This window comes from Anaerosacchariphilus hominis (assembly GCF_014290175.1).
Taxonomy (GTDB): domain Bacteria; phylum Bacillota; class Clostridia; order Lachnospirales; family Lachnospiraceae; genus Laedolimicola; species Laedolimicola hominis.
Window position 1 is genome coordinate 1 of the sequence record NZ_JACOOR010000006.1, and the last position, 230,686, is coordinate 230,686.

Genomic DNA, 230,686 nt, shown 5'->3' on the forward strand with positions numbered 1-230,686 from the left:
AATTTCAATCCGGTCTGTGGATAATTTGCAGGCGATCTGGTAAGGCCCATATCCCTCCAGCGTGAGGGAGAATATACGGCGTACCACTTCGGCAGCTTCCTCATCTACCAGCCAATGCTTCCGTTTTTCGTCCCATAAGTAGCCGTAAATCACGGTGCCTGTCAGGTGCTTACCGCTCATGCCTTTTGACTTAAACACAGAGCGGATTTTCCGGCTGGTGTCGCGGGCGTAAAACTCATTCATGATATTGCGGAAGGGCGTAAAATCATCGTCGCCTTTCAGACTGTCCACGCCATCGTTGATGGCAATTAACCGGACGCCGCGCTGCCGCAAAACCTCCATGACCTGACCGACCTTTAGATAGTCGCGCCCTAACCGGCTCATGTCCTTGATGACGATTGCCTCTACACGCCCTGCCTCCACTTCCTCCATCATCGCCAAAAATCCGGGGCGGTCAAAACGGGTGCCTGAGATACCATCATCGGTAAAGTGCGTAGGGTTTGGCAGCCCATTCCGGCGAGCAAAATCCTCTAACATCTGCTTTTGGTTGGATATGGAGTTGCTCTCACCCTGTAACTCGTCGTCCCGGCTCAAACGCTCGTACAGTGGGGTGATTTTTTCGTTTCTCATGGCTGTACCTCCTGAAATGAAAATGCTCTAAGTGACTGCTTCACTAACCATGACAAAAACCATGATTAAGAAGTCACTTAGAGCATATATCACCCGCCGCCAATTTGTATTTTTTATATTGCTTTACCGCGAAATGGTCGGGGCTGCGTTCTTCCAAATCGGCAAAGAGCAGATCAACGGGGCTTTGGTATTCCTCGTCGTCCTCGCGTGCTTCGCTTGCATTGATAAGTTCAAGCAGCGTTGTAAAGTTCATTTCCTCGGCGGGGGCTTCATACCAAATGTAGCCGATCAACGCGCAATATAGTAACCTCTCGGCTTTCACCCAAAAATCTTCCGCGCTCTTTTCTCCCTCGCCTTTGGTATTGACGATAAGGGTATTGACAACCTTTAACACGTCCTTTTCGCTGCGGATATAGACAAAGGGGTTATAGTGCATACTTTTCCGAAAGTTTATCGTGTTCAGTACCTTAATGCGGTAGCCTGCCCGTTGCAGCAGCTTTCCGCACTCGATTAGGACGGTGCCTTTCGGGTCGGTCAAGACGTAGGAAGAATGAAGCTGCATTAAATTAGGCTTTACGAAAAACCTTGTCTTGCCGCTGCCGCTGCCGCCGATCACCACGACGTTTTTATTTCTCGCGTATTTCGGCTGCTTCGGGCGGCTGTTCATGGTAAGGCGTTCGGTCTGCGTCAAAATGATGTTGTTCTGAAAATCCGGGTCGATATAGGGCTTTATATCTTCGGCGTTGCCCCATGAAGCGTTTTGTCAAGTGCTTTTTTGAGTTATTGACGCAAAATCTTGTGAAAGTGCGAAAGTGCAAAGTGCAAAGGGTCTGCGTTTTGCACTTTCAGCTTGCGGGTTCGGGCGGCTGCTTCTTCTTGATGAAGTTATACCATTGACCGCCGACACGCCTTGCGCCCAAAATGCTGCCCATGTTGCGCTTGGCGTTCTGTACCGTCCTCTCGGATATTCCGGCTTCGGCTGCGGCCTTTACAATGTCCTCGCTGGCAAGCTCTTTCCCGTCTGCAAGCAGGTCAAGTATCAGCTTCTCGGCTTGTTCGGTCTTGGTGGCGGTGTTCCCGCCCGCGCCGGATAGCAGCTCGTCGGCGGTTATGTCGTATTCGCCTATCCATGAAAAGCCTGTTTCCGGGTCAAGGCAAAAGGCAACGGGCTTGCCCTCCGGCGCAAGGGAAGATTTGTCATGGACGATAACACGCACATTCGGCTCCCGCTTCACGCGCCCGATCAGCAGGACGCTCCTTGCTGCGGCGCGGAAGTCGATAGAACCTAAGCCCCGGTATGCGCTCTGCCCTCCGGCAGCTTTGTTCAAGTGTCCGATAAGGATAACGGCGCACCCGGTACGCTCGGCAGCATCGGCAAGGCGGCGGAACATGGGGCGCACTTCGTTTGCCCTGTTCATATCGGTCTTTTCGCCCATATACGCCTGTATGGGGTCAAGGATAATCAACCGCGCCCCGTTCTGCGTGATTGCCTTTTCTATGCGCTCGTCGGAGAGGGTAAGCTCCCGCTTGGCTTCATCAATCACAAGCACGCGGTCAAGGTCGGCTTCGGCTTCTATCAAGCGGGGCTTGACGGTATCGCCCAGCCCGTCCTCGGCGGTCTGGTAAATCACTTGGAATGGCGGCAGGGGCTTCATTCCCGGCAGCGTTCCCCCGGTGGTGCAGGCAGCGGCAAGGCGTAGGGCAAAGGTGGTCTTGCCCTCGCCGGGGTTGCCTTGCACAATGGTTACTTTCCCGAAAGGGATATACGGCTCCCATAGCCATTCAACGGTCTGCGTGTCAACCTCGCTCATGCGGATAATCTCGACGGTTTCTTCCTGCGGCGGCTCTTTCAGGCCGTAAACTGCTTCCTGGATATACTTCCCGTCTGTGATTTCTGCCCGGTGCTGCAATACCTCGTTCCAGTCCTTAAACAGCGGCACAAGGCGGTGGACGGTCAAGCCCTCCGGCACAAGCTCCGCAAGGCGGCTGCAAGCGTCATTTCCGGCTTGGTCGCTGTCAAGGCAGAGGTAAACGGTTTTGATGTTCGGACGGTCAGAGAGGAAACGCAATAGGGCTTTTTCTCCCACGCCGCCCAATGACAAATAGCTCTGCTTCTGCCATGCCTTTTTGAACAGGCAGAGGAAAGAGAGCAGGTCAACGGGGGCTTCAAAGACAAAAAGCCTGTCGCCCTCGCCCCGGTAGCAGAAATTAAAGGCTTTGTCGCTGCCTTTCACATCAAGCCGGAAGTTTCCCGCCGTTCCCTTGCTGTGGGCGTAGCGCGGTATTCCGTCCTCGTCCCGCCCCACAAATACGGCGTTGTGGTGGGCTGCGTCCTCGTAAACATCGCCGCGGGCAAAGAAAAAGCCCGTCACATCTTCATCAATGCGGCGAGCTGCTGTGAGGTAGTTCCTCGCTGTTCGGTTGTCGCTGTTTGGGGGTGGTAGCCGGAAGTCGGAAAGGGACGCGGGGCAAGGTCTGTCCGGCGGCGGTGCGGCTCCCTTTTCTCCTGTGAGAAGTTCCACGGCTTCGGTGAAACTCTTGCCGAAAAACTCCATGATAAAATCAACGGGGCCGCCGCCCTTGCTCTGGCTGTGCCTGTACCATTTGTTTCCCCGGACGGTCAGGCTGTCGTGCCGTTTCCAGCGGTATTCATTCCCGGCGCGGGTAAGCTGCTCGCCCTGTGATTGCAGGAAAGAAACAAGGTCGGCTTGGTTCGCCCGGTCTATCTGTTCTTGGGTGTAATACAAAAATCTCAACTCCTTTCATCGTTCTAAGTCGTGCCGCTTGGTGCGGGTCTGCTCCGGCTGGTCGGCTTTCAGTGCAATATCAACGCACTTGCGGATATTGTGCAGTTCGGCAACCTCGGCGCGGGTTTCTTTCAGCTTGGTATATTCCGCTGTTCTCTGCCCGCTGAGAGTGGCGTACTCTTTTTCCCATTCAGAGATAGGCAAGGTCTTTGTCCCTTTCGGCAGATTTGCATGGAGATAGCGGCTCGCTGCGTTCCATAGGGTAAGCTCGGCGCGGTGGGCTTCCTCGTACTTGTCGCGCTTGCTCGTCCAGCCATTTTTCAGCTTTTTCAGCTCGTCGTGAATGGGCTTGTACTCGGTGTAGTTCTTCCCGTATTCAATCAGCTTTTGCAATTCTTTCATACGCTTCTCGGCGGTTTTCATGCCCTCCCGGATAGCGTCGGCTTGGTCGCTGACAGAGGAAAGGGCAGCGTCCAGCTCCGCAAGGGTGGAAATGCCATGCTCGGAAAGATAGTTGACCGCCTTTGCAACGGTTTTCAGTTCATCGGCGGCGTGCTGCCTTTGCCAACTCTGCGAATACTTCCGGCTCTTTTCTCTCTGAACGCTTAAATACTTCATCAGCAGATTTGCAAGGCCGGGGGATTGCGGGGGCTGCTCCGGGGCGGCTTCCCGCGCCTTGAACAGTTCGCCAATCCATTCTTTGAGCTTTCCAATCTGCGCCCGGATTTCCCGGATAAGGCGGTTTGCCTTTTGGATATTCCGGTTCAGCTCGCCTTTCTCGGTGGCTATGCCTTTCTTCTCCATTTGACAGGCCGCTACGCCCATGTGGACGGTGGGCAGCTCGTCAATGCCGCGCTCGGCGTTGCTGCGGTGGTCGATACGCTCCGGACTTCCGGCGCGTTCAAGGTAGGCGTTTGAAATATCCGCCCATGCCTTGCGCCACAAAAGCGCGTTGCCTTTGTCGTTCCAGCCTGTGAGGTCAACTTTGTGTGTCTTGTATCTGCCGCTTGGTAAGCGTATGCGCTCGCCGTTTTCGTCAAGGTCATATTCCTTTTTGGATTTCGCCGCCCAAGCGCCGCGCTCGTCAAGGGGGCGCATGGTAAGCATGATATGACAATGGGGGTTGCCGCTGTCGGTGTCGTGAATGGCAAAATCAACGCACATTCCTCTGGTAACAAATTGAGAGGAACAGTATTCCCGGACAAGCCGGATCTGTTCCTCTCTGGATAATTCTATGGGGAGTGCTGCGTCAATCTCTCTGGCAAGCTGGGCGTTCCCGGCTTTCTCGTAAAGCTCCACACTGTTCCATAGGGTAGCGCGGTCAGAGAAAGAGGGCGGGGCATGGGGCGGCAATAGGATTTCCGTATGGACAACGCCGCGCTTGCGGGTGTAGTCATGGGTCATTCCGTCCCATTCGTTTGTGATTTTCTCGCCGCTTCGGTAGGCGGCTGCGGCAACGGCTGACTTGCCTTTTCCTCGGCTCACAATGCCGATGTTACAATGGTAAATGGCTATGGGTATCACCTCCCGGATAGGATAATAAAACCCGCAAAAATAGTACAGACGCGCAAGCGGGTGTACTGTTTTTGTGGGTGTGCAGGGATAGCCGCGTAAGCGGCGCAAGGGGTGCAGCCCCTTGTTGCGGCAAAGCCGCCATATCGGAGCGCGGGGAAAGTTCCCTGTGCGGAGATAAAGCTCTCGGCAGAGCGCACACGCCCGCAAGGGTGTATAAGTGCGCCCTTTGTTCCAAAGGGATTATTCCGCGTTCCCGTCCCCGACCCGTTTTTTCAAAAACTCCTGTGCTGGCTCGCTCGTCAAGGCAAGCCGTAAAAAGGCTTTCGCTTCCTCGTCCGGCATGGCAATCAGCTCCGGCACAACGCTTTCCATGAAGCCGCCGCGCTTGCAAAGCCTGTGGTTTCTCGCCTTGCGTTCCTCGACGGACAACTTCTGCCGCAACATTTTTTCCCGATTCTCAAATTGCCGGATTTTCTTTTTCCCGTCCTCAATCTCGGCAGTCAATTCCTCGCGGGTTTTCTCTCTCGGTTTCGTCATGGCTGGTCGCTCCTTTCTGCTCATGGGCAAAAGAAAAGAGCAGCCGTTTTCTGTGCGAAAATAGCTGCTCTCGGTTGATGTATTCGGTTGTCTGAGCTGGCGGCAAACTTCCCGATAAATGGGAATTAGTCGGGCTACTTCGGCAATTCGCTTTCTTCAACTGGAACTGCTTCAAGGTCAATATTAGACCAATATGAGCCAATATCTGAACTTGTAAAGTATTCAAAATTACCTGTGGAAGATTTCAGCTTTCCGTTCTTGACCCCATTACCGACATAAATCAGTTCGTAGTTTGTCCCATCTGAAAGGTTAAATCGAAAACTGGTCACATCTGCTCCTGAGTATTCCTCGACTTGTTTGTCTTCCAATGATAAGTCCTCAAACATATTATACAAGTCTGTTATGTCCGTTTCTGCAACGACTACTTTCTTTTCCGCTGATACAGGTACTCCCGCATAGTGGTACATTTCAATATTTTCAACATCTCCAACTTCAAAAGGAAAGTCGATATTGACCGTTTCTCTGTTGCAGCCGACCAGCCCCATCATTAAAATCAGCAAGGCTATCAAACCTATCATTTTTTTCATATCATCGCACTCCTTTGTCAATACCGATTTGTCACGCTATTGTGTAAGGAAATTATATCATAAGATTGTGAACAAATCTACATCATTTCAGCCTGTCGGCGGCATTGTTCTCTCTGGCAAACTGCCGCGCCGCTTCCCGGCGTTCTTCACTGTATGGGGCGGTCAGACGGAAAGAGAAGCGGCCTTTCTCAATGTCAAACTCCATGCAGCCCGTTTCCGGGTCTGCGTTGGTCTGCTGGCAGATCGCCGGATAACGGCGGCTGTATGCAAGCAGACGCTTTTTCAAGGCGGTGTTGTGGGTGCGGATATGGATAAGGGGGTCTTTCTCGTCAAACCAAATATCGGTGGTCTTTTCCTGCTTGGTAAGTCCTGTTCTCATGCAAGCTCCTTTCTGCGCCCCTGTTACGCAATAGGGGCATTTTTCGGGTGTTTTCTCCGGCTCTTGACTTGGAGAAAACAGCGTTTTTGACGATAAAAACCGCCCGGAAGGGGAATGGTTCGTCGGGGCGGCTGTTATCGCAAGATTTCTGTTTTTTCCGGCTCTTGACCGTCAGACGCGGATAAACGCGAACTGTCGGCAAGTATCGTCTTGAGCAACTTGTCGCGGAATGTTTCTGTGCTGCTGTGATTGAAAAACAACTCCGCAACAATGGTCTGCCCGTTCCTCTGCGTCGTGATGATACTGTCGGGGTTCCGGGGCGCGGTGGGCGTCCCGTTCTGTTCTGCCATAGGCGGCTCCTTTCTCCGGGCGCAAAAAAGGGGATTCCCCGTAGTTGGAAAATCCCCTCTCGGCTGTCGGTATTCTGTTTACAGTGCGGGCTGTGCGGCGGCGGCCTGCGCCTTTCTCCTTGCCCGGTATTCCCGCGCCTTGATACGCTCGTACTCCCGCTGCTTTTCAAGGTTTCGCGCCCGGTACTCCCTTGAATACTGCCGGTGGTAGGCGCGGCTCTTTTCCTTTTTGGCTTCTTCGATTTCCTCCCGCATTTGCCGGATTTCCTGCTCTGTCGGCTCTGCAAGCTGCGTTACTTCGTTCTCAAACCTGCCGATATAGTTGAAATATATGCTGATATGCTGGATTGCGTATTTTGCCCTTTTCTGGTCGCGCTCATGCACTTCAATCCTGCTGATAAACTCGTTGAGAATGGCGGGGGTAAGGTCGGTAAAGGCGGCATGGCGTTCCGTCAGCTTCAAAAACTTCTGCGCCCGTCCTCCCGCGTTCTCAAAAGCGGATAGCTGCTCTTGCAGCCCCGCAAGCTCCGTTTTCAGTGTGTAGTATTCTTCCGAATATTTCTGCGACATTTGCTCGTAGCGGTCTTGCGGGATAGTGCCGAGGGCGTTGTCCTCATAGAGTTTATTCAGCACCTTGTCAATCTGTGCAAGGCGCGTCGTGATCTGCGGGATACGTTTCTGCTGTTTCTTGGTCTGGTCGGTCTGCTGCATGGCAAGGCTCTTTTTCACTAAGGCTTCAAACTCCGCCCGGTTGCTGATAGAGTAGTCCTCGATTTTCTTCAGCACTTCCGCGACGGTCTGCATGAGCAAGTCAGCGTCGATGATGTGCGGGGAATGGCACTTGGGGTTTTTGGCTTTCCCCTTGTGGTACTCGCTGCAATAGGCAACGTGCCGCTTGCTGCCGTACCTGTAATCTATGCGGATGTGCATTTTTGCGCCGCAATCCTTACAGAAAAGCAAGCCCGACAAAGGGTGAATTTCCCCGTCCCCGTTGGGGCGTTTGACGGGCGCGTTTTCCAAAATCCGCTGTGCGGTTTCAAAGTCGGCGCGGTCAATAATCGGCTCATGCACATTTTCGGTTATCTGCCATTGGCTCCGGTCTACATAGTGGTTCCGCTTATCGCGGAAATGCTTTGTTGTCTTAAAGTTGACTACATCGCCGCAATACTCCTGCCGCGTGAGGATATGGGTCAAGGTGGCTTTGTTCCACTTGTAGCGGTTATCCTCATTGAGCGCCTTGTTTTTACACGTTCCCCGTCCCCGGTCTTTCATGTAGAAAGTGGGGGTAGGGATTTGCTCCTGCGTCAGATATACGGCGATTTGGTTGCGGTTCTTCCCGCCGATAAACAGACGGAAAATAAGGCGCACAACCTCGGCGGCTTCCTCGTCGATTATCCAAAAATCCTTGTTGTCCGGGTCTTTCATATAGCCGTAGGGGGCTTCGGTGGCAATCGGCTTTCCGCTCATGCCTTTGGTCTTAATGCCCGTTTTCACTTTCTTGCTGATGTCCTTTGCGTACCACTCCGACATGATGTTGATAAAGGGGGCAAACTCCAATGTGTCGGGGTTTTCGCTGTCTATGCCGTTGTTGACTGCGATAAAGCGCACGTTGTTCCTGCGGAAAATCTCCATAGCGTTGCCGACTTGGAGATAGTCGCGCCCCCAGCGGGTCATGTCTTTCATAATACACACGCCGATTTTACCGTTTTCTACGTCCTCTATCATGCGTGAGTAAGCGGAGCGGTCGAAAAATCTGCCGCTTTCATCGTCGTCGATGTAGTGCCGGATATTCGTCAATTTTAGCTGTCTGGCGTAGCTTTCCAAAAACTTCTTCTGGTTCTGTATGGAGTTGCTTTCGCCGCCGTCCCTGTCCTCGTCGCCTACGGAAAGGCGGGAGTAAAGGGCTGTGATTTTGTTGTAATCATTCATGTGCATATCCTCCTGTGCGTCCATGTAGAGTTCTCTTACACTTAAGATTATGCACTCCAACGTGCGCTGCCGTATTCTGCGCCCTTGCGGTATTTGCGGGCATTTTTCCCTTTGAAATAGACAATCAGACGGATAACCACCGCGCCCACAATGCCAATAAGCAAATCCAACGGGTGAACGCTCGGCAAGGCATTTGAAAACGCTTCGGAAAATCCCTGTGTGATATTGAGTATCTTTTCGGAAATATCCGCGCCGGGGGCAAGCCGCACCGCCTGTCCCACCTTATCAAAGAGATAGACAAAGAACACATACGGGATATTCGGGATTATCAGCTTTTTGTAGTTTATCTGCTTCATATCTCGCGCCCCCTGTCTATTTTCTTTACCTTGTCGCGGGCGGCGTTAAGCTGCTTCGCCTTGTCCTTTGCTGCGGCAAGGGCTTTGCGGATAGAGGGCTTTTTATCCCTGTTCAGCTTCTTTGCGGAAAACTCTTGAAACGCTGCGGTCATAACGTCCGCGTCCCTGCCTTTGAAAAACACAAGGTAACGGGTCTGTTCGCCCTTAACCTTTTTCAGCGAAAAATCTATGTTGTATTTCTTCGCGGTACTCTCAAAGGCTTTGATATTGCTGTCGGTGATCTCGATGTTGGAAACCCCCGCATTTTGCTTCATAAGCTGCCGCATGGTCTGTTTCCCATGCGGTGCTTTGCTTTTCTGCTCCAAAAACTTCTTGATTGCTTTCTGTAACGCCTGTTCGGTAAGCCTTGCCGCGCCTTTTCCCACGTTGACGGATAGGGCAATCGTTTTTTGGGTTACTTCCTCCTGCAAGGTATCAACTCCTTTCCCGGTAAACTGCGGCTATGCTCATTTGCTGCCGTAAAAGTCGTGATTGACAAGGGCGGTATAGTAGCTGTCAATGGTACTCGGCGCGTTGAACAGCACCGCTTTTAGATACTGCTTGATGTTGCGGATTTTGGTTGTGTTCTCCCTCATGCAGTCCAAAACAAACTCAACGTGGCTGCTGTTCAGCTTCATAAACTTTGATTTGACAAGTTCGGCGGGGTAGTCGTCCCCGGCGATACGGATTGTCTTTCGGGCTGTGCAGACGGTTTCCAGCATGATTTCTACAATCTCGTCCAAACGGTCTTTATCCATTTTGGGGTCTTGAATGAGAATGTCATAGTCGATGTTTTCTTTGATGATTTCCCGATAAATCTCTATTGCACTGTTTGTTTTCGCTTCCGTTCTTTTCCTTTCCGGCGGCGCAGCCGCTTCGTCCTGCTCATAAGGCAAGGGATTTAGGGAATGGAAAGGAATGGAATGGGTACTTGATAGATCAGTAATTGATTGTTCTTTACTTGATATATCTTTATTTAATTGCGTTGGATTTTCCAACGTAGGTTTTTCCTGCGTAGGTTTTTCCAACGTTGGATTATCCAATGTTGGATTTTCCAATGTAGGTAAATCCAATATAGGCGGCTGTCCGCCGCTGGTAGCTGCTTCCGGCTCTCGCGGCTGCGGCTGCTCGTATATGACGTAATCTGCGCCCCGCAAGCGTCCCTTTTCGTCGCGCTCCCGGCTGCGCACGATATATCCGGCTTTTTCGAGTTCCTTTACCGCTTCGCGGATTGCGTCGATCTTCTCCCGGTTGATATGGGATAAGCCCGCAAGGGTATAATCCCAATCTTCGGGCAGCGAAAGCATTTGCGACAACAAGCCCTTTGCCTTTAAGGACAATTCCTTGTTTCGCAAGTGGTGGTTGCTCATAACGGTATATCCCGTATTTCGCTCCACTCTGAAAACTGCCATATTTCCTCACTTCCTCTCTTGGTATGCGTGGACAATTAGAAAGCCGTTTTCGGCTGTTTTGGTATTGCAATATGCCCTTTGCCGTTTTCGCGTCTGCAAAGCCGCATGGCACAAGGGCTTTTGCCCGTCTATTTGTCCATGCTGGCGTGCGTTTTCCGCGTCCTTTTGCCGGGGCAATAGGGACACTCTTTGAAAACGCAAAACTCATATTTCCATTGTGGGCGGTAGAAACGGCAAGTACCGCAATCTTCATCATCTCCGGCACAACCGGATTGATAGCGGTCAAATCCCGGCTTCTGCTGCATGATCAGTTCAAACGCCCGCTGCTTGCCCTTTGTGAAATACATTCCGGCTGCGCCTCCTTTCCTGCGGGCATAAAAAAACGGCGTTACTTTCTCCCCAAAAGGGGTTAAGGTAACGCCGCTTGTGTGCGTATTCAGTTTTTAACACATTCCCTGTCTATCCGCTGTCCGCAAAACCATTGATTTTATTAGCTTTTTGCCGCTATCGCTATCACACCTCATTATTTTCCCGGCCAGTCCCTCCCTGTCCCCTGCCGTAGACAGGTTCTGACAGGGAGAACCGAAGGTGAGGATATCCACCGGCGCCAATTCCGCACCGTTCAGCTTTGTGATATCCCCCAGTTGCTTCATTCCCGGGAAATGTCGTCTGGTGATGGACACCGGGGCTTTCTCAATCTCACTGGCCCAAGCCGGTGTAATACCACAGTTCACCGCCGCCAGCGGAAAGACCCCGATCCCATCAAACAGGCTGCCGAGCTTTAACGGCATCCACGGCCTCCGGAGGTATTCGCTCTGTTGTAGTTATTCTTCCGTTCCTGCTCCCTTCCCTGTCCCGGCTTCGTCTTTGTCTGGTTTCGGTACTCCGCCAGGATATCACCGTAGAGCTGCTCCCGGAACTCCTTGGTCACCGGATAGCAGATATCCTGATACTGGGGCTGATTCTTTTCATCAACCCGGCGGGTCTTGTAATTTGGCATACTGATAAAAGGTTCCCCGGTCGCGCGATTTTCCAGAATCGCGATATTGCCCACCTTAAAAGCGCCATCAAAGGTCACGCTTGCGTAAGCCCTGACTGCACTCTCCGGATTCGTTGTTCTTACCTCATTTACCTGTACTGTATAATTCATATGATCCTCCTTGTCTGTACGTTTCCTACTTCACACACCTTCTCTCTTCAGAAATCATTTACAAATAAAAAAGCAGCCAGCTTATAGCCAACCGCTTCATCCAGCCTTTCCCCGGCTTGTCACGTATATACCTCATTTTTCCTCCTTTACCCCACAGAACCTGACACCTGCAGCCCCTTACGGGACTTTATAATACAAAAAGCGCCTCCGAAGAAGCGCTTTCTCTACTTATCTCTATGGTTCCACAGCACTGATAAGAATCAGCACCATTCTGGCAAGTGTTAAGAACAATACAAAAAATATCTTTGCCGCCGTTACCGCGATTACCCATACAAAAATCGCAATCCACAGAGATACCTTTCCGATTCCACAAAAACCTTTTCCGATTGTCTCAAGTACCGATTTCATTTAAATCTCTCCCATCCATCTGCATGCCAGATTGCCTACTACAGAGTTTTCCCCCTCTGTGTCATTTTCCAGTTCCATTTCGTCCGTCTGACCCGTCAATGCCTTTATCTGACCGGTCATCGGATTCTGTGCGCCTGCCGCATACTGTCCCAGCAGTTTCAGAAGTTCATTCCTCATCTCTTCCAGCAGTTCCCCACGCAACTCCTTTTTTATCTGCTCCAGTTCCTCTGCCGTGATGTATCGCTGCTGTTCGGCCTGCTCCTGCTGGGTCAACATATCTTTTCCGCTATGTTCAATGTAGAACTGCAGCGCGTCTACCAGAAACTGATTCTGGGATTTATAAATATATTTGTCCAGACTGGTCAGTATCTGGTAGATCTCGGCCTGCTTCGGCTCTTCCATATTGAGTCTGAGCGTCATTTTCCGAATCGTTGATAAACTCATGTCTGCTCCTTATCTGCGCATCTGCCGGAGCGCCGTATAGGTGAGATATTCATATCCCCTTGCATTGGCCTTGATATCCAGATTGTAAGTCACATTTCCCTGCTGTATCGGGCCATAATTTTTCATTACGACAGCCCCACCTCCTACGAAAATCAATGGTGTAGTCTGAAGATTATAGCCGTGTTCCCGAATCGAATGATAAATCTGCCCCATGAAAGTCCGAACCTCATTTTCAATGATTCTGGTATAATCTCCATTCAACCCGCTACGCTCCATCCGCATCACTGCCTGAATATCGCTTTCATCTACCTCTCCATTCAACTGCCGGACACACTGTTCATTGATGGATCGCATACAGGTAATCAACCCTCTCTGTAACGTAGAGCATCTGGGCTCGTCCGGCTCTTCATCGACTACCGGCATCATATCAATCGTCCAGCTTCCAATGTCTACCACCAGCACCTTTCGCTTATAGGTGCTAAGCTTATCTGCAACCGCCGCATAACACTGGGGAAACACAAAAGCATTCAAAACCTCTATCCGATATTCTTCTTTTTCAAACTGATATTTTACATTCCTTCTGGCTGTCAGATATCGAATGAAATCTGCACGCTCCTGTCCAAATCGTGTCAGCGGGAGCCCTACAGCCAGATATACCTTTGCCTCTCGTTTTCCTCGGCTTTTCAATTCTTTGGCGATGGCCGCCAGCGTCAGAAGAAAAAAGTTATCATTCTTCGTTTTTACATCCTGGACTTCAAGCCGGGTGCCGCCTATCTTATAGAATTTTCCACCGAATTCCAGCAGATTTTTCGTAAAGGCCGGTTCCGTCGCTATCTCTTCCACACCGGTCACAAACACATGAGAAATCGTCTTCATATACGACCAGCCATGATCAATCCCGATAACCTCGATTCCTTTGTACATCCTTCCTTATCCCTCCATTTCATATTTTCCATGTAAGTACACGCTTGTTCCTCTTCGCCCCGTGTACGTGGGAGTTACTGGCAACCCTGCCGCATGACATCCTCTGATGTTCACAAGACCGGTATTCTATATACCGCTCGTCCCCTCTGCTGCTTATTTCGAGGGCCAGGAAACCACTTCAAGCTCCCTTCGTGAGTTATTATCCTTCCGCCGTAATCAATCCAATCTGTACCTGCTCCATCTTCACCTCTCGGTCCATCAACTCTCCTCGCAGGCCCCGCTGATATTCTGCCGAATATACACCGGAATTTTCCATGCTGTAACTGCTATTCAGTTGTCTGTGAACAGGTTTTTGCTGTTCCTGATATAATCATAAATGATGTTTGGGGATTTGTCCTCGGCCTAAAAAGGCGAGTTTGAAGAAATTTTAAACTAAATAGTAATGCCCTCAGGTATATACATCCTTGAGGGCATCTAAATATCTATATACTATTTTAATATTTCCGTTACCACTTTTCTGTAAATATAGGTAACATAATCAAATAAATTTATATTTACACTAGCTACTGGGAATAAAATTTTATTACCATCTTTTGGACTCAGTAATGGCACACAATGACCACAATAAAATTCATTTGTGCTAGGATATCCTTCGTGTAAGAAAGCCGAGCGCTTTGCATAACAATCGTCTTTTATTTCTTTTGCTATCTCCTCTGGAAGATATCTATAGCACAAATCACCCACCTTTTTTCTGATTGAATATATTAAATTTCCACACTCTTTACAATGCTCTACTTTCCTCTCCTCTATATTTGCCAAAGGCTCTAACGAAGAAACCATAAATGCGTTTATTAAATCTACATATCCGGGCATACTCCAATGTTCATCACCTTGTAATAATACATTTATCATTTTTTTACTGCAAAATATTTCCTGAGAAGAATTTAGTAATAATCTAATTTTTCTTTCGTATGCATCTTTATTCAATACTATTTTAAATATGTCAAAGAATTCCTTTCTTAACGACATAACTTTATTTTTCTCATCGATAAATTCTTCATCTATATTAACCCAGTCTTCATTTGGTTCTTCCCATTCATTATCCTTTACTTCTAGTTTTTCATCACTATACATTATTCTTTTGCATTTGAAAATTAAATTTGTATATGCACACAGTAAGTGCATCAAATAATTAACTTTCTGCATTTTAACATATTCTAAATCAAATAACCCAAATGCATATACAGGGAAGTTGATATATGTCCAATTATCCTCTTCTCCTATATCCGAATTCACTGATTTCACTTGTATTCCATTTTTACACATACTACAAAAAGATACATCCTCTGTATTAAATACAGCCGTTATTCGATATTCCTTCATATCTGTGTGATTTCTTTTTGCACATGCCAGCGCTTCTTCTATTTGTTTTTTACTTTCCTCTGAATCTGTTTTTATATAAACTTTGCTAATCCTCCCTTTTTGAACATATTCGATCCACATTTCCCCAAATGTAGCCATGCCAACATAAATTACTCTTTCTTTCCTATGTGGCTGAAAATTCCATGCTACTTTTATATATTTTGATATTTCATCATAAAATTTTCTCAAAAACAAATTACTCTCTTCACAATCCTTCAAACATACTTCAAATTTTATATCCGCTTTTTCCCATTCCCTCATTAGACTTCTCCTTACTCTTCAAAACATTTCAAATACTTACTCTTTCACTACTACATATCAAGTATACTACAATCTTATATTATGAGCCACGCCTCTCTACATTTTTATAACTAATCTACCTTTTACACTTTTCTCCGTTCCGAGGTTTTTTAAGGCAATTGTCGTCAAATTGTCGTCAAACGGCCAAAAATGGGCAAAAAAAAGGATCTTCCTTCTTCGGAAAACCCAGTAAATACGAGGGAGTGGGGGCTTCCTCCCGGAAGTCCCCGAGTGTTATGAATGAAATACTGATATGTGTTCTTGCTACATTTAATACTATAGCAGGGAATTGTGACGAAGATATGTCCAGCCTCTAAAAAATATATAAAGTCAATTAAGAAATTCTTATGAAAGAATGATGAAAACAAAAAGGCCACTCTCCGGCCAGATATTCCGGCGCAGAGCGTGGTCTTGCTGTTCTTTACAGTACTTTGGACAGGAAATCCTGAAGTCTCGGATCCTGCGGATGCTCGAAGAAATCCTTCGGGTTATTCTCCTCTTTGATGTAACCGCCGTCCATGAATACCACACGGGTAGCTACCTCGCGGGCAAAGCCCATCTCGTGGGTCACGACCACCATGGTCATACCATCGTCTGCCAGCTTCTTCATCAGTTCCAAAACCTCGCCTACCATCTCCGGATCCAGGGCAGACGTGGGCTCGTCAAAGAGCATCACTTCCGGATCCATGGCCAGGGAGCGCACGATGGCGATTCGCTGCTTCTGACCACCGGAAAGCTGGGAAGGATAGGAATCTGCTTTTTCTTCCAGATTTACCAGCTTCAGAAGGCGCAGAGCCTCTGCCTCTGCTTCCGCCTTGGTCTTCAGCTTCAACTGTACCGGAGCCAGCATAATATTTTCCTTTACCGTCAGATTAGCAAACAGATTGAAATGCTGGAACACCATACCCATACGGCGGCGGATCTTATTCACATCCACGCCCGGGGCTGTGATATCCTGTCCGTCGAAGGTGATGGTTCCGCCGGTGGGCTGCTCCAGAAGATTCAGGCAGCGTAAAAATGTGGATTTACCGGAACCGGAGGGCCCTACGATAACCACCTTCTCGCCCGGTGTAATATGCATATTAATATTCTTAATGACATGATTGTCGCCAAATGATTTGGCCAGATCCTTAACGTAAATCACTCTGTCTCATTCTCCTTTCCAGTTTACCCATCAGCCAGGACAAACCCAGTACCATCACCAGATACATGGCTGCGATGGCAAAGAACGGCACAAAGGCCTGATAAGTCTTAGACTGAATAATCAGAGCGCCTTTGGTCAGGTCACGAAGTCCGATAACCGTCACGACGGATGTCTCCTTTAACAGGGTAATCAGCTCATTTCCCAGGGCAGGCAGTACGTTTTTAAAAGCCTGGGGAATAATGACACAGCGCATCGTCGTCGCATAGGTCAGACCAACAGAACGTCCTGCCTCCATCTGACCCTTGTCGATGGACATGATACCGGAACGGATGATCTCGGCCACATAGGCTCCAGAGTTGATACCAAAAGCCAGAATTGCGCAGCGAATCATATTGCCATCGGTAGCACGGGCGCTGGCCCAGACTACGAACCACATAATCAGAAGCTGTACCATCATGGGTGTTCCACGGATTACAGTCAGATAAATCTGACAAATCAGGTTCGCAAGCCGCAGGAATATATTTTTCTTGCGCTCAGGCTGCTGATCATGGGCAGAGCGGATAATCGCTATAATAACACCAAGAATCACTCCCAGAATCAGGGCAAATACCGTTACGATCAACGTGGTCTGGATGCCCTTGATAAAATACTGATAGTTGTCATCCAGGATAAATGTCTGGTAGAGACCTTTCTTTAAGCCTTCTAACATATTTCTACTCTCCTCTGTCTGTATTTCTTTTGTATGAACAGTTTCTCTTATTCTATAACGTAGAAATATAAAAAGCAATTTATTTTCCGGAAATTGCCTCTTATATTTCTACGCTATCTTTCTGCTTCGCAAAAATACGGAGGTGTCCGGTTACCTGAACACCTCCGTCGTGCTCTCAGACGTTTGTACGTCTGCTTTTCTTCTGCCTACTCAGCTTTGATATACTTGTCAAGGATTCCCTGGATAGTTCCGTCATCCTTCAGCTCCTGCAGTGCCTTGTTCAGAGCTGCGGTCAGTGCCGGGTTGTCCTTGGAAACTGCTGCCGCATAGTTCTCTACTACATACTCGGTATCCAGAATCTTCAGTCCATCATTTGCCTCTACAAATTCTTCTGCCGGCTGCTGGTCGATAACTACACAGTCTACCTTATCCTGAAGCAGAGCCTGTACAGCGGTTGCGCCGTTAGTGTAAGCAATTACGTGATCCTCGCCATAATCATCAGAGCAGTACAGATGTCCGGTAGTTCCCTCCTGAACACCGATGATCTTGTCGTTTGCCAGGTCATCTACGCTGGCGATATCAGAACCATCCTTTACGATGATAACCTGTACACCTGTAGCATAGGAATCTGTAAAGTCTACATTCTGCTTTCTTTCCTCCGTAACAGTCATACCTGCCAGGGAGATATCAACCTTGCCGGCCTGGATAGCGGTAATCAGAGAAGCGAAATCCATATCCAGAATCTCAAGCTTCAGTCCCAGCTTATCTGCCAGTGCCTGTGCAATCTCTGCGTCGATACCTACAACCTGGTCTCCCTCTTTGTACTCGTACGGCGGGAATGCCGCATTGGTTCCCATGGTCAGAACGCCATCTGCTACGGTAGTAAACTCTCCGTCTGCTGCATCGGCATCTGCTGCTGCATCGGTACTTTCCGTGGTTTCTGCCGCTGTCGTATCAGCTGTGTCATCTGCTTTTTTGGATCCGCAGGCTGCCAGTGATACACACATAGCGCCTACTAATAATGCTGCAATAAACTTCTTCATAACTTATTTCCTCCTGTTTCAAACTTGTTTCTGTTAAAACCTGTCTCTTATTATAGCGCCATTTTCGAAAAATGCAAGACCTAAATTGCATAATTTTTAATGCTTTATGCAGTTTTTAGTGTTTTTATGTATAAATATGCATTTTACCATGCATATTTCATTGTTTCCTGCATATTTCATTCTCCTTTTCCGTTTTCCCGCTTCTCTCCTGACCGCCCGGCGGGAAAATTTCTATACTTTTTTCCCCAGATTCTTTCTATTTTCTCTCCGAGAGCGAAACTCTTTCTTAATTTTTTCTCCTGTCATTGACATAAAGGGTCAGTATGTTATACTGAAATCCGAATCTTTCCTCATATAACATAAGAGGATAGGGAATAAGGAGTATTTACTATGAATGTGATTGAATGGTTGAAGGTTCTTCTGCTGGGTATCGTGGAGGGCATCACGGAATGGCTTCCCATCAGCAGTACCGGACATATGATTCTGGTCGATGAATTTATCCATCTGAACGTCAGCGACGCTTTTATGGAAATGTTTCTGGTAGTCATTCAGCTGGGGGCGATTCTGGCCGTGGTAGTTCTGTACTTTGGCAAACTTTGGCCCTTTACCACTCCCTCTAAGGGATGGATCAAAAAGGATACCTGGTCCCTCTGGTTCAAAGTGCTGGTGGCCGTGCTTCCGGCCGCTCTGATCGGTCTTCCTTTTGATGACAAAATCGATGAGCTTTTTTATAATTACCGGACTGTAGCCTTTACACTGATCCTCTATGGTGTACTGTTTATTATCATTGAACGATATAATAAGGGACGCCGTCCCCGGGTGAACTCCTTTCAAAAGCTCACCTATCCCATGGCTCTCTTTATTGGCGTATTTCAGGTGCTGGCCCTGATTCCCGGCACTTCCCGTTCCGGCGCTACGATCCTGGGCGCTATGCTTTTAGGAACGTCCCGGTATATCGCGGCCGAGTTCAGTTTCTTTCTGGCGGTTCCGGTCATGTTCGGTGCCAGCCTCTTAAAGCTGGTGAAGTTCGGTTTTCATTTTACCGGAACGGAAGCGGCCATTCTCATCGTGGGTATGGTTTCTGCTTTCCTGGTATCCGTGCTGGCTATCAAGTTCCTGATGGGCTATATCAAAAAAAATGACTTCACTGCCTTCGGATATTATCGCATCATCCTGGGTGTGCTGGTCATCGGTTATTTCCTGTTTTTCAATTAAAACTGCAGCTGCTGGATAATGAATGCAATGCAGCGTGCAAAAGGGGTCACGGCTTTACCGCCGTGGCCCCTTACTGACTCTTTCTAATTCTCTACTATTTACTTTCCAACAGCTTGTCCACGCTTACCAGCTTCACGCAAAGCACAAACAGGTCTGCAGCTGCAGCCAGCTCATCCTTTGTGGGGAAGGAGGGTGCGATACGGATATTGCTGTCCTTCGGATCCCTGTGATACGGGTAGGTAGCACCTGCGCCTGTCATGACAACACCTGCCTCCTTACACTTGGCTACGATGGCTTTTGCACAGCCTTCCATAGCATCAAAGGAAATGAAATAACCGCCCTTGGGACGAATCCAGCTTCCAATCTCCAGGCCGCCCAGCTCTCTGTCCAGAGTGTCCAGGACTGCTTCAAACTTCGGGCGGAGGATTTCTGCATGCTTCCGCATATGCTCATGGATGCCATTGATATCCTTGAAAAACCGTACATGACGGAGCTGATTTACCTTGTCATGTCCGATGGTCTGAATGGTCAGCTGCTTCTTGATATCCTGCAGGTTATTCGGGGATGTGGCGATACAAGCCACGCCGGATCCCGGGAAAGTAATCTTTGATGTGGAACAGAACTTGTATACCAAATCCGGATTACCCGCTTTCTCGCACTCGCCCAGAATCTCAATCAGGAAATCCTGATCGTCATCATACAGGTGATGCACGCAGTAAGCATTATCCCAGAAAATTCGGAAGTCCTCTGCTGCCGGCTTCAATCTGGCAAAACGACGCACCGTCTCGTCAGAGTAGGTAATTCCCTGGGGATTGGAGTACTTCGGTACGCACCAGATACCCTTAATGGCCGGATCCTTACTTACCAGTTCCTCTACCATATCCATATCCGGACCCGTGGGTGTCATGGGCACATTGATCATCTCGATGCCGAAAGACTCGGTGATGGCAAAATGGCGGTCATAGCCCGGCACCGGACACAGGAACTTTACCTTATCCAGCTTGCACCATGGGGTGTGCCCCATAACACCGTGGAGCATGGCTCTGGCCACGGTATCGTACATGACGTTCAGGCTGGAGTTTCCGTAAATAATAATCTTATCCGGAGATACCTCTGACATCTCACCCAGAAGCTCTTTTGCCTCTCTTACGCCGTCCAGGACGCCGTAATTCCGGCAGTCTACGCCCTCTGAATCTTTCAGATTCGCTTCGCTGTTCAGCACATCCATCATTCCCATGGACAGATCCAGCTGATCGGCGCTGGGCTTTCCGCGGGACATATCCAGATGCAGATTCTTTGCCTGCGCTTCTCTGTATCTGGCTTCCAGTTCAGTCTTCAGCTGCAGGAGTTCCTCTTTGCTCAGTTCACGGTATGGTTTCATAATCTTCCTCCTCTTTGCCTGACGTCGGTAAACAGACGTATTTCTTCTGTAGCAGATTATCCCTTTTTATCCGGTTTGTCAAGATCCTTTTCTTTTCCAAACACCTCATCCACCAGCCGGTTATACTCCTGCCAGGTAGGATGATCCTTTAATTCTTCCAGGGCTTTCGCAATGGAACGATACATCCAGGCATGCATATTCTTGTCCTTTTCATTGAACCGCTCCCAGATCTTATCCCCGATGATACACTGATCCCTGTGAATGGCCCGCAGGTTCGCCAGCTTGTCCGCCAGGGCCAGCATCTTTGCTTCCCGGCTGGCCTTCGTCTCCAGAAAGGTGATGGTCTCCTGCTTTCTGGTCTTCCAGGTCAGAGCCGCCGGAAGGTTTCTGCGCTTGTCCTCGCTCTCGTTCATCACCAGCTCTGTGATCCGGGTGCCGAATCTGGCATACAGATCGTCCTCCGTGGTATCCGTATCCTCCAGCACGTCATGCAGCACCGCTGCGGCGATGATCTCCTGGTCATCCGTCATGGCTGATACGATAGCCGCCGCCTCGATGGGATGCACGATATAGGGTACGTTGGTTCCCTTCCGTTTCGCACCGGAATGGGCCTTGGTAGCAAAAATAATCGCTTTATCCAATAAGGTCAGTGTCTTCTTCATCTGTCTCCCCCTGCATTTCCTAGTGATTCTGCGTATAGACACGTAGCACCGAAGAAATCTCTTTTACGATGGACATTTCACCCATGATAAGCAGTGCGTCCCGGAAATGACGCTCCACCACTTTATCCGTAATCACCACCAGCTCGGCCACTCCGCCGCTAACGCTCTTCTGAATCACCTGGGCGATGCTTACGTGATGGTTTCCGAATACAGATGCAATGCTGGCCAGAACGCCCGGCTGATCCTCCACCTGCATCCGTATGAAGTAGCGGTTCTCCATCTCTTCCGCCGGTTTCAGCCGCAGCTCCTTGTAGCAGGTACAGTTGATGCGTCCGGTACTTCCTGCCCTCAGATCCCGGGCGATCTCAAAGACGTCTCCCATGACCGCGCTGGCCGTGGGCAGCTTTCCTGCTCCACGTCCCTGAAACATGGCGTCATCCACAGCGTCTCCATGGACGAATACCGCGTTAAAGGAATCGTTGACACCTGCAAGCGGATGCTCTCTGGGAATCAGCATGGGGTAAACACCCACTTCAATGCCGGTCTCCGTATTTCTTGCCACACCCAGGAGCTTAATCACCATGCCAAGCTCGGCGGCATAGGCGATATCGCCCGCTGTGATCTTCGTAATGCCCTCTGTATGCACATCCTGGAAGGTGACGCGGGAATTAAAGGCGATAGATGCCATGATCGCCACCTTCCGGGCTGCGTCGTAGCCTTCGATATCCGCCGTGGGATCCGCTTCCGCGTAGCCCAGCTCTGTGGCCAGAGCCAGTGCCTCGGAAAACTCCATGTGATCCGCCGTCATCTTTGTCAGAATATAGTTGGTGGTTCCATTGACGATACCCATGACCTCGGTCAGGTGATTGGCCGCCAGGCACTGCTTCAGGGGACGGATAATGGGGATACCTCCCGCCACAGCCGCCTCAAACATCAGATCGCAGCCATGCTCCGCCGCCGCGTCCAACACTTCCTTTCCATGCTCTGCCAGCAGATCCTTATTGGCCGTGACCACATGCTTGCCTGCCTGAAGAGCCTCGGTGATATAGGTTCTGGCCGGTTCGATGCCGCCCATGACCTCGATCACGATCTGAATCTCCGGATCTTCCAGAATCTCCTTCCAGTTATCCGTAAAAAGGCTGCTGTCCATGCCTTCCCGCTGCTTCTTTGTGTCCCGAACCAGAATCTTTTTTAACCGCACCACTGCTCCCAGCTTCTTCGGCATCTCTTCCTTCTGCCACTCTAAAATCTGATATACACCGCTTCCCACGGTTCCCGCGCCCAGAAGCGCGGCCTTGATTACCGGAATCTCACTCATTTTTTCATTCTCCTGCCTGTTAAAAGTCCATGGCTTCCCGAGGAAGCCCGTTTCTGTATACAGTGTACTATGATTTCCGGGCAGTGTCAAAATAAGTTTTCACCGGAATTCATTCATGAAACTCATTCATATAAGGACGGAACCGGAAGGGCAGCAGCGTCTGCTGGCACCTGGGATTCCGCCGTTCTTCGATGGCAATGGTCTCGCAGAAGATCTTCCACAGAATCCGAAACTCTTCCTCCCTCTCCGAGCGCCTCTCTAAAAATTCCGAATTCAAATCTTCGTCGTCGGTCAGAATCCACCGGCTCTCTTTCCTGTGCACTGCCAAAAGTCCCCGTTTCCGGTCGTGGATGATCCAGTTCTCCTGCCGGAGCCGATCCGCGAAATGGGGCGCAATCAGAGGCAGAACCGCGCAGGGAGGTTCCATCCCGGCATAGAGTACGCCCCCCGGCAGCTCCTCGAACCGCAGAAAGCCCAGCATCCGGTGTGCCTCATGCCAGGCCTTCTGCCGAAGCTTCATCACCAGAAGGACCGACGGGTTCTGCAGATAGTTCACAGCCTTCGTCCCGTCTTCCATGGAGAATCCCAGCACAATCAGACGATAGATGGCGTCAGCCTTGTCCGGATGGGAACAGGCACAGGCGTAGCAGATGGCCTCCCTGGTTTCCTCTCCCATCCTCCTGAGCACCGTCCGCAATACCTTCTCCGCTTTCCCGGGATCTGTCTTTACCTGCCGGTACTGGCAGAACAGCTCATAAGTCTCATAAGAATCCTCCGTTTCCGCCTGAAGCTTCACCCGGCTATGTCCCAGACGGCTGTCCCAGGCGTCGTACACTCCCGTCAGGATTCCGTCCAGACTGTCCTCGCACACAAATACTGTCATCTCATCCGACTTCCTTTCTCCTGCCTTCTGCGTTTCCCGGCTGTATCAGAGTCTGATCGTCAAACAGCGACAGCTGCCGGTAGGTCACTCCGTCGCTGATACCGTAGGGTCGTCTCTCCCCTGCGTCCAGAATATTCCGCGTAATAAAATCCTCCTCGATCCGGATGGGATACAGGGTCTTTCCTCCACAGGTGATAAAATACAGGGCCCTTTTCAGCACCACTCCCATCCGCTTCAGATCCGGAAAATCCACGGTTCCCAGCCGTCGGGCTTTTACAATCCGCTGGGCGGACTTGACTCCGATCCCCGGCACCCGCAAAAGAGTCTGATAGGGAGCCCGGTTCACCTCCACCGGAAACTGCTCCAGATGACGGAGGGCCCAGTCGCATTTAGGATCCAGCAGTACATTGAAATTCGGCCTGTCCTCAGACAGAAGCTCTCCCGCCTCAAAGCCATAATACCGCAGCAGCCAGTCCGCCTGATAAAGCCTGTGCTCCCGCAGAAGGGGCGGCCCGCCCGGCAGGGTCGGAAGCAGACTGTCCTCATTCACCCGCACAAAGGCTGAATAGAATACCCGCTTCAGATCAAACTTCCGGTACAGGGACTCCGCCACCGACATGATCTGAAAATCATTCTCCGGAGTGGCGCCGATGATCATCTGGGTGGACTGGCCCGCCGGAACAAACAAATGCTGTCGGCTCTTTCCCACGGAAATATCCCTCCGGCCACTGCCCGGGACAGCGGGCCACTGTCCATAGCTTCTGCCGCCTCCGCTTCCCGTCCCGGGCAGCAGTCCTTCCCCGTACTCCAGCCTGCTATTCTGGATCTGACGCATGGGTTTTAAGATCTTCTCCCGGGTCTTGGCCGGGGCCAGGGTCCGAAGTCCCTCAGCCGTGGGAAGCTCCAGGTTCACACTCATCCGATCCGCCAAAAATCCCGTCCGTTCAATCAGCAGAGGATCCGCCCCCGGAATAGCCTTCACATGAATGTATCCGCCAAAATGGTACTGATTTCGGAGCTTATACAAGGTCTCATATAAAAGCTCCATGGTATAATCCGGGCTTTTCAGGATCCCCGAGCTTAAGAACAGCCCCTCGATATAATTTCTCCGATAAAACTCCATGGTCAGCTCACAGACCTCCTCCGGCGTGAAGGCCGCCCTGGGCACATCATTGGATACCCGGTTCAGGCAGTACCGGCAATTAAAAATACACTCATTGGTGAATAGGATCTTCAGCAGGGAAATGCATCTTCCGTCCGCCGCAAAACTGTGGCAGATCCCAGCCTCGATGCAATTCCCGATCCCGTCCCCGGAATTCCCTCTGCTCACCCCGCTGGACGTGCAGGCCACATCATACTTGGCCGCATCCGCCAGAATCCTAAGCTTCTCCATCACCGGCATCCCCGCCCGCACCCGAATCTCCGTCATTTCACCTTACATCCCTTCCTATAGTAACAAATATATGTTCGGAACATATGTTTGTTTTACTATATCACATATATACCAGGGATGCAAGTGTAAGTTTTTACCGCAGCAATTCCACCGCGATCCCGCAGAACGCTTTCACCCCATTGGTCAGCGCCTCCTCCCGAAAATCAAACCTCTCACTATGAATTCTCGCGCTGCAGGCACTCAGATTCATAAAATAACAGGACTCTCCCCCCTGCCTCTGCACCCGCTCACACAGATAAGAGTAATCCTCGCTGCCTCCCGCGCCCCCTTTTTCCGGCCGCTCCACCGGCAGGCACAGTTTCTCCGCGCACACCTTCACAAGCCGTTCCGACAGAGCCGCATCATTCAAACTATTCTTCGCCGCCCCCATAAGCCTGATCTTACAGCTACAGCCGTGCATCTGGGCCGCTGCCCGGATCACGCGCTCGGCGTACGCGTCCATGAACGCATTGGCCTCCTCTGACATACCCCGGACCTCCAACTCCATATGAGCATGGTCGCAGATCACATTCCGCCCGCTTCCGGCTGTCACCCGCCCCACGTTGACCCGGGTATCTCCCTTACTGTTCCGGGGAATGGCATGGAGATTCAGCACCGCCGTAGCCATGGCCAGCATGGCGTTTCTGCCATCCTCCGGCGCTGCGGCCGCATGGGCGCCCTTTCCATGAAACTCCACATCATACTTCACCGTGGCCATGCTTTCCCCGTTTCCCACGCCGATGGCCGCCGTCTTTTGCTCCGGGTCACCGCCCATGTGGGATCCCAGCACATAGTCCACACCGTCCAGATGTCCCTGATCCACGATGGACTTTGCGCCCCGCACCCCTTCCTCCGCAGGCTGGAAAATGAATTTCACCGTGCCGTGAAGCTGTTCCCGCATCCCGCAGAGAATTTTCGCCGTACCCAGTCCCACAGCAGTATGGCCATCATGGCCACAGGCATGCATGACACCCGGCACCCGGGACGCAAAGCCTTCCCGGGTCGGGTAATGGCTCTTCTCCTCGCATTCCAGGATGGGCAGAGCGTCGATGTCAAACCGAAAAGCCACTACAGGTCCCTCCCCGCAACGCAGGATTCCGATGACGCCCGTAAACCCGCCTCTGGTATCCGGAAGATAGGCCTGATCTGCCCCCTCCCGGAAAGCCGCTTCCTGATAATGTCGCTCCAGTTCCTCCTCGGAAGGCAGGCCCATCCGGCTTTCCTCCCGGCATACTTGCCGACCCGTCAGCACCTGGTCGCAGCCGCATTCTTTCAGATAAGAGGCAATGATCGATGAAGTCCGCATTTCCATCCATCCCAGTTCCGGATACCGGTGAAGATCCCGCCGGATCCGGATAAGCTCCGGCTCCAACAATTCCGCTTCCTCTATGATTCTTCCATATATTTTTTCATTCACATTCCCTGTGGCCCCAGAATCCATGAAATTCTCCTCCTAAAATAGAATCTTGCTTTATCTCGCGCCGAGTGCGCATCTTTGCAAGCTCTGCTTGCTTTTATGGAATAGGGTATTCTATCGGAATTTCCTATTCCATAAAAAAACCGGCAGAAGCCCCGCCTCCGCCAGTTCCTTTTGATTTTCTTATTCAAAATCCACATTCAGATACGGATTCCGTATCTTATCAAACTCTCCCGCGTCCGCAGCCTCCGCGAATTCGGTCTTCATGGGGATCCGGCCGATGATGTTCAGCTTCTCCTCCCCTGCGATTTCATCCAGATGGCTCTTTCCGAAGGGATACAGCTTCTTGCCGCAGTCCGGGCACTCCAGCCAGGAGTAGTTCTCCACCACGCCCTTTACCGGAATCTTCATCTGGTCGGCCATACTCAGGGCCTTCTTTACAATGAGCTGCACCAGATCCTGGGGAGAGGTGACTACCACGATCTCATCGACCGGAAGAGACTGGAATACGGTCAACGGCACGTCGCCGGTTCCGGGAGGCATGTCCACCAGAAGATAATCCAGATCCCCCCAGATTACGTCGGTCCAGAACTGCTTTACAATATTCGCGATAATGGGACCTCTCCAGATGACCGGAGTCTCCTCGGTGGGCAGTAACAGATTCATGGACATGAGCTTGATTCCGTTTTTTGTAAGTCTCGGCTCGATGCCCATATCGCTGCCCTCTGCCGGGCCGTGTACCCCGTACATTCTCGGAATGGACGGACCTGTAATATCCGCGTCCAGGATACCCACCTGATATCCCTTTGCCGCCAGCTCATTGGCCAGAGACGCGGTCACCATGGACTTTCCTACGCCGCCTTTTCCGCTGACTACGCCGATGACCCGGCGCACACAGCTGTATTCGTTGCTTTCTACCTGCAGGCTCTGAGGCTGCTGTCCCTGCGCCTTGCTGGGACATCCCTCGCAACTGGATTTGTCACAGCTGCTTCCGCATGAATTTTCAGACATAATTTTACCTTCTTTCCCTTTTACTCATAGTATTTATTCTAGCACAGAAACTCCGGAAATGCCAGTCTCCATGCCGTTTTACATTTTCATAGTAAACCAGATATTCTTAAAATTTCTTTCGCCAGGTCACCGGAGCCAGCAGCATCATGATAGGCAGAATCTCCAGACGTCCGACGAGCATGTCGAAGCTTAAAATGATCTTGGAAAAGCAGGAAAAGGCTGAGAAATTTTCCACCGGTCCCACCTTTGCCAGACCCGGCCCCACGTTGTTCAGGGTGGTCAGCACCGCTGTAAAGTTCGTGGTGAAATCAAAGTTGTCCACGGAAATCAGCAGCACAGACACGCAGAGGATCGCAAAATAACAGATAGTATACACATAGACCCCGTGGGTCTCCTCGCTGGTCAGGCGCTTTCCGTCCAGCTTCACCACATTCATCGACTTGGGGTGCAGGATCTGCCTGGTCTCCTTGGTGATGGTACGGGCCAAAATCATGATACGGGATACCTTCATACCGCCGCCGGTACTGCCCGCACAGGCTCCCACCACCATCAGCATCAGCAGAATGGTCTTAGAAAACTCCGGCCACAGCTCATAATTGGCCGTCACAAAGCCGGTGGTCGTGATGACAGAAACCACCTGAAAAGCTGCGTATCGGAACGCGTGCAGGACACCGCCGTACAGATTCATAACATTGATGGTGATCAGCACAATGGCCGCCGCCACGATCCCCAGATAATTCCGCAGCTCCTCATTTTTAAAGAAGCCCTTCACGTTCTTCATAAGCAGCAGAAAATATAGGTTAAAATTAATACCGAACAGCAGCATAAACACCGTGATCACGCCGTCGATGTAAGCGCTGTTAAAAGCCGCCACACTGGCGTTCCGGTTGGAAAAGCCTCCGGTTCCGGCTGTGCTGAAGGTGTGAATCACAGCTTCGTACAGATTCATGCCCCCTGCCAGCAGGAAAATGATCTCTGCCACAGACAGGCCCAGATACATGGTATACAGAATCCGCGCGGTGGTACGCGCCTTGGGAACCAGCTTATCGCAGGTGGGACCCGGAATCTCCGCGCGCATCAGAAACATGGAGTTCCTGTTGCTCAGAGGAATCACCGCCATAACGAAAACCAGCACGCCCATACCACCCACCCAGTGAGTCAGACAGCGCCAGAAATTCATACATTTCGGCATTCCCTCAATATCTGACAAGACCGTGGAACCCGTAGTCGTAAAGCCGGATACCACCTCAAAAAACGCATCCTCGAACCGGGGAATACAACCTGAGAAAAGAAACGGCAGCGCGCCGAATAGGGACCAGAGGATCCAGGCCATGGCCACGATGAGGAAGCCCTCTTTCGCGTAAATGACCGTATTCTCCGGCTTTCGCGATATCACAAATGAAACCAGTATCAGAATCGCCGCCGTCAGCAGGAAGCAGCCACCCTCCCTTTCTCTGTATAATAACGATACAAAGGCGGGAAACAGCATCAGAAAGCTTTCGATCAGAAGCATTTTTCCCACGATGTATCTTATCATTCCGTAATTCATAGCTCTCTCCCACTAGCGCATGATGTCCTGCAGATCCTCAAGCCCCTGCTCCATGGAAATGACAATGACATTATCACCCACCTCCAGGGTATCATTTCCGCTTGGTATGATGATACGACGGTTCCGCACAATGCAGGCCACCAGATGATTCACCTTCAGCTTCAAATTCTTCAGCGGGACGCCAGTATACTTGGTCTTCTCCCGGATCCGGAACTCCAGAGCTTCGATCTTGCCGCCGATGAGCTTGTAAACTGTCTCCACGTTGGCGCTTCCCATGGAATTCCGCATGGCGCGTACATAACTGGTGATCGCGTTGGCCGTTACATTCTTGGCGGAAACCACACTTTCCATGCCCAGCTGATCCACCATGCTCTGCAGGCCCTCGTCATTAACCTTCGTGACTACCTTCGGCACATGGCGTGTCTTGGCATACATGGACATGATGATATTTTCCTCATCCATACCTGTCAGGGTTACAAAAGCGTCCGCCTTGGAAATTCCTTCTTCCTCCAGAAGCTCGTGATCGGTGGCATTGCCATGGATAATGGTGGCTCCCGGAAGCAGATCGCACAGCTCCATGCAGCGCTTCTCGTCCAGCTCTATAATCTTAACCTGCATACCCAGCTCCAGAAGCTGGCTGCCCAGATAATAAGCCACCCGGCCGCCGCCGCAGATCATGACGTTTTTGGCTTTGTCCCGCATACCGTTGGTGAGCTTTAAGAACTTCTCGATCTCCTGATGAGAGGCCGCGATATTGATCTTGTCTCCCGGCTGGGGCACGAAATTGCCGTCGGGAATGTAGACCTCGCCGCCGCGCTGAACCGCGCAGACCAGCATCTTAATCTGATGCTTCTTATATAATTCGCTTAAGGACAGTCCTTCGATGGAACTGTGGGACGGATAGGTCACCTCCACCAGCTCCACCCGGCCCTTTACGAAAGTCTCGATCTTCGCCGCTGACGGGAAGATCAGCACCCGGGAAATCTCGCCTGCCAGAGCCCGCTCCGGATTTACCGCCATACTGAGCTTCAGATCCTCCTTCAGCAAATCGATCTGTCTATGGTAAATCGGATTCCGTACACGGGCGATGGTCTGCTTGGCTCCCAGCTTTCTGGCCAGCAGACAGCAGAACAGGTTCATCTCGTCTGTGGACGCGCAGGCGATAACCAGATCTGCACCGGGCACGTCCGCCTGGCGCTGAATATCCGCGCTGGCTCCGTCGCCCACCACACAGGACACATCCATCTCATTGACCGTGTCTCTGAGCTTTCGCTCACTCTTATCAATCAGTGTCACATTGTATTTTTCACCGGACAGCTGCATGGCGAGCTTATGCCCTACTTTGCCGTCCCCGATGATTACAATATCCATTTCTTTCTCTCCCTCTTATCGAAACCGGTCTGTCTCGAAGTGCTCCATGGTCTTCAGACAGTTCAGAATCTCCCGGTATTTGTCCTTTACAGAGCCCGTGCCCAGAGTAATATCCAGTGATACGGCGATGCTTTCCAGAAGTTGATCGTCCGCGTAAGCCTCCCAGGCCTGAAACAACTCCAGCTTATCCCGGTAGCTGTCCGCATCCAGAAACCGGAGCAGCAGCGGATTCATCTCCCGGGGCTCCTCGATCTTCTCAAACCGCCAGGTCTGCTCTGCATCGGGATACTTTTCCCGATCCACTTCGCTTGCGAACTCCTCATAGGGCCGTACCCAGAAGTCCTCGTCTCCGTATAATGCCTGGTATACAACCACCTTTTCTTCTGTATTCGCGTCCCGCGCGATGGCTGTCACCTGATACTGGCCACCCTTAAAATGACGATAATACTCGCCTGCTTTGATTTCTCTCACGGCAATCCCTCTTTTCTGTCTCCACATGGATTTTCTGCATAAATATATCCATTCTATGAGCATATTCTAACTTTACTAAAGTGTCAAGTCCTTCCTGAGAAGAATCAACCAAAAGGGCTGCGTCCGACAAAAATACCCGGAGATTAGATCTCTCCGGGCAAAACTGACACGTCATTTTTTATGGTAGAAAGCACGTACAGGGTCTTGGTCCAGGCCACGCCTGGCATCTCCTTGATATCCTGATGAATGTTCTCCAGACTCTGGGAGGTATCCGTCACGATCTTCAGCAGATAATCCACATCTCCCGCGATATAATAGCACTCGGCCACATTGGCATGCTGCCGGGAGGCCGCCGCGAAATCTTTTCCGTACTTGGGATGCTCCAGCCGCACGGAAACAAATACGGTCAGATCATTGCCCAGCTGCTTTTCGTCCAACACCACTGTATACTGCTGAATCACGCCCTTTGCCTCCATTTTCCGAATCCGCTCGATCACCGCCGACACGGACAGATTGATGGTCTGGCTGATGGTAGACGCCGTCTGCCGGGAATTCTCCTTCAGGCATTTCAGGATGCTTAAATCAATGTTGTCCATAGTTCCTTCCTCCTCGCCAAATTGCTGTATCCGGTATTCCTTCTTCTGAAATTTCTGCTTTCAACTTTTGCTCTTTTATAAACAGGAGCTTCCAGCGGAATTTCCTATAACAGAAAAGGCAGCTTAAACGAAAAAGGCAGCCTGCTTGCGCAAACTGCCTTTGTTTACTGATGGACTTATCTTACCAGAAAAAATATTTCTTGTAAAGTCCTAATTTACACTAAATTTTATTTTCTTTTCGATTCTGCCGCCTAGAAGTATACCATTTCTTCCTCGGGAGGCTCCGCGGACTTCAGAGCCTTGGTGTAAAGCACCGGGCCTTCCTCGCCTGAGTACTCGTCCCGCTTTTCCACATAGACCTTGGCGGTCACGGTGAGCCACTGGCCGTTCTTCAGCTTATCCACATTATGACTTCTGCAAAGGAAGCCCAGAAATACGGTATCGTCGGCGCAGCAGGTCATGGCCTTTCTGCCCGGTACAAAGTAGCCCGGGGTCATACGGCGGGGCTTCATGACACGGCCCTTGAAGCGGATGGTCTTGCCATCGTAGTGCTCCGGGTGATCCATGGCATCCACATACCAGATACCGTAGTCGATATCGCTGATATCAATGATATCCGCATTCAAGTCGAAGGGAAGCTCGTCCTCAAACTCGAAAAGTTCGCCGCCCTCCTGCTCGAATTCCACCTGGGCCCGGGGATTCACGGCACGGATATTGCGCTTGTAGGATGCCGCCTTGGTGCCCTCCACGCAGCGGTCGAAGATGACCAGATCGGAATCCTGTACCATATCCATGAACAGGGACTTCATGTTCTGCATATACAGATCAAAGGTAGTGGCATCCACCAGTGTAATGCCCTGGGCCGGGAACCAGCCCTTGGGGAAACGCATTTCCCGGAACAGCTGCATGCCCCACATACCATTCCACTCGATCATGACCTGGCTGGGCTTATATTTCTTCTGGCAGTCCTCCAGAAATTCTGTTGTAAACTCTGCCTTGCCCTCGATGGTCACCAGTGTGGTATCGTAGGACTCCAGCACATGCAGGTCGTATTCCTCCTCGCCCTCTTCGCAGGCGATAAGCAGGGTCTTGCCACCGTCGGAAAAATAGGGATCAGACAGGGTCTCCTGTATAAATGTGGTCTTTCCGCTTTCCAGAAAACCGTTTACCATATAAATCGGGATCTTATTTGCCATAATTCCTTCCTCTTTATACTCCGAAGAGTTCCTTCAGTCCATCCTCGTCAAGCAGGGAGCCGATGACACAGAGACGTCCGGTATAATCCGGATTACCCTCGCGGATCTCATACTCCTCCGGTACGAAGTCGAACTCCATCCAGCTCCCGTCGGTATTCTGGATGATACCCTTAGCGCGTAAAATCAGGCCATACAGACCGGACTTGCTTAAGGTTTCCAGAATCTTCTCCAGTTCCTCGCGGCTGAAGCGCTTCGGGGTCTCTACGCCCCAGCTGGTGAACACCTCATCTGCATGATGGTGGCCTTCGTGATCGTGATGATGGTGATGGTCATGATCGTGGCAGCCGCAGGTGCAACCTTCGCCGTGATCATGGTCGTGATCGTGGTCATGATGATGGTCGTGGTCGTGATGATGCTCATGTTCGTGATCATGGTCGTCATCATCGTCATGATGCAGATCACCCATATCCAGCTCCGCATGCTTCATGGCGTCCAGAATCTGCTTGCCGTTCAGCTGATCCCAGGGAGTGGTGATCATGGTCGCCTTTTCATTGTGCTCGCGCAGCATCTTTACCGCCTCTGCAAGCTTCTCCCCGGTCATGCTCTGGGTACGGCTCAGTACGATGGTGCCCGCATGTTCTACCTGGTTGTTGAAGAACTCTCCGAAATTCTTCATGTACATCTTACACTTCTTGCCGTCTACGACTACCAGGGAGCTGTCGATGTGGACATCCATATGGCCTGCCACATTCTGGACTGCTTTCATGACGTCGGACAGCTTGCCTACGCCTGACGGCTCAATCAGGATCCGATCCGGCGCGTAGGTATCGATAACTTCCTTCAGAGCAGTTCCGAAGTCTCCCACCAGGGAGCAGCAGATACAGCCGGAGTTCATCTCGTTCACCTGTACGCCTGCTTCCTTCAGGAAGCCGCCGTCGATGCCGATCTCTCCGAACTCGTTCTCAATGAGTACGATCTTCTCACCCTTGAATACCTCTTCCAGAAGCTTTTTAATCAGTGTTGTTTTTCCGGCTCCCAGGAAACCGGAAATAATGGTAATCTCTGTCATTTTATTTACCTCCAGATAAATGTAAAATAACAAAGAGCGCAGGATGCAGCCAGGCTGCACATTGCGCTCTGTTTCTTCGGTCTTATGCCAGCTTGCTCTTAGCAACTTCTGCCAGAGTAGCGAATCCAGCCGGATCATTTACTGCCATGTCAGCCAGTACCTTACGGTTCAGCTCAACCTCAGCCTGCTTCAGTCCGTACATGAACTTGCTGTAGGAAAGTCCGTTCAGACGTGCTGCAGCATTGATACGTGCGATCCAAAGCTGACGGAACTGACGCTTTCTCTCTTTTCTTCCTGCGTAGGAGCTGGTCAGTGCTCTCATCACGGACTGCTTTGCTACACGATACTGCTTACTTCTTGCTCCTCTATAGCCCTTTGCGAGCTTTAATACTCTGTTATGTCTTTTCTTAGCGCCTAAACCGCCTTTAATTCTTGCCATTTCTTCTTTCCTCCTTGAAACTTCTCATCTCCGCTGAATCTGTGCCTTTAGCTTACAGATAGGGCAGAATCTTCTTCATGCTCTTTACGTTGGTTGCATCCGTAATGGTAGCTTTTCTGAGATTTCTCTTTCTCTTCTGAGATTTCTTGGTTAAGATATGGCTCTTGTAAGCTTTCATTCTCTTGAGTTTGCCTGTACCTGTTACTTTGAAACGCTTTGCAGCTGCTCTGCTTGTCTTAATTTTTGGCATTTTATATACTCCTCCTATCCTAGTATCCTTTTCCAAATTTCTATCAAATCATTGCCGCCTGCGCGGTTGATTTCAAAATTTACTGACGCTTCTCTGCCAGAAACATCATCATCTGACGGCCTTCCATCTTCGGAGCCTTTTCCACCACAGCCACGTCTGCCATCTTCTCCGCAAATACGTCGAGGATCTGCTTGGTCTTCTGTACATGGGCCATCTCTCTTCCACGGAAACGTAAGGTCACCTTTACCTTGTCACCCTTCTGGATGAATTTCTTGGCAGCTCCCACCTTGGTATTCAGGTCGTTCTCCTCGATATTGGGTGACAAACGAACTTCCTTGATCTCGATGGTTCTCTGCTTTTTCTTGGCTTCCTTCTCTTTTCTCGCCTGCTCGTACTTGTACTTGCCGTAATCAATGATCTTGCATACGGGCGGCTTCGCCGTCGGTGCAATCTTTACCAGGTCCAGTTCTGCTTCCCGGGCAATCTTCATCGCATCTCTTGCAGACATGATTCCAAGCTGCTCTCCGTTTGAGCCAATCAGTCGAATCTCCTTATCCCGGATCTGTTCGTTAATCATTAAATCGCTAATGGTAGTGCCCTCCTTCTAAGAAAGAAAAAACTAAAAAAAGTGGATAGTCAGACTATCCACTTGAAATATCTTCTTACACGACGTATACTGATGTCGGTATCTTCGATACATATAAACCCGAGTCGCCTTCTGCGCTGAGGTGAGAGTGGATACTCTGCTTTCTGTCACCAGGATAGATTAACACAATCAATGTCCTGTGTCAACTGTTTTTTTCACTGTTTTTCACTATTTTCTCTTTCTTCTATAAAATACCACTGTTCCTGCCACTGCCGCCAAAACCGCCACCATACAGCCCGCCCGGATCTTTTGATTCATGGCCAGCTGCACCAGGAGACTCGGCGTCACCAGAAAGCGCACTTTCTCCGATACGGTCCGGTTCCCGGCCCCGTCCACAGCCTCCACCCGGAGCTCCTGCCAGTGATTCCGGCTCTCCGCCCGGAATGTGGTCCGTCCCCCGGAACGGTTCAGTTCCTCTGAAGTGAGCTTCCGCTTTTCCCCATTCCACAGGATCCATGCTTCCCGCACTTTCAGATTATCCCGGATCTCCAGCCGGATATCATGGGCGACGGTCCGGTAGGTCCCACCGTCCTCCACACCGGACAGCAGAATCTCCGGCCCGGTCCGGTCCACCGCGAATTCTATCTGTTTTTCCCGGCCCGGATTGTCCGAAAGGTTCCCGGCCCGATCCCCTGAGCACAGGGTCACTGCGTAAATTCCTTCCTCTGTAAAATTTTCTTTCCCGATCCGATAGCGGTATTCTTTCCAGTTTTCCTCTCCCCCAGACTCATCCACCTCATAGTCCCGTCCCTCCTCCAGAAGCGCCGGATGGCCGTTCCGGCTACAGACCACCTTTCGGAAGTCCAGACAGTCCACATTAATCTCCCGGATCACCAGCTCCGGCTCCTGATTGGTATAAAAGCTTCCTCCCTTTCCCGCCAGCTCTTCCGTCTCTTCCTCCAGAACGTATACGGAACCGAAACGATTGACGGAAAACCGGAGGCTGCTTTCGGAGGTATTCCCCGCCAGATCCCGGACGGTGACCCGGAGGCTGTACAGATCATCCGCTTCTTTTATATAAGGAAAGTCCGACAGCTCCAGCTGAAATCCGTCCGCTCCCTCCTGCCGCTCTCCGTCCGGTTCCACGCTTCCCCTTTCATAACCGGTCAGGAGCACCTGGGTACCCTCCGGGTCATAATTACTATCCTCGCAGAGAATCACGGGCCTTACCTCGCCCTGATTGGCCGTCCCGTCCTCCACTCCGGTAATCTGAAGCTCCGGCGGCGTCTGATCGATGACAAAGGGTGCGGATTCATAGGCATCCATTTCATTCCCCGCCAGATCCTTTCCGCTCACCGACAGCGTATAGCTCCCATCTGCCGGGAAACGCACGGTGGCCGTATGCAGATCACCGCTGTTCTTCCAGCCTGATAGTTCAAAGTGTCCAGTTCCGTCCCCTTTCTCCTCTCCCGACTGCTCTTCCACCCGGATCTCCATGGCCTCTTCCGCAAAATTCCGTTCCCGAATCCGGATCTGCGCTATTCGCTCTCCCGGATAATAAAAGTCGTTTCCGGCCTCTGCCCCACTCCAGAGAATCTCCGCCTCCGGCGCAGTTCGATCGATGGTAAACCGGTCCACCCGATCGTAATCCGCCCGATTCCCGGCCAGATCCTGACAGGCCACCGTGAAGGCATACTCTCCGTCCGCTGAAAAGTTCACCCGGCAGCTGTACTCCCGGTTCTTTCCCTCTCCCCGTACGCTCCAGCCACTGATCTCCGGCCCTTCCCCTTCTGTCCTTTCCAGCTCTGTCCGAAGCTCCACGTCCCCCGGATCCAGATTCTGTTCCCGGATGTTGACCACTGCAGTCCTGCTCTCCCGGTAATACTCCCCCGGCTCCGGTTCCGGTCCCTCATACTCCACGGTTATCACCGGCTTTGTCGCATCCACATGGTACGCGGCTTCCGCGCTGCCCCCATGTCCCGCATTGTCCTCATACACCGCCCCTGCCTTCACCGTCTGCCCGTCGTATTCTTCTGCGTCAAGCACCAGCTCCCCGGTATACTCCCAGGTGATTTCCTTCAGTTCTACCTCTGCCGCCTGCTCCGCTTCCAGCAGATAGTCCCTGCTCCGCTCCAGCTCTCCCGCCTGCCAGTTCCAGCTTCTGATCCCGGAATACAAATCCCGGATCTCCAGACAAAGCCGCACATCCTGATTGTACCAGGCTGTCCCATCCACCACTCTGGAAGGCCGGGTCTCTGTAAGAATCCGGATGCTTCCTGCCTCCCGGTGCCGTTCCGCACTTTCTGCCGTAAAGCCTCTCTGCAGCCAGGTCCGGTTCCCCAATCTGTCCTCCGCCTCCAGCATTACACTTCCGCGTCCGGGTCCCTCCGGCCAGGGCAGCTCCAGAAAGAGCTCCCGTTCCCAGATCTGCTCTTCATCCTTGTGCTCATCTGTTTCATCTGCTTCTTCATTCGGTTCCAGAATCCGTTCTTCCCCGTTCTCTCCTGTCACCCGAACTCTCAGCTCGGTAAGACCTGAGACTTCATCCAGGGCCCGACACCTCAGCAGAAGCTTTCCATCGGAAAACCAGACTCCATCCGGGGCATAGCTGCCGAACCCCGCCGTACCCGTCTCACCGGAAAGTCCGGTCAGTTCAAGCTTCGGTCCCTCCCGATCCAGCATGATCTGAAACCGTTCCTCCTCCGGCCTGCTGTCCGGCTCCGCCCACACTGCCGGATTTCCGGCCAGATCCGTAAGTCCCACCGGGATATCAAAGCAGCCGTCCTCCCGGATGGGAAGCTCCCACTGCCAGAGCCCCTCCGGCTGCTCCCCGCCGTCCAGTTCCCGGATCCGTTTCCGGCATTTGCTTTCTTCCGTCACATCTGCGCCCCGCTCCCCGGTGACCCGGAGCCCTTCCAGCTCCTCCTTCAGCTCCTGCACCCGCCAGTGGGCGTCCTCCACCTGAATCCGAAGGACAGTCGCTGTGCGAAAGCAACTTTTTCCGTCCAGAACCTTTTCCGGCTCCTCCGACAGCTCTGCCCATAGCCGGGGCGGGGTCTTGTCCAGAACCAGCCAGGGACTGCTCCACACCTGCACGTCCGTCTCTCCCTGCTCCATCTCCACGGTCAGGCGGAATGTGCCTTCCCGGGTCAGCCGCCAGCTTCCCTCCCGGCCCTCTTCGGTGTCCCGCCAGCTCACAGCTCCTGTCAGCTCCTGTCTTTCTCCGGTATACCGCTCTGTACAGTAGACCTTCAGCTCCCTTTCCGGTTCTTCCGGGCTCTCTTCGCCCTTTCGTAGCACCAGAATCTGAAGCTCCACGTCCTCGCGGTAATACTGCGTTTCACCCAGCACCCGACCAGGTTCCCCACAGTGAATCTCCACCCTGGGTTCTTCTCCGGCTTCCTCTGCGGATACCTCCGCCGCCCCCAGCATACTGCCTGCCAGCACAAGCGTCCATAAAATTCTCCTGCCTCTACCTCTTTTCCCGGGCTTTTCGTCCTTTTTGCATTCTATCCGTAAAAGCTCGGTCTCTTCCCACTTCCGTATGGCCTTTCTTTCCCGGTATCCGGTCAGGGAGCCTATCACCCGTCCCATACGAAAATACATATACAGAAAAATCGCCAGTATCAACCAGAGGAGCCCTGCTGCCAGACAGAGCACTCCCAGTCTGTGGTAACGCTGCAGGGTCTCAATCGTTCGTTCCACCGCAGGCTCCGCCACCGGTCTTCCGGTAAGTCCTGCTGCCGGAAACACCTTCCCACACATTATTTTTTCTATCACACTCACAGCTGTTCCCCCCTTCTCTCCGCCTCCGCCAGCAGTTCTTCCGCCAGCCTTGTCATATCACGCAGCTCTGTAAGCTCCGATTCCACGCCCTGCTTTCTCGTCTCCTCCAACATCTCAAAATCCGTATCCAGGTGTGTTCTGACTCTTTCAGCCTCCAAACGCAGAGCTCCGGCCGGAATTCCCGCCTTCTGAAGCTCCGGATAATGGGCCAGCAGCTGATACAGCTCCTCCCGGTATACCACGATAGCCGTCCGCTCATTATCCTCCGCCACCAGATTTCCCTGGGATACCCGGAGCAGATCCGCCCAGTAGTCCTTCCAGCCCACCTGCATATCTCCCGCCGGATCCACCTGTCCGATCTGCTCATAATAATCCGCAATGGCTCCCAGCTTCCCGGCCCGCTCCTTCTGAACCGGACTCAGCCCCTTTTCCGCCTCTGCCGCAGCCTTCAGATAGACGCCTGCGTACCGCTTCTCCGTCTCCCGCGGACACTTATAAAAGTAAGCCAGTCCCATTTCGTAGGCAAAGCGGGCATAGCCCTCCTGATTCTTCTGAAATACCGTCTCCCGGGTCTGACCCTCCTCTGAGGCAGACAGCAAAAGAGCCCTCAGTTCCTGTCCTTCCTCCGGACTCAGCAGCTGATCCGATAAAAAGCACTTTTTCAAAAGTCCCATCCAGGCCTCCTCCCGTCCCGGCGCCAGACGGATAGCTTTGCCGTAAGCCGTTCTCTCTTCCTCCGGCTCTATAACCCGAGCCGCCTGTTCCAGCCAGAACTCATAGCTGTTCCCCCGTACTTTCCGCTCCAGCCCATGAAAGAACAGGCTGCCCAGACCGCAGCTAAGGGTCAGGGCTGCCGTAAGGACAAAAGCAGCCAGCTTCCGCTTCTCCCGCCTCCTCCATGACAGATCCTGCTCCCGGTAATGCTCCAGCCCGTAACGCAGCTCTCCACAGGACTGATACCGTTTCTCCTTCTCCGGCTCCATACACTTTTTCAGCACTGCCTCCAGCCCCGGAGAAAGCTCCGGCCTCAGATCCCGGATACCCTTTCCCGGCCCGGGTACCGTACCTGTAAGAAGCTCCGACAGCATAACGCCCAGGCTGTAGATATCCGTCCTGGGGTCGCTGACGCCCGTTTCCTCATACTGTTCCGGAGCCGCATAGCCCCGGGTTCCCAGGGCCACCGTGTCTTTGCTTTGTCTGCGAAACTCCCGGGCTGCGCCCAGATCGATGAGCATTATGGTCCCGTCCGGCTTCAGCATCACATTGGAGGGCTTCATATCCCGGTAGATCACCGGCGGCTCCTGGACATGCAGATAGGAAAGTACACTGCACAGCTGAATGCCCCACCGGATCACTGTCTCTTCCGCCTGGGGTCCGCCCTCCCGGAGCAGCACCTCCAGAGTCCGCCCCTCGATATAATCCATGACGATCAAAAACTTCTCTCGATATTCGATGATATCCACGATACTGGGCAGGGCCGGATGCTTCATCCGTTTCATCAGTTCGATCTCCCGCCGCTCCGCGACGATACTTCCCGGGTCGCCCTTTTCCGTCTCCTTGATGGCCCAGGACTTATTCACTCTCTCATGCAGGGCCAGATAGACCGTGCTGGTCCCGCCCCTTCCGATCTCGCTTAAGATCTTATACTTTCCGCCTACCATTGTGCCGGGCAGCAGCATATACGCTTTCCTCCTTCATCCGATATTCAGTTTTCTTTTGTAAAATGGAAATGGAACGGGAAATCCGTTCTGGAATATATTAGAAATAATTTCTTTTATCTTACCTGAAAATCCGACAGAACGCAAGGAAAAACCGCACATTCTGCCGGATAATATTTCGACATTTTTCGACAATCTGAGTAAATCATACCGCCTGCCTAGTTTCTCCGCAGGGCCTCGATGGGACTCAAACGCGCCGCCTTCTTCGCCGGATAGATTCCAAAGAAGATACCCACGGCGGAGGAAAATACAGTGGCCAGCACGATGGTTACCAGACTCACCGCAGGCCGGAAGCCCAGCATGGGAAGGGCGCAGATCCCGTAGGCTCCCAGAAGGCCCAACGCAATACCGACGAGGCCGCCCATGCAGGTGATAATCGCAGATTCGGCCAGGAACTGCAGCATGATAGATCCGGTCCTTGCTCCCAGAGCCTTCCGGATACCAATTTCCCGGGTCCGCTCCGTAACCGATACCAGCATGATATTCATAACGCCAATCCCGCCTACCAGCAAGGCGATGGCCGCCACCAGGGCAATGAAGGCGGTAATCATATCCAGCACTCCGGTAATCTGGGCTATCTGGCTGTCCGCGTCCTGGAGCATGAAGGCATCTTCCCCCTGGGTCTGGTGCCGGCTTGCCAGCAGATTCAGAGCCTCCTGACCTACTTCCCGGGAATACCGGCTTCCCTCTGAAATGATATTCAGTCCATAGAAAGAATCCAGTTCATAACCAAAGGCATAATTGGCTGTGTATGGCATATAAAAATTCACATAACTTTCCTGTCCCATCATCGCCCCCATCATGCCGTCCTCGTCCTCGGATTTCATAACGCCACAGATGGTGATTTCCTGGGTCACATTATAGATAGTCGCCTCCACGGTCATACCAAGCACGTCGTCGGTTCCGAACATTTTGATGGCGTCGCTCTGGCTGACCACTGCCACCAGGTTCATAGCCTCCACATCGGAATCTGTAAAATAGTGACCTGCCACCATTTCCGGATTATGGGTATATTCCAGATCCGCCGTGCCCGTGGTCGCGTACACATCAAAGGTACCTTTCGGCGTCAGAATACTTCCAAACATACTGTCCGAAGGCGTTACGCCCTTAACATGGGGAATTTTTTCTTTGATGGCCGCCATATCGTCCGCTGTAATCTGCTCTTCGTCTGAGCCTCCGTCCGTATTGGAATAGACGTAAATCTGGCCTCCGGCAATGGCGTTTAGGGCGTCGCTCATCTCTGCCTTGGCACCTCCGCCAATGGACATAATCATAATAACAGATGAGATCCCGATGATGATGCCCAGCATGGTCAGAAAGGAACGGCCCTTGTTGGCCCGAATATTGTCGATGGCCATTTTGATATATTCATAAAGCTGTGCCATGGCCTACTCCTCCACTGCGGTCACACGGATACCCTCGGCGATATCGGTGGTCAGGCCGCCGGAAATGACCTTATCGCCTGCTGCCAGACCGGATTTTACTTCCACGGAATCGTCGGAACTCAGGCCCTTTTCGATGATTTTCTTCTCTACGATGCCATCCGCATTTACCACATAACAGAAATCGCCGTCCTGGCCGGAGTTCACGCACTCAGCCGGAACCACCAGCACGTCTTTCACGGAACGTCCCTGCACGTTCACCTTCGCTTCCAGTCCCAAATAAATGTTCTCATCCGGGTGGTCAATCTTCACCTGGGCGGAGACCACCGGAGTGCCCTTATCGTTCTTCTCGGCGATTCGGCTGAGCTTCTGTACCGTGCCCTCATAAGTGTGGCCTGCCAGGGTAACTGTGGCCTTCTGGCCCTCTTCCATTTTCTCCAGATCGTACTTGGTGATGCTCATTTCCACCACCACATCCTCGCTGCTGGCCACAGTAAAAAGCTCGCCGCCCTTGGCTGCCGGGCCTCCGGGCACGGCTGTCACTTTTGTCACCACGCCTGCGAAATCTGCCTTGATACCGTCCTTGCCCTGTTGGATGTCCTCCTTGGACATATTGGCCTCCAGGGTACTTAGGTTATTCTGGGCTGCCAGTTGGCTTCTGGCCGCGTCGGAAAGCTTTGCCGCGTCACTGGAGTCCTTGATTCCCTCTTCCTTGGACTTGCTGGTCTCCAGCTTGGTTTTATTTTCCTGGGCATCCTTCAGACGTTTCTGATAGTTATCCAGCTTTTTCACGATTTCATTATAATGGTTCTGCTCGTCCTGGATACTCTTCTCGATGTCCGGCAGGGCCGCTTTTGCCTGCTGAGCCGCCGGTGTGGCCTCAGTTACGGTGTTCTGGGCTACGGTTACCGCATCCTGCAGCTTCTTGTAGTCTTCGCTACTCTGGTCCAGAGTGGAATTCTCCAGAGCGAATTTCGCATTCTTCAGCTCCTGATTCGCGGAATCCAGCGCCGTCACCGCCGCCTTAGCCGCATCCCGCCGGCTCTTCAGATCCGCCAGCTTATTTGAGGAATCGCCCTGATAGCCGGTGTACTCGTTGACCCGCTTATTCAGGTGATCCACATTGTTGTCCTCATCGTCCAACTGCTTATTGATAGTATCCAGTGCCGCGGAGGAGCGGTTATACTCCGCCGTATTCTTATTGTCCTTCCGGATGGAATCCTGATAGCCGTAGGCCGCCGCGCTTCCGGTCAGCTCCGCCTGCCTGTAGAGATTATCCAGCTCTGTTCCGTCGTAGGTCAGCAGGGTTTCCCCGGCCTCTACGATGTCGCCCACCTGCAGGTTAAACTCAGCTACCGTCGCCGATACCGGCGAGAAATAGGTCTTTGTCTCCTGGGATTCCACGGTACCGCTGCCGTCCACGGACTGGGTGACACTGCCAAGCTCCACCTCCCGGACGCTGACGATGGGGTAGCTTGGGCCCCCAAAGGCTCTCGGCAGAATCGTCACTGCCAATACCACGACTACCACACCTCCGATGATGATGCGCTTCCGGCGCTTTTTCTTCTGCTCCGGGGTCAGTGGGGTTTTCTCTTTCTTCGCTTTCTTTTCCTTCAGGGCGCGCTTTTTGAACAGGCCCTTCTTTGCTTTCTGATCTTCCTGTTCTGCGGTCAGCTCGTCGTCTTCCCATTCTTCCATCAGGCTCTTTTTCTCTTCCATTTTCCGCTCCTCATTCTTTCTCTTTAAAATGTGACATCTTCATTGATGTAATCGTCTACGATGTGCCCGTCCATAATACGGATGACCCGCCTGGCTTGGGCTGCGATGCCGTTGTCATGGGTAATCAGGATGACCGTCCGTCCGCCCTTGTACAGTTCCTTCAGAATCTCCAGAATCTCTTTGCTGGAACCGGAATCCAGATTTCCCGTGGGCTCGTCGGCCAATATCACCGGCGGCTTCGCCGCAATAGCCCGGGCGATGGCCACGCGCTGCTGCTGGCCTCCGGACATCTCGTTGGGCTTGTGGTCCATACGGTGGGCCAGGCCGACAATTTTCAGGGATTCCTCTGAGAGACGTTCCCGCTCCTTCTTCGGCACGCCCCGGTATATCAGGGGCAGCTCCACATTTTCCCGGGCGGTCAGGTTGCTGATCAGATTGAAGCCCTGGAAAATGAAGCCGATTTCTTTGTTGCGGATATCCGACTGCTCGTCGTCGGTCAGGGTGGACACGTCCTGCCCGTTCAGGTAATAGGTCCCCGAGGTGGGCGTATCCAGACAGCCCAGCAGGTTCATCAATGTGGATTTACCCGAACCGGACTGACCGATGATGGCTACGAATTCTCCTGTTTCTATGGAAAGACTCACATGATCCAGCGCCCGTACTTCGTTTTCGCCGGGGTTGTAGATCTTGCAGATGTCTTTTACCTCCACCAGTGCGCTCATGTTGTTCTCCTTCTCTTTTTTTGCCCGCCGGGGACTCCCCGGGAGCTGCTGCAAATGTTACACAGTTTTGCCGTTTTGTTCCATATCTGTATTAACCTTGTAATACAATACCATATATTTTTAGAACTTCAAGTACATTCATAAATTCTTAAAAAAACCTTAACCGCAACCATCACTTATTCCCTTTCCGGCGTCCCGTTTCTGTGAATTTTTCTAATCTATTGACTTCTTTTTCTATTTTCCCGTTCATATATTAATGGGAATTCTTTTCAGGCAGGTTTCTTATGATTTTAAATAAAAAAATCCTTCTGGCGGGACTGCCGGAGCAGACACGGAATTACTGCGCGGCTTTTTCGCTTCTGGGGGCCCGGGTGGAGACGCTTTGCCGTTCACAACAGGAGCTGGCCCTTTTGCTGGCAGCGGAGCAGCTGCCCTCTCCCGAGGGCTTTGACGGTCTCGTTCTGCCCGGCGGCGGGGATATCAGTCCCGCTTTTTATCATGCGGAAAATAAGGGTTCCCGGAATATCGACGCCCTTCTGGACTCCGTACAGTTCTCCCTGCTCCAGGCCTTTGTGTCCGCCGGAAAGCCGGTGCTGGGTATCTGTAAGGGGATTCAGCTTATCAATGTGGCCTTTGGCGGAACGCTGATTCAGGATCTTTCGGCGGAATCTCTGGCCATCCATGCCTGGGCGGAGACGGACAAAATTCACATATCAAAAGCTGCGCCCGGAACCTTTCCGGCGCAGCTTTACGGAAGTGCTCCGCGGGTCAACAGCGCCCATCACCAGGCCGTCGGGACTGTCGGCGATGGACTGCGGATAGCCCAGTACGGGCCGGATTTCGTCGTGGAGGCCCTGTATCATGAACGGCTGCCCATCATCGGGGTTCAGTGGCATCCGGAACGGATGTGCTTTTCCTATGCGCGGGAAGATATGGCGGACGGCAGCCACCTATTATCTTATTTTCTTTCTCTTTAAACCTTGACAATTTCGTTTTCCGAGTTTATAATTTAACTTAAATTATGACTTATCATAATTAATATTTTATCTTTTTTACAGTTAGAAGGGAGAAAGGACTATGAAAAACATTACTGTTGTTGGGTGTGGCGTAATGGGAAGCTCCATTATCAATGCTCTGATGAACGGCGGCATCGACGTAACCATCGTAGATATCAACAAGGCTGCCGCTGAAAAATTTGTACAGCGCGGCGCAAAGTATTTTCCGAGCCTGGACGAGGCTGACGATACCGACTGTATTCTGATCAATCTGCCGAATCACAAAATTGCTTCTGCAGTTCTCTGTAGCGCAGACGCGAACCGTCTGAAGGGCAAAATGCTCATCAATACCACAACCTCCAGTCCGGATGAAGTAAAAGATATGGACCGCCTTGCAAAAGAGCGCGGCATGCTTCATCTGGACGCTAAAATTGAGAACTATCCGGGCGATATCGGATCCGACAAGGCTTATCTGGTTTACTCCGGAAGCAAGGAAGTCTTTGACACCGCCAAGAATGCTCTGGACGCCATCGGCGTGGCCGTATATCTGGGCGACGATATCATCGGCGCAAGCGTGGTAGATATCGCTGTTCTGGACGTTCACTTCGGTGCCATTGCTACCCTTGCAGAGTCCGTAGCGTTCTGTATCAAGTACAACTACTCCGTAAAAACCTTCATTGAGCAGGTAACCCATATTCTTCCCATCATGCTGGCCGGAAATTACCGTGCTTTCGCGGAGGAATGCGATAACTACACCGGAAAATTCGAGGACGCTTCCGAGTGTACCCTGCGTATCGAGACCACTGCCATGAAGACGCTTCTGGATTCCATGCACGCAGTCGGCGTCAAGACTCCCTGCGGCGATTCCGTTCTCGACCTCTTCAACCAGGGTCTGGAAAGCGGAAACAGCAACAAGAACGTGGTTGCGGTTGTAAATGAATTAATTTAATTTGGTAATACCTGATTTCCACTTTGGAAACACCATATAAAATCTCCTTACTGAAAAGAGACTGCCACTCTATTCTTATTGTGATAGATCGGCAGTCTCTTTTCAGTCTCTTTTTTCGCGTTCTGTCATGCTACGCACAGGCTTTTCCTATTCCGCCTGCCCCTGTCCGGAAAGCCATTTCATAATATGCTCATAATTTTCCGGCTTGTGGGGATAAACGCAATTGGAGCAGTCCTTGATGGTCTTGCCATTCCAGCTTAAATGCTCCGGTTTTCCCGGACATTTGGGAGCCAGATAAAAGGGACAATAGCAAAACAGACAATTAATTTCCTCAATTCCTTTATGACAGGGATAAAACTCGCAGCTGTCATTCTTAAAAAAACGGTATGAATTTTTCACAGGCTATCCTCCTCCCGCAATCGCTCAAATCACCCGGCAGGGCTTACCAACAGCTACTGAATTGTCCGGGATGTCCTGCTTTTCCCGTTTTTCCCAGCATCTTTTGTAAAAGCTCCTTCCGTCTCTTTTCATCGGAAGAATGAAGCTGGTCATACTCAGGATTCGCGTCGTGCATTTTATCTTGCAGCATTTTTTCTTTTTCAGTCATAGTCTTTCCTCCATCTGAATTTTATTCTTTTATCGCATTGCTTTTATGGAATCATTTTCCGGCAGCTTTTCCCGAAGTCGGTCACCTCATAGGTAAGCTTCAGCTCGCCATCCGGTTCCAGTTCGAAGAACACGGCCTTCATAATCCCCACTCCGCAGTAGGTCCGGATGATTTTCTCCACATTTTTCACCTGGGCTGTCTTTTCGCCCGGGTATTCCGCCTGGAGATCTTTTGACAGTTCCTCAGCGGTAAAAAGCTCGTTTAACTCCATGGCGCGTTTCAGCACGCCTGTTTTGATCGGCAGCTTCATCGTTTCTCAGATCCTTTCTATACATCCCGCAGATTAAATAATTCCGACGGCTTCGCCAGAACCACAAGGATTCCCACCACAATGACGCAGGCGCCAATGATACCCAGCGTAGTCACGGAAAAGGTCATGATTCCCATTTTCGCCATCACAAGGCCAATGGGAATGCTCCACAGCGGCGTGGAAAAGAGAATCGCTGATCCTCTGGTAGCTCCGCAGTAGCTGTAGGCCGCATAAATTCCATTGTACTGAATGGTCATGAAAATCGTAGACAGAAGCAGGAACAGCAAAATCACCGGCTCAGAAAAAATAATCCCGAAAATCTGAGAAATCCAGCCCAGATGCCTGGTGGCCGCACACACCACAGCTGCACAGAAAAGCTCCATCAGGGAACAGCCCAGCATTCGGTACAGCGGACACACGATCAGCGGATCCGACACATCGATGGCATGGGTGCTGATGATCGCCTCAATGGCATACCCTATGGGCGCTACACAGGTAATCAGAAGCCCCAGATAAAAATGGCTGACTCCCTCCGGCGGAGCAATGCTTGCCACAATGACACCCACCACCGTCAGCAAAATTCCGCAGAACACCCGGATTCCGGTCTTTTCCTTCAGAAAAATAGTACCCAGGATCGCCGTAATCACCGGCGTCAGACCGATGATGCAGTTGCCGTAGGTGGATCCGCACAGACCGATTCCCACGATGGAGCAGGCCGTCGCCAGCGGGCCACTGAGCACAGCGGCTCCCAATACGCTCCGGGAGGATTTCACCTGCCATACACGGGCGTATTCCGCCAGTGGAACGCCCCGCAGCGTATTAAACGCAATCATCAGCAGACCACCCAGAAATTCACAGAAAAACAGAATCACCAGGGTCAGCACATAAGTGAACAGAAGCAGTTCCGGAAAATGCATACTGATTTTTTCTGTGACAATTACGTTAAAGTTCTGAAAAATTACTAAAGACAGAGCAGAGATCCAGGCCAGGACTAATCCGAATATCGCCAGTTTCACCTTTCTGTCTTCATACATTATTTTCGCTTTCTCATTTAAAAAGATTGTATCCATATGCAACTTCACTTTCTTATATCAAATTGCCCCCTGTGATCCGGTTTTTGATATCGGTTTGTTTCATGGCAATAAAAGTATTTATTATACGTAAAGGACTGAATGAATCACAGGGGGTAATCTGAAATACTATATTAAATTAAAAGAATAAAGCCTCTCGAATGACCTCGCCTACCGTCGGATGCGGGAATACCAGCTTCTGCAAATCCCCGATGGGCTTTCCGATCATCATCTCCGCTCCGTAAATCATCTCGGAGGTATAGCTTCCAATCAGGTGAACGCCCACCACGGTATTAGTCTCGGTATTGACAATCATCTTGCAGATACCGTCTCCGCGCTCCACCTCTGCCATATATCTTCCGGCATAGTTCATGGAAACCTTAATACTTCTGACCTGCAGGCCTTTGGACTTTGCGGTTTCTTCTGTCTCGCCTACGCTGGCCACCTCAGGATTGGTATAAATAACCGAAGGAATCACAGAATAATCCATCCGATCCTCTTTTCCAAGGATGTGGTTGACCGCCACTTCCGCTTCCCGGTAAGCCGTATGGGCCAGCATAATCTTGCCGTTGATATCGCCTACTGCATAAACGCCCGGTACATTGGTTCTCAGATACTCGTCCGTCACCACAGCGCTGCGGTTCATCTCAAGTCCCAGATTCTCAAGACCCATATTTTCTGTATAAGCCCTGCGGCCAATGGCGCAAAGCACTGCGTCCGCTTCTGCCAGCTTCTCCTCGCCGTTTTCCTCATAGAGCACGCCCTGATCGGTCACGCCGGTTACCTTACAGCCCAGCTTAAACTGAACGCCCTTGCGCTTATAATTCCGCATCAGCACCGAAGAAATCTCTTTCTCGGTCGGTCCTGCGATCTTATCCAGCATCTCGATAATCGTAACTTCCACGCCGACCATAGCATAATAGGACGCCATTTCCAGGCCGATGACTCCGCCGCCGATGACCGCCAGCTTCTCCGGAAGCTCCTCCCTGGAAAGCGCTTCTTTGTTGGTCATGACAAAGCCCTTTTCCAGTCCTTCCTTCAATCCCGGGATACCCGGAATCACCGGAACGGAGCCGCTGGCAAGAATCAGATACTCGCCTGCGTAGCGCTCTTCGCCTGCTCTGACTGTGAAGCCGTCTGCTGTCTTTCCTTCCACATATCCGGTCTCCTGTACCACCTGAACCTTATAGGCCTTTAACATGGCACCCACGCCGGAAACCAGCGCCTGTACGACCTTATTCTTGTGGGCGATGACCTGTTTCTGATCGAGCTGCACCTGTTCCGCTGTCACGCCAAAGGCCGCGCTGTCTTTTGCGTGCTCATAGAGCTTCGCGGAATTCAGGAGTGCCTTTGATGGAATACAGCCCTCGTTCAGGCAGGTTCCGCCCAATGCGCGTTTTTCAATTAATACTACGGATTTGCCGCCCTGGGCGGCACGTTCTGCCGCCAGGTAGCCTGCCGGGCCTCCGCCCAGCACAATTACATCTACTTTTATCATATCATTCACCGTTTTCTACAGCTTTTATTTCAGGAGCATTTCGTCGATACCCATGTATCCGCAAATCATCTTCAGAAGTTCCGTATAATCGCCTTCCTTGATGACTACGTGATGATGCAGTCCTGCCTTGATCATCTGGTCGATAACCTGGCTTGCCTTCACGCCGTCTGCTCTCAGCTTCAGCACCAGCTTCTCTCCGCCGTCTACCCACTCCTGATGGCTGACCGGAAGGGTCTCGCCGGTGGCAATCATCAGCTGATACGTTCCTGCGCTGCCCTGCATATCGCAGAAGGTCACCTTCTTCATGGCTTTCAGTGGAACGCCGATGAAGGAGCCCATATCGCCGGAGGGATTGGATACCACGCGGTCGATGCTCTCTGCCAGGGACGCTGCGGAGCTTCCCTCATGACAGATGGTCATATAATCCTCAATATCATTGAAGGCTCCGATCTCACCCAGGGCGCAGGCACCACCGTCTGCAGCCAGGTTTAACATGTACTGTACCACTGCATGGGCGATATCGCCCTCGGTATCTACGATGATTCCCTCGTCTGCCAGCCAGGACGCTGTCTGGTTCATCAGTCCGCCGTAGTTCGGATAGCACTCTGCCGCAATGGCATTGAGGCCCATATCCTCGATAATGGCCTTGGTAGCCATATATACCTTTGCCATCCAGATCATGCACTCTTCGCTGCACTTCACCTGACCGGTGCGGCTCTTCAGTGCTTCCAGTGTCTTCTTCGCGTCCTCATCAGAAATCTTCTCTGCTGCATCTGTAATCTCTTCCATCTCAAAATGTACGATGGTCGGTCCAAGCTTGGTGGAGAACTCCCACTCCTCGATGCTCATATCCTGCGGTCCTGCCACTCTCCAGGTCTGACGCGGTCCCACCAGAGCCAGACGCATATTCTTTACCTTCTCGATAATCTGACCTGCTCTTGCCACATTCTTTATCTTTGTAATCAGATCTGCATCGTCTGCCAGACCGTATACATATTCAAAATGAATACCCGGATTCTTTAACGCGGAACCAAAGTTCTGGATACAGCCAATGGAGAAGGTCTCCGGATAGGGCACTGCCCAGAATACGGTGGGAACCTTAAGCTCATGCATGAACAGATACTTCAGGGAATCCATAACCCAGGTAACGTCCATAATAGCTACGGACTGGATACCTGCCGCCTTAAACTGGTCGCATACATTCAATGCGTCCGCGGAGCTCAGTACGCAACGGTTTGCTGTCACAACCTCGATGCCTGCCTCTGTCATGGCCTTTGCCGCGCTTGTCATCAGTTCCTCATATCTCTGTCCGCCGCTCTCCACCGGACTACAAAGTCCTACCAGACCCATTTTCGCTTTATCCATTTTTTTAATACCTCCATTCAGCATTTTTAATATGATATCCTTAATCAACCGGACCACCGCACCAGGAAATCAGCGCCGGTTCCGTTCCGATGTTCGTCAACTCATGAGGCTCGCCCTCTTCGATCAGAAGCAGATCGCCCTGGTGAAGCTCATAGCAGTCTCCGGTTTTTGTATTTCTCACGATGACATGTCCTTTGCTCGCAAAGAATGTCTCATGGGAAATGGGGTGTCCCGGATCAACGCCCCCCGTCTGTCCCGGAAGGAGTTCCGATGTGCCAAACCAGATTTTATCGGTTCTGCAATACTCCCGGACAACCTCCGGTCCATCCAGGCTGACCTTTGCGTCGCTCTTTCTGATAATCTGCATGGTACTCCTCCTTATTTCTGATTCTTCTTCGCCATCTCGGCAGCTACCTCATCCTTTTCCCGAATCATGGCCGTTACCAGGAATACATTGGTAATCAGGGTCAGGACGGCACAGAACGCAAGTCCAATCCAGTAGGAGTCTGTCATATCCTTTACGACGCTGACGATCTGCTGGAATACGAACATACCTGCCAGGAAGGATACGCCCTGAATTACGCCGTTTGCTGCCGCAAGCTTTTCTTCACATACGGTATCAGACAGTGTCGCGAATGCCATCGGATATGCCACATAGGCACAGAAGCCTGTCAGAATCATTCCGAATACTACCAGTGCAATGGTTCCGCTCTGATTTCCAAGAATCATCAGAATATAGCCCGCTACCATACCGATACCGCCAATCAGAGTCGGCAGACGTCTCTTGCCCAGCTTATCGGAAATTGCGCCGAATACCAGACTGGATACGATTCCCGCAACGGTAAACAGAGATGAATAAAAGCCTGCGGTGGTGCTCGCCATTCCCAGATCGGTCAGCATACTCGGTCCCCAGTAATTGGCGATTCCAAGGCCTCCCAGAACGCCGGTAACAGTCACACAGGTGGCGATGGTATTACGGTTCCATACATTCTGATACTTTCCGGATTCATCCCGTACCACAGCCTCTTCGCCGCTCTGCGCGCTCTTCGGATCCTTCAGGATACCAAGAAGTCCCACAAAAATAATCGCAACTACCGCAATCGTAGCAAGATTTCCGTTTTTAATTCCAAGGCCGTTTATCAGAAGAGAGAACACATATAATGCGAAAAAGGTACCTACTCCGTCGGATGCGGTCATAGCGCCCGCTGCAACACCTGTTTTTGTGGTCCCCTGGAACCACTGTACCGCCAGGGTATACGCTGCGTTATAGATAAACGCGTTTCCGAGACCGCTGACTACTCTGGAGATCAGAAGCATCGGATAAGAGGTCGCCAGCAAATAGAACATCGCATGGCCTACCATCATAATGCCGATTCCCAGGATGGTAAAGAACTTACAGCCCTTTTTATTGGCTACCGCGCCGGCCAGAAACAGGCCCAGGCCGCATGCGAACGCGTAAACCGTATTCAGATATCCGATCTCTGTATAGGATACGGAATAAGTGATCATGATGTAATCCGTCAGTGTTCCGTGACAATACTGGAAAAACGGTGCGATAGAACCTCCAATCACACATAACAGCAGCATCATCCATTGCTTTTTACTCGGATTTACAAGCTTTTCATTCATTTTTGTACACCCCTTTCTCTTACTTCCCTTTTCCTTTTGTTAATATTTCTTCCATACAGTATACCATATCCTTTTTCGGTGTTCCGTTTCCCTCTGTCACCTCTCCGATAAACAGAATGTGATCAGTCACTTTCACGGTATCCAGCAGCTTGCAGCTAAGATATGCGGCTGCGTCTTTTAAAAACGGATTTCCCTTTTCATCATGCTCCACGAGCTCTCCCGCTGTTTTATCTGCCTCTCTGCCGGATATGGTGCCGCACCGGTATGCCTCCCCATACTGTTCCTCTGACAAGACGCTTACGGTAAAACTCCCTGTTTTTTCTATCATTTCCGCTGTCAGATGCTTTTCTGAGACGGCCACTGCGATACAGGCCGGTCTGGAAGATACCTGTGACAGCCAGGCGGCTGTCATCAGGTTTTCTTTTTCCCTGGTTTTGGTTCCTATTACATAGGTTCCGTGGGTAATGTGAGACATTGCATCCCGAATACTCATATGCTGTCTCCTCTCCTTATAAGAGAGAAACTACCTTCTCCAGATTCTCACGGAAGGTTCCCTCTTTCACAAATTTCTTGTCAAACAGTGCGCTTCCCATGGTAAAGGTCCAGGGATTCATCTTGCGTACCACTTCGATTCTCGCCGGGGAATCGATGCTTCCTGCCATAATCACCGGCAGCTTGCACTCCTTTACCACTTCTGCGGAAAACACCTCCGGATCGCCGTCCGCATAGCGGTAGCCCAGCAGATCGATGCCGTAAGCGCCCTTCTCGCGATACTCCTCCGCCTGTCCTACGCAGAACTCCACGGTTCCCTCCAGAACACTGGGGCTGCCGGATACATGTCCTACAAACGGGCAGTACTTCAGGTCATGCTGCTTGATATAATCCATGACGCTGTCATAGAAAATGGTTCCCGCCAGATAGTCAAAGCCGCACTCTACGGCCAGCTGCGCGCCCCGCAGGCACTCGCTCTCGCTGTAGGTTACAACCTCCAGGAAGGTGGTCTTGCCTGCCGCCTTCATCATCTGGCAGAGCTCCTTCATCTCCTTGGGCGGAAGTCCCACATCCTTGAATCCCCAGTTCTGTACCGGCAGATCCGCGCACTCCTTAAAAACCTCTTTTGCATTCTTGACTGTCACATCATGATGTGTCAGCATTACGATTAATTTTTCTTTCATGTTCTTTCTCCCTATAATTAAATTGTCTGGTCAAAGCAGTCTGTCAGATCGTGGAACAGCCTGCAGTACATATCGTAGCCCTTCTTGTAAACCTCCCGGTTATCCCTATCCGGCTCGAACTCTGCCTTGATGTCAATCATGCTGTCCACAGCCCCGTCGATGCTGTCAAAGATGCCGACTGCCTTACCTGCCAGAATCGCCGCTCCCAGACATGCCGCCTCCTTGGATTTAGTTGTCAGAAGCTTCTTTCCCGTAATATCAGATTTAATCTGACTCCACACTGCGCTCTTGGAGCCGCCGCCCAGAGACCGTACCTCTTTGACCTGAATCCCCATGGCTGCCAGTGTGTCGATATTTCTCTGTAATATGTAGCCTACCGCCTCAAAAATAGCTCTTACGAAATGAGCCTTTGTGTGCTTCATGGTAAAACCGAACCACACGCCCTTGGCTCTGGCATTCACATCCGGCGCCAGAGAGCCGGAGAGATGCGGAAGCATCAGAAGCCCCTCCGCTCCGGCAGGAACGCTGGCTGCCTCCCGCCCCATCAGATCGTAGGCGTCCATATCCGATACGGATTCCACCGCCATCTCATTCTTACAGAACTTATCCCGGAACCACCGAAGCGCCATACCGCCCGTGGTAAAGGTATGCATCATATACATATCCGGAATCGCGAAATAGTGCAGCGGCATTTTACCGTTGGGATCAAAGGTCGGCTTGGATACCGGTACACAGATAGCCAGGGCAGAACCGATATTTTCTGAGAACATTCCCTCGTGTACATTGCCGACTCCAATAGCTCCGGCTGCCTGATCCAGGGCTCCGGTGCAGACCGTAACGTCTGCTCCCAGGCCCAGCTCCCGGCTGATTTCCGGAAGCATGGTACCGACTACCTCGCCGGATTCATAGACCGGCGCCAGCTGCTCCTCCCGGATGCCTAAAAATTCCAGCATCTCCGGCCAGTAGGCCTTCTTTGTGATATCCCAGTATACGGAAGAGCATACCAGAGAACCTTCTGTGGCGAATTTACCGGTCATGCGATAAATAAAATAATCCTCTATCAGCAGAAACTTATCGGTCTTCGCGAAAATCTCCGGCTCGTTTTTCCGGAGCCACAGAATCTTGGCTCCCGGCCAGCAGGGCTCGAAGCTTACCTGGCCTGTCACCCGGTAACAGGTCTCGTTGCCAAAGTGCTCGTCCATCTCTCTGGCTTCCTCCGCCGCCCGGTTATCCATCCAGACGATGGCGTTCCGCAGAGATTTTCCTTCTTTATCCATGCAGAACATGGTCTCTCCCTGGGCGGAGATGGCCAGCGCGATACTGTCCTCTGCCCGGATGGGATACTGCTTTTTCAGTTCCGTCAGACCGTCGCAGAATGCCTTCCAGTATACCTCCGGCTCCTCCTCCACGAAATTTACCTTCGGCGTCAGCAGGCTGTACTCCTGTGTAGATACGGCAAGTAAAGTTCCCCTGCTGTCAAATAACGCAATTTTCAGAGCGGTGGTACCCAAATCAAGTCCAATTAATAATTTCATTTCCGCTTTTTCTCCCTTAATTTGCTATGCGCCGCCCTTACAGTTCGATGGTTTCCATCAGTTCCTTTACGCGGCTGAAAAACTTGGCTGCGTAAGCGCCGTCAATCATACGGTGATCCGCCACCAGATTCAGATTCATCATGGGACGGATGACTACCTCTCCATTTTCCACCACCGGCGTATCCTGCATCTTATTGACGCCCAGAATCGCCGCCTCCGGCAGATTGATAATCGGAGAAAAGCTTTCGATTCCCATCATACCCAGATTGGAAATGGTAAAGGTGCCGCCAGAAATGTCATCCATGGTAATCCGGTTTTTCCGGGTTCTCGCCACCACGTCGTTGGTCTCCAGGGCTATGGTGTAGATATCCTTATTGGCCACATCCTTTACATTGGGAACAATCAGTCCCTCGTCCAGAGCCACCGCAAGTCCCACATTGACCTGCTCGTGGATGGTAATCTCATTGTCCTGAAAGCTGGAATTGAAATACTCATATTCTGTGATGGCCTGTGCGCATACCTTCATGAGAATATGGTTCATGGTCACCTTCCGGCTTTTCTCCGTGTTATCCTGATTTAATTTTTTAAGAAGCTCCAGGGTATGGGTCATATCTACGCTCAGTGTAAACGCCACCCGCGGGGAGGTATTCCAGCTCTCGCTCATACGCTCCGCAATGATTTTCCGCATTCCCTTCGCCTTGATTGTTCTTGCTTCCATAAGCGTTTCCTCTCTCCTGCTTACTGTGTAATCTTGTCAAACAGGTCTTCTACGGTTGTTACCGGAGTGATTCCCAGGTTCCGGATCTCCTCTGTTACATCAGAAGGCACATCATCGTCCTCGTTTAAGAAGCTCTGCAGCACTCCGCCGAAGAAGAAACGGTAATTTTTTCCTCTCTCAGCCGCCAGCTTCACAATCAGCTTCGCGTAGGGCAGTGCCTGACCATTATGCAGGCTGACACAGATATCTGTAATATCATTCTCGTCTGCCAGGTCCAGAACATCGATGGCCTCCAGCTGATTGCCGCCGTCTACCACATCTACGCCAAATTCCTTCATGGTTCCTACGATAACTGCTGCTCCCGCAAAATGGACATCCGCAGACGCTACCACGATTCTGCGATCCTTCAGAAGAGCCGGATATTTAGTATCCTTCAGCAGGTTGATCTGATTAGCCAGCTCATTCTGGGTGGCGTTCCACAGCGCCGCCGGCATCAGCGGTACTACGGTCTCGCTTCCATCCTCCACTACGGACGGATGGAACAGGCGTTCCAGTACAAAGGGATCAATTGCTTTCAGTACTGTCATCAGTTCAATGGGGTTGGTGATATCTACGCCTGCTTCCTTTAAACCGTCCAGCATATAGTGGAACATCCTGTCAGACAGATCGATGGTCTCGTCACGCAGCTTCTCCAGGGGCTCCCAGTTCATCATAGGCTCCCAGTAGTAAGTAACCTCCTGCGCTCTCTGGCATGCTCCTGTCATGTCCAGCATCTCTGGTACGGTGGGAATCGCTACCTTCTCAGTGATCGGAACAGAGAGGAACGCGCAGCCTGTCTTGAAATGCTTCTCCACCAGAATCAGGAACAGAACCTCCGGGATCTGGAAGCCATAGTTGGCCTGAATATGGTGATCCCAGTGGCTGATGGTATCCGGATATATGAAGCCGATACCCGGCTGATCATCCTTGCTGAATACCTCGCTGGCTGCCAGCCATAATGCTGCCTTATGCATAATATTCTGGGTAAAATTTCCAAAACTGTAAGAGTATCTTGCGCCACAGAGATCCGTTGTAATATAGCGATCCATCCGCGCCCAAGCCAGAGAAGTTGCTAAATCATTGAAATACGCGCCATAAGAATCATCTGACTGACCGTTTGCAATTACCTTGTCATCATATTTTGCAGCCACAATACCCAATGCCTTGACATTTTCTGTCATATTCCACACTTCATCCGGGCATCCGGGAGCTACCTGTACATAGGTACTGATAAGTCCAGTCCACTGGGAACCTGCCTGAACAGAATTAATGGTGGTCTCCACTGCGTTAGGCCATCCCAGATGGTTATCTCCGAAGACCGGCGCTACGGAAGAAGCCATTGTAATTGCTTCCCAATCCTCCGGTTCATTCAGCATAAATCCAAGGGAAATCGGAAGTCCTTCTCGCTTATCCTTAGGAACACCTGTGATATTCTGCGGAAGCTGATGCGCCATGCTGATATTCAGACCGGTCTCCTCATTGAACTTCTCCGCTTCCTTCATGGCCGCTACCTGCTCTTCGACACTTGAAAGACCGGTATTGATCTTCCAACACATTTTTCCCTCTTTTTTCAGCTTCATACGATAATCCACAGGCTTCATACCGTATTTTTTTTCAAATGGAATGGTTTTGATCTTCAGATTTTTTCCTATCTCATAGCCTTCCTGCCATACTTTTTTCCAATCAGGCACGTTTTCCGGAATTAAACTTGCAATATAATCCTTATTCGCTTTATTCAACAATTTCGCCATAATTTCTCCCTTTTACAAATCCACCCTTTCCTTACAGATATGCGGAAATGTCCTCATTCTCATCTTCTGAAACAATCAGAACCGGTGTCTGGCAGGCCACAGTATCGCCCTCTTCCACCAGAAACTTTCTTACATAGCCGTCCATATCAGATTCTGCCTGATTGGTAATCTTGTCAGTTTCTACCTCATATAAAGCGTCTCCTTCGGAAACCTTGTCTCCCACCTTTACCAGGAACTGGCCGATGGTTCCTTCTTTCATTGTTGCTCCCATTCTCGGCAGCTTAAATACCTTTACCATATTCTTTTCCTCCTTAATTCATCTGTGTTTGTCCGGGACCGGCACCATCTGTGCCGGTCCCGAACTTGTATGAATGATAACAAAGTATGCCTTATTCCATAATTTTCTTTACTGCGGTAATAATGTCATTCTTCTGCGGGAAGTAGTAATCCTCCAGCGTTACGGTATACGGACAGGGTGTATTCAGTGAACCCACGCGGATAATACCCTTATCCAGAGTTTCAAACATATCTTCCGCCACATTGGCTGCCAACTCGCCGGACCATGCGCCGCGCTTCACCTCTTCGGTTACAATCACAAGCTTTCTGGTCTTGGAGATGGACTTGTATACCAGCTCTTTATCGAAGGGATACAGGGTTCTCGGGTCGATGACCTCTACGCTGATCCCCTCTTTCTCCAGCTCTTTCGCAGCCTCCAGTGCTTTCAGCACACACAGACCGGTCGCTACCAGAGTCACATCGCTTCCCGGATGCTTGATATCCGCGCTTCCCAGCGGAATCGGGGAATAAACATCCTTGTCTACCACCTCGCCCTTGGTCTGGTACAGCATCTGATGCTCGAATACCATAACCGGGTCGTCGTCCTCAATGGCGGTCAGCAGCAGTCCGTATACGTCCTGGGGCGTAGAGGGATATACCACCTTCAGGCCCGGAATATGTACCAGCATCGCCTCCAGAGACTGGGAATGCTGCGCCGCGCACTGCATGCCGCCGCCGCTGGTCAGACGAAGGGTCATCGGTACATTCATGCTTCCACCATACATATAACGGAATTTTGCGGTCTGGTTCATAATCTGATCCATACAGCATCCCATGAAATCGTTGTACATCAGCTCTGCCACCGGACGCATACCGGTCAGGGCCGCACCTGCGGAAAGTCCTACGATCATCTGTTCCGCCACCGGCGTATCGCGTACACGTTCTTTGCCAAACTGTCTGTACAGGCCTCTGGTTGCTCCCATAGAACCGTCTACAAAACCTACATCCTCTCCAATACAGAAAACGGTGGGATCCTTCTCCATCTCATAGCGAATCGCATCGGATACCGCTTCTGAAAAATACATATTCCGCATTATCTCGCCTCCTCTACAATATCTGTATACACATCGGTAAGTGCCGCTTCCTTAGCCGGATAAGAGCTCTCTGCCGCAAATCTGACAGACTCTTTCACCATCTCTTTTACCTTATCCTGAATTGCCTTCAGATCCTCGTCTGTGGCAACGCCGTTTTCTTTCAGATAGGTCTCAAATCTGGGAATCGGATCGTGATCCGGCTGCTTCCAGAGCTTCACCTCTTCCGGATTCCGGTAGTTCTCCGGCTCGCCCTCAAAGTGGCCTCTCCAACGGTATGTCTTGCACTCGATATAGGTGGGACCATAGCCGTTTCTCGCACGGTCTACGGCTCTCTTAGCTGCTTCACATACAGCCATGATGTCATTTCCGTCCACTACCTCACTGGGCATGGAGTACGCAGCTGCACGATCTGCCGTATTCTCAATCTTCATGCCGTTGGTAATACGGCAGGATACTGCATACAGGTTATTCTCATTTACAAAAACAACCGGCAGGTTCCAGAGGCTTGCGATATTCATGGCCTCATGGAAGGATCCCTCTGCTGTCGCGCCGTCTCCGTGGAAGCAGACGCACACCTTATCGGTTTTCAGCATCATAGAGGAGAACGCTGCTCCGGTAGCCAGGGTAAAGCCGCCGCCTACGATTCCGTTTGCTCCCAGGATACCAAGGTCGGTATCCGCGATGTGCATGGAGCCTCCCTTTCCTTTACAGTAACCGGTCTCTTTGCCCCAGAGCTCTGCCATCATTTTGTTCATATCCGCGCCTTTGGCAATGATATGTCCATGTCCTCTGTGGGTACTGGTGATATAATCGCCGTCTACCAGATTAGCGCATACGCCTGTGGCAATGGCTTCCTCGCCGATGTAGAGGTGTACAAAGCCCAGTACATCGCCCTCTGCAAAGCTCTTCGCCGTCTGAAATTCAAACTGGCGAATCTTCTGCATGGTTTCATACATTCCCAGAAGTTTCTCATGTGATAAGTTCATTTTCATCCTCCTTAAACTTTTATTTAAAAAAGCCGCTTAGCTCTTTTTATACATTTGCAAAAATCTTTCCGCCTACCTGAACCTTGATTCTGGTCTCCAGATATTTTCCGTAATCGCTGTCATCGCCGATTTCAATGGTTCCATCCTCTGCCACCGGCAGATCCCGGTAGATAATCTGCTCCTCATCCAGATACATGTTTCTGCACTCATATTTGATATAGGATGCCTCCAGATTCTGTTTCTTTACAAGCTGTACCGCGTATGCCTCTGTGACCTCCACAGCTTTTGCCAGCGCGTCTTCAAACTCGTCAAATTCAAAGCGTTCGTTGACTGCGTGAACCAGATAACCGCCGCCCTCTTCGCCGGGACGAATCATGGCTTCCACCTCTACGCTGACGCCGGATGTGGCCGCTCCCACGGCGTTGGCCACTTCATAATGCTTCGGCACCAGCAGCTCGAAATCATATTTTTTCTGGGCGATCCGGTACCAGGATTCCGCCGGTGCTCCGATGGCACAGATGGGAAATTTGATTTTCCGGTAGCGCTTCAGATTTTCATAAATCTTCGCCGCAATCTCATTTCTGGCCATTTCCACGTATTCATCCGGGGTAATACTCGCTTCCGCCGCCTGTTCTATGATAGCGTCCTCTGCTTTTTTTCGATCCCATTGTACAAATTCCCCTGTATAATGAAGGATGTCGGTAGGCGTTACGTTATGGGCATCCCCTCGACTGGATGGTACCACACGCTCCGGCCCTACCTTCATCTCATCATTTTCCACTTTGATGGCGCTGTCTCCGCCAAGTCCATAGGTATAAAGCTTTGCTGATTTTATCTTGATTTTCCAGTTTCCAACCAGGGCTCCATCCGGTGAAAGCTCTACCCGTTTTTCTTTTACCACACCGATATCTGTGGTGGTTCCTCCCATATCTGCCACAATCGCGTTCCCGATTCCGGTCAGGTTGATGGCTCCGATGATGCTGGCCGCCGGTCCTGACAGCACAGTGTCAATGGGGGTATTCTTGATACTCTCAATCTTGGTAATCGTTCCATCGCCCTTTACCACAAACACGGGCGCCTGAATCTGCATCTCACCTAAAATCTTCTGAATGGCTTTTACAAATTCATCAATAATCGGAAGCAGTCCCGCGTTTACCACTGCGGTATTGGTCCGCTCCAGATATCCCAGCTCCGATACCAGCTCATGTCCGCATACCACCGGCAAATCGCACATGGACTGAATGACTGCCTTCACACGCTGCTCCAGAATCGGATTTCTTACGCTGGCCTGTCCGGATACCGCAAAGGAATCTACTCTGGATGCCAGTGTTTCCACGGCCCGCCTTACTTCCTCTTTATCCACATCGTGAATGATGCGTCCTTTGATATTTACTTTTCCCTCTACGATCACCACATTTTCAGTGGCCAGCTTTCCTGCAGGTGTTCCCCCGATCACCACCAGGCCGATTCTTCCCATCTTTCCTTCCACTGTCGCATTGGTCGCCAGCGTGGTAGAAAGAACTACTTTTTCGATTTTCTGAATCTCTTCTTTTGTCAGAAGCAGTTTCTCCAGACTGTTCCGGATTCCGATTTCCAGTTTTTCGTGCGTGGTAATTGCCTTGGCTTTTCGCTTAATGCATTCCGGTCCCTGTATCTCTGTGTCCAGCATTACCGCATCTGTGTAAGTTCCTCCTGTGTCAATCCCCACTACGTATGCCATTTTTTCCCTCCAGCATAATTCCTTCTCTTTCACTTTTACTACCGGCATCTTTTACGTTATCTTTTACGTTATGTCTTGCCGTAAGTTATGTTGTAATAGTAATATAGATCAGTTTTGTATTTCTGTCAATACATTTTTTATTTGTTTTTTCTAAAATAATCCTGATTTTCATTGACATTCTTGGTTTTTTTTGATAAGTTTTTCACATGAGGGATTTGTTTTGATAAGTCTTATCGTAACAAATACTATCGGAGGTAACTTACCAACATGGATAAACCTATTCGTAACACCATGCTGCTGAAGCAGCAAAACAAAGAACTGATCATTTCCGCCTTCCGGGAAATCGGACAGGGCACCCGCAATGATATTGCGCAGCTGACAGGCTTAAGCATCTCCACCTGCGGAAACATCATGCGGGAGCTGGTAGCGTCCGGCGAGCTGATTGCAGGTGATATGGCTCCCTCCCAGGGCGGACGGCCTTCCAAGATCTATATTTATAATGCAGATACCCGTCTTGCGCTGGCCATCTCCCTTGTAGCCAACGGCGCATTCAATCAGATTGAAATTGCTGTCGTCAATCTCTCCGGAAATATTCTGGTAAGAGAATCCTATATGCAGCCCCTTTCGCAGCTGTCTTTTGAGTTTCTGGATTCCCTGATACAAAAGCAATTTGAAAATACGCCCCAGATCCAGGCCATCGGAATCGGGATTCCCGGTATGGTGGTGCACGGTGAAGTGCTTTACTGTGATGTTCCTAATCTGGAGCAGCTGAATCTGCGCGATTTGCTGCAGGACAAATACCATGTAAAGGTTCTGATTGACAATGAGATGCATTTTAAAACCTTTGGCTATTATCAGACTCACAATACGGCGAATCTGAAAAACTGCGCGCTTCTGAACGCTCCCGAGAATTATACCTATGGAGCCGGATTTATCGTGAATGGACATCTGCTCCGCGGAAACGCCAATTTTTCCGGTGAGATCAACTATCTGCCCTATGTATCCTCCCGGGAGGAGCTGATTGCCCAATGTTCCCGGGATGATACCTTTGTGGATCTGATTTCCAAGGTTATCATCTCCATTATCACGATTGTGGATCCCAAATATCTGATTCTGTGCGGTTTTCGTTTTACCAGTGCGCTTGTGGATCAGATTCGGGAACGGCTTGCGTCCGTGCTGCCTGCGAAGCTTCTGCCGGAGCTGGTGCTCCAGCCGGATATTTCGGATGAATATCTGACCGGTATTATTACGGTTATCTGCAACCTGATTACGGAAAAGGAACCCTACGCAGTAGAATAAACAGTACAAAAAGCCCGTGAAGCTCAGATTTTTCTGAACCTCACGGGCTTTTTTTCGCCTGTTTTCCGGATTTTTGTGATTGCATTGTCGGTTTTACATGATTTTACTTTAATATTCTGCGATAATACCGCAGGAAGTTGCCGCCCACGACGCCTTTCACCGCCTCTGTATCCATGCCCCGCTGCAATAACAATGCGGTCAGCTTCACCATCTCGCCGTGATGGGCCAGCACGTCATAATTCTCTGTCTCAAACCGGATACGCGGGGTAGCATCTTCCAGTCCTTTGCAGAGATCAAAGCCGTAGCCCACATGGGCCGGGCCTGCGATACGGATCAGATGCTCGGCGTGTTCGCAGAGGCGGAGCAGGGCTGCGTCGGCCTCCTGTTCCGCCGGAGTCGTGGTCTCCGGCATAATGCCCGTGAGATACCCGCAGGCATTCAGCCCGATGACGCCGCCGCGCCCCGCGATTTCACGAATCTGGGCATCTATCAGGTTCCGGTAATTCTCGTTCACAGCCCAGGCGTCCGAGTGGCTGGCCATAAAGGGCTGCTCCGTCAGATCGCAGACATCCCGAAAGCCATCGTTGCTTAAGTGGCTCACATCCAGCCACATACCGAGCCGTTCCATTTTTCGGACTGCTTCTTTGCCAAGCTCCGTCAGGCCGCCCGGGATCTCCCGGAACTGACCGGCCGTGCAGCAGCCCGTGGCAAAGGCGTTACGGCGGCTCCAGGTAAGGCCTGCGCCCCGCACGCCCAGGTTGTAGAAGGTGCGGAGCAGGGACAAATCATTCCCCAGGGGATCGAGGCCCTCCATGGACAGCAGAATCGAGATACGGCCCGCCGCCAGGTTCTCGTCCAGTTCCGCGCGGCTGGCGGTCACGCAGATGCGGTCATTCACCGGCTCCACATCCTCCTTCAGGGCCGTAATCTGCCCCAGGGCCTTTCGGAGGCCCAGCTCCGGTAAATCACGGTTATTGATAAAGATGGACGAGACCACGATGTTCAGTCCTGCCTTTTCAAAATACGGCAGATACCGCCGTTCCACCACGCCCTGCTCCCCGGTCAGGCAGCGTTCGCAGACCTCCGCCGCCAGATCGAAGTGGGCGTCCACCACCGGGGATTCCTGATGGATCCTTCTTGCCTGTTTCAGATACTTTTCCTGTATGCGCATACTGTCTCCGCTCTCTTTCTTACTTATTCTTACGCTTCTTTCCTGTTATCCGTCACCCCAAAACTCACCACCGCCGTAAACAGATCTGCGTCGTTCTCCACCCGGAAGCTGCCGCCGCAGGCCTCGGTGAAGCTTTTGGCGATGGACAGGCCCAGGCCGCTGCCGCCGTCTGTCCGGCTCTTGTCGCCCCGGACGAAGCGCTCAGTGAAATCGATGCCGTCGCCCAGTTCGGTGGCCGACGTATTTTTCATCACCGCCGTTGCCTTACCATCCTTTTCCGTCAGGGTCAGGTACACGCGGGAGCCGGTCAGGGAATACTTCAGCGCGTTCTGCAACAGGTTCTGGAATACACGGTACATGCGCTGGCCGTCCGCTGTAATCTCCACTGGTTTTTCCGGGATGGATACCCGCATGGACAGGCCGCTCTGCTCGATGGGTTCCGCCATATCCGCCAGGGTCTGTCGCAAAAGCTTGGCGAAATCCAGCTTCTCCGGCTTCACCTTCAGCTCGCCGGAAGCCGCCTTACTCACCTCGAACACGTCCTGCACCATGGCGCTTAAGCGCTCGGATTTTTCACCCAGGACACGGATGTAGTCCTTCACATCCTCGGGCAGATTTTCCTCCTGCTTCAGGATGTCCACGTAGCTGACGATGGAAGTCAGGGGCGTCTTGATGTCGTGGGACACATTGGCCACCAGTTCCACCTTCATGCGCTCGCTCTTCGTGCGCTCCCGGATGGCCGCCTCCATGCCCTCCTGGATGCCGTTCAGGTCCTCCGCCGCCGCTTTCAGATCACTGTCCTCCGGCAAGGACAGCGCATTTCCTATATCGCCGTTCCGAATGACCCGGATCTGTTCCGTCAGAGCGCCCAGATCCTCGGCCAGTCTGCGTACCTTCCCCGCATAGAAGAAGCCCACAAAGGGAATCAGGGAGCGTCGCTGCCATTTCACCAGCTTTTTCTGTACGGGCTGCTTCAGATCCCGGGTCCGGATGCTGCGCCGCAGACGGCCGATGATGCTCTTCTGCTGTCCCTTATTCCGGCGCAGATCGGTGACGCCCAGATACAGCGGCCAGAAGCTCAGCAGCCAGAAGCTGAAAAAGCCGTCCAGATGGAACGCCAGATAATCCCGCGCCTGCGGTAGATAGTCCTGAACTCCATAATAAACGAACCGATCCAGACTGAAACCGCTCCAGCTTAAAAAATCAGTTACGAAGGTCAAAATCAGACAGATTGGGATGATCAGGAAGAACAGCAGCTTGACTTCCAACCAGATTTTTCCAGTCCATCCGGTGATTTTTTCCCGGCCTGCCCTGCGCGGTTTCCGCAGCGCCCACGCCAGAAGTAACAAAAGGAGAGCCGCCGCCAGACCGGCTTTGCTGCGTACCAGCTGCTGCCGTTCTGCCGTCAGACTCTCCTTCAGACGGTAGAGGACGCCGCCGTATCGGTTGGTTCCATTTGTGCCGCTGACCACATAGAGCCTGGGCTCCTTCGCAGCTGCCAGATAGACCGCGATGGCTTTCGCCTCGTCCCCGGCTGTGAAATTCTGATAGCCCGGCACGGCCCAGCGGCTCTTCTCCCGGTAAATACCGTCGCCGTAGACGTCTACGGTCTGACCGTCCTTTTCCATGGCTACCTTGCCGTCGCCGTCCTTATTGTAGGTCAGCTGAAAATTATACTCCTCCGCCGGAATCCAGGCCGCGAAATCCATACCAATGCTGGCATTTTCCGCGTCCAGTCCGTCGATGTTCGTATAGGTCAGTTTTCCGTCTTTGAACACCGCGTAACGCAGGTTCTGGTCGGCTTTCAGCTCTTCCAGATAGGCATTAAAATCCGCCGTGCTGTATTCACCTGCTTCTGTGGCTGCCTCTTCATAACTCATGGAGCCTGAGTAACCAGACGTCCACCATTCGGATATGACCGTACCGCTATCCTCTGTAACCGTATCTGTCGCATAAGAATCATACGCATAGTCGGAATCACTGTAGCTGTACTGATAGCGCACCCAGTCCTTCCCCTTGAGCCCGATACCGATCAGATCCTCCAGCCGGTTCGATATCCTGGTCGCAAATTCCTGTGTCTTCTGATAATCGGACTGCCGCAGATCTGTGTTCGAAATCAGGGTCAGCATGGAAATGAAGTTGTAAATCAGCAACGTCATTCCCAGAAAGAAGGCAAGCATTCCTATCCAGATTTTAGATTTTTTCCATCTTGTATCCAATTCCCCACACCACCTTTAAATATTCCGGTTCTTTCGGATTAAGCTCGATCTTTTCACGAATGCGGCGGATATGTACCATAACCGTATTCTCCGGCGCGTAGGCTTCCTCCTCCCAGACCCGGCGGTAGATCTCCTCCGCCGGAAAGACGCGACCACGGTTCTTCATCAGAAGCTCCACAATCTTTGTCTCGGTGGCGGTCAGCCGCACCGGCTCTCCGTCTGCGTACAGAGTCCGCTCGGACTGGCGATAGCAAAGACGGCCGTTTCGGATCTCATCCCCGGATACGCCCGCATGGATATCACCCAGCATCGTATAGCGCCGAAGCTGGCTTTTCACCCGGGCTGCCAGCTCCTGGGGATGAAAGGGCTTCGCCACATAGTCGTCGGCTCCCATGGACAACCCTAAGATTTTGTCGGTCTCCTCGCTTTTGGCGCTGAGGACAATGATCGGGATATTTTTCCGCTCCCGAATCTTCATGACGGCGGACAGTCCGTCCAGGCGCGGCATCATCACATCCATAAGGATGAGCTGCACCGGCTTCTCCACCGCCAGTTCCAGGGCCTCTAGGCCGTCGTAGGCCTTCAGCACCTGATAGCCCTCTTTTTCCAGTAGCAGGCTTATGGCCCGCACAATCTCTCTGTCGTCGTCTACCACCAGTACGCATTCGTTCATATTTGCTCTCTCCTTTTCCGGTGGTTTCAGAATACCCTTTCTTTCTTACGGGACACCGGAGGATTTTCTTACAGCTTTCTTACAATCTCAAATCTTTTTCATTGACCGGGTTATAGAAAATCTGTACCTGCTCGATATGGGGCGCGCCCACCACGGAAATCAATTCGCCACGCTTCAGACCCGCCAGGACTTTGTCCTTGGCCTCCATTAGATTCTGAAAATCACTCTCGTCCGTATTCTCCCAGTAGCAGTGAAGCTCCAGGGCCGGGGTGCGGGTCTGCCGCCAGGTGTCGGCGTCGTTGTCGTAATATTCGTCTTCCTGGACGGTCTCTTCGATCCGCGGCTCCACCATAGCCTGATTGTAGGTAATGCGGAACAGTACGGTATTTTCCGGAATGCTCTCGTCGGCTTCCACCTCGGGAGCTGTATCCCAGTAGCCGTCAATATTCCAGACGCCCTGCTCCGGATCGATTTCTCTGCTGATATCTCTGGTGACCATATTTGTCTCGCCGACCACCTCCGTACCGCCGTAAGCCAGGCTTGAAAATTCTCCGAAGGCCACGCCCGCGCCGCTGCCGGTCAGCAGAACGCCGCTGCAAAAGATACCGATGGTTATTTTATGAAATCTGGTCATGTTCATCCTCCTCTGCTTCCATGTCCCCGTCTGTGAAATCGTCCTCGTCGGGTTCTTTCTCTTCGAACTCTTCCTCTTCGAGTTCTTCCTCTTCCGGCTCTTCGTCCGTGTCATCTGCATTTTCCAGGATGACGGTTTTTTCTGCAGTCTTTTTCCGGCGAATCAGGCCCCAGGCCGCGCAGGTCAGCGCGCCCCCGCAGAGGATACCGCCAAGAGCTATCAGGGTCATGCCCATGAGCGGGTAGCCCTGGAAGCAGAGAATCAGGATTGCTCCGAAGCAGAAAATGGAGGCAATGGTTCCAAGTGCCAGACCAGCTGCCGCGCAGAACCACAAGACGTTCCAGCAGAGGCGCAGGCCCCAGCGGAGCAGATCCCAGCAAATACGGGACAGCTTTCCTGCCACGCGGGCCAGGCTGGCAATCAGATGGCCGCACCCTTTCAGGATATCATGGCAGAAGCCCAGGAACATTTCAATGATGCCCTGCCGGGACTGTGCGGTCTGCCCGCCAATCGTCGCCTGACAGTATCCGGCTCCGTCTTTCTCTGAATGCGAACTGTTCCCGTCTGCCTGCTGTCCGACGGTTTCCTGTCCGTTCGGCGCTTCTGCTCCCTCCGCCTGCTTCTTATAAAACGGCTTTCCGATCCAGGCGCAGACCTCTCTGAGCCACTGTCCCAGCTTCTTTCCCGCACGTTTCAGGAATCCGCCCGCCTGCCGGATACCCTGCTCCGCGGACTGGGCTGCGCTCTCAAAATCCATTTTAACCCGTCGGCTGCTGTCACCGTACTCCGGATTCACATGGTACGCCTCCAGAATCTCCGCCGCCAGCTCCTTCACCGGACCGAAATCGCCGATGGCCTCCTCCTCGGACATGCCGTTCTGTATCTTCATATCGATATGCTGAGCATATTCATCCAGAATATCCTGCTGTTCCTGCTGCTCCAAGACCTTCAGATGTCCCGCAAGCTCTGTCAGAAATGCTTCTTTACTCATATTGTTCTCCCTCCTTCAGGTACTTACCGACCTGCTGCTGAAATTCTATCCATTCCTTCGCCAGGGAATCCCGGTAGAGAATCCCCGCCGCCGTCAGATGGTAATACTTCCGGGGCGGCCCTTCTGTGGACTCCCGAAGGTATGTCTCAAAATAATGTTCATTGGTCAGCCGCTTCAGCAGCGGATAAATGGTTCCCTCATTCACATCAATGACCCGGGAAACCTCCTCCACCAGCTCGTAGCCGTATCGGTCCTTCCGGCGCACCGCCTCCAGCACAATCAGCTCCAGCACGCCCTTCTTAAACTGTGGGTTCATCTTATCCCTCCCAACCTTTTGTCTGATATTAGGTTACACCTACTACTATGTAATGTCAAGTACTAAATTTTTATAAGTACTGATTAGATTCCGAATTCTATCGGAATTTCCTATTCCATAAAAAAAGACTGAAAGCTTTCCGCTTCCAGTCTCAGTAGCAGGGGATGAGAGAATCGAACTCCCACTAAGGGTTTTGGAGACCCCTGTCATGCCATTTGACCAATCCCCTGTATCAAACGTGCTTATTATTTATATCATATAAGCACGTTTTTTGTCAAGTGTTATTTTCAAATTCTTAGAAAATGGTTTTTAGGAAATTGCGCAGAATGCGTAATTTCTGTGCATCGCGAAACGTGTTACTGTGAACAGCGTGAACTGTAACTTTAGGAGATCGCCCGCACTGCGTCGGCCACGGTCCGGACGCCGCACAGACGGATACCGTCTACCCTGCCCACCTGCTGTCTGCAGACCTCCGGCAGAATCACCGTGGTGAAGCCCAATTTTCTGGCCTCCTGTACCCGCTGGGAGGCCTGGCTCACTGCCCGGACCTCACCGCTTAAGCCCACCTCTCCAAAGGCCAGCACCTTCTCGTCAATGGCCTGATCCCGGTAGCTGGACACGATGGCCAGCACCACGCCCAGATCGATGGCCGGTTCATTGATGCGGATGCCTCCTGCGATGTTCACATACACGTCGCTGCCGGAGAGATGTAGGTTCAGCCGCTTCTCCAGCACTGCCAGCAGAAGACTCACCCGGTTATAGTCCATGCCGGCCGCCGTTCGCCGGGGCATGGTCAGCTGACTGCGGGATACCAGGGCCTGGATCTCCAGCAGAATGGGCCGGGTCCCCTCCACGGAGCAGGCCACGATGGATCCGGAGGCTGCCTCCGGCCGCCCGTTCAGCATAAACTCCGAAGGATTCTCCACTTCTGTCAGACCCGTCTCCCGCATTTCGAAGACGCCGATCTCATTGGTGGATCCAAAACGGTTCTTCACCGCCCGCAGGATCCGGTAGGAGGCGTGGCGGTCTCCCTCAAAATACAGCACCGTATCCACCATATGCTCCAGCACCCGGGGACCTGCCACCGTTCCCTCCTTGGTCACATGGCCCACAATAAAGATGGTGATACCCAGGCCCTTGGCCAGCTGCATCAGGATCGAAGTGGACTCCCGCACCTGGGAAACGCTGCCCGGAGCCGAGCTGACGTTTTCATTGTACATGGTCTGGATGGAATCGATGATGACTACCTCCGGGCGGCTGCCCTCGATGGTCTCCCGGATGAGCTCCAGATTCGTCTCACAGAACAGCAGAAGCCTGTCCGAAAATTCTCCGATCCGTGCCGCCCGCAGCTTGATCTGCTTTAAGGACTCCTCGCCGGAGATATAGAGGACGCTGCGGCCGTCCGCCGCCAGCTTCTGGCACACCTGCAAAAGCAGGGTGGACTTACCGATACCCGGATCGCCGCCCACCAGCACCAGGGAGCCCGGCACGATACCGCCTCCCAGCACCCGGTTCAGCTCCTCCATCCGGGTATCCAGCCGCTCCTCATCCTTGGTTTCAATAGAAGAAAGGCAGACCGGACCTCCGGCTGCCCTCCTCTCAGAGACTCTACCAGTACTCTTTTTTTCACTTTTTACAACGGTTTCTTCCACAAAGGTATTCCACTCCCGGCAGCCCGGACACTGGCCCATCCACTTGGGGGACTCGTACCCGCAGCTCTGGCAGAAAAATACCGTAGACTTTCCTTTTGCCATAGACTTGTCTTATTATGCCTTCACTACTTTTACAGAAACGGTCTCCTTGCCGCCCAGCTCCACGCTGAGAACCAGCTTGCCGCCCAGACCTGTCTTGATGGCGCCTGCGCTGACTCCGTCCACCAGGGTCAGATACTCCGTGTCGTCCTCCATACCCAGGGTGATCTGCGCGTCCTCGGGACCTTCTACCCGAAACTCCACACTGTCTGCATTTACCTTAAAATGTTCTACCGCTGTTCCGGGAACTGATTCATAGACAAACAGATCATTTCGCTCCAGCTTCGTAATCTCACGGAAGGTCTTTACCTTATAGATATCTCCCTGATACTCCTCCTGGCGCTTGCTCTTTGCTGCCAGCTCATAGTCTCCAAAGCTGATGCTTCCATCTTCCTCTGCGCGAATCAATTCTTTTACTGCTGCCATTTCTTTTGTCCTCCCAACTGGAATCTGATATGTTTGATTATATACGATCCCTGTCCTCATTTCCAGCAATTTATGAAAAGTTTAGCAATCAAATATGATTTTTCCTTTTCTCATGGTGACCGTCACCTGACTGCCCCTTCCCACTCTTCCGGACAGGATCTCGTCTGCCAGGGCATCCTCGATCTTCGTCTGGATGGCGCGCTTTAAGGGCCGCGCTCCGTACTTCACGTCGTAGGCCGTCTCCACGATATGGAGCTTTACGCTGTCCCGCACCTTCAGTTCGATGCCCAGCTGCTGATGACACCGGTTCGTCAGCTCCTTCAGCAGAATATTCACGATGGACTTCATCTGCTCCTTATTCAGGGCATGGAACACAATGATCTCATCGATCCGGTTCAGGAACTCCGGCTTGAACATCCGGCGTACCTCCTCCATGACGCTGTTCTTCATGGCCTCGTAATTATGCTTCTCGTCGTCCACGGAGGCGAAGCCCAGCCGCTTGGGGGAGACGATGGCACCCGCGCCCGCGTTGGATGTCATGATAATCACCGTATTCTTGAAATCCACGGTTCTTCCCTGGGAATCTGTGATTCTTCCGTCGTCCAGCACCTGCAGAAGGATATTGAACACATCCGGATGGGCCTTCTCGATCTCGTCGAACAGGATCACTGTATAGGGATTCCGTCGTACCTTCTCGGACAGCTGGCCGCCGTCGTCGTGGCCCACATATCCGGGAGGCGCTCCGATGAGCTTGGATACGCTGTGCTTTTCCATGTATTCAGACATATCCACCCGGATCATGGCCTCCTCCCGGCCGAAAAGGACCTCTGCCAGGGCCTTGGACAGCTCCGTCTTTCCCACGCCGGTGGGGCCCAGGAACAGGAAGGATCCGATGGGTCTCCGGGGATCCTGTAATCCCACCCTGCCGCGGCGCACAGCCTTTGCCACGGCCGTCACAGCCTCGTCCTGGGCAATCACCCGCTTATGCAGGATGCTTTCCAGCTTTTTCAGTCTCTGGTTCTCCGTCTCCGTCAGCCTGCTCACCGGAATCCGGGTCAGATCCGATACGGTCTTCGCGATCTCATTTTCTCCCACTATCAGGGTTTTCCGTTCTCTGCGATCCTGCTTTTTCTTCACTTTTTCCAGCTTTTCACCCAGCTCCAGACGCTCCCTGCGAAGCTCTGCTGCCCGGGTGAAGTTCTGAGCCTTCACTGCTTCTTCCATCTCTCGGAGCAGCTCTGTGCTTTTCTCTTCCATCCGGAAGTGCTCCTCCGAGCCCTTTCTGCTGCCCATGCGTACACGGGCCGCCGCCTCGTCCATCAGGTCGATAGCCTTATCCGGCAGGAACCGGTCGCTGATATACCGTCTGGACAGCTTCGCCGCCGCTTCCAGGGCCTCGTCTGTGATCTTTACCTGATGGTGACGCTCATAGCCCGGACGGATACCCTTCAGGATCCGGATAGTTTCCTCCTCAGAGGGCTCCTCCACCAGAATGGGCTGGAATCTGCGCTCCAGGGCCGCATCCTTCTCGATATGCTTCCGGTATTCCTCCACCGTGGTGGCTCCGATGACCTGCAGTTCTCCTCTGGACAGGGCCGGCTTCAGGATATTGGAGGCGTCCATGGCTCCCTCGGCTCCGCCCGCTCCGATAAGGGTATGGAGCTCGTCGATAAACAGCAGCACATCCCCAGCCAGGCGTACCTCGTCCATCAAATTCTTGATACGCTCCTCAAATTCGCCCCGGTACTTGGTACCCGCCACCATGGCGGACAGATCCAGGGACAGCAGCCGTCTGCCCTTCAGGGAATCGGGCACGTCGCCCTCCGCGATCCGCTGGGCCAGGCCCTCCACGATGGCGGTCTTTCCCACGCCGGGCTCTCCCATGAGACAGGGATTGTTCTTGGTTCGACGGCTCAGTGTCTGCATCACGCGCCGGATCTCCTCCTCCCGGCCCACGCAGGGCTCCAGCTTATGCTCCGCCGCCATGGCGGTCAGATCCCGGCTGTACTGATCCAGGGTCTGGGTACCCCGGTTCTGGCTTCTTCCATTCCGGGCCGCTTCCTCCCGGTACTCCCGTCCGGTTCTTCCCATGGAATCCAGAAGGGCCGTGTAAAGCTCTTTTACATTGACCTCCATGGTGTTCAGAAGACGGCTGGCCGCGCACTCCACATTCTTCAGCATGGCAATGAGGATATGCTCTGTGCCTGTCTTCTCCTCATGGAACCGGGCTGCCTCCCTCCGGGCCTCCTCCAGGATAAACTCCGCCCTGGGGGTATAGCCGGGACGTTCCTTCAGCGCAGTGGCTCCTTCGGTGGAAATCAGACTTTTCACCAGCTCCCACAGTTTTTTCTCCTCCACCTTCCGCTCCTTCAGAAGCTGGGACGCCGCGCAGTCCTGTTCCTTTACCAGGGCCATGAGAATATGTTCTGTTCCGATATAGTTCTGACCCAGCTGCGCGGAGATTTTCGCCGCCTGCTTCAGCACATTCCGGGCCTTTTCCGTATAGGTCTCAAACATAAAATTCCTCCAGTCATAATAGCGTCAGTGGACAGATGGCAACATTGGTCATCTGTCCACTGTGATCGTTCTTTGGTATATTACAGTTCCAGATCCTCCAGATCCAGAATCTCGATATCGATGTCGTCTCCGGTCTCCACCGGCTCTTTCCTGGGTTCAGGCTCCACAGGAACTTCGTCTTCCAGCTTCGCCGCTTCCGCAGTCTCCAGGGCGCTCATGTCGATCTCCGGCAGACTGTCCGTGAGACTTAAGTCCGGCTTTTCTTTCTCGGCCCGTCGCTTTCCACCCTTCTTCAGATCGTCATAGAAGTCGTCAAAATCGTCTTCCTCGTCCCCGTCGTAATCGTCGTAATCGTCGTCCTCATACTCGTATCCGGCGTTCCTGCTCTTCAGGGCGAAAACAATGGTCAGAATCAGAAGAATGGCGCTCAGAACTGCCAGTCCGATAATGATATAAAGCCGTGTCTTCAGGCTGCTGGCGCTGGTCTCCTTCAGCTCCGTCAGTTCATTGGTCAGGGACTCAGTCAGTCCTGCGGACTCTCCGGCTCCCGCAAACTGTCCCAGATCCCGCTGGAAGGTATTCTCCTGGGGATCGTACCAGTACCAGCCGGTACTGCCGTCAGCCTTCTGGGCCCATACCAGATACAGTTCGGAATCTGCCTGGTAAGCGGTATAGCTGGTGTCACCCACCTGAATACTGGTCTCGGTCAGTTCCGCGTCGGAATAACTTTCCTCCGGCTCCTGAATCGTGTAAGCCGCTGCCGGAGTCTCCTCCTGGGGCTCCTCCGCAGCCGGTTCCTCCGGATCCGCCGTCTCGGACACGCTCAGCAGGTCGGAACGAATCCATCCCGTCTTCTGGGCTCCGTCCAGGGTAAAACTGATCTGGTACCAGGTCTTTCCGCCGCTCTCTTTTTCATCGGTAATATCCACATTGGTCTCCACAGGCAGGGAGCAAACCTTCTGCGCATTCGCGTCTGCGTCCGCGCGCACCCGCGCTCCGTCTGTGGTAATCGTTCCTATCCGGGCTGCAGATACCTGCACGCCAAACGTCGATATCATCAGTCCTGCAGCAAGTACTGCTGCCAGACACCGCAGTTTCTTCATTTCTTCATCCTCCATTATCCTGACATCACGCCTTTTGACGTCCGTCTCCCCTATCACTTACAACATTGTTTTTATTATAATCGGAACCGGGAGCCTTGTCAAATAACAGATTGTGGATAGGGTCGTCAGGCTATCGCGCCGTCCAGAGCCGGTACACCTGCTCCGCCGTATCCGCCAGATTCCGTCTGGCCGTCTCCGGCTCCATGGCCTCCTCCAGGGTACAGATGCCCCTGAGAATGGGGAAAAAGGCGTCAATGCCCTTTTCATGGCAGGCGATGGCGTCCCGGGTCACGCTTCCCGCGAAGGCTACCACCGGCTTTCCGTACTTTTTTGCCAGGGCCGCCACGCCCACCGGCGCTTTTCCCATGGCGGTCTGTCCGTCCAGCCGTCCCTCGCCGGTGACGACCAGATCTGCGGTCCGCAGGGTCTCCTCCAGACGGGTCTCCTCCAGTACGATGCCGATGCCCGACTGTAAATCTCCTTTTAAGAAGCTTCGGAAAGCAAAGCCCAGTCCTCCGGCTGCTCCCGTTCCCGGATACTCCGGATCCGCATCGCCTAAGGTCTGTGCCGCCAGAGCCGCGTACCGGCCCAGCCAGGCGTCCATGTTCTTAATCATATCCGGATCCGCGCCCTTCTGTGGACCATAGACCGCGCTGCAGCCCTGATCCCCGCAGAGAGGATTGGTCACATCGCAGGCGATTCGGAACTCACAGCCGGACAGCTGTTCCAGCGCCCCTTCGGTGCGGATCTCCCGGAGTTCTTCCAGTCCGGCCGCTCCCCTCCGCACCGGCTTTCCCTCCGCGTCCAGGAAACCGAAGCCCAGAGCCTCCAGCATGCCGATACCGCCGTCGTTGGTGGCGCTGCCCCCGATGCCGATGAGGAACCGGCGGCAGCCCTGAGCCAGAGCGTCCCGGATCAGCTCCCCCACGCCGTAGGTGGTGGTAAAGAGAGGGTTCCGCTTTTCCGGAGGCACTAAGGTAATCCCCGCTGCCGCGGACATTTCCAGTACCGCCAGCTTCTCCCCGTCTGCTGTTTCTGTGTCCACAATTCCATAGGAAGCGGTGACCGGCTCTCCCAGCGGACCGGTCACAGTCAGGCTACGAAGGCTTCCGTTCATGCCGCTGACCAGGGCCTCCACCGTTCCTTCCCCGCCGTCAGCCAGAGGGCGGACAACCGGCTCTGCCGTTTTATCCGCCCTCCTGATACCTTCCGCTATTGCCTGGCCCGCCTCCATGGAAGTGAGACTTCCTTTGAAGGAATCGATTGCAATAACTGTCTTCATTTGTACTCCTTTATATCCTCATCCAGTCCTCTTTTAGGCCTCGTCAATGGCTTTTCCGATGTCGCTTCTGCAGTAGGCTTTCTCAAAGTCCACCAACTTCACTGCCTCGTAGGCATTGGCCCGGGCGGTCTTCAGATCCGCGCCCAGAGCGGTCACGCCCAGCACTCTTCCGCCGTTTGTGACGATCTGGCCGTCCACCTTCTTCGTACCCGCATGGAACACATAGTAACCGTCCCTGTCCTTGAAATTCTCCAGTCCGTGAATGGGGAAGCCCTTCTCATAGGAAACGGGGTAACCGCCGGAAGCCAGCACCACGCAAACCGCCGCATTATCCGCGAACTCCAGATCGATCTGATCCAGGGTTCCGTCAATGCAGGCCTCAAAGACATCCACGATGTCGGTCTTCATTCTGGGCAGAACCACCTGGGTCTCCGGATCGCCAAATCTTGCATTGTACTCCAGTACCCGGGGTCCCTTCGGGGTCAGCATCAGGCCGAAGAAGATGACGCCCTTGAACTCTCTGCCCTCTGCAGCCATGGCGTCCACAGTGGCCTGGTAAATGTGCTCTTTGCAGAACTGATCCACTTCTGCCGTATAAAAGGGGCTGGGGGAAAAGGTTCCCATGCCGCCGGTATTCAGTCCCTGATCGCCGTCCAGGGCACGCTTGTGATCCTGGGCGGAGGTCATACATTTGATGGTCTTGCCATCCACGAAGCTTAAGACCGATACTTCCCGGCCGGTCATGAACTCCTCGATGACCATTTTATTGCCTGCGGTGCCAAACTGCTTGTCCAGCATGATGGTCCGCACGCCCTCTTTCGCCTCTTCCAGGTTATTACAGATCAGAACTCCCTTTCCGAGAGCCAGTCCGTCGGCCTTCAGCACGATGGGGAAGTCCGCGGTCTCCAGATAGGCAAGGGCCTTCTCCGGGTCGTCGAAGTTTTCATAAGCTGCGGTGGGGATGCCGTATTTTTTCATCAAGTCCTTGGAAAATGCCTTGGAGCCCTCCAGGATGGCCGCATTGGCCCGGGGTCCGAAGATACGCAGTTCTTCTTTTTCAAAGACGTCCACGATACCGCCCACCAGCGGGTCGTCCATACCGACCACCGTCAGGTCGACGGCGTTCTCTTTGGCGAAGGCCGCCAGCTTCTCAAACTCCATGGCTCCGATGGGTACGCACTCGGCGTACTCCTCGATGCCGGCATTGCCCGGCGCGCAGTATATTTTTTCGGCTTTGGGGCTCTGGGCGATTTTCCAGCAAAGCGCATGCTCACGTCCGCCTGAACCAACAACTAAAATTTTCATATTTACCTCACTCTCTAGCCCGCAGTGCGCTCGATTCCGCTACGCTTCATCTCGCTCACGGGCTTCGCCCTATGGATTGTCGCAAAAAGCTATTGCTTCCTGCAAGCAGGGCAACACCTTTTCGTGTCAATCCGCACTGCTCACTGCCTGCGTGCAAATCATATCAATGGCCTTCGGAAGCAGAATCCACTCGGCTTCCTCCATGACACGCCGCTGTAAGCTCTCCGGTGTATCTCCTTCTTTTACCTCCACAGCCTTCTGTAAGAGAATGGGGCCTGTGTCGGTTCCTTCGTCTACGATGTGCACGGTGGCGCCTGTCACTTTCACGCCGCGCTTCAGGGCCTCTTCATGTACCTTCAGTCCATAGAAGCCGGTACCGCAGAAGGACGGAATCAGGGAAGGATGGATATTGATGATACGTCCCTCGTATTCCCGGATGATTTCCTTCGGAATCACCACCAGGCAGCCAGCCAGAACTACCAGCTCCGCGCCGCAGTCCTTCAGGGCTTTCAGAAGCGCTGCGTTAAAGGCCTCTGTGCCGCCGCAGGCCTTTCTGGTAATGCAGACAGCCGGAATACCATGTTTCTTTGCCCGCTCCAGGGCGTAGGCCTTCGGATTATTACTGATGACGGATACCACTTCCGCGTTCCGGATCTTTCCTTCGTCAATGGCGTCCAGGATAGCCTGCAGGTTCGTGCCGCCGCCGGACACCAGTACCGCTACCTTTAACATAAGGTCACTCCCTTTTCTCCTGCCTGAATCTCGCCCAGGATGTACGGGGTCTCGCCAGCCTCGCGGACTGCTGCCACGCACTTGTCCACGTCTGCCGGATCCACAGCCATGATCATGCCGATACCCATGTTGAAGGTATTGTACATCATCTGCTCCTCGATGCGGCCGTCCTCGCGCAGCATGTGGAAGATCGCCGGTACCTCATAGCTGTCTTTTCTGATCATCGCGCGCACGCCCTCGGGCAGCATACGCGGAACATTCTCATAGAAGCCGCCGCCTGTGATATGGCTGCAGCCCTTGATGGTCACGCCTGCTTCCTTTACGGTACGCAGGGCCTTCACATAGATCTTGGTCGGCTCGATGAGGGCTTCTCCCAGGGTTCTGCCCAGGCTCTCAAAGTAGGTATTCAGATACTCTTCCTTCATGGTAAAGACCTTTCTCACCAGTGAGAAGCCGTTGCTGTGTACGCCGGAGGAAGCCATACCCACCAGCACGTCGCCCGGCTTGATATTCGCGCCGGTGATCAGGTTTTTCTGATCCACCACGCCTACCGCAAAGCCGGCCAGATCGTACTCGTCCACCGGATAGAAGCCCGGCATCTCTGCGGTCTCGCCGCCGATGAGCGCCGCGTTTGACTGACGGCAGCCCTCTGCTACGCCGCTTACGATGGCAGCGATCTTCTCCGGAACATTCTTGCCGCAGGCAATATAGTCCAGGAAGAACAGGGGCTCACCGCCTGCACAGGCGATATCGTTTACACACATGGCCACGCAGTCGATACCTACAGTGTCATGCTTGTCCAGCAGAAATGCCAGCTTCAGCTTGGTTCCCACGCCGTCCGTACCGGACACCAGGGTCGGCTGCTCCATCTTTTTAAATGCTTCCATGGAAAATGCGCCGGAGAATCCTCCGATTCCCGTCAGTACCTCGGGACGCATGGTTTTCTTAATATGCTCCTTCATGAGCTCCACAGACTTGTAACCTGCTTCAATATCTACGCCTGCGTTCTTGTAATCCATAACTTTTATCCTCCTAGTATGAGCACTTGGCGAGGTGTTTTCGAGCCTAGTGCGAATCTACACCTGGACACTTTATGAATGCAAGCGGTACGCGCCGCATGAATTTAGTGGCCATGGTGTTTCCTACAGTATGAGCACTTGGCGAGGTGTCTTCGAGCCTAGTGCGAATCTACACCTGGACACTTTATGAATGCAAGCGGTACGCGCCGCATGAATTTAGTGGCCATGGTGTTTCCTACAGTATGAGCACTTGGCGAGGTGTTTTCGAGCCTAGTGCGAATCTACACCTGGACACTTTATGAATGCAAGCGGTACGCGCCGCATGAATTTAGTGACCATGGTGTTTCCTACAGTTTTTAGTAATTTTTGTATCCTACTTCTTTCAGCCGCGCGTCCTTCTTCTCCACCTGATTTTTCAGATCCTCCGCGTACGCCTTCAGTCTCGCCAGCAGCTCCGGATCGGAAGTGGCCAGTATCTTCGCCGCCAGCAGCCCCGCATTCACGCCGCCGTTAATGGCCACGGTCGCCACCGGGATGCCGGAGGGCATCTGTACGATGGAGTACAGGGAATCTCTTCCGCCCAGGGATGTGGTGTGCATGGGGATACCGATAACCGGCATCGGGAAAATCGCCGCACACATACCCGGAAGATGGGCCGCCATGCCCGCGCCTGCGATGATAACCTTGAAGCCCTTCTCCTCCGCCGTCTTCGCATACTCAAAAAATACGTCCGGCTCCCGATGAGCTGAAATAATTGTCATCTCAAACTCCACGCCAAGCTGTTCCAGCACATCCGCCGCTTTCTTCATGATGGGCATATCTGAATCGCTGCCCATTACAATACCGACTTTCGCCATAATGCAACCTCCTTGTGATTCCCTATAAATATTGATTAGTTTTACTTATAAATAACTTATCTTTATCTTGTTATTCTTATAAATCACAGTTTACCGTCTGGATCGGGCTCTGTCAACACCCAAAACGTAGTTTTTCTCTTCTTTAACCTCTCTTCACGCCTCGTCAAAGGGCCTGTTCAGCTCCTCTGTGCCCGGAAGCACGAATCTTCCGCCCTCGATCAGCGAGATTTCCGTTCCGTCCGGCAGCTCCACCCGGATATAGTCCAGCTCGTCATAGGGAATGGTAATATCCGTATGGCAGTTGAAATAAGCCTTGGATACGTCCGTTTTCCGGAGAATGGAGCACTCGTTATCCCGGGCAATGATCTCTTTTCCGTCAGGATTGTACACCGGATTATCCTCAGACCAGGAATAGCAGGTGTCCCCCACCGCAAAATGGGGACCCATCTTCTCCGCGATCAGAATGGGCAGCTTCGCCCCGATGTCGTACCGCTTCGCCACCATATAGGCCGTGGTATTGGTGCCGATGGCAAACTCGCCCATGGGAAGGGTCTCATGGCCGAAGAGCACATTGTTCCGGATATAGCTCCGGTTCTCTTCCTCCTCCGGGAAGTTTTTGCAGGTGTAATCCTTAATCCTGCCATCCTCGAAGGTCAGCTCCAGATCCAGGTACTTCAGTTCGTTCAGGTAGACCTGGCTCACATGGAGGATACCCCGGGTGCCCGTTAGCTTCGGGGATGTGAATACCTCGCCCACCGGGATATTCACATCCGCCACACAGTTCTCAAAGATGCTCTCCTTTTCCGGATGCTCCGGCTGCCACAACTGCACCCGGAGATCAGTCCGGTTGGCCCCCGCTCCCTTGATGCGGACGGAAGCGCCCTGATCCAGAGCCTGAATCAAAGTCTGCTGAATCCGCTGGTACAGATGGTAGTCCAGATTATTGATCTTCACCACTTCCCGGAAAATCTCCTCAAACTGCTCCCCGATCTCGGGAATGGGCCAGGCGATAATCGTAAAGCTTCTCTGGTCTCCCGGAATATACCGGTTCACCAGCTGGCCTGCCTGGCTGTTGTAGCTCACATTCAGCTCCTGCTGCTTTTCGCTGAACTTCAGGGCCTCCTTACACTTCTTCGGCAGGAAGGGATGCTCCCCAAAGATCTCCATGACCGCCGGACCCGCGTGAACGGCCGCCAGCTCCCGGTACTGCTCATAAGCGCTGTGGAGAACGGAAAGTCTCCGCTCCATCAGCTTTTTATCCAGATACAGAGCCATATCCTCCCTGTGATCGTACACATACTGCTTATCCGGCGCCGTGCTGCAGTAGCCCGGATTGCCCTGGGCCCTCCGGTTCAGGCTGTGCCGGGCCTCCCGGTAAATGATGCTCTTCAGGCCCATCTTCCCAAACTGGGCGATGGCTGCCCGTACCACCCGCTCAAAGCCCAGAGAATAGCGGATATTCACCGTCTTCTTTTTGCTCAGATCGATGCCCGCCGCCATGAAGCCCATGCGGTAGCCCTCTGTAAAGGTGGAAGCCATGGCTTCGATCTGTTTCTCCGAAAGCTTTGCCAGAAACCGGCTGACCTCCAGCTCATTTTCGCCGACGTACTCGCCGAACCGATACAGATATCTGGGATCCTTCAGATCTGATTCACAGATAATATCCGCCGCGAAGGAGAGCTCCGGATCCAGCTGCTCCTGGATCCGATCGGGGATGAATACGTCGCAGTAATCGCTGATATGCCAGTAAACCATCTGCTGCAGATTCTTCACCTCCGGCGTTTCTCCCTCAAAGGCATTATAGAGTTCCACAAAAAGCTCCGCCGTAATGGTCAGATCCTCGTATCGCTGCTCCGCCGCCCAGACGATCATCCCCCGGATCTCCGTGTATACAGAGCTTAGGAGCTGGCCGTAGCCCTCTCCAAGAAGCCGTACCGCCTCCGCCGGATTCGCGTAGCTCCTCTCATAGGAGCCTCCTGTCAAATCTCCAAACAGCTGCCGGTTCTGCGCCTGAAGCTCCTCTAGGGTCATCCGCTCCGGCTGTCCTTTCTTTACCCCTTCGGCGTAGGCCGCCACCTCCAGAATGAAGTCCGCCGTTTTCTGAAAATAGGCGTAAAAAGGAGCCGATACAGTCTGTTCCAGCTTCATTGCCTGTATCCGCTCCATCACCAGAGCATACCGCTCCTTGATTTCTTCCGCTCCCGCTCTTATATTTTCCTGTAATTCCATCTTGCTGCCTCCTTCATGGTTCTTTCCTACATGCCGAGCATGCACACAAGGGCCCACAGGATGAACAGGATGCCATTGGCCACCGCGCCAATCTGTGAAAACAGATAATACACATCCTCTTCCTGAAAACCCCGGACCGCCAGCACAAAGCCCACGGCACTGCAGACCATGGCCAGTACGCCCAGAAGTCCCACCAGACTTCCGGCCTGTCCTGCCATCCGGTAGGCCAGGAGCAGCGACACTCCGGTAAATACCAGCGCCGCTCCGGCAAATCCTGCAGAGCAGATGCCCTGCTTCGTATGCTTTTTATCTGTAAACTTATAGCTTCTTCTTGCCATGCCTTTTCCTCCAGTGATGTCTGACTCCCACAAACACCAGATATCCGATACAGCCGCCGATGGTATTCAGCAGAAGATCGTCCACATCAAAGCAGCCCACCCGCAGAATCAGCTGCATGGTCTCCGCCAGAAGGCTGGCCAGGAAACAGGCAATCCCTGTCCGCAGGCCCTTCCGCATGGAATCATAAAGCGCCGGCACGGCAAAACCCAGGGGAATGAACATTGCCACATTTCCCACCAGATTAATAAATACCGCCGGGCCGCCCAGAATATCCCGGTGATGCCAAAACCGTCGTATCTCCTGAAACAGCACCAGATTGTATCTGTAATCCGGACTGATATCCGTTCTTCCGTAGCTTTCCGAGAAAAACATAAAATAGATCAGACACGCCAGATAGCATATCAGCAGTATCCGTCCGCCCCACCTCAGTCTGTTTCTGGAATCTTTTTTCATGTTGCTCCGTTTCTGTTTTATAATTCTGTCTTAAAAAATCAGGTCTGATTTGTTCTTCAGCAGCCGGGCTCCGTTTACGATGCAGAGAATCCCTGCCGCCAATCCTGTCACTGCCACTACGATTCCCACTGCCAGCGTACCGGCTCCGGTCTGCTTCATGGTCTTATATGCTTTTTCACTCATTCCGGTCCCTCCTGTCTTACTTTGCGCCATACTGTTCATAATATGCGTCGATGGCTGCTTTCAGAGTATCGTCGATGAGAATCTTTCCCTGGCAGGGACGGTTGTAGAGGTGCTCCACCACGTCCGCCATGGTAACAATGGCGTTGGTCTCAAAGCCATAGAGATCCTTTACTTCCTCCAGAGCGCATTTCACGCCGCCCTTGCCGACCTCCATACGGTCCAGGGATACCATCAGGCCCACGATCTCCACGTCGGCGGCGCCCTTTACCTTCGGTACGGTCTCCTCCATGGATTTGCCGGAGGTGGTCACGTCCTCGATCATAACGACCCGGTCGCCATCCTTTAACTTGCTTCCCAGAAAGCTTCCCTTGTCCGCGCCGTGATCCTTCTCTTCCTTCCGGTCGGAGCAGTAGCGGATCTCTTTGCCGTACAGATCACTGTAGGCAATGGCGGTAACCACGCTTAAGGGAATACCCTTATAGGCCGGTCCGAAGAGCACGTCGAAATCGTCGCCATACCTGTCATGGATGGCTTTCGCGTAATACTGGCCCAGTCTTTTTAACTGGGAGCCGGTCACATACGCGCCCGCGTTCATGAAAAACGGGGACTTTCTGCCGCTTTTTAAGGTAAACTCACCGAATTTCAGCACGTCGGACTCCACCATAAAATCAATAAACTCACTCTTGTATTGTTCCATTTTATCTGAAACCTCCTGTATGAATCTGAATCTCTATTTTATCCTTCTTTGAAACGCTGTCTACCGCACTGCTCCGATAAGCTCTTTGATATCCTCCACCTGATACTTCTTCATATAGGCCAGGATGCCATCGGCTGTCTCTTTGGCAGCATAGGGGTTCGCAAAGTTCGCGGTGCCTACGGATACGGCGGTGGCTCCGGCCAGAATGAACTCCATGGCGTCGTCGCCGTTGGTGATGCCGCCCATACCGATGATGGGGAGCTTCACCGCGTTTGCCACCTGATACACCATACGCACGGCCACAGGCTTCACGGCCGGGCCGGACATGCCGCCGGTCTTATTGGCGATGGCGAAAGTGCGGCGATTAATATCAATCTTCATGCCGGTGATGGTGTTGATCAGGGACAACACATCCGCGCCCCCCGCCTCAGCGGCCCGGGCCATCTCGGTGATGTCCGTCACATTGGGGCTCAGCTTCATGATGACCGGCTTTTTCGCGTACTTCTTTACCTCTTTTGTGATGGCTTCCAGGGCCTCCGGCTTCTGGCCGAAAGCAATGCCGCCTTCTTTTACATTCGGACAGGACACGTTGATCTCCAGCATATCCACATCCGCGTCGGACAGACGCTCCACCGCGTCGCAGTAGTCCTCGGTGGTCTTGCCGCATACATTGACAATGATTTTTGTGTCGTATTTTTTAAGCTTCGGCAAATCCCGCTGCAAAAACACGTCCAGGCCCGGGTTCTGGAGGCCGATGGCGTTCAGCATGCCGCTTCGGGTCTCCGCGATACGCGGGGTAGGATTCCCTGGCCAGGGAACATTCGCCACACCCTTGGTCACCACTGCACCCAGATCGCCCAGATCGTAAAATTCTCCGTATTCTCCGGCAGACCCAAAGGTTCCGGAAGCTGTCATGACCGGATTTTTAAGCTCCACTCCGGCCAGATTTACACTTGTCTTATATTCCATGACGATACCCTCCGGTTATAATTCGATTTCGTCCGCCGCAAAGACCGGACCGTCCTTGCAGATACGTTTATTTCTGACATTGGTGTGGGCGTCCACGTCCTTGGACTTGCAGACACAGGCCAGACAGGCTCCGATGCCACAGGCCATGCGCTCCTCCAGAGACAGGTAGCAATCCATGCCCTGCTCTTCGGCATAAGCCTTCAATGCCCGAAGCATGGGACCCGGCCCGCAGGCGAAAATGGCATCCGCAGTCAGTCCGTTCTCTTTGATGGCATCCAACACGTTGCCTTTGGTCCCGGCACTGCCGTCCTCTGTTGCCACCACCAGCTGCGCATGGCAGGACAATTCCTCCTTCAGGAACAGGTCGCCGCCCCGGTAGCCGGATACTACGATCTTCTCCCCGGGGAGCTGCTTTGACAGCTCCACCATGGGCGGTACGCCGATGCCGCCGCCTATGAGGAATACTTTTTTATATCCTTTATCCAGTGGGAAACCATTTCCCAGGGGGCCTACCAGGCGAAGGGTCTCGCCTGCGCCGTAGCCGGAAAACTCCTGGGTGCCCGCTCCTGCTGCCCGGTATACCAGACGCAGGCCTTTGTTCTCTCTATCAATCTCGCAGATACTGATGGGACGGGGCAGAAGTCTCGACTCGTCATGGCAATAAACGGACACGAACTGGCCCGGCCGCGCCTCTTCCGCGATATGCTCTGTCTGAAGCCACAGGCTGTAGATACCCGGGGCAATCTCGCGCTGTTCTTTGATAAGCGCTGTCTCCTGATATTTCATCTCATTCTCCTATCTGGCATTCAGTGCGCCACTGATGTCGGCCACCATGTCCTCGACGGCCGCGCGGGATGCGTCGCCAAAATTCTCAGCGCCGAATTTTGCGTACTTCTCCTGCTTGTAAGCGGCAATGATGCCTCTGGAGGAGTTCACGATGGCTCCCAGACCGTCCTCATTGAAAAAGTTCACCAGATCCTTGCCCTTTCCACCCTGGGCGCCATAGCCCGGCACCAGGATGTAGGTCTTCGGCATCAGCTTCCGAAGGACTGCGCCCATCTCCGGATAGGTGGCTCCTACCACGGCTCCGATGTAGCTGTATCCGGCATCTCCCATATGCTCCTCGCCCCACTGGGCCACCTTCTCGCCCACCAGCTCATAAAGCGGACGGCCGTTTACCAGCTGATCCTGGAACTCGCCGCTGGAAGGATTGGAGGTCTTCACCAGAATAAACAGTCCCTTATTCTCCTCCTTGCATACCTCCATGAAAGGCTTCACGCCGTCGCTGCCCAGATAGGGGTTCACAGTGGCGAAATCCTCGTCAAAGGGAACGTAGCACTTGCTGCCCACCTGTACCTTGCCCAGATGACCCACCGCATAGGCCGCTGAAGTAGAACCGATGTCGCCGCGCTTGATGTCGCCGATGACCACCAGATCCCTGGACTTACAGTAATCCACGGTCTTCTTATATGCCTTCAGTCCCTCGATGCCGAACTGCTCGTACATAGCGATCTGAGGCTTCACTGCAGGAATCAGGTCGTAGGTCTTATCCACGATTTCCTTATTGAACTGCCAGATGGCCTCTGCCGCACCCTCCAGGGTCTCTCCGTATTCTGCGAATGCCTTTTTCTGGATATGCTCGGGAATATAGCCCAGCATGGGATCCAATCCCACCACAATGGGGGCTCCTGTCTTCTGAATCTTTGCAATCAGCTTATTAATCATCGTACGTTCTCCTTCGTCTGTTTAAGAGTGACCTCCGCTTCTTGGGAAGTCCGTTTGGAAAAATTATATAGTATTTTTTTATAGAATGCAACCGTAAGGACCCGCCGGGCTTAATAATTTCGCGGCATCCATGCTTTGATATAAATGCCGTCCTCCCGGTATTCCTCCTCCAGTACCTGTCCCACTTTCCGTATCCGCTGGATATCGCCCGCCTGGGCGTAAGGAAAGACCTTCTCCACCTGGACGCGGCTATTGCGAAGCTGCTCCTCCAGAAGCTCTCCAAGCTCCTCCAGCCCTTCTCCGGTGCGGGCGGAGATCCCCAGCGTTTTCACGGCCTTCGTATCCTTAGGAAGCTCCGCGCCCTCCATCCGGTCCCGCTTGTTAAAGAGGGTAAGCACCGGCTTCCCGCCGATCTCCAGCCGCTCCAGCGTCTCGTAGACCGCCTCCATCTGGGCTTCCATCTGGGGATTGGAGCTATCCACCACATGCAGGATAAAGTCCGCGTACCGGGCCTCCTCCAGAGTACTCTTAAAGGCCTCCACCAGATGGTGGGGCAGCTTCCGGATAAAGCCTACCGTATCCGTCAGCAGAATCTCCTGCTCGTTTGCCAGGGCCATCCGCCGGGTGGTGGGATCCAGTGTGGCGAAAAGCTTATCCTCCGCCAGGATTCCGGCGCCGGTCAGGGCGTTTAATAAGGTGGATTTACCCGCATTGGTGTAGCCCACGATGGCTGCCACCGGTACGCTCTGATTCAGACGTTTTTTCCGGGCCGTATCCCGGTGAACCTGCATTTCCTTCAGTTCCCGGTTCAGACGGGCGATCCGGCTCTTGATCAGTCTCCGATCCGTCTCCAGCTTTTTCTCTCCGGGGCCTCTGGTTCCGATGCCGCCGCCCAGTCTGGACATGGCGATACCCTTTCCGGTCAGTCTGGCCAGGCGGTAGCGCAACTGGGCCAGTTCCACCTGAAGCTTACCCTCGCTGGTGGTGGCATGCTGGGCGAAGATATCCAGAATCACCAGCGTCCGGTCCATGACCTTCAGATCCAGCTCCTGCTCCAGCCCCCGAAGCTGGGCCGGGGTCAGCTCGTCGTCGCAGATGACACCGTCGGCCTGCAGCTTTGCTGCCAGCTCCCGGACCTCGTCGATCTTGCCGCTGCCGATATAGGTGCCCGGGTGCATGGATTCCCGGTTCTGAATCACCCGGCCCACAGCCTCCGCCCCCGCGGTGTCGGCCAGCTCTGCCAGCTCCTCCAGGGATTCCTCCACATTTTCATTTTCCCGTGTGCAGACGCCGATAAGGATGACACGCTCCCGGGCCTGCTCTGTATTTTCAAATAATTCTGCCATTTCAGTCCTCCCATCCGTTCCAGTAAGCCCGGTTCATGGTAAAACGGAGTACCAGTCCCCGAGGCAGCTTCCGGTAGTTCTGACCCAGCTTGTAGCCCAGGTACTTCCACCCGCTCTGCCATATCAGTCCCGGAATCAGCCAGGGTTTCCGAATTTCCAGACAGTGGGCCGCCGTCTTTTTCACCAGGCGGATACCCTCCCCCTCGGAACGGATCCCTGCGAAGATCTCCGGATGGTCCACCTGTGAGACCGCCAGATCAAAGTTTCGGTGGAACTGCTGCAGCCCACTGTAGTTATGGGAATGGTAAACCCTTGCCTCCGCTACGTAGGCGATGGCATAGCCGCTTTTAATCAGGCCTCCCGCATAGATCATATCTTCGTTGAAAATGGTCCGTTTCACAAAGCCTCCCTGCTTCACATAGGTGACCCGCTCATACATGGCGCACACATCGGAGCAGAAAAAGGTCTTGATCCCCAGAGTCTCCAGATCTGCCTCTGTCTTCACCCGGCTCTCCTCCGGGTAATTAAAGCTTCTGGTATATCGCTCTGTCTCCCGGCAGTCCGCCTTGGGAAGCTGCCTTGCGTAAGCCGCCTTAACCGTCGGATCCCGGAAAGCCGCCGCCAGATGCTCCACCAGGTACGCGTCCGCCGGAAGGGCGTCCTGGGTCAGGAACAGCAGATAGTCCCCGTCAGAGAGCCCCGCTCCCCAATCCCTGGTTCCGCCGTGATCAAAGTCTGCCTGTTCCAGGTTGACGACCTCCGCCCCGGGAAAAGGAGCCGCCAGGGCTTCCACATCCACCTCCGTACGGGTATTCATCAGCAGAATCCGATTCACCGGTAGAGTCTGGTGCGAAAGCCGCTCCAACAGCTCACAGAATTCTTTTCCAGGCCGGTATACCGGAATAATCACATCTATTTTCATCGTCTCTTTCCCCTATCTGAAAAATGGACGAGGCAGTATTGCTACCCCGTCCATACACTTCTGTCTTTTTACGCAGTCATTGCGTCTTTCTCTTTACTGGCTGCTTCCACCGGAAGATACCTGGGAAGTCACACCGGTGTCACTTACGATCTTCTCGCTGATCTTGATGACCGTGGGTGACGGATAATAATCCTCTTCCCCGAACAGGAACTTATGCAGCTCCTTTACATTGGCCTCCAGATCTGCCGGAATCACCATATCCTGCTTGTTGATTTTCTTGTTCTCCAGATAGGTGGGGAAGCCGCCGCTTTCGCCCAGCTCGTAGGACATCATGCCGGCTGCCATTCCGATCATGGTGGTCTTCGGAATATTGGTGGATACCAGCGGGAATACCTCGTCTACGATCTTATTAATGGTACCCAGTCCCGCGCCCTTGGCCTTCTCTACGATCTTGCTGATGACCGTTCTCTGGCGCTCGGTACGCTTGAAGTCGCTTCCGGCCGTATAACGGATCCGGCAATAGGCCGTAGCCTGCAGGCCGTCCAGGGTCTGAAGACCCGGTCCCTCCAAGAAGGGACTGTAATGATCCAGATAATCCTCGGAAATCTCCGTGGTCTCGTACATGTAGGCGTTTACATACTCCCACTCATCGTCCTGCACATCGATGTCGATGCCGCCCAGAGCGTCGATGGTCTTGATCAGGGCCACGAAGTCCACGCTCACATAGTACTGGATATTCAGATCCAGGTTTGTGTTCAGCATTTCCATGGCCTGCTTGGGTCCTCCGCTCTTATAGGCCGCGTTACATTTGCCATAAGTGTCATCCGCCCGGTTCAGATAACTGTCACGGTATACGGACATGAGCTTGACCTCTTTGGTCTCGTTATTGATACTGGCGATGATCATGGTGTCGCTTCGGTTGCCTGCGCCCAGATCTCCGATGGTACGGGTGTCGATGCCGAACAGGGCGACATTCGTATAGCCCTTCAGAAGCTTGGCCGTATCCTCGTCTATATCCTCATTCATATCCACGTCGCCCACGTCCTCGCTCTGGAGCTTATCCATCTTTCCCAGAGCCCAAACGCCTGCGCCCAGAATCACAATCAGGAAAAACTCTGCGATGAGCATGCCGATAAGCCGTTTTTTCCGACGCGCCCGCTTTTTCTTCCGGGAGTTTTTATGTCCGCCGTGATGCTCGTAATTCCTCTGCTCCCGGTAATCTGCCTGGGAACGATGGGTAGAGCTGTGAGACCGTCTCCGGTGATCCGGCGTCCTGCCTCCTGTATTTCTGCTTCTTGAATTGGTTGTCATAATCTGCCCTTTCTGTTTTCCGCATTTAATAGGCATTCTTATTGATGAAGCCCTTGAAAATTGTCAGAAATAAGATTTTTATATCAAACCCCAGCGTCCAGTTCTCGATATAATATAAATCATATTCAATCCGCTTCCGGATGGAGGTATTGCCACGATAGCCGTTGATCTGGGCCCATCCTGTCATACCCGGACGCACCTGGTGTTTAATCATATAACGCGGAATCTCTTCCCGGAACTTCTCCACAAAGAAGGGCCGCTCCGGTCTGGGACCCACCAGACTCATGTCGCCTTTCAGAATATTGAAGAGCTGGGGCAGCTCGTCAATGCTTGTTTTTCGGATGATCTTACCCACTTTGGTAACGCGGGGATCATTGGGTACGGTCCATGCGCCCCGCTCCTTCTTGGGAGACTGGACATCCATGGAACGGAATTTGTACATTTTAAATGTATGGTTATGCAGTCCCACCCGCTCCTGGGCGTAGATCAGTGGCCCCGGTGAAGTCAGCTTGATGGCGACGGCCGTAATCAGCATAATCGGCGAAAACAGAATCATCGCGCAGACGCTGCCCACCAGATCCATGCTCCGCTTCATAAAGGCATTGAAGGTATTCGTCAGAGGCACATGGCGGATATTGACCACCGGAAGGCCCATCAGATCCTCTGTGTAGGGACGGGTGGGGATGATGTTATTGTAATCCGGAATGAACTTCGTATGCACGCCTGATTTTTCACAGACCGCCACGATATGCTCCAGTTTGGAATATTCGCTTAAACCCAGGGTAATGGCGATCTCATCGGGTTTGACTGTCTCCAGTGTCTCCTCGATCTCCTCTGTACGTCCGAATACCTGCACGCCCCGGTACTTCATGCCCTGCTCCACATTGTCGTCCAGAATACCCATGATCTCATAACCCCATTCCGGATTGGCCTTGATGCGGTCGATATACTCCTCCGCCGCCCGGCTGTATCCCACCAGAATCATGTGCTTCTGATTAAAGCCTTTTTTCCGCAGCTGGTGAAGCACCAGACGGATGGAATTGCGGGCCATGGCCTCCAGTATGATATTGATCCCATAGAAATAGAACAGCATGGGACGGGAAAAGTTTGTCGTGAACTCCGTATTCCAGCGCAGCAAAAACATGGCCATCATAAAGAGGCCCAGACCCAGAGTATTGGCCTGTACGATCTTCTCCAGCTCCACCCGCTTTCTTCGCACGCTCTTGGTGGTATACATGCCAAAGGCCGCGTAGAGTAGCAGATATCCCGGTACCAATGCAATCAGTATCAGCATATAATCCTTGAATACAAAGCCGGATATATGATGCAATATTTTAAACTGAATCACCCATGCCAGCAGATAGGCCGTCGCGATCACGAAGGCATCTACCAGCACATGCAGCCGGTTAAAATGCTGCTGATTGTCTTTAATCACTCTCTCACCCAAATCTCTTTCCGATATTTTTCCATAATTCCAGCTGAATCTTCATGCAGGCAGGAAGCTGGTTCCAGGTAAAGGGCACCTTTTTCTCTTTTTCACAGGTGTGAAGTCCCTCCCGGATTCCCCGGGCGTAGATGCTGCCTAGTCCCTTTTTCAGGAAAAATACATATTTTGCCGCGAATCCAACTGCCAGAAAAGGCAGGTTCAGGATCAGCTGAAGCAGCGGCATATTTTTATAAATCAGCCATATATTATTGCGGGAGCTTAAACGAACCTTGAACTCGTTATACCTGGAACCACTGGTTCCGCTCCCCGCATGATACACTTTTGCTTTCGGTTCATAACGGTTGGTCCAGCCGGCCCTTCTGGCCCGCCAACCCAGGTCGATATCCTCCAGGTACGCGAAATGAGCCTCGTCAAAATATCCTATCTTGTCCAATACTTCCTTCCGGTAGATGGCAGCTCCGGCACAGGCCGCGAAGACCTCATCCGGCTCTTCATAAAGCTCTGAGGAACGATCCTTTCCTCTGGCAAAAGCCCATCCCAGGGCACAGTACAGATTTCCCGCGTCGTCCAGCTTTGACGGTTCGTGAAGCTGAATCAGCTTCGCCTGGGCCGAAAAGGCCTCCGGATGCTGTTCCAGGCAGTCTGCCAGCGCATCGGCAAAGCCCGGCTGCACCTCTGTATCGTTGTTCAGCAGAATCACATAGGGCCGGGATGCTGCCCGGATTCCCTCGTTCACCGCCCGCGGAAAGCCGTAATTTTCTCCAAGGGGAAGTACTTTCACTCCCGGAAACTGTTCTTTCGGAAACTGCTTTTCCGTGAACTCCCGGCTTCCGTCGGTGGAACCATTATCCACCACCAGAATCTCCGCCTCCGGAGCGTCTGCCAGCACCGCCCGCAGACAGGCTTCCATAAAAGCCATCCCATTATAATTCGGTATTACGATGGATACCTTACTGTCTGCTCTCATACATCACCGCCCAGGGTTCATAGTAAATGGCGTAGCCGTCCTTCTGAAGCTGTGTCCACAGCTTTTCCGCTGTCTGATCCGGATACTGTTTCAAAAGCTCTGTCCGAATCAGATAGCAGTCTGTGGGATACTCCAGCTCCTGCTGCAGCACAGCCCTGTGAAAATATCCGGTATAGCCCTTCTTCAGACCCTTCATGCCCTCCGAAAAGGGATCCCGGACCCCTTTCATCCGGATATCCGAACGCAGTTCTCCATCCTCCCCGTAGACCCGGGCGCAGGCCAGGCCTGTCTCCGGTCTGTCACAGCAGGCTTTCAGCACTTTCCAGAAATCCTGATTTACCTTTGCATTTTGAACACGCGTAAAAAGCACATAATCATTATCCCCCGAAATTGTTACGGAATTATTACATGCCTTATCATAATATACAACCTTTACGCCGGTTTGTCCATCGAATTTTTTTAAAGATTTTATGAAGATTTCCGGATCTCCGGGATAATTAACCCGATAAAAACCGAAATTTTCCGTATCCAGCAGGGTTCCTGTTCTTCCCGTCCGCTCCAGATGGGCCGCTACCGCCCGCTTTCCGGCCTCGTAGGCATAGAGCTTGCTCTCCGGGTTCGACGCAGTGGAAGCCTGGTGGCAGCGCCAGGAATAAAGCACCTTCGGCAGGTGAAGGACTTCCTTCGCCTCTTCCGTACACCGGAAGATAAAGTCGTGATCCTGGGCTCCGTCGAACTCTGCCCGGAAGCCGCCCACCTTCCGGGCAATCTCCGTTTTTACCACAAAGAAATGACAGATATAATTATTACTTCGCAGGTACTCCTGATTGTAATCGGGCTTGAAATGGGGCTGGAAATGATGGCTCAGATCCATGTTCGCCTTATCCTCGTCCGTGTACAGGGCCTCGGCCCCTCCCTGAAGGGCCGTTACGATCTCAAAAAGGGCCCCCGGTAATAACAGATCGTCATGATCCAACAGGCCCACATAATCACCTGACGCCAGTGCCAGCGCCTCATTTGTATTCTCTGAGATTCCCAGATTCCGTTCCAGTCTCCGGTATTTCACCCGGCTGTCCCCGGCCGCGTACTCCTCCATGACCTTCTGCACGTTGTCCGTGGGACTTCCATCCGCCACACAGAGCTCCAGGTTCCCGTAGCTCTGCTTCAGTACGGACTCTGCCATCTCCCGCAGGAAGATCTCAGGCGTCTCATAAGCCGGAACCAGAATACTGATACAGGGAGCATAAGGAAAGGTCACGCCTTTCTGCTTCTCTGTCTCAATCATATCCGGCAGTTGTTTTCGAAGCCAGCCGTCGTATCCCGCTTCTGCCTCATTTCTGTTCTTCCGTTCCATGACCTTACGGTAAAGCCCGACGGCCCCGTGCCTGCGGATATACCGCAGGCCGCGGCCGCCCAGCTGTATCAGACTACCCATAGGCCTAGAAGGTCACTTCGCCATCATGGGCAATGAGGGATGCCGACTGTACCTGCTCCACAGCGGATACCTCTTTCACAAAGGCGCTTTCCTCTTTTACCTTGACCTCTACCACCATATCCATGCCATTGCCCATCAGGTTTCTGGACTTCACCTTAAAGAAACGGCTGTACTTCTTTACGATATCCAGAATCTGCGCTTCCTTATCGGAATCGGACAGGCTGACCACCAGCATCATGGGCGCCCGGGAAGCCGGAATATTCTCCAGTACCAGAATCAGTACGGTTACCACCAGGCAGGTCAGCAGAGCCACCTCATAAAGTCCCGCGCCGCAGATAATACCGACACTGATGGACCAGAACAGGAACACCAGATCCATCGGATCCTTGATGGCCGTACGGAAACGCACAATAGACAGGGCGCCGACCATACCAAGGGAAATCACCAGGTTGGACTGCATGGCCAGAATAATCGCTGCCGTGATCACGGACAAAGCTGCCAGAGATACGTTAAATCCCTTGGAATAAAATGATTTTCTCGTCACCAGACGGTAAATCAGGAATACATAGCAGGCCAGCGCACAGGTTACCAGAAAGGTAGCCATGATGCGGCCCGCGGAAATGTCCATGCTGGTGAACCCTTCCAAAAACGACTTTTTAAATACATCCTTAAATCCCATTTTTCATTTTCCTCCATCTGTAAATTGATTTGTAAATTGAACGGTAACGTTCATGGTCTTTTCTTAAATGAAGATTTATTTATGCGAGTATTCCCTTCAGGGAATATCTTCTACAGAGATAATACTTGGAAAAAGCCGTCTGATGAAGCTTTTCCAGCTGCAGGTTCCGGTAGATATAGTCCGGAAGGTACTCGTCGTACTTCACCTCCAGAATATGCCGTCCCGCCTCCATGACCGGTCTTCCCGGCACCTCCGGCTCAAAAAACATGGTACAGTAATCCGAGGACCGGATATTCATATCCAGGGTGATACGGGTATTACCCAGGGGATCCACAAAGGGTACGCGCTCGTACTCCACGATGACCTTCGGCTTCAGAAGCCGGGTACGCATCTGCAGGTTCAGCTTCTGCAGAATCGGCGGATAGCTGTTATCCACCGGCAGGGGCCGCCCCTTCATCAGCTGTTCACACTGCTCCCTGGTCAGCTTACAGGACAGCTTCTGGGTCATACCGTGCTCCTTCCGCTTCAGCTCCAGGCTGATGCGGCCGGGGTCCCCATTATAGATACGGATACGGAACTTCTCTCTGGGATCTGTTCCGATCTCATTTTCATTGTAATAACTGTTATAGTAATCATCAAAATACAGGCTGCGGATCCGGTACTTTCCGTCCGGCCCCACATGACGATCCAGGGGAACCAGATTCCGAATCCGGTTTTCCAGAAGCGCCATCTGCGTGGCTGTCACCACATACTTTAATTCATGACGATAATCCATGCTTCACCTTTCCTTACTCATATCCCAGTCCGAGATATTCTTCCAGATGTCCTTCAAAATAATAATCGAGAATGCCCATTCTGTAAAGAGCCATTCTCTGAAACAGCCCGTAATCCTGACCGGTATTGCTCTCCGGCCAGCGCTCCTCATTCCGGGCCAGGGCTCCGCTGTCCCGGACCTGATGAATCAGACTGTCGATCTCCTCCGTCAGCTGCGCATCCGAAAAGACGCCTTCCCGCAGCGCTTTCCATCGTTCTGACACATAACTCACCGCGCCATCCACGTCAAGCTCCACCAAACGGTCGCCCAGGCTCCAGTTGATCCGTTCTGAATAGAGATTCGGCAGAAGCTTTATGGTCCAGACATTTCCGTCCGTGCCCTCGCTCAGGGCGTCTCCCCAGGTAATATCCATATCCCAGGGGGCAAAGTAAAGCTTTTGTAAAGTTCCGGTGCTTTTTGCCACATAATACATGTTTTTGCCCCGATTGTCAATTCCCAACACCGCCTGGAGATACATCCAGATATCCAGGGCTCCCTCCGTATCCACCAGCTCCGACGCCTGTTCCCGGAAGGTTTCGTCGTCTGCCAGATCCCGAAGCTCCAGATAGCGAAGCAGCGGCTCCCAGGTGGACCGGTCCACCCTGTCGAATCTTCCCTTGAGCTTATAGCCGTTCAGGGTTTCACCGTATTCCGGCTGGTTCAGAAGCTCCTCGGTGGGCACATTCTGGGGCGTCACCGACTTGTAGGAGTGCTCTCCCTCCTTCAGATCCAGCTGCTTGGAATCCACCGGCTCTGCCAGCAGATACAGTCCCCAGTATTCGTGATTGAAAAATACCTCCGTGTAGACCATCCGGGTTCCGAAGTTCGCCTTGGGGAATTCCGTTTTTGAAGCTCCAAAGGAAGTCCACAGATCCGAACAGAGCTTATCCCGGATCTTGGAGGAATCGGTGTACATGGCGTTTAAGATCCACTCATCGTCCTTCCTGAGACCGAAGAGCGACTTCTTATCTGCCACGATATTTCCCTCTTTATCCTGCTTTTTCAGGGTCAGCTTATATCCCTTTTTGGGATAGGTCCGGCTGGTATTGCCCCGGATATTGGCCTCCAGAATGCTAGATGAGGTCCAGTTTAGCTTGGTGCCGTTATCCCAGAAGTACACGCTTCCGCCGAATACTTCGGTCTCCGCCGTCTCCCCGGTCTCGATGGAGATCACCGGAAGGCCCGTACACACCAGGCTGCAGATCTGGTATTCCTCTCCCCGGATCGCGTAAAACCGGAAAGCCCTGCCCTCAGCGATGGCCTCCTGCTTGGAAACCGCCGCGAAGTCTTCTTCAAATAAAAGCTTCACCTCCGGCGAAAGACTGGTCAGGGCTCCGCTCTCCCATTCCCTGTCGTCCGGGTTCAGGGGCAGATAAAAGGTAGAGGTCTCCCGATCATAGGGAAGCTGTTCCCCGGAAAAGGCCAGCTCCGTAAAAAAAGGAGTCTCCGCCTCCCTGTAATCCGCTTTTAGGGCCGCCACTTCCTGACCGTCCCCCACGGAAAACGAAACCGTTCTCCCAAACAGAGGCCGGACCAGCAGAAAGGCCGCCGTCTGCGCCAGCAATATAAAACTCAGTAAAAGAGCTGTCTGCTTTTTCACTCTTCATAATCCTCCAAATCCAGATAGGTAAGCGGATCCTTCATCTGTTCGTCCAGAAAAGCCATCCGCGCGCAGGCCAGTTCCTTCAGCCCCTCCACGTCCTCGCTGTGGCCGCTGTCCACCCAGAGGGCTTCGTCCCGGAAAAAGGCCCCGGAATCCAGTACCTGATGGGCGTAAGCGTCGATATGCTCCCGGATCCATGTATCCGAACAGACGCTCTGCCGCAGCTCCTTCCAGCGGGCAGAGACCTTTTCACGGGCGTGATCCACATCCAGCTGTACCAGCCGGTCCCCCAGCTTCCAGGCGATCCGCATGGTCAGGATCTCTTCCGAGAACCGGGTCCGGTTTCCCGCGTCAAAATCGTGGACATTTCCCCAGGTATAGTCCATATCCCAGGGCAGAAACCGGATCTGATACCGGTCGTTCACCCAGACTGCCGGGTAGAACACATTCCGCTGGATATTGTCCATGCCGATCACTGCCTGCAGATACAGCCACACATCCAGGGCGTTATCCACATCAATGAGCTCCGGCATCTTTTCCGCAAAGACCGCGTCCTCCGCATCCAGATATGCAAGATAGGTATTGAGAACCTCCCGATGGGCCTCATCCTCGGTGCTGTGGTTTCCCTTCAGTTCAAAGACACCCGGGTCTTTCTGCTTATACAGATACTCCTCCGGATCCCGTCCGTTTTCCCTGGTCAGTCCCAGCTGCTTGTAGTCCACCGGCTCCATGAGCCCGTAGATACCGCGGTATTCCCCATTCTGAAAAATCTCAATATACTCCATATGATATCCGTAAAAGCCATTGGATTCAATACCCAAAGCCCCGGATTCGTTCCATATATCCTGGGACAGCTTATCCCGCATCTTGGAATCCTCGCTGTACATGGCGTAGAGCAGCCACTCGTCGTCCTTACGCATCCCCAGAAAGGACTGCTTGTTCTTCCGTAAGGCTCCGCTTCCGGTCTGGTTCTTCTTATATAAGGTCATCTTATAGGACTTTTTGGGATTCAGACGGCTGGAACCGCCCCGGATATGGGCGCTCATGACGCTCTCCGTGACCCAGTCCTCTTTGGTATTCGCCGCATAGAACCGCATGGTTCCATAGATCTCGTCGTAGCGGATCTCTTCCCCGCTGTCCGTGGTGAGACTCACAATGGGAAGCCCGGAAAACACCACAAAATACTGCTGCCAGCTGCCATCCCGCACGGCCAGAAGCCGGTAAGTTTTTCCGCTTCTCACAGCCTCCTGCTTCTCATCCGCCAGAGGATTATCCAGAAGCCAGACCTCAGTCTTCCCGTCGGCAGATTCAAAGATGCCTGTCTCCCAGTCCGTCTCGTCCATGTTCACCGGCAGGTAAAAGGTTCCGCTTTCCGCATCCTCCGGGATCTCTTCCCCCGCAAAGGTCAGGCCCTCCAGCAGCTCCTCTGACGCAGGTACCAGATTCTTTATGACCTTTCCGGCTTTTTTCGCCGTCAGTACCTGGCTTCCCATATCCGGCGTTTTTACCGGGAACCACAGGCACCAGACTGCGCCTGCAAGAAGCAGCAGCACACCTGTGAGAAGCGCTATTCTTTTTCCCCGCATTCCTGCTCCTTCCAGAGATCAATGCTTCTCGATAAAAATCTTTCTGGTGATAAAGTTATATACCATGACAACTGCGGTAGCAAAGATCTTGACTACCATGTACGCATAGCGGGCGTAAGCTGCCAGAGCGCTGTTCCGGCCCATCAGGCCCTCCAGCCAGCTGGTTCCGGCCCACATCATCAGCTGATTGATACCCAGACCGATGAGGCTTAAGATGACAAATACCGCGAACTGGGCAGTCTTATTCGCTTCCTTATCCGCATCGAAAACCACCGTGATGCTCAAGATGTAGTTCACCACTGTGGAAATGGTATAGGAGCAGGCACTGGAAACAAAGGAAGGGATTCCCGCCAGCTCTGTCAGGGCCACCATGATAAAATAATCGATAAAGAAACACAGGAAGCCTACAGCTCCGAATTTGATAATCTGTCCAAATAATTTTTTCATTCTCTAATTTTCTCCGTTTTCTCTCATTTCCTGCAGCTTCTTGGGACTCCAGTAATCCGTATAGAAGCCGTAGATACCTCTTTTCATGTATTTTCGGAGCTCCGCGGGCTCGTCCACCACATGGACGAAAAGGTTCATCTTATAGTCCTCCGCCAGGCCGGTAAAGTATCCGGTCCGTTTCCATTTGACCGGCACCGTAAAGGCTCCGAAGTTCATCTCCTTGGAATACTTGGCCGCCGCTTCCTCCGCCTCGTCGGTCTTCGGCAACTGATAAAAGGTAAACAGCCAGTGCTTCATGGGATAAATCGCATTGATTTTATCATAATCCTCCGCATTATACAACTGCACAATCAGTCGTTCCAGCAGTTTTTCCTGTCCCATCTCCCGGGCCAGGGCCACAAAATGTTCTATGACCTCGGGAAGATCCGTATTTTCATCCTGCTTCACATCGGTGATAAAGTAGAGTTCCGGATGCTCCGCCCAGATCTCCAGAAGCCCTCTGGCAGTCAGGGTGGTCAGAGTCCCGAAGTACTTTTCCTTCTCAAAGGTGGCCAGATCCGGAATCCGGCCGTCGTAGGACACATCGAACGTATCCTTCTTCCAGTTATGGCGGCAGACCACCTCTTTATCGGAGGTCATGGCCAGATCCACCTCGATTACTTTAAAGCCCTCGGAAATGGATTCCTCCAGCGCGTCCCGGGTATTCGTGTACTTATAGTCTCCCGCATTGCCCAGGGCGTGGGCGATAAGGCAGCTTTCCTCGTACCACTGGAGCTCATGGTAGGCCAGGCTGTCGTGATCGGTCTTCCGGCACACATTGACCCAGAATTCTCCCACAAGGACCTTCTGGCCCTCCGGCGTGTAGGGGCTCACCCAGTAAACGCTGATGAGGGATGTACCTCCCTTATAGGCCCGGATTTCCCCGTCCTCAGACACAGAGGCCACAGAAGGACGGCTGCTGGTATAGGTCAGGTTCTCCACCAGGGCATCCGCCGGTTCCGGCAGGGCCCGGAAGGAAACCCGGTCTCCCCGGTGAATCAGGTAATAATATTCATTGGAGGGTAGCTCCTCCGGCAGGGCCACCTGCATACTCATGGCCTTCTGGATCACAGTCACCGGAAGCTCCCGGGATACGGAAGGGTTCCCCACGGAGATAACTTTTACCACTGCGTTTCCCTGCTTTCCTGCGGTGAGGACGCCCTCCTCCGACACAGTCACAATCTCCGGATCTGATGATTCGTACCGAAGCTCCCGGGAGGCCAGTTCATTATCCGCCTCCACCCTGGCCGCGATGGCACCCTTTACCTCTTCCCCGTACCGTGTCAAACGGTAGCCCTCTTCGGGTATATTAAAAATCCGAATGTCCCGGATGGCTGTCACATACAGTCTGTGATGAATCAGAACTGCGGCTATGGCCGCCGCCAGCAGGACTCCCGCTGTCAGGATGATTCTTATCTTTATGGTTTTCTTTGTCGTAGACTTTATCATAAATAGTCTGCTCCTTGCTGTCTCTTCCCATACGCTCCCCCTGATTGACAAGACTTTCCCCACACGCTATACTAAACTCTGTAAAGAATTAAGAAAACAGGAAGATATTTATATGGATAAACTCTCTTTTGTAATTCCCTGCTACGGCTCGGAAACTACGATTGATATCGTCGTAAATGAAATCATCACGACCCTCCGGCAGCGCCCGGAGTACGATTACGAAATTGTGCTGGTCAATGACTGTTCACCGGATCAGGTCTGGACGCGGATCCGCGCCCTGGCTCTCGCGGATCCCCACATTACCGGCATCAACCTGGCCAAGAACTTCGGCCAGCATGCCGCTCTCATGGCCGGCTACCGCCACTGTACCGGAGATCTCATCATTTCTCTGGATGACGACGGCCAGACACCCGCCTGCGAGCTCTTTACCCTGGTGGATAAGATGAAGGAGGGCTGGGACGTGGTCTACGCCTCTTACGCCCATAAGATGCACAGCGGCTTCCGCAACTTCGGTACCTTTATGAACGAACGCATGACCGAAAGCCTCATCGGAAAGCCAAAGGGCCTTCGTGTCACCAGCTATTTTATCATGCGCCGCTTTATCGCCGATGAGATTCTCCGGTATGAGAATGCCTACCCCTACATCGAGGGCCTGATTTTCCGGGCCACCCGCCATATCGCCAATGTGCCCGTGACCCATCATGAGCGCATGGTGGGAGAATCCGGCTATACTTTCGGAAAGCTTCTGGGCCTCTGGTTCAACGGCTTCACCGCCTTTTCCGTCAAGCCTCTCCGCGTGGCCACCTTCTGTGGTACGGCATCCGCCTGCATCGGCTTCTGCTACGGCCTATACGTGGTTATCCGGAAGCTGGTGGATACCTCCATCGAGATGGGCTGGAGCTCCATCATCGCCTCCATCTTTTTCCTGGGCGGCCTGATCCTGATTATGCTGGGTATGATCGGCGAATACATCGGCCGCATCTATATCAGTATCAATAACGCGCCCCAGTACACCATCCGGGAAGTGATTTCCGCCTCCACAGACAGCACGGAAACCGCGCGCCGCGAAACACCTTAACTGTAAAATACAAAAATTCCCAGAAGAATTAGTACATTTCCAAGTAATTTCTTTTTGGTTATCTTCTCGCCGAAGACCAGGCGGCTTAAGATCATTACCAGGACGAAACCCAGAGATTCGATGACGGCTCCGTTCTTGTACTCCAGACCCACATAGCCGCCCACGGTCAGAAGCGTGGACAGAACCATCATTCCATATCCCACGATCACGTAAGGATTCAGATATTCCCGTATTACCGAGCTGTAGGTCTTCTGGGCGCTCTTTTTCAGCAGAATCTGGGAAAGGGACGCCACCACCACCGACGCCACCAGAAGAAGCATATATTTATTCACCATCGCTGTTCACAATCATTGTTCCTGCGAAAACAATGAGTACTCCTATGATATTTTTGACCGTCAGGGCCTCGTGAAAGAAAATCACAGTCCATACCAGCGACCACAGAATCGCCATGGAACGGTTGGCATAGGCCACCGACAGGTCGCAGCGTTTGATGATCTGCTGCCACGCGATGGCATAGATTCCCAAAATCAGAATCTCCACACCGTAGTAGATAAAAAAGGGCAGGCTTAAGGCCGCCTGTCCCGAGGCCAGCTTGGCCGCCACGCTGGATAAGGTGTAAAGCATCACCACCAGCTGCAGGGCCAGGATCAGTTTGGGTGAAATCTTTTTCATAACGTTACATACTCCTTTGCCTCATCAAGGCTCTCAAAGGCCAGAATAAAGTAGCCGAACCGGGTGGAACTGTCCGTGACGGTCCCCTCCCTTACTTTCTCTATCTCGCTGATAAAATGAATCTTCTCCGGAATCTCCCCTTTTAGCTTTTCCAGAAGCTCCAGATCCTTTTTCGTAAAAATAAAATGGATATACGCGGTCTTCGGCTCCCGCACCTTCTCAAAAGAGGGCTCCTTTCCCAGGGCTACGTCCAGCACCATCCGCACAAAATCATAGCCCGTAGACAGCTCCACCAGATCCGATCCGATGCAGTCGCCGCCCATCCGGGCGCCGATTTCGATGATCCTGACCTCACTTCCCTCCAGCTTGAATTCCGTGTGGGAAGCGCCGTTTTCCACCTTCAGGGCATCAAGGCCCGCAAAAACGGCCTTTTGGATGGCCGCAAGCTGCTCCTCTGTCAGGGGCGCGGGCTCCAGGTGTCCGGTTTCGATGAAATGGGGCTCTCCCGTGGTATATTTTTTCGTTACCGCCAGGAAATGATGGGATCCCTGACAGGAGATACATTCACAGCTGTACTCGGGGCCCGTCAGATATTCCTCCACGATGGCTTTCTTTTCAAAGGAGTTATCCACAGAGAACCGGATGGCGGAGGCGAGTTGTCCCCATGTTTCCACCTTAGTTATCCCCCTGCTGCCGGAACGGTCCGTGGGCTTCACAATCACCGGAAGGGAAAGTCCTTTTACCTCCTCCGGATCTGTGTCCGCGTCCGCCTCAAAAAAGCCCGGCACCGGCACGCCTGCCGCCCGGAATGCCTTTCGCATGGCGTATTTATTGGTGGATATCTCCGTGCATTCCATGCTGTTGCAGGGCAGCCCCAGGGCTCCCGCCACATAGTTCACGGTCAGCATGGCCAGATCGGACCCGATGGAAGCCACCGCGTCCGGCCGGATCTCTCTGCATTTTTCCAGAATGGCATCCCGCTCCACGATACTGATGGGATAAAAGTAATCCGCAGTACGCTCTCCCACGGAACCGTCCTGCCAGGCAAAGACATGGGTCTCATAGCCCAGGGACTTTGCCTTTAAAATCAGGGGATTCTGAAAGCTGTTGGCCCCGATAATCACGATTTTTTTCATTTTCCGTAGAACTCCCTTACTTTTCCGCCGATATAAAGTACTTGCTCCTCCTTCAGTCCGTAGTACAGTGGCAGACGAAGAAGACGCTCGCTCTCCTTTGTGGTGTAACGGTCCCCGCCGTGGAACCGGCCAAACTTCCGGCCGGCCGGAGCTGTATGGAGAGGAATGTAATGGAAGACCGACTGAATCTCCGCTTCCTTCAGAAAGGCAATCAATCTCGTCCGCTCCTCAAGATCCGCCGCTTTCACGTAAAACATGTGGGCATTGTGCACGCAGCCTTCGGGCACCACGGGAAGCTCCAGAATACCTTCCTCCGCCAGGGGGCTTAAGAGCTCCCGGTACAGGTTCCAGCTCCGCATCCGGTCTGCGGTAATCTGATCCGCCACCTCCAGCTGGGCCCACAGATATGCTGCGTTCATATCGCTGGGCAGATAGGAACTGCCGTAATTCACCCAGGTATATTTATCGATCTGTCCCCGGAAGAACTTGGAGCGGTTGGTTCCCTTTTCCCGCAGAATTTCCGCATCCTCGATCTTCTCCGGATCCCGGATCAGCAGGGCGCCGCCCTCTCCCATGGAAAAGTTCTTGGTCTCATGGAAGCTGAAACAGCCATAATCGCCGATGGTTCCAAGGGCGCGTCCCTTATACCAGGCGCAGACGCCCTGAGCCGCGTCCTCCACCACCGCCAGATGATGACGTCCGGCGATGTCCATGATCGTATCCATCTCACAGGCCACGCCCGCGTAATGAACCGGAACGATGGCTTTGGTCTTTTCCGTGATGGCCTCCTCGATAAGCGTTTCGTCAATGTTCATGGTATCCGGCCGGATATCCACAAAAACCGGCACCGCGCCCCGTAGCACAAAGGCGTCCGCTGTGGATACAAAGGTATAGGCCGGCATGATGACCTCGTCTCCCGGACGGATATCCAGAAGCAAAGCCGCCATCTCGGTGGCATGGGTGCAGGAGGTGGTCAGAAGGGCCTTGGCCGTCCCGGTCTGCTCTTCGATCCACTTGCTGCATTTCTTCGTAAACATGCCGTCGCCGCAGATATGCTCCGCGGAAATGGCCTCTCTGATATAATCAAATTCCTTTCCCGTAAAGGGCGCTACGTTAAATCCAATCATTCCGATTCCTCCTCTAGCATTGTCCCGGCAGCCAGAATATCAGCCCCAGGTAATAATAGATTCCCGATATTATATGGCACAGAAGCAGCAGATTCCCCGCTGTCCTTATCCATCTCCGGTTCCACTCCGTCTGATAAAACCGCACTGCCGTCTGCACAAACAGGGCAAACATGGCCAGCTGCAGCCCCCATTCAAAATTACCGGAGGCAGGCTCGTTCAGCTCGATGAGCAGAATAAATTCCAGCAGGGCGGTCAGATAAAAGAGAACCGTAAACAAAAGCTCCCGATCCTTCCAGACCCGTTTTATCCCCAGGACGCAGACCACAAACAGCGGAAAGGCCACCGCCTGCACCATGGAACACAGGGGATGGGCCGTATCCAGCTCCATGACCGCGAAGGGCTCGATTCCGATGCTCCGCTCGCTTCCGCCGCCAAACACAGACAGGTACTGATACAGAAAGTAACAGCCTGAGGGCACAAAGACTGCCGCCATTTTCAGGCTGAACAGAAAGCTCCTGCCCCGGGTGCGGATGAGTTCCATGAACAGGAAGAGCACCACCGCAGGAAGGAAGCCCTGTACAAAGGAGGGCTTCACGAAGCAGCTGAGAAGCAGTACCGCTGAAAGTCCCGCCATTTCTCTCACATCCGGCTTTTCCCGCTTCCGGTACAGATCCAGAAAGAGCAGAAAGCCCAGCAGCGCCAGGGGCTTCACTGCCATGTTGGTGGGATTGTGCCAGATGGTGGGGCTGCTCTGTCCCAGATACACCTGGGGATTCAGCCAGGGCACATACACCGCCGTCAGTACCATAAGCCCGCATCCAAGACCGCAGATTCTTCCATAGGAAAGCTTCTGCTCCAGCTGTGCCGAGAGATATCGGTACAGCACCGCCGCCGTCAGTCCCAGACACAGGGCCGTCACCAGGGCCGCCGACCACTCTCTTCCGATGGGAAGAGAGGCATTTACAGCCCGCACCGCCAGATGCCACAGGGGATAGGCATAAAATTTATCATATTCCGGATCCGGCAGCTCTCCCACCGCCCAGGTGGAATGGGTGGCAAAATCGCTGTACAGCAGGATTTCATCGCCCTTCCGCATTTCCGCCTTGACCATGAAAAGGGTCAGCAGGAACAGAATTCCCACACAGATCCACATGCCGGTGTTTTTCCGGTTCTGTCTTTCTTTCATTGGCTTCTCCTAAGTTATCCGTCGTTTCCGGTCTCTTCCACCGAAAAATCATAGACCTCAAAGTTCATATTGCCGTAGGACAGGGTATCCACCAGGGTTCTTCCCAGGTACCGCTCCCCGTACCGGCTTTCAAAATAGCGATCCATATACCGCAGATTCACATTTTCCAGAGAAATCACATAGACATTATCCTTCTCTACGATATCCGATTTGGGATCCGTGATGGCAAGTTTGGCGCATTTCTCGTTCTCCAGCGGGGAGAAGGTATGCCAGCCGCCCACGGAAAGCAGATTGCTGAAGGCGAAATTCCGCTTCACCGTAAAGTTATCTGTGTAAGTCTCGATGGAAAAGGTGGTCATAAAATATACATTTTCCGGGTGCTCCGCCATGTAACGGTTCACATCCAGGAATTCCAGATTATAGTCCCGGCGGCCCGTATTATAGCTCTGCACCGACTGCCAGGTGCTCCGGGCCGTCAGGGCCAGAAGGCCCAGCACCCCCAGGGTCAGTGCCGCCCGGCAGAGGCCGTCCCATTGGGTTTTACTCTCCTCCGCGTCTCCAAGGATACGCAGACTCACCGCCGCCATCAGCAGGAAAGCCAGCAGATACAGCACGAAGCCCACCCGCTCCAGAAGCCGGTCCCGGTAGCCCAGGTAGAACCAGTAAGCCCCCCAGAGTATCAGAAAGGACACGCACAGCCCCAGCTCCTTCCGGTTTCTTCTTCCGACGCAGAGCCCCAGAGTCAGGGCTATCATGCAGAAGCAGAGGATATTGGCCGGATGATAGGTTTCTTTGGTAAAATGATCATAAATCTCCGGAAAAGCCGTAGCCAGCCGTTCCTTCAGGGGATGTGAGGCGATATAGACCTCCTTTTCATGCTCTGCCAGAGCCGCCATCTTCTCACTGTAGAGATCTTCCGCCAGATACAGGGAGTACCGCTGCAGATTTTCCGCTTCCTCCGGCGTGATCTGAAGTTCGTCGTAGATAGCCGGATCCGTCTCGTAGTTCTGGAGACCATAGTAGTCCATGATGGCTTCCCGGTCCGTATTATACTTCCGAAACTCTCTCCACTCCGGCGAACGGTAGGCAAAGGTCTCCACTGCCAGAATCAGAATCACCCCCGCCGCCAGAGAAAGGGGCACAAAAAGATGCCGCAGACGGAAGGGAAGCCTTACTTTTCCACATTTCCAGCTCTCTTTGGAGGCATATTTCCACAAAAAACACAGGGCAGCCGCCGGAACTGTGAGTAAAAACACATCGTCCCGGATAAGCAGGGACACCAGAATCAGAAAAACAGCCAGTCCCTCCTCCATCCGCGTCTGTCCATGATCCGCCTTTTCCGCCGTATAGAACAGAAAGATTCCCGTTCCCCCGCAGATTCCGGCCGCCGTAGTCCACTGGAACGCCGATACGTGCTGGGTTCCCAGGGCTGTCATCAGAAGCAGTCCCGCCACGGTGTATATAATTTTCCACAAAATTCCTTTTTCAGAAACCAGCCCCCGGTACAGACAAAGGGCAAAGGACAGCAGAATCAGCCCGATCAGAATCAGGCCGTACCAGTCCAGGCCGGGCGCCATCCGGTAAAGTCCGCTGATGAAAAGTCCCAACAAATACTTTATATGAAGCAGATGGGCGTTGGGCGTCCCTGTAATGACTCCTGCCGCCACGTTCCGCATGGCCACATCGTCGTTGATATCATAGATAAAGGGCACGGTCTGATAGATCAGCAGGAACCACAGCCCCGTCAGCACAAAGGCCAGAACCAGAGCCGCCGCTGCCTGTATGCCTCTTCGATTGTTATTCTTTTCTCTGCTGCCATTCATTCCGTTCTCTCCTGTGTCTATGGATCCTCTATCTGCCGGTCCTCTATCTACTTTTCTGCCACCTGATACAAGTAATACAACCTTCCGCCTGTCTCTCTGGTTTCCGCCAGTATCAGTTCCCGATCCGGGTACTTCCCTGTGAAATAAGACTCCAGGAAACCGGGATCCGCCACATCGCGCACCACCAGATAGGCATGCGGGTTCTCCAGAAGCGTCTGCTCCACGGACTGGATATCAAGGGCCTCAAACCGCTCCGTATCCAGCGGAGAGGTGGTGTACCAGTCTCCCAGGGTCAGGCAGCGGTTCAGGCGGAAGTCTCCCTTCGCCGTCACAACCGCGCCGCCCACGGGCTCCGCCATATAGGTTTCGATAAAATACAGACTTTCTGTGTCTGCCTTACATTCATTCTTAAACTGCTGGAAGCTGGCGTCCATGGAAAGCTTCTCCCGGTTGCTCTGGATAGAATCCTTCCACTGCCAGAGCCCGGCTGCCATGAGAACCAGGCCCAGCGCTGCGCCGCTCCGGGCAAATACCTTCTTTTTCCGGCTCTCATCCGCCAGACCCTGCCACAGCTCCACGCAGAAGCCTGCTCCGCCGCCCAGGGTTACCAGGTGCATGGAGATGGCCACCCGCTCGGGCAATCGTCCCAGGAAGCCCAGCGCCAGCCAGAGGAAGCCCTCTGCCGCCACGAAAAGCAGAATGGGAAGCAGACGCTCCTTTCGATGCCGCGCCGCCAGAAAAAGGGCCGCCGCCAGGACCAGAACTGCCGGGATACTGACGGTTCCGTAGGACAAATCCCTCATCTGCCCCGCCGTCAGAATCACGCCATTCTTCAGCCGGGCTTTCATCCCCGTCTGCCGGCTGCTCTGAAGCTTCGCCTCGGCGCTTAAGCTTTCCATCCGCTCCGTGTCCATGCCGTCCACCAGATACAGGGCGTAGTGGCGCAGATTCCGCACCTCTGCATCACTTAAGCCCTCTTCTTCAAAGAAAACGGGATCCGCCTCATAGGAAGGCACCCCGTAATAATCATACACATCCGAGCGGGCTGTCTGGAACTGCTGAAACTCAGCCCACTGCGTGCCACTGTAGGCTAGCTTCTCCGTCACAAACAGACCGCCCACGCAGGCAAAAACCAGCACAGGCAGGAGCATCTGGGGCCACGCAAACTGAAGATGTCCTCCCTGTCTCTTCACCGTCTTCCACAGAAAGCCGATCCCAAAGCCCGGAAGCGCCATAAAGAATACATCGTAACGGATGCCGTAGGTCAGCACCAGTAAAAGCCAGATCAGGATCTGTTCTGTGACTGACAGTGCTTTTTCTGTTCCCGCCGACAGGTACAGATATAAGGCCGCCGTAGCCAGGGCCGCCGCGCTGATGGTCCATTCAAACTGAGCCGCATGAAAGACCAGGGCCGTCAGGAACAGTCCCAGGGCGCAGACACTGTAGCAGAGCTTTGCCTTTTTGCTCCAGTCCGCCGCCAGCCCCCGGTACAGTACCGCTGCCAACGCCAGAAACAGGGCTCCCGCCAGAAAGAAGCCATACCAGTCTACCTGACTGTTTAAGAGATAGCACCGGCTGATGAGCCAGCCCAGCCCATACTGCATGAAGATCAGATGTCCGTCCGGCGTCCCCGTAAAGGCTCCGGAGGCGATATCCCGCATAATCACATCATCCGCAATGGCATAGACAAAGCCCATGGTCCGGTACACCAGAAATCCACAGATAAACGCAAGAAGAACAGACGCCGCCAATGCTGCGCCTGTTCTCTTTTCCATACCTCTCATGCTCCACGCTCCCCGTCTTTCAGAAGCTCCTGATACCGCTCATGGGCCGCAATCAGCTGCATCTCGAAATCCTGCTTGTTCTTCTGCTCCATGCTTTGCAGTACCAGTCCCGCAAAAAGAGACTGCAAGGCTGCAATCAGTACAAAACCGCAGACAATCAGGGTCGGGAAACGGGGCACCAGTCCGGTCTGCCAGTATTCGGTCAGAATCGGAATCAGGAATGCCACCCCCAGCACTGCCAGGATGGCTGACAGCAGGGAGAAAAAGCCCAGGGGCTTGTAATTTTTATAAAGATTCATGATACGGGTCAGCACCTTGAAGCCGTCGGAAAAGGTATTCAGCTTAGATACACTTCCTTCAGGACGATCCCGGTATTCGATGATCACGTGATCCACCTGCATGTGCTTGTCCGCCGCATGGATACTCATCTCGGTCTCGATCTCAAAACCGTGGGACAGCACCGGGAAGGTCTTCACAAACTGATAACTGAAGGCCCGGTATCCGGTCATGATATCCTGGATATTCGTATCAAAAAAGCGGTTGATGCAGTTTTTCACAAAGGAATTTCCGAAATTATGAAAGGGACGCTTATTTTCCGTGTAATAGGTGGAAGAAAGCCGGTCGCCCACCACCATGTCGGACTGCTGCTCTACCACCTTTTTCACCATTTCCGGAGCCGCCTCCGCCGGATAGGTATCGTCGCCGTCCACCATCAGATACACTTCCGCGTCGATCTCCCGGAACATCCGCCGGATCACGTTACCCTTGCCCTGCTGATACTCATGACGTACCACTGCGCCGGCCTCCTGGGCCAGCTCCGCCGTTCCGTCTGTGGAATTATTGTCGTAGACATAGACCACTGCCTCCGGCAGAACCCGTCTGAAGTCCTCCACCACTTTTTTTACGGTTTTACTCTCATTATAGCAGGGAACCAGTACTGCTATCTTGTCCATAGCGACATCCTCCGTCTTATTTATCCATTTCTTCGCAGGCTGTAGACCTGTCTTTCTGCTCCATTCCGCTTTCCGGCTGTGTCTCCGGCCGTTTCTGTCTGTATACGCACCAGCCCAGGTACAACATCAGAGGCGCGCAGGCGATGAATGGATAATGATACCGCATCTTCACCACCGGTCCCAGCAGATTCGTCAGGAAATAGCCCGTAAAGGGGGCCATCACAATCAGCCTCTTCCACTGCCGTCCGTACAGCAGCAGCAGCATGATAAACAGCCACAGCCAGGTATAGACGCCCAGATTAAACGTCGCGGCAATTACCGGAACTTTCTGGAAAGAAGCTTCATTTCCGATTTTTCTATAAAATTCTGAAAGGGCCGGAAGCCTGGACTCCATGGTCACGTCCACGTCCTCCCGGAACTCCTTGCAGTCATATTCAAAGTAATCCTTTCCCCGGTCGGTCTCCTCGATGGAGTTACCCGGATACCAGTATCCGAAGGTTCCCGCCAGGAAAGAGTCGATGTACATTTTCTTGTGGGACATTCCCACACTGATCCAGGTCTTCAGGAACGGCATGGGATTCTCCGCGAATTCGCTTCCGTGGAAGTAAGCCTTCACCGGATCGGCGAACCGGGACATATAGCTATTCAGGCCCTCCTCGTCTATCATGGAAAGAATGCCCTCTTTCTGCTCCCCGGTCAGACCGCTCTGGTCCAGGTTATAAACCCGGGCAGCAGACTGCATCAGTACGCTGCACATCTCCCTGGCGTCGCCAGGCGTAATCCCCAGGGCGCTGTAGACCGGTCCGGTGTAAATGCCGTAGAGGCCCAGACAAATCACGCAGAGCAGTAACATCTTCTTCCAGTATCTGCGGAACGCCCACAGCAGGAAAGGAATACAGAATAAAAAGGTATGAAATCCGTTATTTCGGAAGGCAAATAAGAAAAAGACATTGACGCAGAAGAAAAGCTGTCTGCGCCGGGAGGCGAAAAAGACCTCCGGATATTCTGCCATCCGTAAAAGCTGTACCACAAACACCGCAAAGATCGCGGTAAAAATCGAATCCTTGGTGGCGCACAGGGCCATCAGGCTGTTTACGGGATGGAACCCCAGGAATAAAAGCGCGCCAATCCACAGCCATTTCGGCGCTTTTTTCTGCCGCAGGTACAGGCAGACGTCCGCATATAGCGCGGACATGAGCACCATCTGAAGCAGGGAGTATAAAAGCGCTCCGGTCTGGTTGGAACCGGTCATGGCCCGTCCAAGCTCCCTCGTCAGCCACAGCATGGCTGTATGAAGAACCGGATGGTGAGCCGTCCATACGTCATCGGCCACCGCCGCCAGCTGCCAGCCGCAGTCATAGGAGAAAATTCCCGGCCAGGAGGCCAGAAGTACCGGAACCCAGGACAGGAACAGAGCCGCAAAGCAGAACCAGTAGAACTTTCGTACCGGGAAGCTGTAGGCGATGAAATAGGCCGTCGGGCCGTCTGCCTGGCTGATATGCGCGCCGGTCAGCTTTGTGGTGCTCTGCGCTGCCTTCCGCTCAGCCTTCCCCTGCTTTTCGCTACCCTTTTTCATGTTCTCCGGCAATCCCGCCAGCGTCCTTAACCCTGCGCTCACGCAGATGGTAAAAAACGGACTTAAGGCTGCAAAAGCCGGAAGCACCTGGGGATTCCAGATGGTATCCGTATAATTCAGGGAAAACCCCCAGCTCGTTAACGCAGCGAACAGAACACCGCCCACCGCGCCATAGGCCAGAAGCCTTCCGTTTACCGGCTTTTTCAGAAACTGCGCGCCCACATAGGAAAACGCGCCGAACATCAGCACAGCCGTCACACTGTTGGACAGCATGGTACTCTCCCCGCGGATCTGATACAGAAAATTGATCCCGCACAGGGCCAGAAAGGCCGCAAGCACCGCTATGCTGTTCCGTGTGATCTGCTGTTTTCTCAACGTAATCTCCCGATCCTTCTATTTAATCGTATAATCCGAATAATCCAGTGAAAAGTTCGGGTTGAAATAGGGATCGCCCGCATCCAGATCCGCCTTCCACTTATTGCGGAACAGGTCTACCTCCTGCTGGAAGCGTTTCTGCTTCTCGCCCTCTTCCATACCACGGGTCTTGGACTCGTAATGGTACAGCTCCGCAAAGGGCGTAAATACATTCAGATATCCCGCGTGACGAAGTTTCAGGCAGAAATCCACATCATTGAAGGCTACCCGGAATTCTTCATCCAGGCCTCCCACCTCGTCGTACTGGGCGCGGCTGACCAGAAGGCAGGCACCGGTCACTGCCGTCACATCCTGGGCGTAGCACAGACGTCCCATATAACCCAGATGCATCTTGTCATCCTTATAATGGGTGTGTCCTGCCGCCCGGTGAGCGCCAAGACCGATGACAATGCCTGCGTGCTGAATGGTATTGTCCGCATAGTAAAGCTTACCGCCGACTGCAGCCACATCCGGCCGCTGGGCGTACATCAGAAGCTCCTCCATCCAGTCTCTGGTGATGATCTTCATATCATTGTTCAGGAGCAGCACATACTTGCCGTTGGTAAAGCTTACGCCGAAATTGTTGATTTTGGCATAATTAAATTCGCCCTCGTACCTGACAATCCGAATCTTTGGATTGTGCTCCAGGGCCTTGTAGTAATCAAAAATTTCTTTTGTCTCGCTGTTATTCTCCACAATGACAATCTCGTAATTCTCATAGGTGGACTTATTTACGATGGACTCCACGCAGCGGGACAGATCCTCCATATGATCCTTATTGGGGATCACGATGGAGATTAACGGCCGCTCCAGAAGCGGATAACGAATCCGGAAAATAGTCGGGAACGCACGGGTACTCTCCACCTTTGCGTCCATGCCATATACGTCCATGATGTGATCATGGACCGCACGCTTGGCTGCATCCACCGCGTAGGTTTTCGCATTGATATCCTGGGCCACGCTGGCCTTATGGGAACGCCAGTAATACAGGGCCTTCGGTACATGATATACCAGCTTTGCCTTGGTAGTCAGACGGAGAATCATGTCGTGATCCTGGCTTCCGTCATACTGGCTCCGGAATACGCCGGTCTCGTCCAGCAGATGTCTGGAAAATGCAGAAAAATGACAGATGTAGTTATTACCGCGCAGGTTGTCGATGGCGAAATCCGGCTTGAAATGCAGCACGATCATGTGGTCGATGCTGTCGCCCTCAAAGGTGATCTCATCGCAGTAGATGTAATCTGCATTTTTCTCATTGATGACCCTGGCGTACTCATAAAGTACAGCCGGATGCAGAATATCGTCGTGATCCAGCAGGGCGATATAATCGCCGGTGGCCATCTTCAGGCACTCGTTGGTATTGCCGGAGATACCCTCGTTATGCTCCAGCACCTGATATTTGATACGCGGGTCCTTCTCTGCGTATTTCTTGCAGATCTCCCCCACATAAGCATGCTCGCTGTCGCTGCCGTCCGCCAGACACAGCTCCCAGTTCCGGTAAGTCTGGGCCTGCACGCAGTCCAGAAGCTCTGTCAGGAACTTCTCCGGCGTATTGTAAAGAGGCGTCAGAATACTGAACTTAATCATCCGGGGAAATACAGTCTCACGCTGGGCTTTCGCTTCCTCCGGACTCGGAAAACTGGCGGTGCCATGGCGTTTCATATTCTTACGCTCCTGAAGCTTACTGCGGACTTTCCGCATAATGCCCGGGATAGAGCCATAGCGTGTCAGACGATCTCTGGTTTTCTCATAGAAATGAAGACCCTTCCGGAGGGGAATCGCCAGCTTCCAGGCAAAGCTGCCCTTGATACGGTCCAGCTTGAAATTCAGCTCCTCGATCTCCTTCTCAGACTCCTCGATTTTACTCACCAGAACCTCTGTTTTCTCCCGTTCTGCCTCGTAGAGTTTTTTGTAATCCATTTGTTCCTGATCCATATTTCGATCCATATTTTGCTCCATAACTTTCCTCGTTGTCTACTCCTTCGCGTCCGGATCCTCGTAGGCGTCGCAGACTTCCTCTGCCTCGCCGATCATCCGCACATGTCCCCGGTCGATCCAGATGGCCTTGTTGCAAATTTCCTTCACCTGCTCGATGCTGTGGGACACGAAAAGTACAGTGGTATTGCGATCCATCATTTCCCGGATACGCTTTTTACATTTATTCTGGAACTGATAATCGCCCACGGACAAGATCTCGTCGATGATCAGAATGTCCGCGTCTACAATGGTCGCGATGGAAAATCCAAGACGGGCCAGCATACCGGACGAAAAATTCTTAATAGGCACGTCCACGAAGCGCTCCAGGCCTGCAAAGGAAATAATATCGTCGAACCGCTCCTCCAGCATCTCCTGGGAATAGCCGATCAACGCCCCGTTCAGGAAGATATTTTCCCGGGCAGTCAGATCGTGGTCGAAGCCCGCTCCCAGCTCAATCATCGGCGCAATGGTTCCCGTGGTTTCCACCATTCCCTTGGTAGGCTTTAAAACGCCCGCTATGATCTTCAGCATGGTACTTTTACCGGAACCGTTCATACCGATCAGACCCACGGAATCGCCTTTACGAATCTCGAAGCTCACATCATTCAGCGCCCAGAACTCCTCATAAAAGAGCTGATGCTTCAGCATCTTAATCACGTATTCCTTGATGCTGTCCACCTTTTCTCTGGAGAGGTTGAAGCACATGGATACGTCTTTGACTTCTATGGCATTTTCTAACTTCATACTGCTCTCCTATATCTTCAGAATAAACTTATCCTGGGACTTCTTAAATACCAGGGAACCAACGACCAACGCAATCACACACCATACGATACTCTGCACATGGAGAATCCAGGGCGCTGTCACACCGTCCAGCACCACCGCGCGGAAAATCTTGATAAAAGCGGTCAGCGGATTGGCATTGATGATAAAAACTGCCCACTTGGGCGCGCCGTCCAGGATAGACATGGGGTAAATGACCGGCGTCAGATACATCCAGGCCGTGGTTACCACGCTGTAAAGGTGCATCAGATCGCGAAAGCTTACTGCCGCCGCAGATAAAAACAGGCTCACGCCTGTGGAAAACAAAAGTACATATAAAAGCGGAAATACCGCCAGAAGCACCGTAGGGGTTACCCGGGAACGGGTCACCACCATCACGATGACCAGCGCGATCATGGAGGACAGCAGGTTGACACCGCTGGACATGACCTTGGTAATCGGAAACAGATACTTGGGCACGTACACCTTTTTAATCAGCTCGCCGCTGTGGACGATGGAGCCCATGGCGATACTGGTCGATTCATTAAAGAAGTTAAAGATGACCTGGCCGCACAGCAGATATACCGGGAAATTCTCCACATCTCCGTAACGGGAGAAGAAATAGGAAAATACAATAGACAGCACTGTCATCATCAGGAGAGGATTCAGCACCGTCCATAGAAGTCCCAGCACAGAGCGCCGATATTTGGTTTTGATGTCCCTCTTGACCAGCTGATCAATGAGGGCTCTGTATTTAACAAAGACACTAAGCAAGCTCACGGCGGTATCCTTTCTGAATCACACGGTTGATCACGGCAATCAGCACAAAGGCTCCCAGAAATACCATGCCGAAGCGGAAAAAGCTGAAGCACAGCACCTGATCATTGGGCCGCGGTGTGGAGTAGTAAGCGTTATTAAAGATAAACAGTTCGCTGCAAAGAGCCAGATACACGGATGCCAGGAAGGTCAGAAGATTCCCCTTGCCGAAAATCACCTTCATGGGACCCCGGGCGTCGTGCTGCAGTTTCCAGATGCCGGAGGAATAGATATCCTCTGCTTCCACCTTCAGCCGTTTATTCTCTTTTTCCAGGGCATGATTCTCCTTCATGGCAATATCAAGCTTTCCCAAAAGCTGCGCCTTCTCCTTTTCCGAGACACTGTGCTTCTTGATCTCCTGCCAGTATTCCTTTTTATCATTGCCCAGCTCCAGTACCTGGAAGGTCACCTTCGCGGACTTCAGCTTCAGGCACAGGGCCTCATCCACGAAAAACTTCGGATCGTTATGGAGATACACGAAGATGGGATCAAAATCTACATCACTGTTGGTCTTGATCCGCTCCGGCTCAATCTGCTTTGTCTCATCATCCTCATAGGTCAGGGCAATGCCCTCCAGCTTCACCATGCTGCCGTCCTCCAGCAGCGGATCAAACCGAAAGCCGCAGGTGTGCTCAAAGCCTGTCAGATCGAAGTCCAGAGTCACCGTCTCACCGAGGGCGCAGATATAGGGCACCGTCAGAGAATCCTCCGGACGGAAATCCTTTCCTGTATCAATAAATACCTCTGCTGTCAGCTGTACGCTCTCACTCATCTTACTTTTTCAACTCCTTAATTCCGCCCCATTTCTGATCTTTCTCAGAAATCGTCAGCTCCATTCCCTCCGGGATCGGCCATTCCACGCCGATATCCGGGTCGCTCCACAGAAGGCCGCCTTCATCGTTCGGATGATAAAAATCGGTACACTTGTACGCAAACTCCGCGTAATCAGACAGCACCAAAAAGCCGTGGGCGAAATTCTTCGGGATGAAGAACTGCTTCTTATTCTCTGCGGAAAGCAGTACACCGTACCACTGTCCGTAGGTGGCGGATCCTTCGCGCAGGTCTACGGCCACATCGAATACTTCGCCGCTTACCACGCGCACGATCTTGTCCTGGGGATGGTTGATCTGGAAATGCAGGCCACGAAGGACTCCCTTCTTGGACGCGGACTGGTTGTCCTGCACAAAGGGCATATCAATGCCTGCTTCCCTGTAATCGTTATAGTTATATGTCTCCATGAAATAACCGCGCTCGTCGCCGAATACGGTCGGAGTAATCACTTTCAGGCCTTCAATCGGACAGGTCTCAACTGTAATCTTTCCCATTTTCATTGTCTCCCTTGTAAGCTATTTGAAAAATTTATAATCCGTTGGCCACATCGATCAGGTACTGACCGTATGCAGTCTTCAGAAGGGGCTGCGCCAGCTTCACCAGCTGCTCCTTGTCGATAAAACCGCGGCGGTACGCGATCTCCTCGATGCAGGAGATATACATGCCCTGACGCTTCTGGAATGCCGCCACGAAATCCGCTGCATCCAGCAGTGCGTCATGGTTACCGGTATCCAGCCATGCGAAGCCCCGTCCCAGGGTTTCCACCCGCAGAGTTCCACGGCGCAGATATTCGTTATTGATGCTGGTGATCTCGATCTCTCCGCGTGCGGAGGGTTTTACATTCTTGGCGATCTCTACCACATCATTGTCGTAGAAATACAGACCCGGAACCGCGTAGTTGGACTTGGGGTTCTCCGGCTTCTCTTCGATGGAAAGGGCCTTGCCCTCCTGGTCGAACTCTACCACGCCATACTCCCGGGGATCCTTTACATAGTAACCGAAGATGGTGGCACCGGTCTCGCGCTCCGCCGCGCTCTTCAGCACCTTGGAGAAGCTCTGTCCGTAAAAGATATTGTCTCCCAGAACCAGGGCTACCCGATCGTCACCGATGAATTTCTCACCGATAATGAATGCGTCAGCCAGTCCTCTGGGGCTCTCCTGTACGGCGTAGCTCATCTTCATGCCCAGCTGGGAACCGTCGCCCAGAAGCTCCTCAAAGATAGGCAGATCCCGGGGGGTGGAGATAATCAACACCTCGCGGATGCCTGCCAGCATCAGGGTGGACAGCGGATAATAGATCATCGGCTTGTCATATACCGGCATAATCTGCTTGGAAATCGCCTTTGTCAGCGGATAAAGTCTTGTCCCGGAACCTCCGGCCAGAATAATTCCCTTCATTTGTACTCTCCTATCTGTTCAGTTTCTTATTTATTCTTATACATTTCTTCGTAATATTTCTGATAGTCGCCGCTGGTCACGTTCTTCATCCAGTCTTCATGCTCAAAGAACCACTGGATGGTCAGACGGATGCCGTCCTTGAACATGGTCTCCGGATACCAGCCGATCTCTTCCTTGATTTTGTCCGGGGCGATGGCGTAACGGCGGTCATGGCCCTTACGGTCTGTCACGTAGGTGATCAGATCCTTGCTTACCAGCTTCTTTCTCGGATCCTCATCCGGCAGCATCTCCTGCAGAGTCTCCAGAATGATGTTGATGATCTCGATATTCTGCTTCTCGTTATGTCCGCCAATATTATAGCGCTCGCCCAGACGTCCGTTCTCCTGTACCATGTCGATGGCTTTGGCATGATCGTCCACATACAGCCAGTCACGGACATTCTTGCCGTCGCCGTATACCGGAAGCTTCTTGCCCTGCAGCGCATTGTTGATGATCAGCGGAATCAGCTTCTCCGGGAACTGGAAGGGACCGTAGTTATTACTGCAGTTGGTGATATTCATGGGGAAGCGGTAGGTATCCCAGTATGCCTTTACCAGCATATCAGAGGAAGCCTTGCTTGCGGAGTAGGGGCTGTGCGGATCGATAGGAGTGGTCTCATAGAAATAAGTATCTCCCTCTTCCAGAGATCCGTATACCTCGTCTGTGGATACATGCAGGAATTTCTTGTCTGCCTTGAAGGTGCCATCCGGAAGCTCCCATGCTTTCTTTGCCGCGTTCAGCATCACCAGGGTACCCAGTACGTTGGTCTCCACGAAGATCTCCGGGTTCACGATACTGCGGTCCACATGGCTCTCTGCCGCGAAATGAACCACGCGGTCGATGTCATTTTCCGCAAAGATCTTTTCGATGGCCTCACGGTCACGGATATCCGCCTTTACAAAGGTGTAGTTGTCCCGCTCCTCGATGTCCTTTAAGTTCTCCAGGTTGCCTGCGTAGGTCAGAGCGTCCACATTGATGATGCGGATGGCATCGCCGTACTTGCGGAACATGTAGTGGATGTAGTTGGAACCGATGAAGCCGGCTCCTCCGGTTACAAGATAAGTTCTCATGTTAAAAAATCCTCCGATTCTATTTTCTATTCTACATAATTTTTTTCATAGTTGATTGTAGTATAGCATTAAATGGCACAGAGGGCAAGGATTTTACGAGCAATCCTCTCCCTTGACCTGTTCTCACTTTTGCGCTATGATGTTCTCGTTACAGATTTTACCACAGTTCTTATTACAACAGACAAAGGAATTTTATTATGCAAAATACATGGAAAACCAGATATTCTACCCTATCATCCAGGGTCTGTCTTGCGCTGGAGCTTTTATTCATTGCCAGCCTGATTCCTCTTGTTATCATGGGATTTTATAATCATCCCGTAGGAGATGATTTTACCTACGGCATGAAGGCCCATCTCGCCTGGCAGAGTACCCATTCTCTTCTGGCTGTTCTACAGGCTGCCATCGAGACCTCCAAAAGCTTCTGGACTGACTACCAGGGGCCCTTTACCTCCGCCTTTTTTATGGCGCTGCAGCCTGCAGTGATCAGTGAGCGTCTGTATCCCCTTACCACTTTTATCATGCTCGGCTCCCTGATTTTTTCTACCTTTATTTTCTTTCGGGTGCTCCTTCGCGGTTATCTCGGTTTTTCTTCCATTCATTGCCGCATCGTCACCCTGGTTTACCTGCTGGTGTCTATTCAGGTACTCCCAACGCCTTCCGAAGCCTTTTACTGGTACTGTGGAGCCATCCACTATATTTTCATGCACTCCTGTATGCTGCTTTTATTCGCCTGTTGTCTGCAGTTTCTTCTGGAACAGTCTGGGAAACGGTTCTTATTTCTGTTTCTCGCCTGCGCGCTCGGCTTCATCACAGGTGGAGCCAACTTTGTCACAGGACTCTTTACTCTGGTCCTCTTTGGCGTTCTGACTGTGTTCTGCCTGTATTACAGGAAAAAATCAGCCGGCTTTCTGCTGATTCCTTTTCTTTTTTATCTGGGCAGCTTTATTCTGTGCGTTACCGCCCCCGGAAACGCTGTCCGGGAATCCGACGTGGCCTATACCCCAAATGCTTTATCCGCCATCTACGATTCCTTCCAGTACTGTCTGAAATATATGGGTGAATGGAATAATATCTATCTGGTCATTGCGCTTCTTTTTCTGCTGCCCGTCCTGTGGAGCGCAGTTTCCAGGACCCGGATTCCTTTTCCGCTTCCCGGGCTCATTCCTCTGGCCTCCTTCTGTATTCTGTCCAGTATGTACGCGCCCTGTGCCTATGCTCTCGGCACTTCCGTTATCTACGGACGTACCCTGAATATTATTATGCTTACTTATTATATGCTGCTGATTCTGAATCTCACTTACCTGCTCGGCTAGCTCCGTTCCAAGCTTCAGGAACAGGGCAGTTCTCTGTACGATTCCCTGTGTAGCTTCCTGAGTGGCCTGAAGACACGCTACCATCGGATCTTTCTGTCCGGTATCGCCATAAGCGCCATTTTATGCGTCTTTTTCGCCTATCACCAGAACCTGACCACCAAGTCTGCCGTTCACGATCTGAAAAAGGGTTATGCCCAGTCCTACCATCAGGAGGTTCTTCATCGCATCGCCCTTCTCACCACACCCGATGCAGACGAGATCTGGGTGCCCAATTATTCCGTACGTCCTTACCTTCTCGATCTGGAGGATCTGAATACCGATCCCCAGCACTGGCGGAACCAGGCTACTGCGGACTGGTATGGCAAGAAGAGCGTACACCTTTCCATCGTATATTAACCTCTGTACCTAACATCGTTTTTTTGGCAGCCTATTCCGCCGCCTCAGAACCACCACGCCGCTCAGGGACAGCAGGCTGACCAGCTCAGACGCCCGCCAGTACCAGGGCTCCCGGAATCTCATTTCCACGGTGCCCACGTATCCGGCAGGCAGGACGATGGCCGTCATGCCCGTTTCTGTACGCATCATGGGAAACTGCTCTCCTGTGGCCGTATCCCGGGCTTCATAGCCCCGGTAAAGCAGGAGGGGAACCTCCAGCATACTTTCTTTGTCCAGGGTATTTTCGCAGGTGACCGTTATATCCAGACAGCCCTTTTCCCAGCTTCCGATCTGAATGCCCTCCCCCAGGGGTTCCTGGGGATGAAAGGCGTTTTCCGCAAACTCCACGTCCGAGGGCAGATACTCGCCGCCGGACACATAGTAGACGGCGTCCCGCTCCTCATAGCAGCTCTCTATCTCCCGTTCCTGCAAAAAGGTGGCCGCCGTATACCCGGTGCCCGCCAGGGTTCCGGCCACCAGCAGGGTCATGGAGAGCAGGGCCGCTTTTCTGCCCCACTGCCGTTTCACGAAAAGCACCGCGGCGCAGCTGCCGAACACCAGTAGCACGGTGGCGAAACCGGTCAGCCGCCAGGGGAACTGAATGGTAGTCAGCACGGAAAGGGCCGTCTCCTTCAGCTTCACCCAGGGAATCAGATCTGTAGTCATCAAAAGGGCCGCCATCGCCAAAATCAGGCAGCTTCCTGCCAGACAACGGAGACTGCGTTCCTCCTTTTTCCATTTTCCCATCACAAGCACCACGGCCATCAGCACCAGACCCAGAATCAATCCCAGGCCAATGCGGGCCGGAAGGGAATTGGGCGCGGCGTCCCACCGCACAAAGGGCGTAAAAAGCTGTCCCAGGGGAATGGTGCAGTTCAGCAGACTGTCCTCCTGGAGAACTGTATTGGCCGCCACATGCTCCCGCAGCATGTAGTCCCCAAAGGGCACCAGGAACCACAGATTTATAAGTACCGTACCCACAGCCGCCTTGCAAAGGGCCAGAAACCGCTCCTTCTGAAAGATCCTGCGGATAAAAATCACGCAGACCAGCACTGAGAAAAGTCCCGCGAATTCGCAGGAAATCACATGGGTCTCTATGAGACCGGTAAAACCTGCCAGCAGGGGCAGCCACGGTTTCTTTCCTTCCTTTTCCCCGGACAGGATACACCAGAAGCCATAGACCACCAATGGCAGGAATATCATGGCACAGTATTCGCCCACCGCGTTTCGCACATACACATTGGCGAACCGGTACAGGGACAGGGTGTAAAGGGCGCTTCCCGCCGCCGCGATCCGGCGGTCCTTCAGCATTCCTTTCAGGCAGCCGTAGGCCACCAGCAGGGTGAGTCCGCCTACCGCTGCCGTAAAGAGCTTGTATACCGCCTGCACACTGAAGCCCAGAGGCCGCAGAAGGGACGGCAGATATAAAAGAATGTCTCCGTAAAAGATGGAGACCGGATATCCGTAATCATGGAGCCAGAAGGGCTGAATCCGCACCGGAAACTGTCCGCCAAGCAGGGCTCTCCACAGTCCCTCGATCCGCAGGAAATGAAAGCCGCTGTCATGGCCCAGAATCAGATCACGCCGCAGCAATGGAATGCAGGACAGCAGCCACACCGCTCCCAGACCTGCTATCACAAAAAAGCCCTCCCGGTCCTCCCGCCAGAGCTTTCCCATCCGCCCCCGGAGCCAGACTGCCAGAAAGAGCAAACTGCTTCCGAATAGGGCCAGAACCAGATCGTGAACTTTTCCTACCGTCAGCTCCCGGATCTCCACGCCGGACAGGGACAGGCTTCCGCTTCCTTCATAGTCCGCGTACACCTGAAGGTCCTCCACCTTTCCCGACACCCAGACCTGAAAGCTTTCCTCCCGGTCTCCCCGTTCCAGCAGAATTCCGTCGCAGCCCACCCGTTCCGGATACTGTCCGGATTCCGCCGAAAGGAAATGCAGGGTGCTGTCCGCGTCATACTCCACGGTAACCCGGTAGATTCCCCGGTGAAGCTTCTGAGGCTCCCCAAGCGTCAGTCTCTCCCTGTCCTGTTCCGTCCGGCTTACTTCCAGGGTCTCCTGCCATACTTCGTTTTTTCGTCCAAAGGGCAGCAGTGCGCTGCCTGTCAGCAAAACGCTGATGACCGCGCACAGGATCCATTTCTTTTTCATGCTTTCTCATTCCTCTTCTTTTCTGTTCCCTGCAGGCCCACCGACCGCAGCACATCGATCCCCAGCAGAATAAACACCGGCACGAAGTTTACCAGATAGCGGGACCGGGTCTCCCAGAACAATAAAAACGCAAAGATTCCAAACACAGAAAGCTGCAGCAGCACTTCCCGTCTGCAGGCTCCTTTTTTCAGGAAGTTCTTCAAAAAGGACGCCAGAATTCCCAGCATCAGTAATAGCTGATACGCATTGCAGTAACGATAGGTGGAAGCGTAACGGGCTCCGTCATAGAGCACGTAGGCATGAAGCCAGCTTTCTTTCAAGGGCTCCCGTTTCAGCTTCTCCGGCGCAAAATACACGCCGTCTCCCCAGGTGAAAATCTCCTTTTCCTTCAGATGGGTCCACATACCGCTGACGCCGTACTCCTTCAGCTTTTCTTCCACATAGGCCCGATCCACCGCCTGCTTCTCCGCCTTTCCTTCCACGGAAGCCGTCATAAAATACACATCTGCATTATAACCGCCGCTACCGGTGAGGCCCAGGGCCAGCCAGTGCTCCAGAGGGAATTCATTTTTCTCCGCGTCGGAGGCGTCCATGATGGGAAGCATCCGCGGCACCGTAGTAATCAGTCCGGTCACCAGCAAAAAAGGAACCAGAAGCAGCACGCTCTGCTGCCATTTCCGTGTGAGCTTTTCCCTTTCCAGCCATACAAACAAAAGCATGGCCACCAGAAGCACGCCCAGGCTGCCCTTCATCTTGAAGCCGACCGCCGCCAGCACGCCTGCTGCCGCCGCCATCCAGGGCTTCACGTCCCCGTCCGTTTTTCTGCGCCGTTTTACAAAGAGCAGCAGGGTGCCGCTCACAAAGGGCAGCGCAAAGGTATCCGTATAAAAAATAGGCGTGTGCATATAAAAGGGAAGAAACAGCCCCGCCGCCAGCAGGGAAAAGCAGGCCTCCGCCCTTCCGTACAGCTCCTCCGCCAGGGCGTACATGCACAGCAGTCCCAGATCAATCATGAAAATATTCACCAGAACGCCCAGGGTAATATAAGAACACAGGCCTCCGAGCGCCTTGAAAATGGCCCCCAGGAACAGGCAGACCGCCAGGTTATTGGGGTAGGTGGTAAAATACCAGTTACTGTCCCCGGAAAAGAAACCGTCCTCGGCGATTTCCACCGCACCCATATAGACGGAACCGAAATCCCAGCCCGGATAAACCCGCAGCTCCTTTCCCGCATAGCAGAGTCCCGTGCTAATCAGCACAAAAAACACCACGGAAATTCCCGGCAAAAGCCCCGGCCTGTCCTCCAGTCTCTTCAGTATCCGAAAGCAGAGGAACGCGCAGACCAGCAGGGCCACAGCCAGCAGACAGATTTTTTTCGTCTCCTGAAAGGCCGGCACGATCCAGCCCAGCAGAATCGCCCAGCTTAGGGCCGCCCCTGCGGAAAACAGCAGTATTAAGATTCGTTCTGTCTTTCCTGTTCTCATTGGTTTTCTGTCCTTTTCGCCAGATAAATGTGATATTTTCCCCAGTCGTCCACAGGCCCCAGCTCCGAAGCCCCTACGGTCTCCCGGATGTATCCTGTGATCTCCTCATTCAACTGGGAGTCGCCCACCCATACCAGGATCTCGTCCTCGTCCGCAAAGGCTTCCATGCCGGCCTGAATATCGTCGGTGATGGCCGCGTAGGAGATACAGTAAAAGCTTTTATATTCCTTCAGAAGCTGCACCGCTCCATAATATTCCCACCAGTCATACTGCCGGTCAATGTAGACGCAGTATTTGTCCGCGTAGGTCTCCGCCAGCTCCCGGTGCTCCCGGAAATCCGGATACACATAGGAAGGAATATTCCGGCTGAGATTCCACAGGGAGGGAAGAAGAAAGGCCGCCGCGCAGATCCCCACCGCCGCCTCCGGCCGGATCAGCCTGGAAAGAAGCCAGCACAGGCTTCCTGCCGCAATCAGCACCGTAAAGGAAAATACAGGCATCAGATACCGATCGGTCATGTAGGGCGCCACCTTGGTCACCAACAGAAAGTATCCGCAGGTCATGAACAGTACCGGGAACAGCTTTTCCACCTCTTTCCGGGGAAACTGCTTCTTTTTCCACGCATAAACCATAAGAAGCACCGCTGCCGCTGCCAGGAACAGGGGAAGAAAACCGCCGAAGAGCTCGTCGTTAATAATTCCGTACATGATCTTCAGGTTTCCCTTGAAGCCCGCCAGATTCACCAGGTTCTCCCGGGTCTCCTCGCCCCGGTAGTCGTTGAACACATGCTTCCACATGGCCGGGAAGATAGCCAGAGCCGCCACGGCGCTGAGCTCCAGGGTCACATGATAACAGCTTACCTCTTTCCAGTGTTTTTTCACCCACAGCTTCACAAAGTACCAGGCCGCCAGCAGAGCCGCCGCCAGTACAAAGTAGTAATGGGTCAGGGCTCCCGCTGTCAGGCTCAGTCCCAGAAGTACATAGGTCTTTGGGTTCATACGCTCCTGCTCCACAAAATGCAGGTACACATATACATGCACCAGAAGCCAGAAGCTGAACATGGCATACATGCGGATAAAGGCCGCCGTATTGCAGGCCCCGTAGGTCAGGCCGTAAAGAGCCGCCACCGCCAGGGCGATTCCCCGGCTTTTGAAGATTTCGTAAGCATTCAGATACAGGAAGATAGTACAGCCCAGCAGAAAGAAGCAGTTCAGCGCTACCCCCAGAGCCACCGACACCTGTCCCGGCACAAAGGAGGACAGGGTATGTAACAGTACATAGTAAAAGGGCGGATGCACGTCCGCCTCCTGATTCCGGTAGGGAATGGCGTAATCAAAGGCATGTCCCTCGGTCACCGCCGCCTGGGACAGATACCAGTCTTTATCCAGCCACTGGTTCAGAGGCATATCAAAGGCCTGAATCTCCGCGTTATTGGAGGACGTATAGCTGAACAGCTCGTCGCACATCAGGTACTCCTTCTGCTTTCCGTAATGCCACCAGAGGCACAGCTGTACGAGACAGATCACGCACAGAACGCCTGCGGTAATCAGTTTCTTCTTTTTTCCTGCTTCCTTCATAAATGTACTCCTCTGTCTTTATTCCGCGATCCACTTCGCGTAAACTTCCGTATCCTCTGTAATGGGCGCTTCCGCCTCGAAGGGACGGGTACAGGCTTCATCGTAATACCAGCCTGCAAAGACCTTTCCGTCAAAGCTCTCCTCATAGGAGGGGGGCTTCTCCACGGTTTTTCCCCGCTCTACCTGGAAGTAAAAGTTCCGGGAACCGTACTCCGTATAAAAGGTCACGGTGCAGTAATCCAGCCGGTCGATCCAGACCGTATCCAGAAAAGCCAGCCGCTTTTCCAGGAAGTTTTTCAGATACTCCCCATGCTCCTCCAAAGTGTCCCGGTAGATCCGCTGCATACTGGCCGGTTCTCCCAGCCATCTCTGTCTGTTCATTTCCCATGCGTCCCGAATCTGATCCAGATATCCGTCGATCCCCGTCAGAACCATCTCTTCTACCGCAGCCTTTACACAGGACTCATACTCTTCCACCAGTTTTTCCCGGAATATTTCCTGTCGATAAAGTGCTGAAAACCACCGGTTCCGAAATACCTCATCTCCTTTTTCCGGAACGTAAATCCGAATATCCTGATCCACAATCATGCCTTCCGGTTTCCGGATAGACCAGTCTCCGTTCCCCAATGCAAAATCATAATCCCAGACCGGACCGGCATAAATAAGACCTGTTCCGTTTAAATCGCTGTCTTTGTAAATAAAATTGCTGCTGATACCTGCGTCAAAATTTTTCGCGATCTCTTCTATCAGATATTTTTTTGTCCAGGATTCCAAATCCAGATAATCTGCGATTCCTTTTCCGGTATCAGGGTTGATTCCGTTTTCTCCGTAAATTGCATTTTCACATTCCTGCAAAAGCTCAGAAATATAGTCTATCTCCGCTCTGGAAGCATGCTTTGGGCCTTTTAAGTCCACTGCCTGTCCCTGCTCTGTAATAAAGCCGCTGAGTGCGCTTTCGTATCGTCCGTCTATATCCAATTCCATCAGATATCCTCCTGTGATATCGTCCGGATCCCGGACCAGTTCCACGCCCTTCTTCTTTTCTTCCGAGAAAACTTCTTCCATTCCCGTCTTCCGGTTTACCTTTTTATTTTCTTCTTCCAGATCTGCCACATGGACCCGGCTGTCTCCCACCTCGATCTTCTCTGCCAGCTGATACAGCCCTTCATAATATCCGTTTATATACAGATCCACAAATTCTGAATCCGGCGAATAGGAAAGTCCTATTTTTTCTGCCAAATCATACACGATTTTATTCCGTACACCGGAATCATCGTTATAATTTGCAAGCAGTACCCAGGTACTCCCTGCTCCCATATGAAGCAAATCTGTTTTCTTATCCAATTTCAGAGCGTAAGGCTTTTTCTCCCACTCCCAGGTCGCATTTCCTCTTCCCTTTATGTAGCTCAATTTCCCAGCGGCATCTTCTTTTCCTTCTGCGGTCACAATTCTCAGCTTTCCCGGTTCCTTCAGGCTCTGGTCTTCTTTTATTTTTGTTAAATCTTCGTTGTCCGTATCAATATACAGAGCTGCTACCCTGGCGGATTTCTGAACGCTCAGCGAACCGGAGGCCGTCACCCGGTTCTCCGAATCCCGCAGGCAGAAGCTGTATTCTTCCCCGGGACGAAGCTCCTCTCCGGTAAGCCTGATATCCTGCGAAAGTTCCTCTCCGTCCAGTTCCAGACAGTCTCCCTTGTTCAGGCAGAGCCTGTATCCCTGCTCCTCCCCGTAGGAAGGCAGAAATACATAGTACTCCTCCGTGTAAGGATTCTGCCAGCATTCTATTTCCTCTTCTGCGCCGTTTTCCGCCGTCACGCCTACTGCAAACAGGGCATGCTCCTCCGTCCGGATCTCATGTCCTTCCAGCCAGCAGACTGCCCCGGCCAGAAGCACGCTGAAAAACAACGCCTTTCCCCATCGTCTGATCATGCTTGTTCTCTCTTGTTCTTAAAACATACCAGGTAAACCACCAGAAACAGAAGGCCCATCTGGGGGCTCTGCAGGGCGTAGTCCATGTCCAGCAGCACCAGAAGCGCCAGCCACATGCCCGCCGCCAGAAAGCTTTTCGCTTTTCTCACCGAATATACCGCGATACCCAGAAACAGCACCGTAAAACAGATACCCACCGGAACAGAAAACCGAAGCACAGCGTTCAGAAAAATATTGTGGGCATTGGTCACCATCAGATCCAGAGGCTCCGCCACAAAGACTGATTCGCCAAAGCGCAGGCCCCAGCCCTCCGGATGCTTCTTTATCACATCCAGAGCGGAGCGCCAGATATAAACCCGGTTGCCCAGGGTCCAGATATTCCGCTCCTTTAAGATCTCCCAGCCCACGGCGCCACACACAGCCGCCAGCGCCGCAGCCACCGCCAGATACCATTTTTTCAGCTTAAAATCCTTCCATTCTACGCCGTCCAGAGCCGCACCGATGAAGATCAGCAGCACTCCCGCAATGCCCGTCCAGGAATGGGTCAGATACAGACAGAACAGCAGAACCGCCTGACCGGCAAAAAAGGTCCAGAGATTCCGGAACTTTTTCCGATACGCGGTCAGCAGGGCGACAAAAGCCACCAGCATCAGAGCATACTCGCTTTTGTGGCTGTAAATCCAGTAATGGCGGGATTCGTAAAAATCCGCCGGAAGCTCAAAGAATACAAACTGATTATTGCAGATCAGAAGCTTGGTGTAGCCCATGAAATAATATACAATGCTGGCCACATTGGACAGCACGATACAGCCCATCAGGAAACGGATATTGTCGTCGCCCTCTTCATCCCTCTCATCCATAGAAGGCCGGACGCAGGCCAGCACCAGAAAGGTCACAAAAGCCACCGTATTGTTAATCTGCTCCCAGTACCAGTGCAGATATTTGTGGTTAAAATACAGAGAAAACAGGTTATAGGCCGCCAGAACGCCCAGATAGAGCCAGAAGCCCGGCTTTTTCCAGGGGCGCTCCCCGCCTTCTCTCCAGAATCTTACCAGACACAGCACCAGATACAGGGTCAGGCACACGTAGGCCCAGGACCATTTCGCGTAATAGGCACTCTGGTACACGTCCGTATAGGGGCTGTAAAAAGCCGGAAATAAAAGTGAAAATATAAAAAAGCCTTTTAAAAGCCAGGATTCCGGCTTTCTCTTCCTAATTCGTTCCATCGCTGCATCCTTTCTATCCCTTTTATCTTTTCTATCCTTCTTCTCCGGACCTCTTATCAGTTCCCGCCGGAGCCACGCAGACCAGGTAAAGTACAAACAGGAACATTCCCATCTCATAATTCAGCAGACAGTAGTCCATATTCAGCAAAATCAACAGGCCAATCACCAGACCGGTTCCCAGAAAGCTTCTGCTCTTCCACAGGGCGTAGCCCAGAATGGCAAGCATCAGCAGGATAAAGCAGACGCCCACCGGAATGGAAAAACGAAGCAGGGCGTTCAGAAATACATTGTGGGCGTTATTTACCTCCCAGTCTGGCGTGGCATAAAAGAGCCGCTCCCCGAACTGCAGGCCCCAGCCCGCCGGATTCGCCAGGATCTCCTTCCAGGCTCCGGCCCAGATATCTCTCCGGCCGCCCAGGGACAGCACATCTCGCTCCGCCAGGAATACCTTTCCTGCCGCAGCCACCGCCGCCAGAAGCCCAGCGCCCGCCGCCGGATACCATTTCCGGAAATGAAAGCTTTTCCAATCCACGCTGTCCAGGACGCCTCCTGCCAGCACCAGGGCCGCCGCCCCGAAGCCTGTCCAGGAATGGGATAAAAACATGGCCGTCAGGAATACCAGAAGGCTCCCTGCCCACAGAATCCGGGTTTTGAAAAGCTTCCGGTACTTCACCGCCGCCGCCAGAAACAGGGTCAGCATCAGGGCATAGTCGCTCTTGTGGCTATAAAGCCAGTAATGGCGGGCCTCATAGTAGTCCTCAGGCAGCTTTCCGAAGTACAGGTGGTTGTTGCATACCAGAAAACTGGTATAGCCCGCAAAATAATATGCAATACTCAGCACATTGGACAGCACCGCGCAGCCCAGGAAGAATCGAATCAGCTCCTCCCGCTTTCCGTCAAAGCCGTCTTTTTGCAGACAGAGACAGAGGAAAAACAGCACCGCAATGGTGTTATTTACCTGCTCCCCATACCAGTGCTGATAGCGCACATTGAAAAAGAGGGCAAACACATTATACAGAAGCAGGATGCCCGCCAGAGCCAGCGGGAAACGCTCTCCCTTTTTCCATTTCCCCTTCCGGGCGCTGAACAGCAGGTATAACAGCACCGCCCCGTAGGCCGCCGTAAATACCGCGTAATATTCCATTTTATAATCTTCGGAAAAGGTGCTCCAGAATGCCGGAAAAAACAGGCTGAACACCATAAATAATTTCAAACTAATCGTCCTCATCCGCACAGTACTCCCATTTTTCGATCATCTTATTATATACCATGCACTTATCATTTGACAAGCAATCCCAAATCTTTTATGATACCTATAGAGTTTCATTCCTATTATAAATGAGGTAACCATCATGTCAAATATCAGCCAGAAGCAGCGGCTTATTCAAAATTATACCATTCTGGGACTGGAGTGCCTGTGTATCGTGCTTTCCTTTACCCTGGCCGTCCTGACCCGGGGACTGGAGGCCAGCTACCTTTCCTTCTCCAAAACCTATATTACCATGCTGGCGTGTATCCTGTTCTTTCATCTGCTTTCCTACTACCTGTTCGACTGGAATACGAATATCTTCCGCCGTGGGTACTACGTGGAGCTCGTGGCCGTGCTGAAATACAATATCGTCCTGATTCTGTTTCTCAGCTTTTTCCTCTTTGTAACGAAAATGTCTGAGGACTTTTCCCGACTGGTTTTTGTCTATTTCTTCGGCTACAATATTCTGCTGACCTATCTGGGACACCTGGTGCTGAAAAAGTACTTCACCTCTTTCTACCGCACCAGTTCCAGCAGCAATAAGGTCTTCGTCATTACCACTTCGCCCTATGCGGAGTCCCTGCTGAAGAAGTTCTCCTCCTCCACAGAATGGAGCTTCGAGGTCACAGGCATCGCCCTTTTAGACCGGGCGGAGGATGGCGGAGCTGTCCTTGGGATTCCGGTCATCGCCCACGGCGCTGATCTCTTTGAACAGTTCAAGACCCGGGTGGTGGACGAGGTGTTCATCCACCTGCCCGATTACTCTAAGGAGAGCATTGAGGAGCTGATCATCAAGTTTGAGAGCATGGGCATCACGGTCCATGTGAATATCGATTACTTCAATAATGTCATGGCTCACAAGACTACAGAGATCTTCGCCGGCTTTACGGTTCTGTCCTACGAGGCCAGCGTTTTCGACTACCGCCGCCTGTTCATTAAGCGGATCATCGACATCATCGGAGCTCTGGTGGGCCTGGCCATCACCGCCGTCCTGACGCCCTTCATCGCCCTGGCCATCAAGCTGGATTCCAGAGGTCCTGTCTTCTTTGCCCAGAAGCGGGTGGGAAAGAACGGACGGTACTTTAAGCTCTACAAGTTCCGCTCCATGTATGTGGACGCGGAGGCCCGGAAAAAAGAGCTTATGGCCCAGAATGAGATGGACGGGCCCATGTTCAAGGTGGAACATGACCCGCGGATCACCCGGGTGGGAGCCTTCCTGCGGAAAACCAGTCTGGACGAGCTGCCCCAGTTCTACAATATTCTCATCGGCAATATGAGTCTGGTGGGAACCCGCCCCCCCACGGTGGACGAGTTCAACCAGTACGACCTCTACTACCGCCGCCGTCTCAGCATCAAGCCCGGCCTCACCGGCCTGTGGCAGGTCAGCGGACGTAGCGACATCACCGACTTCAAAGAGGTCGTAAAACTGGATCTGGAATATATCGATAACTGGTCCCTGTCCTCTGACATCCGGATACTTCTGATGACGGTCTGGGTGGTTGTGATGAAAAAGGGCGCGCGTTAAAGGAGGAACCTATGCAAGGTCTGGAACTGCTTCATCTGCTTCTGGAAAATATCGTGGATGCCGCGATTCTTCTCTTTGAGTTTATCGGCGTGGGCATCATCATCTTCTCAGGCCTCCGGGGGTTCTGGCATTATCTGCACCGCTCTCCGGAGACGAAGCTGACCCTGGCCCGGGGCCTGGCCATGGGCCTGGAGTTTAAGCTGGGAAGCGAGATTCTGCGAACCGTGGTGGTCCGGGACTGGAAAGAGATCGGAACCGTGGCGGGCATTATCGCCCTGCGGGCGGCGCTGACGTTTTTGATTCACTGGGAGATCAAGGAAGAGGAGAAGGAGGCGTAACGCCCCTTCTCCTCTTCTTTCCATGTCCTGTTCATTTTTTTGTATTCATGATATCTTTGATACTCTGCTTCATATCCGCATTAATTCCCACTGCCCGCACGTCCAGGCTCTCCGGCACCACGGCTTCGTTCAGATTCAGCCGGACGAGCGACGCCTGGCTGTGCTCCCGCAGCAGCTTTTCGAAAGGATAGCGAATAATCGTCGGGGTATTAAAGCCGACCCCCAGCTCCAGGAGACAGATCTTTTTGCCTGATTCCAGCGCCTCGCTCATAAAATCACCGAAGCGGCGCTCGGCCTCGCACCAGGCGGCGTCCCGGACAAAGTATTGATCACAGCGGAGGTTCATGGCCATGGGGCCGCCGCAGACCGGACATTTGGGAACCATATAGGACGGAATGCGGCAGTCCCGGCGGGCCTGATCCATCTGGCGGAACATGATGCTGGCCTCATAGATCCGGTCATGACACCCCTTAGCGCACTGGATATGGAAATAATCACCCTGGGTGCAGAAAATCTGCTCCTTGGGAAGACCTGCTTTTTCAAACTATCCGTCCGCGTTGGTTGAAAGACAGAACAGTTTTTTACCCGCAAGACCCGAAAGCAACGTGCGATGCAGGGGCGTCACATCAAGATCCAGGCCTCCTTAGACAGCCTGCTTTGACCAATAACCCCAGAAGGCTTCCTCGTCCGGATAGGGATAGAAGCCCGCGCTGTACATGTCCTGCATATAAGGATTCTGTTCCCCGTATTTCTCCCGGAATTCCCGGAAATGCTCCACGAACCAGGAGCCGTTGTAGACGACTCCTGCTGCCACGCTCATACCTGCGCCTGCGCCCAGGAGCACATACTCTGCCTCGGCCAGCAGCTCTTTCACTTTCTGAATCTGCGCCTCGTAGGGCATATTCTGAAAAACATAGTCCCGGGCAGGGACTCCGGAGAGAAAGGATTCAAAGGTTATTTTTTTATTTGGAAATTTTATACAGTTCATATTCTATTCCTTCCGCCGGATTCACCCCAGCAGTTCCTGATAAATCTCTTTATCCAGATCCTTGAACACATTAAAAATGACTTGCATACTGCTTCCGGTTTCCTGCTTATACCGCTTCACAGTCTCCACCGCAATCTCCGCCGCTCTCCTGTTCGGGAACAGAAAGACACCCGTGGAAATACAGCAAAAAGCGATACTGGAAAGTCCCTGCTTCTCCGCTACCGCCAGGCAGGAACGGTAACAGGACGCCAGAAGCTCTTCGTGGCGCTCTGTCAATGTCCCCCGCACAATCGGCCCTACCGTGTGAATCACATAATCGCAGGGCAGGTTGAAGCCGGGCGTGATTTTCGCCTGACCGGTAGGCTCCTCATAGCCCTGTGCATCCATCATGTTCTGGCAGTAATTGCGCAGTTCCATTCCGGCATAAGTATGAATGCAATTGTCAATACAGGCATGGCAGGGCTGATAGCAGCCGGTCATTCCGCTATTGGCTGCATTGACGATAGCGCCCACCTGCAGGCGGGTGATATCGCCCTGCCAGAGATAGAGGCCATCCTGACATTCCTCTAACATATCCAGAGTCACAACGCCCTTTTTTTCCTTTTCTTCCTGCAGATAGGCGTCTTGTATCTGCCTAAATTCCTCGCTGATGGGCGCGGCCCGGCGGACATTCATCAGGGAACGAAGCAGCCGCTTCTGACTGGAGATCTCCGCTGGGATTTCCATATCTGCATATTCCTTTTTTTCCTTTAAAAGCTCCCAAAGGAGATAGTGTCTTCGTTCCGTCTGATTCATCCTGTTTACCGCCTTTCCACCGCATTTACCGGGCAGTTCTCCAGACAACTGCCGCAGTGCAGGCAATGCTCCTGCCGGATACGATAGGGCGCGCCCTCCGCGTCCACAGTGGCAAAGGCCAACACGCCCACCAGTTCCATTTTTTTCAGGCAAGTCTGTAAATCCATCAGCATGGTAATTCCTCCCCCGTTATATCATTTTTCTTCTTCCAGCACTGGGGATCGGCTCCGTAGAAGTCTCCGCAGGTGCCGTTCGCCACAGCCGGGCAGCCTCTACACCAGGCTTTCAGCTCACATTTACCGCATTTTTGAAAACGGTCGTAATCCCGGTACCGCTCCATCTGGCAGATCCACACGTCTGCCAGCCGATCCTCCCAGATGTTGGCCACCCGGCTGTACGTCTATGATAAGGAGTGGATACAATGCTGACGAAAGAAGAATTACCCGAATGTCCGGTGGCAACCACCGTCGCTTTGATTGGAAGTAAATGGAAATTACTGATTATTCGAAATCTGCTGTAGCGCCCCTGGCGCTTCAATGAACTGAAGAAAAACCTGGAAGGCATCAGCCAGAAGGTTCTGACCGACAGTCTCCGCTCCATGGAAGAGGACGGGCTGATCACCCGCACCGTGTACCCGGAGGTTCCGCCCCGGGTGGAATACGCGCTCAGTGAACTGGGACAGTCTCTGAAGCCGATTCTGGATTCTATGCTGGAGTGGGGGAATATGTATAAGGCCATGTGATGAGATGATCTGCTTTCACAAAACGGCTGTCCCGCAGGTGATTCTGTCGGGCAGCCGTTTGCGTTCTATATTACATTCTGTTTTAAATCTTACTTCGCACTCTTTTTCCCTATCCATCGATAAGTCAGACCACAGATAATGCTTCCCAGAATCACCAGTACCAGAATCATAAATGCGCAGTGCAGAAAATACGCATCTGGCAGGATATTGATAACCGGGTCGGTGGCAGGGTCGAAGAGCCAGTAGTCATTGTTGAAGGCAAGCTCATGAAACGTGCCAAAAGCCCAGTCCCAGTTCAGGGCGACCGTTGCTCCAATAACGGCTGGCAGGGACACGGTCAGAATAGCAGTCAGCTTCAGATATCCATAGCTTTGCTTTCGGCGCTGCCGGAGAATCCCGGCGGCACCTGCCAGCGTACCGAAGATAGCCATGTATTTAAAAAGATTAAAAATATTCTTTACTTCTTTAAAATGAATACGCCCGCTTTCTGACATGGGAAACGTTGGAAATTCCAGCGGAGCATTTCCGAAGCTCAGGCTGTAGTTGATGACTGCGTCATAATTCGCTTTAATCTCCGAAATGGTATAGCCGGTAGTTTCCGGAATATGGAGTGCGTGGATATCCAGATAATACAGCGGCTTGCAAGCCAGGGTCAGGACCACAGCCAGAGAAATGAGCGTCAAAGTCAGGATAAGGGAGAGCAGGATGCTCAATGTTTTTATTTTCATGGTATTTCTCCTTTACAGACGTCTTTTTCAGTATAAAGGAATCTATTCCACATTTCCAGTGGTTTTGTAGTGAATACGGGCGAAACTCACCCGGCACCGGCGATTTTCTGTTCTTTGATTTCTTACCTCCTCACCCCATCCGTTCACTTAATCAGCAGACTCCTCCTCAGCCACCGCCTCAAAATCACTTAAGCTGCACGTAAAAACCGTCGCCAAGTAACTGTCGCAGGTATAAATATGATCGCTTTCGGAAGTCATCACATAGACATTTCCGTCGGAGGCAGTGTCTCCGATGGACACGGTAATCTCTGTAGCGTCGTCACGGGTAATCCGAATGGTGATGGCCGGATCGGAGAGGCCGTAAGGGCTCAGATCTTCGGAGACATCACCCAGGTCGCGAATAGCAGTCAGGGGATTCAGACGTCCCCAGAGGGTGGACAGAGCATCCTGGTTCAGCTCCATTTCCGGCTTGTCCTGAGATGTCCAGATTTCGCCGTCATAGGACAGATACATCGTGCCGTAAGAATTGATGATGGCGGCTTCGCTGATTTCAGCGGGAGCTACGGTGAGAACGGACAGTTCTTCTGTGGCTTCCTCCTCTTCCCCCTCCCAGTCGGCGCGGCTCACCAGAAAGTAGACGAGTCCCAGCAGGGCCAGGGCGGCCACCGCCGCCAGAACCCGTTTCTGTCTTTTTTTCTTGGTCATTCAACGTTTCCTCCTTCCGAACCAGATGACACCGCCTGTGGCCAGCAGAAGCAGCGGTATCAGTATGATGGTCAAAAGTCCCCAGAAGATGGCGCTTCCAGCGTTCACAGTCAGATACTCGGTGCTCATGCTCTTGGGTTCAATGGATACCGTGCTTTCATGATCCACCAGCTGGCTCATCACATTCATGAACAGGGTACTGTTTCCACCGGATACCATGCTGTCTACCTGTTCATCCAGCAATGTTTCCGAAGAAAATACCACCAGTTTTGCTTCTGTCCCTTCCTCTGTGATTTTCGTCACCACGGCCCCCAAGTCAAAGGGACCCGCAATATCATTTTCCTCCTGGCTCAGATTCTCCGATTGCAGATCCGTCTTAGAGTAAGACTGATCCGAGGTAGTCAGCAGGCTTTCATAGGTCAGGTTATCGCTGTGTTCCGCAGACTCTGTCATGCCCTGAGCAAAAGCCATCAGCACATACCGGGAGCTTACGTCTGAGGTATACCCGGAAGACTGGATATCCGGCAGCAGATAATAGGGATAATTAGGGATATGGTGCTGGCTGTCACTCTCCAGTACCAGGCCTCCCGCCAGTGTGATGCCATAGTCAGACAACAGACTGTCCAGATTGGGAGTGTCTTTCTCCGTATACCCCAGCATCAGCACTACCTGACCGCCCTGTTCCATATAAGCCTCCAGCTTATTCTTCTCATCCTCAGAAATGTCCGAAATCGCGCCGTAGATAATAACAGCCTTTGCATCCTCCGGTACAGCCTCTTCTGTCAGAAGGCTCAAGGACTTCAGTTCGATATTTTCCTTCTCAATGGAAGATGTCACTGTAGTGCTCAGATCTGTCTCGTCATGTCCGGTCAGAGTGTAAACCACCGGCATATCCTCCGCGGTCACATAGGCGATGGCGCTGGTGATCTGTCCCTCGCCGTCAAAGGAGCTTAAGGTACTGCTGTAGGTGGAATAATCCATGCTGTACTGGTAGATATCATAGTAATCCACCGCCTTGGAACGGTTCTGGCCCACCACCAGCACGCTGTTCTCCGACAGATTCTCACTGGTATACTGGGACACGAAGTTCGGATAAAGTACCGGATCCTTCGTCTCCACTTTAATATGGGAGGACAGGCCCTCATAACGCTCCAAAAGCTCCTGAAGGGTGGCGTCCTCGCTGCCCTGCTGGGCGATCAGATACAGGGTAATATCCTCATCCAGTCCCTTCAGAATTTCTTCCGTCTGCTCCCCTGTGGTGAACAGCTTCTGGGAACTCACGTCATACTTCAGATACCGGGAGGGCAGCTGTCCGGCAATCAGGTTCACCAGAACCACAGCCACGCAGCCGAAGGCTACCATGCTGACCCGGTAGGTTCCGTGCTTTTTCTGAAGCAGCTGCACGGTCAGGAACAGGGCCAGGGCGATGACCGTCACATAATAAATCACACCGGTCAGGTCAAACATGCCCTGTACAAAGTTGATAAAGGGCTGATAGATGCAAAGGGCATTGAATACGGAGGCAAGAATCCCGGACGCTCCGATGACATTGGCGATACCCGAAGCCATATTCAGAAAAAACAGAACGCCAAAGGTCAGCACCGCCGCGATGACCTGGCTTTCTGTCACTGCCGACAGGAACAGGCCGATGGCAAGGCAGGCCGCTCCGAACAGGGTATAGCCCAGAATCGCCGTATAGGCCATGGGTAATGATACACTGCCAAACTGCAGCAGAATCAACGGATACAGACAGATCACCGCCATGGGAATCAGGAAAATGGTGACCATGGCCAGATATTTTCCCAGAACGATTTTCCACAGGGATACGGGTGCTGTCATCAGAAGCTGGTCTGTCTTCTGCCGTTTTTCCTCTGCCATGCTCCGCATGGTCAGCACTGGCACGATAATCAGCAGCACAAAATAAACGGAGGACAGAACGGCTCCAAAGACCGGATATCCTCCCACCAGGCAGTTTGCCACATAGTACAGACTGGTCACGGCCAGAAGCACGGCCATAAAGATGTAACCGGTCATGGAGGTCAGGTATGCCCGCAGTTCTTTTTTATAAATTGCACACATGTTACTGTTCCTCCTTTCCGTCAGATTTTAGTTCTTCCACAGAGACTGCGTTCTCTTCCACGTCTTCTGAATTCCCATTATTTTCCTCGTCAGTCAACTCCAGGAATACCTCCTCCAGGGAGGCCGTGGTGGTCTTTACTTCCAGGCCTTTGACCTGCTTTAAGAGTTCCATGGCCTCCTCACAGGCCGCGCGGCTGCCGCGAACGGTCAGCTCCAGAGCGTCAGACTCCTTCATATACCTGCTCAGATTTTCCGGTGTGTCGCTGGCCACCAGCTTTCCATGGGAAATGATCAGCACATGGTCGCAGACGCTGGTGATCTCCGACAGAATATGGGAGCTCAGAATCACCGTGTGTTTTTTCCCGAGGCTCCGGATCAGCTCCCGGATCTCGATGATCTGCTTGGGATCCAGGCCCACCATGGGCTCGTCCAGAATCAGGACCTCCGGATCTCCCAGAAGTGCCTGGGCCAGGCCCACTCTCTGCTTATATCCCTTGGACAGATGACGAATCAGGCGATTCTCCATGTCTTTGATGCGGGTTTCTCCCATGACGCGCTCTACTTCACTGCCGCGCTCCTGCTTCGGTATCCGCTTCAGCTCTGCCGCAAAACGCAGATACTCCAGGACAGTCATATCCGGGTAGAGGGGCGGGATCTCCGGCAGGTAGCCGATGCTTTTCCGTGCCTCCATGGGGTCCTCGGCCACGTCATGCCCGTTGATACGGATCTGCCCCTCTGTGGGAGCCAGGTAGCCGGTCATCATATTCATGGTTGTAGACTTTCCGGCGCCGTTGGGGCCCAGGAATCCGTATATCTGACCTTTTTCTACGTGAAAATTCAGGTGATCTACGGCTATGTTTCCGCTGTAGCGCTTCACCAGCTCTTTGACTTCAATCAAAATGTTGTCCTCCTTCACTGCTTTCGTCCGGCCGGGTTTCCTATAGAGCAAAAAGAGGATTATCCCCAACAGACTTATCTGTATAAGGATATTCCTCTTTTGTGTTTTTTCTGAATGAATTGTGTGATTTTTGAGTGAAAGTTTTGTGAACACGGACGTTCAGTCAGGCAGATTCTTATGCAAGCATAGTATCTGCCTGCACAGAAGCTTGCCTGAACTGGTTATATCACGTCGCTCATGTCATATCTGCCTGCCGGCTTGCCCGCCAGGAATTTGGCTGCCTGGATGGCGCCTTTGCCGAAGACAGCGCGGGAGTAAGCGCGGTGCTCGAAGGTGATAACTTCGTCGGTTCCGGCGAAGATCACGTCGTGATCGCCTACGATAGTGCCGCCGCGGACAGCGGAGATGCCGATTTCACGGCTGTCGCGCTTCTTGCGTTCCTGGCTTCTGTCGTATACATAGTGGTAAGCTCCGTCAGAAGCCTCGTTGATGGAGTCTGCCAGGGCCAGGGCAGTGCCGCTGGGAGCGTCCAGCTTCTGATTATGATGCTTTTCTACGATCTCGATATCAAAACCTGCTGCAGCCAGAGTGGGGGCTGCTTCCTTCAGAAGCTTCATCAGCAGATTAATCCCCAGAGACATGTTCGCGGACTTCAGGACCGCAGTTTCTTTAGCCGCCTCTTCCACCTTGGCAAGCTGCTCCTCGGAAAGTCCTGTGGTACACAGAACAACCGGCGTCTTGGTCCGTACACAGTAATCCAGCAGGCCATCTGCCGCCTTTGCATTGGAGAAGTCGATGACCACATCCGCCTGAACGTTACACTCGTCGATACTGGGGAATACCGGATAATCATTTGCGATGCCGGTGTACCCGTCTACCCCCGCTGCTACCTCCGCCTGCGGGTCTTCCTTTAAAAGTCCCGTCAGCATCTGTCCCATACGGCCATTGCAGCCGTGAAGTATAATCTTTACCATTTGTTATTTTACCTCGATTCCAAAGTCAATCATTGCTTTCCTGAGCTGCTCCTGATGATCCGGCTCCATCTCGGTCAGCGGCATGCGGAGCGGGCCTGCCTGCCATCCCAGCTGATTCAGGGCTGCCTTTACCGGGATCGGATTGACCTCGCAGAACAGGCTGTCGATAAGGGGAATGGCCTTCAGCTGAATTTCACGACTTCCCGCCACGTCGCCTTCCAGATACTTCATGACCATATCATGGGTCTGTCTCGGAGCCACATTGGACAGAACGGAGATGACACCGTAGCCACCCAGGGACAGGATCGGAACCACCTGGTCGTCATTACCGGAGTAAAGCTCGATACATCCGTCTGCCAGCTGCATCAGCTTCGCTACCTGAGAAATATTTCCGCTGGCTTCCTTGATGCCCACGATGTTCTTCACATTCTTTGCCAGTGCCACGGCTGTCTCGGGCTGAATATTGCAGCCGGTACGGGACGGTACATTATACATGATGATGGGCAGGCTCACAGACTCGGCCACTGCGGTATAGTGGGCAATCAGGCCCTTCTGGGTCGCCTTATTATAATACGGAGTCACCACCAGCAGAGCGTCAGCGCCGTACTTTTCTGCCTCCTGAGACAGATAAATGGCGGTCTCAGTGCAGTTGGATCCGGTGCCTGCGATGACCGGCACACGCTTATTCACATGTTCTATCGCAAAACGGATGGCCTCCAGATGCTCCTCGTGGCTCAGTGTGGATGACTCGCCTGTGGTTCCGCAGATGACGATGGCGTCTGTGCCATTCTCGATCTGATAGTCCAGAAGCTCTGCCAGTTTCGGATAGTTGATCTCCCCATTGTCAAAAAACGGTGTTACGATTGCTACTGCTGCTCCCTTAAAAATAGCCATAATCTCTTCCTCCTTAAACTCTCTGCTCCGGCTAAGCTGTTTCAGCGAAACATTTCAGCTAAAAATGAGGCGTACCTGTGAAGGCCGCCCCAAAAGAATCTGATTTCTTATACTGTATTCTCCGGATAGCGCCCCACCGGGTAACCGGTGACAGTCATATCGTTCTTCACGGTATGCCCAAGAAACCACTCACAGGAAACAATCTCTTTCGGCGTCAGCCCCTTTCCCTTTCCTTCTTCTATGCCTGTCATATCCGAAAAGGTACTGATGGAAAACGCAACCTCTATCTTTTTGCCTATATAAATATGTAACAATATGAACTACGATCAGATTAGCACAGTGTCAAGCTCTTGTCAATCTGAATTCTACTTTAATGTGTTGATACGGAATACATCGTCTGCATACGGATACAGCTCATCAAACATCTGAATCCCCGTCAATACCAGCTCTGTATCTCCATCTCCGGCCTCAATCAACGCCTTCAGCTCATCCAGGGTAATAATTCCCTTATCCACCAGCCCCAGCACCTCATCCAGAATCAGAATATCACAGCCGTCTGTGGTCAGAACCTTTCTGGCGAAATTCAGGCCGTTCCGGATATTCATGGCCTCTTCCTGCTGCTCCTCCGGCGAAAGAGACTGATACTCCGCCTCCGCCTTTTCAAAGCAGAAAACCTTGATCTCCGGCTCCAACCGCTTAATAAAATCGATCTTTTCTCCCACTTTTCCCTTCAGGAACTGTATGATAATCACGGATTTGCCTGCACTGGCTCCGAAAATTCCCTGTCCCAGAGCTGCGGACGTCTTTCCTTTTCCACCGCCGCAGAATATGGTCACATGCGCCTTCTCCATTTACATTTCCTCCTCGTATGCCGGGCCTTACCTAATCGTGTTTATCATACAACATATCGGTACAAATTGCAAGCCGCCCGCCTTCAGTCTATATTTTCCCGTATTTTTCTATTTACTGGTACTCATATTCCAGCTTGCTCACTGATACCTCGTAGGCGATACGCCGCTCGGATTCGGTCTCGCTTAACTTTTTCACATACTCCCGGCTTTGGATACGGCCCCAGATCTGGGCGTGGCCGCCCACCTCAAAGCTTGAGGCGAACCGGGCGTTTCTTCCCCAGCAGATGCAGGGAATATAGTCAGATTTCCCATAAGGCCGGTTGACCGCAATCAACAGATCCGCAATTTCTCTTCCCAGGGGCGTTTTCCGGTACACGGGCGCTTTGCAGATATACCCGTCCAGAAAAATCTGGTTGGTCTTGGCATTCTCCACTTCCTCCTCCAGGAATTCCACCTCCCTGGCGAAGACAGAAAGCACCAGCCGGTTCTTCTTTTCCTCATGCCTGTTATAGGAACGGAACTGACCGCCCACCCGGATGAATGCCCCCACATAATCCCGGGACACATCGATGAGCCGCTCCGACATCATTACCGGAATCAGATCGGCGGAATCGGACAGACGGCGGACCAGAACGTCCACCATATAGAACCCTTCCCCGAATACCTCATGGCTGAATGTGAAACCGGACACGATTTTCCCGATTACGGATACCTGATTGTTCTCAATGACCTTATCTGACATAGTTTGTGTTCTCCCTTCTTCTGCGTCCTGCGGCCCATGGGCGCAGGACGGCTCCTGTATTATCCATACATATATATGTCAGCTTTTTCCAGTTTAGAACTCCCCTCATCAAATCCCCGGGAAAATTTCTATAGAAAATTCTCATACAATCATTTTTTTGTTGTAATTGGCAGGAAATGTGGTAAACTATATAAGTTGGTGACATTTTAGATTCAAAACATCCTTTTATAAGGAAAGCACATTGAGGATTTGATTTATGAAAAGAGAAGATATCAGAAATATTGCAATCATTGCCCATGTAGACCATGGTAAGACTACTCTGGTGGACGAGCTGCTGAAGCAGAGCGGCGTATTCCGTGCCAATCAGGAAGTAGCAGAGCGTGTCATGGACTCCGGCGATATCGAGCGTGAGCGAGGCATCACCATCCTGTCCAAGAACACCGCCGTTACCTACAACGGCGTAAAGATCAACATCATCGACACCCCTGGCCACGCGGACTTCGGCGGCGAGGTAGAGCGTGTCCTGAAGATGGTAAACGGCGTCGTTCTGGTGGTAGACGCTTTCGAGGGCTCCATGCCCCAGACCAAGTTCGTGCTGAGAAAGGCCCTGGATCTGAACCTGCCGGTTATCGTCTGCGTCAATAAAATCGACCGTCCCGAGGCCCGTCCCACCGAGGTGGTGGACGAGGTGCTGGAGCTGTTCATGGATCTGGACGCTTCCGACGAGCAGCTGGACTGCCCGTTCCTCTTCGCTTCCGCCAAGGCAGGCTATGCCATGCGGAATCTGGACGACGAGCCAAAGGATATGACCCCGCTGTTTGAGACCATTCTGGACTACATTCCCGCTCCCGAAGGAGATCCGGAAGCCGGAACCCAGGTTCTTATCAGCACCATCGACTACAACGAGTACGTGGGCCGTATCGGTATCGGCAAGGTGGACAACGGAACTATCCGCGTGAACCAGGATATGGTCATGGTAAACCACCACGATCCGGACAAGTTCAAGAAAGTAAAGATCAGCAAGCTCTACGAGTTTGACGGTCTGAATAAGGTGGACGTAACCGAGGCCACTGTGGGATCCATCGTAGCCATCTCCGGTATCGCGGACATCCATATCGGTGATACCCTGTGCTCCCCGGAGAACCCGGTAGCCATCCCCTTCCAGAAGATTTCCGAGCCTACCATTTCCATGGATTTCCTGGTAAATGACAGCCCTCTGGCAGGTAAGGAAGGTAAGTACATCACCTCCCGTCATCTGCGTGACCGTCTGTTCCGTGAGCTGAACACCGACGTGAGTCTCCGTGTGGAGGAGACCGACTCCACCGAGCGTTTCAAGGTATCCGGACGCGGCGAGCTGCATCTGTCCGTCCTGATCGAGAACATGCGCCGGGAAGGCTATGAGTTCGCAGTCAGCAAGGCAGAGGTGCTCTACCACACCGATGAGAAGGGCAAGAAGCTGGAGCCCATGGAGCGCGCTTACATCGACGTGGACGATGAGTACGCAGGCAACGTCATCCAGAAGCTGGGCGAACGCAAGGGCGAGCTCATCAATATGCATAGCAACGGCACCGGTTCCACCCGTCTGGAGTTCCTGATTCCGGCCAGAGGTCTCATCGGATACCGGGGCGAGTTCATGACCGACACCAAGGGTACCGGCGTGCTGAACACCATTTTTGAAAATTACGGTCCCTACAAGGGAGATATCCAGTACCGGAAGCAGGGTTCCCTCATCGCCTTCGAGGCAGGCGAGGCCATCACCTATGGTCTGTTCAATGCCCAGGAGCGCGGTACTCTGTTCATCGGACCGGGCGAGAAGGTATACGCCGGTATGGTCATCGGCCAGAATGGTAAGGCCGAGGATATCGAGCTGAATGTCTGCAAGACCAAGAAGCTGACCAACACCCGTTCCTCCAGCGCCGACGAGGCCCTGAAGCTGACACCGCCCAGAGTCCTGAGCCTGGAGCAGTGCCTGGAGTTCATCGACACCGACGAGCTTCTGGAGATCACCCCGAAGACCCTGAGAATCCGTAAGAAGATTCTGGATCCGACTCTGAGAAAGAGAGCAGGATTTAAGAAAGCTTAAGTCCTGAAACCTGTTTCAGACGTGAAAAGAGCTATGAATGGCTGCCTCACAGGCAGCCGTCCATAGCTCTTATTTTGTCGTTTCTTTTATTCTGCGATCAGAGGAACTCCACCCGGCCGTCCTCAATGTGGTAGACTGCGCCCACCACCGCCATGCCCTTCTCCTCCATCTTATGGATATCCAGACTGTGCTCGATGATGTCTATGCTGCGCTTCACATTCAGACAGCAGGCCCTGAAATCATCCTGCTCGTCGCCAATGGCCTGCTTGATCTCATCGGTGATATACTTGATATAGCCCTCCGGGTCGTGATGAATCGCGGCGTTCACAGCGCCGCAGAAGGTATGGCCCATTACCACGATCAGCGGGCTTCCCAGATGGCCGGCTGCATACTCAATGCTGCCCAGCTGATGGTCGTCAATGACATTTCCGGCCACCCGGATCACGAAGAGATCGCCGATGCCCGCTGAGAAAATGCTTTCGGGAATCACGCGGGAGTCCGAGCAGGTTACAATGATGGCGTAGGGATGCTGGCCATGCTCTTTGGTATACAGCCGCAGCGCCCTGGAGATATTGCCCTTTCCCGTCTCGGAATCCAGGTATTTTTTATTGCCGTCCTTCAGTTTCTTCAGCGCCTTGTCGGCTGTCATGATAAATGCCCGCATCCTGTTCCTCCTTACATTCCTGTTCTCGCCGGTTTATTCGTTGGCCATCTTTCTCACGTCGCCGCACACGCCGGTCCACACCTTCATCTGGTTCCGGAACTCGTCGCCCACGCAGAAATGCTTCACGCCCAGGCTCTTATAGTACTCCGCCTTCTCCAGGGTATCGATCTCGCAGCGGACAGCCACCTTGTGATCCAGGGCGATCTGAATCATCTTCTCCTCGGCCTTTCTCAGTTCCTCCGCCTGATCCTTTTTGTTCCAGCCTTTGCTCATGGCGAAGTCGGAGGGGCCGAACTGCAGCATATCCACGCCCGGAATGGAGCAGATCTCTTCCAGATTCTCCAGGGCTTCCTTCTTCTCTACCATGAAAAGCTTTACGGTATCGTTGGCCATCTTCGCGTAGTCCAGCTGGGTATTGTGGGGCTGATAGCCGATCCAGCGGTTATTGGGATAACCCATTCTTCCACCGTAGTCCGGGGAATCCGGTGTGATGGCGTTCAGGGACTCCTCCACCTCCTTCGCGGTCTTATGGTCTGTGAACAGGATTCCCTGAAAACCGGACGCCATGGCCCGCTGTGCCACATAGAAACGGTTCTGGAAATCTACCTTGATAATGGATCCGATGTCATGAAGCTCGCAGGCTCTCACCAGATTCTCCATCTCCAGCATGGTAAAGGGGGAATACTCTGCCACGAACTCAATATAGTCAAAATTGCCGGTGGAAGCACACGCCTCTGTCAGGGTCGGCCAGGTACTGCACATTCTGGTAGCCACTGTGGTTCCGCCTGCATTCAGAATTCCTCTGATTTTATTTTCTTTCATCATCTTCTGTCTCCTCCTATGTTCCGTCTCCGGATGAATTCTTTACCTTTCTATCATAAACGGATTTTGTATTTTTTTCAATATAAAAAGAATGTGCCGTTGGCACATTCTCGCGCCGAGGCGCGGTTGTCTTGACAACCATCTACCACTGCGCCGAGTGCGCATCCCCCCGGAGGGTTTTTTGCTCTATAGGAAGTATGACTTTCGTGCTTTAATGTGACACGCCATTTCCTATAGAGCAAAAAAGCGGCTGTGGGGAAACGGAATTCCTCACAGCCGCTCTTTCTCGGTCTTACTTATGTATCTTTTTCTGTTTATACCTCAAACATCAGGTCACCATAGGACGGCATCGGCCACATCTCTTTGTCAACAATCATTTCCAGATTGTCAACCGGAGCACGAAGTTCGGCCATAGCCGGTACGATTTCCTCGTGGAAATAATGTGCCAACTCAGCCCCCTCCGGAACTTCTGCGGACTTCTTGTCCAGGTCAATCAGCTTCTGCAGGGCTACCTTGGTATCAGACAGCAGTCCGCTGGTCTCAGCCAGGAGCTCGCTCTGAACGCTGGCCTCCGCTCCTGCCGCGGTCACTGCGTTCACAGTGTCAGCCAGGGACTTGGTATACTTGATCACAGCCGGGATGATCTGCTTGCTTGCAATATCGATCATAGCCTTTGCCTCAATATTAATCGCCTTTGCGTAGGTCTCATACTGGATCTCCGCACGGGACTCCAGCTCAGCCTTGGTAAATACATGAAACTTCTCGAACAGACCGATGGCCTTATCTGTGGTCAGGGCCGGGATGGCGTCTACCATGGACTTGATGTTCGGAAGTCCCCGGCGCTCTGCCTCCTCTACCCAGGCGTCGGAGTAACCGTTTCCATTGAAAATGATTCTCTGATGCTCAGTCAGATATTTCTTAATCAGGTCGTGTACGGCCATCTCGAAGTCGTCTGCCTTCTCCAGTACGTCAGAAGCTTCCGCAAATGCCTCTGCCACGATGGTATTCAGCACGATGTTCGGAGCCGCGATGGAATCCTTGGAACCAACCATACGGAACTCGAACTTATTGCCGGTGAAAGCAAAGGGAGAAGTCCGGTTACGATCTGTGGCGTCCTTGGTCAGATCCGGCAGGGTCTTGACGCCGGTCATCAGCTTTCCGCCCTCTAGACTGTGAGTAGCCTCGCCGGTGCTGATGAGCTGCTCTACCACGTCCTCCAGCTGCTCACCCAGGAATATGGAAATAATAGCGGGCGGCGCTTCGTTGGCTCCCAGACGGTGGTCGTTTCCAACGTCCGCTGCGGACTCACGAAGCAGGTCTGCGTGGGTATCTACGGCTTTCAGGATGCAGGCCAGTACCAGCAGGAACTGAATGTTCTCATGGGGCGTGGTGCCCGGATCCAGCAGATTGATGCCGTCGTCTGTGGTGATGGACCAGTTATTGTGCTTACCGGAACCATTCACGCCTGCAAAGGGCTTCTCATGAAGCAGGCACTGCAGACCATGACGGCAGGCTACCATTTTCAGGGTCTTCATAACGATCTGGTTGTGGTCTACGGCCACGTTGCACTCAGCGTAAATGGGAGCCAGCTCATGCTGTGCCGGTGCTACCTCATTGTGCTGGGTCTTGGCTGTGACGCCCAGCTTCCACAGCTCCTCGTTGACCTCCTTCATGAAGGCTGCGATACGCTGACGGATGTTTCCGAAGTAATGGTCATCCAGCTCCTGTCCCTTGGGAGGCATGGCTCCGAACAGGGTTCTGCCGGTGTAAATCAGGTCTTTTCTCTGTAAATATTTTGCCTTGTCTACCAGGAAGTACTCCTGCTCCGGTCCTACGGACGGAGTCACCTTTTTGGAAGTGGTATTTCCAAAGAGACGCAGCAGTCTCAGTGCCTCTGTATTGATGGCTTCCATGGAACGAAGAAGCGGCGTCTTCTGGTCAAGCGCCTCTCCTGTGTAGGAGCAGAACGCCGTCGGAATACAGAGGGTCGCGCCTGCCGCATCCTGTCTTACAAAGGCGGGAGAGGTGCAGTCCCATGCGGTATAGCCTCTTGCCTCGAAGGTGGCTCGGAGGCCTCCGGACGGGAAAGAAGACGCGTCCGGCTCGCCCTTGATCAGCTCTTTTCCGGAGAAGCTCATCAGCACCTTGCCATTCTTATCCGGTGCGCTGATAAAGGAATCATGCTTCTCAGCGGTCACGCCGGTCAGCGGCTGGAACCAGTGGGTGTAATGGGTAGCACCCTTCTCAATGGCCCACTCCTTCATCTCATGGGCAATCACATCTGCTGTGGCAAGATCAAGCTCCTTGCCCTCCTCGATGGTCTTTTTCAGCTCCTTGTACACCTTCTTCGGCAGACGCTCCTGCATGACAGCATCATTGAATACGTTGGAACCAAAGATTTCCGCTACATTCGTAAATTCACTCATAATAGACTCCACCTTTCTGCTTGTAATAGAATCCTGTTCCCAGGATTCTCCGCCTGCGACGGGTCGCCCTGGCGACATCCTACCTTTTCGTCGCAGTGCGATCACGATCAAAAGAGGGCGCTCCGGCTTAAACCGGAACACCCTCGTTCACATCGCTTTCAAATATGCTAATACCTTACACCGCTTTTTTTCAAAAATCAAGTGCAAAATCATAAAACTTTCATTTTTTTGCAATGTTACGGGTTTTTTTCGATTTATTTTATTATTTTCTGTAAAATTGCATAATAGAAATCAGGTTTAATAAAATTTCCCATTTCTAAACAATTTTACAACCGTTCCATTCTCACAATACCCATCTGCACACAGATCGTCCGTTCCAAACATAAAATCCAGATGTACATCCGACAGATTCACACCGCTTTTTTCCACCTGTATCAGATCCTTGGAATCAATTCCCTCTATATTTCCCGGGAAGCCACAACCAAGAGCCATATGGCAGGCGGCGTTCTCATCCAACAGGGTATTTCCAAATACCATCCCGCTTTTTGCTATGGGTATATCTTTCTCCACAAAAGCAATTTCTCCCAGATAATGGCATCCTTCATCCTTACTCAATACCGTTTCCAGTATTTCTTTCCCGGTCTCTGCCTGTATCTCTACTAAACGGCCATTTTGAAATTTCAACGTAAAATTTTCCACCCTGCTGCCATGGATATACAGAGGCCGGGAGGCAGACACCTTGCCATTTGTTCGTGTCTTATGAGTCGTTGTGCAGATTTCATAGGAGGGCAGATTACACTGATAAAAGGTTCCATCGTAGCTTTCCCGCTCCAGGCCGCCCTCCCAGATACAGCGCGGATTTAATCCAACGGTAATATCCGTACCCGTATGGTTCCAGAAATGAATGCTCTCCAGGGCCAGACTATTCAGCCACTTTGTCCGCCGATACAGGCTATCATAACAGGACAGCCACGTCTCCACCGGATCTTCCCGGTCAAGATAACAGAATTCTACGGTTTTCTCCCACAGCTTCTCCAGCGCCTGCTCTCTGGAACATTCCGGATATACCTGCATCGCCCAGTCACTGTTCGGGCAGCAGGCGTAGCACCACTGAATCCGTCTGCCTCTAATCGCTTTGCGAACCACATTCCGCAAATCATTTTTCCACTCTGAATATTCCTGTTGCTGTTCGGCTTTCAAGATCCGGGCCACCGACGGCACCGGGGAAACAAAAGCCAAAGAGACACTGTCTCCCTCTAACGCCTTCTCAAGCTTTTCCCGGTAATCTTTCATTTTTGCTTCAAACGCAATCTGATCCCGCAAAAGAAGTGCCGCATCCTCTGTATCATCCACGTAGAACAGGGAAACACTCCGTGCTCCCCGTTCTGCCGCCTCCTTTTGAATTGACTCCGCAAGTTCTTTTGCCTCTGCCGGAATCTCCAGCACCAGCTTCTGTCCCTTCTGAAAAGCCACGCCGAATTTTAATAGCAGCTTTGCATAACGATCCATATATTTCTTGTCTATCATGCTTCCAGTCCCTCATCCCGAAGGAAATCAAAGATTGCCTGAAGATACTCCTCCTTCTGTTCCACCCGCGGATGATGCGCGCTATTTTCCAGCAGCACGATTTTTCCATGGGGCGCATGCTTTGCAAAATACATGCGATCTCTTTCCGTACATACAGGATCGTATTTTCCATTCAGGAGAAGTGCAGGAGCCTGATTTTTCTCTATCTCCGGTCTATGATCCAGAAACATATCACCCGCCTCCACCAGCTTTTCAATATGACGCAGCTCTTTGGCGTCCACCCAGTCCTCATCCACTTCCAGTTCTTTGTGGCATTTTTCAAACAGGTCAAAATACTGATGCGGCTCGATGGAATGCATATACATCGTAACTTTTTTATCTTTTACATACCGTTGCGCTTTTAAAATATCCCAGACAGACTCTCCTTCCCGTCCGGTATAATCTTTTGTGATAATCGCCTCCGCAGCAGCCAGCCCTTCCTTTTCATCCGGATGAAAACGATAGTACGCGTCGATATAATGCTGCGCGATTCCTTTTGCGTTTTGAATAAAATTCCAGCCTGGATTCTCATACAGGGATGCCAGTACACTTTCCGGATGTAAGTATGTATAGTAGCAGACCAGCATGCCGCCATAGGAATGTCCCAACAGAATCCATGCCTGAATTCCAAGAAGTTTCCGCATCTGCTCCATCTGCTCGACATGCTCCCGCATACCGAAGATTTCATCGTCCGCAATGTCTCCGGAGCGAAATACGCCATACTGGTCGAAGGACACCACAAAGTACTTCTCCGAAAGCAGTACTGCCATCTCCTGCTGCTCTACACAGCTGGTTCCCGGACCGCCATGTAGAAAAAGAATCGCCGGTTTTCCATAGCGGCCATATGTCTCCACATAAAGTTCGCGGCCCTCCACCGAAAGAAGTCCACTGCAGGGCTGTCCATCCGACCGCTTTATAATCTCCGGAGTTAATCCATCTATTTTTTTCATTCTGCCATCTCCATTTCCCGCTTTGCAATTTCCGCCTTCATTTTCGGTATCTGCTTCTCATATCCCGCAATCACACACATCACCGCAATGGTCAGTAGGAAAATAAGTAACGGCAGAGTCACATTTTCCGTAAAGAATACATTCAATACAGACTGTGCCTGTGTCTCCGTGTTTGGAACATATCCGAAGAAGTCCAACAAAGCCGCCGCTCCGATTCCGCCCACTGCCTGTCCCAGCTTCTGAGCAAAGGTCAGAATACTCATCAGAATTGCCTGATTGGAAACGCCTGTTTTCCATTCGCCATACACAATTGCATCCAGCATACACTGGCGGACCATGCTTGCAAACAGCGCCACGCCCACGCCCTCCATGCACCAGCCGAAATACAGACAGCCAATCACAGAATCATGGGAAATCAGACGCGCCAGCTGTCCCAGTACTACTACGCCGCAGGCCAGCATTGTGGTTTTTGCGTTTCCAAATTTCTTTACCAGAACCACCATCATAAAAATCGGTGCAAAACCTGTTACCGTGCTGAGCACAGAATACGCTGACATCAAGTCTGTATTTTTCAGATTATAGGTCAGATAATACACCAGGGAGCTACCCATCAACGTGCTATATACACAGTACATCAGATAGCACAGGGCTACCAGAAGCGCTACCTTATTGCTGAATAACGCCTTCAAAATCTCACCGACCGATACTTTGGGCGCCTGTTCTTCTTTGATATCCGGCTCGTGCTCATATCCGGCGGTTCCGGCCCAGCATACCAGAAAACAAACTGCAAAAATAATACCATATACAATCGCTACCACTGAGAAACCGAACTGAAGATTTCCGCTTCCAACAGCCTTCGCAAAAGGAAGTGTCACAGCCGGAACCGCCAGATTCGCGATGATGCTGGCAAAAGACTGGTACTGGCCAAGCTTTGCTCTCTCCACCTGATTGGTGGAAAGACGCGCCATCATGGTGAAAAGCGGAACGGATACCGCCGTCTGCGCCATTCCCTGCAGAATATAGGTAACCGCAACCCAAATCAGCTTTACAGAACCGCTTAAAGACGGAACAAAATAGCTCAAGGCCAGGCATATGCCCGCCGGAACCGCGAATAGTTTCAGGAAATAGCGGCATTTTCCGCCCGCATGCTGTTTTTTATCTACAATTACGCCCATCATCGGATCATTGAAGGCATCCCAGACTCTTGCAATCAAAATAATAACCGTGGCCACTCTGGCTGATATTCCAATCACATCAGTATAAAAGAACAGCAGAAATACCGCGTTCATCAGTAACAGCAGCATATTACCCAGATGTCCGATTCCATAGCACACTTTCACTCGCATCGGAAGTTTTTCATTTTCATTCATATTCATTTCTCCTCATTTTTTATTCCTGTTTCCGGCACCGTTCAATGATACGATCGCTGACCCATACCACGATTCCAAGCGCCGCAGCCGAATATACTGCGGTCATCCACTCGCCGGATGAGAGCACCGACAGCAATACAATGATGCCATCCGCCACTCCCATAATCTTTGGAATGCTGATTCTCTTTATATACCGTTCCAGAATTGTCGCCAGAAGACCGGTTCCTCCCGTACTTCCTTTTACGGAAAAAATAATACCGGTTCCCGTTCCCAGAAGAATTCCTCCAAGCGCGCAGGCCACCCAGGGATTATTGACCGTATCCCATCCCGACAAAAAGGCAGTTGCCTTAAAAGCAAGGGAACAAGCCAGAATTCCCCACAGGGTTTTCAGGCATTCTTCTTTTGACAAAATCTTGTAGGCCGCAATATAAAGAGGAATGTTAAATACCAGATTGGATATCCACAGGTCGATATGTAAGATGTGATTGATAATCACAAACAACCCCGACAATCCGCCCGGAGCCATCCCATAGCGGTCAAAAAAGCCGTTGAACGCCACTCCTATCATCAGACACCCCAGGCTAATCACAAGGAAATCCCCTATCCATTTCTTCTTCATGTAAAAACCTTTCTGTTTTCATTACTATGCATAGTGTCGCAGCGACGTAATCTCTGTTTTCACTGCTTTTCTAATTATAAAAAATGAAACTGGCCTTTACAAGATGCATGTGGTACACTATACTCACAGTATAGACTGTGCAGTTTGCACAGTGTTCAGGAGGTCAAAAATGACGCATTGCCGTGATTTATTATCTATCCCATCTCTTCGTAATCTTCAATTACTGGGCGGGAAAAAGGGATTGTCACGCCCTATGAACTGGGTTTATTTTATTCTGAGCCAGCCTTTCGGTAACTGGGTTAATTATGGCGATTTGATTTTCTATAATCCGGCAGGGCGCGATACCTCGGAGGATATGCTGCTTTCTGCCATCCAGGAGGCAGAACTATGCGGACTGGCCGGGCTTATCTTTCTGCTGGATCCGAATCTGCTTCCGCAATTGCCTGATTCTGTCGCCTTGGAAGCAGATCGACTTGCTTTTCCCGTATTTTCCCTGTCCATTACGGAAAATATCAATAATATTTCCCGCGATATCATTACCTATATCGTTCAGTCCAATCTTCAGGAAAAGCGGGGAACCAGCTTCTGGAAAAAACTTCTTTTTGAAGAAGCCTCTGCCGAAGATCCCAATCTTCTTACGCAGGCTTACATCAACGGTATTAATCCCCGTCAGAGCTATTGCCTGTATCTGTTTCAGTTCTGCAATCTGCCCGATTATTTTAAATTACCGGTGCAGCAGAGACAGGTAGCGGATCCTGCCGCTCTACTCTCTGGCTTTTACTCTAAAATCCGTTTTTTTCTCTCTGGAGAGCTCACGAATTACTGGCTGGTGGAGCATCAGGAATCCTGCGCCGTCATTCTCCCTGTCTCCCCTTCCGGCCCCACCACCCAGAGCACACAGCTTTTTCTCTCTATCGTTCAGAAGCTGGAAAAGCAGTATCCGGGAGCTCGTATCCGCGTGGCGAAAGGTTCTCTGATTTTCACGCTGGAACAGGCACCCCGCTCCTATATTGAAGCCCAACGCGCCATCTATATCGAAAATCTGTATCCGGAAGAGCTTCCCTACATCGACTATTCCAAGCTGGGCTTTCAGCGCCTTCTATATGAGATTTCAGATGTAGAACTCCTTCGCCGCTACGTGGAAGACACCATAGGATCGCTTCTCCTCTATGACCTGCAAAATCATACGGATTATTATCTGACGCTGCTCACCTATTATCGTCAAATGCGAAACCTGACACAGACCGCTCAAATTCTGAATTATCACCGGAATTCCATGATTCTGCGCATGCAGAAAATAGAGGAAATCACGGGACTGGACTTGTCTGATCACAATCATTTTTATAATATTTATGTAGCGTTGGAGATTTATGAGTATTTGAAGAAGTTGGAGAATGAAACATAAATTAAGCTGACACAAAATCCCCGCTTGCCTTTAGCTATATCCTTCCCACTACCGACGGATTCCGGACTTACACCGGTTAGAAACGTGCGCCGCCGGGCACACAACACAAAAGCGATTCTGCCAGTGTTTTACCTGTGACAAAATCGCTTTTATATACTCCTATTCATGTTTATTTGATTATAGCTAATAATTTCTAATTATCAGCATCAACTGTTTTTATACCTCAAACAGCAGATCCCCATAGGACGGCATCGGCCACATATCCTTGGCCACCAGCATCTCCAGCTTGTCCACAGGCTGGCGGAGTGCTTCCATGGCGGGAACTACATTTTCCAGAATATAGACAGCCCTCTCCCGGCCTTCTGTCGTGACTGCTGCCTTCTCGGTTACTTCGGTCAGGGCTTTCAGCGCAGCCTTTGTAGCAGCCAGCAGGGACGAGCAATCCTTCAGAAGCTCGATCTGCACACTGATGTTTGCCTCGGCGCAGGCCGAACGAATCTGATTGATAGAGGTTGCCAATGCGGTGGTGTACTGGAGCACGGAGGGAATGATATGCTTGCTGGCAATATCAATCATGGAACGTGCTTCGATATTGATCGCCTTGGAGTAAGCCTCATACTGGATCTCCGCCCGGGATTCCAGTTCCGCGCGGGTGAATACGCCAAACTTTTCAAAGAGCGCTACGGTCTTCTCCTCGGTCAGCACCGGAATGGAGTCTACCATGGTCTTGATATTCGGCAGGCCTCTGCGCTCTGCCTCCTCTACCCACTCATCGGAATAACCATTTCCGTTGAATACGATGCGCTGATGCTCAGAAGCGTACTGCTTGATCAGGTCATGGACGGCCATATCGAAGTCGTCCGCCTTCTCCAGCACGTCACAGGCGTCGGAAAATGCCTCTGCGGCAATGGTATTCAGCACCACATTGGGCTCTGCCACGGAATCACGGGAGCCAACCATACGGAACTCAAATTTATTACCGGTAAACGCAAACGGGGAAGTGCGGTTCCGGTCTGTAGCATCCTTGGCAAAATCCGGCAGGGTCCGCACACCGGTGTGCAGATGGCCGCCCTTGATGCTGTGGGTCGCCTCACCCGTACTGATAAGCTGAGACAGCACGTCCTCCAGCTGGTCGCCCAGATAGACAGAAATAATCGCAGGCGGAGCCTCATTGGCGCCCAGACGGTGATCATTTCCCACATCGGAAGCAGACTCCCGGAGCAGGGCCGCATGTTCGTCCACGGCCTTCAGTATACAGGTCAGTACCAGCAGGAACTGGATATTCTCATGGGGCGTCTTGCCCGGGTCTAACAGATTGATGCCGTCGTCGGTGGTCAGGGACCAGTTATTGTGCTTACCGGATCCATTGACCCCCGCGAAGGGCTTCTCATGGAGCAGGCACTGGAGGCCATGGAGATAAGCCACCTTCTTCAGGGTCTCCATAATCAGCTGGTTGTGGTCTACGGCCACATTGCACTCGGCATAAATAGGCGCCAGCTCATGCTGTCCCGGAGCCACCTCGTTGTGCTGGGTCTTGGCTGATACGCCCAGCTTCCACAGTTCCTTGTTCACATCCTCCATGAAGTCCGCGATCCGCTCCCGGATAACGCCGAAATAGTGATCGTCCAGTTCCTGTCCCTTGGGCGGCATAGCACCAAAGAGGGTCCGGCCCGTAAAAATCAGATCCTTGCGCTTCAGATATTTCTCACGGTCTACCAGGAAATACTCCTGCTCCACGCCTACGGACGGGGTTACCCGATGGGAGGTGGTATTGCCAAAGAGCCTCAGCAGACGCAGGGACTGCCTGTTAACGGCCTCCATGGAGCGAAGCAGCGGCGTCTTCTGGTCAAGAGCCTCCCCCTTATAGGAGCAGAACGCCGTGGGAATATACAGGATTGCCCGGGAACCGTCCTCGTCCTTCTTCACAAAGGCCGGAGAAGTGCAGTCCCACGCCGTATAGCCTCTCGCCTCAAAGGTGGCGCGCAGGCCTCCTGACGGAAAGGAAGAAGCGTCCGGCTCGCCCTTTACCAGCTCCTTGCCTGAGAACTCCATCAGCACCTTGCCGTCCGCCTTGGGCGCGGACAGAAAGGCGTCGTGCTTCTCTGCCGTCGCCCCTGTCAGAGGCTGGAACCAGTGGGTATAATGGGTCGCTCCCTGCTCCAGGGCCCATTCCTTCATCTCATGGGCCACCACGTCAGCCACCGCCAGGTCAAGCTCCTTGCCCTCCCGGATGGTCTGCTTCAGCTCCTTATAAATCTTCTTCGGCAGACGCTCCTGCATCACCGTATCATTAAACACATTTTCGCCGAAAATCTCAGAAATGTTCGTCTTTCCTTCCATAATCCTCTCCCCGTATATCTTATCGTTCATAGTAACATAGCACTAAAAATTTCTTTGTCTACTACTTTAGCACGATTTTTTTCTGCTGTCGATATCAAATACCCCTGTTTTTTATTATTTCTGCTACTATCCTTTTATCACAGGCACCGCCCTCTTGCCAGTGGAGCTTCGTCCCCACTGCCCGCCCCTCTCTCATTTCCAAACGTATATCTCTGCCAAGACGGACGGATGCTCCCTTGGAAACTTTTAGCGAATTTTGCGTCGCGACGCGCAGGCTGGCAGCATCTGAAGGAGGCCCTGTCTGAGGGCCCTCCGGGCCCGAGTTGGCCGGTCAGATGCGAATCAGCCGCCTGCAAGGAGCAGCAAAATCCGCGTTGTTTCCAAGGGAGCATCCGTCCGTCTTGGCAGTTCACTATTTACTTTTAATATCCTTCTTCCTCTTCCGCTACCAGCGCGTCCCGCACCTCCTCGGGCATGCGAATCTCCACCGCCCTCTGGTTGTTCGTAATCTCCACTCTGGTGTGCTCGCCGCCGAACTCTCCGTCCAGCGTCCAGGGTACCGGTTCCTCGGATTCAATGACTACCCGGGAACTCCGGAAAGAATACATATATTTCGTATCGATCTGCTCGATCAGAAGCGCCGCCAGAATCTCCTGGAGCTCCATGGGATTCTTCGGCCGCATGATGAACGTCATCTCAAAAACACCATCGTCAAAAATCACATTTTTGCCAATGATACTTTTAAATCCTCCCACCGATTTTGAATTGGTAATCATACCAAAGAGAAAATCACCCTCAAAGGTCGCTTCATCGCTGGTCACCTTCAGCTGATAGGACTTCACATTCATGAGCTGCTTCATGCCTTCCAGCACGTAAGCCATATGGCCCAGCACATTCTTTACTTCCTGTTTGGTCGTGTAAGACACATCCGTGAAGATGCCGAAGGCGGCCACATAGATAAAATTGCGCTCATTTATGGAGCCCACGTCAATGGAATAATTGACGCCCCGCACGGCGATCTCCGCCGCCTGATCCATATTATTGGGAATCTGAAGAGATCTGGCAAAATCATTGCAGGAGCCGGCCGGAATATACCCTACCGGAATCTTATGCTTCCGGTGCATCATGCCGGTCATTACCTCATCCAACGTTCCGTCACCGCCGCTGCAGACCACCAGATCGTAATCATCCGGCAACTCCCGAATCTGCCCCACCGCATCCTGGGGCGCTTTCGTCGGATAGATGGTAATCGCGTAACCGGCGTCGGACATGGCCTGAATGATGCCGTACAGTTTTCCCTTAATATTCTCTTTTCCCGCATGGGGATTATAGATAAAAAACAGTTTCTTCTCCAAATGCAGCATAAAAACCACCTCATAACTGTTCAGTACCTTCACAGTTATGATGCAAAATCCATGAAAATCGGCTTCGCCGATGGGATTTTGCACCCCTGAATCACTTTCTTACGCCTTCAGCAGCAAGTGCTTCAGGCTGTACTGAATTATTACATTGCCACTACAGGCAATCACACCACAAATTTTAACCAAAGATACCACCGATTACCGTGTAGGACAGAACCGTCATAATAAAGGATGCCAGCAGAATTCCTAAGGTTACTGCCGGAAACGCCTTCTTAAATTTGATGCCAAGCAGCGCCGCAATCAGAGAACCGGTCCACGCGCCGGTACCCGGAAGCGGAATTCCTACGAACAGCAGAAGGCCCCAGAACTCATATTTTTCGATCTGATCCTTCTTGTTCATAGCACGGTTTTCCATTTTTTCCACAAAGGGCTTCAGATGCCTGGTGCCCTTCAGCCAGGTAAAAACCTTCGTGATAAACAGCAGAATAAACGGCACCGGAATCAGATTGCCGATGATGCAGATGGGGATCGCGCGCCACATGGGAACATTCAGAAAAGCCGGTCCGGCTGCCAGAAGGCCGCCTCGAAGCTCCAGGATCGGAATCATCGAGATGATGAAAATAATCAGTTCCTTTGCCGCAGATCCTCCCAGATTCTGCACAAACCATTGTACCAGTGTCTCTGTCATATTTAATTTCCTTTCTTTTTCAAAAATGCAAGTAATGCATCCATCTCCTCATCTGTGCCCACGGTAATACGCAGATAATTATCGATTCGCGGGGACGCGAAATAACGCACATAGATGTCTTCTTTTTTCAGTTCCTCAAAGAGCTCCTTCGCAGGCCACTCCTTATGTGTAGCGAAAATAAAGTTGGACTGAGAGTCCGGGAAGGCAAATCCAAGTTTGCTCAGCTCCTTCTTCACCCGCTCCCTCGTTGATACGATTTTTCCAACTGTTTCTCTAAAATAAGCCTCATCCTTCACGGCAGCCGCGCCCAGCTTCAGACTCGGCAGATTCATGGTGTAGGAATTAAAGGAATATTTTACATCATTCAGGTATTTGATAAGCTGCGGCTGTCCCACGGCAAAGCCGATCCGCATACCGGCCAGGGAACGGGACTTGGAAAAGGTCTGTACCACCAACAGATTTTCATACCTGTCCACCAGCTCCAGAGCAGACGGCCCCGCAAAATCTACATAGGCCTCGTCTACAATTACGATGCTGTCCTGGTTCTTTGCAATGATTTCCTCTACCTGGTCAAGTTCCATATAGATGCCGGTGGGCGCATTGGGATTCGGGAAAATGATACCGCCGTTTTCCTTAAAATAGTCTTCCTTTACAATCCGGAAGTCCTCATCCAGGGCGGGACGCCGGTATCTGATTCCAAAGAGATCCGCCCAGACACTATAGAAGGAATAGCTGATGTCCGGAAACAGAATCGGCTTTTCCGAATTAAAAAAGGTCTGGAACGCCATAGCAATAACGTCGTCGGATCCCACTCCCACGAAAAAGCAGGACGGATCCTTTCGATAATACTCCGCCAGCGCGTTCACCAGCTCGGATGCGGCAGGATCCGGATAGAGGCGCAGACGGTCAGTATCCAGCTCCTCCAGGGCTTTCAGTACGCCCGGCGCAGGCGGATAGGGATTCTCATTGGTGTTCAGTTTGATCATACCCGGCCGGTTCGGCTGTTCCCCCGGCGTATAGGGAATGACTTTGCGGACATTTGCTTCCCATGCTTTCATAAGCTCACTCCTCTTTTGAAACTCACTCATATTCCGATATTTTCACAGTATCTTTACATATTACAGGAGTCCGCGCTCTCTTACAACCCCTTTTTCAATTAAAAAGACAGGTTTATACGACATCTTCGCCTGCCGAAGGCCTTCTTCGCCCAGGTCCTCTTCCCGGTTCAGATACTGATATGCCGCTCCCTCATGAAGGGCAAACTGCTGATTGATGACCGTGTAGGCTCCCTGCACCTCTGCCAGGGCCTTCTCAATGTGGACGATCATGGTATCCTTTTTGATGCCCGGCTCACCGATGGTATAGGCCACAATTTTTCCGTTGACCCGCAGAGCGCCTCCTTTGAATCCCAGCTCTTCATAAAGCCGCAGGGCATTCTGGGCCACACAGATCTCCGCGTTCTTCTCCTCGTCTCTGTCGCAGCCATTCTCGTGCCGCCACTCCAGAACCATCCGGAAGCACTCCTCCACATTAGCCTTCGTGATTGGCTCATAGGCCCAGTCCCCGTACAGGCTCATAAATTTATTCACATGATTCTTCTTGCTGTGATACTTTTTTCCGGACAGCTTTGCCAGCTTCTCAGTCTCGTACACATAATCCGCATAATCCCGGTCGTATCGGATCTCGAACCGGCCCGGATACAGCTCTTCCAGCTTCGCGAAATCCTCTCTGGTAATATTGTGAAGCTGGAAAATCTCACCATTTTCTTTGCAGTGCTCCATTAACGCATCGACGGTCTTTTTCTTATCTCCCGGTCCCACCGGAAAAGTATAGGAATAGACCCCGTCTACTTCGCCGAACACCAGATTGTCTTCCACAATGGCAAAACCCGTATTGTAAAACCGGGACCACAGATAGATATTTCCAAAAACCATCTCGCAGCTTCTGGTGTCCGCATAAGACAGATACCGGTTCAGCAGCTCCCGATCTTCCATCTCCGGACGTTTCATTTTTAATTCCATAAATCTTTCCCTTTATGCCTCTTTTTCTTTTCTCTCAGTATTCCACTCATTTTTTCCGAATATTTATTTTAACGCAAAAAAACGCGAAGTTCAAGTAACCTCGCGCTTTTTATTTTACTCAGATTTTACATGTTGTACAGCTTTTCATAGACCCCGTGCATGGCCATCAGCTCCTCATGGGTACCCTCCTCGGCGATGCCGTCTTCTGTCAGAACCAGGATGCGCTCTGCGTTGCGAATCGTAGACAGTCGGTGGGCGATGACGAAGGTGGTCCGGTCTTTCGCCAGCTTTTCCAGCGATTCCTGGACGATGCGCTCGCTTTCATTGTCCAGGGCGCTTGTTGCCTCATCAAAAATAAGAATCCGCGGATTTTTCAGGAATACCCTGGCAATGGAGAGCCGCTGCTTCTGACCGCCGGAAAGCTTCACTCCACGCTGGCCGATATCCGTATGATAGCCCTCCGGCAGTTCCATGATAAAGTCGTGGGCGTTGGCATTTTTCGCCGCTTCGATGACCTCCTCCTGCGTAGCATCCGGTCTTCCGTAAAGGATATTGTCCATGACCGTACCAGCAAAGAGGTACACGTCCTGCTGCACGATACCGATATTGTTCCGCAGACTCCGCAGAGTCAGATCCCGTACGTCATTTCCATCAATGCAGACGCTTCCACCGGTCACATCATAGAACCGTGGAATCAAACTGCACAGCGTAGTCTTTCCGCCTCCCGAGGAACCCACCAGCGCCACATAGCTGCCTGCGGGCACTGTCAGGCTCACATGATCCAGTACCTTCTCGGTGGCGTCCTCATACCGGAAGGACACATCCCGGAACTCCACGGTTCCGCGCACATCCGTAAGCTCCTTCGCGTCCGCTTTATCCGCGATATCCGGCTGGATATCCATGATTTCCCGGAACCGGGAATAGCCGGAGTAGCCGTTCTGGAACTGCTCGGTAAAGTTAATCAGCTTCTTCACCGGCTCCGTGAAGTTGGCGATATACAAAAGGAAGGTAATCAGATCGGGAATGGCCATATTTCCGCCGATAATCAGTCTCGAGCCGACCAGTACCGCCACGATGGTCACCGCCGTCAGCATGGCGTTCAGAACTGACTGATAGGTTCCCATGTAGAGATAGCTATGGCGCTTGGTGGCAAGAAAGCGATCATTTCCTGCTTTGAATTTTTCCATTTCGAGCTCTTCGTTGGCAAAGGACTTCACCACCCGGATGCCCGAAAGATTGTCCTCGATCTGGCCGTTGATATCTGCCATCTTCACCCGGTTCTGCTTGAAGACCCGTTTCATGCGCTTGTTCAGATACAGGGCGAAGGCCAGGATAAAGGGCAGGAAGCAAGCCGTAATGAGGGTGAGCCTTCCGTTGATATGGCCCAGAATCACCAGAGCTCCCACGATTTTAATCAGGGAAATGATGATGTCCTCGGGGCCGTGATGCAGAAGCTCCGTGATGTCAAACAGGTCATTGGTAACCCGGGACATGAGCTGCCCCACCTTCTGATTGTCATAGAAGGTGAAGGAAAGCTTCTGGTAATGCTCGAAGATGTCATTTCGCATGCCATATTCCATCCGCGCGCCCATCAGATGGCCCCAGTAGGTAATATAGAAATTACATCCCAGCTCCACCAGAAGCAGGCATATCATCAGAATACTCAGCTCTACAATGGTCTGCCAGGCCGCGCCGCTCTCCTCGTAAATGACCGTGCCGGTAATGTACCGGACAATCAGTGGCATGACCAGAGTCACGCTGGCCCCCAGGGTGGCAAAAAACAGGTCTAATGCCAAAAGCCCCTTATAAGGCCTGTAATATGAAAAGATACTTACTTTTTTGTTCTCTGTCTTACTCATCGTTTACCTAATATAAGGGCGTCACCCGGACGCCCTTAACCTTACTTCGTAAAAGTTATGAAAAAAGTTTCTCATTGTATACGCCGTCTGCAATCAGCTTCTTGAAAGAATCCACCACAGACTGTTTATCCTCTTTGTAGGTGACACCGAACCATTTGTCCTTGGTTTCCAGCACCCGGACAGTGGCCTTTCCGCTCTTCAGCAGGCCGTCGATGATACCCGGAAGCAGGTACTCTGCCTTGATGTCGCCCGGCTTTACGCCCTTCAGGAACTCGGTGAATCCGCTCTCTACCACATCCAGGAATTCCGGCGTCAGACCCCACATATTCATGGACACATAGCTGTTCGCGTCCACCGGAACCAGCTTGTCGCCCTCGCCCGGTACGGCCGCGCCGCCCTCATACTTCACGATGCCGCCGGTCTCCACCACGTCTGTCAGGAAGCCGTCCTTTACCTGGCAGATACCGCGGGTAACGGCTCCGTTATCGCTCAGGGTATTGCCCAGGATAAATCCTGCCATGCAGAAATCAAACTTTCCGGTATCCTCATGATCCGCTACCAGATAATCGTATACCTTGACAAAAGCTTCTTTTCCATAGTAGTCGTCTGCGTTGATTACCACAAAGGGCTCCTCCAGAAGTCCCTTGCAGCTAAGCACTGCCTGACCGGTTCCCCAGGGCTTTGTTCTTCCTTCCGGTACACTGAAGCCTTCCGGAAGGTTGTCGATGGCCTGGAACGCATACTCCACCTCGGTGATTTTCTCGATGCGGTTTCCGATGATCTCCTTAAAATCCTTCTCCAGATCCTTGCGGATGATGAATACGACCTTGTTAAAGCCTGCCTCCAAAGCGTCATGGATGGAGTAATCCATGATGATCTCTCCATTGGGTCCCACCGGCTCCAGCTGCTTGATTCCTCCGCCGAAGCGGCTTCCGATTCCGGCTGCCATTACTACCAGCGCTGTTTTTTTCATTTTGGTATCCTCCCTTGTAATCTCCCTTTATTTATACGCTTTTCATCGCATTGATGATATGCAGTACGCTCTCCTCGCAAAGCTCATCGGTCAGAGCCTCCACCATCACACGGAGCAGCGGCTCAGTTCCGCTCTTTCTCACCAGAACACGACCCTCGGTTCCCAGACGCTCCTCCACCTCTTTGATGGCCTTCTGCACATCCGGATGGTTCAGAGTCGCGTCCATATCCTGTACCCGCAGATTCTGCAGAAGCTGGGGATAAATCTTCACTTCTCCTGCCAGGGTACCCAGAGAGGCTTTCTTCTCCAGCATGACCTCCATGATCTTCAGAGAGGTCAGGATACCGTCTCCTGTGGTGGCGTGCTTGCTGAAAATGATGTGTCCGGACTGCTCTCCGCCCAGCTGATAGCCGTTTTTCACCATATTCTCATAAACGTATTTATCCCCCACGGCGGTCTTCTCATAACGCATACCCACCTGATCGCAGGCCTTGTACAGGCCCAGATTGGACATGACGGTGGTGACAATGGTATTATCCTTTAAAGCGCCCTGCTCCATCATGTACTTACCACACACATAGAGAATCCTGTCGCCGTCCACCACTTCGCCGTTCTCATCCACAGCAATGCAGCGGTCTGCGTCTCCGTCATAGGCAAAGCCCACGTCCAGTCCCTGCTCCTTCACAAACTTCTGAAGCACCTCGATATGGGTGGAGCCGCAGTTGGTATTGATATTCGTGCCGTCAGGCTCGTTATTAATCACATAGGTCTTCGCTCCCAGAGCGTCAAATACGCTTTTCGCAATGGCGGAAGAGCTTCCGTTGGAGCAGTCCAGCCCCACCCGGATGTTCTTGAAAGAACGGGTCGGCAGGGAAATCAGATACCCGATATAACGGTTCCGTCCTGCTGCGAAGTCGATGGTTCTTCCGATGTTCTCTCTGGTGGCCAGAGGACGTTCCTCGGTCTTACCGTCGATATAGGCCTCGATCTTCTCCTCCACCTCGGCCTCCAGCTTATGGCCCTGGCCGTTGATGACCTTGATTCCGTTATCGTAAAACGGGTTATGGCTGGCGGAAATCATAATGCCGCAGTCAAAGCCCTCGGTGCGTACCACATAGGATACGCTGGGGGTCGTGGTCACATGTAACAGATAAGCGTCCGCGCCGGAGGCTGTGATACCTGCCGCCAGGGCGTACTCAAACATATAGCTGCTTCTTCTTGTATCTTTACCGATCACGATCTTTGCCTTGTGATCTCTTCCATAATACCATCCCAGGTATCTTCCTACCTTAAATGCGTGTTCTACGGTCAGTTTTACATTGGCCTCCCCGCGAAAGCCGTCGGTTCCAAAATACTTTCCCATATTCTACTCCTTTTACTGTCAGCGATGCAGACGGGAAGCCCGTTTACGTGTAAATGGGCACACTGCCCCCACTGACTGATACTTTGCCTTTATTATATCAAAATCATGGAAATACACAAGGTTTATTTTCCCAGGCTGCCCGGCGGGGCGATCCGACAGCAGGATAACAGCTCCCGGACACATTCCTGGTAAGTCTCCAGGTTCTGGGCTTTTTTGATCTTCTTGCCGTATTTTTCTGCGTGCTCAAAAAGATGGATCTGGTAGAACCAGAGCTCCTTCACCTTAAACAGCACGTTCCGTTCGCCGATGTCCAGGGCACGGTAACCGTCCACCACCCGCTGATGGAACTCCCGGAACTTTTCCCGCCGGACGCTTTCCTCCCGGCCGTCTGCTTCACCCCGCAATACCGTCGGAAGCCCCGGGTTCAGGATAACGCCCCGGCCCAGCATCAGGCATTCCTCCTGTGGGAACTCCGCTTCAAACTCCGCGATCTGTTTTTCCGTAAACAGGTCGCCGTTATAGCAGAGGGGCGCTTTGCTCTCCCTCAGGGCATAACGGAAGGCCTCTCTGCGTGGGCTGTTCTTATAATAATCCTTTTGCAGCCGCGGATGGATAATCAGTTCTTCCAGCGGATACCGGTTGTAGATGGCCAGAAGCTCCGCAAACTCTTCGTCTGCTTCCATACCGATGCGGGTCTTCACCGACAGCTTCATTTCTCCGGGCAGGCCTTTGTATACCCGGTCAAAAAACCGGTCCAGCTCCCCGGGTGAGGCCAGAAAGCCGGAGCCCTTGCCCCGGGTCACGACGGTTTTGGATGGGCAGCCCAGATTCAGATTCAGTTCCCCATAGCCCATGTCCTGCAGGGTCTCTGCCAGCTCCAGAAACCCCTCGGCATGATTTGTCAGAATCTGCGGCACCAGGTCAAGCCCCTGGTTATGCTCCGGAAGAACCTCGTTGCGCTCCTTGGTTTTCATGCTTCGCTTCTCATGGGGCTCCAGGAAGGGGGTAAAATATTTGTCCAGAGGGCCGTAGACGGCGGCATGGGCATTACGGTAGACAAAAGTGGTGACGCCCTCCATGGGGGCCAGGTAGATGCGGGGTGTCGGCATGTGTGTCTGCTCCTGTTCTCTTGTATTTTCCCCATCATATCATATACGCAGGGCTTTGTGAACCACACGCCACCGGATCCTCCTCCAAACCGGTTGACCCCTCCGCGCTTTTGCGCTATTCTATTTAAATAAGTATGTGTTTCAAAAATGATTTCAGACCGGAGGTTTTTATGTATACACTTTCTTTGTTTCTGCTGGCTTTATTCAGCCTCTATATCAGCGTCTTTGCTTTCTTCCGCTGGGACGCTTCCTTTCTGCGGAATCTAAACCACGCGCCTGTGCAGGCTTTGTTTATCCTGGCCTTCGGGCTGCTGCTCTGCGCTGCCCTGGTGCTGCTGTACCGTCTGGTGAAAGGGCTGTCTGAGAAAAATCAGAAACGGCTGGGACTGATTCTCTTTCTGGTACTGGCCCTGGGGCAGTTGGGCTTTCTCATGGTGATCCGGCCACAGCTCCGCTACGACCCGCTGAAAATCTTCGATATGGCCATCGAGATGCTGCGGACCCACACCATCTCCGGAACCTACGAAACCGGCTATTTCGCCCGTTACACGAATAATTACCCGTTGACTATCCTGACCTACTGGTTTCTCCGGCTCCTCCAGGGCGTCGGCGTACCGGAAAGCGGTTTTCAGGTGGCAGTGCAGCTGGTGAATGTGGTGTGCATCCTGGGCTCTGTATGGCTGGGATACCTGATCCTGAAGGAAGTGAAAGGCCGGACGGAGGCTGTCTTCTTTCTCGGGGTCTGCGCGCTGTGCCCCCTGTCATACGTTTGGGCGGGATATTTTTATACGGCCAACTGTTCCATGCCTTTTCTGATGGGGATTCTGTATCTGGGAATCCGGATTCGGAAGACACTCTCCCGTCCAAAGGCAAATCTTTTATCCTTAACTATACCTTTTGCTTTGCTGGGCCTGGTCACCGTCTTCGGCTTCAAACTGCGGGCTACGGCTGCCATCGCTCTCATCGCCCTGTGTATCGACGGCGCGCTGCTGCTCTGGCGCAGGCGGGCGGAAGGGCTAGCTAAGCTTATCAGCAGAACTGTCCGTACTCTGGCCGTTCCCTGCCTCGCCTTTATGCTGACTGCCGCCCTGTCTCTGGGCTTCTTCTCTGCAGCCGTGAATACTTACGTGGATTTCGATTATAAGAATACCGGTTTTCCGGCCATCCACTGGGTCATGATGAGCGCCCGCTGGGACGGCTCCTTTGACCAGAACGATGAAAACTATACGGTGAGCTTCGAGACCAAAGAAGAGAAAACGACTGCCGATCTCAAGGTATTGAAAGAGCGTATCAAGGAAGCCGGTTCCCTGGGTCTCGTCACCCTCTCCGGCCGGAAGCTTCTGAATACCTGGGTGGACGGCACCGACAGCTACCAGGCCGAGGACAGCTACGCCTCCTATGGAAAGCTTTACGACTGCCTCATCGGAAACAAGAGCGGCCTGCTTCTCATCTATACCCAGGCCTTCCGGACTCTGCAGATGCTGGTGATCGGACTGGGGGCGCTCTTCGCCCTTGTGGCACTCCGGAAAAAGAAAAGAGCCCCACGATTCTTTCTGGTGCAGCTCACGTTGCTTGGCAGCATGGCCTTTCATCTCCTCTGGGAGACGAATCCCCTGTACAGCATCGGCTTTACTTATCTCTGCCTGATGCTGCTGGCGGAGGGAATTGCGGGATTTGCAGATGCTCTTGCAGCAAACGTATCTGCTATCCCGGCTTCCGGGGTTTCTGTATCAACGACCGCACATTCATCCTCCGGCACTTCCAGGCTCTGGCTTGCGCCCGCCGCAGGTACGGTGCTGCTGGCTCTGCTTCTGGTCTTCACAAAGAAAGAACTGGTAGACACGCCCATCGAGGCCTGGGACTACGCCATCGACCAGTATCAGTATGCGGGCGGTTATGACGGTTACGTCACTTCCTATGATCAGAGCTATGTCCAGACCTTTACCACGGACAAGCCTTTTAACCGGATTTCCATTCGGGCCATCAATACGGTGGGGCCCTACAACCAGTCGGCCTTCTGCGTACGGCTCACGGACGATCAGGGTACGGTGGTCTATGACAATGACCGGTTTCTGTCAGGTATGGTGACGAAAAGCGCCCTCTATGAATTTGTATTGGATGAGATCGTGCCGAATGGCAGGACTTCTTATACCCTGGAGATCTGGCCGGGGTACATCGAAGATGAAAACAGTCTGGAATTTCTCTCCTATAATACCGGAAACTGGGATCTCTATTCCGGCGGGGAACTGACTGTGGCGGGCGAGACCCAGCCCAGAGGAGATCTGGCTTTCGCAGTGTATGAGTATCGGGTGACCACCTACTTTAGCCTGAAGCAGTATCTGGTGCTTTGTGTGGGGCTGATGGCACTGGCTGTCGGGGTCACGGTTCTCAGTCGAAAGAGACTGCGTTAGGCAGCTGGCTTCTTCTCGCCGTCAGGCTGGGGCTGGAAAAGCATCTTCCTAAGGAGTCCCTCGATGGGGCAACGTGGAAGATGTTTTTTCGGCACCAACCGTCCCTAAAGCTGCTCACTTTCCCAGCAACAGATACCCCGCATTCTCATAGAGCACCTCCGCCCCCCGCAACTGCTCCTGATTTTCCTCGTAGTCCAGCCGGTCCACATAGAGTACCGCCTGCCCTGTCTCTTTCCGGAATTCTTCGATTCCTCCGTCCTTACAGTGGAAGTCTCCACTGATCTCCGCCAGAAACAGCATATTCTGATCCCAGGTTCCGATGGTTTCCGGGTCCTCGCCGGGGACATAGATGTAAGCTTTTTCGCCTGCGTAAGCGGCATCCCGGCTGACGCTCTCCTGAATGAAGATCTGGAAAGGATCGCCGTGGGCCTCACGGATCACATGGAAGTAGGCATTCTTCATGTAGACGCCCACCAGTACCACGCTGACCACGGCGGCAGATATCCCCACAAGAGTACGGATATCACTGGTTTTTCCACCCTGCGCGTTCTTCTTTTCCACCTGACTGGCCGGTTCGGCCGCAGCCAGGATCGCCTCTGCCGACGTTCCCTGTTCTCCTGCCTTCTGCACTTCTGCCAGCGGCAGTCGGATCAGCCACCCTAGGATCGCCGCTGTTCCCAGCGCCAGGGGCACCGTGCAGGGGTAGCAGTACCAGATAAGCTTCGTCCCGATGGCTGAGAAGCCCAGGAAGGGCAACAGGAACCACAGCAGGATGCCTCCGCCCTGCTCCAGCAGAGTCCGGTTCCATTCCTTCCTTTTCCACAAATACAGCAGTTCGCCCAGAAGCCCCACCACGCAGATCAGCATCTGCCAGCGATAGATAAAGCCCTCTGCCCCGAAGACCATATCGTAGTAGAAGCGGAAGGGAAACTGATGCCCCTCAAAATTCGCACTTCCGGTGCGGGCCAGCAGATCCACCTCCACCATCTGTTTCAGGAAAAAGAAACCGTCCTTGGTAAAGCGCCAGCCAAACCAGAGAATCAGGGGCGCAAATACGGACAACAGGAAGCCGCCCCATTCCTTCTTTGTGAATCGCAGCATTTCCCCGGTCGCCAGCAGATAGATGCCGCCGATGGCCATAATCATCCCCGCGTGCCAACTCTTGGTCAGGAAAGCCAGGGAGAACATCAGGCCGCAGACATATACATTTTTATGGTTCTTCTTCACGGAAAGCATGGCCAGCATGGCCAGCGTAAAGAACAGAAGATACAGAGCATCCGCATCTCCGGCCCTGGCCAGGTGGGCCGACAGGGGCCGCTCATTGGCGCAGAAAAAAAACAGCACCAGAATCGAAGCCTCTTTGCTGCAGTGCTTCGCGAACAGGGCGCAGGCGATGCCGGTCAGCAGATAGGCCAGCGCCGAAGTAAAACGGAGCCCAAACACCGTATATCCGAAGAGCCGGAAGCCCAGCAGAATGCCCCAGTAGCTCATGGAGGGCTTCAGATTCCAGTCGTCCACCTGATAATTGTAGGTATGCTGGATATAATCGCCGTTCTGAATCATTTCGTAGGCATTGACCCCGTGGCGTGCCTCATCCCAGGAATCCACGTACTTCACACCCAGACAGCGGAAGCAAAAAAAGGCAAGCACAAGCGCACCTGCCACAAAGAATACAATATAATACTTTTCCAGAATCCGGAGCAGAAATTTATATATCTTACCCACTCTGTCGGTTATTCTTTTTACTGCAGTCATATCGTTCTCCTATGAAATCTCCATTTCAGATCTGTGATTTCCAGACACCCGTATGGATTCTGATTTACTTCAGCATCTCTCCCAGCGTTCCGCAGTATACACTGTACATCACCGTCGCGAACTGATCATAGCCCGCCGCTCCCGGATGCAGGGCGTCGCCCTCCTCGAAGTTCGCGTCGCTGTTGTGCATGAGTCCCAGGGGAATCAGCACCACGTTTTTCTGATCCCGGAACTTCTTCGCCATGGCCTGCATCAGATCCATGATACGCTTATCCGAACGGTTCTTGAATTCTCCGGGGAGAAAAGCAGTGCCGTCCTGCTTTACCATGGTTCCGATCTTCTCCTGATCGCCCCAGTAAATGGTATTCACCAGATAAATGGGAATCTCCTTGTCATGACGGCGGATATTGTCCACCATCCGGGCAATGGCATTCACCGTGTCGGAGGGATCGTCCTTGAGGCCGTTGGTTCCCAGGAAAATCTGTACGGCGTCCGGGTCGATACCGGTGAACAGCTTATAGTACTTCCAGTCGAACATTTTCTGAACCGGATCATAAAAAGGATGAACCCCCTCATTCGTTCCGTCAGCATAATACTCCGTCGGCTCCAGATAATCCTGAGCCGAGAATCCGCTGCGCCCCTCATGACCGTATCTGGTCCATCCTCTTGTTCCTGTAAAGCTGATCTGATCTCCGGACAGATGGTATATGGTCCGATACCATTCCCGTCCGTTGGAAAGACTGTCGCCGATATTCAGCACCGAATATTCCCCTTCCAGCTTCTCCACCACATGGAGCGTGCTTTTCAGGGTCAGCACTTCATTCACATTATAATCATATACCGTCAGAGTCAGGGGATAATCGCCCACCTGCTCTTCCTTGCCCGTAACGGAAAACCGGTTCTCCAGGTTCTCGCCCACGGCACAGTCCCAGTTGCAGGCATAGCCGTCCCGCAGCCCTGACCAGACCACCTCGTCGTCGTAGAGCTCCACGGTGCTTCCCACCGCCACATACACGTCCTCGGGAAGATAGGCCTCCACCTGGGGTTTATACTTTTTCAGCTCCGCCTGCAGCGTCAGATTCCAGATCACCAGTCCCAGTATCATTGCCACAGGAATGAGCCACAAAAACTTCTTTTTATCTTTCATGCTTCTCCTGACGCTCCACATTTGTCTCTTTGCAGATAAAGATCGGTCTGTGCTTGGTTTCCATATAGGTCTTCGCCAGATACTCTCCCAGGATACCGATGCAGAACAGCTGAATACCTCCCAGGAAAATGATAATGCAGGTCATGGACGGCCAGCCGGATACCGGGTCGCCGTAAATCACCGTGCGGATCACGATAAAGCAAAGGGCGATAAAAGCAACGATGCAGAAGAATACGCCCAAGAATGCGGACATCACAAGGGGCGCCGTGGTAAAGCCCACGATTCCCTCTATGCTGTATATCAGAAGCTTCCAGAAGGACCACTTGGTCTCTCCGGCGCTCCGCTCCACATTCTCATATTCCAGCCATTTGGTATGGAAGCCCACCCAGCCAAAGAGGCCCTTGGAAAAGCGGTTGTACTCGCCCAGTCTCAGAAGCTCATCCACAAACTGCCTGGTCATCAGCCGGTAGTCCCGGGCTCCGTCCACGATATCCGTCTTGGACAGCCGGTGCATCAGCGCGTAAAAACGTCTGGCAAAGAAAGAGCGGATGGGCGGCTCACCCTTTCTGGTCACCCGACGGGTGGCCACACAGTCATAATCCTCGGTGGTAATGATCCGGTGCATCTCGGGCAAAAGCGAAGGTGGATCCTGCAGATCCACATCCATGATGGCCACATAATCACCGTCCGCGTAGGACAGGCCCGCGTACATGGCCGCTTCCTTTCCGAAATTCCGGGAAAAACTCACATACTTCACACAGGCATCCTCCGCCGCCAGCTTTTTCATCTCCGTAAGGCTGGCGTCCCTGGAGCCATCGTTTACAAAAAGCACCTCCAGCTTCGCCTGGGGCAGCTCAGCCGCCGTCTTTTTGATTGCGTCATAAAAAATAGGAATGGCCTCCTGCTCGTTATAACAGGGGACGATAATCGAAATCTTATCCATATCCTGCTCCTACTTCTCCTTCTTTTCCTCGTCAAAACCGCGAATCTCATCTATCAGGAAGGGCGGACGGTTCCGCGCCGCGTCAAAGGCTCTCCAGATATATTCTCCCAGGATTCCCAGCATCACCATGGTCACGCCGAAGGAAAACAGCATCAGCACCATCATGGAGGTCCAGCCGGGCACATCTTCCACTCCGGTCAGCCGCTGCACCATCAGAATCACAGCCCAGAGCACAGCCCCCACTGCGTACACTCCTCCCAGTCCCGTCATAAAGCGCACCGGAAAATAGGAAAAACTCATCATGGAATCCACCACCAGCTTGATCTTCTTGGACAGGGTCCAGCGAGACTCGCCGATCTCTCTGGCCTTTCGGTGGAAATAGACCTTTTCCGTTTTAAAGCCCACCCACAATACCTGCAGGGTCAGGGCTGAATTCTTCTCATCCAGCATCAGGAGCACTTCGATGACCTGCCGATCCAGCAGATAGCAGTCGAAACCGCCCTTGGGCATATTTTTCATAATCAGTTTCCGGGTAATGGTGTAATACAGGTTCGCGAAAAACTTCTGAACCGCTCCTTCATCCCGGTCGGCGCGGACAGCCAGAACGACCTTATTGCCCTCTTTCCATTTCTCATACAGCTGCAGAATCAGCTCGGAATCCTCCTGCAGATCCGCCTGCTTGGTCACGGCGCAGTCGCCGGTACACACAGAAAGACCTGCCAGAATGGCGGAATGCTCACCGAAGTTCCGGGACAGCTTCACCAGACGTACCTTACTGTCCATGTCACGGATCTGTTCCATGATTTCCCAGGAATTATCTCCTGATCCGTCGTCCACAAAGACGATCTCGTAGTCATCCAGCTTATGGAGAATCTTCTCCTTCATATCCTCGTAAAGGAGCATCAGGGTATCTGAGTTCCAGTACACCGGAACAATAATCGAAAGTTTGCTCATCGTCTGCGGGTTCCTCCCACTTCTTTTATAAACTCGTCGTAATCGCGGATGTATTCATTGCCGTCGTAATGGGTATTTGCCAATACCAGCAGCACGGAATCCGCACTGAAATCATACATGTCCTTCCAGACCATCGTAGGCAGATAGAGTCCCATCCGGGGCCGGTTCAGCTCGATAACCTCCTCTTCAAAGCCATTGTCCACCCGCACCTTGCTGGAGCCGCTCACATTGATGAGCACAAACTCGGAATTCCGGTTGGCATGCTGGCCTCTGACCACCTCGCTGTCGGAACCGTAGATATAGAATACCCGCTTGATTTCAAAGGGAATATCCCGGGCTCCTTCCACGACCACCAGCTTTCCTCGCTCATCGCCCAGATCGCCAAACTCCAGAACTTTATACTGATCTTTAATATTCATGTTACCTCTCCCGGTTTCTTTAAAATGCATTAATTGCGTCGATGACGTAGCTCTGCTCTTCCTCGGTCATGCCATTGTACATGGGCAGAGAAAGCACCTGTGAAGCAAACTGCTCGGTAATCGGCAGATCGCCCTTCTTATGTCCCAGATACTGATAGGCCTCGGACAGATGGGGCGGAATCGGATAATGGATAATCGTTCCAATCTCCTTTTCTTCCAGATATTTCTTCAGTTCGTCACGTTTTTCGCTGCGTACCACAAACTGATGCCATACGGCGGTGGCTCCCTCCTGTACCTCCGGGAGAATCAGCTTGTCGTTCTGAATCTCCGCAAGATAGCGGGCCGCGATATTCCGGCGTTCCTCCTCGCACTCTTCCACATGGCGCAGACGCACCCGAAGAAGTCCTGCCTGCAGCTCATCCAGACGGGAATTAGCTCCGACTACTTTATTATAATAACGCTTCTCACTTCCGTAATTGCGGAACACACGGAAATCCTCCGCCAGTCCTTTGTCCTTTACCACCACTCCGCCGCCGTCACCGAAAGCGCCGATATTCTTGGAGGGATAGAAGGAAAAGCAGCCCACATCTCCGAAGGTTCCTGTCATCTGACCATCAAAGCAGGCTCCATGGGACTGGGCGCAGTCCTCCACCAGCTTCAGGTTATATTTTTCGGTCAATTTTTTAACTTCAGCCATATTAGATGCCTGACCGTAGAGGTGTACCACCAGAATTGCCTTGGTGCGCCCGGTGATCTTCTCCTCGATCTTGGATACATCGATATTATAGTACTGGTTCGGCTCCACAAAAACCGGGGTCGCGCCGTTCATGGTGATGCCCATGACACTGGCAATGTAGGTATTGCCCTGGACGATAACCTCGTCTCCCTTGCCGATTCCCAACAGACGGAACGCGATCCACAGGGCGTCCAGACCGCTGGCCAGACCCACACAGTAGTTGCCGCCGGTGTAAGCCGCGTACTCTTCCTCAAAGCTCTTCACTTCATTGCCCAGCACATACCAGCCGGAACGAAGCACCTCAAGGGCCTTGTCCTCAAACTCCTTCTGATACCGGAAGAAGCCTCTATCCATACGGTTTGCCATAATCTTCATCTTATAGCCGCCTCACTTTCTATCTTTTGCAGACCCCTTTTCTCTGTCTTTCCTAAAAATAGGCAAATCTCTGCCTTATAAATTACATTACTCGTATTTATCATCATAACACGCGTTGAAATATTCGTCAATCGGCTTTCCATCCGCTTCTGCCAGCAGCCGGGTCAGTTTTTCTGCTCCGGCTCCGTTCAGGTGATCCACGTCGATGTACTCGTCCGCGGTCAGATCCAGATACTCTCTCTTCGCCAGATTAAAATCCAGATATTCCGCACCGTATCGGTCCGCCAGCTCCTGCACAAAGGTATGGGCCGGGTCGTAGGGGCCGATGGCTTCCAGATACTGATCCAGGCTGGGCGCTGTCACGAACACCAGACGGATGCCCTTTTCCTCACAGAAGTTTACGATTCTTTCTATATAAGAGACAGGATAGGCTGTATCCAGCTCCAGATCCTCGGCTACTTTTCCGAAATTATCCCACCAGGTAATGGCCCCGGCATCCAGCCGTGCATCGGACCAGACAAAACCACGGCCCGCGTACCGGTCTGACTCCACGGTCACCGGTTCATACTCCCGGTAGCTCCCGGTCTGTTTCTTCGCGAGGTTTTCCTTCACATAAGCCACATTCCCCAGCTCCTGCCAGTTCCGCCGGAAAGGAAAAAAACGATTCGTATAATTCTTTGCTTCTGTGGTAGTCAGCAGGAAAGACAGCTTATTCAGGGAAGGACGCATATAGTCGGATATGATATTAGCCTGCACCAGATCCCGATCCTCCGGATCCATGAACAGGAATTTGTAGTGCATATCCAGATAGACCGTCTGCAAATCATAGAGGCTGGCCGCCTCCCGCAAAAGGTAATAGGAGGTATCGTAGTTCTGGGCGGAAGAACCCAGATTGTACGCCGTCTTTCCGGTCAGTTCTTCATAGAGGACCGGATCATAGGCCCGGTAGCAATGGGAACTGCCCAGGAACAGGGTATCGATCTCCTCCCCTGCGTCGGCCCGTTCATAGAGCTCATGCATGGTCAGTCTCGTGTAGCTCTGGCTGTCATCCATCAAAAGGTAGTTGCAGAGCCTGATAAGGCTGCAGAGCAGGATGATCACTGTCGCTGCCATAAGAGACCCTCCCACCAGGGGGCGTGTTTTTGTTTTCATGGGCTCTGAAGCCTCCTTTCTAATCAGATTCGGACCTTCGGCCGCGCCATTCGCAAAACCGCCGTTTCCTAAAACTGCGTATACAGGAACCCGCTGGTATCATAGGCTGCGCCATAAACGCCCAATACCAGCACCGCGCCAATCAGCCCCGTATAAATCAAGCACCGCGCCACAGCATTCCGCTCCAGAATCCAGTTTCGGAACCCGAAGCCTCTCTCGTTCAGCGTATCCTTGAGCATCACCAGTAAAATCCCCAGTATCAGCAAAATCCACTCAAACCGTCCCAGCTGCATGCCCGCGAAATCCTGCAGATGGAAATTTGTGAAAATCCCCAGCAGCATTCCCTTCAGATCGCCCAAAGAATTCACCCGGAACACCATCCAGGTGGCGTCGATGAACAGAAATACCAGGATCCGTTTGACTGCCCGGGGCAGCTTCCACTTCTTAATATCGAAAATCTGTCCGATGCCATGGAGCAGTCCCCAAAGCAGGAAATGAAAACCGGTTCCGTGCCAGAGCCCGCTGATCCCGAAGGTAATCAGGATGTTGACGGCTCTCCGAAAACGCCCCTTCCGGCTGCCGCCCAGCGGAATATAGACGTAATCCCGAAGCCAGCTGCTTAAGGACAGATGCCATCTGCGCCAGAAATCCTGCACCGAATCCGCCAGGTAGGGTCGCTTAAAGTTCGCCAGCAAATCAAAACCCAGCATCCCGGCGATGCCTCTCGCCATATCCGTGTAGCCTGCGAAATCGCAGTAGATCTGAAAGGCATAAAGCACCGTCGCCAGAATGATTTCCACACCGCCGAAGGCCCCGAACTGGCTGTATACCGCATTGACCGGGATGGCAATGCGATCCGCGATCAACAGCTTTTCACATAAGCCCCAAAGCAGCAGCAATGCGCTTCGTCGGATCCGCTCCGCATCCCGCGCCGGGAGCCTGTCCATGTCCTGAATCTGTCGAAGCAGATTGCCGCCGCGCTCGATGGGTCCCTGCACCAGCTTTGGGAAAAAGGCCTGGAACAGGGCGAAATTCAGAAGATTGTGTTCGGCCTGCGCGGTTCCCCGATACACGTCCGTCAGATAGCCGATGGCCTGGAACGTATAGAAAGACATGCCGATGGGCAGGGCGATATTGCTTCGGTTATATTTGAAAAAACAGAGGGCCGCCACGTGAAATATGACGACAGCTGTGAAAACACCTGTTGTCCGACCGTTTCTATTCTGCTTTGGTGAAGAGCTCGTGCCTGTTTCCGCTATTGCCTTTAATCCTGTCCCCAATTTCTCCAGCGCCAGCCCTGCCCCCCAGGTCACCAGCGTGGATCCGATCAACGCTGCCAGATACTTTATCCCAAAGGAGCATAAAAATCCATAACTGGCTGCCAGCAGCCACACCACCCGGAGCCGTCCGGGCAGCAGCAGATATACCAGCCATACCATTGGAAAAAAGACCAGAAAGGCCAATGAAGTAAATCCCATAGTACCCTCCGTTTATGTTACGGTTCGTTCCGTTATCAACGATACGTTTATTTCTGCTTTTTACTGAAAAACTGTCCGTCCGCGGGCCATTTTCCGTAAAGCAGGAAGTCCAGCAGCCGTATCCGCTTCGTGACTGCGATAATCACCGCCGTGATGACGCTCATGGCCATGAAGGACGCTATCACGAACAGGAACCAGCCAGCCGAATACCGGGCGTACACCTGCCCCCGGTTCAGTACCGTGGCGAAGTGAAAATGCACCACATAAATCTCCAGGGTATAGCCTCCCACCCAGGCCAGGAACTTCTTAAACCGGTTCGGGCCACATTTTGTCAGCAGCCAGCAGACCGCCGCGCAGCCCAGGAATGAAGCGATGATCTGCCGTCCCAGCAGCAAAAGCGTCGTAACGTCCTGCAGATCCAGTAACACCGCCATGGCGAGAAGCCCCACGAGTGTCAGCGCACCGCCCGCATTTTTCAGCATTTCCGGGAGGGCCTTCAGGCGCTCTTTCTGTTCCCCGGCCAGATAACCGGCCAGATAGAAGGGCAGGTAAAGCCTGGTCAGTCCCGGACTCAGGAACTCCACCCCCATCAGGGTCTCCAGCACAACCACCGCCGCCAGTCCCAGGTACACCGTCCAAAACGTGATTTTTCTGCCAAACGCGCCGAAACGGCGTCCTGCTGCCGCCCCCGCCAGCTCCGCCGTATAGACCATGAGCGTCAGCAGAAACAGGGTCATCAGAAACCACAGCCCCTTATCCAATCCGAATAAAGTTTCCACGATATTCGCCGCCGGATGCAGGGGATGCTGCAAAATAATCCAGAAAAAGAAGGGCGTCAGATAGCTCAGCGCCCGCTTTTTAAGCTTGTTACCGTACTCGGAAAGGCTCGAAATCTTTCTCCCCATTCCGCACAAATAGCCGCTGACCAGAATGAACAGCGGCATTTGAATGACTTTTATCACATCGTAGAGTATTCCGTCCTCCATATGATTCCACACCAGGACGTGGCCCAGCATCACAAGCAGGATGGCCGCGCCCTTCGTCGCGTCTATGGTAAGACTGCGGGATTTCTGATTCATAGCTTCTTTCCTCATTTATACAGGAGCTTGAACTTTCCGGCATGTTCCATCTTAAAGCCGTCTTCCAACAGCTGCTCTGTAAAGCTCTCACTCCGGAACAGCAGATAAAATCCATCTTCATCAATGGAGGAGGTATCCGCGTCAAAGTGGATTTGTCCCCGTTCTTTATCGCCCTGCTCTACCAGCTGAAACTCCATCGGCGACAGTCCTTCTCCCAATGCGTAATAGGCGTAACCACAGTCCACGTACACCGGCTTGTCTCCGATAACCGGGGCCCATTCCTCCAGAATATCCGCATAGGTATCGCCGAAGAGGGACAATGGAGTCGTGTCTTCTGTGTAATCCGTAAAGTAGTACTTCACAAACCCGGCTGCAAACAAGACATACAGACCGCCCACACAGACGGCAAATATTCTTTTCCCCTTTGCGCTTTTCAGCCCGTTCCAGCACTTTTTGATGCCCAGCACTGTAAAATAGACCAGGATGAAATAGACGCCGTTCATTTTATTGACATTCGGCAGTTCAATCAGAAGTCCCATACCAATCTGCGCCGTCAGCCAGAAAAAGGCCAGGGCCGTCACAGACCATTTCTTTTTTCTGACCGCTTCCAGGGTCTCCCGGCCTCCCTGAACCATGCCGGCTATGGCAAACGGAACGGATACCGGATACATGGAAAACCAGGTGGGAACAGAATTGTATCTCCAGTCATCATAAAAGAAAAAGGCCTGTACCAGGCTCGGAATATTATTGATCGCATCCCGGAAGGACACTTCCGCGCCCCGGTACCCGAGGAGCTTCGGAATGGTAATATACGCTGTGGCGATCTCCGGCAAATCAAAGGTATTGATGGCCAGCATCAGAAGTAAGGGCGCTGCAAGGATTCCCAGTGGAATTCCCAGACAAATCATTTTCGGCAGAGACGTCCTGTGAATCCAGAACAGATACAGAAATGTCATGGCCAAAAACAGCGGCAGCACCAGCCAGCTCAGAATGTAAGTATACAGACAGATACCAAAGCTGATGCCGGAAAGCAGGTACAGAAGCAGGACCCGGCTCTTTTTCTCCGCCCGGATCGCCCTGGTCAGAAGATAAAGGGATACCGCAGCGGCTCCGGAAAACAGGTAACAATCCAATCCCATTCTGGATGTCAGTACAAAGAAAGGGCAGACTGCCAGAAGAGCCGCGCCTATCAGCCCTTCCTTTCGTCCTATATTTTCTCGGATCAGCAGACTGCCAAATAACCAGGTCAGCATGCCGAATACCACCGCCGGTATTCGGTACAGTACCATCCCCGGCTCGAAAAACTTCATCAGAAGCGCGCAGCAATATCCGTACAGCACGCTCTGTCCGCTTCCGTAATTCAGAAAATAGACCGGATAAAATTTGTAATATCGATCCAGTCCCCAGTTCGCCAGCGACCAGGCGTCATACGCCATGCCCGCCTCATCCACATGCAGGCCATAGGGAAGGATCCCCAGCTTATATACGCGCACAAACAGGGCCAGCGCGAAAAGAATCAGGTACAGGACTCCTTCTCTTCCTTCCAGTTTTCTTCTTTTATCCATCGTTATCTGTCTTTACTCTTCGTTCATCTTCGCCAGCTTTGCTGCCTGGTCGGCTGCGATGCAGGCGTCGATAATCTCCTGAATGTCTCCGTTCATGATCTTATCCAGCTTGTACAGGGTCAGGCCGATACGGTGGTCTGTCACGCGGCCCTGGGGGAAATTGTAGGTACGAATCTTCTCGGAACGATCTCCGGTACCGATCTGGCTTCTTCTGGCCTCAGCCTCAGCGTCGTGGGCCTTCTGGCACTCGATGTCGTACAGCTTGGCACGAAGTAAAGCGAAGGCCTTCGCCTTATTCTGCAGCTGGGATTTCTCAGTCTGGCTGTACACCACGATTCCGGTGGGGTAATGGGTCAGACGCACCGCGGAGTCGGTGGTGTTGACACACTGGCCGCCGTTACCGGACGCACGCATGACGTCGATACGGATATCCTTCTCGTCGATCTGCACGTCCACTTCCTCAGCCTCCGGCATCACAGCCACCGTGATGGTGGAGGTGTGGATTCTTCCGCCGGACTCGGTCTCGGGCACACGCTGTACCCGGTGTACGCCGGACTCGTATTTCATCACGGAGTACGCGCCCTGGCCGTTGATCATAAAGGTCACGCTCTTCATACCGCCGATGCCGATCTCGTCGGCCTCCATCAGCTCCACCTTCCAGCGGCGGCTCTCTGCGTAATGCACATACATCCGGTAGATCTCAGCCGCGAACAGGGCAGCCTCGTCTCCGCCTGCGCCCGCGCGGATCTCCACAATAACGTTCTTGTCATCGTTGGGGTCCTTGGGCAGAAGCAGAATCTTCAACGTATGCTCCAACTCCTCGATGCGGGCCTTTGCATCGTTCAGCTCTTCTTTGAGCATCTCGCGCATTTCCTCATCGCTCTCTTCCTCCAGCATCATGAGACTCTCTTCCACAGTCTCCTTACATTTCTTGTATTCCTTATAAGCATCCACGATGGGCTGCAGATCGCTCTGCTCCTTCATCAGCTTCCGGAAACGCTCCTGATCACTGACCACGTTCGGCTCGTTCAGCTCGTTCATGATATCCTCGTAACGCAGAAGCAGGTCATCCAACTTGTCAAACATGTTTGTTCCTCCATTTAAAACTTATCTATAAAAAGCTTCCACGACCCGGTCAAGTCCCGCCAGGTCCTTTACTACCTTTACGTCTGTGAAGCCCTGCTGACGCAGAAGCTCCGACACGCTCTCGCCCTGATCCCAGCCGATTTCCAGAAAAAGGCTGCCTCCAGCGCGCAGATGTCCCGGCGCTTCTTCGGCGATCTTCCGGTAAAAGTACAGCCCGTCCTCATGACCATCCAGAGCCATATAGGGCTCGTGGAGCCGCACCTCGTCCATCAGGGTCCCGATCTCTTCCCGTTTAATATAAGGGGGATTGGACACAATCACATCGAAAGTGCCCTCTATCCTATCAAATAAATCACTTTGAATCAGCTCTGCTTCCGCGTCCAGCCGCACCCGATTCCTTTCGGCCACCTGCAGGGCTTCCGGGGACAAATCCGCGCCCGTGCCCTCCGCGCCCGGTCTCAGATGCAGGAGGCTCAGCAGGATACAACCGGATCCGGTACACAAATCCAGAAACCTCATTCCGTCTTTCAGGAATTTCGCAGTCTCCTCCACCAGCACCTCCGTGTCCTGTCTCGGAATCAGCACATGCTCGTTTACATAGAAGGAAAGCCCCATAAACTCCTGCTCTCCGGTGATCTGCTGCAAGGGGATCCGCTCTGCCCGCTTTTCCAGTGCCTCCAGATATCTGCATTCCTGTTCTTTGGAAAGTGCCTCCTCCGGATAGGCCAGATAATGGCTGCGGCTCACGCCTGTACACCACTCCAGCAGATACCAGGCGTCCAGGGCTGCCTCCGGCACAGAGGCTTTTCCCAGGACTTCCGCGCCTTTCTGACACGCTTCCCGGAGCGTCATTCCTCCGCCTCCAGAATCGCTTCGATCTCCTGGGCCTCGTTCTCCTCGTCCCCGCTTCCGGTCTTCTCTGTGCTTTCCGCCTCCAGAGGCTCTCTTCCCTGCCAGGTTCTCCAGTCAAAGACCGCTTCCACAGCGGCGATGGCTACCTCGATCATATCATCGTCCGGCTCCTTGGTGGTCAGACCCTGCATCCACATACCGGGGCGGCTCAAGGCCAGTACCAGCTTATTCTCACTTCTTCCGGCCAGACGGATAAACTCAAAGGATACGCCCGCGATCACCGGCACCAGCGCGATACGGAATACCACCCGGAGAATCGGGGATTCCACCCGGATAAAAATAAAGAAGATAATGCTGACTACCATGACAATCAGCATAAAGCTGGTTCCGCAGCGCTTATGTTCCCGGGAACTGTTCCGTACATTCTCCACGTTCAGTTCCAGACCGTGCTCCACGCAGTTGATACACTTATGCTCTGCCCCGTGGTACTGAAATACTCTCTGAATATCCTTCATTCTGGAAATCAGAAGGATATATCCGATAAACAGCAGCAAACGGATGACGCCCTCGATAAGGGCAAGCAGTGTATCCGATACGATCACACGGCGCAGGAGGGCCGCCGCAAAATATGGCAGAATCATGAAGATCGCCACAGCCATCACGATGGAAAAGGCCACCGTCAGTCCCATTACCACCTTCTCCGCCTTTTCTCCGAACAGCTTATCCACTAGAATATCTGCTTTGGAGGGCTGTGCCTCCTCCTCGTCGTAAAAGCTTGCGGAAAAGGTCAGACACTTCATACCCAGCACCAGCGAATCCACGAAGCTGATGACGCCCCGCACAATGGGAAGCCGCTTCAGCTTTTTATTCCCGATGCCCTCATAGGTACTCAGATGTACTTCAATCTCTCCGTCCGGCTTCCGTACTCCCACGGAATAGACGTCCTGATTCTTCATCATGATACCTTCCAGAACCGCCTGTCCGCCGATTCCCGAATATCTCGTTGTACTCATGCGTACTTTTTCCTCCATATCATAAAAGAGACTTCCATAAAAGAAAATTTCATCGGAATTTCCTGTTGTATGCAAAACGGGGTGAGATTGTCCAACCTCACCCCGCACTCACGCTTCTTATTATTTTGTGATACCGTACTTACGATTGAATTTATCAATACGTCCGCGAGCTGCCGCAGCCTTCTGCTGACCTGTGTAGAATGAGTGGCACTTGGAGCAGATCTCTACGTGGATGTCCTTCTTTGTAGAACCTGTTACGAATGTGTTGCCGCAGTTGCAGGTTACGGTTGCCTGATAATACTCCGGATGGATTCCTTCCTTCATGATTTTCACCTCTTCATAATTATTTTGTGAACTTCTGGTTTCTGTCGCACGGAAGACCTGCTCCCGCGCTCTTTCCCGGCCAATGCTGTTCCGATGATTCCGCAGCAAGATATCCCGGGCTATCCCTGCAAGTCCCTGCAGTTAAGCTGTCCATACAACAGCTTTTAGATTATAGCACAGGTTCCGTTGAAATACAAGCACAAAAATTCTATTTTTAAAAAACGCTTGACAAATGCTTTTCTTTGTCATAGAATAGTATCTGCACGTGAGATACATCACCTGCACAATCGAATACTGGTAATAAAATCGGAGTATGGCGTAGTTTGGTAGCGCGCTCGGCTGGGGGCCGAGAGGTCGCAGGTTCAAATCCTGTTACTCCGACTTTTTTATTCAGACCGGAATCATGCGATTCCGGTCTTTTTCTGTCTCTCACTGGCGAATATAGATTCCCTGCTCCTCGATCCAGTCCTGCAGATCGTTCTGGGCGTCTTCGGCCCAGGTCTCCCGCCGGGAAGCTCAGTTCAACGGTCTGCCCGTTCCGGCGAAATAATCCTCAATGGCTGCCGTCAGCTTCTCATACTCCTCCTCAAAGATGCAGTGTTTCAGCGTCGCATTCCGGATCCCGTCCAGCACCGCCCGGTAATCCATCCACAGAACACTCTCCACTTCCTCCTTCTGAAGCTTCATTTCCTCCGGACGCAGGTCCCGCTCGCAGAGGTAAACCTTACTGTATTCATGATTGATAAAGGGCTTCCCATAAAAAACTTCTTTCGCATAACCCCTGTGGACAAACACCTCTTTCAGCTCCTCCGGCTTTACCCGGATGCCCAGCTCTTCTTCCAGCTCCCGGACCGCCGACTCCAGGAAATTCTGGCCTGCGGGGATATGCCCCGCCGAGGAGATATCGTAGCAGCCCGGAAAGGAATCCTTCCGGGCGCTCCGCTTCTGCAGCAGTACCTCCGCACTTCCCTGTTCCTTCCGGTAACGCACCAGCCACACATGGGAGGTTCCGTGGAGATCCCCGTCCCGATGTACCAACGCCCGCTCTTTTTTCTCCCCTGTCAGACTTCCATCCTCATTTCTCAAATCCAGCAGTTCCTTATCTTCCTTCATCCTGACCGCCTCCCTGTCTTTTCCATGCCAGCAGCAGATCCACCATCCGGCCGTAGCTGGCCGTTCCGTCCTTCTGCGCGTTGGCTTTCAGATAAGCGTCGTTCATCCTGTCCGACGCCTTTGCTACAGCTCCGTCAAAGGAGCGCCAGTAGCCGTTATGTTCCTCCAGATCCGTCCCGGCCCGGGCACAGAGTCCAGCCCGCAACGAAAGATACGCCTCCGGATCCGCCTTATAAAGGGCATTGCCGCTGTAAATATAGGCCAGAAGTGCGCCGCTGTACCGGAAGGCGGCGCTGTCCGACTGCCTGCAGGCCAGGTAGGCAATAAAGTTCGCCTCGTCCTCCCGCATAAAGCCCTTCAAATGGGACAGCTCATGACAGACGGTGGAGGGAATATCCATCTCCGGCATGTGGCCGTTATAGTTAGCCTCCACTGTAAAGGGACTGTATTCCCCCTGGAGCTGCTGCCAGGACAGATACCACCAGCTCCGGACCCGCTTGGCACGGGGATAATAGCCCGCCAGCGCCGGATAGCTCTCTCCTGCCCTTTGCATGGCCCGGACCGCCGTTTCCGTCATTTTCCGCTCCGTCCGGACAGGCTCCTTCTCAAGTTCCTCCGCAGCCCCATTGATTTCCGTAATCAGATCCTCACACAGGGCTGTCAGTTCTTCCACCGTGGACTCCTGTATCTCATAGCCCGCCAGCTCTGAAAAGGTCCGGCGCTGATAGTTGATGCCCGCGTTCAGCACAAACAGGACCCAGAGAGCCACGGCCAGCCGAAACAACAGCCCCGGCAGCTGCTCCGGCCTTCCCTTTCCCCTCAGGAGCTGCGTCAGCAGCCACAGGACAAGCAGGAGCCCGACGTAAATCCCGGCTTCCGTCACCGAAAATGGGAACCAGCCGCAAAGCCGCCCCAATGTATTCACCCACAGAGGATAAATCTGCTCCGCATACCACTCCCCGATGGACGGAAAAAGCCGGGCCGCCAGATTCAATGCCAGCGCGCCGACTCCTGCGGCGCCCCAGCATAATGTACTCCTTTGTACCCGACTCTTTTCTGTTCTCTGCATCAGTTCTCGCTCTTCATGCCGTCGATTTCGCCCTGATACTCGTCTATCAGAATCTCTCTGCGGGCAATCTCCTCGCACAGCGGATCCAGTGCCGCATCTTCCAGGCTGCCTGCCGCGGCGAACCGCTCATAGACGATCTTTCCGATGGCCTCAAAGTCCTTTTTATTCTCCCGCTCCAGGCTGTACACCTGGTTCTTCAGCCGGGCCATATCCGCCACCTTGCCCGCTTTCTTTGTCACCGTGTCCGCGGCTCCGGTCACTGCTCTTCCAAAATCATCCCAAAAGTTTTTGTTCATAGTCTATTCTCCTCTCTTCGCCCTGTATTTCAGAGCGTTTAAAATCTCAGCCAGTCCCAGGGAAACCAGGCAGACCCACAGGGGCATCAGCCACGGATACCAGGCAGTTTCCCGGATTCCCGCCGCCAGCGCCAGGGTCGGCGTTCCATTATAAATCAGATAGTGCCACAGATAGATAGCCTGGGAATCCTGTTCTCCGATCCGGGCGAGAATACTTCCCCTTCCAGCCTCCGGATGGCGAAGTGCCAGCATGAAAATCCCGGCTGTCATCAAAATACTTCCCACATACAGCTCCGCCCCTTTCGACAGGAACAGTTCGCCCATGGAAAGGCAGACTCCCAGTCCAATCATGCAAAGGCATGCCCCGTCCGAAGCCAGCCGCTTTCCCCGCTGCATCCGGCCTGCGAACCAATGTCCCCACAGGAAAAAGGGCAGTCCCGTCAGCCAGAAGTTTCTGAACCACCGTACAGGCAGACGCAGACCTGCGATCCTGCAGAAGTCTCCCAGAATCAGGTTTGCCGCCAGACAGAGAATAATCAAAAGATAGCAGCTTTCTTCCTTCTTCCCTCTCACCAGGATTCCATAAAACAGATAGCAGTACCACAGCGCTCCCAAAAACCACAGCGGAGGCGCATAGGGCACCATATTCCATAGCAGGAACCGCAAAAGGACTTTCGCAGAAAACAGCTTTCCCGCCACCACCGTCATCGTCAGGCTTCCTTCTGTCTTCAGCACCAGCAGCTCCCAGAAATAATAAGCTATCACTGCCGTAATCAGCAGGCGAAGGATATGCCTGCTTCTTCTTTTTACCGTATCCATTCCCTTTCCATAGGAAAAGTATCCGCTGACCATGAAAAACAGCGGCACCGCGAACCGGGCCAGTCCGTCCATCATGCCTCCGATGGGGCTCGGAAACTTGCAGTGGATGAACACCACGCAAAAAGCCGCGATGCCCTTCCACACATTCAGACAATCATTTTTCATCTTATTATAGTTCCTGCTGCTCCAGCTTCAGGACGCCCCGCATGGCAATGAGCGGGCCTCCCCGATGCTCGATATATTCCCGTGTAATGGTTACTCTGCCAATATTGTCATCCTTCGGAATCTCATACATGATATCCAGCATAAATTCCTCGATGATAGCCCGCAGGGCCCGGGCTCCCGTATCCCTCCTCATGGCTTCCCCGGCAATGGCCTCCAGGGCGTCGTCGTCGAACTCCAGCTGCACCTCATCCAGGGCCAGCAGCTTCTGATACTGCTTCAGGATGGCGTTCTTCGGCTCCTTCAGGATCCGTACCAGCTTCTCCCGATCCAGGGGCTCCAGGGTGCAGATAATGGGCAGTCGTCCCAGAAACTCCGGGATCATGCCGAAGTTCCGCAGATCCTCCACAGTCACCTTTGCCAGCAGGTTCGGCTCCTTATCGTATTTGTCCTTCAGATCTGCCTGGAAGCCCATGGAGGACTTCTGGTTCAGCCGTTCCTTGATGACCGTCTCCAGCTCCGGGAACGCACCGCCGCAGATAAAGAGAATATTCCGGGTATTCACAGTGGTCAGCGGTACCATGGCATTCTTGCTGCTGGCCCCCACGGGCACCTCCACCTCGGCTCCCTCCAGAAGCTTCAGCAGTCCCTGCTGCACGGATTCCCCGCTCACATCCCGGTGATGGGTATCCTTTTTCTTGGCAATCTTGTCGATCTCGTCGATAAATACGATGCCCCGCTCCGCCTTTTCCACGTCGTTGTCGGCCGCGGCCAGCAGCTTGGAAATCACGCTCTCGATATCGTCTCCGATATAGCCTGCCTCGGTCAGGGAGGTGGCGTCGGCGATGGCCAGCGGCACATCCAGAAGCTTCGCCAGGGTCTTCACCAGATAGGTCTTTCCGCTTCCGGTGGGGCCCAGCATCAGTATATTGGACTTTTCGATCTCGATCTCATCCTGGGTTCCTGTGGCCACCCGTTTATAATGGTTATACACCGCCACGGAAATGACCTTCTTTGCGTAATCCTGACTAATGACATACTCATCCAGGCTGGCCTTGATTTTATGGGGCGCCGGGATACTCCGGATGTCGAAGCTCTCCTGCTTTTCCTCTGCCTTCGGCTTCTTCTTTTTCACCTTCTGCTGACGGGGCATCATATTCTGCAAATCAGACAGATTGATCATGCTGATTCCCGGCATCCGGGAAAAATCAAGATTCCCGTTCTGAAGGGTATCCATGGTCTTCTGCATACATTCCGGGCATACGCTGATGCCGTCGGTGAGGGTAATCAGCTTTCCGGCCTGGCTCTCCGGCCTTCTGCAGAGGAAGCAGTACTTCTCATAATCCTGTTCCTTCTCCTGTTCCCCTTCCGGATTCTGCCCCGGTTCTCCGGTCAGCTCCTCTTTTTCGTTTTCCTGATTTTCCTGATAATCCTTATCCTGCATAACATTACTCCTTTTCCCGAGTATATCACATCTTGAAAAAAAGACCAAGCGTAAGAAGAAAGAAGTCTCCTCTGCACCCGGTCTTTTCTGCTATTTTTCTTTTCTTTACTTAGACGCCGCTTCCACTTCTGCCTTAGTATTCAAGGTCAGGGATACGGTCTTTTCCACATATTCTCCGTTCTGCGGGGACTGTACCGTCACTTCCACGGTCTCGCCTGCCTCGTAATACTGGAGGCGCTGGCGCAGGGCGTCGTAGCCGGTGACACTCACACCGTCGAACTTGGTCAGGATATCGCCCTTCTTCAATCCGGCCTTATCTGCCGCGCAGCCTGCCACCACAGACTTCAGATAAACGCCCTCGGGCATATCATACTGCTGGGCAATCTCGCTGCTCACGTCCTGGCAGGTGATTCCCAGATATCCCATCTTCTCTTCCGCCACTGCGGAACGGGTCTTCAGATTCTGCAGATCTCCGATGATACCTTCCACATCGGAAATGGGGATGGCGTAACCCATGCCCTCCACATAATTGGAGGAAAGCTTCGCCTCGTTGATACCGATGACCTGGCCCTTCATATTCAGCAGAGCACCGCCGCTGTTACCCGGATTGATGGCTGCGTCCGTCTGAATCAGCTTATTGCTGATGACGGTTCCGTCGTCGTTCTTCAGGGACACCTCCCGCTCCAGGGCGCTTACGATACCTCTGGTAACAGACTGGCCGTATCCCAGGGCGTTTCCGATGGCGACAACCTCGTCGCCCACCTGTACCTGGGAGGAATCTCCGATGCTGGCCGCCTTAATTTCGGACATGGTATCCGACGGAATATCTGACAGCTGCACAGCGATGACCGCCACATCCTTGGTGGCATCGGAGCCCTTTAGCTTCGCTTCCACGGCCGTCGCTCCGTCTTTTCCCTCATCTACGCTGAACAGTACAGACAGCTCTGCGGCGCCGGACACCACATGATTGTTCGTGACAATCAGCAGCTCGTCGTCGTTCTGGCCGATGATGATACCGGTTCCCGTGGAGGTCTCCTCCTGCTGCTGCGGCTGACTGTACCAGCCGAAGCCCCAGTAATTCTGTACTTCCTTAACACTCACATTGGTGATAGCCACCAGAGAAGGCATACATTCCTTTACGATATCCGAAACAGAACCGGCAGATGTGGAAGTGGTGCTGCTTCCTGTCTGGGGCGGCACGGAGCTTACTTCCGGCGTCTCGCCGCTCTCCACTGCGTCCTGGCCGGCAGAAGCCGCCACCTGATCTCCAAAAAGCTTCCTGCCCACGTAATTAGTTCCCTGAAAGGCAGCTCCGGCCACCACGCCGAATACCAGTGCTATACAGACAGTCTTTGCTACAGTTCTGCCGAACTTCTTCTTTTTTTTCGGTTTTTCCTCCCAGCCGCTTCCCGTAGTTCCATGATAAGTGCTTCTTCCGGATGTGCCTGTGCCTCCATCTGCGCTGCTGCTTTTTGCCTTCCGATAGTCCTCATCCTGATAGAAAGGGCCTGTATAGCGATACTGGCTTCCAGTGGCTGCCGTCTCTCCGCTCTGCTCTGCGGCATTCTCCGCATTTACACTGCTTTCTGCATCTATGTTCTTCTCTGCTCCCGCATCCATTCCGGAATTCAGGTTCTCAGATTCGTTCTCATTATCGTACATAACTATGCACTCCTTCCTCCGCTCATTTCCATCCTCCCGGCCATATAGCCGATCCCCGGATGATTAGTAGTTTAGCAGTCAAATGTGTTCAAACTGTGAGCAAAGAATTAAAATTTCATAATCTGCTAATTTTACAAAGACCATTATATTTATACCGGAATACTGCCGCGGAGACAGAGTGTCCCCCACCCCACCTGGGGATTCGGATACTCTGCAAACGCCGGAAGCGGGCGGGTGCCTTTTTTCAGGTAAGCCAGGGCTTTTTCGCCATAGAGGTAGGGGTCGTGGCCATCGGTGATGCCCCACTGCATCAGGAGGGCAGCAGAACCGGTGACAAAGGGTGCGGCGAAGGAGGTGCCGGTGGCTTCGGCGTAGGTGCCGCCGGGGGCTGGGGCGAGGACGCGGACGCCTGGAGCGGCCATCATGGGCTTTTCCCGGCCGTCCCGGGTGTTGCCGCGGCCGGAGAAGTCGGCGTAGGTGTGGCTTCGACTGTCGTAGGCTCCCACAGCAGCAATACGGCGGGCAGTGGAGGGAATCGTCAGGGTAGTATCCGTCGAAGGGCGCAGAAACCGGGTACCGCCGTTCAGGACGGCGGCGCTGGGAAGCCACAGGTGATAGCGTCCATCGCGGATTTCGCCCGGAGACAGTTCCAGTGTCCAGATCCCTGTATCCACATAATTCTCCCGGGGAAGCAGCTCCAGGTAAATTTCCTGGGACTGACTGTGGGGCACAGGCTCTCCGTAATACAGCAGAATCTCCGTCTCTTCCAGCACAAAGCGCTGCGCTCCCAGCACTTTCTGAATCGGTCCGGCTCTTCTCCCGCCCGGGCTGACTAATCTGATGTCAACCTCATCCAGATAGGATTTCCAAATCTGAATGCTGAAAGCCGTTTCATACTCTCCTACAGCCAATTCGATGCTCTCAGTCACAAAAGCCCGCAGTGTCCCTGCCGCATGCCCTGCCGCATAACCCTCATTTCCCGTGCCGATACAAATGACCGATTTCCAGACATTGGCGATGTCGGCGATGTAGGTTTCCAGGAGGGAAGTGCCGTCATGGGCCCCGTAGGTATTGCCGATACTGATATTGACGGCCACGGGCAGGCGAAGCTCTAATGCCTTCCGAATACAGTAGTCCAGCCCCTGCATCAGCTCCGTGGTCCGGGGAAAGCTGTCCTCACGGGGTGTTCCAAGCTTTACCACCAAAAGCGGACTTCGGCTGGCGATTCCCCGGTAGCGGCCGCTGCTGGCCCGGCCGTTGCCTGCCGCGATGCCCAGAACCCGGGTACCATGGCCGCTCACATCCCGGCTGGGCACCAGCCGATAACGCTCCGCCTCCGTGTCGGCCGCCAGCGCCTCGTTGATTTCCTGCTCTGTATATTCCGTCCCAATCCGGTAATCCTCCGGCGGCCTGCCCGGGATGGTCTGATCCCACAGAGCCAGAATCCGAGTGCTTCCGTCCTCATTCTGAAAATCCGGATGGGCATAGTCCACGCCGGAATCCAGCACCGCCACCAGCACGCCGTCCCCATACAGGTCGTACCGCGCGTTCTGCACCGCTGTAATACAGGAGGCTGTCTTTCCCTGACTTACAGAGAAAAACAGCCTCTTTGGTTTTTCGATATATTCGATCTCCGGCATCCGGGCCAGTTGGTCGATCCGGGACTCAGGTACCATAAGAACCGCGTATCCGTTCAAAAGCTCCGTCACGCTTACACCTGCATCCTCCAGCCCCTTCAAAGAACCGGAATATTTCACGATCACTTCCCAGGTCCTTTCCTCTGCGTCAAAGCCCACCTCCAGATTCAGGGAACGGGCCCGTTCCTCCGGGGTGGCGTCCAGAGCCAGGTTCAGCACATTTTCCATGGTCGGATTATTCATGGGAACACCGCCTGATCTATTATTTAATCTCAGATTATGCAGATTATGCCTGCCGCAGTACCTCCAGGGCCGCCTTCAGCTCCGGCACGCTCACCTGCCCCGGCGCGGAGGCCACGCCCGCGCTTCCGAAGGTCATAACGGAGCCGAACAGTTCTCCGGTCAGACGGCTCACAGCGCCCTTCGCTCCCATGGACATGGTGACGACGGGCTGCTTTGCGTGCTGTTCCTTCATTTCCAGGGTAGCGGATAAAAGAGTCAGCACATCCTCCGCAGTCTGCGGCATCACTGCCAGCTTCAGAAGATCCGCGCCGCAGTCCTGCATCCGGATTAGCCGGGCCAGGATCTTCTCTTTTGCCGGAGTCTTTTCAAAATCATGGCTGGAGGCAATCACCTTTATCCCCTGCGCCTTTGCCTCTTTGCAGATATCCCGAAGCAGCTCTTCTCCCCGAAACAGCTCCACGTCGATGAGGTCCGCCTGGCCGGAATCCATCACGGTGCGAAGAAAGTCTTCGTAGGCTCCGGCGCTGATACTCTGCTCGCCGCCCTCCTCTCTGGTCCGGAAGGTCACCAGAAGCGGCAGCCCGCCCAGCTCCACTCGCAGCCACGCCAGCATAGTTTCCAGTTTTTCCCTGTCAAATACTTCCTCATACCAGTCTGCCCGCCATTCCGCCAGATCCGGCTTCGCCGCTTTCAGCTCCGCCGTCCGCAGCGCAATCTCCTCTCCGGTACGGCCCGTTATCGGAACGCAGATCTTCGGTCTTCCCTCTCCAAATGTAATATTTCTCACTGTTACCTGATTCATTCTTTTTCTCCTGCTTCCGCTGCCATTCTCTGTTTTTTCCACTTTACTTCCGGCAACATTCCGTTTGCTTTTTGCCCTATTTTAACATATAATATAGCTGTTGGACAGCTGATTTTACATGAATTCTGCTGTATCCTGAAGATTAGGAAAAGAGGTATTGGGAAATGGAAGAAAAGACAACAATGGACGACTACAAGGATGAGCTGGAAGCTTCCTTCCGTCAGGTACAGGAGGGTGATGTACTGACCGGAACTGTCATCGGCGTGTCCGAATCTGAGGTAACTGTGGATCTGAAGTACTATACCGAGGGTATTATCCGCCTGGAGGACTACTCCGATGACCCGGCTTTCTCCATCAAGGCTGACGTACAGGTGGGCGATGAGGTGACCGCCACCGTTCTCCGCACCGATGACGGACAGGGGCATATTCTGCTGTCCCGGAAGGCCGCAGCGGCTGACCAGGCATGGAAAACTCTGGTGCAGTATCTGGAGGACAAGACGGTTCTCACTGTAAAGGTGGGCGGCATCGTGAAATCCGGCGTGGTAGCTTATGTGGAAGGTATCCGCGGCTTTATCCCGGCGTCTAAGCTTTCGCTGAATTATGTGGAGGATCTGGACGACTGGCTGGGGAAAGAGATCCGGGTACAGGTCATCACTGCTGACCCGGAGAATCAGAAGCTTGTTCTGTCCGCCAAAGAGCTGCTTCGCGAGAAGGCTGCCGAGGAGCGCCGGGCGAAAATCTCCAATGTGGAGGTGGGCCTTGTAACAGAAGGTAAGGTCGAGAGCATTCAGCCCTACGGCGCTTTCATTGACCTGGGCAACGGCCTCTCCGGTCTGGTGCATGTATCCCAGATTTCCGAGAAGCGCATCAAGAGCCCGGATGTGGTGCTGAAGGTGGGCGATACTGTGAAGGTGAAGGTCATCGCAGTGAAAGACGGCAAGCTGTCCCTGAGTATGAAGGCGCTGCATGATGTGGCGGCTGAAGAGATTCAGGAAGAGAAGATCGACATCCCGGAGGCGGAGGAACTGACTACTACGCTGGGAGATCTGTTTAAGAATATTAAGCTGTAAAAAGGGCACACGAAACGGTAGTCTATGAACTGTCGGAACAAAAGAGAGAAATATCCCCTCTCACCGGGTTTAGCTTGTTTTCCGGTGAGAGGGGATATTTCTTTCTTCGTCCGTGTAAGGGAATCCCGGCAGCTCACAACCTACCGGAAACCCTTTCTTTTATCTTCCAACCGAATCAAATTCCTCACAAATCTCCTTGGACGGTGCTTCCGTCAGCAGTGACACGATTACGATGGCCAGGGCCGATACAATGAAGGCCGGAAGCAGCTCATAGATGTTCCAGACACCGCCCATGGGACGAACCAGATACTTCCATACAAAGACCATCACGCCGCCTGCAAGCATGCCGGCCAGAGCGCCCTGCATATTGGTGCGCTTCCAGAACAGCGCGAAGAGCATCAGCGGGCCGAAGGCCGCGCCGAAGCCTGCCCATGCAAAGGATACGATATAGAATACAGAGCTGTCCGGATTCCATGCCAGGAAAATCGCCACAACGGCAATGCCAATTACGGTCAGACGCGCCGCCATCATGGAAGCCTTTGCACTCATCTTAATTTTCAGGAAATCCTGCAGCAGGTTCTGGGATACACCGGAAGCTGCCGTCAGAAGCTGGGAGTCCGCTGTGGACATAGTACATGCCAGGATACCGGCCAAAACCACGCCCGCGATCAGGGAAAGCAGGAAATTATGCTGTCCCAGCAGATGCGCAAAACGAATAATGACAGTCTCGGACTCCGCACTGGTTGCAAAGGTCGGAATCGCCCCCCGCACAGAAGCCGCGCAGCCAATCACACCGATCAGGATAGCCACTGCCATGGAAATTACAACCCAGATACTGGCAATCCGGCGGGAAAGGGTCAGTTTATTCTCGTCTTCGATAGCCATAAAACGAAGCAGGATATGAGGCATCCCGAAATACCCCAGTCCCCACGCCATGGTAGATACAATCGTCAGCAGGCTGTAAGGACTTGCCGTATTGGTGGCGCTATCGTGCATCTGAGTCATGGACAGGAAGCCCGCCAGAGAATGGGCATTGTCCATAACAGCCCCCCAGCCGCCCGCTAGGTGAATGCCGTAAAACACGATTACCACCAGCGAAATCGTCATAACAATACTCTGAATCAGGTCCGTGGTGGACACCGCCATAAAGCCGCCCAGAACTGTGTAACCCACAATAACAACAGCCCCCACGATCATAGCCACATGATAATTCACACCGAACAGGCTGGAAAACAGGGTTCCGATAGCCTTAAATCCTGACGCCGTATAGGGAATAAAGAAAATCAGAATCACAATGGCCGCGATACACATGAGAATATTCTTCTCATCCCGGAATCTTCTGGAGAAGAAATCCGGAATCGTGATGGCATTGCATTTTACTGAATAGCGGCGCAGGCGCTTCGCCACAATGAGCCAGTTGAGATAAGTTCCCAGGCCCAGACCGATGGCGGTCCATCCCGCGTCTGAGATACCGGTCAGATAAGCGACACCCGGCAGACCCATCAGGAGCCAGCTGCTCATATCCGACGCCTCCGCGCTCATCGCCGTTACCAGCGGGCCTAATTTCCGTCCGCCCAGATAAAATTCATCGGCAGAATCGCCGCTGCCCTTCTTGCTGAAATAGAATCCCACATAGACCATTGCGACCAGATAAATCACAATCGCAGCGAGAATTCCCACTTGTCCTGTCATAGTTACTTCCTCCTCATTTGTCTTACAATCACAGAGGCAGTTCTTGCCTGCCCCGCACATGAGGCTTATTATAGCACAGCAAAAAATGGACTACAATGCAGAACAAAGTATAGAACGAATCCCGTACTATTCTTTCATAAAATATATATTTTCATTGGTTTTAAAGTATTTTTATACTAGACGACAGTTCAGAAACTCAGATATACAAAGAATAAATTTTAAAATAGACTCATGATTTCAGAATGTTTCGCCTGCGGCGGGCCGCTTTATCGGCCCCTGCAGCTCTGCCGCATTACCCTTTCCAATCATTCAATTCTTCCGGGGCAGAAAGCTCCCCAGGAACACCGGCAGCACCCGCCCACTGTACTCCACCAGGGAATACTCCCCGGCGCAGAGACACCAGTCGTACAGAAGGGCCCGTTCACACAGGGCATAGAGCTTCACCATCTCGCTGACGCTGGAGCTCCGGCTCAGTTCCCCGTTCTCCCGGCCTCCGGCAATGATTTTCCGCAGAAGCTTATAGTAAATCCGGTTGTGATCCAGCAGATGCTTCTCGCCGCTGGTGGTCAGCTGGGTAGAATAAAGCCGGGCCAGCAGATCCAGAGAAATACTGTCCTCGATCATTTTAAACAGCTCCTGATTCAGGAAAAGCAGCTGATCCATGGCCGTCATTTCTGGCGTCAGCTCCTCCATCAGCTCCTCATACTTTTCGTCGAAGAGGGAGCTTAAGGTGGAAAGAAGGGCGTCCTTGCCGTCGAAATAGTGATAGAAGGAGCCTTTGGATGTGCCGGACAGGGCGATGATCTCCTCCACAGTGGTATCCTCATAGCCCTGCTCATAGAAAAGCTTCCAGGCTGCATTGACGATTTTTCCTCTTGTATTTCTCGCGTTCTTCTTTGCCATTTCCATTCTCCTCCTGCCCGTGCTACAGGCAAACTTTCCCGATCACATCTTTCAGCCTCCACCGCTCCTCTGCCGTCAGGAAAGCCGCGTCCGCCGCGTTCAGAAGCAGGGCCTTTCGCTCCTCCGGCCTCATGCCCAGTTTCTGGGTCAACAGAGCGAATTCCTTCTCTATGGTAGTATCGGACACTGTCATATTGTCCGTATTCACCGTCACGGCCAGTCCCTGCCGCAGGAAGTCCAGCACCGGATGTTCTGAGACAGAAGCCACCGCTTTCGTCTGTACATTACTGCTGGGACACATTTCCAGGGGAACCTGCTCCCGCTTAAGGCGCTCAAGCAGCTCCGGATTCTCCGCTGCACGGACCCCATGGCCGATCCGGCCGGCCCCAAAGTCCAGTGCCGTCTCGATGCTCTCCGGCCCGTCAGCCTCTCCTGCGTGAATCGTAAAGGGCACCCCAAGCTCTCTGGCCAGTCTGAAAATATCCGCGAAGTCTGCCGTTGGATACAGGGCCTCCGCCCCGGCCAGATCCACCGCCGCCACGCCCCGACCCAGAAAAGCCGCCGCTGTCCGCACTGTACACAGGTTCTCTTCCCGATTATCCGCTCCCCGCATACAACACAAAATCAGCTTACACTTGAAAAAGGAGCCTGCCAGCGCCTCCTGCATACCAGTCAGGGCCGCCTTCACCACCTGCTCCTGGGTCAGACCCTTTTTCCGGTGAAGCTGGGGCGCAAAGCGGATTTCCGCGTAAAGCATCCCCTGTTCCTTTAGGGAGCTCACCAGGATATACATGGCCTTCCGCAGGGCCTCCTTTGTCTGAAGCACCTGCAGCGGCAGATCAAACTTTTCCAGATATTCGTTCAGGCTTCCGCAGTCTGCCGGTGCGGTCAGAAAGAGCTTCAGCTCATCCGGTTCCCGGCTCGGAAGCAGGATTCCCTGCTCCTGCGCCAGCTCCAACACTGTGCGCGGAAGCAGGGAACCATCAAAATGCAAATGCAAATCTATCATAAGATTTCCTCTTACACACCTTATCTCTTATCGCCATCCACCTGTCAGCCATCAGCCGCAGTCCAGCATGGTCTTTCCTTTTCCACAGACCTTCTCGAAGTCCTTGCGGAACACATTCAGGGCCGCCGTTACAGAATCATTCTTAATCAGCAGATCCAGTACGTCCGGGGAAATCGTAGTGGCTCCGATACCGTACTCGCACAGGGTAATAACCTGACGGGAGTTCTTGAAGCTGGCTGCCAGCACCTCGGTCTTGAAGCCGTAGTTGCGAAACATGTCGTGGATCTCCTTTGCGGTACGCACACCATCGGAACCCAGATTGTCAATCCGGTTGATATAGGGTGCCACATACTGGGCGCCTGCTTTGGCTGCCAGGAATGCCTGCATCTGGGTGTAGATGGCGGTAGCTGTAACGTTAATGCCTGCTGCTGCCAGGATCCGGATGGCCTTCAGTCCTTCTTTGGTGGTGGGAATCTTGATAAAGGTATCGTCGCCCAGCTCCTTGCGGATCTTATAGGCCTCCTCCACCATGCCGTCCGCCAGGTCGCTTAAAACCTGCACGTGGAGCTCGCCTTCCTCGATGAAATCACGGATCTCCTTCAGCACCTCGTAGGGCGGGCGCTTTTCCTTGGCCAGAATGGTCGGATTACAGGTTACGCCGTCCATGGGGAAATACTCATACATAGAACGGATGTCGTTGATGTTCGCGTTATCAATAATCAGTTTCATAATGTTTCTCCTCCTCTTCTGATTTTTTCATTATAATACATTTCATTTCATTTTACAACATTGTATCCATCACTTCTGTTTCGTTTCCAATCCTGTAACCAGAAGATCACCGCCAGCGCCTCAAAAGCAATCAGGATGGGATAGGCTCCCGACAGATACCAGTACAGAATAGCGTTCCAGCCGGAGATCTCCGAGTAGGAGATACCGCCCAGAAGTACAAAATAGCTGGCCAGCAGGGCCGACAGCACCAGCCACACGGACAGATCTCTGTCGTCCGTATCCTTCACCTTTGCCAGGCGTCGTTTCACCATGCGGACGCACAGCAGCACATAGGCCAGGGCCCCCGCCGCAGCCACGACAGCTCCGGTGTAGTGGTAAATCAGACGGATGCCATTCAGCACCTCGCCCTTATAGTTAATCTCCGCCAGCAGTCCGTGACGCTCGGGCACATCCCAGTACCAGTCCAGGTTCAGGCAGGAGGTATCGCTCTCCACGCGGGTCACCTGATCCGACAACTCGTAAGAATCCAGAGGTTCGCCGTTTCGATAGGCCTTCAGATATACGATCTGAGGCTTGTCCTCCACGGAAAGCTTCAGGGAAAAACGGCACTGTTCGCTGCCGGGCGCTGTGATGCCCTGTCCCGCCAGATAAGCCGCGATATCGTCGCTCTCGGTAAACTCCGCAGTGGCAAGCACCGTGCCGTCGGGAAGCTCCGCCTGCAGAGTCACGCCGTCCATGCCCTCATAGGAGGCATACCAGCCCGCCATTTCGATGAGATCCGACTCATACCAGACCGCCTTGTCCCCTGTCATCCGCTCAAACAGCGGGATGCCGCCGTTCTCATCAGGCTCGCTGTAGAGATAGACCAGGGTCTTCATTTCGTCATAGGTGGCAGTGTATCCAATGGCTTTTCCAAGGGCCCCAAAAAGATCCCCCAGATAGCCCTTCCGCCAGGGAGACATGTAGGTGGAAGGCATAGTCGCCTGCCGTGTGAGCCGTCCCTCGTCCATGGCTGTCTCCAGCTCGTCCCGGATCTGCAGGCAGACCTGATTCACCGTCTCCCCGTCTGTATAGTACCCGGCCTGCTCCAGGGCTGTACGGAAGATCCAGAAGACCCAGCCGTCCCGCACCTCCCAGTCCTTTTCATTCTCCTCGGAACCGGCCCAGTAGAGGCGGCTGCTCCGGATATAGGGCTCCAGTTTCTTTAAGGTGGGGCACTCGTCGCACATCCGCGCCACCTTCTCCCGGGTCATGGTGACGCCCGGAATATCCTCCTCCGGCTTCACCGCCATCATGCTTTTATACATTTCCGCAAATCCGCCCTTCTGAAGCTCGTTGGTCAGACGGATATTATAATGACTGTAATTTTCCCGGGCGATCAGCCGGCCAGCTCCCCAGATGCAGAAGAAGGGCAGAAGGACCAGCGCCGCCTTCACCGCATACTCCTTTGCGCGCTCCTTTTTCCAGAGCAGGAACATGCTCCCCAGATACACCAGCACAAAGACGATGAGGAAGGGCTCCACCCAGATGGCGTCCTCCCGGGTGTAGAAAAAGGTAACCATGCCCACTGCCGCTGTCAGAAGCCACAGAAACTGCTTTTTCACCGGTTCCTTCCGCCGCAGCCACAGAGCCAGGAGCCCCCCGAAGATCAGCAGCACCTGTATATAGGAAATACTGTTCCGGTACACTCTCTGGAATGCCTGCACCGAATAGGACACCGGATTCCACAGAAGGGCCAGATACAGGAGCATGCTGTACCGGTACTTCTTTACCAGGGGCCGCAGGGCATAGACGAAAATCATGCAGCTGACCGTGTAAAGCAGGGCTGTCACATTCAGATAGGACAGATGTAAAAAGTTAATGACCGCCAGATACAGCGGAAAAAACATGCCCTTGGTCAGGGTCAGGTCATTGTATTCCCCCAGCCACTGGCCATTTCTCAGGGTATCCGCCAGGTGTACCATGATCCAGTCGTCATGGATGCCCTTGGGCACCGCCATAATGGGCAGATTGTATACCAGAAACTGCTTGATTCCTCCGAAGAAAACCAGCAGAAGAAAAAAGCACAGCTCCTTCTGTCTCAGGGACAGCTTTTTCCAGCCTTTCATCCTTCACATTCCTCCTTCAGGTCTCCCGGTCCAAAGCCGAAGGGCAGAAGCTCCTTCAGCCGGAATTCCTGTGTCTCGTCGGTTCCGGCTCCCAGCAGGATCCGGAAGCCTTCCGGATCGCAGAATTCCGCCATCACCTGACGGCATACGCCGCAGGGAGCGGTAAAGGCAGGATGCCCTTTCTCCGGTCCGCCTGCGATGGCGATGGCCCGAAAGCTCCTTTTCCCCTCGCTGACCGCCTTGGCAAAGGCTGTCCGCTCGGCGCAGATCCCCGGCGTAAAGGCCGCGTTCTCGATATTACAGCCTGTATACACGCTGCCGTCCCCGCAGAGCAGGGCCGCTCCCACCCGAAAATGGGAATAGGGGCTGTAGGAACGCTCTCTGGCCTCCAACGCCAGCCTCATCAGCCTTTCGTCCATCTTACCGTCCATGCTTTTCCCTGTGTTCTCCTCTGTATTCCCCTTCATTCCGGCTTCCTCCCCGCTTATCGGTCCAGCACCATCTGATCATACTCCAGGAATGAAAAGCCCAGATGCTCATAGAGCCGCACGGCCTTCTCATTGCTCCGGGTCACCTCCAGGCGGAAACGGCGCGCCTGGGGCTTCGCCTTCATGATTTCCTCAAAAAAGCGGGTGCCGTAGCCCTTTCCCCGGGCCTCCTCCTTTAAAAACAGCTCCTCAAACATGAGGCAGCGGCCGCCCACCTCGCAGGCGTAATACTCGGTGATGTAGGCGAAACCCACGATGCTGTCTCCCTCCGTCAGCACAAAGCCCTCCAGAACCGGATCCGGGCTCACCGCATCCGCGAAGGTCTGCTCCAGCCGCTCCCGGGGGACCGAATGGCAGACCGCCTCGCTGTGATAAAACTGCTCCACCATTTCCAGCACCTGATCGTGCATTTCCATGGTCATTTTCTTTAACTGAAACATGCTTTTTCTTCTCCCTTAAAAATCCGAATACGGAAATCCCATGATTTCCTGTGGTGATACAAAAAGGACGGAGAAAGCTTTGCCGGCTTCCCCGCCCTTCATCTCCGCACCTTGCATTCTAAACGAAAATGCGGAAAACGTCAATGTCTTTACAGTAATTCCTGGATCACAACATGCTCCCGGTTCTGGTGAATCTTCTCCAGATACTTCTCCACGCCCTTCACGATGGGGTCGTCCTTCTGCAGGTCGTTCAGCTCGCAGAAGGTGGTGATGGGATCCTTCTCCAGCATGGGCTCGCCATTCTTGCCCTGGCGCTCCTCCCAGTAAACCAGAGCTGCCGCAGCTACAAACTGCATGATGCTCGGGTCCTTCTTGTGGTCCATGAGGATCCGCATGGGAGTCATGATACGCTCTGTGGGACCCAGCTTCCGGTAGGGAGCCCGGCCATTCTTGATGGTGTAGTCCAGAATGTAGAGATCCTTGAATTTCTTCAGTGCCTTCTGAGAGAACGCGGTCTGATCCTCCATGGTGATACCGAAGTACTCCATCAGGCAGGGATCCAGCTCTGCCAGCAGCTGATCCATGGTATCGGATACGTCCGGATCGATGGCTGCCTCGCCGTATACCTCATAGCCCTTCACATAGCCGCAGTAGGAAATCAGTCCTGCCAGGCAGTTGTAGGTATAGATCTTACGCTTGAAGAACTTCTCGAAGTCATGAATGGGCACTGCGCCGTTGAAGTCAAACGGGTCTGTAAATTCGTCGCAGTCATAGGGGAAATAGGTCTCATTCTGGGACAGGATATCCAGTCTGGTTCCGCGGATCACAACAGTGGAACAGAAAATGGCTGTCTGGGATACCACGTAATTCGCCTCGATCTTCTCATTCTGCATGTGAGTACGCATAACGCGGCCCGGATTGATACCATTCTCGCAGGTGATAACTACGGTGCGCTTCTGCTTGCCCTCCATGCCGGCCTTCAGCTGCTTTGCCACGTCGCCCAGATTCTGCTCGCCCACTGCGGTGAACACAAAGTCCGCGTCCGCAATGGCTGCCTCCGCCTGCCTGGAATAGGTCTTGTATACACGGAAACCGTGGATATAAACCGGCTTGCGATCCATGTGATAGAAATGGATACTGAACGCCCGATCCTCGTCCAGAAGCTTAATCAGCTCCTCATTTTCCTCGATGAATGTAATCTGATACCCCTTCTCATAAAGATATCTTGCCACATAACCGCGTCCGGACTGTCCGGCGCCGATAACTACTGCCTTCTTCATAATTTCTGTATCCAACCTTTCTCTTTTAATCGTTCCTGGGCCCTGCGAATCCGTTTTGCTTCTTCTCCCGCCGGATCGAGACCGCAGATTTCTTTTAAGATATAATCCGTTCCCTTTTCCCGTCGAAGCTCTGCCAGCCTGCAGGCTGTCTCGTCCTCCGGGTCTTCATAATAAAGAGCCGCCGCGCAGCCCAAGGCAATGGCGTCTGTGGAAAGTCCCAGCGCCGCTCCCTCCCGCAGGGGCCCGATGAGCCGATCCTCCGGGCTCAGCTTCCGGATGGGATCCCGGCCGATGCGGGTCAGGGGATCGATGATCAGCGGGTTCCGATTCTTGGCGTCCGCCCGCTCCGCAAAGACCCTCTGCTTCTCCCGATCGATACCCAGACTCTGAACCAGAATCTCGCTGACCTCCCGGTACAGCTCGTCCAGAATGAGCGCGATCTCCGGATCAGCCGCCGCTTCCGCCACATAGGTCAGGCCCTTCAGCCTGCCCAGATAGCCGATGGTGGCGATACTGGTATTCCTCGTATAGAGCTTCTGCCGAAGCAGTGATCCGAAGTCCGGCAGGAACTCGATGCAGGAAAGCTGCGGCAGCTCTCCCTTCATGCCTTTGGCGTTCACCGGAAGATACAGCACATCCTCAACCCAGGTATCCATGGGGTAATGAAGGGCTGACGGTTCCGGCGCTCCGGTGCCGGAGCACATGACCGCTGACTCCGTAACTCCCGTCAGACGCTCAAAGTCCGCGCGCTCTTTCTGCGTCAGGTGGCCGCATATAGCCTCTTTCAATACTTTTTCCGGCGCTTTCCAGTTCTCGCAGGTGACGATATTGCTCACATGGGCTTTCCCCATGCTCCGCAGAAGCTGAAAGGCCTTGGCCAGCTCCCCGCCCAGGGCTTCCAGATTTTTTCCGCCGCAGGCCGTGAAAATCAGCTCTGTCCTGGCCCACTGTGAGGCCAATGCCTCTGTATCCCTGACAGAAAAAGCCTGTACTTCTGTTTCCAGCACATTTTTTTCTTCCGCGCCCAGTACATGGATCTCGTATGTCTTACCATGCAGTCGTTGTACCGTAGCGTCTGTCGCTGCAAAGAAGACAGGATCTCTGCCATCTTCATGGAGCAGTCTGGCCAGAAAACCCCGGCCAATCCGTCCTGCTCCAAGAATGATTACGTTATTCAATTAGTCCTCCTTGATCCAGCCCTTCTGCTTCAGCTCAGCGACAGCTTCCTTGATGCACTTTACAACCGGTCCGTTCAGATCCTGCTTGCAGATGTTCTCCAGGATGTAGTCCACGCCCTTCTCCTTCCGGATCTTAACCAGCTCTACGGCCACTTCATCTTCCGGATTCTCATAGTAGATGGCAGCTGCGCAGCCCAGAGCGATGTTCTTCGGGTTTACGCCTACCTTCAGGGCGATGCTGATGGGTCCGATGAAACGATCTTCCGGTCCCAACTTCCGGATCGGGTCGCGGGCGATACGTGTCAGTATGTCAATGATGGCTCTATCGGTATATTTTGCCTTTGCGCGCTTGGAGAATGCCAGCTGGCTCTCCTCATTGATGCCCATACCCTTTACCAGCGCCTCGTTGATCTCGGCATATACGCCGTCCAGGATCGGCTCGATCTCCGGATCATTTGCGCTCTCTGCCACATAGGTCAGACCCTTCAGTCTTCCCAGATATGCTACAGTTGCTACGCTGGTGTTATTGGTATAAATCTTCTGTTTCAGCAGATTGCCGAACTCCGGTACGAACTCGATGTACTCCAGAGTCGGAAGCTCGCCGCGGATGCGATCCTTATCTACCGGCAGGTAACGCAGATCCTGTACCCAGGTATCCATGGGATTCACCAGCTTGCTGGGATCCGGAGCGCCTGTACCGGTACACATAACTACAGACTCGCTGACGCCGGTGTTCTCCTCGAATACCTTCTTCTCATCCTCAGTCAGGTTCTCCAGGATGCCGTTCTTCAGGTCGGTAGCCGGGTCGATCCAGTTCTCGCAGGTTACGATGTTGCTGGTATGTACCTTTCCTGCCGCGATAACCTTCTTAAACGCCTCAGCCAGGGTAGCTCCTACTGCCTTCATGTTCTTTCCGCCGCAGGCTGTGAAGATGAAGTCCGCGTCTGCCCAGCACTCAGCCAGCTTGTCGGTATCCTTTGTGGAATATGCCTTTACATTCTTTACGATGGTGTTCTTGGACTCAGCGCCCAGTACATGGATCTCGTACTGTCCCTGCTTGTTCAGTTCCTCCACCATGGCGTCTGTGGCATCAAAGAATGTGATGTTCACATGGTTTGCTGTCAGAAGCTCTGTTACGAATCCTCTACCGATTCTTCCTGCTCCCATTACGATTGCGTTCATAATTTTCTCCTCCTTATATATAACAGACTCTTTTGAGTGTGTTCACGTTTTTTATAAGCTTTCTCTGTAAATCTCGATAACCTCTTCCTTGGTCAGGGGCTTATACGCGGTGGCAAGCTGTGCCGCTGCCTTCCCGGCCATGGCCTCGAAATAGGTCTCGTCGATGCCGAAGTCTGCCAGATGCTCACTGATACCCAGGGTCCGGTAGAACTTCTTCAGGCGCTCGATGCCCTCTTTTGCCACTGCGAACTTGTCCTCGCTCTCCGGCACCTTCCAGATGGTAACTGCCAGCTCGTAGAACTTGTCCACGGTCTCCTCGCTCAGCACATGCTCCATCCAGTGGGGAGTCAGAATGGCCAGTCCCACGCCGTGGGTCATATTGTATACCGCGCTGAGCTGATGCTCAATGGGGTGAACGCTCCACTGAATCATATGTCCCAGCTTCAGGGTATCGTTGATGGCCCAGCTGCTGGCCCACATGATATTGGCGCGGGCCTCGTAATCATCCGGGGTGTCCAGGGCCTTCTTACCGAATTCCACGCATACCCGCAGGATGCTCTCCGCAAAATAGTCCTGGAGCTTTGCCTCGCTTTTGGCGAAGTAGGACTCCATGGCATGGGACATGATATCCGCCACGCCGGAGGCCGTCTGGAACGCGTTTACGGTAAAGGTATAGGTGGGATCCAGGATGCTCACCTTGGGGCGGAGCACCGGATTTCGGGTACCCAGCTTGTCGTTGGTCTCCTCATTGGTGATCACCGCGATGTGATCCATCTCACTTCCGGTGGCCGCGATGGTCAGTACGGTGAGGATGGGAAGGGCCTTCTCCATGCGTTCCGGATGAATGACCAGATCCCAGGGGTCTCCGTCGTAGCAGTTGCCTGCCGCTACCACCTTACTGCAGTCGATGACGCTGCCGCCGCCGATGGCCAGCACTGCATCCACGCCGTGCTCCCTGCACAGGGCCACGCCCCGCCGTACGGTCTTAATGGTGGGGTTGGACTCCACGCCGGACAACTCAAAGAGCTCCACGCCGGCTTCCTTTGCAATGGCGCCGACGGTGTCATAGATGCCGCTGCGCTTGATGCTTCCGCCGCCGTATACCAGCAGGACTCTCTTTCCGTAAGCCGGAAGCTCATGCTTCAGCTGTTCGATCTGGCCCCGTCCGAAATAGACTCTTGTGGGAATATAAAATTCAAAATTATCCATTACGCTTTCTCCTGTGACCGGAACCAGTCTTCATGCTCCTGCAGGAAGTGCATGATTCCGTCTTCATTGTTGGTCTTCTCCGTCACATAATCGGCTTCCTTCTGAACCCGCTCCGTGGCGTTCTTCATGGCCACCGCCACGCCGGCCGCCCGCAGCATCTCCAGATCGTTGTCATTGTCGCCGAAAGCCATGACATTCTCCAGGCTATCGCCGAACTGCTTCACATAGGCTTCGATTCCCTTGGCCTTGGATACGGTCTTATGGCACAGGTCAATGATGTCCTTTTCGGACTGTACGAACCGGATGGTCTCCGGCAGCTTCAGTCCGGCCACCAGCTTTTTGACCTCTTCCATCCGCTCCGGCGCGAAGACCAGCGTCACTCTGGGAGCTGTTTTGTACTCCTGTTCAAAGGGAGACACCATCTCCGGGTAATGATTCAGTTCCTTGATCCCTCTGGCTCTCTCCGTGTCATAGACCGCAAAGAACCGGCCGGGATTGTGGAAGGTCACATTGATGTAGGGATAGGGCCGGAAAAGCTCCAGCAGATACTTCATCTCATCCAGGGATACCATATCCATCTCGGTCATTTCCCCGGTGGCCCCGTCGTGGATATCCGCGCCGTTATTGGCCACATACAGGTCGCAGGCCTCATAGAGCCCGTTTTCCTTCGCGATGGGCTTCAGGGAACTGATGGCCCGTCCGGAAGCAAATCCGAAACGGATACCGGTCTTTTCCCGAAGCTGGCGGATATAGGCCGCCTGGGCTTCGGAGATACGCTTCTGGTCATTCAGAAGCGTACCGTCCAAATCACAGATAATATACTTGATTTTCTTCATAGTTTACTTTCCTGCGCAGCCGCAAATTCCGATGTAATGCTTAATCTTGTTCTTGAAGCCCTCTGCCAGCAGCGGGTACAGCTGATATACCGCATTGCCGCTGAGATCCCGGTTTACCAGGTTCTCGATGGCTGCGCGCTTCAGGTCGTTGGAAAGATTCAGCTTATTGATTCCTTCTTTGGCACATCTCGCCAGGTTCTCGTCCCCGCTTCCGCTTCCTCCATGAAGTACCAGGGGAACGGGAACCGCGTCCCGCAGCTCGTGCAGAAGCTCGAAGCGGATCTTCGGAACCCCTTTGTACGCACCGTGAGCCGTACCGATGGCTACTGCCAGGGCGTCCACGCCTGTCTGCTCCACAAATGCCGCCGCTTCCTTCACATCGGTCAGCGCCTGATTACCGTCTACCGCGTAGTTATCGCCCATGCCCACATGGCCCAGCTCACCCTCTACGGTCAGGCCCAGGGCATGGCAGATGTCTACCATTTCCTTTACCTGCTTCACATTTTCCTCAAAGGGAAGGGTGGAACGGTCGATCATGATATTGGTAAAACCCGAGCGAACGCCCAGCAGACACTGCTCAAAGGTCTTTCCATGGTCCAGATTCAGACAGATCTGCTGGCTGGAACGACGGGCCATCTCCGCTGCGATGGGGCCGAAGAATTCCATATCCGGATTCGCCGTCGGTGTCATGTTCAGAATCAGCGGAGAATTCATCTCCTCAGCTGCCTCGATGGCTGCGCGGACATTGTGATCATGATCCACATTGGTGGCCGGTACGGCATAGCCCTCTGCCTTTGCTTTTGTCAGTATCTCATTTAATGTTACCAGCATGCCCTTTTCCTCCTTAATACTGAATGATCACGCGATATGCGCCCGGCTTCAGAGCCGCCGCGAATGCCTCTTTGCCCTGCTTGAAGGGGAATCTGGCGTCGATGACCTCTTCCATATCGATCAGATGGTAGGTAATCAGCTTGGTGGCGATATCATTGTCCTCAATGGTGGGATTCAGGGTTCCGATGAACTCAATCTCACGGCTGTGCATCATACCGAAGTCCACGCCGATGGGCGTCTTGCTGTCCTGGGAGGAGTAAGCAATCAGACGTCCGTAGGGCGCCAGGGACTGGATGGCACTGTTCCATACGGCCGCGCTGGGAATGGTATTTACAACCACGTCCGCGCCCAGGCCGTCGGTCAGCTTCTTCACTTCTTCACACAAATCCTGTGTGCCGGGGTCAATAACCACATGGGCGCCGCTGTCCAGGGCTTTCTGCTTTCTGGTGGGATCCATCTCGCTGACGATGACGCGGGCTCCGCGCATCAGAGCAAGCTTCAGGTGGAAATAACCCATAATACCCATACCGATAATCACGACTGTATCGCCCAGCTTGATTCTGGCTTTGTTGATGCTGTGTACACAGCAGGCCAGGGGTTCGGTCAGCGCCGCGTGATCCAGATCCGCGTCATCGGCAATCTTGATCACCTGCCATGCGGGCACGCTTAAGTATTCGCAGAGACCGCCGCCCTGGATATAGCCGTCAAACTTAACTCTCTGGGGCTCCCTGGACTTATTGATGCACTGGGTTCCTCTTCCGGTCCGATCCAGCTCGCACTGGTTGCAGTACGCGGATGTGAGGATGACCTTGTCGCCTTCCTTTACACCTACCACGCCGTCGCCGCATTTTTCCACGATACCGGACACCTCATGGCCGCCCAGAAACGGGAACTGTCTTGCTCTGGTTCCCAGATATACCCTTCGATCCAGAGTGCAAAGGGAACAAGCCTTGATTTTTACCAGCACCTCGTAAGCTCTCACATCCGGTTTCTCCAGCTCCACGAACTCCAGAGAATTCTGCTCCGGAATAATCAGTGCTCTTGCCTTTTCCATAGTTATTCCCTCCTATTATAATATATATCGATCAGTCTTTTCCGCCTCCTACCGGAATGGTAATGGCTGACAGATAAGACGCATGATCGGAAATCAGGTAGCATACCACGTCTGCCACCTCGGACAGATGACCCGGTCTTCCAAGAGGAATGGAGGTCTTGTAGTTCTTGAAAAACTGCTCCGGCTTCACGTCGGTTCCCATACCGCGGCCGTAAGCCTGTGCCCGGTACTTCTCGTCGTTATTAGCCGGGGTTCTGTCCAGGATGCCCGGCGCGATGCCAAGCACGCGGATACCGAACTTGCCCAGCTCCTTGCCCCAGGACTGTGTAAAGCTGTGTACCGCAGCCTTGGTAGCAGCGTAGCAGCTGTGTCCCACGGAACCGCGGAGACCTGCCTCGGAGGACATATTCACGATGACTCCGGAATGCTTTTCCAGCATGACTCTGGTAACGGCCTGCGCCACCAGGAAGGTTCCCTTCTCGTTGATGCCCACCAGGAAGTCGAAGTCGTCCTCGCTGAGCTCGTACTGGGGACACTCTTTATAGTAGTCTACCAGGATTCTTGGACGGGTCACGCCTGCGTTATTTACCAGGGCGTCGATGGTGCCGAACTTCTCGACTACCTGTGCCACTGCCGCCTCTACCTCTGCCTTCTTCCGGATATCCAGCTTCACATACATGGTGTTCTCATCCAGTGCTTCCGGCTTCAGATCTGCCATATCGAAAATCGCTACCTTTGCGCCACAGCTCTTCAGGTCTGCTGTGATAGCCTCGCCGATTCCCATGGAACCGCCGGTGACAATGACTACTTTTCCTGTTAAATCAATCCACTTGTTGTCCATTGTTCCTATCCTTTCTTTTCCTAGCTTTTTGACAGCTCATTCGAGCGTTTTTCTGATCGTATTTCTCGGCGGCAGATGCTCTGCCCTATTTCTCTCGTACGACCGTATTATACTGCTGCTTCTGGTGAATTGCAAGTCCAAATTTGCATTTTTACCGATTTTCTTTTCTGTTTTTTGCATTTTCCATTCGTTTTACTTGCATTTATCCAATTATATTTTTGCTTATTTGCAAGTTTTTCCCGTTTTTTCGCAAATTTCCATTGACTTTTCCGGGAACTTCGACTACTCTATTAAATAGATACATTTCCCATGAAATAAACACCTGCATTTTTGCAGATTTTATCTGGAATTTTGATAGAAAAGAGGAACCTGCTTTGAAGAAAACGAATGCCAACCAGCGCCAGGCCGCTATCCTGGAGCTGCTTTCCAAAAACGGAGCCATGAAGACGACAGATCTGGCGGAGCACTTTCAGGTGTCCCGGGAGACCATGCGTCTGGATCTTCTGGAGCTTACCAATCAGGGACTGGTGAAAAAGTGGTTCGGCGGAGTCATCTGTACGCCGCCGGAGACTCCCGACAGTCCTGGCATCATCGAAACCACCGTCATCGACGAGCGCATGACCCGTATGCCTGAAGAGAAGACAAGCATCTGCCGAAAGGCCCTGGAGCTCATCCCGGAGCACGCCACCATTTTTCTGGACTGCGGCAGCACGAACCTTTACCTGGCCCAGCAGCTCCGTTCTCTGTCCGGCTATACCATCATCAGCACTTCCCTTCAGATCATCAATACCCTCTGCGGAAGCGCCAACAAGTTAATCATCTGCGGCGGCGTCATCGACACCTCCATCCTGTCCGTCTGCGGCACCCCTGCCCTGGATTTTCTCCGGCAGCTCCGCACCGACGCGGCCATCTTCGGAAGCTCCGGCTTCAAGGCCAACAGCGGCCCCACCGGACTGGCCTCCGATTACAGCAGCATAAAAAAAATAGCCCTGCAGAATACCCTGACCAGCATCGTGCTGGCCGACCACACCAAGGCTACTTATTCTTCTCCCGTCCAGTTTGCCGACTGGTCCGAGATCGATTACCTGGTAACCGATCCCGCCATGGATCCCCAGGCTCTGGAGCGGCTGGGGGATCATACGAAAGTCATTTTTGCATAAACTTTTCCATGAAAGGCAGGGAGCCGGATGCGTTTGCATCCGGCTCCCTGCCTTTCGCTCTGTCTTTATTTTTTCAAAAGCGTATTTACATTTTCTTTCCGGCGCAGTCCCTCCAGAAGCTCCCGCACCAGGGCGGTTTCTCCCTTCAGCACCGGGTCGGTGTCCATGGTTCTGAGCACCGCTTCGCAGTCCAGTTCCTCCCGGATTTCCCCGTAATACAGAGCTGCTGCCGCTACCAGGGCGATCTCCCGGGTCTCGTCGCCGTCTGCTGCAGCCAGGCGAAGGGGCGTCAGCATCCGTTCCTTCAGGCCCAGCTTCCGCTCCGCCTGTCTGGCGTTCCGGTAGATGGTGTCGTAGATATCTCGGTTCCGGAACTTGGCGATGGCGTTCTTCGTGAACTCCAGCTGCACCTCATAGGGCACGCCGTATTCCTTTCCGATGATCCGGCTGACCACCGGAAGCAGATCCTCCATAAGTCCCGCGATCTCCGGGTCGTTGGCTGCCTCGCCGTAGACCTCATAGCCTTTATAGTCTCCCAGATAGGCCACCACGGCGCTCATGAAGTTATAGGTATAGATCTTTCTCTGTATCAGGCCCGGGAAATTCTCCTCCCAGGGCATGTGCTCCAGATGAGCCTTCAGGCCCGGTACCTTCCCGTCCACGGGAAGCTCCGGATAATCCTGGCTGATCAAGTCCAGCTTCTCGGCCTCGGGCTTCAGAGTGGTGCAGAAAATCACGCCTTCGCTGATGACCGCGTCCACACCTGCCTCCACCAGAGGTCTTTTCACATTGACGCCGTTCTCACAGCAGAATACCGTAAGCTTCTCGGTTCCTTTTTCCGCCCTTTTCCCGGCCGCTTCCTTCAGAAGTTCCGCAAGCTCGCCCACATGGCTGGCAAAGACGCTGACAAAAACCACATCCGCCTCCGTCAGGGCTTCCACCGCTTCCTCTTCATCGGTCACCCAGGCTGTGTAATCCCGGATAATCTGCGGCTCCCGTTTTCCTCCAAAATAGGATACGGTATATTCTTTCTCCTTTCGGAGCTGTTCCACCAGGGCCCGGTCCTTATCCAGGAATGTGACGGCATAGCCATTTTCCCGGACGATGGGTGCGATAAACCCCCTGCCGGTCTGTCCGGCTCCGATGATCACTGCTTTTTTCATACCATCAGCCCTTGCTCTTTCCACCGGATACGGGAATGGTGATTCCGGTAATATAAGCGGCATGGTCGGAAATCAGATAGCAGATCAGGTCTGCCACCTCAGACAGATGGCCCGGTCTTCCCAGCGGAATGGAGGTCTTGTAGTTCTGGAAGAACTTCTCCGGCTTGGTGTCCACCGGCCAGCCTCTTCCGTAGGCCTGAGCCCGGTACTTCTCGTCGTTATTGGCCGGCGTCCGGTCCAGAATATCAGGTGCTACGCCCACCACGCGGATGCCGAAGGGTCCCAGCTCCTTTGCCCAGGAAAGGGTGAAGCCGTGGATGGCCGCCTTAGTGGCGGAATAGCAGCTGTGTCCCCGGGAGCCCATCAGACCCGCGCAGGAGGACATGTTGATGATGACGCCGGATTTTTGCTCGAAAAGCTTCCGGGCCACGGTCTGGGCCATTATGTAGGTTCCCTTCTCGTTGACGCCCACCATAAAGTCAAAATCTGCGTCGCTCAGCTCATACTGGGGGCATTCCTTATAGTAGTCCACCAGGATTCTCGGACGGGTTACTCCTGCGTTATTAATCAGGGCGTCCACATGACCGAACTTTTTCTCCACCTGATCCACTGCCGCTTCCACGGCCGTCCGGTCGCAGATATTCAGCTTGATAAACAGCGTATCCTCATCCTCCTGATAATCTTTAGGCTCCGCCATATCGAAGATGGCTACCTTTGCGCCGCAGCCCTTCAGATCCGCTACGATGGCTTCGCCGATACCCATGGCTCCACCGGTGACGATGGCCACCTTGCCGGAAAGATCAATCCATTTTTCACTCATTTTTTCTTCTCCTCTTATCCCTTACCGGGAATGTTCCTATTCTTATTTTATCTGTTTGCTCCCTATGCTCTTATACGATACCCAGGAAGGACAGCAGCAGCGCCGCTACGATCAGGAATACCAGAATTCTCACATACTTGGGACCCGCCTTCTTAATATAGAAGTAAACGCCGAATACCACCAGCAACGGAAGTACGTTGGGGAAAATTGCGTTCAGCTTATCCTGCAGATACACAGCCTCGCCGGTCACGTCCGTCCAGGATACCACAGTTTTCAGCTTCACATAGGTGGAGGACAGGGCGCCCATCATAAAGAGACCCATGACGCTTGCCACATTAATCAGCTTGGTCAGCGCGCCGGACTGGAGAATGCTCACCACAGACTTCCGTCCCAGAGAATAGCCCTTGCTCACCAGGAAGTAAGCGAAAAGGGAAATACACACGCCCCAAATCAGCAGCGGAGCCACGCCTGCGATCCACGCGCCTGCGGATGCCAGCGGGATAAACATGGATAACAGAAGCGGTCTTAGCATACCGTGGTTTACTGAATCACCGATACCTGCCAGGGGTCCCATCAGACCTACCTTCAGGTTCGTAATCAGCTCCGAGGAAGCATCCAGCTCTTCCTTGCTTGCGCCTTCTTTTAAACGGGTAGCCCGCTCCTCCTCCAGGGCGCAGGAGATACCGAAGATCATGGAGCCCCAGGTAGCCTCGGAATTATAGAACATCAGGTGACGCTTCAGGGCTTCCTTATACTCCTCAGGATTGTCGTGATACAGCTTATTCAGCACCGGATCCATACCGAAGGAAAATGCCGGAGCAGTCAGACGCTCGAAACCGGAGGAAACCTCTGCACAGAGATAATATTTCGCCCAGCCTTTGATGATATCTTTCTTTGATACTAATTTATCTGCCATTGTTAAAACCCTCCTTCTTCGTCATCGTCAAATCCAAGCGTGCCCTTTTCTTCGTCGGCCTGCATATAGTTGCCCTGGAGAAGCGCGATACAGATTGCGAATACTGCTACGCCGATGGTGTTGATTCCGCTGTATGCCACCAGTGCGAAACCAATGATAAAGAACGGAAGCAGACGCTTTTTGCCGATTACCATAATGGTGACTGCAAAACCCAGTGCTGGAAGCAGGCCGCCTGCCACGCTCAGTCCGTTGGTTGCCCATGCGGGAATGGCGTTCAGGAAAGCGGTCACCGCATCCACGCCGAATGCCAGCGCCAGAGTAGCCGGAATCACACGAAGCGGAACAGAACAGAATAAGGGGTACCAGAACTCTGCTCGACGCATTTTCTTGATATTATTTTCCTCTACTGCCTTGTCTGCCAAATGAATGAAGTAGGAATGATAGGTTCTCTTCAGGTTATCCAACAGTACGCCCAGAAGACCAATCGGAACCGCGATGGTTACCGCAATCTCCGGTGACAGATTTGCCTGCAGCGCCAGGGGAATGGCGATACAGGCTGCCAGCGCCTCGTCGGAAGGAAGCGTTCCGCCGGGTGCGATGGCGCCCAGATAAATCATCTGGAGAGACGCGCCGATAATCATGGCGTTGGGAAGATCTCCCATAATCAGTCCGATGGGAACCGCAAGCACCATCGGCTAACGCAGAAGATGCAGCGTTCCATACCACAGTTTACATTGTCCAATCCAATACAAAATGCCAAACGTTAATGCTAAGCCTATACTCATAACCCTTTCTCCTTCTTAATGTTTACTCCTTGGTGTGCTCACGCACCATTTTCACCGCGTCGTCCAGTGTAATCACCGCATCCCGCGGGGTCATCTGCAGTGTGATCTCCACTCCCTTGCCCTGCATGTCCAGAAGCTTTTCCACTTCTTCCTCATTCAGGGACAGCTCCTTAGAAATCATCACCTTATCCGTGCCGTTCCCCAGGCCTCCCAGCTGAAGCTTTTCCAGCGGAAATCCCAGATCGTACGCTCTCTTGACACTCTCCACAGATTTGAAAAGAATCAGCATCTTTTCATTTCCGAACACGCCCTTCTGGAACGCCGCCACCGCCTTCTCCACGGAACGGATGGCCACCTTTACGCCCTGGGGCTTCGCCATCAGGAATACCTGGGCTAAAAATTTGTCTGCTGCCAGCTGATCGTCCACGATCAGAATCGCGTCCGCTGACACCTGCTTCAGCCAGGCGGTTACCACCTGTCCGTGCATCAGTCTGAAATCCACTCTCACCAATCTGATATCCGGCATCTTATTCACCTCCTCCCCACACATCGTCTTCTGTTTCTTCTATTTCTTCCGCCGGTTCGAGAATTCCTTCCCGAGCCGTACTCAGAATCGCATCTGCCAGCTGCGCTGTATCGCCGCTGTCCTCTCTTGCTCCCGCCAGCTCCAGCAGCATGGGCAGGTTCATACCGCAGACCACCTTCAGTTCATATCGCTGTCTGAGCATCAGAGCCACGTTGCAGGGGGTTCCGCCGTAAAGGTCGGTCAGGACAATGGCCTTTCCACCTGCCCGGGTCACAGCTGCCTCCGCCTGCGCCAGATATTCCTCGATGCCCATGCCCGGCATCAGGGACACTGCCTCTGTCCGTTCCAGCTTTCCGACAATCATTTCCGCACTGGCAATCAGTTCTTTTCCAAACTGTCCATGATTCATGATAATCACCGGTATCATGTTCTCTTTTATGCTCCTTTCCACATTTTTCTCCCTCAAGTTGTATTTTTCCTCAACTTGTGACTTTATACTACCTCATAATGTGTAAATTTGCAACTATATATTGTATTTTTGCACATTTACACAATTCTATCCCCGTTCTTTTGTGCATTTTTACTCATTCAGCTTTTCATTTTGGGGATTTGCACTTCCTATTTCCTCGTTACAATGTGTAAATTTCCAATTTCTATTTGACATCCGCCTCAAATTCAAATAAACTATAGGTAAGTATGACGATACATCAGAAAGAGAGATTCCATGAAGAAATTAACTGCCACAGAACGGCAAATGCAGATTCTGCAGCTACTGAATAAAAACGGAGCCATGAAGACTCTGGATCTGGCCAATTACTTCCATGTATCCCGGGAAACCATGCGGCGGGATCTGATGACCCTGACGGAACAGGGTCTCATTGACAAATGGTTTGGCGGCGTCATCTGTTCCGACCATCTGAGCCAGCACCCCTTCCTCTACGAGGATATGAAGACCTGGTTCCAGAACAGCCTCAAGGATTCCCCTGCTTCCTCCAAAAAGGAACTGGCTGTCCCTGCTGCTTCCGCTAAAACGGAGGAGAACGACAGTTCTTCCCTGAAGACGCAGATCGCCCGGAAGGCCCTGTCCCTTATTTCCCCCGGATCCACCATTTTCCTGGACAACGGGGAAATTTCCCTGTGTCTGGCGAAGCTGCTCTCCAGGCTCTCCGGATACACGATTATTACCGCTTCTATTCCGGTGGTAAATATCTGTATGGCTACCCAGAACCGGGTCATCATCTGCGGAGGCGTCGTGGCGCCCCAGGTACAGGCCTCTGCCGGAACCTCCGCCGCAGACTTTTTAAATCAGCTGAATATGGACGCGGCTGTCTTTGAAAGCGAAGGCTTCCAGGCCGGCAGCGGCCCCACCAGCAGTGACCTGGACTACAGCCAGGTCCAGAAGGCCGCCCTGCGGAACGCAAGACTGCGGATCGTCCTGGCTGAAAGCAGCAAGGCAGGCTACTCTTCCCTGACCCAGTTTGCCTCCTGGCAGGACATCGACTGTCTGGTCACAGACTCCTGCCTGGATCCTGCTTTCCGGAACAAATACGCAGACTCCATGCACATTGTTTTTGCAGATCCCCTTTAAGATTTCTATTTCCAAAAAGGAGCGTGAAAATCGCCTGATTTTCACGCTCCTTTTTATACCTCGCTGTCCCTTCGCTCCTGCTCCTGGATTTCTTTTTTCTTTTTCGTCATAAGCCCGCCGATTCGGCCGGTCTCCTTGGCGGACAGGGACTTCCAGCCATCCTCCAGGACCTTATCGAGGAGCCCCAGCTCCCCGGCGATCTCATATTTCAGCTGTTCCTCCGGCTCCAGATGGTTCAGATCCGGCTTTTTCTTTTTTGACATAAAAAGACCATACCCCTTTCATAACTGTTCAGTACCTGACCAGTTATCTTATTTTTAAAAGGAGTATGGCCATTTTCTCATGCCTTATTCGCTTTTTATACGCTTTTACATTCCTTTTCTTCCGCAGCACTGCTTATACTTCTTGCCGCTTCCGCAGGGGCAGGGATCATTGGGATATACCTTGGCTGCCTCGCGCTTCTTGGGCGCTGCGGCCAGGGTGGTGTCCTTATTGGTTCCCGTTACCTTGGCTACCTGCTCACGCTCGGCCTTCTCTTCCACGCGGACGTGAAGCAGAATCCGGACAGTCTCCTCCTGGATGCTGGCTGTCATGGCGGAGAACATCTCGTAGCCGCTGAGCTTGTACTCTACCAGCGGATCCCGCTGGGCGAAGGCCTGCAGGCCGATGCCCTGACGGAGCTGCTCCATATCGTCGATGTGATCCATCCACTTGCGGTCGATGACTTTCAGAAGGAATACACGCTCAAGCTCTCTGAGCATCTCCGGATTCGGGAACTCTGCCTCCTTCAGCTCGTAGAGCTTCACTGCTTCTTCCTTCAGCATGTGCTTCAGCTCTGCCTTATTCTTCTTATCGGCAATGCGCTCCGGCGTAATAGTCTGCAGCGGAATGGTGCGAAGCAGGGACTCGTTCAATCCCAGAAGATCCCACTCAGACTTATCCTGGTCGTCGCCAATCAGGCTGTCGATGACATTCTCTACCGTATCGGTGAGCATCTTGTAGATGGCGTCGCGCATGCTTTCGCCGTTCAGTACCCGGCGGCGCTCCGCGTAGATGATCTCACGCTGCTCGTTCATGACCTGGTCATACTCCAGCAGGTTCTTACGGATACCGAAGTTGTTGCTCTCTATCTTCTTCTGAGCCTTTTCGATGGCATCGGAAAGCATCTTATGCTCGATCTGTTCATTCTCCGGCACACCCAGGGCGTTAAACACGCTCATCAGACGCTCAGAACCGAAAAGGCGCATCAGATCGTCCTCCAGAGAGATGTAGAATCGGGATTCTCCCGGGTCTCCCTGACGGCCGGAACGTCCGCGTAACTGATTGTCGATACGGCGGGACTCATGGCGCTCGGTACCGATGATCTTCAGTCCTCCCGCCGCCTTGGCGTCATCGTCCAGCTTGATATCGGTACCACGGCCTGCCATATTGGTAGCGATGGTAACCGCACCGTGCTGTCCGGCCAGGGCTACGATCTCCGCCTCGCGCTCATGGAACTTGGCGTTCAGGACTTCATGCTGGATACCCTTCTTGCGGAGCAGTCCGCTCAGGTACTCGGAGGTCTCGATGGTAATGGTACCCACCAGAACCGGCTGTCCCTTGGCATGGGCCCGCTCGATCTCCTCTACCACTGCATGGAACTTCTCTTTCTTGGTCTTGTAAACGGCATCGTCCAGATCCTTACGAATCACCGGACGGTTGGTGGGGATCTCGATAACGTCCATGCCGTAGATCTCCCGGAACTCTTTTTCCTCGGTCAGCGCCGTACCGGTCATACCGGCTTTCTTGTCATATTTGTTAAAGAAGTTCTGGAAGGTGATATTTGCCAGAGTCTTGCTCTCTCTCTTGACCTTCACATGCTCCTTTGCCTCAATGGCCTGATGAAGTCCGTCGGAATAACGGCGGCCCGGCATGATACGTCCGGTAAATTCATCGACGATCAGGACCTGATCATCCTTTACCACATAATCCTGGTCGCGGAACATCAGATAGTTGGCTCTCAGGGCCAGAATCATATTATGCTGGATCTCCAGATTCTCCGGATCCGCCAGATTCTCGATGTGGAAATAATCCTCTACCCGCTTCACGCCATCGGCGGTCAGGTTCACGATCTTGTCTTTTTCATTGACGATAAACTCGCCGGTCTCCTCGATCTCCTCGCCCATGATAGCGTTCATTTTGCTGAATTCGCCGCTGGCCTCTCCGCGCTTCATGGTCTTCGCCAGGGCGTCGCAGATCTCGTAGAGCTTCGTGGACTTGCCGCTCTGTCCGGAGATAATCAGCGGGGTACGGGCCTCGTCGATGAGGATGGAGTCGATCTCATCAATGATGGCGTAATGCAGGTCTCTCTGTACCAGCTGTTCTTTATAGATGACCATGTTGTCACGCAGGTAGTCGAAACCAAGCTCGTTATTGGTCACATAGGTAATATCGCAGTTGTATGCGGCGCGGCGCTCGTCGCCGGTGCTGCTGTTCAGTACCACGCCCACGGTCAGGCCCAGGGCCTCATGGACCTTGCCCATCCACTCGGCGTCACGGTGCGCCAGATAGTCGTTGACCGTCACGATATGGACGCCCTTGCCTTCCAGTGCGTTCAGGTATGCGGGAAGGGTAGACACCAGGGTCTTACCTTCACCGGTCTTCATCTCGGCGATACGTCCCTGATGGAGGATAATACCACCGATGAGCTGTACCCGGTAATGTTCCATGCCAAGCACACGCTTCGCTGCCTCGCGGACTGCCGCAAAGGCCTCTACCAGCAAATCATCCAGAGTCTCTCCATTTGCCAGACGCTGTCTGAATTCTTTCGTTTTTCCCTTCAGTTCTTCATCGGAAAGCTTCTGCATCTCAGGACGCAGGGCCTCGATCTTGTCCACCAGCGGATAGATCAGCTTCAGCTCCCGTTCACTGTGAGTACCAAACATTTTTGTAAATAAATTCATCTGCTAACTCCAATCTTAAGTTTCTGATATTTCAGACAATACTCTGTTTAACATTTTAACACTACACGGGCGATTATTCAAGGAAAGATTGTAAAAGAGCGCCCGTTTCAGGGCGCTCCGCTCTTATTTACAGAATGTCAATATGCTCTCCTGCCAGAGCCTTATTCATGCTGCGCACCGCGCAGAATTTGCCGCACATGCTGCAGGTATCGCTGTGGTCATCCTCCGGAAGTCTGTCATCCCGGATGGCCTTTGCAGTCTCCGGATCCAGGGCGCAGGCAAACTGGGCGTCCCAGTCCAGAACTTTCCGGGCATCCGCCATCTTATCATCGATATCGCGGGCCCTTGGAATTCCCTTGGCGATATCCGCCGCATGGGCCGCGATCTTGGACGCGATAATGCCCTGCTTTACATCCTCCAGGTTGGGCAGCGCCAGGTGCTCCGCCGGCGTCACATAACACAGGAAAGCGGCTCCGTTCATGGCCGCCACGGCTCCGCCGATGGCTGCTGTGATGTGATCGTAGCCCGGCGCGATATCCGTCACCAGCGGTCCCAGTACATAGAAGGGCGCGCCCATACAGAGCGTCTTCTGCACTTCCATATTGGCCGCAATCTGGTCAAGCGGCACATGCCCCGGGCCCTCTACCATGACCTGTACATTATGAGCCCAGGCCCGCTTGGTCAGCTCGCCCAGACGCACCAGCTCCTCGATCTGGCATACGTCCGTGGCGTCCGCCAGGCATCCCGGTCTGCAGGCGTCTCCCAATGAAATCGTCACATCATATTCCTCACAGATATCCAGGATTTCATCAAAATACTCGTAAAACGGATTTTCTTCCCCGGTCATACTCATCCAGGCAAATACCAGACTGCCGCCCCGGCTTACAATATTCATCTTTCTCTTATGCTTTTTGATCTGCTCGATGGTCTTCCGGGTAATGCCGCAATGCAGGGTCACGAAATCCACGCCGTCCTGAGCGTGAAGCCGGATCACATCCAGAAAGTCCTTCGCGGTCAGCGTATCCAGATCCCGCTGATAGTGAATCACACTGTCGTACACCGGCACGGTTCCAATCATAACCGGACATTCCTTTACCAGCTTCTGCCGGAAGGGCTGGGTATTGCCGTGGCTGGACAGATCCATGATGGATTCCGCTCCCATCCTAACGGCGCTCATCACCTTTTCCATCTCCACGTCATAATTTTTCACATCTCTGGACACCCCCAGATTGACGTTAATCTTAGTGCGCAGCATGCTGCCCACGCCCTCCGCGTCCAGGCAGGTGTGGTTCTTGTTGGCGCAGATGGCCACCTTTCCCTCCGCAACCAGCTTTCTTAAATCTTCCTCCTGCATGTGCTCCTTTGCCGCTACAGTCTTCATCTGCGGGGTAATGATTCCTTTCCGTGCCGCATCCATCTGTGTTGTGTAGTTTTCCATAAGCATCTCCTTTTGTTTTTTTATTATCTTCAGCTTTCGCTTACTTTCCTTCTGTGCTTCGGTAAAAATACCGCTCCACCGCGTCAAACAATCTCATATGGAAGGTTCCGATTCCTCCTGACGTCTTCCGGCTTTCCCTGTCCGCCCACTCCGCGCAGCTTCTCCAGAGTGCGCCCGCCGTCCGGGCTGCCTCCCAGGGATCCGCCTCTGCTCCGCACAGCAGCGCGCAAAGGGCTGACAGCATACAGCCTCCGCCGGTAATCCGGGACAATCTCGCGTCGCCGCCGGTCAGGACTTCTGCCCTGCCGCCCTCCGCCACCACATCTCTTGGCCCGCTCACCAGAACCGCACACTGATATGCCTCCGTCAGCTTTCTGGCCAGATCTGTCTGTTCTTCCACGCTCTCCGTCACACCGCTCTCCACGCCGCCGGAGGCTCCATTCCAGATATGCAGCAATGCTTTCGCCTCTTCCTGATTGCAGCGGATCAGTGCCATACGCACGGAATGCGTCAGCTTTTCCAGCTCCCGCAGGCGAAAGGCGCTGGCTCCGGCCCCCACTGGATCCAAAACCACCGGGATTCCAAGCTCATTGGCCCGTTCTCCGGAAATGACACAGGCCCGCATTTTCTCTGCATCCGGGACTCCGGTGTTCAGAAGCACCGCCTGACAAATAGCCGTAATCTCCGCCGCCTCTGCCGGTTCCTGGGCCATAATCGCGCTGCCCCCTGCTGCCAACAGGATATTGGCCACATCCTGCATGGTGACCGGATTGGTCAGGCAATGCACCCGCGGGCGGATACGGTTCATCTGCGCTAGTATGTTATCGAAAAGACAGCTCATTTACCACACCGCCCTTTTCCAATACCGTGATCAGGATATAGGCCAGGATACTTCCCGCCACCGTGGAAATCAGGAACGGAATGATATAAACGAACAGGCCTGCCGGTTCCGCTCCCATCAGGAATTTGGCCACCGGCCAGGCCGCCAGACCGCCCAGGACACCCGTACCAAAGGCCTCTCCCACACAGGTCAGCTTCAGATTTTTCGTCCCCGCAAAAACAAGTCCGCACACAAGCGCTCCAACCATGCTGCCCGGGAAGGCCATCAGGCTGCCCAGTCCCAGAAGATTTCTCAGGAGGCTTGCGCAAAAAGCAATTCCCGCGCTCCAGGCCGGCCCCATCAGGACTGCCGCCAGGATATTGACCATATGCTGCACCGGCGCGCATTTGCTGCCTGCCACCGGAAAACTCAGCATGCTTCCCACTACCGCAAGCGCCGTCAGGACGCCTGCCATCGCTACTTTTTTCGTCAGATTTCTATTTTTTCTGTCCATATCCTTCTCCTTTTGGGATTTCTGTTTGAAATCATGCCGCCTGGAATTTCCTATAAAGTAAAAAAGGGAACTCCCGCAGGTGTTCTCCTCTAAAAAATAAGAAAGTGCGCAGGCACTTCCTTCTCCAGGCATCTCCCTACGTTGGCATTATCCAAATCAGGTTGTGGGTCGAGACTCTCAATTCTCCTCTCAGCCGACTCCAGCCAGCTCCCCATATCCGGTTTATTCTGTTGATGTTCTGATTATAAAACAGAGCTGTGCGTTTTGCAAGGAAATTTTAAGCAACGGATATTTCCCGGCCGAAAGAAATGATAAGATTCTTTATTACGACTGTTCGAATTTTTCTGCAAGACCAGTATATTTACAAAATGAGAGCCATTCAGAAAAAGGGCAAAGGAAAAGAGTAGATTACTATAATTCGTGACAAGGGCAAAAAGGGACTGCGCCTTCCGCGCAGTCCCTCAAAAATCCTGTTTTACTGTTCCGGCTCAATGAGTCCGTAGGTATTGCCCTTTCTCTTGTAAACCACGTTGATCTGCTCGGTCTCCGCATTTACAAATACATAGAAGCTGTGGCCCAGCAGCTCCATCTGCACGCATGCGTCCTCGGGATACATGGGCTTCATGTCGAACTGCTTGGTACGGATGATGCGAACCTCCTCATCCTCTGCCTCTTTGTCGATAAACTCCTGACGGAAGCTTCCGGCTCCCTGCTCCCGCTGTACGATCTTGTTCTTGTACTTGCGGAGCTGACGCTCGATGACCTCCTCCACCAGATCGATGGATACATACATATCGTTGCTTACCTGCTCGGAACGGATGACGGTTCCCTTCACAGGAATGGTTACCTCAATCTTCTGTCTTTCTTTTTCGACACTTAAAGTAACATGTACTTCCGTGTCCGGAGTAAAATAGCGCTCTAACTTTCCGAGCTTGTCCGTGATGGCTGAACGGAGCCCCTCTGTCACATCGATATTTTTGCCGCTGATTACATAACGCATAAAATCAACTCCTTTACGGGTATTTCGAGATCTCTCTCTAACGCAAGTATACCACATTTCGGTACGGGATACAACCGCCAAAAAGATCTAAGGCGCTTCCGATGGTCACATCCAGTCGGCCCTTTCCGAGAGTGCGAAGCGCCTCCACGTCCTCCATGCTGCCCACGCCGCCCGCATAAGTAATGGGGATTCCGGCCCAGTCGCCAAGCATGGCGGCCAGCTCTCTTTCGATGCCGGAGGCCTTGCCCTCCACGTCCACGGCGTGGATTAAAAATTCACTGCATTTCCCGGATAATTCATCCAGAAGGCCGGGCGTCACCTGCACATCCGTAAACTTCTGCCAACGGTCGGTGACGATGTAATACGCGCCGTCCCTTTTCCGGCAGCTTAAGTCCAGTACCAGGCGGTCCCGACCTACGGCAGACAGCATCTTTTCCAGATTCTCATACTGGATCTGTCCGTTTTTGAATACGTAGGAGGTCACGATAACCTGACTGGCTCCGGCGTCCAGATACTCCGCCGCGTTCTCCGGATGGATGCCGCCGCCGATCTGCAGGCCGCCCGGATAAGCCCGAAGAGCTGCCAGAGCCTGTGCCTTTGTAGCCTCGTAATAGGGCGAGTCCACACCGTTCAGCAGGATCACATGGCCGCCTTTCAGGCCATCCTCCTGATAGAGCTGTGCATACCAGGCTGCATCCTGCCGGGACACAAAATTCTCTCTGGCGAAATCATGTTCATCGTTCAGACTGCCTCCCACGATCTGTTTGACCTGGCCGTTATGGATATCGATACATGGACGAAAACGCATCTTCCGTTCCTCCCTATTCTTACGTTTTTTGTTATTATAGTGGATTCTTTTTTCTTTTGTCAAATCACCGAATCCGACATACTTTTGTGCCATTTTGTGCAATCATTCTCTCTTCATTTCGTTATATAATAAATGTACAAGATTTTTTCGTGTTTTCTTTATTCTTTGTCTATTTTTTACAAAGGAGGAGTTTGAATGGCATTAAACAGAGAGCAAAAGTTAAAAGCGTACAAAGATATGCTGTTAATTCGCCAGTTTGAAAGCAAGTTGCCGGTGCTCATAGCCGAGGGCCACGCCTGGGGAGAGGCGCACCAGTATATCGGTCAGGAGGCCGTTGCTGTAGGCGTATCCTCTGCACTGACAAAAGAAGATTCTGTAACCAGCACCCACCGGGGACACGGACATCTGATTGCCAAGGGCGGAGAAGTAAAATATATGTTTGCCGAGCTGGCAGGTAAGGCTACCGGCTACTGCAAGGGCAAAGGCGGTTCCATGCATATCACCTCCCTGGAGCATGGCATCTATGGTGCCAATGGCATGGTCGGACAGGGTGTCTGCATCGCGCTGGGTGTGGCTTTTGCCAATAAATATAAAAAGGATCATACGGTAACAGTTGCTTACTTTGGCGACGGTGCTGCCAATGAGGGTACTATCCATGAATGTATGAACCTGGCATCCATCCTGAAACTACCGATTATCTTCCTCTGTGAAAATAATAAATACGCCATTACCACAGACGCAGATTACGCTACCAGCGTCAAAGACATTTCCGTCCGCGCCGCAGGCTACAATATGCCTGGCGTCACTGTAGACGGTATGGATATTGAAGCTGTCCATGCAGCGACCCTGGAGGCTGTAAACCGGGCAAGAGCCGGCGAAGGCCCGACTCTCATTGAGGCAAAATGCTATCGTTTCTTTGATCATTTCAACAGCTATCCTAAGATTTGCCCCTTCCGCTATCGCAAGGAGGAAGAGATCGAAGAATGGAAGAAACGGGATCCCATCCCTGCCTTTGAGCAGAAGCTTCTGGCAGAGGGCGTTGCCCAGGAGGAGCTGGACTCCATTATCACGGATGTAGACAAAGAAATTGAGGAAGGCGTACAGTTCATGATCGATTCACCTTACCCGGATATGTCCGAGGCTTATACCGATATGTACACAGACAAGCACTACACTATGCCGATCAGGGGGTGGTAATATGGCAAAGAAGAAACGTATTTCACAGGCCATCAGCGAAGCGATCATGGAAGAAATGATCCGCGATGAAAACGTAGTAATGATTGGAGAAGATGTGGAGTCCGGCATGAATGGAAATTCCATCGGGCTTTTGGATAAATTTGGAAAAGACCGTGTCATCAATACTCCCATTTCCGAGGCCGCATACACCGGTATGGCCATTGGCGCTGCCATGAAGGGTATGCGTCCGGTTATTGAATATTGTATCAACACCCTGCAATATGTCAGCATGGAAATGCTGGTTAATCAAGCCGTCAAGCTACGCTACATGACCGGCGGCCAGGTCAGCGTTCCCATGGTAGCCATCGTCAATATGTCCGGCGCGGGTATCAGCTGTGCTGCCCAACATTCAGACAGCACCTGGGCCCAGCTGATTCACATGGGTATGAAGGTCATCGTTCCCTCCGGTCCGATTGACGCCAAAGGGCTTATGAAGGCCGCCATACGCGACAATGACCCGGTTGTTATCTATCTGCCGGCACTGGCGTTGGGCGTGGCTGAGGAGCTTCCGGAAGACGAATATCTCATTCCTCTGGGTAAGGGGTCTGTAAAGAAGGAAGGTACTGATCTGACCATCGTGGCCGTGGGACATATGGTTCCCGAAGCAATGAAAGTCGCAAAGATGTACGAAGCGAAAGGCATCTCCATTGAGGTCATTGATCCGCGAACCCTCTATCCGCTGGATATCAACCTGATTCTGGACTCTGTCCGAAAGACCGGCAAAGTAATTGTAACTGATGACGGATACCGTTTCTGCAGCTGGTCCTCTGAGGTAGCAGCCACCATTTCCGAGCAAGCCTTTGACAACCTGAAGGCTCCTGTAAAACGGATTACCCGTCCTGTAAACTTTGTTCCCTACAGCCGTCCGCTGGAATGGACCACCTTCCCGTACACAGGACAGCTTCTGGAAGGCGTCGCACAACTTACCGGCGTAAAACCAGATCTATAAATCCGACTCATATTCTATACAGTGACAGGAGGGTGTGTTATTATGAAGATAGGCATTAAATTACCCCAGGAAGGCATGGCAATGACAAGCGGCGAGATTTCCGAATGGAAGGTCGCTGTAGGCGATACCATCACCGAAGGACAGGAAATCGCCGATATCGAAGCCGGAAAGACTGCATTTCCATTGGTAAGTCCCTTTTCAGGCAAGGTTGTGGAGCTCTGCGTGGAAGAAGGAGACACTGCCATGGTCGGCGATGTGGTGCTAAAGCTGGAAAGCCAGGATTAATTTTCCAGACGCTTAAGGGGGAGCCGGGATGACTCCCCCTGTTTTTCTTTTCTATTCCGGGAGGTCCATTTATGAACTACAGAAATCTTTCTGAATCCATTCACATACAGCTTTTTTCCCGGAAAACCGGACTAACTGCACCTGATTTTCCCTGTATCCGGCTTTTCTATACGCAGCAAGGCTCTCTAAAAATCCGGCTGAATCGGGAAACCGTTTACGTTGACCGGGGACAACTTTTGCTCTTTAATGAAAAGGATTTTGAGGTACTTTATTTGGAACGGGACACACAGGTTCTGACTCTTTTTATTGGTCTTGATTATTTTCAGCAGCACACCTTCAATACCATCTGGCGGGAGGCCTTCTTCAGTGAATTCATTCTCTGGATTTTTGATAGCCGGCTACGCAGCTTCTCTCATGCCCTTTACCGTGCCACGCCGGAAAATAACCTGGCAGATCTGATGAATGCCCTCCATGATGAATTTACCTCTTCCGCTCTCTGCGCACGGAATGCCAGTGACTGCTATGTTCTTCTAATCTTTATCCGGTTGGCCCGGGAATATGCCGGGGAATATGGCAAGACAGCCTGGAATAAGCACCTGGAATATGGCCGCCTGATTCACTATCTCAATGATAATTACCGAACGGCCACACTGGAGGATACCGCTGCGTATTTTCATTTCAGCCCGGCCTACATCAGCAAATTTTTGAAAAAAACCACCGGGAAAAGCTTTATTGAATACATCCAGCAGCAACGAATCGACGCCGCCATGCATGTACTCCGTAATTCTGATATGCCGGTCAACTCTATTGCCCGTCAGGTTGGCTACCAGAATATAAGCTATTTTTACCGGACCTTTGAAAAATACAATCACTGTACGCCGCTGGAATATCGGAAACAAATGCGGAAAACCGAACCATAGATTTTCTTAATTCAGCTCTGCAATTCTGGACACCCCCACATAAATCTCCGAAATCTTATACCAGGTCCGGTAATCCACCACCCCGGTCTGGGGCAGGCCGAAGATGGACTGGAAGATCCGCACGCTCTCGGCGGTGGCCGGGCCGTAGATGCCGTCCTCGGAGATGATTGGAATGGCCGGGTAGTTCCGGGCGATGCGGTTCAGCTGCTCCTGCAGCTGCAGTACCTTCTGGCCGGAGGCTCCGTTGGTCAGCTCGTAACCGGGCCAGGAATAGGGCACGCCGGAGATCTCCTCTGCCGTATTGATATACATGGAATCCCCGTAATAGTTCCGCAAAATCTCGATGGCTGTATAGCCCTGCTCCCCCAGGGACTGGCTCCCCCACTGGCTCATCCAGTTGGGACAGCTGACCCGGCGCCCATCGCAGTACTGGGTCAGAATGGGCTGCTTCACATTGGGTCGGGACAAATAATCCGCGAACAGCTCATCGACGATCAGGGAGATATTTTCAAAAATATTGCGGTTGCGAATCCATTTGTGATCGAAGGCCGTAGAGGAAGTGATGGTGAAATCATAGCCCTTGTTTCTATACCATTCGGTATACACCCGGTTCAGTGTAAAGGACATAATCGCCAGCACATTGGCCCGGATGGCCGCGTCAGTCCAGGTGGCGTAGATTTCGCTGCAGGCCACATTTTTGATGTAATCCCGATAGCGGACCCAGTAGTCGGAAGCCGAACTGTCCGAGGGCGCGCCGTCGTGAACGATGACGTACTCCGGCACCACCACACGGCTCAGGACGATCTCCCCACTCTCGCCCACCGGCTTGATCTCCGCTTCGGCGATCTTCGGCGGATAATTCCCGAACAGGGTATGAGCTCCGATGACATAGCGCTCATACTCTTCTCCCTGCCGGGGCTGCATCCGAATCTCCTGAATGGCCGTCACCTCCGGCAGAATCTCCGTTCCCGCAATCTCTACCGGCCCGTAGCCCGGCGCGGTCACTGACAGGGTATATTCCGAGTAGGGCTGGGGCTCGCTTGGCTCCACACTGTACTCCAGAGGCGGCGCGGCCAGCTCCACTTCGTCGGTCTGCCCGGAGCTGTTCGTAGTCAGCTCCTCCATGGTCCGCTCCGGCTCCCCCGTATAAGAAATCGTCACCTTCGCCCCCGGAATGGGCTCCGCGCCCCGGGCGGAGGTAATATGAATCTGTAGCTTTCCGTAGTCCGGCAGATCGGACTGCATGGCTTTTATTGGAATTCTTTGCATGATCGCATCCTGTATGATTTATTGCTACAGTATATGCGAAGAGGCGTAAAAAAACCCGGGCAGACAAAAAAATTTGTCTGCCCGGGCTCTATACTCCTTTTTTCTATCCTGCGTAGGGCAGGGACTCGAAGAGTTCATTTTCATCTATGCCGCCCACAGTGCCGGTGTAATAGCCTTCTTCGTCCAGGTCCACCGGGAAGCTGCCCGGGGTGCCGTCCTGTTTTTCAAAGCAGAAGACGCCCTCCTCGGAGTAACCGGTGGGGATGATGACATCTCCCGGCTTCAGCTCGGTGTTTCCTCCCTCGATGCGGCAGGGGATGGAGCTTTTCACTGTCAGCGTGGGCCTGTAGCCATCGGGCGTACCCAGGAATTCGTAGAGACTGCTTTCCGTGGTGAAACGGCCGTTTTCGATGGCATAGGTTCTGGTTCCGCCATAGGTTCCCAGCACATCTATCTTGGAAGTAATGGGGAAGCCGTCCCGCGGATCGGAAGGCAGCGCGCCCAGGGCTCCGTCCCGGGTGTCGGTCTGGGTGATGCCGTTTTCATCGATTTTCACCAGATAAACAATATGATAGTCATTATAGCTATAGGTATCCGCCATCACATAGATTCCGTCCTCCTGCTGCACCTCATAGACCCCAGTCACGCCCAGGCACTCGTCCAGCTTCAGAGTCTCGTCTCCATACACGGCATTGACCGCAAGGATTTCCTCGTCGTCGGGATAAGCCTGCTCCGTGGTCACCGTAAACGCTTTTCCGTTGAGCTCCGTCGGCACGTCGATGGCCAGGGACGTTATGCTGCCTGATTTCTCATCCGCAGAGTCTTCGCTTTCCCCTGTCGTCTCAGCCGGCTTTGCCGTATCTTCATCCTTTGCGCCACATCCGGCCAGTGTAACTGCCGCCAACAGAACTGCACATAATAAAAAATGGTTCTTTTTCATTTTACCTGTTCCTCCTGTCTGTCATTTCTACCTGTGGCTTTATTATAGATTCCGTACTTTGCTTTTTATTTAAGAGTTTATTAAGTTTATTTGATAAACCGGTCGATGGCTGCTGTCAGCTCCTCGATGGCTTCGTGATCACCGCTCTCAACAGCGTCCACCATGCAGTGCTCGATATGATCCTTCAGGATCACCTTCGCCGTATTATTAATGGCCGCTTTCACGGCGGACAGCTGCACCAGCACCTCGCTGCAGTCCCGGCCGTCCTCCACCATCCGCTTGATGGATTCCATATGGCCGATGGCTCTGGACAGGCGGTTCAGCACAGCCTTGGTATTCTGATGAGTATGGGTATGCCCGTGACTATGGCTATGCTCATGGCTGTGTCCGTCGGTGTGACTGTGCTCCTCATGGGTATGGGTGTGCTCATAGACGGTTCCGTCTGGTGCTACGTGTGTATGGGTATGGGTATGTTCAC

216 protein-coding genes, 2 tRNA genes, 3 pseudogenes and 2 riboswitches (1 of these 223 cut by a window edge) are annotated in these 230,686 nt (G+C 52.8%); of the genes and pseudogenes, 21 read left to right on the forward strand and 200 right to left on the reverse strand.

The genetic code is table 11. The features are described from left to right. The 22 genes and pseudogenes from H8S44_RS10635 to H8S44_RS10740 form a co-directional block, all read right to left on the reverse strand. Positions 1-630, reverse strand: a 630-nt coding sequence (locus tag H8S44_RS10635; protein WP_186872524.1) for a recombinase family protein, incomplete at its 3' end; no start/stop codon positions are given. A 91-nt stretch (positions 631-721) separates the two neighbouring features. After that, positions 722-1,390 (reverse strand): annotated as a pseudogene (locus tag H8S44_RS10640) (VirD4-like conjugal transfer protein, CD1115 family); the annotation flags it as partial. A gap of 85 nt (positions 1,391-1,475) precedes the next feature. Then, the gene (locus H8S44_RS10645; RefSeq protein WP_186872523.1) at positions 1,476-3,377 is read right to left on the reverse strand and encodes an AAA family ATPase; all 1,902 of its coding nucleotides are present in this window, start codon (positions 3,375-3,377) and stop codon (positions 1,476-1,478) included. 15 nt (positions 3,378-3,392) lie between these two features. After that, positions 3,393-5,000, reverse strand: coding sequence for a MobQ family relaxase (gene mobQ, locus H8S44_RS10650; RefSeq protein ID WP_330593480.1), 1,608 nt, complete (start codon positions 4,998-5,000; stop codon positions 3,393-3,395). Positions 5,001-5,132: 132 nt separating this feature from the next. Continuing rightward, positions 5,133-5,429: a DUF3847 domain-containing protein gene (locus H8S44_RS10655; RefSeq protein ID WP_186872522.1), complete on the reverse strand. Its 297-nt coding sequence runs from the start codon at positions 5,427-5,429 to the stop codon at positions 5,133-5,135. A 134-nt stretch (positions 5,430-5,563) separates the two neighbouring features. Beyond that, positions 5,564-6,016, reverse strand: a complete 453-nt coding sequence (locus H8S44_RS10660) for a hypothetical protein (protein ID WP_186872521.1) — start codon at positions 6,014-6,016, stop codon at positions 5,564-5,566. An 82-nt stretch (positions 6,017-6,098) separates the two neighbouring features. Then, entirely contained in the window at positions 6,099-6,395 is a 297-nt protein-coding gene (locus H8S44_RS10665; protein WP_186872520.1) for a hypothetical protein, read from the reverse strand. A gap of 134 nt (positions 6,396-6,529) precedes the next feature. Continuing rightward, on the reverse strand, positions 6,530-6,745 hold the full coding sequence (locus H8S44_RS10670; RefSeq protein ID WP_186872519.1) for a transposon-encoded TnpW family protein: 216 nt from the start codon (positions 6,743-6,745) through the stop codon (positions 6,530-6,532). Between the two features lie 78 nt (positions 6,746-6,823). Continuing rightward, positions 6,824-8,674: a recombinase family protein gene (locus H8S44_RS10675; protein WP_330593479.1), complete on the reverse strand. Its 1,851-nt coding sequence runs from the start codon at positions 8,672-8,674 to the stop codon at positions 6,824-6,826. Positions 8,675-8,730: 56 nt separating this feature from the next. After that, positions 8,731-9,030: pseudogene (locus H8S44_RS17025) on the reverse strand (recombinase); the annotation flags it as partial. Beyond that, a complete protein-coding gene (locus H8S44_RS10685) occupies positions 9,027-9,500 on the reverse strand; it encodes a PcfB family protein (protein WP_006775667.1) in 474 nt (157 codons plus the stop codon). The pseudogene H8S44_RS17025 and the gene H8S44_RS10685, both read right to left, overlap by 4 nt. 36 nt (positions 9,501-9,536) lie before the next feature. Continuing rightward, a complete protein-coding gene (locus tag H8S44_RS10690; protein WP_021748558.1) occupies positions 9,537-10,481 on the reverse strand; it encodes a DUF6017 domain-containing protein in 945 nt (314 codons plus the stop codon). Between the two features lie 128 nt (positions 10,482-10,609). Then, positions 10,610-10,828, reverse strand: a complete 219-nt coding sequence (locus H8S44_RS10695) for a hypothetical protein (protein ID WP_021748559.1) — start codon at positions 10,826-10,828, stop codon at positions 10,610-10,612. A gap of 96 nt (positions 10,829-10,924) precedes the next feature. Next, positions 10,925-11,272, reverse strand: a complete 348-nt coding sequence (locus H8S44_RS10700; RefSeq protein ID WP_186872517.1) for a DNA cytosine methyltransferase — start codon at positions 11,270-11,272, stop codon at positions 10,925-10,927. Continuing rightward, positions 11,263-11,631 (reverse strand): SpoVG family protein, encoded by a 369-nt coding sequence (locus H8S44_RS10705; RefSeq protein ID WP_186872516.1) that lies wholly within the window; start codon positions 11,629-11,631, stop codon positions 11,263-11,265. The genes H8S44_RS10700 and H8S44_RS10705 overlap by 10 nt, the downstream gene beginning before the upstream one ends. 234 nt (positions 11,632-11,865) lie before the next feature. Further along, entirely contained in the window at positions 11,866-12,039 is a 174-nt protein-coding gene (locus tag H8S44_RS10710) for a hypothetical protein (protein ID WP_186872515.1), read from the reverse strand. Further along, a complete protein-coding gene (locus H8S44_RS10715) occupies positions 12,040-12,483 on the reverse strand; it encodes a hypothetical protein (RefSeq protein WP_186872514.1) in 444 nt (147 codons plus the stop codon). It abuts the gene before it with no gap. Between the two features lie 9 nt (positions 12,484-12,492). Continuing rightward, a complete protein-coding gene (locus H8S44_RS10720; RefSeq protein WP_186872513.1) occupies positions 12,493-13,407 on the reverse strand; it encodes a ParM/StbA family protein in 915 nt (304 codons plus the stop codon). Between the two features lie 489 nt (positions 13,408-13,896). Beyond that, complete coding sequence (locus H8S44_RS10725) at positions 13,897-15,090, reverse strand: hypothetical protein (protein ID WP_186872512.1); 1,194 nt, start codon at positions 15,088-15,090, stop codon at positions 13,897-13,899. Between the two features lie 460 nt (positions 15,091-15,550). Beyond that, positions 15,551-16,273: an amino acid ABC transporter ATP-binding protein gene (locus H8S44_RS10730; RefSeq protein ID WP_186872511.1), complete on the reverse strand. Its 723-nt coding sequence runs from the start codon at positions 16,271-16,273 to the stop codon at positions 15,551-15,553. Beyond that, the gene (locus H8S44_RS10735; RefSeq protein WP_186872510.1) at positions 16,260-16,982 is read right to left on the reverse strand and encodes an amino acid ABC transporter permease; all 723 of its coding nucleotides are present in this window, start codon (positions 16,980-16,982) and stop codon (positions 16,260-16,262) included. The genes H8S44_RS10730 and H8S44_RS10735 overlap by 14 nt, the downstream gene beginning before the upstream one ends. A gap of 206 nt (positions 16,983-17,188) precedes the next feature. Continuing rightward, entirely contained in the window at positions 17,189-18,025 is an 837-nt protein-coding gene (locus H8S44_RS10740; protein WP_186872509.1) for an ABC transporter substrate-binding protein, read from the reverse strand. A gap of 390 nt (positions 18,026-18,415) precedes the next feature. Between H8S44_RS10740 and H8S44_RS10745 the strand changes: the two genes are divergently transcribed. Continuing rightward, positions 18,416-19,240: an undecaprenyl-diphosphate phosphatase gene (locus tag H8S44_RS10745; RefSeq protein ID WP_186872508.1), complete on the forward strand. Its 825-nt coding sequence runs from the start codon at positions 18,416-18,418 to the stop codon at positions 19,238-19,240. Positions 19,241-19,334: 94 nt separating this feature from the next. On the opposite strand, the gene H8S44_RS10750 is transcribed toward H8S44_RS10745, so the two are convergent. From H8S44_RS10750 to H8S44_RS10850, 21 genes are all read right to left on the reverse strand, one after another. Further along, the gene (locus H8S44_RS10750) at positions 19,335-20,621 is read right to left on the reverse strand and encodes a PLP-dependent aminotransferase family protein (protein WP_186872507.1); all 1,287 of its coding nucleotides are present in this window, start codon (positions 20,619-20,621) and stop codon (positions 19,335-19,337) included. Positions 20,622-20,677: 56 nt separating this feature from the next. Continuing rightward, positions 20,678-21,283 carry an HD domain-containing protein gene (locus tag H8S44_RS10755; RefSeq protein ID WP_186872506.1) on the reverse strand — a complete coding sequence of 202 codons (606 nt, stop codon included), beginning with the start codon at positions 21,281-21,283 and terminating at the stop codon, positions 20,678-20,680. 19 nt (positions 21,284-21,302) lie between these two features. Continuing rightward, a complete protein-coding gene (locus tag H8S44_RS10760; RefSeq protein ID WP_186872505.1) occupies positions 21,303-22,601 on the reverse strand; it encodes a homoserine dehydrogenase in 1,299 nt (432 codons plus the stop codon). A 109-nt stretch (positions 22,602-22,710) separates the two neighbouring features. Then, positions 22,711-23,484, reverse strand: coding sequence for a TIGR03915 family putative DNA repair protein (locus H8S44_RS10765; protein ID WP_186872504.1), 774 nt, complete (start codon positions 23,482-23,484; stop codon positions 22,711-22,713). Position 23,485: 1 nt separating this feature from the next. Next, entirely contained in the window at positions 23,486-24,913 is a 1,428-nt protein-coding gene (locus H8S44_RS10770; protein WP_207724113.1) for a putative DNA modification/repair radical SAM protein, read from the reverse strand. Between the two features lie 97 nt (positions 24,914-25,010). Further along, positions 25,011-26,357, reverse strand: a complete 1,347-nt coding sequence (locus H8S44_RS10775; RefSeq protein WP_186872503.1) for an amidohydrolase — start codon at positions 26,355-26,357, stop codon at positions 25,011-25,013. Between the two features lie 159 nt (positions 26,358-26,516). Continuing rightward, positions 26,517-27,344, reverse strand: coding sequence for an Mrp/NBP35 family ATP-binding protein (locus tag H8S44_RS10780; protein ID WP_186872502.1), 828 nt, complete (start codon positions 27,342-27,344; stop codon positions 26,517-26,519). Positions 27,345-27,450: 106 nt separating this feature from the next. After that, positions 27,451-28,893, reverse strand: a complete 1,443-nt coding sequence (locus H8S44_RS10785) for a TrkH family potassium uptake protein (RefSeq protein WP_186872501.1) — start codon at positions 28,891-28,893, stop codon at positions 27,451-27,453. A 12-nt stretch (positions 28,894-28,905) separates the two neighbouring features. After that, on the reverse strand, positions 28,906-30,264 hold the full coding sequence (trkA, locus tag H8S44_RS10790; RefSeq protein ID WP_186872500.1) for a Trk system potassium transporter TrkA: 1,359 nt from the start codon (positions 30,262-30,264) through the stop codon (positions 28,906-28,908). Positions 30,265-30,279: 15 nt separating this feature from the next. Next, complete coding sequence (locus tag H8S44_RS10795) at positions 30,280-30,735, reverse strand: DUF1653 domain-containing protein (protein ID WP_186872499.1); 456 nt, start codon at positions 30,733-30,735, stop codon at positions 30,280-30,282. Positions 30,736-30,878: 143 nt separating this feature from the next. Next, positions 30,879-31,331, reverse strand: coding sequence for an Lrp/AsnC family transcriptional regulator (locus tag H8S44_RS10800; protein WP_186872498.1), 453 nt, complete (start codon positions 31,329-31,331; stop codon positions 30,879-30,881). 251 nt (positions 31,332-31,582) lie between these two features. Beyond that, on the reverse strand, positions 31,583-32,527 hold the full coding sequence (locus H8S44_RS10805) for a TIGR03943 family putative permease subunit (RefSeq protein WP_207724112.1): 945 nt from the start codon (positions 32,525-32,527) through the stop codon (positions 31,583-31,585). Between the two features lie 13 nt (positions 32,528-32,540). Further along, positions 32,541-33,596 (reverse strand): CobW family GTP-binding protein, encoded by a 1,056-nt coding sequence (locus H8S44_RS10810; RefSeq protein WP_186872497.1) that lies wholly within the window; start codon positions 33,594-33,596, stop codon positions 32,541-32,543. A gap of 82 nt (positions 33,597-33,678) precedes the next feature. Further along, positions 33,679-34,035 carry a 50S ribosomal protein L20 gene (gene rplT / locus H8S44_RS10815; protein ID WP_158363222.1) on the reverse strand — a complete coding sequence of 119 codons (357 nt, stop codon included), beginning with the start codon at positions 34,033-34,035 and terminating at the stop codon, positions 33,679-33,681. Positions 34,036-34,087: 52 nt separating this feature from the next. Continuing rightward, the gene (gene rpmI, locus H8S44_RS10820) at positions 34,088-34,285 is read right to left on the reverse strand and encodes a 50S ribosomal protein L35 (RefSeq protein ID WP_087165851.1); all 198 of its coding nucleotides are present in this window, start codon (positions 34,283-34,285) and stop codon (positions 34,088-34,090) included. Positions 34,286-34,364: 79 nt separating this feature from the next. Then, complete coding sequence (infC, locus tag H8S44_RS10825) at positions 34,365-34,862, reverse strand: translation initiation factor IF-3 (RefSeq protein ID WP_158363221.1); 498 nt, start codon at positions 34,860-34,862, stop codon at positions 34,365-34,367. A gap of 237 nt (positions 34,863-35,099) precedes the next feature. Next, positions 35,100-38,657, reverse strand: a complete 3,558-nt coding sequence (locus H8S44_RS16705; protein WP_186872496.1) for an Ig-like domain-containing protein — start codon at positions 38,655-38,657, stop codon at positions 35,100-35,102. Next, the gene (locus H8S44_RS16600) at positions 38,654-40,336 is read right to left on the reverse strand and encodes a serine/threonine protein kinase (RefSeq protein WP_186872495.1); all 1,683 of its coding nucleotides are present in this window, start codon (positions 40,334-40,336) and stop codon (positions 38,654-38,656) included. The genes H8S44_RS16705 and H8S44_RS16600 overlap by 4 nt, the downstream gene beginning before the upstream one ends. Positions 40,337-40,533: 197 nt before the next feature. Then, positions 40,534-41,760 (reverse strand): ABC transporter permease, encoded by a 1,227-nt coding sequence (locus H8S44_RS10840; protein WP_186872494.1) that lies wholly within the window; start codon positions 41,758-41,760, stop codon positions 40,534-40,536. Between the two features lie 3 nt (positions 41,761-41,763). Beyond that, positions 41,764-43,476, reverse strand: coding sequence for an efflux RND transporter periplasmic adaptor subunit (locus tag H8S44_RS10845; protein ID WP_186872493.1), 1,713 nt, complete (start codon positions 43,474-43,476; stop codon positions 41,764-41,766). A gap of 23 nt (positions 43,477-43,499) precedes the next feature. Further along, positions 43,500-44,198, reverse strand: coding sequence for an ABC transporter ATP-binding protein (locus H8S44_RS10850; RefSeq protein ID WP_186872492.1), 699 nt, complete (start codon positions 44,196-44,198; stop codon positions 43,500-43,502). 284 nt (positions 44,199-44,482) lie between these two features. Here H8S44_RS10850 and H8S44_RS10855 point away from each other — a divergent pair, with 284 nt between their 5' ends. Further along, positions 44,483-45,175 carry a gamma-glutamyl-gamma-aminobutyrate hydrolase family protein gene (locus tag H8S44_RS10855; RefSeq protein ID WP_186872491.1) on the forward strand — a complete coding sequence of 231 codons (693 nt, stop codon included), beginning with the start codon at positions 44,483-44,485 and terminating at the stop codon, positions 45,173-45,175. Positions 45,176-45,275: 100 nt separating this feature from the next. Next, complete coding sequence (locus tag H8S44_RS10860; protein WP_186872490.1) at positions 45,276-46,142, forward strand: NAD(P)-dependent oxidoreductase; 867 nt, start codon at positions 45,276-45,278, stop codon at positions 46,140-46,142. A gap of 147 nt (positions 46,143-46,289) precedes the next feature. Here the strand turns inward: H8S44_RS10860 and H8S44_RS10865 are convergent, their stop codons facing one another. From H8S44_RS10865 to H8S44_RS10945, 17 genes are all read right to left on the reverse strand, one after another. Next, entirely contained in the window at positions 46,290-46,541 is a 252-nt protein-coding gene (locus tag H8S44_RS10865; RefSeq protein ID WP_186872489.1) for a cysteine-rich small domain-containing protein, read from the reverse strand. Positions 46,542-46,584: 43 nt separating this feature from the next. Next, positions 46,585-46,749 (reverse strand): hypothetical protein, encoded by a 165-nt coding sequence (locus H8S44_RS10870; RefSeq protein WP_186872488.1) that lies wholly within the window; start codon positions 46,747-46,749, stop codon positions 46,585-46,587. Between the two features lie 43 nt (positions 46,750-46,792). After that, entirely contained in the window at positions 46,793-47,059 is a 267-nt protein-coding gene (locus H8S44_RS10875; protein ID WP_186872487.1) for a hypothetical protein, read from the reverse strand. Between the two features lie 17 nt (positions 47,060-47,076). Further along, complete coding sequence (locus H8S44_RS10880; protein WP_186872486.1) at positions 47,077-48,093, reverse strand: EamA family transporter; 1,017 nt, start codon at positions 48,091-48,093, stop codon at positions 47,077-47,079. Between the two features lie 175 nt (positions 48,094-48,268). Continuing rightward, a complete protein-coding gene (gene lpdA / locus H8S44_RS10885) occupies positions 48,269-49,627 on the reverse strand; it encodes a dihydrolipoyl dehydrogenase (protein WP_186872485.1) in 1,359 nt (452 codons plus the stop codon). A gap of 24 nt (positions 49,628-49,651) precedes the next feature. Beyond that, positions 49,652-50,992, reverse strand: coding sequence for a hypothetical protein (locus H8S44_RS10890; protein WP_186872484.1), 1,341 nt, complete (start codon positions 50,990-50,992; stop codon positions 49,652-49,654). 40 nt (positions 50,993-51,032) lie between these two features. Further along, a complete protein-coding gene (locus tag H8S44_RS10895; RefSeq protein ID WP_186872483.1) occupies positions 51,033-51,359 on the reverse strand; it encodes a cupin domain-containing protein in 327 nt (108 codons plus the stop codon). Positions 51,360-51,370: 11 nt separating this feature from the next. After that, complete coding sequence (locus H8S44_RS10900) at positions 51,371-52,621, reverse strand: MFS transporter (RefSeq protein ID WP_186872482.1); 1,251 nt, start codon at positions 52,619-52,621, stop codon at positions 51,371-51,373. A 19-nt stretch (positions 52,622-52,640) separates the two neighbouring features. Beyond that, entirely contained in the window at positions 52,641-53,114 is a 474-nt protein-coding gene (locus tag H8S44_RS10905; protein WP_186872481.1) for a flavin reductase family protein, read from the reverse strand. Positions 53,115-53,130: 16 nt separating this feature from the next. Further along, entirely contained in the window at positions 53,131-53,796 is a 666-nt protein-coding gene (locus tag H8S44_RS10910) for a hypothetical protein (RefSeq protein WP_186872480.1), read from the reverse strand. Positions 53,797-53,813: 17 nt separating this feature from the next. After that, entirely contained in the window at positions 53,814-55,331 is a 1,518-nt protein-coding gene (locus H8S44_RS10915; protein WP_186872479.1) for a xylulokinase, read from the reverse strand. Positions 55,332-55,368: 37 nt separating this feature from the next. Further along, positions 55,369-56,049: a dihydrolipoamide acetyltransferase family protein gene (locus H8S44_RS10920; protein ID WP_186872478.1), complete on the reverse strand. Its 681-nt coding sequence runs from the start codon at positions 56,047-56,049 to the stop codon at positions 55,369-55,371. Positions 56,050-56,069: 20 nt separating this feature from the next. After that, positions 56,070-57,839 carry a cobalamin B12-binding domain-containing protein gene (locus H8S44_RS10925; protein WP_186872477.1) on the reverse strand — a complete coding sequence of 590 codons (1,770 nt, stop codon included), beginning with the start codon at positions 57,837-57,839 and terminating at the stop codon, positions 56,070-56,072. Between the two features lie 31 nt (positions 57,840-57,870). Next, positions 57,871-58,137 (reverse strand): biotin/lipoyl-containing protein, encoded by a 267-nt coding sequence (locus H8S44_RS10930; RefSeq protein WP_186872476.1) that lies wholly within the window; start codon positions 58,135-58,137, stop codon positions 57,871-57,873. A gap of 91 nt (positions 58,138-58,228) precedes the next feature. Next, a complete protein-coding gene (locus H8S44_RS10935) occupies positions 58,229-59,209 on the reverse strand; it encodes an alpha-ketoacid dehydrogenase subunit beta (RefSeq protein ID WP_186872475.1) in 981 nt (326 codons plus the stop codon). Further along, complete coding sequence (locus tag H8S44_RS10940) at positions 59,209-60,195, reverse strand: thiamine pyrophosphate-dependent dehydrogenase E1 component subunit alpha (protein ID WP_186872474.1); 987 nt, start codon at positions 60,193-60,195, stop codon at positions 59,209-59,211. Before H8S44_RS10940 ends, H8S44_RS10935 begins: the two co-directional genes overlap by 1 nt. A 46-nt stretch (positions 60,196-60,241) precedes the next feature. Then, the gene (locus H8S44_RS10945) at positions 60,242-61,915 is read right to left on the reverse strand and encodes a hydantoinase/oxoprolinase family protein (protein WP_186872473.1); all 1,674 of its coding nucleotides are present in this window, start codon (positions 61,913-61,915) and stop codon (positions 60,242-60,244) included. 267 nt (positions 61,916-62,182) lie between these two features. On the opposite strand from H8S44_RS10945, the gene H8S44_RS10950 reads away from it, so the two are divergent. Continuing rightward, positions 62,183-63,214 carry an ROK family protein gene (locus H8S44_RS10950; protein ID WP_186872472.1) on the forward strand — a complete coding sequence of 344 codons (1,032 nt, stop codon included), beginning with the start codon at positions 62,183-62,185 and terminating at the stop codon, positions 63,212-63,214. A gap of 103 nt (positions 63,215-63,317) precedes the next feature. On the opposite strand, the gene H8S44_RS10955 is transcribed toward H8S44_RS10950, so the two are convergent. From H8S44_RS10955 to H8S44_RS11130, 36 genes are all read right to left on the reverse strand, one after another. After that, positions 63,318-64,385 (reverse strand): dipeptidase, encoded by a 1,068-nt coding sequence (locus H8S44_RS10955; protein ID WP_186872471.1) that lies wholly within the window; start codon positions 64,383-64,385, stop codon positions 63,318-63,320. A 29-nt stretch (positions 64,386-64,414) separates the two neighbouring features. Next, positions 64,415-66,604, reverse strand: a complete 2,190-nt coding sequence (locus H8S44_RS10960) for a sensor histidine kinase (RefSeq protein WP_243167573.1) — start codon at positions 66,602-66,604, stop codon at positions 64,415-64,417. Further along, on the reverse strand, positions 66,579-67,277 hold the full coding sequence (locus H8S44_RS10965) for a response regulator transcription factor (RefSeq protein ID WP_186872470.1): 699 nt from the start codon (positions 67,275-67,277) through the stop codon (positions 66,579-66,581). The genes H8S44_RS10960 and H8S44_RS10965 overlap by 26 nt, the downstream gene beginning before the upstream one ends. A 79-nt stretch (positions 67,278-67,356) precedes the next feature. Beyond that, positions 67,357-67,911 (reverse strand): hypothetical protein, encoded by a 555-nt coding sequence (locus H8S44_RS10970; protein WP_186872469.1) that lies wholly within the window; start codon positions 67,909-67,911, stop codon positions 67,357-67,359. Then, positions 67,895-68,902, reverse strand: a complete 1,008-nt coding sequence (locus H8S44_RS10975; RefSeq protein WP_186872468.1) for a DUF1700 domain-containing protein — start codon at positions 68,900-68,902, stop codon at positions 67,895-67,897. Before H8S44_RS10975 ends, H8S44_RS10970 begins: the two co-directional genes overlap by 17 nt. Further along, the gene (locus tag H8S44_RS10980) at positions 68,895-69,218 is read right to left on the reverse strand and encodes a PadR family transcriptional regulator (protein ID WP_186872467.1); all 324 of its coding nucleotides are present in this window, start codon (positions 69,216-69,218) and stop codon (positions 68,895-68,897) included. Before H8S44_RS10980 ends, H8S44_RS10975 begins: the two co-directional genes overlap by 8 nt. A gap of 158 nt (positions 69,219-69,376) precedes the next feature. Then, a tRNA-Trp gene (locus tag H8S44_RS10985) sits at positions 69,377-69,447 on the reverse strand. Between the two features lie 154 nt (positions 69,448-69,601). Beyond that, positions 69,602-70,972: a DNA repair protein RadA gene (gene radA, locus H8S44_RS10990; RefSeq protein ID WP_186872466.1), complete on the reverse strand. Its 1,371-nt coding sequence runs from the start codon at positions 70,970-70,972 to the stop codon at positions 69,602-69,604. A gap of 12 nt (positions 70,973-70,984) precedes the next feature. Then, the gene (locus H8S44_RS10995; protein ID WP_186872465.1) at positions 70,985-71,395 is read right to left on the reverse strand and encodes an endosialidase; all 411 of its coding nucleotides are present in this window, start codon (positions 71,393-71,395) and stop codon (positions 70,985-70,987) included. A gap of 81 nt (positions 71,396-71,476) precedes the next feature. Continuing rightward, positions 71,477-73,912 (reverse strand): ATP-dependent Clp protease ATP-binding subunit, encoded by a 2,436-nt coding sequence (locus H8S44_RS11000; protein ID WP_186872464.1) that lies wholly within the window; start codon positions 73,910-73,912, stop codon positions 71,477-71,479. 80 nt (positions 73,913-73,992) lie between these two features. Further along, positions 73,993-75,015 carry an SH3 domain-containing protein gene (locus H8S44_RS11005; protein WP_186872463.1) on the reverse strand — a complete coding sequence of 341 codons (1,023 nt, stop codon included), beginning with the start codon at positions 75,013-75,015 and terminating at the stop codon, positions 73,993-73,995. A gap of 130 nt (positions 75,016-75,145) precedes the next feature. Beyond that, positions 75,146-76,297: a glycerate kinase family protein gene (locus H8S44_RS11010; RefSeq protein WP_186872462.1), complete on the reverse strand. Its 1,152-nt coding sequence runs from the start codon at positions 76,295-76,297 to the stop codon at positions 75,146-75,148. Between the two features lie 33 nt (positions 76,298-76,330). Continuing rightward, entirely contained in the window at positions 76,331-77,602 is a 1,272-nt protein-coding gene (gene purD / locus H8S44_RS11015) for a phosphoribosylamine--glycine ligase (protein ID WP_186872461.1), read from the reverse strand. Positions 77,603-77,728: 126 nt separating this feature from the next. Further along, a complete protein-coding gene (purN, locus tag H8S44_RS11020; RefSeq protein ID WP_186872460.1) occupies positions 77,729-78,334 on the reverse strand; it encodes a phosphoribosylglycinamide formyltransferase in 606 nt (201 codons plus the stop codon). Continuing rightward, positions 78,328-79,353, reverse strand: coding sequence for a phosphoribosylformylglycinamidine cyclo-ligase (gene purM / locus H8S44_RS11025; protein ID WP_186872459.1), 1,026 nt, complete (start codon positions 79,351-79,353; stop codon positions 78,328-78,330). Before purM ends, purN begins: the two co-directional genes overlap by 7 nt. A 356-nt stretch (positions 79,354-79,709) precedes the next feature. Continuing rightward, positions 79,710-80,210 (reverse strand): 5-(carboxyamino)imidazole ribonucleotide mutase, encoded by a 501-nt coding sequence (purE, locus tag H8S44_RS11030; protein WP_186872458.1) that lies wholly within the window; start codon positions 80,208-80,210, stop codon positions 79,710-79,712. Between the two features lie 153 nt (positions 80,211-80,363). Next, complete coding sequence (locus H8S44_RS11035; RefSeq protein ID WP_186872457.1) at positions 80,364-82,439, reverse strand: aminopeptidase; 2,076 nt, start codon at positions 82,437-82,439, stop codon at positions 80,364-80,366. Between the two features lie 26 nt (positions 82,440-82,465). Continuing rightward, positions 82,466-82,777 (reverse strand): DUF6142 family protein, encoded by a 312-nt coding sequence (locus H8S44_RS11040; RefSeq protein ID WP_186872456.1) that lies wholly within the window; start codon positions 82,775-82,777, stop codon positions 82,466-82,468. Further along, positions 82,758-83,231 (reverse strand): VanZ family protein, encoded by a 474-nt coding sequence (locus tag H8S44_RS11045; protein WP_186872455.1) that lies wholly within the window; start codon positions 83,229-83,231, stop codon positions 82,758-82,760. The genes H8S44_RS11040 and H8S44_RS11045 overlap by 20 nt, the downstream gene beginning before the upstream one ends. A 30-nt stretch (positions 83,232-83,261) precedes the next feature. Further along, entirely contained in the window at positions 83,262-83,414 is a 153-nt protein-coding gene (locus H8S44_RS11050) for a hypothetical protein (protein WP_186872454.1), read from the reverse strand. A 16-nt stretch (positions 83,415-83,430) separates the two neighbouring features. Further along, complete coding sequence (gene pyrE, locus H8S44_RS11055; protein ID WP_186872453.1) at positions 83,431-84,111, reverse strand: orotate phosphoribosyltransferase; 681 nt, start codon at positions 84,109-84,111, stop codon at positions 83,431-83,433. 60 nt (positions 84,112-84,171) lie between these two features. Continuing rightward, entirely contained in the window at positions 84,172-85,080 is a 909-nt protein-coding gene (locus tag H8S44_RS11060; RefSeq protein WP_186872452.1) for a dihydroorotate dehydrogenase, read from the reverse strand. A 15-nt stretch (positions 85,081-85,095) separates the two neighbouring features. Further along, complete coding sequence (locus H8S44_RS11065; protein WP_186872451.1) at positions 85,096-85,866, reverse strand: dihydroorotate dehydrogenase electron transfer subunit; 771 nt, start codon at positions 85,864-85,866, stop codon at positions 85,096-85,098. A 9-nt stretch (positions 85,867-85,875) separates the two neighbouring features. Then, complete coding sequence (gene pyrF, locus H8S44_RS11070) at positions 85,876-86,805, reverse strand: orotidine-5'-phosphate decarboxylase (RefSeq protein ID WP_186872450.1); 930 nt, start codon at positions 86,803-86,805, stop codon at positions 85,876-85,878. 110 nt (positions 86,806-86,915) lie between these two features. Then, on the reverse strand, positions 86,916-88,151 hold the full coding sequence (hflX, locus tag H8S44_RS11075) for a GTPase HflX (protein ID WP_186872449.1): 1,236 nt from the start codon (positions 88,149-88,151) through the stop codon (positions 86,916-86,918). Position 88,152: 1 nt separating this feature from the next. Then, positions 88,153-89,073: a glycosyltransferase family 2 protein gene (locus H8S44_RS11080; protein WP_186872448.1), complete on the reverse strand. Its 921-nt coding sequence runs from the start codon at positions 89,071-89,073 to the stop codon at positions 88,153-88,155. A gap of 93 nt (positions 89,074-89,166) precedes the next feature. Next, positions 89,167-90,384: an LCP family protein gene (locus H8S44_RS11085; RefSeq protein ID WP_186872447.1), complete on the reverse strand. Its 1,218-nt coding sequence runs from the start codon at positions 90,382-90,384 to the stop codon at positions 89,167-89,169. Between the two features lie 25 nt (positions 90,385-90,409). Further along, positions 90,410-91,819 (reverse strand): undecaprenyl-phosphate glucose phosphotransferase, encoded by a 1,410-nt coding sequence (locus H8S44_RS11090; RefSeq protein WP_186872534.1) that lies wholly within the window; start codon positions 91,817-91,819, stop codon positions 90,410-90,412. A 4-nt stretch (positions 91,820-91,823) separates the two neighbouring features. Further along, positions 91,824-92,798 carry a glycosyltransferase family 2 protein gene (locus tag H8S44_RS11095; protein ID WP_186872446.1) on the reverse strand — a complete coding sequence of 325 codons (975 nt, stop codon included), beginning with the start codon at positions 92,796-92,798 and terminating at the stop codon, positions 91,824-91,826. Continuing rightward, positions 92,782-94,233, reverse strand: coding sequence for a glycosyltransferase family 2 protein (locus tag H8S44_RS11100; RefSeq protein ID WP_186872445.1), 1,452 nt, complete (start codon positions 94,231-94,233; stop codon positions 92,782-92,784). The genes H8S44_RS11095 and H8S44_RS11100 overlap by 17 nt, the downstream gene beginning before the upstream one ends. 4 nt (positions 94,234-94,237) lie before the next feature. Continuing rightward, positions 94,238-94,912 carry a DUF4956 domain-containing protein gene (locus H8S44_RS11105; protein ID WP_186872444.1) on the reverse strand — a complete coding sequence of 225 codons (675 nt, stop codon included), beginning with the start codon at positions 94,910-94,912 and terminating at the stop codon, positions 94,238-94,240. A 79-nt stretch (positions 94,913-94,991) separates the two neighbouring features. Further along, positions 94,992-95,687: a polyphosphate polymerase domain-containing protein gene (locus H8S44_RS11110; RefSeq protein WP_186872443.1), complete on the reverse strand. Its 696-nt coding sequence runs from the start codon at positions 95,685-95,687 to the stop codon at positions 94,992-94,994. A gap of 13 nt (positions 95,688-95,700) precedes the next feature. Beyond that, the gene (locus H8S44_RS11115) at positions 95,701-97,326 is read right to left on the reverse strand and encodes a CotH kinase family protein (RefSeq protein WP_186872442.1); all 1,626 of its coding nucleotides are present in this window, start codon (positions 97,324-97,326) and stop codon (positions 95,701-95,703) included. After that, positions 97,323-98,915, reverse strand: a complete 1,593-nt coding sequence (locus tag H8S44_RS11120) for a CotH kinase family protein (RefSeq protein ID WP_186872441.1) — start codon at positions 98,913-98,915, stop codon at positions 97,323-97,325. The genes H8S44_RS11115 and H8S44_RS11120 overlap by 4 nt, the downstream gene beginning before the upstream one ends. Positions 98,916-98,933: 18 nt before the next feature. Next, positions 98,934-99,362 (reverse strand): GtrA family protein, encoded by a 429-nt coding sequence (locus H8S44_RS11125; RefSeq protein ID WP_186872440.1) that lies wholly within the window; start codon positions 99,360-99,362, stop codon positions 98,934-98,936. Between the two features lie 3 nt (positions 99,363-99,365). Beyond that, positions 99,366-100,850 carry a glycerophosphodiester phosphodiesterase family protein gene (locus tag H8S44_RS11130; protein WP_186872439.1) on the reverse strand — a complete coding sequence of 495 codons (1,485 nt, stop codon included), beginning with the start codon at positions 100,848-100,850 and terminating at the stop codon, positions 99,366-99,368. A gap of 112 nt (positions 100,851-100,962) precedes the next feature. Here H8S44_RS11130 and H8S44_RS11135 point away from each other — a divergent pair, with 112 nt between their 5' ends. Then, positions 100,963-101,928, forward strand: a complete 966-nt coding sequence (locus H8S44_RS11135) for a glycosyltransferase family 2 protein (RefSeq protein WP_186872438.1) — start codon at positions 100,963-100,965, stop codon at positions 101,926-101,928. Here the strand turns inward: H8S44_RS11135 and H8S44_RS11140 are convergent. Genes H8S44_RS11140 through rfbB form a run of 16 tightly spaced genes read right to left on the reverse strand, consistent with a single transcriptional unit; the run spans position 101,925 to position 119,492 of the window. After that, a complete protein-coding gene (locus tag H8S44_RS11140; protein ID WP_186872437.1) occupies positions 101,925-102,263 on the reverse strand; it encodes an EamA family transporter in 339 nt (112 codons plus the stop codon). The genes H8S44_RS11135 and H8S44_RS11140 overlap by 4 nt on opposite strands. Further along, complete coding sequence (locus tag H8S44_RS11145; protein WP_186872436.1) at positions 102,253-102,600, reverse strand: EamA family transporter; 348 nt, start codon at positions 102,598-102,600, stop codon at positions 102,253-102,255. The genes H8S44_RS11140 and H8S44_RS11145 overlap by 11 nt, the downstream gene beginning before the upstream one ends. Beyond that, complete coding sequence (locus tag H8S44_RS11150; RefSeq protein ID WP_186872435.1) at positions 102,597-103,736, reverse strand: ATP-grasp domain-containing protein; 1,140 nt, start codon at positions 103,734-103,736, stop codon at positions 102,597-102,599. The genes H8S44_RS11145 and H8S44_RS11150 overlap by 4 nt, the downstream gene beginning before the upstream one ends. Further along, a complete protein-coding gene (gene rffA, locus H8S44_RS11155; RefSeq protein ID WP_186872434.1) occupies positions 103,733-104,863 on the reverse strand; it encodes a dTDP-4-amino-4,6-dideoxygalactose transaminase in 1,131 nt (376 codons plus the stop codon). The genes H8S44_RS11150 and rffA overlap by 4 nt, the downstream gene beginning before the upstream one ends. A gap of 13 nt (positions 104,864-104,876) precedes the next feature. Beyond that, on the reverse strand, positions 104,877-106,049 hold the full coding sequence (locus H8S44_RS11160; RefSeq protein WP_186872433.1) for a hypothetical protein: 1,173 nt from the start codon (positions 106,047-106,049) through the stop codon (positions 104,877-104,879). A 14-nt stretch (positions 106,050-106,063) separates the two neighbouring features. Further along, positions 106,064-107,872, reverse strand: a complete 1,809-nt coding sequence (locus H8S44_RS11165) for a hypothetical protein (protein WP_186872432.1) — start codon at positions 107,870-107,872, stop codon at positions 106,064-106,066. A gap of 47 nt (positions 107,873-107,919) precedes the next feature. Beyond that, positions 107,920-109,647, reverse strand: a complete 1,728-nt coding sequence (locus H8S44_RS11170) for a hypothetical protein (protein ID WP_186872431.1) — start codon at positions 109,645-109,647, stop codon at positions 107,920-107,922. A 5-nt stretch (positions 109,648-109,652) separates the two neighbouring features. Next, positions 109,653-110,609 carry a glycosyltransferase family 2 protein gene (locus H8S44_RS11175; RefSeq protein ID WP_186872430.1) on the reverse strand — a complete coding sequence of 319 codons (957 nt, stop codon included), beginning with the start codon at positions 110,607-110,609 and terminating at the stop codon, positions 109,653-109,655. A gap of 16 nt (positions 110,610-110,625) precedes the next feature. Next, positions 110,626-112,560, reverse strand: coding sequence for a DUF6020 family protein (locus H8S44_RS11180; protein WP_186872429.1), 1,935 nt, complete (start codon positions 112,558-112,560; stop codon positions 110,626-110,628). Positions 112,561-112,578: 18 nt separating this feature from the next. Beyond that, on the reverse strand, positions 112,579-114,558 hold the full coding sequence (locus H8S44_RS11185) for a glycosyltransferase family 2 protein (RefSeq protein ID WP_243167577.1): 1,980 nt from the start codon (positions 114,556-114,558) through the stop codon (positions 112,579-112,581). A gap of 15 nt (positions 114,559-114,573) precedes the next feature. Continuing rightward, a complete protein-coding gene (locus H8S44_RS11190; protein ID WP_186872428.1) occupies positions 114,574-115,320 on the reverse strand; it encodes an ABC transporter ATP-binding protein in 747 nt (248 codons plus the stop codon). A 9-nt stretch (positions 115,321-115,329) separates the two neighbouring features. Continuing rightward, positions 115,330-116,118, reverse strand: a complete 789-nt coding sequence (locus tag H8S44_RS11195; RefSeq protein ID WP_330593475.1) for an ABC transporter permease — start codon at positions 116,116-116,118, stop codon at positions 115,330-115,332. Then, positions 116,105-116,926, reverse strand: a complete 822-nt coding sequence (locus tag H8S44_RS11200; protein ID WP_186872427.1) for a hypothetical protein — start codon at positions 116,924-116,926, stop codon at positions 116,105-116,107. The genes H8S44_RS11195 and H8S44_RS11200 overlap by 14 nt, the downstream gene beginning before the upstream one ends. 1 nt (position 116,927) lies before the next feature. Continuing rightward, complete coding sequence (gene rfbC / locus H8S44_RS11205) at positions 116,928-117,479, reverse strand: dTDP-4-dehydrorhamnose 3,5-epimerase (RefSeq protein ID WP_178038473.1); 552 nt, start codon at positions 117,477-117,479, stop codon at positions 116,928-116,930. Between the two features lie 34 nt (positions 117,480-117,513). Continuing rightward, positions 117,514-118,383 carry a glucose-1-phosphate thymidylyltransferase RfbA gene (gene rfbA, locus H8S44_RS11210; RefSeq protein ID WP_186872426.1) on the reverse strand — a complete coding sequence of 290 codons (870 nt, stop codon included), beginning with the start codon at positions 118,381-118,383 and terminating at the stop codon, positions 117,514-117,516. 26 nt (positions 118,384-118,409) lie between these two features. Beyond that, positions 118,410-119,492, reverse strand: coding sequence for a dTDP-glucose 4,6-dehydratase (rfbB, locus tag H8S44_RS11215; protein ID WP_186872425.1), 1,083 nt, complete (start codon positions 119,490-119,492; stop codon positions 118,410-118,412). Between the two features lie 197 nt (positions 119,493-119,689). Between rfbB and H8S44_RS11220 the strand changes: the two genes are divergently transcribed. Together H8S44_RS11220 and H8S44_RS16605 are read left to right on the forward strand one after the other, a co-directional pair. Beyond that, on the forward strand, positions 119,690-120,805 hold the full coding sequence (locus tag H8S44_RS11220) for a DUF6056 family protein (protein WP_186872424.1): 1,116 nt from the start codon (positions 119,690-119,692) through the stop codon (positions 120,803-120,805). Positions 120,806-121,069: 264 nt separating this feature from the next. Beyond that, positions 121,070-121,201, forward strand: coding sequence for a hypothetical protein (locus tag H8S44_RS16605; protein ID WP_279288096.1), 132 nt, complete (start codon positions 121,070-121,072; stop codon positions 121,199-121,201). A gap of 9 nt (positions 121,202-121,210) precedes the next feature. Here the strand turns inward: H8S44_RS16605 and H8S44_RS11225 are convergent, their stop codons facing one another. From H8S44_RS11225 to H8S44_RS11250, 6 genes are read right to left on the reverse strand one after another with little or no spacing between them, the layout of a single operon-like run. Next, positions 121,211-123,400, reverse strand: coding sequence for a hypothetical protein (locus H8S44_RS11225; protein ID WP_186872423.1), 2,190 nt, complete (start codon positions 123,398-123,400; stop codon positions 121,211-121,213). After that, positions 123,397-124,884, reverse strand: a complete 1,488-nt coding sequence (locus H8S44_RS11230; protein WP_186872422.1) for a glycosyltransferase family 39 protein — start codon at positions 124,882-124,884, stop codon at positions 123,397-123,399. The genes H8S44_RS11225 and H8S44_RS11230 overlap by 4 nt, the downstream gene beginning before the upstream one ends. Then, entirely contained in the window at positions 124,881-126,461 is a 1,581-nt protein-coding gene (locus tag H8S44_RS11235) for a hypothetical protein (protein ID WP_186872421.1), read from the reverse strand. Before H8S44_RS11235 ends, H8S44_RS11230 begins: the two co-directional genes overlap by 4 nt. Positions 126,462-126,479: 18 nt before the next feature. After that, positions 126,480-128,390 (reverse strand): CotH kinase family protein, encoded by a 1,911-nt coding sequence (locus tag H8S44_RS11240; protein ID WP_186872420.1) that lies wholly within the window; start codon positions 128,388-128,390, stop codon positions 126,480-126,482. Further along, entirely contained in the window at positions 128,387-129,616 is a 1,230-nt protein-coding gene (locus H8S44_RS11245; protein ID WP_186872419.1) for an O-antigen ligase family protein, read from the reverse strand. The genes H8S44_RS11240 and H8S44_RS11245 overlap by 4 nt, the downstream gene beginning before the upstream one ends. Positions 129,617-129,647: 31 nt before the next feature. After that, complete coding sequence (locus tag H8S44_RS11250) at positions 129,648-130,829, reverse strand: O-antigen ligase family protein (RefSeq protein ID WP_186872418.1); 1,182 nt, start codon at positions 130,827-130,829, stop codon at positions 129,648-129,650. Between the two features lie 139 nt (positions 130,830-130,968). Here H8S44_RS11250 and H8S44_RS11255 point away from each other — a divergent pair, with 139 nt between their 5' ends. Continuing rightward, positions 130,969-132,390: a sugar transferase gene (locus H8S44_RS11255; RefSeq protein WP_186872417.1), complete on the forward strand. Its 1,422-nt coding sequence runs from the start codon at positions 130,969-130,971 to the stop codon at positions 132,388-132,390. A gap of 20 nt (positions 132,391-132,410) precedes the next feature. Beyond that, complete coding sequence (locus H8S44_RS11260) at positions 132,411-132,728, forward strand: DUF1622 domain-containing protein (RefSeq protein ID WP_408609386.1); 318 nt, start codon at positions 132,411-132,413, stop codon at positions 132,726-132,728. A 31-nt stretch (positions 132,729-132,759) separates the two neighbouring features. Here the strand turns inward: H8S44_RS11260 and H8S44_RS16445 are convergent, their stop codons facing one another. From H8S44_RS16445 to H8S44_RS11280, 5 genes are all read right to left on the reverse strand, one after another. Then, positions 132,760-133,164, reverse strand: a complete 405-nt coding sequence (locus tag H8S44_RS16445) for an SIR2 family NAD-dependent protein deacylase (RefSeq protein ID WP_243167579.1) — start codon at positions 133,162-133,164, stop codon at positions 132,760-132,762. Positions 133,165-133,371: 207 nt separating this feature from the next. Beyond that, positions 133,372-133,716 carry an SIR2 family NAD-dependent protein deacylase gene (locus H8S44_RS16450; RefSeq protein ID WP_243167581.1) on the reverse strand — a complete coding sequence of 115 codons (345 nt, stop codon included), beginning with the start codon at positions 133,714-133,716 and terminating at the stop codon, positions 133,372-133,374. 21 nt (positions 133,717-133,737) lie between these two features. Then, positions 133,738-134,511 (reverse strand): protein-ADP-ribose hydrolase, encoded by a 774-nt coding sequence (locus tag H8S44_RS11270; protein ID WP_186872415.1) that lies wholly within the window; start codon positions 134,509-134,511, stop codon positions 133,738-133,740. 5 nt (positions 134,512-134,516) lie between these two features. After that, the gene (locus H8S44_RS16710; RefSeq protein ID WP_330593474.1) at positions 134,517-134,684 is read right to left on the reverse strand and encodes a 4Fe-4S binding protein; all 168 of its coding nucleotides are present in this window, start codon (positions 134,682-134,684) and stop codon (positions 134,517-134,519) included. Continuing rightward, entirely contained in the window at positions 134,678-134,899 is a 222-nt protein-coding gene (locus H8S44_RS11280) for a hypothetical protein (protein ID WP_243167582.1), read from the reverse strand. Before H8S44_RS11280 ends, H8S44_RS16710 begins: the two co-directional genes overlap by 7 nt. Positions 134,900-134,932: 33 nt before the next feature. Here H8S44_RS11280 and H8S44_RS16890 point away from each other — a divergent pair. After that, positions 134,933-135,253, forward strand: a pseudogene (locus H8S44_RS16890) (winged helix-turn-helix transcriptional regulator). Positions 135,254-135,342: 89 nt separating this feature from the next. Here the strand turns inward: H8S44_RS16890 and H8S44_RS11290 are convergent. The 8 genes from H8S44_RS11290 to H8S44_RS11330 form a co-directional block, all read right to left on the reverse strand. Next, complete coding sequence (locus H8S44_RS11290; protein ID WP_186872414.1) at positions 135,343-135,981, reverse strand: TIGR01906 family membrane protein; 639 nt, start codon at positions 135,979-135,981, stop codon at positions 135,343-135,345. 147 nt (positions 135,982-136,128) lie between these two features. Beyond that, positions 136,129-136,686: a DUF4340 domain-containing protein gene (locus H8S44_RS11295; protein WP_186872413.1), complete on the reverse strand. Its 558-nt coding sequence runs from the start codon at positions 136,684-136,686 to the stop codon at positions 136,129-136,131. After that, complete coding sequence (locus H8S44_RS11300) at positions 136,687-138,765, reverse strand: Gldg family protein (protein WP_186872412.1); 2,079 nt, start codon at positions 138,763-138,765, stop codon at positions 136,687-136,689. Position 138,766: 1 nt separating this feature from the next. Then, positions 138,767-139,663, reverse strand: a complete 897-nt coding sequence (locus H8S44_RS11305; protein ID WP_186872411.1) for an ABC transporter ATP-binding protein — start codon at positions 139,661-139,663, stop codon at positions 138,767-138,769. A gap of 221 nt (positions 139,664-139,884) precedes the next feature. Beyond that, on the reverse strand, positions 139,885-140,637 hold the full coding sequence (gene dapB / locus H8S44_RS11310; RefSeq protein WP_186872410.1) for a 4-hydroxy-tetrahydrodipicolinate reductase: 753 nt from the start codon (positions 140,635-140,637) through the stop codon (positions 139,885-139,887). 3 nt (positions 140,638-140,640) lie between these two features. Continuing rightward, positions 140,641-141,531 carry a 4-hydroxy-tetrahydrodipicolinate synthase gene (gene dapA, locus H8S44_RS11315; protein ID WP_186872409.1) on the reverse strand — a complete coding sequence of 297 codons (891 nt, stop codon included), beginning with the start codon at positions 141,529-141,531 and terminating at the stop codon, positions 140,641-140,643. A 118-nt stretch (positions 141,532-141,649) separates the two neighbouring features. Next, a riboswitch (Lysine riboswitch) is annotated at positions 141,650-141,825 on the reverse strand. 71 nt (positions 141,826-141,896) lie between these two features. Continuing rightward, positions 141,897-142,382, reverse strand: coding sequence for a cob(I)yrinic acid a,c-diamide adenosyltransferase (locus H8S44_RS11325; RefSeq protein WP_186872407.1), 486 nt, complete (start codon positions 142,380-142,382; stop codon positions 141,897-141,899). 112 nt (positions 142,383-142,494) lie between these two features. Further along, positions 142,495-143,124 carry a single-stranded DNA-binding protein gene (locus H8S44_RS11330; protein ID WP_186872406.1) on the reverse strand — a complete coding sequence of 210 codons (630 nt, stop codon included), beginning with the start codon at positions 143,122-143,124 and terminating at the stop codon, positions 142,495-142,497. Positions 143,125-143,380: 256 nt separating this feature from the next. Between H8S44_RS11330 and typA the strand changes: the two genes are divergently transcribed. Next, positions 143,381-145,207 (forward strand): translational GTPase TypA, encoded by a 1,827-nt coding sequence (gene typA / locus H8S44_RS11335; protein ID WP_186872405.1) that lies wholly within the window; start codon positions 143,381-143,383, stop codon positions 145,205-145,207. A gap of 97 nt (positions 145,208-145,304) precedes the next feature. Here the strand turns inward: typA and H8S44_RS11340 are convergent, their stop codons facing one another. The 7 genes from H8S44_RS11340 to H8S44_RS11370 form a co-directional block, all read right to left on the reverse strand. After that, entirely contained in the window at positions 145,305-145,871 is a 567-nt protein-coding gene (locus tag H8S44_RS11340; RefSeq protein WP_186872404.1) for a carbonic anhydrase, read from the reverse strand. Positions 145,872-145,904: 33 nt separating this feature from the next. Beyond that, positions 145,905-146,696 carry an HpcH/HpaI aldolase family protein gene (locus H8S44_RS11345; RefSeq protein WP_186872403.1) on the reverse strand — a complete coding sequence of 264 codons (792 nt, stop codon included), beginning with the start codon at positions 146,694-146,696 and terminating at the stop codon, positions 145,905-145,907. 311 nt (positions 146,697-147,007) lie between these two features. Continuing rightward, entirely contained in the window at positions 147,008-149,119 is a 2,112-nt protein-coding gene (locus H8S44_RS11350) for a glutamine synthetase III family protein (protein WP_186872402.1), read from the reverse strand. A 297-nt stretch (positions 149,120-149,416) separates the two neighbouring features. After that, positions 149,417-150,646, reverse strand: a complete 1,230-nt coding sequence (locus H8S44_RS11355; RefSeq protein ID WP_186872401.1) for an aminopeptidase — start codon at positions 150,644-150,646, stop codon at positions 149,417-149,419. After that, positions 150,643-151,635, reverse strand: coding sequence for an alpha/beta fold hydrolase (locus H8S44_RS11360; protein ID WP_186872400.1), 993 nt, complete (start codon positions 151,633-151,635; stop codon positions 150,643-150,645). The genes H8S44_RS11355 and H8S44_RS11360 overlap by 4 nt, the downstream gene beginning before the upstream one ends. Continuing rightward, a complete protein-coding gene (locus H8S44_RS11365; protein ID WP_186872399.1) occupies positions 151,632-153,005 on the reverse strand; it encodes an MFS transporter in 1,374 nt (457 codons plus the stop codon). Before H8S44_RS11365 ends, H8S44_RS11360 begins: the two co-directional genes overlap by 4 nt. Before the next feature lie 19 nt (positions 153,006-153,024). Then, entirely contained in the window at positions 153,025-153,624 is a 600-nt protein-coding gene (locus tag H8S44_RS11370) for a YitT family protein (protein WP_186872398.1), read from the reverse strand. 169 nt (positions 153,625-153,793) lie between these two features. Between H8S44_RS11370 and H8S44_RS11375 the strand changes: the two genes are divergently transcribed. Beyond that, a complete protein-coding gene (locus tag H8S44_RS11375; protein WP_186872397.1) occupies positions 153,794-155,029 on the forward strand; it encodes a helix-turn-helix domain-containing protein in 1,236 nt (411 codons plus the stop codon). A gap of 216 nt (positions 155,030-155,245) precedes the next feature. On the opposite strand, the gene H8S44_RS11380 is transcribed toward H8S44_RS11375, so the two are convergent. The 9 genes from H8S44_RS11380 to H8S44_RS11420 all read right to left on the reverse strand — a co-directional run bounded on the left by H8S44_RS11380 (position 155,246) and on the right by H8S44_RS11420 (position 166,743). Continuing rightward, on the reverse strand, positions 155,246-157,369 hold the full coding sequence (locus H8S44_RS11380) for a glutamine synthetase III family protein (RefSeq protein ID WP_186872396.1): 2,124 nt from the start codon (positions 157,367-157,369) through the stop codon (positions 155,246-155,248). A gap of 422 nt (positions 157,370-157,791) precedes the next feature. After that, positions 157,792-158,733, reverse strand: coding sequence for a diacylglycerol/lipid kinase family protein (locus H8S44_RS11385; protein ID WP_186872395.1), 942 nt, complete (start codon positions 158,731-158,733; stop codon positions 157,792-157,794). 175 nt (positions 158,734-158,908) lie between these two features. Next, the gene (locus tag H8S44_RS11390) at positions 158,909-159,418 is read right to left on the reverse strand and encodes a COG2426 family protein (RefSeq protein WP_186872394.1); all 510 of its coding nucleotides are present in this window, start codon (positions 159,416-159,418) and stop codon (positions 158,909-158,911) included. A 2-nt stretch (positions 159,419-159,420) separates the two neighbouring features. Beyond that, positions 159,421-160,476, reverse strand: a complete 1,056-nt coding sequence (gene hisC, locus H8S44_RS11395; RefSeq protein WP_186872393.1) for a histidinol-phosphate transaminase — start codon at positions 160,474-160,476, stop codon at positions 159,421-159,423. A 60-nt stretch (positions 160,477-160,536) separates the two neighbouring features. Further along, on the reverse strand, positions 160,537-161,439 hold the full coding sequence (locus H8S44_RS11400; protein ID WP_186872392.1) for a DUF2156 domain-containing protein: 903 nt from the start codon (positions 161,437-161,439) through the stop codon (positions 160,537-160,539). 125 nt (positions 161,440-161,564) lie between these two features. Then, positions 161,565-163,298 (reverse strand): ABC transporter ATP-binding protein, encoded by a 1,734-nt coding sequence (locus H8S44_RS11405; RefSeq protein ID WP_186872391.1) that lies wholly within the window; start codon positions 163,296-163,298, stop codon positions 161,565-161,567. Positions 163,299-163,353: 55 nt separating this feature from the next. Beyond that, positions 163,354-164,271, reverse strand: a complete 918-nt coding sequence (locus H8S44_RS11410; protein WP_186872390.1) for a nucleotidyltransferase family protein — start codon at positions 164,269-164,271, stop codon at positions 163,354-163,356. Positions 164,272-164,302: 31 nt separating this feature from the next. Beyond that, positions 164,303-165,634, reverse strand: coding sequence for a phosphoglucosamine mutase (glmM, locus tag H8S44_RS11415; protein ID WP_186872389.1), 1,332 nt, complete (start codon positions 165,632-165,634; stop codon positions 164,303-164,305). 122 nt (positions 165,635-165,756) lie between these two features. After that, complete coding sequence (locus H8S44_RS11420) at positions 165,757-166,743, reverse strand: tRNA dihydrouridine synthase (protein ID WP_186872388.1); 987 nt, start codon at positions 166,741-166,743, stop codon at positions 165,757-165,759. Positions 166,744-166,913: 170 nt separating this feature from the next. On the opposite strand from H8S44_RS11420, the gene H8S44_RS11425 reads away from it, so the two are divergent. After that, positions 166,914-169,154, forward strand: a complete 2,241-nt coding sequence (locus H8S44_RS11425; RefSeq protein ID WP_186872387.1) for a glycosyltransferase family protein — start codon at positions 166,914-166,916, stop codon at positions 169,152-169,154. Between the two features lie 114 nt (positions 169,155-169,268). Here the strand turns inward: H8S44_RS11425 and H8S44_RS11430 are convergent, their stop codons facing one another. The 14 genes from H8S44_RS11430 to rpmE form a co-directional block, all read right to left on the reverse strand. Continuing rightward, entirely contained in the window at positions 169,269-170,909 is a 1,641-nt protein-coding gene (locus tag H8S44_RS11430; RefSeq protein ID WP_186872386.1) for an ArnT family glycosyltransferase, read from the reverse strand. A 64-nt stretch (positions 170,910-170,973) separates the two neighbouring features. Then, complete coding sequence (locus H8S44_RS11435; protein ID WP_186872385.1) at positions 170,974-172,056, reverse strand: SGNH/GDSL hydrolase family protein; 1,083 nt, start codon at positions 172,054-172,056, stop codon at positions 170,974-170,976. Then, a complete protein-coding gene (locus tag H8S44_RS11440; RefSeq protein ID WP_186872384.1) occupies positions 172,046-172,999 on the reverse strand; it encodes a glycosyltransferase family 2 protein in 954 nt (317 codons plus the stop codon). The genes H8S44_RS11435 and H8S44_RS11440 overlap by 11 nt, the downstream gene beginning before the upstream one ends. 9 nt (positions 173,000-173,008) lie before the next feature. Next, positions 173,009-173,953, reverse strand: coding sequence for a glycosyltransferase family 2 protein (locus tag H8S44_RS11445; RefSeq protein WP_186872383.1), 945 nt, complete (start codon positions 173,951-173,953; stop codon positions 173,009-173,011). Then, complete coding sequence (locus tag H8S44_RS11450) at positions 173,950-174,372, reverse strand: sugar 3,4-ketoisomerase (protein ID WP_186872382.1); 423 nt, start codon at positions 174,370-174,372, stop codon at positions 173,950-173,952. The genes H8S44_RS11445 and H8S44_RS11450 overlap by 4 nt, the downstream gene beginning before the upstream one ends. A gap of 19 nt (positions 174,373-174,391) precedes the next feature. Next, the gene (locus tag H8S44_RS11455; protein WP_186872381.1) at positions 174,392-175,483 is read right to left on the reverse strand and encodes a DegT/DnrJ/EryC1/StrS family aminotransferase; all 1,092 of its coding nucleotides are present in this window, start codon (positions 175,481-175,483) and stop codon (positions 174,392-174,394) included. An 87-nt stretch (positions 175,484-175,570) separates the two neighbouring features. Then, on the reverse strand, positions 175,571-176,635 hold the full coding sequence (locus H8S44_RS11460) for an SGNH/GDSL hydrolase family protein (RefSeq protein ID WP_186872380.1): 1,065 nt from the start codon (positions 176,633-176,635) through the stop codon (positions 175,571-175,573). A gap of 68 nt (positions 176,636-176,703) precedes the next feature. After that, positions 176,704-178,113 carry an MBOAT family O-acyltransferase gene (locus H8S44_RS11465; RefSeq protein ID WP_186872379.1) on the reverse strand — a complete coding sequence of 470 codons (1,410 nt, stop codon included), beginning with the start codon at positions 178,111-178,113 and terminating at the stop codon, positions 176,704-176,706. Positions 178,114-178,160: 47 nt separating this feature from the next. Then, the gene (locus tag H8S44_RS11470) at positions 178,161-179,192 is read right to left on the reverse strand and encodes an acyltransferase family protein (protein WP_186872378.1); all 1,032 of its coding nucleotides are present in this window, start codon (positions 179,190-179,192) and stop codon (positions 178,161-178,163) included. A gap of 11 nt (positions 179,193-179,203) precedes the next feature. Beyond that, complete coding sequence (locus tag H8S44_RS11475) at positions 179,204-180,757, reverse strand: ArnT family glycosyltransferase (RefSeq protein ID WP_186872377.1); 1,554 nt, start codon at positions 180,755-180,757, stop codon at positions 179,204-179,206. Between the two features lie 12 nt (positions 180,758-180,769). Continuing rightward, positions 180,770-181,843: a peptide chain release factor 1 gene (prfA, locus tag H8S44_RS11480; RefSeq protein ID WP_186872376.1), complete on the reverse strand. Its 1,074-nt coding sequence runs from the start codon at positions 181,841-181,843 to the stop codon at positions 180,770-180,772. A gap of 21 nt (positions 181,844-181,864) precedes the next feature. Continuing rightward, positions 181,865-182,695: a peptide chain release factor N(5)-glutamine methyltransferase gene (gene prmC, locus H8S44_RS11485; RefSeq protein ID WP_186872375.1), complete on the reverse strand. Its 831-nt coding sequence runs from the start codon at positions 182,693-182,695 to the stop codon at positions 181,865-181,867. Continuing rightward, positions 182,692-183,726 carry a DUF1385 domain-containing protein gene (locus tag H8S44_RS11490; RefSeq protein WP_186872374.1) on the reverse strand — a complete coding sequence of 345 codons (1,035 nt, stop codon included), beginning with the start codon at positions 183,724-183,726 and terminating at the stop codon, positions 182,692-182,694. The genes prmC and H8S44_RS11490 overlap by 4 nt, the downstream gene beginning before the upstream one ends. A 102-nt stretch (positions 183,727-183,828) precedes the next feature. After that, complete coding sequence (rpmE, locus tag H8S44_RS11495) at positions 183,829-184,032, reverse strand: 50S ribosomal protein L31 (RefSeq protein WP_178038777.1); 204 nt, start codon at positions 184,030-184,032, stop codon at positions 183,829-183,831. A 307-nt stretch (positions 184,033-184,339) separates the two neighbouring features. Here rpmE and H8S44_RS11500 point away from each other — a divergent pair. Continuing rightward, a tRNA-Pro gene (locus tag H8S44_RS11500) sits at positions 184,340-184,413 on the forward strand. 135 nt (positions 184,414-184,548) lie between these two features. On the opposite strand, the gene H8S44_RS11505 is transcribed toward H8S44_RS11500, so the two are convergent. From H8S44_RS11505 to aroD, 8 genes are all read right to left on the reverse strand, one after another. After that, the gene (locus tag H8S44_RS11505) at positions 184,549-185,145 is read right to left on the reverse strand and encodes an NUDIX hydrolase (RefSeq protein WP_186872373.1); all 597 of its coding nucleotides are present in this window, start codon (positions 185,143-185,145) and stop codon (positions 184,549-184,551) included. Then, positions 185,132-186,214: a DUF3810 domain-containing protein gene (locus H8S44_RS11510; RefSeq protein ID WP_186872372.1), complete on the reverse strand. Its 1,083-nt coding sequence runs from the start codon at positions 186,212-186,214 to the stop codon at positions 185,132-185,134. The genes H8S44_RS11505 and H8S44_RS11510 overlap by 14 nt, the downstream gene beginning before the upstream one ends. Continuing rightward, the gene (locus H8S44_RS11515) at positions 186,214-186,510 is read right to left on the reverse strand and encodes a hypothetical protein (protein WP_186872371.1); all 297 of its coding nucleotides are present in this window, start codon (positions 186,508-186,510) and stop codon (positions 186,214-186,216) included. The genes H8S44_RS11510 and H8S44_RS11515 overlap by 1 nt, the downstream gene beginning before the upstream one ends. 3 nt (positions 186,511-186,513) lie before the next feature. Further along, complete coding sequence (locus H8S44_RS11520; protein WP_186872370.1) at positions 186,514-187,494, reverse strand: acyltransferase family protein; 981 nt, start codon at positions 187,492-187,494, stop codon at positions 186,514-186,516. A 4-nt stretch (positions 187,495-187,498) separates the two neighbouring features. After that, a complete protein-coding gene (gene clpX, locus H8S44_RS11525) occupies positions 187,499-188,935 on the reverse strand; it encodes an ATP-dependent Clp protease ATP-binding subunit ClpX (RefSeq protein WP_186872369.1) in 1,437 nt (478 codons plus the stop codon). A 105-nt stretch (positions 188,936-189,040) separates the two neighbouring features. Further along, a complete protein-coding gene (locus tag H8S44_RS11530; protein WP_243167586.1) occupies positions 189,041-190,597 on the reverse strand; it encodes a S1C family serine protease in 1,557 nt (518 codons plus the stop codon). Between the two features lie 149 nt (positions 190,598-190,746). Further along, on the reverse strand, positions 190,747-192,477 hold the full coding sequence (locus H8S44_RS11535; protein WP_186872368.1) for a S8 family peptidase: 1,731 nt from the start codon (positions 192,475-192,477) through the stop codon (positions 190,747-190,749). A 43-nt stretch (positions 192,478-192,520) separates the two neighbouring features. Continuing rightward, on the reverse strand, positions 192,521-193,279 hold the full coding sequence (aroD, locus tag H8S44_RS11540) for a type I 3-dehydroquinate dehydratase (protein WP_186872367.1): 759 nt from the start codon (positions 193,277-193,279) through the stop codon (positions 192,521-192,523). Between the two features lie 164 nt (positions 193,280-193,443). Here aroD and H8S44_RS11545 point away from each other — a divergent pair, with 164 nt between their 5' ends. Further along, the gene (locus H8S44_RS11545; protein ID WP_186872366.1) at positions 193,444-194,349 is read left to right on the forward strand and encodes a S1 RNA-binding domain-containing protein; all 906 of its coding nucleotides are present in this window, start codon (positions 193,444-193,446) and stop codon (positions 194,347-194,349) included. A 159-nt stretch (positions 194,350-194,508) separates the two neighbouring features. On the opposite strand, the gene H8S44_RS11550 is transcribed toward H8S44_RS11545, so the two are convergent. The 15 genes from H8S44_RS11550 to H8S44_RS11620 all read right to left on the reverse strand — a co-directional run bounded on the left by H8S44_RS11550 (position 194,509) and on the right by H8S44_RS11620 (position 210,129). Then, on the reverse strand, positions 194,509-196,041 hold the full coding sequence (locus tag H8S44_RS11550; protein WP_186872365.1) for a sodium/proline symporter: 1,533 nt from the start codon (positions 196,039-196,041) through the stop codon (positions 194,509-194,511). Between the two features lie 309 nt (positions 196,042-196,350). Next, positions 196,351-196,944, reverse strand: coding sequence for a TetR/AcrR family transcriptional regulator (locus H8S44_RS11555; RefSeq protein ID WP_186872364.1), 594 nt, complete (start codon positions 196,942-196,944; stop codon positions 196,351-196,353). 22 nt (positions 196,945-196,966) lie between these two features. Next, positions 196,967-197,953, reverse strand: a complete 987-nt coding sequence (gene add / locus H8S44_RS11560) for an adenosine deaminase (protein ID WP_186872363.1) — start codon at positions 197,951-197,953, stop codon at positions 196,967-196,969. Between the two features lie 51 nt (positions 197,954-198,004). Further along, on the reverse strand, positions 198,005-198,682 hold the full coding sequence (locus tag H8S44_RS11565) for a transaldolase family protein (protein WP_186872362.1): 678 nt from the start codon (positions 198,680-198,682) through the stop codon (positions 198,005-198,007). A gap of 47 nt (positions 198,683-198,729) precedes the next feature. After that, entirely contained in the window at positions 198,730-200,790 is a 2,061-nt protein-coding gene (locus tag H8S44_RS11570) for a hypothetical protein (protein ID WP_186872361.1), read from the reverse strand. Continuing rightward, on the reverse strand, positions 200,787-201,257 hold the full coding sequence (gene cdd, locus H8S44_RS11575) for a cytidine deaminase (RefSeq protein ID WP_186872360.1): 471 nt from the start codon (positions 201,255-201,257) through the stop codon (positions 200,787-200,789). Before cdd ends, H8S44_RS11570 begins: the two co-directional genes overlap by 4 nt. A 17-nt stretch (positions 201,258-201,274) precedes the next feature. After that, entirely contained in the window at positions 201,275-201,718 is a 444-nt protein-coding gene (locus H8S44_RS11580) for a GNAT family N-acetyltransferase (RefSeq protein WP_186872359.1), read from the reverse strand. Between the two features lie 149 nt (positions 201,719-201,867). Continuing rightward, on the reverse strand, positions 201,868-202,998 hold the full coding sequence (locus H8S44_RS11585; protein WP_186872358.1) for a mannitol dehydrogenase family protein: 1,131 nt from the start codon (positions 202,996-202,998) through the stop codon (positions 201,868-201,870). Continuing rightward, positions 202,995-204,176, reverse strand: a complete 1,182-nt coding sequence (locus H8S44_RS11590; protein WP_207724110.1) for a mannitol dehydrogenase family protein — start codon at positions 204,174-204,176, stop codon at positions 202,995-202,997. The genes H8S44_RS11585 and H8S44_RS11590 overlap by 4 nt, the downstream gene beginning before the upstream one ends. Further along, complete coding sequence (locus H8S44_RS11595) at positions 204,177-205,358, reverse strand: mannitol dehydrogenase family protein (protein ID WP_186872357.1); 1,182 nt, start codon at positions 205,356-205,358, stop codon at positions 204,177-204,179. Positions 205,359-205,409: 51 nt separating this feature from the next. Beyond that, positions 205,410-206,567 carry an iron-containing alcohol dehydrogenase gene (locus tag H8S44_RS11600; RefSeq protein WP_186872356.1) on the reverse strand — a complete coding sequence of 386 codons (1,158 nt, stop codon included), beginning with the start codon at positions 206,565-206,567 and terminating at the stop codon, positions 205,410-205,412. Continuing rightward, positions 206,567-207,403, reverse strand: coding sequence for a Cof-type HAD-IIB family hydrolase (locus H8S44_RS11605; protein WP_186872355.1), 837 nt, complete (start codon positions 207,401-207,403; stop codon positions 206,567-206,569). The genes H8S44_RS11600 and H8S44_RS11605 overlap by 1 nt, the downstream gene beginning before the upstream one ends. A 3-nt stretch (positions 207,404-207,406) precedes the next feature. Beyond that, positions 207,407-208,234: a class II fructose-bisphosphate aldolase gene (locus H8S44_RS11610; protein ID WP_186872354.1), complete on the reverse strand. Its 828-nt coding sequence runs from the start codon at positions 208,232-208,234 to the stop codon at positions 207,407-207,409. Between the two features lie 13 nt (positions 208,235-208,247). Then, positions 208,248-209,288 (reverse strand): zinc-dependent alcohol dehydrogenase, encoded by a 1,041-nt coding sequence (locus H8S44_RS11615; RefSeq protein WP_186872353.1) that lies wholly within the window; start codon positions 209,286-209,288, stop codon positions 208,248-208,250. Between the two features lie 31 nt (positions 209,289-209,319). Next, entirely contained in the window at positions 209,320-210,129 is an 810-nt protein-coding gene (locus H8S44_RS11620) for a sorbitol-6-phosphate dehydrogenase subunit (RefSeq protein WP_186872352.1), read from the reverse strand. Positions 210,130-210,503: 374 nt separating this feature from the next. Here H8S44_RS11620 and H8S44_RS11625 point away from each other — a divergent pair, with 374 nt between their 5' ends. Then, a complete protein-coding gene (locus H8S44_RS11625; protein WP_186872351.1) occupies positions 210,504-211,289 on the forward strand; it encodes a DeoR/GlpR family DNA-binding transcription regulator in 786 nt (261 codons plus the stop codon). A 65-nt stretch (positions 211,290-211,354) separates the two neighbouring features. Here H8S44_RS11625 and H8S44_RS11630 read toward each other — a convergent pair whose 3' ends face one another. The 6 genes from H8S44_RS11630 to H8S44_RS11655 all read right to left on the reverse strand — a co-directional run bounded on the left by H8S44_RS11630 (position 211,355) and on the right by H8S44_RS11655 (position 215,950). Continuing rightward, positions 211,355-212,452: a mannitol dehydrogenase family protein gene (locus tag H8S44_RS11630; protein ID WP_186872350.1), complete on the reverse strand. Its 1,098-nt coding sequence runs from the start codon at positions 212,450-212,452 to the stop codon at positions 211,355-211,357. A 4-nt stretch (positions 212,453-212,456) separates the two neighbouring features. Further along, positions 212,457-213,272 carry a sorbitol-6-phosphate dehydrogenase subunit gene (locus H8S44_RS11635; protein ID WP_186872349.1) on the reverse strand — a complete coding sequence of 272 codons (816 nt, stop codon included), beginning with the start codon at positions 213,270-213,272 and terminating at the stop codon, positions 212,457-212,459. A gap of 70 nt (positions 213,273-213,342) precedes the next feature. Next, positions 213,343-214,188: a PTS system mannose/fructose/sorbose family transporter subunit IID gene (locus tag H8S44_RS11640; RefSeq protein ID WP_186872348.1), complete on the reverse strand. Its 846-nt coding sequence runs from the start codon at positions 214,186-214,188 to the stop codon at positions 213,343-213,345. Positions 214,189-214,190: 2 nt separating this feature from the next. Beyond that, positions 214,191-214,880, reverse strand: a complete 690-nt coding sequence (locus H8S44_RS11645) for a PTS mannose/fructose/sorbose/N-acetylgalactosamine transporter subunit IIC (protein WP_243167587.1) — start codon at positions 214,878-214,880, stop codon at positions 214,191-214,193. 115 nt (positions 214,881-214,995) lie between these two features. Beyond that, positions 214,996-215,499 (reverse strand): PTS sugar transporter subunit IIB, encoded by a 504-nt coding sequence (locus H8S44_RS11650; protein WP_186872347.1) that lies wholly within the window; start codon positions 215,497-215,499, stop codon positions 214,996-214,998. Position 215,500: 1 nt separating this feature from the next. Then, positions 215,501-215,950, reverse strand: coding sequence for a PTS sugar transporter subunit IIA (locus H8S44_RS11655; protein WP_330593462.1), 450 nt, complete (start codon positions 215,948-215,950; stop codon positions 215,501-215,503). Between the two features lie 273 nt (positions 215,951-216,223). Between H8S44_RS11655 and H8S44_RS11660 the strand changes: the two genes are divergently transcribed. Beyond that, positions 216,224-217,087 carry a DeoR/GlpR family DNA-binding transcription regulator gene (locus tag H8S44_RS11660; RefSeq protein WP_186872346.1) on the forward strand — a complete coding sequence of 288 codons (864 nt, stop codon included), beginning with the start codon at positions 216,224-216,226 and terminating at the stop codon, positions 217,085-217,087. 53 nt (positions 217,088-217,140) lie between these two features. On the opposite strand, the gene H8S44_RS11665 is transcribed toward H8S44_RS11660, so the two are convergent. From H8S44_RS11665 to hisA, 7 genes are all read right to left on the reverse strand, one after another. Continuing rightward, positions 217,141-217,350: a small, acid-soluble spore protein, alpha/beta type gene (locus H8S44_RS11665; RefSeq protein WP_186872345.1), complete on the reverse strand. Its 210-nt coding sequence runs from the start codon at positions 217,348-217,350 to the stop codon at positions 217,141-217,143. Between the two features lie 105 nt (positions 217,351-217,455). After that, positions 217,456-220,029: a preprotein translocase subunit SecA gene (gene secA / locus H8S44_RS11670; RefSeq protein ID WP_186872344.1), complete on the reverse strand. Its 2,574-nt coding sequence runs from the start codon at positions 220,027-220,029 to the stop codon at positions 217,456-217,458. A 127-nt stretch (positions 220,030-220,156) separates the two neighbouring features. Beyond that, the gene (gene thiC / locus H8S44_RS11675) at positions 220,157-221,467 is read right to left on the reverse strand and encodes a phosphomethylpyrimidine synthase ThiC (RefSeq protein WP_186872343.1); all 1,311 of its coding nucleotides are present in this window, start codon (positions 221,465-221,467) and stop codon (positions 220,157-220,159) included. Between the two features lie 40 nt (positions 221,468-221,507). Continuing rightward, on the reverse strand, positions 221,508-222,308 hold the full coding sequence (thiM, locus tag H8S44_RS11680) for a hydroxyethylthiazole kinase (protein ID WP_186872342.1): 801 nt from the start codon (positions 222,306-222,308) through the stop codon (positions 221,508-221,510). Next, complete coding sequence (gene thiW / locus H8S44_RS11685; RefSeq protein WP_186872341.1) at positions 222,289-222,801, reverse strand: energy coupling factor transporter S component ThiW; 513 nt, start codon at positions 222,799-222,801, stop codon at positions 222,289-222,291. Before thiW ends, thiM begins: the two co-directional genes overlap by 20 nt. A 116-nt stretch (positions 222,802-222,917) precedes the next feature. Continuing rightward, positions 222,918-223,025, reverse strand: a riboswitch (TPP riboswitch). Positions 223,026-223,276: 251 nt separating this feature from the next. Further along, a complete protein-coding gene (gene hpf / locus H8S44_RS11690) occupies positions 223,277-223,801 on the reverse strand; it encodes a ribosome hibernation-promoting factor, HPF/YfiA family (protein ID WP_186872340.1) in 525 nt (174 codons plus the stop codon). 37 nt (positions 223,802-223,838) lie between these two features. Beyond that, the gene (gene hisA / locus H8S44_RS11695) at positions 223,839-224,609 is read right to left on the reverse strand and encodes a phosphoribosylformimino-5-aminoimidazole carboxamide ribotide isomerase (protein WP_186872339.1); all 771 of its coding nucleotides are present in this window, start codon (positions 224,607-224,609) and stop codon (positions 223,839-223,841) included. Between the two features lie 195 nt (positions 224,610-224,804). Between hisA and H8S44_RS11700 the strand changes: the two genes are divergently transcribed. The 4 genes from H8S44_RS11700 (at position 224,805) to H8S44_RS11715 (ending at position 227,999) form a co-directional block, all read left to right on the forward strand. After that, positions 224,805-225,806 carry a thiamine pyrophosphate-dependent dehydrogenase E1 component subunit alpha gene (locus H8S44_RS11700; RefSeq protein ID WP_186872338.1) on the forward strand — a complete coding sequence of 334 codons (1,002 nt, stop codon included), beginning with the start codon at positions 224,805-224,807 and terminating at the stop codon, positions 225,804-225,806. A 1-nt stretch (position 225,807) separates the two neighbouring features. After that, positions 225,808-226,794 (forward strand): alpha-ketoacid dehydrogenase subunit beta, encoded by a 987-nt coding sequence (locus tag H8S44_RS11705; protein WP_186872337.1) that lies wholly within the window; start codon positions 225,808-225,810, stop codon positions 226,792-226,794. Positions 226,795-226,836: 42 nt separating this feature from the next. Next, positions 226,837-227,079, forward strand: coding sequence for a biotin/lipoyl-containing protein (locus H8S44_RS11710; RefSeq protein WP_186872336.1), 243 nt, complete (start codon positions 226,837-226,839; stop codon positions 227,077-227,079). A 71-nt stretch (positions 227,080-227,150) separates the two neighbouring features. After that, positions 227,151-227,999, forward strand: a complete 849-nt coding sequence (locus H8S44_RS11715) for a helix-turn-helix transcriptional regulator (RefSeq protein WP_186872335.1) — start codon at positions 227,151-227,153, stop codon at positions 227,997-227,999. A 6-nt stretch (positions 228,000-228,005) separates the two neighbouring features. Here the strand turns inward: H8S44_RS11715 and H8S44_RS11720 are convergent, their stop codons facing one another. From H8S44_RS11720 to H8S44_RS11730, 3 genes are all read right to left on the reverse strand, one after another. Further along, positions 228,006-229,268 (reverse strand): peptidoglycan-binding protein, encoded by a 1,263-nt coding sequence (locus H8S44_RS11720; protein ID WP_186872334.1) that lies wholly within the window; start codon positions 229,266-229,268, stop codon positions 228,006-228,008. A gap of 103 nt (positions 229,269-229,371) precedes the next feature. Next, the gene (locus tag H8S44_RS11725) at positions 229,372-230,208 is read right to left on the reverse strand and encodes a hypothetical protein (RefSeq protein ID WP_186872333.1); all 837 of its coding nucleotides are present in this window, start codon (positions 230,206-230,208) and stop codon (positions 229,372-229,374) included. An 86-nt stretch (positions 230,209-230,294) separates the two neighbouring features. Continuing rightward, positions 230,295-230,686: the 3' portion of a metal-sensing transcriptional repressor gene (locus H8S44_RS11730; RefSeq protein ID WP_186872332.1), read on the reverse strand. It continues 4 nt past the right edge of the window; the window shows 392 of its 396 coding nt (coding positions 5-396); the start codon falls outside the window, past its right edge; the stop codon is at positions 230,295-230,297.

Coding starts and splice junctions, on each gene's coding strand:
- H8S44_RS10655 (WP_186872522.1), bottom strand. CDS start 5,429: ATGACGAAACCGAGAGAGAAAACCCGCGAGGAATTGACTGCCGAGATT.
- H8S44_RS10660 (WP_186872521.1), bottom strand. CDS start 6,016: ATGAAAAAAATGATAGGTTTGATAGCCTTGCTGATTTTAATGATGGGG.
- H8S44_RS10665 (WP_186872520.1), bottom strand. CDS start 6,395: ATGAGAACAGGACTTACCAAGCAGGAAAAGACCACCGATATTTGGTTT.
- H8S44_RS10670 (WP_186872519.1), bottom strand. CDS start 6,745: ATGGCAGAACAGAACGGGACGCCCACCGCGCCCCGGAACCCCGACAGT.
- H8S44_RS10675 (WP_330593479.1), bottom strand. CDS start 8,674: ATGAATGATTACAACAAAATCACAGCCCTTTACTCCCGCCTTTCCGTA.
- H8S44_RS10690 (WP_021748558.1), bottom strand. CDS start 10,481: ATGGCAGTTTTCAGAGTGGAGCGAAATACGGGATATACCGTTATGAGC.
- H8S44_RS10695 (WP_021748559.1), bottom strand. CDS start 10,828: ATGTATTTCACAAAGGGCAAGCAGCGGGCGTTTGAACTGATCATGCAG.
- H8S44_RS10700 (WP_186872517.1), bottom strand. CDS start 11,272: ATGCCGTTAAAGCTCGGCAGCCTGTTTGATGGGATCGGGGTCTTTCCG.
- H8S44_RS10705 (WP_186872516.1), bottom strand. CDS start 11,631: ATGAATTATACAGTACAGGTAAATGAGGTAAGAACAACGAATCCGGAG.
- H8S44_RS10710 (WP_186872515.1), bottom strand. CDS start 12,039: ATGAAATCGGTACTTGAGACAATCGGAAAAGGTTTTTGTGGAATCGGA.
- H8S44_RS10715 (WP_186872514.1), bottom strand. CDS start 12,483: ATGAGTTTATCAACGATTCGGAAAATGACGCTCAGACTCAATATGGAA.
- H8S44_RS10720 (WP_186872513.1), bottom strand. CDS start 13,407: ATGTACAAAGGAATCGAGGTTATCGGGATTGATCATGGCTGGTCGTAT.
- H8S44_RS10725 (WP_186872512.1), bottom strand. CDS start 15,090: ATGAGGGAATGGGAAAAAGCGGATATAAAATTTGAAGTATGTTTGAAG.
- H8S44_RS10735 (WP_186872510.1), bottom strand. CDS start 16,982: ATGTTAGAAGGCTTAAAGAAAGGTCTCTACCAGACATTTATCCTGGAT.
- H8S44_RS10740 (WP_186872509.1), bottom strand. CDS start 18,025: ATGAAGAAGTTTATTGCAGCATTATTAGTAGGCGCTATGTGTGTATCA.
- H8S44_RS10745 (WP_186872508.1), top strand. CDS start 18,416: ATGAATGTGATTGAATGGTTGAAGGTTCTTCTGCTGGGTATCGTGGAG.
- H8S44_RS10750 (WP_186872507.1), bottom strand. CDS start 20,621: ATGAAACCATACCGTGAACTGAGCAAAGAGGAACTCCTGCAGCTGAAG.
- H8S44_RS10755 (WP_186872506.1), bottom strand. CDS start 21,283: ATGAAGAAGACACTGACCTTATTGGATAAAGCGATTATTTTTGCTACC.
- H8S44_RS10760 (WP_186872505.1), bottom strand. CDS start 22,601: ATGAGTGAGATTCCGGTAATCAAGGCCGCGCTTCTGGGCGCGGGAACC.
- H8S44_RS10765 (WP_186872504.1), bottom strand. CDS start 23,484: ATGACAGTATTTGTGTGCGAGGACAGTCTGGACGGAATCCTGACGGGA.
- H8S44_RS10770 (WP_207724113.1), bottom strand. CDS start 24,913: ATGACGGAGATTCGGGTGCGGGCGGGGATGCCGGTGATGGAGAAGCTT.
- H8S44_RS10775 (WP_186872503.1), bottom strand. CDS start 26,357: ATGGATTCTGGGGCCACAGGGAATGTGAATGAAAAAATATATGGAAGA.
- H8S44_RS10780 (WP_186872502.1), bottom strand. CDS start 27,344: ATGTCTGAAAATTCATGCGGAAGCAGCTGTGACAAATCCAGTTGCGAG.
- H8S44_RS10785 (WP_186872501.1), bottom strand. CDS start 28,893: ATGAATTACGGAATGATAAGATACATCGTGGGAAAAATGCTTCTGATC.
- trkA (WP_186872500.1), bottom strand. CDS start 30,264: ATGGATATTGTAATCATCGGGGACGGCAAAGTAGGGCATAAGCTCGCC.
- H8S44_RS10800 (WP_186872498.1), bottom strand. CDS start 31,331: ATGGACAACATTGATTTAAGCATCCTGAAATGCCTGAAGGAGAATTCC.
- H8S44_RS10805 (WP_207724112.1), bottom strand. CDS start 32,527: ATGGCAAATAAGATCCCGATTTATATGGTAAACGGTTTTCTGGAAAGC.
- H8S44_RS10810 (WP_186872497.1), bottom strand. CDS start 33,596: ATGACAGAGATTACCATTATTTCCGGTTTCCTGGGAGCCGGAAAAACA.
- rplT (WP_158363222.1), bottom strand. CDS start 34,035: ATGGCAAGAATTAAAGGCGGTTTAGGCGCTAAGAAAAGACATAACAGA.
- rpmI (WP_087165851.1), bottom strand. CDS start 34,285: ATGCCAAAAATTAAGACAAGCAGAGCAGCTGCAAAGCGTTTCAAAGTA.
- infC (WP_158363221.1), bottom strand. CDS start 34,862: ATGATTAACGAACAGATCCGGGATAAGGAGATTCGACTGATTGGCTCA.
- H8S44_RS16600 (WP_186872495.1), bottom strand. CDS start 40,336: ATGCTGCTGCCCGGCACAATGGTAGGCGGAAAGTATAAGATCTTAAGC.
- H8S44_RS10840 (WP_186872494.1), bottom strand. CDS start 41,760: ATGGCACAGCTTTATGAATATATCAAAATGGCCATCGACAATATTCGG.
- H8S44_RS10845 (WP_186872493.1), bottom strand. CDS start 43,476: ATGGAAGAGAAAAAGAGCCTGATGGAAGAATGGGAAGACGACGAGCTG.
- H8S44_RS10850 (WP_186872492.1), bottom strand. CDS start 44,198: ATGAGCGCACTGGTGGAGGTAAAAGACATCTGCAAGATCTACAACCCC.
- H8S44_RS10855 (WP_186872491.1), top strand. CDS start 44,483: ATGATTTTAAATAAAAAAATCCTTCTGGCGGGACTGCCGGAGCAGACA.
- H8S44_RS10860 (WP_186872490.1), top strand. CDS start 45,276: ATGAAAAACATTACTGTTGTTGGGTGTGGCGTAATGGGAAGCTCCATT.
- H8S44_RS10870 (WP_186872488.1), bottom strand. CDS start 46,749: ATGACTGAAAAAGAAAAAATGCTGCAAGATAAAATGCACGACGCGAAT.
- H8S44_RS10875 (WP_186872487.1), bottom strand. CDS start 47,059: ATGAAGCTGCCGATCAAAACAGGCGTGCTGAAACGCGCCATGGAGTTA.
- H8S44_RS10880 (WP_186872486.1), bottom strand. CDS start 48,093: ATGTATGAAGACAGAAAGGTGAAACTGGCGATATTCGGATTAGTCCTG.
- lpdA (WP_186872485.1), bottom strand. CDS start 49,627: ATGATAAAAGTAGATGTAATTGTGCTGGGCGGAGGCCCGGCAGGCTAC.
- H8S44_RS10890 (WP_186872484.1), bottom strand. CDS start 50,992: ATGGATAAAGCGAAAATGGGTCTGGTAGGACTTTGTAGTCCGGTGGAG.
- H8S44_RS10895 (WP_186872483.1), bottom strand. CDS start 51,359: ATGCAGATTATCAGAAAGAGCGACGCAAAGGTCAGCCTGGATGGACCG.
- H8S44_RS10900 (WP_186872482.1), bottom strand. CDS start 52,621: ATGAATGAAAAGCTTGTAAATCCGAGTAAAAAGCAATGGATGATGCTG.
- H8S44_RS10905 (WP_186872481.1), bottom strand. CDS start 53,114: ATGAGTATTCGGGATGCAATGTCTCACATTACCCACGGAACCTATGTA.
- H8S44_RS10910 (WP_186872480.1), bottom strand. CDS start 53,796: ATGAAAGAAAAATTAATCGTAATGCTGACACATCATGATGTGACAGTC.
- H8S44_RS10915 (WP_186872479.1), bottom strand. CDS start 55,331: ATGAAATTATTAATTGGACTTGATTTGGGTACCACCGCTCTGAAAATT.
- H8S44_RS10920 (WP_186872478.1), bottom strand. CDS start 56,049: ATGGAAGCAAGAACAATCAAGGCGAAGGGAATGCGGAAAATCATTGCG.
- H8S44_RS10925 (WP_186872477.1), bottom strand. CDS start 57,839: ATGGCGAAATTGTTGAATAAAGCGAATAAGGATTATATTGCAAGTTTA.
- H8S44_RS10930 (WP_186872476.1), bottom strand. CDS start 58,137: ATGGTAAAGGTATTTAAGCTGCCGAGAATGGGAGCAACAATGAAAGAA.
- H8S44_RS10935 (WP_186872475.1), bottom strand. CDS start 59,209: ATGCGGAATATGTATTTTTCAGAAGCGGTATCCGATGCGATTCGCTAT.
- H8S44_RS10940 (WP_186872474.1), bottom strand. CDS start 60,195: ATGAACTTATCACATGAGAAACTTCTGGGAATGTATGAAACCATGCAG.
- H8S44_RS10945 (WP_186872473.1), bottom strand. CDS start 61,915: ATGGCATACGTAGTGGGGATTGACACAGGAGGAACTTACACAGATGCG.
- H8S44_RS10950 (WP_186872472.1), top strand. CDS start 62,183: ATGGATAAACCTATTCGTAACACCATGCTGCTGAAGCAGCAAAACAAA.
- H8S44_RS10955 (WP_186872471.1), bottom strand. CDS start 64,385: ATGCGCATACAGGAAAAGTATCTGAAACAGGCAAGAAGGATCCATCAG.
- H8S44_RS10965 (WP_186872470.1), bottom strand. CDS start 67,277: ATGAACGAATGCGTACTGGTGGTAGACGACGACAGAGAGATTGTGCGG.
- H8S44_RS10970 (WP_186872469.1), bottom strand. CDS start 67,911: ATGACCAGATTTCATAAAATAACCATCGGTATCTTTTGCAGCGGCGTT.
- H8S44_RS10975 (WP_186872468.1), bottom strand. CDS start 68,902: ATGAGTAAAGAAGCATTTCTGACAGAGCTTGCGGGACATCTGAAGGTC.
- H8S44_RS10980 (WP_186872467.1), bottom strand. CDS start 69,218: ATGAACCCACAGTTTAAGAAGGGCGTGCTGGAGCTGATTGTGCTGGAG.
- radA (WP_186872466.1), bottom strand. CDS start 70,972: ATGGCAAAAGGAAAGTCTACGGTATTTTTCTGCCAGAGCTGCGGGTAC.
- H8S44_RS10995 (WP_186872465.1), bottom strand. CDS start 71,395: ATGGCAGCAGTAAAAGAATTGATTCGCGCAGAGGAAGATGGAAGCATC.
- H8S44_RS11000 (WP_186872464.1), bottom strand. CDS start 73,912: ATGTTTGAGACCTATACGGAAAAGGCCCGGAATGTGCTGAAGCAGGCG.
- H8S44_RS11005 (WP_186872463.1), bottom strand. CDS start 75,015: ATGAAGAAACTGCGGTGTCTGGCAGCAGTACTTGCTGCAGGACTGATG.
- H8S44_RS11010 (WP_186872462.1), bottom strand. CDS start 76,297: ATGAAGACAGTTATTGCAATCGATTCCTTCAAAGGAAGTCTCACTTCC.
- purD (WP_186872461.1), bottom strand. CDS start 77,602: ATGAAAATTTTAGTTGTTGGTTCAGGCGGACGTGAGCATGCGCTTTGC.
- purN (WP_186872460.1), bottom strand. CDS start 78,334: ATGTTAAAGGTAGCGGTACTGGTGTCCGGCGGCGGCACGAACCTGCAG.
- purM (WP_186872459.1), bottom strand. CDS start 79,353: ATGGATTACAAGAACGCAGGCGTAGATATTGAAGCAGGTTACAAGTCT.
- purE (WP_186872458.1), bottom strand. CDS start 80,210: ATGGCGAAAGTCGGTATTGTAATGGGCAGCGATTCAGATATGCCCATC.
- H8S44_RS11035 (WP_186872457.1), bottom strand. CDS start 82,439: ATGGAATTACAGGAAAATATAAGAGCGGGAGCGGAAGAAATCAAGGAG.
- H8S44_RS11040 (WP_186872456.1), bottom strand. CDS start 82,777: ATGGCAAGAAGAAGCTATAAGTTTACAGATAAAAAGCATACGAAGCAG.
- H8S44_RS11045 (WP_186872455.1), bottom strand. CDS start 83,231: ATGAAAAAAGATTCCAGAAACAGACTGAGGTGGGGCGGACGGATACTG.
- H8S44_RS11050 (WP_186872454.1), bottom strand. CDS start 83,414: ATGAGTGAAAAAGCATATAAGACCATGAAGCAGACCGGAGCCGGTACG.
- pyrE (WP_186872453.1), bottom strand. CDS start 84,111: ATGGAACAATACAAGAGTGAGTTTATTGATTTTATGGTGGAGTCCGAC.
- H8S44_RS11060 (WP_186872452.1), bottom strand. CDS start 85,080: ATGGAATATAAGACAAGTGTAAATCTGGCCGGAGTGGAGCTTAAAAAT.
- H8S44_RS11065 (WP_186872451.1), bottom strand. CDS start 85,866: ATGAAATATCAGGAGACAGCGCTTATCAAAGAACAGCGCGAGATTGCC.
- pyrF (WP_186872450.1), bottom strand. CDS start 86,805: ATGATTAATAAGCTGATTGCAAAGATTCAGAAGACAGGAGCCCCCATT.
- hflX (WP_186872449.1), bottom strand. CDS start 88,151: ATGGCAGAATTATTTGAAAATACAGAGCAGGCCCGGGAGCGTGTCATC.
- H8S44_RS11080 (WP_186872448.1), bottom strand. CDS start 89,073: ATGAAAATAGATGTGATTATTCCGGTATACCGGCCTGGAAAAGAATTC.
- H8S44_RS11085 (WP_186872447.1), bottom strand. CDS start 90,384: ATGACAACCAATTCAAGAAGCAGAAATACAGGAGGCAGGACGCCGGAT.
- H8S44_RS11095 (WP_186872446.1), bottom strand. CDS start 92,798: ATGAGAGCAGACAGTAAGGTATCCATCGTAATACCGAATTATAATGGG.
- H8S44_RS11100 (WP_186872445.1), bottom strand. CDS start 94,233: ATGGGTAGTCTGATACAGCTGGGCGGCCGCGGCCTGCGGTATATCCGC.
- H8S44_RS11105 (WP_186872444.1), bottom strand. CDS start 94,912: ATGGGATTTAAGGATGTATTTAAAAAGTCGTTTTTGGAAGGGTTCACC.
- H8S44_RS11110 (WP_186872443.1), bottom strand. CDS start 95,687: ATGGATTATCGTCATGAATTAAAGTATGTGGTGACAGCCACGCAGATG.
- H8S44_RS11120 (WP_186872441.1), bottom strand. CDS start 98,915: ATGCGGGGAAAAAGAATAGCGCTTCTCACAGGTGTGCTGCTGCTTCTT.
- H8S44_RS11125 (WP_186872440.1), bottom strand. CDS start 99,362: ATGAAAAAATTATTTGGACAGATTATCAAATTCGGAGCTGTAGGCTTC.
- H8S44_RS11130 (WP_186872439.1), bottom strand. CDS start 100,850: ATGATAAAGTCTACGACAAAGAAAACCATAAAGATAAGAATCATCCTG.
- H8S44_RS11135 (WP_186872438.1), top strand. CDS start 100,963: ATGGATAAACTCTCTTTTGTAATTCCCTGCTACGGCTCGGAAACTACG.
- H8S44_RS11140 (WP_186872437.1), bottom strand. CDS start 102,263: ATGGTGAATAAATATATGCTTCTTCTGGTGGCGTCGGTGGTGGTGGCG.
- H8S44_RS11145 (WP_186872436.1), bottom strand. CDS start 102,600: ATGAAAAAGATTTCACCCAAACTGATCCTGGCCCTGCAGCTGGTGGTG.
- H8S44_RS11150 (WP_186872435.1), bottom strand. CDS start 103,736: ATGAAAAAAATCGTGATTATCGGGGCCAACAGCTTTCAGAATCCCCTG.
- rffA (WP_186872434.1), bottom strand. CDS start 104,863: ATGATTGGATTTAACGTAGCGCCCTTTACGGGAAAGGAATTTGATTAT.
- H8S44_RS11160 (WP_186872433.1), bottom strand. CDS start 106,049: ATGAAAGAAAGACAGAACCGGAAAAACACCGGCATGTGGATCTGTGTG.
- H8S44_RS11165 (WP_186872432.1), bottom strand. CDS start 107,872: ATGAATGGCAGCAGAGAAAAGAATAACAATCGAAGAGGCATACAGGCA.
- H8S44_RS11170 (WP_186872431.1), bottom strand. CDS start 109,647: ATGGAAAAGAGAACAGGCGCAGCATTGGCGGCGTCTGTTCTTCTTGCG.
- H8S44_RS11175 (WP_186872430.1), bottom strand. CDS start 110,609: ATGGACAAGATAGCAGTACTGGTTCCCTGCTATAATGAGAGTAAAACC.
- H8S44_RS11185 (WP_243167577.1), bottom strand. CDS start 114,558: ATGGAGCAAAATATGGATCGAAATATGGATCAGGAACAAATGGATTAC.
- H8S44_RS11190 (WP_186872428.1), bottom strand. CDS start 115,320: ATGAAGTTAGAAAATGCCATAGAAGTCAAAGACGTATCCATGTGCTTC.
- H8S44_RS11200 (WP_186872427.1), bottom strand. CDS start 116,926: ATGAGTGAGAGCGTACAGCTGACAGCAGAGGTATTTATTGATACAGGA.
- rfbC (WP_178038473.1), bottom strand. CDS start 117,479: ATGGGAAAGATTACAGTTGAGACCTGTCCGATTGAAGGCCTGAAAGTG.
- rfbA (WP_186872426.1), bottom strand. CDS start 118,383: ATGAAGGGAATTATTCTGGCCGGAGGTTCCGGGACAAGACTTTATCCG.
- rfbB (WP_186872425.1), bottom strand. CDS start 119,492: ATGAGAACTTATCTTGTAACCGGAGGAGCCGGCTTCATCGGTTCCAAC.
- H8S44_RS11220 (WP_186872424.1), top strand. CDS start 119,690: ATGCAAAATACATGGAAAACCAGATATTCTACCCTATCATCCAGGGTC.
- H8S44_RS11225 (WP_186872423.1), bottom strand. CDS start 123,400: ATGAAAAAGAAATGGATCCTGTGCGCGGTCATCAGCGTTTTGCTGACA.
- H8S44_RS11230 (WP_186872422.1), bottom strand. CDS start 124,884: ATGAGAACAGGAAAGACAGAACGAATCTTAATACTGCTGTTTTCCGCA.
- H8S44_RS11235 (WP_186872421.1), bottom strand. CDS start 126,461: ATGAAGGAAGCAGGAAAAAAGAAGAAACTGATTACCGCAGGCGTTCTG.
- H8S44_RS11240 (WP_186872420.1), bottom strand. CDS start 128,390: ATGATCAGACGATGGGGAAAGGCGTTGTTTTTCAGCGTGCTTCTGGCC.
- H8S44_RS11245 (WP_186872419.1), bottom strand. CDS start 129,616: ATGGAACGAATTAGGAAGAGAAAGCCGGAATCCTGGCTTTTAAAAGGC.
- H8S44_RS11255 (WP_186872417.1), top strand. CDS start 130,969: ATGTCAAATATCAGCCAGAAGCAGCGGCTTATTCAAAATTATACCATT.
- H8S44_RS16445 (WP_243167579.1), bottom strand. CDS start 133,164: ATGTTCCGCCAGATGGATCAGGCCCGCCGGGACTGCCGCATTCCGTCC.
- H8S44_RS16450 (WP_243167581.1), bottom strand. CDS start 133,716: ATGAACTGTATAAAATTTCCAAATAAAAAAATAACCTTTGAATCCTTT.
- H8S44_RS11270 (WP_186872415.1), bottom strand. CDS start 134,511: ATGAATCAGACGGAACGAAGACACTATCTCCTTTGGGAGCTTTTAAAG.
- H8S44_RS16710 (WP_330593474.1), bottom strand. CDS start 134,684: ATGCTGATGGATTTACAGACTTGCCTGAAAAAAATGGAACTGGTGGGC.
- H8S44_RS11290 (WP_186872414.1), bottom strand. CDS start 135,981: ATGAAAATAAAAACATTGAGCATCCTGCTCTCCCTTATCCTGACTTTG.
- H8S44_RS11295 (WP_186872413.1), bottom strand. CDS start 136,686: ATGACCAAGAAAAAAAGACAGAAACGGGTTCTGGCGGCGGTGGCCGCC.
- H8S44_RS11300 (WP_186872412.1), bottom strand. CDS start 138,765: ATGTGTGCAATTTATAAAAAAGAACTGCGGGCATACCTGACCTCCATG.
- dapB (WP_186872410.1), bottom strand. CDS start 140,637: ATGGTAAAGATTATACTTCACGGCTGCAATGGCCGTATGGGACAGATG.
- dapA (WP_186872409.1), bottom strand. CDS start 141,531: ATGGCTATTTTTAAGGGAGCAGCAGTAGCAATCGTAACACCGTTTTTT.
- H8S44_RS11325 (WP_186872407.1), bottom strand. CDS start 142,382: ATGGAGAAGGCGCATGTGACCATATTCTGCGGCGGTGGAAAAGGAAAG.
- H8S44_RS11330 (WP_186872406.1), bottom strand. CDS start 143,124: ATGTCAGATAAGGTCATTGAGAACAATCAGGTATCCGTAATCGGGAAA.
- typA (WP_186872405.1), top strand. CDS start 143,381: ATGAAAAGAGAAGATATCAGAAATATTGCAATCATTGCCCATGTAGAC.
- H8S44_RS11340 (WP_186872404.1), bottom strand. CDS start 145,871: ATGCGGGCATTTATCATGACAGCCGACAAGGCGCTGAAGAAACTGAAG.
- H8S44_RS11345 (WP_186872403.1), bottom strand. CDS start 146,696: ATGATGAAAGAAAATAAAATCAGAGGAATTCTGAATGCAGGCGGAACC.
- H8S44_RS11350 (WP_186872402.1), bottom strand. CDS start 149,119: ATGAGTGAATTTACGAATGTAGCGGAAATCTTTGGTTCCAACGTATTC.
- H8S44_RS11355 (WP_186872401.1), bottom strand. CDS start 150,646: ATGATAGACAAGAAATATATGGATCGTTATGCAAAGCTGCTATTAAAA.
- H8S44_RS11360 (WP_186872400.1), bottom strand. CDS start 151,635: ATGAAAAAAATAGATGGATTAACTCCGGAGATTATAAAGCGGTCGGAT.
- H8S44_RS11365 (WP_186872399.1), bottom strand. CDS start 153,005: ATGAATGAAAATGAAAAACTTCCGATGCGAGTGAAAGTGTGCTATGGA.
- H8S44_RS11370 (WP_186872398.1), bottom strand. CDS start 153,624: ATGAAGAAGAAATGGATAGGGGATTTCCTTGTGATTAGCCTGGGGTGT.
- H8S44_RS11375 (WP_186872397.1), top strand. CDS start 153,794: ATGACGCATTGCCGTGATTTATTATCTATCCCATCTCTTCGTAATCTT.
- H8S44_RS11380 (WP_186872396.1), bottom strand. CDS start 157,369: ATGGAAGGAAAGACGAACATTTCTGAGATTTTCGGCGAAAATGTGTTT.
- H8S44_RS11385 (WP_186872395.1), bottom strand. CDS start 158,733: ATGCTGCATTTGGAGAAGAAACTGTTTTTTATCTATAATCCCCATGCG.
- H8S44_RS11390 (WP_186872394.1), bottom strand. CDS start 159,418: ATGACAGAGACACTGGTACAATGGTTTGTGCAGAATCTGGGAGGATCT.
- hisC (WP_186872393.1), bottom strand. CDS start 160,476: ATGAAAGCATGGGAAGCAAATGTCCGCAAAGTCATTCCCTATACGCCG.
- H8S44_RS11400 (WP_186872392.1), bottom strand. CDS start 161,439: ATGGAATTAAAAATGAAACGTCCGGAGATGGAAGATCGGGAGCTGCTG.
- H8S44_RS11405 (WP_186872391.1), bottom strand. CDS start 163,298: ATGAGTAAGACAGAGAACAAAAAAGTAAGTATCTTTTCATATTACAGG.
- H8S44_RS11410 (WP_186872390.1), bottom strand. CDS start 164,271: ATGAAAAAAACAGCGCTGGTAGTAATGGCAGCCGGAATCGGAAGCCGC.
- glmM (WP_186872389.1), bottom strand. CDS start 165,634: ATGGGAAAGTATTTTGGAACCGACGGCTTTCGCGGGGAGGCCAATGTA.
- H8S44_RS11420 (WP_186872388.1), bottom strand. CDS start 166,743: ATGCCGACACCCCGCATCTACCTGGCCCCCATGGAGGGCGTCACCACT.
- H8S44_RS11425 (WP_186872387.1), top strand. CDS start 166,914: ATGTATACACTTTCTTTGTTTCTGCTGGCTTTATTCAGCCTCTATATC.
- H8S44_RS11430 (WP_186872386.1), bottom strand. CDS start 170,909: ATGACTGCAGTAAAAAGAATAACCGACAGAGTGGGTAAGATATATAAA.
- H8S44_RS11435 (WP_186872385.1), bottom strand. CDS start 172,056: ATGAAAGATAAAAAGAAGTTTTTGTGGCTCATTCCTGTGGCAATGATA.
- H8S44_RS11440 (WP_186872384.1), bottom strand. CDS start 172,999: ATGGATAAGATTTCGATTATCGTCCCCTGTTATAACGAGCAGGAGGCC.
- H8S44_RS11445 (WP_186872383.1), bottom strand. CDS start 173,953: ATGAGCAAACTTTCGATTATTGTTCCGGTGTACTGGAACTCAGATACC.
- H8S44_RS11450 (WP_186872382.1), bottom strand. CDS start 174,372: ATGAATATTAAAGATCAGTATAAAGTTCTGGAGTTTGGCGATCTGGGC.
- H8S44_RS11455 (WP_186872381.1), bottom strand. CDS start 175,483: ATGAAGATTATGGCAAACCGTATGGATAGAGGCTTCTTCCGGTATCAG.
- H8S44_RS11460 (WP_186872380.1), bottom strand. CDS start 176,635: ATGAAAACAAAAACACGCCCCCTGGTGGGAGGGTCTCTTATGGCAGCG.
- H8S44_RS11465 (WP_186872379.1), bottom strand. CDS start 178,113: ATGGGATTTACTTCATTGGCCTTTCTGGTCTTTTTTCCAATGGTATGG.
- H8S44_RS11470 (WP_186872378.1), bottom strand. CDS start 179,192: ATGAATCAGAAATCCCGCAGTCTTACCATAGACGCGACGAAGGGCGCG.
- H8S44_RS11475 (WP_186872377.1), bottom strand. CDS start 180,757: ATGGATAAAAGAAGAAAACTGGAAGGAAGAGAAGGAGTCCTGTACCTG.
- prfA (WP_186872376.1), bottom strand. CDS start 181,843: ATGTTTGACAAGTTGGATGACCTGCTTCTGCGTTACGAGGATATCATG.
- prmC (WP_186872375.1), bottom strand. CDS start 182,695: ATGACGCTCCGGGAAGCGTGTCAGAAAGGCGCGGAAGTCCTGGGAAAA.
- H8S44_RS11490 (WP_186872374.1), bottom strand. CDS start 183,726: ATGGAGGAAAAAGTACGCATGAGTACAACGAGATATTCGGGAATCGGC.
- rpmE (WP_178038777.1), bottom strand. CDS start 184,032: ATGAAGGAAGGAATCCATCCGGAGTATTATCAGGCAACCGTAACCTGC.
- H8S44_RS11505 (WP_186872373.1), bottom strand. CDS start 185,145: ATGAAGGAAGATAAGGAACTGCTGGATTTGAGAAATGAGGATGGAAGT.
- H8S44_RS11510 (WP_186872372.1), bottom strand. CDS start 186,214: ATGCAGAGAACAGAAAAGAGTCGGGTACAAAGGAGTACATTATGCTGG.
- H8S44_RS11515 (WP_186872371.1), bottom strand. CDS start 186,510: ATGAACAAAAACTTTTGGGATGATTTTGGAAGAGCAGTGACCGGAGCC.
- H8S44_RS11520 (WP_186872370.1), bottom strand. CDS start 187,494: ATGAAAAATGATTGTCTGAATGTGTGGAAGGGCATCGCGGCTTTTTGC.
- clpX (WP_186872369.1), bottom strand. CDS start 188,935: ATGCAGGATAAGGATTATCAGGAAAATCAGGAAAACGAAAAAGAGGAG.
- H8S44_RS11530 (WP_243167586.1), bottom strand. CDS start 190,597: ATGTACGATAATGAGAACGAATCTGAGAACCTGAATTCCGGAATGGAT.
- H8S44_RS11535 (WP_186872368.1), bottom strand. CDS start 192,477: ATGAATAATCCGACCATGGAAAATGTGCTGAACCTGGCTCTGGACGCC.
- aroD (WP_186872367.1), bottom strand. CDS start 193,279: ATGAATCAGGTAACAGTGAGAAATATTACATTTGGAGAGGGAAGACCG.
- H8S44_RS11545 (WP_186872366.1), top strand. CDS start 193,444: ATGGAAGAAAAGACAACAATGGACGACTACAAGGATGAGCTGGAAGCT.
- H8S44_RS11550 (WP_186872365.1), bottom strand. CDS start 196,041: ATGACAGGACAAGTGGGAATTCTCGCTGCGATTGTGATTTATCTGGTC.
- H8S44_RS11555 (WP_186872364.1), bottom strand. CDS start 196,944: ATGGCAAAGAAGAACGCGAGAAATACAAGAGGAAAAATCGTCAATGCA.
- add (WP_186872363.1), bottom strand. CDS start 197,953: ATGATAGATTTGCATTTGCATTTTGATGGTTCCCTGCTTCCGCGCACA.
- H8S44_RS11565 (WP_186872362.1), bottom strand. CDS start 198,682: ATGAAACTGATTATTGATAACGCGAACATCAACGACATCCGTTCTATG.
- H8S44_RS11570 (WP_186872361.1), bottom strand. CDS start 200,790: ATGAAAGGCTGGAAAAAGCTGTCCCTGAGACAGAAGGAGCTGTGCTTT.
- cdd (WP_186872360.1), bottom strand. CDS start 201,257: ATGAAGGGGAATACAGAGGAGAACACAGGGAAAAGCATGGACGGTAAG.
- H8S44_RS11580 (WP_186872359.1), bottom strand. CDS start 201,718: ATGTTTCAGTTAAAGAAAATGACCATGGAAATGCACGATCAGGTGCTG.
- H8S44_RS11585 (WP_186872358.1), bottom strand. CDS start 202,998: ATGAAGAAGGCAGTAGTTATCGGCGCCGGACAGTCCGGACGCGGTTAT.
- H8S44_RS11595 (WP_186872357.1), bottom strand. CDS start 205,358: ATGAACGCAATCGTAATGGGAGCAGGAAGAATCGGTAGAGGATTCGTA.
- H8S44_RS11600 (WP_186872356.1), bottom strand. CDS start 206,567: ATGGATAATTTTGAATTTTATATTCCCACAAGAGTCTATTTCGGACGG.
- H8S44_RS11605 (WP_186872355.1), bottom strand. CDS start 207,403: ATGAAGAAAATCAAGTATATTATCTGTGATTTGGACGGTACGCTTCTG.
- H8S44_RS11610 (WP_186872354.1), bottom strand. CDS start 208,234: ATGCTGGTAACATTAAATGAGATACTGACAAAAGCAAAGGCAGAGGGC.
- H8S44_RS11615 (WP_186872353.1), bottom strand. CDS start 209,288: ATGGAAAAGGCAAGAGCACTGATTATTCCGGAGCAGAATTCTCTGGAG.
- H8S44_RS11620 (WP_186872352.1), bottom strand. CDS start 210,129: ATGGACAACAAGTGGATTGATTTAACAGGAAAAGTAGTCATTGTCACC.
- H8S44_RS11630 (WP_186872350.1), bottom strand. CDS start 212,452: ATGAAAAAAGCAGTGATCATCGGAGCCGGACAGACCGGCAGGGGGTTT.
- H8S44_RS11635 (WP_186872349.1), bottom strand. CDS start 213,272: ATGAGTGAAAAATGGATTGATCTTTCCGGCAAGGTGGCCATCGTCACC.
- H8S44_RS11640 (WP_186872348.1), bottom strand. CDS start 214,188: ATGGCAGATAAATTAGTATCAAAGAAAGATATCATCAAAGGCTGGGCG.
- H8S44_RS11645 (WP_243167587.1), bottom strand. CDS start 214,880: ATGGTGCTTGCGGTTCCCATCGGACTGATTATGGGAGATCTTCCCAAC.
- H8S44_RS11650 (WP_186872347.1), bottom strand. CDS start 215,499: ATGCCGGATATCAGATTGGTGAGAGTGGATTTCAGACTGATGCACGGA.
- H8S44_RS11660 (WP_186872346.1), top strand. CDS start 216,224: ATGAAGAAATTAACTGCCACAGAACGGCAAATGCAGATTCTGCAGCTA.
- H8S44_RS11665 (WP_186872345.1), bottom strand. CDS start 217,350: ATGTCAAAAAAGAAAAAGCCGGATCTGAACCATCTGGAGCCGGAGGAA.
- secA (WP_186872344.1), bottom strand. CDS start 220,029: ATGAATTTATTTACAAAAATGTTTGGTACTCACAGTGAACGGGAGCTG.
- thiC (WP_186872343.1), bottom strand. CDS start 221,467: ATGGAAAACTACACAACACAGATGGATGCGGCACGGAAAGGAATCATT.
- thiM (WP_186872342.1), bottom strand. CDS start 222,308: ATGAGCTGTCTTTTCGATAACATACTAGCGCAGATGAACCGTATCCGC.
- thiW (WP_186872341.1), bottom strand. CDS start 222,801: ATGGACAGAAAAAATAGAAATCTGACGAAAAAAGTAGCGATGGCAGGC.
- hpf (WP_186872340.1), bottom strand. CDS start 223,801: ATGCGTTATGTAATCAGCGGCAAAAATATCGATGTGACAGAGGGGCTC.
- hisA (WP_186872339.1), bottom strand. CDS start 224,609: ATGCGTTTTCGTCCATGTATCGATATCCATAACGGCCAGGTCAAACAG.
- H8S44_RS11700 (WP_186872338.1), top strand. CDS start 224,805: ATGGCATTAAACAGAGAGCAAAAGTTAAAAGCGTACAAAGATATGCTG.
- H8S44_RS11705 (WP_186872337.1), top strand. CDS start 225,808: ATGGCAAAGAAGAAACGTATTTCACAGGCCATCAGCGAAGCGATCATG.
- H8S44_RS11710 (WP_186872336.1), top strand. CDS start 226,837: ATGAAGATAGGCATTAAATTACCCCAGGAAGGCATGGCAATGACAAGC.
- H8S44_RS11715 (WP_186872335.1), top strand. CDS start 227,151: ATGAACTACAGAAATCTTTCTGAATCCATTCACATACAGCTTTTTTCC.
- H8S44_RS11720 (WP_186872334.1), bottom strand. CDS start 229,268: ATGCAAAGAATTCCAATAAAAGCCATGCAGTCCGATCTGCCGGACTAC.
- H8S44_RS11725 (WP_186872333.1), bottom strand. CDS start 230,208: ATGAAAAAGAACCATTTTTTATTATGTGCAGTTCTGTTGGCGGCAGTT.